Raw genomic sequence first — 225,036 nt, 5'->3', positions numbered from 1 at the left:
ACCGAGCGGCTGAGGTTGCCGTAGACCTGCAATTGCGGATTGAACTGGTAGCGCAGGCCCACGCGCGGCGCGTAGTCCCAGTCATGCTGGCTGACCTTGCCGCCGCTGGCCGGATAACTCACCTCGCTTTCGCGGCGGGTATAGATCATTGCCAGGCCGGTGGTCAGCCAGAGGTCAGGCAGCAGCTCAAGGTCATTGCTGGCGTGCAGCACGTTGTCCGAGCCCTGGTAGCTGAAGTCACGGGTCTTGGTGCCGGCCGGATAGCCTGCGGTGTTGCCGACAGGTATCCGCACATATTCCGAGGCTCCACTGTTGGGCAGGTGCCTGGTGCTGCGCCAACCGACGGTGGTCTTGCTGTCCAGGCCGAACAGGGTGTCGCGACGGATGTAGTTCAGGGTGCCGCTGACGTCGGTATAGGCCACCTTGAGGCGGTTGGGGCCTTCGCGCAGGTCCATCGGGTAGTCGTGATAGACCAGCCCCACCTCCAGCTTCGAATCGTCGTCCAGGTACATCGTGGTCTTGCTGCCCAGCCAGGTACTGCCCGGTTGCGGACGGCTGGCGTCGCGGCTGAGGTAAGACGGGTTGGCCGCGCGCGGATGGTGCTTGATCTGGTCCTGGGTCACTCGCCCGGCCAGCTCGTTGTCGGTTTCGCGATAGCGCAGGTAGAGGCGTGTCTCCAGCTCCGGGCTGAAGCGATAGCCGACGTTCGCCGCAATGCCCTTGCTGCTGCCTTGGGTATGGTCCTGGTAACCGTCGTAGTCCGAGTCGGTCAGCGACACGTAATAGTCCAGATCGCCCAGCACCTGCCCGGAGCTGATCTGGCGTTTGCGGTAGCCATAACTGCCGGTTTCGTAGCGCACCTGCAGGGGCGCGGCATCCCGCCCGGTGTGGGTGATGTAGTCGATGGCGCCACCGAGGGCCAGCGAGCCGCGCTCGAAACCGTTGGCACCGCGCAACACTTCGGCGCGGCTCAGCCACAGCGGCTCGAACAACTCGTAGGGTGTGCCGCCGGGACCGGTCAGCGGCAGGCCGTCGAACATCGTGTAGACACCCGAGCCGTGGGCGCCGGGCGCGCGGTTGATGCCCGAGCCGCGAATCGACACCTTGGTGCCGTCGTTGCCGGCCGACTGGGCATATACCCCGGGCTGATAGGCAAGCACATCCTGGTTGCCGGCGACACGGCCGTTCTCCACCTTGCCCAGGTCGACCAGGTTGCTGGCACCGGGCACCTGCTGCAATTGCTCGCGGGCTTCATCGATCTCGCTGACCTCCTCGCTGCGCACCTGGACTTCACCCAACTCGACGGAGGCGGGGGCGGCTTGCAACGGCGTACTGCACAAAAGGGCGAAAGGGAGCAGGGAAGAGGGGAGGGCGGTGCGCATCGACAGGTGCTCGGCGGAACAGGGCGGGCCAGCCTATAGAAGTCGAGAATGGTTCGCAACGCATTCGGCAGGCCCTGAAAACAAAACACCCCGCCAGAGTTGCCTCGGGCGGGGTGTCGGGTCCGGCTGGCCGTTTGCTTAGCTGGCCAGGACCGCGTGTTGCACCAGTTCCAGCAGCGGTTGCGGGTACACGCCGAGGAAGAAGGCCAGGATCGCGATCGCCAGCAGCATCACGCCACCCGCACGTTGTTCCCAGTGCAGTTGGGCATCGTGACGACGCAGGTTCGGCTCGATCAGGTACAGGGTGACCATCACGCGCAGGTAGTAGAAGACGCCGATGGCGCTACCGACCACCAGGGAGCCGATCAGCCACCAGTGCTGGGACTCGACACCGGTCGCGATGATGTAGAACTTGCCGATGAAGCCGGCGGTCAGCGGGATGCCGGCCAGGGACAGCATCATCACGGTCAGTACGGCGGTCAGGTACGGACGGCGCCAGAACAGGCCGCGGTACTCGTACAGGGCATCCATGTCGCGACCGTTGTACGGCGAGGACATCAGGGTGATCACGCCGAAGGCGCCGAGGCTGGTGATCACGTAGGTGACCAGGTACACGCCCATGGCTTCCAGCGCCAGGCCCTTGCTCGCCACCAGGGCGATCAGCAGGTAGCCGAAGTGGGCGATGGACGAGTAACCGAGCAGACGCTTGAGGTTGCTCTGGGTCAGCGCCAACAGGTTACCGACCAGGATCGAGGCTACGGCGATGACCGCCAGGACGTTGCTCAGTACGCCGCTGCTGGCCACCGGCGAGATCTGGAACAGGCGAATCATCACGGCGAACACGGCGACCTTGCTGGCGGTGGCCAGGAAGGCCGCTACCGGTGCCGGGGCGCCTTCGTAGACGTCCGGGGTCCAGAGGTGGAACGGTACCAGCGACAGCTTGAACGCCAGGCCGACCAACATCATGCCCAGGCCCAATTGGGCGATCGGGCTTGGCAGGCCGGTGGCCGCCAGGGCCTGGCCGATACCGGTGAAGCTCAGGGTGCCGGCTTCGGCGTAGAGCAGGGCCATACCGAACAGCAGGAACGCGGAACCGGCGGCCGACAGCACCATGTACTTGATACCGGCTTCCAGCGAACGCTTGTTGAAGAACGCGTAGGCCACCAGGCCGTAGACCGGTACCGAGAGCAGTTCCAGGCCGATGAACAGGCTGGCCAGTTGCTGCGCGCTGACCAGCACCAGGCCACCGGCGGCGGCCATCAGGATCAGCAGGTACAGTTCTTCACGGTTGCCCGGGTAGCCCGAACCGCCATCGCCCAGGTAGGCGTGGGCGAGGGTGACGCAAGCCAGGGTGGCGACCAGGATCAGCGCCATGTACAGGCAGGCGAAGTCGTCGATCTGGACCAGCGGGGTCACCGCCAGCGGGGCGACTTTCAGGGCTGGCAGGATCGACAGCAGCGCCAGGTTGAGACCGGCACAGGACAGCAGGAAGGTCTGTGAGTGGTTACGGCGCCAGGCGATCGCCAGCATCACCACGATAATGGTGAGGCTGGTGATCAGCAGCGGCGCCAGCGCGATAAAGTGTTGAATCGTGAATTCCATAGCGCTCTTACCGGGCCGAAGCGAGTTGAGTGAAGGCGGTGCCGAGCCACTGCTGCACGCCATGCATGGTGGCGGCAGAGGTGTCGAGGAACGGTTGCGGGTACACGCCGAGGTAGATCAGCAGTACTGCAAGGCCGAGCACCATGGTCAGTTCACGACCGTCCATACCGTGCAGCACTTCATCGGACTTGGCCGGGCCGAAGTAGGCGCGGTGGATCATGATCAGCGAGTAGACCGAACCGAACACCAGGCCGGACGTGGCGATGGCGGTGATCCATGGCGCGCTGACGAAGGTACCGATCAGGATCAGGAACTCGCCGACGAAGTTGCCGGTACCCGGCAGCCCCAGGGAGGCGGCGGCGAAGAACAGGCTGATGGCCGGCAGGTAGGCGATCTTCGACCACAGGCCGCCCATTTCACGCATGTCGCGGGTGTGGGTACGCTCGTACAACTGACCGCTGAGGATAAACAGGGCCGCTGCCGACAGGCCGTGGGCCAGCATCTGGATCACCGCGCCTTGCAGGGCCTGCTGGCTGCCGGAGTAGATACCGATCAGCACGAAGCCCATGTGCGAGACGCTGGAGAAGGCGATCAGGCGCTTGATGTCGGTCTGGGCGAAGGCCAGGAAGGCACCGTAGAAGATCCCGATCAGACCCAGGGTCATGGCGATCGGCGCGAACTCGGCCGAGGCGTTCGGGAACAGCGGCAGGGCGAAACGCAGCAGGCCGTAGGCCGCGGTCTTCAGCAGGATACCGGCGAGGTCGACGGAACCGGCGGTCGGTGCCTGGGCGTGGGCATCAGGCAGCCAGGAGTGGAACGGTACCACCGGCAGCTTCACCGCGAAGGCGATGAAGAAGCCGAGCATCAGCAGGTACTCGACACCGTGCGACATCTTGGTCTTCAGCAGGTCGGCGTAATTGAAGGTGATCACGCCGGTGTTGTTGAAGTTCACCAGGACCAGGCCGAGGATCGCCACCAGCATGATCAGGCCGGAAGCCTGGGTGAAGATGAAGAACTTGGTCGCCGCGTAGATCCGGGTCTTCTTGCCGTCCGAGGAGCTGTGACCCCAGAGCGCGATGAGGAAGTACATCGGCACCAGCATCATTTCCCAGAAGAAGAAGAACATGAACAGGTCGAGGGCGAGGAATACGCCGACGACACCGCCCAGGATCCACATCAGGTTCAGGTGGAAGAAGCCCACGTGGCGCTGGATCTCTTTCCACGAGCAGAGTACCGAGAGGATACCCAGCAGGCCGGTCAGCAGGATCATCAGCAGCGACAGGCCGTCGAGGGCCAGGTGCACGTTGATGCCGAAGCGCTGGATCCAGACGTGCTTGAACTCGATGGCCCAGGTCGGATCGGCGCCAGGCGCCGGTGCCAGGTGGTAATCCCCGTGCGCCCACAGCCAGAGGCCGAGGGCGAGTTCGAGGGTCATGGTCAGCAGCGCAATCCAGCGGGGGAGGGTGGCGCTGGTGCGCTCACCCAGCCAGCACAGCAGGCCGCCGATGAAGGGGATCAGGATTAGCCAAGGCAGAATCATGACGGGCTCAATTCCTTTCGCAATGTCGCAAGGTTCATAGTCAGACCGCTACCAGTACGATGGCGCCGAGCACCACGACTGCACCAGCGGCGATCGACGCGGCATACCAACGCAGTTGACCGGTCTCGCTGCGGCTCAGGGCGGTGTGACCGCCCTTGGCCAGGCGCGGGATCAGGCCGATGGTCTGGTCGAGCGGGTCTTTGCGCAGCACATGGCTGATCGCCAGGTAAGGCTTGACGAACAGTTTGTCGTAGATCCAGTCGAAGCCCCAGGCGGCGAACCACCAGGCCGAAAGGATGCGTCCGATACCGCTGTTGGCGATGGCCGTCACGAAGCGACGCTTGCCCAGGAACAGCACCGCAGCCAGCAGGATACCGGCCAGGGCGATGGCGCCCGAGGCGATTTCCAGGCTGTGCTTGGCTTCGCCGCCGGCGTGACCGGCGCTTTCCGGCAGTACGCCGGCCAGTGGTGGGTGAATCCAGGCACCGACGAAGGTCGACAGCACGATCAGCACGCCCAGCGGCAGCCAGTGGGAGATACCGTGGCCGGCATGGGCTTCGGTCTTGGCTTCGCCGTGGAAGGCGATGAAGATCAGGCGGAAGGTGTACAGCGAGGTCATGAACGCACCGACCAGGCCGGCGTACAGCAGGCCATGGTTACCGCTGGCGAAGGCTTCCCAGAGGATTTCGTCCTTGGAGTAGAAGCCGGCGGTCACGATCGGCAGGGCGGCCAGGGCGGCACCACCGACGATGAAGCTGGCGTAGGCCAGTGGCAGTTTTTTCCACAGACCGCCCATCTTGAAGATGTTCTGCTCGTGGTGGCAGGCGACGATCACCGCACCGGAGGCAAGGAACAGCAGGGCCTTGAAGAAGGCGTGGGTCATCAGGTGGAAGATCGCGCCTTCCCAGGCGCCGACGCCCAGGGCCAGGAACATGTAGCCGATCTGGCTCATGGTCGAGTAGGCGAGGATACGCTTGATGTCGGTCTGAACCAGCGCGGCGAAGCCGGCGAGAACCAGGGTCACGCCACCGACGATTCCCACCAGATGCAGGATATCCGGCGCCAGGGCGAACAGGCCGTGGGTACGGGCGATCAGGTAGACACCGGCGGTCACCATGGTCGCAGCGTGGATCAGTGCCGAAACCGGGGTAGGACCGGCCATCGCGTCGGCCAGCCAGGTCTGCAGGGGCAGTTGGGCCGATTTACCGACCGCACCACCGAGCAGCAGCAGGGTCGCCAGCACGATCCAGAAGTCGCCGACCTTGAAGTGCTCAGGCGCCTTGACCAGCAGTTCCTGGATGTTCAGGGTGCCCAGCTGCTGGAACAGGATGAACAGGCCGATGGCCATGAACACGTCGCCGATGCGGGTGACGATGAACGCCTTCAGTGCCGCGTTACCGTTGTTGCGGTTGCTGTAGTAGAAACCGATCAACAGGTAGGAGCACAGGCCCACGCCTTCCCAGCCGAAGTACACGAACAGCAGGTTATCGCCGAGCACCAGGAACAGCATGCTGGCGATGAACAGGTTGGTGTAGGAGAAGAAGCGCGAGTAGCCGTCTTCACCGCGCATGTACCAGGAGGCGAACAGGTGGATCAGGAAACCCACCCCGACCACCACACCGAGCATGGTGATCGACAGGCCGTCGATGTACAGGGCGAAGTTGGGGGCGAAGCCCTCCACCGACATCCACTGCCACAGCACCAGGGTGTAGTGGCCGCCTTCAGGAGGCGCGACGTTGAACTGCCAGATCACGTAGGCGGCGACGATCGCCGACAGGCCGATGGAGCCGACGCCGATCAGGGCCGAGAGGTTTTCCGAGAGACGTCCACGGGAGAACGACAGCAGCAGGAAACCGATCAGGGGGAATACGAAAGTCAGAAAGATCATGTTCATCCGCGCATCTCACTGGCAGCGTCGATATCGAGCGTGTGGAAGCGGCGATACAGTTGCAGCAGGATCGCCAGGCCGATACTGGCCTCGGCGGCTGCCAGGCTGATCACCAGGATGAACATGATCTGTCCATCCGGTTGCGCCCAGCGTGCGCCCGCGACGATGAAGGCCAATGCGGCGGCGTTCATCATCACTTCCAGGCTCATCAGCACGAAGAGAATGTTGCGGCGGACCATCAGGCCGACCAGGCCGAGGCAGAACAGGATGCCGGCGACGGCCAGACCATGTTCCAGAGGGATAGCAGGCATCGTATTACTCCTTCGCCTCGTTGCGGCCCAGGTGGAAAGCCGTGATGGCTGCGGCGAGCAGCAGCATCGAGGCCAGTTCGACGACCAGCAGGTATGGACCGAACAGGCTGATGCCCACGGCCTTGGCGCCTACGGTGGTTTGACCGATGCCGACACCGCTGCTGTGGCTGAACAGCACGTACAGCAGTTCGGCCAGCAGCAGGGCGGCGAGGATCACCGGCCCGATCCAGATCCCGGGCTTGAGCCAGGTGCGTTCCTGCAGCACCGAGGCGGGACCGAGGTTGAGCATCATCACCACGAAGACGAACAGCACCATGATGGCGCCGGCGTAGGCGATCACTTCCAGGGCGCCGGCGAACGGGGCGCCGAGGCTGAAGAAGGTCATCGCCACGGCGATCAGCGAAATGATCAGGTAGAGCAGGGCGTGCACGGGGTTGGTGTTGGTGATCACGCGAAGCGTGGACACCACTGCGATACCCGATGCGAAATAGAAAGCGAATTCCATCGTTCTTCCTTAAGGCAGCAAGCTCTTCACGTTGATCGGTTCGGCTTCGTTCTGGGCGGCGCCTTTCGGCTTGCCGGCAACGGCCATACCTGCAACACGATAGAAGTTGTAGTCAGGGTTCTTGCCGGGGCCGGAGATCAGCAGATCTTCCTTTTCGTAAACCAGATCCTGACGTTTGAACTCGGCCATTTCGAAATCCGGCGTCAGCTGGATCGCGGTGGTCGGGCAGGCTTCCTCGCAGAGACCACAGAAAATGCAGCGCGAGAAGTTGATGCGGAAGAACTCCGGGTACCAACGACCGTCGTCGGTCTCGGCCTTCTGCAGCGAGATGCAACCGACCGGGCAGGCCACGGCACACAGGTTGCACGCCACGCAGCGCTCTTCGCCATCGGGGTCGCGGGTCAGGACGATGCGGCCGCGGTAGCGCGGTGGCAGGTAGACCGGCTCTTCCGGGTATTGCAGGGTGTCGCGCTTGCGAAAGCCATGGCCGAAAATCATCACCAGGCTTCGCAGCTGGGTACCGGTACCCTTAACGATGTCACCAATATATTTGAACATGGGTCAAATCCTCACTGAACCGCGCCGGCGGGCGTGTTCAACAACACGAGCGCAGCGGTCACCAGCATATTGATCAGGGTCAGTGGCAGGCAGAATTTCCAGCTGAAGTCCATCACCTGGTCATACCGTGGGCGCGGGATCGAGGCGCGCAGCAGGATGAACATCATGATGAAAAACGCGGTCTTCAGGGCGAACCAGACGAACGACAGTTGCGGCAGGATGCCGAACGGACCGTGCCAGCCACCGAAGAACAGGGTGACCAGCAGTGCCGAGATCAGGATGATGCCGATGTACTCGCCAACGAAGAACATGCCCCATTTCATGCCGGCGTATTCAATATGGTAGCCGTCGGCCAGTTCCTGTTCCGCTTCCGGCTGGTCGAAGGGGTGACGGTGAGTCACGGCCACGCCGGCGATGAAGAAGGTCAGGAAACCGAAGATCTGCGGGATGATGAACCACAGGTGCTGGGCCTGGTATTCAACGATGTCGCGCATGTTGAACGAGCCGACCTGGACCACGATGCCCATCAGCGACAGGCCCATGAACACTTCGTACGAAACGGTCTGGGCCGAGGCCCGCAGACTGCCGAGCAGGGCGTACTTGTTGCTGCTCGACCAGCCGGCGAACAGTACGGCGTACACCGACAGGCCGGCCATGGCGAAGAAGAACAGCAGGCCGATGTTCAGGTCCGCCACACCCCAGGTCGGGGTGATCGGGATGATCGCGAAGGCGATCAGCAGGGCGCTCATGGCGACCACCGGTGCCAGGGTGAAGATCACCTTGTCGGCGAACGGTGGGGTCCAGTCTTCCTTGAAGAACATCTTCAGCATGTCGGCGGCGATCTGGAACATGCCGAACGGGCCGACGCGGTTCGGACCGTAGCGGTCCTGCCACCAGCCCAGCAGGCGACGTTCGACGAAGCTCAGCAGTGCGCCGCAGACCACCACGGCCAGCAGGACCACGATGGCCTTGATGACCGTGAGGATCACGTCAATCACTTCAGGGGTGAACCAGGTCATTGAGCCGCCTCCTGCAGACCGTCAACGGATTTGCCGAAAATCGCCGGCGGGATACCGGCCAGGCCAGCCGGCAGGGCTACCAGGCCAGCGCCCAGTTGTTCATTGACGCGCAGCGGCAGACGCAGGGTGGTGCCGGCCACGTTGAGGCTCAGCAGGGCACCGTCGTTGACGCCCAGGCGGTCCGCTTCGGACTTGGCCAGTGCGACGTAGGCGGCCGGGATGCGCTCCTGCACCGGCGCGGCCTTCGAGGAGTTCTCCTCGCTGCCGAACAGATGATAGAACGGTACCGCCTGCCAGGTGCCGCGCGATGGCGAGAAGGCAGCCGGTACGCTGGTGAACCAGCCCAGGTTGTCGCCACGGCTTTCGATCAGGCGGATGCCCGGGTCACCGGCACGAATGTGGCCGCCGACTTCATCCTGGAACTTGTTCCAGGCCTGTGGCGAGTTCCAGCCCGGCGACCAGGCGAACGGCACCTGCTGGCGCGGTTCGGCGGAGCCCGAGTAGCCTTCCATGGAGAAGGCGAACGCGGTGTCCTGATCCTGCGGGGTGCGTGGCTCGTGCACGCTGATGTTGGCGCGCATGGCGGTACGACCGGAGTAGCGCAGCGGTTCGCGGGCCAGTTTCAGGCCCTTGATGCGGAACGCAGCCGACGGTGCGGCGTCGACGATAGCGGCCAGTTGCGGCGCGCTGGCGGCGCAGGCGGCGGTGACGTGGTCCAGCTGGGTCCAGTCCACCGGCTTGTTCAGCAGGGTCGCACGCAGGGCGTGCAGCCAGCGCCAGCCTTCGTGAACCAGGATGCTGGCGTCCATGTATTGCGGGTCGAAGACCTGGAAGAAGCGCTGGGCGCGGCCTTCCTGGCTGACCAGGGTGCCGTCGCCTTCGGCGAAGGTCGCCGCCGGCAGCACCAGGTGGGCGCGGTCGGTGGTGGCGGTCTTCTGGTGGTCGGCAACGATCACCACCTTGGCGGCCTTGAGGGCGGCGTCGACCTTGGCGGCGTCGGTACGGGTGAACAGGTCGTTCTCCAGCACCACGATGGCATCGGCACGGCCGGAAATCACCGCGTCCAGGGCGGCATCGACGGACTCGCCACCGAACATGGCCAGGCCGAGGCTGTTGGCCTCAGGCACGACCAGGCTGATGGAGCCTGCCTTCTCGCGCAGCTTCAGGGCCTTGGCGATGTTCGCCGCGGCTTCGATCAGTGCCTTGGAACCCAGGGAGGTACCGGCGATGATCAGTGGGCGCTTGGCCGCGAGCAGGGCGTCGGCGATACGCTGGGCCAGTTCGCGGGCTTCGCTGTCCAGGCCTTCGACGGCCGGTGCGCTGGCGTCCAGGGCGTGGGCCACGGCGAAGCCGAGGCGGGCCAGGTCATCCGGTGCGGCGTGCACGCACTCCTCGGCGACGTCGTCGAGCTTGGTTTCCGCGAGGCTGGCGATGAACAGCGGATTCAGCGCGTTCTGGCCGATGTTTTTCACCGCGGCGTTGAGCCACGGCTGTACGCGCATCGCGTCGGCCATGTCCTCGGCCTTGCCCTTGACCGACTGGCGCAGGGCCAGGGCCAGGCGGGCGGCGGTCTGGGTCAGGTCTTCACCGAGGACGAACACGGCGTCGTGGTCTTCGATGTCGCGCAGGTTCGGCACGGGCAGCGGGCTGTCCTTGAGGACTTGCAGCACCAGGCGGATGCGCTCCAGCTCGGACGCTTCGATACCCGAGTAGAAGTGCTCGGCACCGACCAGTTCCTGCAGCGCGTAGTTGCTTTCCAGGCTGGCGCGCGGCGAACCGATGCCGACGATGTTGCGACCGCGCAGCAGCTCGGCGGCCTTGTCCAGGGCGTTGTCCAGGCTCAGCCTGGTGCCGTCGGCCAGCAGTGGCTGGCGTGGACGGTCGGCGCGGTTGACGTAGCCGTAACCGAAGCGGCCACGGTCGCACAGGAAGTACTGGTTCACCGAACCGTTGAAACGGTTTTCGATGCGCCGCAGTTCGCCGTAGCGCTCACCGGGGCTGATGTTGCAACCGCTGGAGCAGCCATGGCAGATGCTCGGGGCGAACTGCATGTCCCACTTGCGGTTGTAGCGCTCGGAGTGGGTCTTGTCGGTGAACACACCGGTCGGGCAGACCTCGGTGAGGTTGCCGGAGAACTCGCTTTCCAGGGTGCCGTCTTCGACGCGACCGAAGTACACGTTGTCGTGGGCGCCGAATACGCCCAGGTCGGTGCCGCCGGCGTAGTCCTTGTAGAAGCGCACGCAGCGGTAGCAGGCGATGCAGCGGTTCATCTCGTGGGCGATGAACGGACCGAGTTCCTGGTTCTGGTGGGTGCGCTTGGTGAAGCGATAACGGCGCTCGTTGTGGCCGGTCATCACGGTCATGTCTTGCAGGTGGCAGTGACCGCCTTCCTCGCAGACCGGGCAGTCGTGCGGGTGGTTGGTCATCAGCCATTCGACGACACTGGCGCGGAACGCCTTGGACTCTTCGTCGTCGATGGAAATCCAGGTGTTGTCGGTAGCCGGGGTCATGCAGGACATGACGATACGACCACGGGTGTCGTTCTCGTCGTTGTACTGCTTGACCGCGCACTGGCGACAGGCACCGACGCTGCCAAGAGCGGGGTGCCAGCAGAAATAAGGAATGTCGAGGCCCAGCGACAGACATGCCTGTAACAGGTTGTCTGCCCCGTTGACTTCGAGTGCCTTGCCGTCTACGTGGATAGTGGCCATGGTTCAAAGTTCTTCGTTGGCCCGCGTCTGCGGGCGTGGCTAATGGAATCCTGTACTCGCCTGGCGCGTCTAGGCGCGGCTGCAGACGAGGAAGAGGGCGGCATGCACCGCCCCCCTTCGATACGTGTTATGCGCCGACTACGATCGGCCGTGCCAAAGGCGGGACGGCAGCCCCAGCGGGGGCGATGCCGGCCTCGAACTCCGGACGGAAATACTTGATTGCGCTGCCCAATGGCTCCACGGCGCCCGGTGCGTGGGCACAGAAGGTCTTGCCCGGGCCGAGGAAGCCGACCAGACCCAGCAGGGTCTCGATGTCGCCGGCCTGGCCCTGGCCTTTCTCCAGGGCGCGCAGCAGCTTGACGCTCCACGGCAGGCCATCGCGGCAAGGGGTACAGAAACCGCACGACTCACGGGCGAAGAACTCTTCCATGTTGCGCAGCAGCGAAACCATGTTGATGCTGTCGTCGACCGCCATGGCCAGGCCGGTACCCATCCGGGTGCCGACCTTGGCGATGCCGCCGGCGTACATCTGGGCATCCAGATGCTCGGGCAGCAGGAAGCCGGTACCGGCGCCGCCAGGCTGCCAGCACTTGAGCTTGAAGCCGTCGCGCATGCCGCCGGCGTAGTCTTCGAACAGCTCGCGGGCGGTCACGCCGAACGGCAATTCCCACAGGCCCGGGTTCTTCACCTTGCCGGAGAAGCCCATCAGCTTGGTGCCGTGGTCCTCGCTGCCTTCGCGGGCGAGGGACTTGTACCAGTCGACGCCGTTGCCGATGATCGCCGGCACGTTGCACAGCGTCTCGACGTTGTTCACGCAGGTCGGCTTGCCCCAGACGCCAACGGCGGCAGGGAAGGGCGGCTTGGAGCGCGGGTTGGCGCGACGGCCTTCGAGGGAGTTGATCAGTGCGGTTTCTTCACCGCAGATGTAGCGCCCGGCACCGGTGTGGACGAACAGCTCGAAGTCGAAGCCGCTGCCGAGGATGTTCTTGCCCAGCAGGCCCGCAGCCTTGGCTTCTTCCACGGCACGGTTGAGGTGCCGGGCGGCGGTGACGTACTCGCCGCGCAGGAAGATGTAGCCACGGTAGGTCTTCAGCGCACGGGCGCTGATCAGCATGCCTTCGATCAGTTGATGGGGCAGTTGCTCCATCAGCATGCGGTCCTTCCAGGTGTTGGGCTCCATTTCATCCGCGTTGCACAGCAGGTAGCGGATGTTCATGGATTCGTCTTTGGGCATCAGGCCCCACTTGACCCCGGTGGGGAAGCCCGCACCGCCGCGGCCCTTGAGGCCGGAGTCCTTCACGGTCTGGACGATATCGTCGGCGGCCATGTCGGCGAAGGCCTTGCGCGCGGCGGCGTAGCCGTTCTTGGCCTGGTACTCGTCGAGCCATACCGGCTCGGCATCGTCACGCAGGCGCCAGGTCAGCGGGTGGGTTTCTGCCGTGCGCGCGATGCGGTTGGCAGGGCCGAAGGAAGTCAGGGTCATACGTAGCCCTCCAGCAGTTTGTCGACGCCGGCGGCGGTTACGTCGCCGAAGGTGTCGTCGTCGATCATCAGGGCCGGGGCCTTGTCGCAGTTGCCCAGGCAGCACACCGGCAGCAGGGTGAAGCGGCCGTCGGCGGTGGTCTGGCCGAGGCCGATGCCCAGCTTGTTCTGGATTTCGCTGACCACCGACTCGTGGCCGCCGATATAGCAGACCATGCTGTCGCAGACGCGAATGACGTGGCGACCGACCGGCTGGCGGAAGATCTGGCTGTAGAAGGTCGCGACACCTTCGACGTCGCTGGCCGGAATGCCGAGGATCTCGCCGATGGCGTAGACCGCGCCGTCAGGCACCCAGCCACGTTCCTTCTGGACGATCTTCAGGGCTTCGATGGACGCCGCGCGCGGGTCCTCGTAGTGATGCATCTCGTGCTCGATGGCCGAGCGCTCGGTTTCGCTGAGGGCGAAACGGTCTGTCTGGATGAGCGTGCTGTTCATGCTTAGCGGTCCACGTCGGCCATAACGAAGTCGATACTACCCAGGTACGCGATCAGGTCCGCGACCATGCTGCCGCGGATCACCGATGGGATCTGCTGCAGGTGCGGATAGCTTGGCGTACGAATCCGGGTGCGGTAGCTCATGGTGCCGCCATCGCTCGTCAGGTAATAACTGTTGATGCCCTTGGTCGCCTCGATCATCTGGAAGGATTCGTTGGCCGGCATGACCGGGCCCCACGAAACCTGCAGGAAGTGCGTGATCAGGGTTTCGATGTGCTGCAGCGTGCGCTCTTTCGGCGGCGGCGTGGTCAGCGGGTGATCCGCCTTGTACGGGCCTTCCGGCATGTTGCGCAGGCACTGGTCGATGATCCGCACGCTCTGGCGCATCTCCTCGACGCGGACCATGCAGCGGTCGTAGGCATCACCGTTGGCCGCCAGCGGTACTTCGAAGTCGAAGTTCTGGTAGCCGGAGTACGGACGCGCCTTGCGCAGGTCGAAATCGCAACCGGTGGAACGCAGGCCGGCACCGGTGACGCCCCACTCCAGGGCTTCCTTGGTGTTGTACTGGGCCACGCCGATGGTACGACCCTTGAGAATACTGTTCTGCAGGGCGGCCTTGGTGTACTCGTCCAGGCGCTTGGGCAGCCATTCGACGAACTCCTTGACCAGCTTGTCCCAGCCCCGAGGCAGGTCGTGGGCGACGCCACCGATGCGGTACCAGGCCGGGTGCAGACGGAAGCCGGTGATGGCCTCGATCACCTTGTAGGCGCGCTGGCGGTCGGTGAAGGTGAAGAACACCGGAGTCATCGCACCGACGTCCTGGATGTAGGTACCCAGGAACAGCAGGTGGCTGGTGATCCGGAAGAACTCGGCCATCATGATGCGGATGGTGTCGACCCGGTCCGGCACCTTGATGCCGGCCAGTTTTTCCACCGAGAGCACGTACGGCAGGTTGTTCATCACCCCGCCGAGGTAGTCGATACGGTCGGTGTAGGGGATGAAGCTGTGCCAGGACTGACGCTCGGCCATCTTCTCGGCACCACGGTGGTGGTAGCCGATGTCCGGTACGCAGTCGACGATCTCTTCACCGTCCAGTTGCAGGACGATACGGAAGGCACCGTGGGCCGAAGGGTGGTTCGGGCCGAGGTTGAGGAACATGTAGTCCTCGTTCGGGCCGGACCGCTTCATGCCCCAGTCTTCCGGATTGAAGCGCGCGGCTTCCTCTTCCAGTTGTTGCTTGGCCAGGGTCAGGCTGTAGGGATCGAACTCGGTGGCGCGGGCAGGGTAGTCCTTGCGCAGCGGGTGGCCTTCCCAGGTCGGCGGCATCATGATGCGCGACAGGTGCGGGTGGCCTTTGAAGTCGATGCCGAACATGTCCCAGACTTCGCGTTCGTTCCAGTTGGCGTTCGGCCAGATGCTGGTGACGCTGGGCAGGCTGAGGTCGCTTTCGGACAAGGCGACCTTGATCATTACGTCACTATTACGCTCGATCGAGAGCAGATGATAGAAGACGCTGAAATCGGCGGCCGGCAGGCCCTGGCGCTTGGTGCGCAGACGCTCGTCCACGCCGTGCAGGTCATAGAGCATGACGTACGGCTTGGGCAGGTTGCGCAGGAAGGTCAGGACTTCGACGAGTTGGGCGCGGCTCACCCACAGCACCGGCATGCCGGTGCGGGTGGCCTGGGCGGTGAAGGCCTCGGCGCCAAAACGGTTGTTCAGTTCGACGACCACATCCTGGTCGTCAGCCTTGTAAGGCGGGATGTACAGAGCACTGCCTGTAGTCATGGTTTTTTATCGCTATCGGTCAACGTAAAGAATGAAGCCAGGTACACGTTTCTTTGGAAGAAGCAGAACTGGATCAGACTTCGTCGGGGCTGCGCAGGTTGGTCACCTGGATACGCTGTTCGCGGCGCTGTTCCTTTTGCGACGGCATCTCGGCACGGTAAATGCCTTGATCACCGACGACCCAGGAAAGTGGGCGACGCTCCTGGCCAATCGACTCTTGCAAGAGCATCAAGCCTTGCAGGAAAGCCTCGGGGCGGGGCGGGCAGCCTGGCACGTAGACGTCCACGGGCAGGAACTTGTCCACCCCCTGAACGACGGAGTAGATGTCGTACATGCCGCCGGAGTTGGCACACGAACCCATGGAAATCACCCATTTCGGTTCGAGCATCTGTTCGTACAGGCGCTGGATGATCGGCGCCATCTTGACGAAGCAGGTGCCGGCCACAACCATGAAGTCGGCCTGGCGTGGTGATGCCCGGATAACTTCGGCGCCGAAGCGTGCGATGTCGTGGGGTGCCGTGAAGGCGGTGGTCATCTCCACGTAGCAGCAGGACAGACCGAAGTTGTACGGCCACAGGGAGTTCTTGCGCCCCCAGTTGACCGCGCCACTCAGCACGTCTTCCAGCTTGCCCATGAAAATGTTCTTGTGGACTTGATCCTCTAACGGATCGGCAACGGTTTCCCGTTGGCCGATCGGATATTGCTCGTTAGGAGCGTCCGGGTCGATTCTGGTGAGATTGTATTGCATTGCCAAAGCCTCATTGTTTCAGCTTCGCTTGCCTCTTATGACGAGCTTGTGGAGCCCAATCCAGCGCCCCCACTCGGTAAAGGTAAACAAGACCTGCCAACAGAATTGCTATGAAAACGAGTGCTTCGACGAATCCGGTCCAGCCGCTTTCGCGTACCGACACAGACCATGCAAAGAGAAAGAGGGCTTCGATATCGAAGATCACGAACAGCATCGCGACCAGATAGAATTTGGCGGAGAGCCGCAGGCGGGCGCTGCCGGTGGGCAGCATGCCGGATTCGAACGGTTCGTTCTTGCTGCGTCCCCAGGCTTTTGACCCGAGGAGGCTGGAAAGACCGAGCATGAAGGCACAGAGGCCGACGACGCCGAGCAGGAAAATGGCAAAGCCCCAGTTGTGGGCCATGAGTCCGGTCGCTTCGGTCATGCGGGTAATCCTTAACAGAGAGCAAGGTTCTCTGAGCTTGAAAAAGTAACAAGGCAGTGACGATATGTCGCAGCGCCATCAATCCGGGTGATTTTATGGGTAAACACCTGGCAAGTAAATTTTCTATAGCGAAATTATTTAGTGGAATAAGGACATAGGGACCTCTGGAGGGCCTGCAGGGCCTGTACTGCGGGCATTAGCCGGGTTTTTGTTAATTATGTTTTATCCAGGCTGCAACGAATAAAGCTATTTCTAAATGATAATCAATATTATTTGTCTTTGGCTGTAACAGCTCTCGTGAGTGCGGCTGTTTCTAGTTGCCATATAGGGAGACTAGTTGAAAGTTGCGGGAAGGGGGGACGTTTTAATCGATTTGTCGTGATCGAAGGCTGCGCCAGGTCAATGTTTGGGCGTTGTGGCGGTCAGGCCGGCCCCTTCGCGGGCAGGCCCTGCTCCTGCAGGCTTGTGTGCGCCGATCCTGCTTCTGTAGGAGCCGGGCTTGCCCGCGAAGGGGGGGGGGCGCCGGCCCTGCGCAGGATCCAGGCAAAAAAATGCCCCGAACCAGTCGGGGCATCAGTCTGTCAGGCATTCCAGTTAGGTCTTACACGGTCTGGAATGGCCGCTTGCTCGGTCGACTCAGTGGAACTGCTCTTCTTCGGTCGAGCCGGTCAGCGCGGTCACCGAGGAGGTGCCGCCCTGGATCACGGTGGTCATGTCGTCGAAGTAGCCGGTGCCGACTTCCTGCTGGTGCGCCACGAAGGTGTAGCCCTTGGCGGCATCGGCGAATTCCTGCTCCTGCAGCTTCACGTAGGCGGTCATGTCGTTGCGGGCGTAGTCGTGCGCCAGGTTGAACATGCCGTGCCACATGTTGTGGATGCCGGCCAGGGTGATGAACTGGTGCTTGTAGCCCATGGCCGACAGCTCGCGCTGGAACTTGGCGATGGTCGCGTCGTCCAGGTTCTTCTTCCAGTTGAAGGAAGGCGAGCAGTTGTAGGACAGGATCTGGTCCGGGTATTCCTTCTTGATCGCTTCGGCGAAGCGGCGCGCTTCGTCCAGGTCCGGCTTGGCGGTTTCGCACCAGATCAGGTCGGCATACGGTGCGTAGGCCAGGCCGCGGGCGATGGCCTGGTCGAGGCCGGCGCGGACCTTGTAGAAACCTTCCTGGGTGCGGGTACCGGTGACGAACGGCTGGTCGTAAGGGTCGCAGTCGGAGGTCAGCAGGTCAGCGGCGTTCGCGTCGGTACGGGCCAGGATGATGGTCGGTACGCCGGCGACGTCGGCTGCCAGGCGCGCAGCGACCAGCTTCTGTACGGCTTCCTGGGTCGGTACCAGCACCTTGCCACCCATGTGGCCGCATTTTTTCACCGAAGCCAGCTGGTCTTCGAAGTGCACGCCGGCGGCGCCCGCCTCGATCATGCTCTTCATCAGCTCGTAGGCGTTCAGTACGCCGCCGAAACCGGCTTCGGCGTCGGCCACGATCGGGGCGAAGTAGTCGATGTAGCCTTCGTCACCCGGGTTCTTGCCGGATTTCCACTGGATCTGGTCGGCACGGCGGAACGAGTTGTTGATGCGCTTGACCACGGTCGGTACCGAGTCGACCGGGTACAGCGACTGGTCGGGGTACATGGATTCGGCGGAGTTGTTGTCCGCAGCCACTTGCCAGCCCGACAGGTAGATCGCCTGGATACCGGCCTTGACCTGTTGCACGGCCTGGCCGCCGGTCAGGGCACCCATGCAGTTGACGAAATCCTTATCCGGACGGAAGGATGGCTTGGCACCCTGGGTGACCAGCTTCCAGAGCTTCTCGGCACCCAGGCGGGCCAGGGTGTGCTCAGGCTGGATCGAGCCACGCAGACGAACCACGTCAGCGGCGGTGTAGGTGCGAGTCACGCCTTTCCAGCGCGGGTTTTCAGCCCAGTCTTTTTCAAGGGCTGCAATTTGCTGTTCGCGTGTCAGTGCCATGGACATAAACCTCGTCGCGTCTTCTATCAAAAGTCGATCTTTTGTGGAAAGTTCCTTGCTCCACTGCGTGCCCGCACCTGAAAAGGCTTGAGCAGAGGCTGCGCGCCGACCAGAAGCTCAGGCGGTCGAGTCGGGTCTGGCGGGAAATGCGACGGGTGAACGATGGGCTCAAGGGGGAGACGAGCGGGCGAGGGCGATCCTTGGGGCGCAGCGGGGCGTCGTGGGCCTCATGCTGGCTTTGCGGGTATTGCCGTTCTACCTGATTACGCTTCCGTCCCTCGGGACAACTTCGTTCCAGTCGCAATCTCGTCAAACGCGCCTTGTGGGCGGTACAGACACGAATCGGCTCAGGTGGGTGAGTTAGAGCGGCGATCCGAAGGCCCTTGCCAGGGCCCCTGATTAGCGGGAGCGAGGCCATCATGCCTTCGGTTTTTGGGCGCGTCAAACGTTTTGTAGTGCTTTTTTCAAAGCACTACATCTTTGGTCTAATACGACTGGACAGTCAGTTTTCGGTGCTTCAGTCCAGGCTGTCGACTTTCACCCGCAAAGTCATGTCGTTACGGTTCGAGGTAGAGTAGCTGCGGGTTAGAGCCTTGCGGTCGGCCTGGCTCTGGCCGTTGACGCCGGCCAGGGTGATCCATTCGCCGAGCGGTCCGCTGACCGTTGTGTCGGTACTTTGTACGTTCACTACATCCTGACGCTCCTGGCTCATCCGGTCACGATTGGTACTGATGGCCAGGTGAACGATGTTTCCGGTGACGCTGGCGGTGACGTAGAACCCCTGGGTGACGTTGCGATACTGGGTCTGGGTTTGCGGGCGGCCGTAGATGTCGAGTTGGCCGGTGCTGCTGGTCAGCGGCACGCTCTGGCCGATCTGGATCAGTGCCGGGGTGCCTTCGCTGGCCTGGATCTGCTGGATGCCACCGTCGCGGCTGTCGGTGCTGCGGCTGATGATGCGGGTCTGGCCCTGGCCGTTGATCGAGTAGCCCTGGGTACCCTGGTCGTTGTTTTCGCTGGTGTCGACGCTGATCAGCAGGCGCCGGGCCGGTTTGTCCAGTTGCCCGATGAATTCGCGCAGTTCGCCGATCTTGCGCGGTTCGGCGTTGACGATCAGCTGGTTCTGGTAGGCGCTGACCTTGCCGTCCTGGCCGAGGAAGTTCTGTGCGACCGGCAGCAGGTCACTGCTGGTGCGGTAGTTCAGGGGGATCAGCTCGGTGGCCGCCTGGGCGCTGAAGGTGCAGGCCAGCAGCAGGCCGGTGAAGAGGGTGCGTAGGGACATGTCCGTTATCTCCGCGTTTGACTGGGCAATGCACATGAGTGTGATGCATTGAGTTTGACAGTTTCTCGGCGCGGCAGGCGGCAAATTGAATGGCGCACAGCAAAACGCCCCGATGACGGGGCGTTTTTACCGGTTCCGCAACTGCGGGGCGTCAGGCCGCGCCGCGAACCATGTCGACGTGGGGGATCCCGGCTTCGAGAAACTCCTCGCTGACGATGCTGAAGCCATGGCGTTCGTAGAACGCCGTGGCCTGCACCTGGGCGCTGAGCATCTGCTGCTTGAGGCCACGCTTCTCCGCTTCGCCGATCACTGCCTGCAGCAGCGCGTCGCCGACCTTCAGGCCGCGCCAGTCGCGCAGCACCGAGACGCGGCCGATCTGCCCGTCTGGGAGCAGGCGGGCGGTGCCGATCGGGAAGTCGCCTTCGTAGGCGAGGAAATGCACCGCTGCGGCGTCCTCCGCGTCCCACTCCAGCTCCGGGGGTACAGCTTGTTCGGCAATGAACACCGACTCACGAATGCGCCGAATCTCGGCGTTATCCTTTTGCCAGTCCGCGACACGTACGTGAATTCTATTCATCGGCAAATCCCACGCTTCCTTGTTTGACCAGCTCGCACAGCAGGCTGCGTCCATCCTCGTCCGCCAGCCATGGGCCGAGGTTGTCGATGTGCAGGGCTTCGGCTGCACAGATCATCTTCAGCAGCTCGCGCAGCTTGCCTGGCAGGTAACGGCTCTGGCCGCTGGCGAACAGCAGCAGGTCGTCGTCGACTTCCGACCAGGCCAGGCGTGCACTCGGGTTACGAATCAGTATGGCACCGTGCTCCAGGCCGGCGAGCAGGTCTTCTTCTTCCAGTTCCGGGCCGACCACCAGTTCCGGGTAGCGTGGCTCGGTCATGAACTGGCCGAACCAGGTCAGCAGCAGGCGCTCGTCGCTCATGTGCTCGGCCAGCAGGCTCTTGAGGCGGTCGAGGGCGTCGTGCTGAATCTGGTGCGGGTCGACCGCCGGCTGGGCGTCGGCATCGGTGTAGCGCTCTTCGTCCGGCAGGAACTGGCTGAGGAAGTCGGTGAAGTGGGTCAGCACTTCAGCGGCGCTTGGGGCGCGGAAACCCACCGAGTAGGTCATGCAGTCGTCCACGGCGACGCCGCAGTGGGCCAGGCGTGGTGGCAGATAGAGCATGTCGCCCGGTTCCAGCACCCAACCCTCGGTTTCCTCGAAGTCGGCGAGGATGCGCAGGTCGGCGTGCTCCAGCAGGGTGCTTTCGGAATCGCACATCTGGCCGATCTTCCAGTGGCGCTTGCCCTTGCCCTGCAGCAGGAACACGTCGTAGTTGTCGAAGTGCGGGCCGACGCTGCCACCCGGGGCGGCGAAGCTGATCATCACATCGTCGATCCGCCAGCTCGGCAGGAAGCGGAAATGCTCCAGCAGCTCGGCGACTTCCGGGACGAACTGGTCGACCGCCTGCACCAGCAGGGTCCACTCACGTTCCGGCAACTGGCTGAAGGCGTCCTCGGAAAACGGACCGCGGCGCAGTTCCCACGGACGTTCGCCATGCTCGATGATCACGCGCGATTCGACTTCTTCTTCCAGGGCCAGGCCGGCCAGTTCGTCAGCGTCGATCGGGCTTTCGAAGTCGGGAATCGCCTGGCGGATCAGCAGCGGTTTCTTTTGCCAGTAGTCGCGCAGGAATTCCCGGGCGGTGAGCCCGCCCAGAAGTTGCAGAGGAGTATCAGGATTCATGTGTAACCTATTGAAAAATCGTATTTTTCAGACTGGAATAAAAACGCCCGGCTCAGCCGGGCGTTCAGAGCGGGTGCCGTACGATCAGATACGCTGGGCCTGGGCCACGGCGTTGCCGATGTAGTTGGCCGGGGTCAGTTGTTTCAGCTCGGCCTTGGCGTCGGCAGGCATGTCGAGGCCGTCGATGAAAGTCTGCAGGGCTTCAGGGCTGATGCCTTTGCCACGGGTCAGTTCTTTCAGCTTTTCGTACGGGTTTTCGATGTTGTAGCGACGCATCACGGTCTGGATCGGCTCGGCCAGGACTTCCCAGCAGGCGTCCAGGTCGGCGGCGATCTTCTGCTCGTTGATCTCCAGCTTGCCGATGCCCTTGAGGCTGGCTTCGTAGGCGATCACGCTGTGGGCAAAGCCGACACCGAGGTTGCGCAGTACGGTGGAGTCGGTCAGGTCCCGCTGCCAGCGGGAGATCGGCAGCTTGCTGGCCAGGTGCTGGAACAGTGCGTTAGCGATACCCAGGTTGCCTTCGGAGTTTTCGAAGTCGATCGGGTTGACCTTGTGCGGCATGGTCGAGGAGCCGATTTCGCCGGCGATGGTCTTCTGCTTGAAGTAACCCAGGGAGATGTAGCCCCAGATGTCGCGGTCGAAGTCGATCAGGATGGTGTTGAAGCGGGCGATCGCGTCGAACAGCTCGGCGATGTAGTCGTGCGGTTCGATCTGTGTGGTGTAGGGGTTGAACACCAGGCCCAGTTCGTCCTCGATGAAGGCGCGGGCGTTGGCTTCCCAGTCGACTTGTGGGTAGGCCGACAGGTGGGCGTTGTAGTTGCCCACGGCGCCGTTGATCTTGCCCAGCAGTGGCACGGCGGCCACCTGGGCGATCTGGCGCTCCAGGCGGTAGACGACGTTCGCCAGTTCCTTGCCCAGGGTGGTCGGCGAAGCGGGCTGGCCGTGGGTGCGCGACAGCATCGGCACGGCGGCGAAGCGGCGGGCCAGCTCACGGATGGCTTCGGCGATCTGGCGCATCAGCGGCAGCAGCACGTCGTCGCGGCCTTCGCGCAGCATCAGGGCGTGGGACAGGTTGTTGATGTCCTCGCTGGTGCAGGCGAAGTGGATGAATTCGCTGACGGCGGCCAGTTCAGGCAGCTTGGCGGCCTGCTCCTTGAGCAGGTACTCGATGGCCTTGACGTCGTGGTTGGTGGTGCGCTCGATCTCTTTGACGCGCTCGGCGTGCTCCAGGGCGAAGTTTTCGGCCAGGGTGTTGAGCACGGCGTTGGCTTCGGCGGAGAACGCCGGGACTTCGGTGATGGCCGGGTGGGCGGCCAGGCGCTGGAGCCAGCGGACTTCCACCAGGGCGCGGGCACGGATCAGGCCGTACTCACTGAAAATAGGGCGCAGGGCCTGGGTTTTGCCGGCGTAGCGGCCGTCAACAGGGGAAACCGCAGTGAGCGAAGAGAGCTGCATGGGGTGTTCTCGGACAGTCAGGCAACGAAATGGGGCGCGTATCATACATGAAAAAATCCGCCGGTCCGTTGCGAACTGACCGGCGTATCGCGCTTTTAAGCTCCGTCGATGGCCTCAGGCGCTACGCATCAACGGATAGAGTTCCTTGAGCAGCTTGCGGCGGCTGATCACCAGCTGCCAGCGATGGCCGCCCAGTTGGCGCCAGAGGCGGGCCGAACGGATACCGGCCAGCAGCAGGGCACGGATTTTCGAGGCATTGCTCGGCTGTTGCAGGTTGCGCATGTCGCCATGCACCTGGATGCGTTGGCGCAGTGTGCTGAGGGTGTCCTGGTACAGTGCGCCGCAGGCCGCCACCACGTTTTCGTGGGCCGGGCCGAAGTGTTCGACCTGGGACTGGATCTGCGGCAGACGCTTGCCGATGGTTTCCAGCATGTCCTCGCGCTTGGCCAGCTGGCGCTCCAGGCCGAGCATCGACAGGGCGTAGCGCAGCGGCTCGCGTTGCAGGGCGCTCGGGTCGCGTTCGAGGGCGCCGATCAGGGCGCGATAGCCGTCGCGCAGGTTGATGTCGTCGCCGCCGTAGACCTCCAGGGTGTCCTTGGGGTCGCGAATCAGCAGGCTGCCGAGCATGCAACTGACGCCGGCTTCGCTGGACTGGCCGGTCTTGGCGATCCGGTCCACCAGCACCGCCGCGAGAAACACGCCGCCCAGGGCGGTCAACTGCTCCTGGATCGGGCTCATGGGCGTGCTCCGTCAGCCGACGGTTCGGCCACTTCGATGACGCCGCCGCCGAGGCAGACTTCGCCATCGTAGAACACCACGGACTGGCCGGGAGTGACCGCGCGCTGAGGTTCGTCGAACACCGCACGATAGCCGTCGGCAGTCTTTTGCAGGGTGCAATGCTGGTCGCCCTGGCGATAGCGGACTTTCGCCGTCAGCTTGCGCGGGCTGCTCAGGTCGATCGGGTTGACCCAGTAGATTTCCGAGGCGAGCAGGGCGCCGGAGAACAGCCACGGGTGTTCGTTGCCCTGGCCGACGATCAGTTCGTTGTGTTCCAGGTCCTTGCGCAGCACGTACCACGGCTCGTCGCCTGCGTCCTTCAGGCCGCCGATGCCCAGGCCCTGGCGCTGGCCGATGGTGTGGTACATCAGGCCGTGGTGGCGGCCGATCACTTCACCGTCGGTGGTCTTGATCTCGCCGGGTTGGGCCGGCAGGTACTGCTTGAGGAAGTCGCTGAAGCGCCGTTCGCCGATGAAGCAGATACCGGTGGAGTCCTTTTTCTTCGCGGTGGCCAGGCCGTGTTTTTCGGCGATGGCGCGCACCGCCGGTTTTTCCAGCTCGCCGACCGGGAACAGGGTCTTGGCGATCTGTTCGCCGCCGACGGCGTGCAGGAAGTAGCTCTGGTCCTTGTTCGGGTCCAGGCCCTTGAGCAGCTCGGTGCGGCCGTCGATATCGCGGCGGCGCACGTAGTGGCCGGTGGCGATCAGGTCGGCGCCCAGGCTCAGGGCGTAGTCGAGGAACGCCTTGAACTTGATTTCGCGGTTGCAGAGGATGTCCGGGTTCGGCGTACGCCCGGCCTTGTACTCGGCCAGGAAATGTTCGAACACGTTGTCCCAGTATTCGGCGGCAAAGTTGGCGGTGTGCAGCTTGATGCCGATCTTGTCGCACACGGCCTGGGCGTCCGCCAGATCGTCCATGGCGGTGCAGTACTCCGTACCGTCGTCCTCCTCCCAGTTCTTCATGAACAGGCCTTCCACCTGGTAACCCTGCTCCATGAGCAGTACGGCGGAAACGGAAGAGTCCACGCCGCCGGACATGCCGACGATGACGCGCAGGTTTTCTGGGGCGGTGGCAGCAGGATCACGCATAGGGATTCAATGAGTGTCTTCGAAAAAGGACGCGATTCTAACAGGCCCTGGCCTTCAAGGCTAAAGGGAAGGGCGGATCAGTTCGAGACTGTGCAATGGGCCGGCGAGATAATCGTCGACACAACGGATGATCAGCTCGCTGCGCCACTGCGGGCGCAGGGCCAGCAACTCGTCGCGAGTCAGCCAGCGCGGACCGATGATGCCGTGGTCCAACTGATAGTCGGGCCGCTGGCGCAGTGGTTTGCCGGCGAAGCATACGCGCTGGTAGGTCACGCCGTTGCTCGGCGCGGTGTACAGATAGAGGCCGATCACGCCGCTGAGCTCGACGTCCCAGCCGGTTTCCTCCAGGGTTTCGCGCAGGGCGGCTTCGATCAGGCTTTCGTTCGGATCGAGGTGGCCGGCCGGCTGATTGAAGACGACCTGGTCGTCCTGCCGTTCTTCGACGAACAGGAAACGGCCCTGGTCCTCGATGACGGTGGCGACGGTGATGTGGGGTTGCCATTCCATAAGATCGGTTCCTTCTCGCCTATCTACAAGGGCTGCGCGGCCCCCTGTAGGAGCGTGGCTTGCCCGCGAAGCTTTTAGCGGCCTTGAGACCGCCTTCGCGGGCAAGCCACGCTCCTACAGGGCGGTAAACACAAACCCCGGCACGGGGCCGGGGCTTGTGGTCTTGCCGGAGAGCTTACACCAGTGCCGCGATCGCCGCGTTCAGGGTGGCGCTCGGGCGCATGGCCTGGCTGATCAGCTCGGCGCTGGCGTGGTAGTAACCGCCGATGTCGACTGGCTTGCCCTGTACGGCGTTGAGCTCGGCAACGATTTTTGCCTCGTTCTCGCTCAGGGTTTTCGCCAGAGGCGCGAACTGGGCCTGCAGGGCAGCGTCCTCGGTCTGGGCAGCCAGGGCCTGAGCCCAGTACAGCGCCAGGTAGAAGTGGCTGCCGCGGTTGTCGATGTTGCCGACTTTACGCGATGGCGACTTGTTGTTGTCGAGGAACTGGCCGGTGGCCTGGTCCAGGGTCTTGGACAGCACCAGCGCTTTCGGGTTGTTGTAGTTCACGCCCAGGTGCTCCAGGGAAGCGGCCAGGGCCAGGAACTCACCCAGGGAGTCCCAGCGCAGGAAGTTTTCTTCCAGCAGTTGCTGCACGTGCTTCGGCGCCGAACCGCCGGCGCCGGTTTCGAACAGGCCGCCGCCATTCATCAGCGGGACGATCGACAGCATCTTGGCGCTGGTGCCCAGCTCCATGATCGGGAACAGGTCGGTCAGGTAGTCACGCAGCACGTTGCCGGTCACCGAGATGGTGTCCTTGCCGGCGCGGGTGCGGGCCAGGGTGGCCTTCATCGCGTCGACCGGCGACATGATCTGGATGTCCAGGCCAGTGGTGTCGTGGTCTTTCAGGTAGGCCTGGACCTTCTCGATCACCACGCCGTCGTGGGCACGCAGCGGGTCGAGCCAGAAGATCGCCGGGGTGCTGCTGGCGCGGGCACGGTTGACGGCCAGTTTGACCCAGTCCTGGATCGGCGCGTCCTTGGTCTGGCACATGCGGAAGATGTCGCCGGCTTCGACGTTCTGTTCCAGCAGGGTGCGACCGGTGCTGTCGGTCACGCGGACCACGCCGTTGGCCTTGATCTGGAAGGTCTTGTCGTGGGAGCCGTATTCTTCGGCTTTCTTCGCCATCAGGCCGACGTTCGGCACGCTGCCCATGGTGGTCGGGTCGAAGGCGCCGTTGGCCTTGCAGTCCTCGATCACCGCCTGGTAGATGGTGGCGTAGCAGCGATCCGGGATCACGGCCTTGGTGTCGTGCAACTGGCCGTCGGTGCCCCACATCTTGCCGGAGTCACGGATCATGGCTGGCATCGAGGCGTCGACGATGACGTCGCTCGGCACGTGCAGGTTGGTGATGCCCTTGTCGGAGTTGACCATGGCCAGGGCTGGGCGAACGGCGTAGACCGCCTGGATGTCCGCTTCGATCTGGGCCTGCTGCTCGGCTGGCAGGGTCTTGATACGGGCGTACAGGTCGCCGATACCGTTGTTCAGGTTGAAGCCGATCTGCTCCAGGACTTCGGCGTTCTTGGCCAGGGCATCCTTGTAGTACTCGGCAACGATCTGGCCGAACATGATCGGGTCGGAGACCTTCATCATGGTCGCCTTCAGGTGAACCGACAGCAGCACGCCTTCGTTCTTGGCGGCTTCGATTTCAGCGGCGATGAAGCTGCGCAGGGCGTTCTTGCTCATCACGGCGCAGTCGAGGATCTCGCCGGCCTGGACGCTGGTCTTCTCTTTCAGGACGCTGGTGCTGCCGTCCTGGGCGATCAGCTCGATCTTGACGCTGCCTGCGGCTTCGATCAGTGCAGCCTTCTCGCTGCCGTAGAAGTCACCGCTGTTCATGTGGGCCACGTGGGACTTGGAGTCGGCAGCCCAGGCGCCCATCTTGTGCGGGTGCTTGCGGGCGTAGTTCTTGACCGACAGCGGTGCGCGGCGGTCGGAGTTGCCTTCGCGCAGAACCGGGTTCACGGCGCTGCCCTTGACCTTGTCGTAACGGGCGCGAGCGTCTTTCTCGGCATCGTTGGTCACGGTTTCCGGGTAGTCCGGAACGTTGAAGCCCTGGGCCTGCAATTCCTTGATCGCGGCCTGCAGCTGCGGTACCGAGGCGCTGATGTTCGGCAGCTTGATGATGTTGGCTTCAGGGGTGATGGCCAGTTCGCCGAGTTCGGCGAGGTGGTCCGGAACTGCTTTGGCGCCCAGCTGCTCGGGGAAGCTGGCGAGAATGCGTCCGGCCAGGGAGATGTCGCGGGTTTCCACGGCGATATCAGCCGAAGCGGTGAAGGCCTCTACGATAGGCAACAGTGAATAGGTGGCGAGGGCGGGAGCTTCGTCGGTAAAGGTGTAGATGATCTTCGAGCGGGTGGGCATATTCGGATTAACTCTCTTCTTTGCTAAAGCATGCGCAGAAACTAACTCGAGGTGCGCCGGATAAGCGCGTTCGTTCAAAGTCGTCCATGAGTCGAAAATCGAAGTTTCTTCGCGGTGATGTTGGGTGCATCAGTCGAGCGTCAAGCGGTCGGGCTGCGGTAACAGCCCGGCTCTGGGCGGCAGTTCCTGGCTACATTTCCTGTAACAGAGGCGTCGGCCATCGTGACCCTGTGGTCAGCGGCGCGAGTATACATAGGTTGCTGGCAAAACGCCGAGCGTTCATGCCCAACTCTTTTCGTCCATTGGTCTAAAGGTCGCACCCGCAGTTGCCCCGCCGATGAGTGTCTGGTGCTGGAGATTGGCGCTTTTCCCTTTGATTTCAAGCTTGTACGCCGCGAACTTGCCGCTTTTCAGGGGAAATGGGTGGGGGCGAGGTTTCCGTCTACATTTAACTGGGGTACGCTCGAACGCAGCCAGATGTTCAATCCATAGATGGAGTACAACATGGGATACAAGAAGATTCAGGTTCCAGCCGTCGGTGACAAAATCACCGTCAACGCAGACCACTCTCTCAATGTTCCTGATCACCCGATCATCCCTTTCATCGAAGGTGACGGTATTGGCGTCGACATCAGCCCGGTGATGATCAAGGTCGTCGATGCGGCTGTCGAAAAGGCTTACGGCGGCAAGCGCAAGATCTCATGGATGGAAGTCTATGCCGGCGAAAAGGCCACCCAGGTCTATGACCAGGACACCTGGCTGCCCCAGGAAACCCTGGATGCGGTCAAGGACTATGTGGTTTCCATCAAGGGGCCGCTGACCACGCCGGTGGGTGGCGGTATCCGTTCGCTCAACGTGGCCCTGCGCCAGCAACTCGACCTGTATGTCTGCCTGCGCCCGGTGCGCTGGTTCGAGGGCGTGCCGAGCCCGGTGAAAAAGCCCGGCGATGTCGACATGACGATCTTCCGCGAGAACTCCGAGGACATCTATGCCGGGATCGAGTGGAAGGCCGGTTCGCCGGAAGCGAACAAGGTCATCAAGTTCCTCAAGGAAGAAATGGGCGTGACCAAGATCCGTTTCGACCAGGACTGCGGTATCGGCGTCAAGCCGGTGTCGAAGGAAGGCACCAAGCGCCTGGCGCGCAAGGCCCTGCAATATGTGGTCGACAACGATCGCAAGTCGCTGACCATCGTCCACAAGGGCAACATCATGAAGTTCACCGAAGGTGCCTTCAAGGAATGGGCCTATGAGGTGGCGGCAGAGGAGTTCGGCGCGACCCTGCTCGACGGTGGCCCGTGGATGCAGTTCAAGAACCCCAAGACCGGGCGCAACGTGGTGGTCAAGGATGCCATCGCCGATGCCATGCTCCAGCAGATCCTGCTGCGTCCGGCCGAATATGACGTGATCGCGACCCTCAACCTGAACGGTGACTACCTGTCCGACGCCCTGGCGGCCGAGGTGGGCGGTATCGGCATTGCGCCGGGCGCCAACCTGTCCGACACCGTGGCCATGTTCGAGGCCACCCATGGTACAGCGCCGAAGTATGCCGGCAAGGACCAGGTCAACCCCGGCTCGCTGATCCTCTCGGCGGAAATGATGCTGCGTCACCTGGGCTGGACCGAGGCTGCCGACCTGATCATCAAGGGTACCAATGGCGCCATCGGGGCCAAGACCGTGACCTATGACTTCGAGCGTCTGATGGAGGGGGCCAAGCTCGTTTCGTCGTCCGGTTTCGGTGACGCGCTGATCGCGCACATGTAAGACGGATTGGCGATAAAAAAGCCCGATTCAAATCCTTGAATCGGGCTTTTTTATAGCTGGATGTTTCTGTGAGATGACTCAGGCGCTGACGTTGTTCGCCTTGCTCTTGGAAACCAATGCTTTGTCATCGGTTGGGGTCACTACGGCAGCGCTCTGTATGTTGACCGCATGCAGACCTTTGGGGCCCTGGATGATCTCAAAGCTTACGGCCTGGCCAGCCTTGAGGGTTTTGTAGCCGTCCATCTGGATGGCTGAATAGTGGGCAAACAAGTCTTCATCCTTGCCTTCTTCCAGGACGAAACCATAGCCCTTGGCGTTGTTGAACCACTTGACCTTACCGCTCGGCATGCTCATATCCCTCTGCAAACGACCCCATCACTGGAGTATCATCCAGTTCATCCTTCACTGCGTGAACCAGAAAAATGGTTGACGATATGGACCTTTATTACCCAATCTGGTCTCTATTGGTTGTAACACCGATTTGCCGATAGTCAAGGTGACCATTCGGTCAGTCTTGAAATGGGCCGGATTGTCCCCATCACTGTATTTGCTCAACTGACGAACCTTTCTTTCCATGCATGCAATCAGCCAGATTCGACTAACATTCAATCAGGATCGCCCGGATTTCCACGACGACGGCTCGGGCGTTGCCATGCAGGAGGCGAAACCTGCGTTGCAGGCGCCACCGATGTACAAGGTGGTGTTGTTCAATGATGACTACACACCGATGGATTTCGTCGTCGAAGTGCTCGAGGTGTTTTTTAACTTGAATCGCGAGCTGGCCACCAAGGTCATGCTGGCGGTTCACACGGAAGGACGGGCAGTATGTGGAGTGTTTACCCGCGACATCGCCGAGACAAAGGCCATGCAGGTCAACCAGTACGCCAGGGAAAGCCAGCATCCGCTACTCTGTGAAATCGAGAAGGACGGTTAACGCCGACCAGTTGGGTATGAGGTGAACTATGTTAAACCGCGAGCTCGAAGTCACCCTCAATCTTGCCTTCAAGGAGGCTCGTTCGAAGCGTCATGAATTCATGACGGTCGAGCACCTTTTGCTGGCCCTTTTGGATAACGAGGCAGCCGCTACCGTCCTACGGGCCTGCGGTGCGAACCTCGACAAACTCAAGCACGACCTGCAGGAGTTCATCGACTCCACCACGCCGTTGATCCCCGTGCATGACGAAGATCGCGAGACCCAGCCGACCCTGGGTTTCCAGCGTGTCCTGCAGCGGGCCGTGTTCCATGTGCAGAGCTCCGGTAAGCGTGAGGTGACGGGTGCCAACGTGCTCGTCGCGATCTTCAGCGAGCAGGAAAGCCAGGCGGTGTTCCTGCTCAAGCAGCAAAGCGTTGCGCGTATCGATGTCGTCAACTACATCGCCCATGGCATCTCCAAGGTGCCAGGGCATGGCGATCACTCCGAAAGCGAGCAGGATATGCAGGACGAAGAGGGCGGTGAGTCTTCATCTTCAGGCAACCCACTGGATGCGTATGCCAGCAACCTCAACGAGCTGGCGCGCCAGGGGCGTATCGATCCACTGGTCGGGCGCGAGCACGAGGTCGAGCGCGTGGCGCAGATCCTCGCCCGGCGGCGCAAGAACAACCCGTTGCTGGTCGGTGAGGCGGGCGTCGGCAAGACCGCGATCGCCGAAGGCCTGGCCAAGCGCATCGTCGACAACCAGGTGCCCGACCTGCTGGCGAGCAGTGTGGTCTACTCCCTCGACCTGGGCGCCCTGCTGGCCGGTACCAAGTACCGCGGCGACTTCGAGAAGCGCTTCAAGGCGCTGCTCGGCGAGCTGAAAAAGCGTCCGCAGGCGATCCTGTTCATCGACGAAATCCACACCATCATCGGTGCCGGTGCCGCTTCCGGCGGCGTCATGGATGCCTCGAACCTGCTCAAGCCGCTGCTGTCCTCGGGTGATATCCGTTGCATCGGCTCGACCACCTTCCAGGAATTCCGCGGCATCTTCGAGAAGGACCGTGCGCTGGCACGGCGTTTCCAGAAGGTCGATGTGACCGAGCCCTCGGTCGAGGACACCATCGGTATCCTGCGCGGCCTGAAAGGGCGTTTCGAGCAGCACCACAATATCGAATACAGCGAAGAGGCGCTGCGTGCGGCGGCCGAGCTGGCATCGCGCTACATCAATGACCGGCATATGCCGGACAAGGCCATCGACGTCATCGACGAGGCGGGCGCCTTCCAGCGTCTGCAGCCGGCGGACAAGCGCGTCAAGCGCATCGATGTGCCGCAGGTCGAGGATATCGTCGCGAAAATCGCGCGGATTCCGCCGAAGCACGTCACCAGTTCCGATAAGGAACTGCTGCGCAACCTCGAGCGCGACCTCAAGCTCACCGTGTTCGGCCAGGATGCGGCCATCGACTCGCTGTCGACCGCCATCAAGCTGTCCCGTGCCGGGCTGAAGTCGCCGGACAAGCCGGTCGGTTCGTTCCTGTTCGCCGGCCCTACCGGCGTCGGCAAGACCGAGGCGGCACGGCAGCTGGCCAAGGCGATGGGCATCGAGCTGGTGCGTTTCGACATGTCCGAGTACATGGAGCGTCATACCGTGTCGCGCCTGATCGGTGCGCCTCCGGGTTATGTCGGTTTCGACCAGGGTGGCCTGCTGACCGAGGCCATCACCAAGCAGCCGCATTGCGTGCTGCTGCTCGACGAGATCGAGAAGGCTCACCCGGAAGTCTTCAACCTGCTGCTGCAGGTCATGGACCACGGTACCCTGACCGATAACAACGGGCGCAAGGCCGACTTCCGCAACGTGATCCTGATCATGACCACCAACGCCGGTGCCGAAACCGCGGCCCGGGCGTCGATCGGCTTCACTCACCAGGATCATTCGTCCGATGCCATGGAAGTGATCAAGAAGAGCTTCACGCCGGAGTTCCGCAACCGTCTGGACACCATCATCCAGTTTGGTCGCCTCAGTCACGAGGTCATCAAGAGCGTGGTGGACAAGTTCCTTACCGAACTGCAGGCGCAGCTGGAAGACAAGCGCGTACAGCTGGAAGTCACCGATGCGGCCCGCAGCTGGCTGGCCGAGGGCGGTTACGATTCGGCCATGGGGGCACGTCCGATGGCGCGCCTGATCCAGGACAAGATCAAGCGTCCGTTGGCCGAGGAGATCCTGTTTGGCGAGTTGTCCGAGCATGGCGGTGTGGTGCACATCGACATCAAGGATGGCGAGCTGACCTTCGACTTCGAGACCACCGCTGAAATGGCTTGATGCAAGGCTGTCATGCAAAAACGCCCGGCTTAGCCGGGCGTTTTTGTTTGTATCGGGTGTTGCTTGCGCCGGCCTTTTCGCGGGCAAGCCCGGCTCCTACGGTTCATCGTCGTGCCCGCGCTCGCGTACGACACATTCCTGTAGGAGCCGGGCTTGCCCGCGAAGACGTCAGTGGCATCGACATTGCCTTCAAAGGCTGGCCACTATCCCAACCCGCGCAAACAAAAACGCCCGGCAATGCCGGGCGTCTTGTATCGACCTGATTAACGAGCGCGGTAGGTGATGCGCCCTTTGCTCAAGTCGTAGGGCGTCAGCTCGACGCGCACTTTGTCACCGGTAAGAATACGAATGTAGTTCTTGCGCATCTTGCCGGAGATATGCGCGGTTACGACGTGCCCATTTTCCAATTCCACGCGAAACATGGTGTTTGGCAGGGTGTCGACGACAGTGCCTTCCATTTCGAAGCTGTCTTCTTTCGACATGCAGTAAAGCCCTCGGTGTCCAGTGAATGGCCCGGTGCAACTGCGCCAGGCAAAAGCGGCGTGCATTGTGCCCGAAAAAGCACCTGCACGCCAAGAGGTTAGTGCTTTCGAGCGAAAATAACCGGCCGATTCCAGCGGGCTTTACCACTGGAATGGAAGGGGCTTTGGCCGGGGATGTACTCAGTTGAGTGTGACCCAGCGCTGATTGATCAGCAGTTCGATTGGCCGGTACTGGGTCTTGTAGTTCATCTTCTTGCAGTTCTTGATCCAGTACCCGAGATAGACCGCATCCAGGCCCAGGCGCAGGGTTTCGCCGATCTGCCAGAGAATGGCGTAGCGCCCCAGGCTGCGACGTTCTTCCTCCGGTTCGTAGAAAGTGTACACCGCCGACAGGCCGTTGGGCAGCAGGTCGGTCACCGCCACGCCGACCAGCCGCCCCTGCAGGCGAAACTCGTAGAACCGGGAGAAGGGCAGGTCGCGCACCAGGAAGGTCGAGAACTGGTCCCGGCTGGGCGGGTACATGTCGCCATCGGCATGGCGTTGCTCGATGTAGCGGCGGTACAGGTCGAAGTACTCTTCGCTGAACTGCGGCTTGGCGGCACGTACTTCCAGGTCCATGTTGCGCTTGAGAATGCGTTTCTGCTGGCGGTTGGGCAGGAACTGCGCCGCAGGAATGCGTGCCGGTACGCAGGCGTTGCAGTTCTGGCAGTGGGGCCGGTAGAGGTGGTCGCCGCTACGACGGAAACCCATTTCTGACAGGTCTGCGTAGACATGCACGTCCATGGGCTGGCTAGGATCGAGGAACAGCGTAGTCGCCTGCTCCTCGGGCAGATAGCTGCAAGAGTGGGGTTGAGTGGCATAAAACTTCAAACGCGCCAGCTCGGTCATGATCAACCCTCGGGATTAAGCTTTGAATTGCATTGAATCAAGTGTAAGCCAGCCTGGGAAAACACGCCTAGGCGCTGTATGAAGGTTACTTGATTGTCGTGTGATTTTCCGGTTTGCCGGCTCTACAGCGGCGCTTGCCAGGACGCGCTGTTGGGTTGGTCGAGGTGTTCCTGCAGATAACGGGCGAATTCGCTACGTGCAATCGCCCGGGCGCCGAAGCTGTGCAGATGGTGGGTCGGCATCTGGCAGTCGATCAGCACGAAACCCGCCTCCTTGAGGTGGCTGACCAGGGTGGCGAAGCCGACTTTGGAGGCATTGTCGGCACGGCTGAACATGGACTCGCCGAAAAACAGCTGGCCCATCGCCAGGCCATAGAGGCCGCCGACCAGCTCACCCTGGTCCCAGACCTCGACCGAATGGGCAAACCCGCGTTCGTGCAGTTGCAGGTAGGCGTTCTGCATCGCTTCGGTGATCCAGGTGCCGTCGGCGTAGGCGCGGGGTGCCGCGCAGGCGCGGATGACTGCGGCGAAGTCGCGATCGAAGGTGACCTGGTAGCGCCGCTGGCGCAACAGCTTGGCCAGGCTGCGGGAAACGTGCAGTTCGTCAGGAAACAGCACGGTGCGCGGGTCCGGCGACCACCAGAGGATCGGCTGGCTTTCGGAAAACCAAGGGAAGCAGCCATGGCGGTAGGCCTGGACCAGCCGTTCGGCGGACAGATCGCCGCCGGCTGCCAGCAGGCCATTGGGTTCGCGCATGGCCTTGGCCAGCGGTGGGAAGTTCAGGTTGTCGCGTTGTAACCAGGTCAGCATGGCGTTCTTGGCTTGAAAAGGAAGAGGGGAGGGCGGGTAAACACACTGTTGCAGGCATCGCAGTCCTTGTGGGAACAGGGCTTGCCCGCGAAAGCGCCCTCAAGATTGCCTAAGGCTTCGCGGGCAAGCCACGCTCCTGCAAGGATCGCGGTGCCTTTCGGCGTCAGTTGTCGTCCAGGTACTTCTCGGCATCCAGCGCCGCCATGCAGCCTGCGCCCGCCGAGGTGATGGCCTGGCGATAGACGTGGTCGGCCACATCGCCGGCAGCGAACACGCCGGGGATCTGCGTTGCCGTGGCATTGCCCTCGCTGCCGCCCTGCACCAGCAGGTAGCCATCGCGCATCGGCAATTGCCCTTGGAACAGATCGGTGTTGGGCTTGTGGCCGATGGCGATGAACACGCCGGCCAGCGGCAACTCCCGGGTTTCGCCGGTGCTGCTGTCGCGCAGGCGGGCGCCGGTGACGCCGCTGGCATCGCCGAGCACTTCGTCCAGATGCTGGTTCCAATGCAGGCGGATATTGCCGTTGGCAGCCTTTTCGAAGAGCTTGTCCTGGAGAATCTTCTCCGCGCGCAGTTTGTCGCGACGGTGCACCAGGTGTACCTCCCTGGCGATATTGGCCAGGTACAGGGCTTCCTCGACCGCCGTATTGCCGCCGCCGACCACCGCAACCACCTGGTTGCGATAGAAAAAGCCATCGCAGGTGGCACAGGCCGAAACACCCTTGCCGGCAAACGCCTCTTCGGAGGGCAGGCCCAGGTACTGGGCGGAGGCGCCGGTGGCGATGATCAGTGCATCGCAACTGTAGGTACCGTTGTCACCCTTGAGAATGAACGGCCGCTGTTGCAACTCCGCGGTATGAATGTGGTCGTAGACAATCTGGGTGTCGAAGCGTTCGGCGTGTTTCTGCATGCGTTCCATCAGGACCGGCCCGGTCAGGCCCTCGACATCGCCTGGCCAGTTGTCGACTTCGGTGGTGGTGGTCAACTGACCGCCGGCTTGCAGGCCGGTGATGACGACAGGCTTGAGGTTGGCACGGGCGGCATACACGGCGGCGCTGTAACCGGCGGGCCCGGAGCCGAGAATGATCAGGCGCGAATGCTTGGCTTCGTTCATAAAAACACCTCATAAGCCTTTGTCACAAAAGAGAATGCATGCTCAAATTGAGCGGCATGAACAGCGCTGTTGGCTATGCTACACCCAGGAGGCAGCGGCGTGGCATCGGGCGCGCAAACCCGTACAATGTTCATCATGTAAGGATGATAGTTTCCGGAGTGGCAAATACCGATAATAAGGGGCTGATATTTAAAATAGCCGCGGTTTTGCCGGATAACTGTTACTGGCCCCGAGTGGGCAGTATTTTGTCGTCAATCAACAGCTGGGCGCGCCTCGGGCGCAGGAAAAGACGCGTTTTGAAGAAATCCACCGCAACACCGCCTAAAGCAGTGGTGCCACTCTGGCGCCAGCAACTGCATTATCGCCTCAAGGAAGGCGCGCTGATTGCCATCGGCGCCTTGTGCCTGTTCCTGATGATGGCCTTGCTGACTTACGGCAAGGACGATCCGGGCTGGAGTCATAACAGCAAGATCGATGACGTGCAGAACTTCGGCGGCCCTGCCGGCTCCTACAGCGCCGATATCCTGTTCATGGTGCTGGGTTACTTCGCCTACGTATTTCCATTGTTGTTGGCGATCAAGACCTACCAGATCTTTCGCCAGCGTCACGAACCCTGGCAGTGGAGTGGCTGGCTGTTCTCCTGGCGCCTGATCGGCCTGGTATTCCTGGTGCTCTCGGGCGCGGCCCTGGCTCATATCCATTTCCATTCGCCGACCGGCCTGCCAGCCGGTGCCGGCGGTGCCCTGGGCGAGAGCCTGGGTGACCTGGCGCGCAACGCCCTGAATATCCAGGGCAGCACCTTGTTGTTCATCGCCCTGTTCCTGTTCGGCCTCACGGTGTTTACCGACCTGTCGTGGTTCAAGGTGATGGATGTCACCGGCAAGATCACCCTCGACCTGTTCGAGCTGTTCCAGGGGGCATTGAACCGCTGGTGGGCGGCCCGTACCGAGCGCAAGCAACTGGTGGCGCAACTGCGTGAGGTGGACGACCGCGTCCACGAAGTGGTGGCTCCGGCCGTTCCCGACAAGCGCGAGCAGGCTAAGGCCAAGGAACGCCTGATCGAGCGCGAACAGGCGCTGAGCAAGCACATGTCCGAACGCGAGAAGCAGATCCCGCCGGTGATCATGCCGGCTCCGGCCAAGCCGCCACAGCCGAGCAAGCGGGTGGAAAAGGAGAAGCAGGCGCCGCTGTTCGTCGACAGCGCAGTCGAAGGCACCCTGCCGCCGATCTCCATTCTCGACGAGGCGGCGAAAAAGCAGCTCAACCATTCTCCCGAATCCCTGGCGGCCGTCGGCCACCTGCTGGAAATCAAGCTCAAGGAGTTCGGCGTCGAAGTGTCGGTGGACTCGATCCATCCGGGCCCGGTCATTACCCGTTACGAAATCCAGCCGGCGGCCGGGGTGAAGGTCAGCCGTATCGCCAACCTGGCCAAGGACCTGGCGCGCTCGCTGGCGGTGACCAGCGTGCGGGTGGTGGAAGTCATCCCCGGCAAGACCACGGTGGGTATCGAGATTCCCAACGAGGATCGGCAGATCGTGCGTTTCCGCGAGGTGCTGTCGACCCCGGAATACGACGACGCCAAGTCGCCGGTCACCCTGGCCCTGGGCCACGACATCGGCGGCAAGCCGGTGATCACTGACCTGGCGAAGATGCCGCACCTGCTGGTGGCCGGTACCACCGGTTCCGGTAAGTCGGTAGGGGTCAACGCGATGATCCTGTCGATCCTGTTCAAGTCCGGCCCGGAAGACGCCAAGCTGATCATGATCGACCCGAAGATGCTCGAACTGTCGATCTACGAAGGCATTCCGCACCTGCTGTGCCCGGTGGTCACCGACATGAAGGACGCCGCCAACGCCCTGCGCTGGAGCGTCGCCGAGATGGAACGGCGCTACAAGCTGATGGCGAAGATGGGTGTGCGCAACCTGTCGGGCTTCAACGCCAAGATCAAGGAAGCCCAGGAACGCGGCGAACCGATTCCGGACCCGCTGTACAACCGCGAAAGCATCCACGACGAAGCGCCGCTGCTGACCAAGTTGCCGACCATCGTGGTGGTGGTCGACGAATTCGCCGACATGATGATGATCGTCGGCAAGAAGGTCGAGGAACTGATTGCCCGTATCGCCCAGAAGGCGCGGGCGGCCGGCATCCACCTGATCCTGGCGACCCAGCGGCCGTCGGTGGACGTGATCACCGGCCTGATCAAGGCCAACATCCCGACCCGCATGGCGTTCCAGGTGTCCAGCAAGATCGACTCGCGGACCATCATCGACCAGGGCGGTGCCGAGCAGTTGCTGGGCCATGGTGACATGCTCTACATGCCGCCGGGTACCAGCCTGCCGATCCGTGTTCACGGCGCCTTCGTTTCCGACGATGAAGTGCACCGCGTGGTGGAGGCGTGGAAACTGCGTGGCGCCCCGGAGTACAACGACGACATCCTCAACGGCGTCGAAGAGGCCGGCAGCGGCTTCGAGGGCGGCGGTGGCGGTGGCGGCGAAGAGGATGCCGAAACCGACGCGCTCTATGACGAAGCGGTACAGTTCGTCCTGGAAAGCCGCCGGGCTTCGATTTCCGCAGTGCAGCGCAAGCTGAAGATCGGTTACAACCGGGCCGCCCGGATGATCGAGGCCATGGAGATGGCCGGCGTGGTGACGGCCATGAATACCAACGGTTCGCGCGAAGTGATTGCGCCCGGGCCGATGCGCGACTGATTCCGTGCCGCATGCGATCATGCGGCATATCCTTCAAACGAATTCCATGAGGACTCCCATGCGTGTCATTCGCATGCTGTTGTTGCCGGTTCTGGCGTTGACCACCTTGTCGGCCCATGCCGACCAGAAGGATGTGGCGCGCCTGACGCAGTTGCTCGAAAAATCCCAGACCCTCACCGCGCGTTTCTCGCAACTGACCCTGGATGGCAGCGGAACCCAGTTGCAGGAAACCGCTGGCGAGATGTCCCTCAAGCGCCCGGGGCTGTTCTACTGGCACACCGATGCGCCGCAGGAGCAGACCATGATCTCCGATGGCCAGAAGGTCACCCTGTGGGACCCGGACCTGGAGCAGGTGACCATCAAGAAGCTCGACCTGCGCCTGACCCAGACCCCGGCGCTGCTGCTGTCCGGTGACGTGTCGAAGATCAGCGAGAGCTTCGATATCACTGCCAAGGAAGCCGGTGGCGTGATCGACTTCGTGCTCAAGCCGAAAACCAAGGACACCCTGTTCGACAGCCTGCGCCTGTCGTTCCGCAACGGCCTGGTCAACGACATGCAACTGATCGACAGCGTCGGCCAGCGCACCAATCTGCTGTTCACCGGCGTCAAGGCCAACGAGCCGATCGATGCGGCCCGCTTCAAGTTCGACATCCCCAAGGGTGCTGACGTCATCCAGGAATAAGAGGTTTCAAACGCAGCCCATGGATCTGTTCAGCCGTGCCCCGATCGCCCAGCCACTGGCCGCCCGTCTGCGGGCGACCAACCTGGATGAGTACGTCGGCCAGGAGCACCTGCTGGCCCGGGGCAAGCCGTTGCGCGAAGCCCTGGAGCAGGGCGCACTGCATTCGATGATCTTCTGGGGCCCGCCCGGGGTCGGCAAGACCACCCTGGCGCGGCTGCTGGCTGAAGTCTCGGACGCCCACTTCGAAACCGTGTCGGCGGTGCTCGCCGGGGTCAAGGAGATCCGGCAGGCGGTGGAGGTCGCCAAGCAGCAGGCCGGGCAATACGGTCGGCGCACGATCCTGTTCGTCGACGAAGTCCATCGCTTCAACAAGTCCCAGCAGGATGCGTTCCTGCCCTATGTCGAGGACGGCACGCTGATCTTTATCGGCGCCACTACCGAGAACCCCTCGTTCGAATTGAACAACGCCCTGCTGTCTCGGGCGCGGGTCTATGTGCTCAAGAGCCTCGACGAGGCGGCCCTGCGCAAGCTGGTGCAGCGTGCCCTCACTGAAGAGCGCGGCCTGGGCAAGCGCCGGTTGAGCCTGGGCGACGAGGGTTTCCAGATGCTGCTGGCGGCGGCGGATGGGGATGGACGGCGTCTGCTCAACCTGCTGGAGAACGCCTCGGACCTGGCCGAAGACGGTGGCGAGATCGGCGTCGACCTGCTGCAGAGCCTGCTGGGCGATACCCGTCGGCGTTTCGACAAGGGCGGCGAAGCCTTCTACGACCAGATTTCCGCGCTGCACAAGTCGATTCGCGGTTCCAACCCGGATGCCGCGCTGTACTGGTTCGCGCGCATGCTCGACGGCGGCTGCGATCCACTGTACCTGGCGCGGCGGGTGGTGCGCATGGCCAGCGAGGACATCGGCAACGCCGACCCCCGGGCCCTGAGCCTGTGCCTGGCGGCCTGGGATGTGCAGGAACGCCTCGGCAGCCCCGAGGGCGAGCTGGCGGTGGCCCAGGCCATCACCTACCTGGCCTGCGCGCCGAAGAGCAACGCGGTGTACATGGGCTTCAAGGCCGCCATGGTCAGTGCGGCCGAACATGGCTCATTGGAAGTTCCGCTGCACCTGCGCAACGCCCCGACCAAGCTGATGAAGCAGTTGGGCTATGGCGAGGAGTATCGCTATGCCCACGACGAGCCCGACGCCTACGCCGCCGGCGAGGACTATTTCCCCGAGGAACTGCAGCCGCAGGCCTTCTACCAGCCGGTTCCGCGCGGGCTGGAGCTTAAGATCGGCGAGAAGCTCAACCACCTCGCCGCGCTGGATCGGCAGAGCCCGAGACAACGGAGAAAACCGTGATCCGCACCGTAATCGCGGTGTCCGTCGCCGGCATCATCGGCACCCTGGTACGTTTTGCCGCAGGCAATCTGATCAATGCCAATTGGCCCAGGCACTTCTATACCGCGACGTTGGCCGTTAATATCGTGGGCTGCCTGGTGATTGGCGTGCTCTACGGCCTGTTTTTGCTGCGCCCCGAGGTCCCGGTGGAAATCCGCGCCGGCCTGATCGTGGGGTTCGTTGGCGGCCTGACCACCTTTTCATCCTTTTCACTGGATACGATTCGCCTGCTGGAAAGCGGGCAGGGGCTGGTGGCCCTGGGCTATGCGGCCCTGAGCGTATTCGGCGGGCTGCTCGCAACCTGGGCTGGCCTGTCCTTGACCAAACTCTGAATAACGAGAAACCGACATGCTCGATTCCAAACTGTTACGTAGCAACCTCCAGGACGTAGCGGATCGTCTGGCCTCCCGTGGCTTCAGCCTCGATGTCGCCCGCATCGAAGAGCTGGAAAGCCAGCGCAAGGTGGTGCAGACCCGCACCGAACAATTGCAGGCCGAGCGCAATGCGGTTTCCAAGAGTATCGGCCAGGCCAAGCAGCGCGGCGAAGACATCGCGCCGCTGATGGCCAGCGTCGAAAACATGGGCACCGAGCTGACGGAAGGCAAGGCCGCGCTGGACGCCATCCAGTCCGAGCTGGACCAGATCCTGCTGGGTATCCCCAACCTGCCCCACGAATCGGTACCGGTGGGTGCCGACGAGGACGGCAACGTCGAAGTGCGCCGCTGGGGCACGCCGACCGCCTTCGACTTCCCGATCCAGGACCACGTCGCCCTGGGCGAGAAGTTCGGCTGGCTGGACTTCGAAACCGCCGCCAAGCTGTCCGGCGCCCGTTTCGCCCTGCTGCGCGGCCCGATTGCCCGCCTGCACCGCGCCCTGGCGCAGTTCATGATCAACCTGCACACCAGCGAGCACGGTTACGAAGAAGCCTACACACCTTACCTGGTGCAGGCGCCGGCGCTGATGGGCACCAGCCAGTTGCCGAAGTTCGAGGAAGACCTGTTCAAGATCAAGCGCGACGGCGAAGCCGATCTGTACCTGATCCCGACCGCCGAAGTGTCGCTGACCAACATCGTCGCCGGCGAGATCCTCGATCCCAAGCAACTGCCGTTGAAATTCGTCGCCCACACCCCGTGCTTCCGCAGTGAAGCCGGTGCCTCGGGTCGCGATACCCGCGGCATGATCCGCCAGCACCAGTTCGACAAGGTCGAGATGGTCCAGGTGGTCGAGCCGTCGAAGTCGATGGAAGCGCTGGAAGGCCTGACTGCCAACGCCGAGAAGGTCCTGCAACTGCTGCAACTGCCGTATCGCGTCCTGGCCCTGTGCACCGGCGACATGGGCTTCAGCGCCGTGAAGACCTACGACCTGGAAGTCTGGGTGCCGAGCCAGGACAAGTACCGCGAGATTTCCTCGTGCTCCAACTGTGGCGACTTCCAGGCCCGCCGCATGCAGGCGCGTTTCCGCAATGCCGAAACCGGCAAGCCGGAACTGGTCCACACCCTGAACGGCTCCGGCCTGGCGGTGGGGCGTACCCTGGTGGCGGTGCTGGAGAACTACCAGCAGGCCGACGGTTCGATCCGTGTACCGGAAGTGCTCAAGCCCTACATGGGCGGCATCGAGGTCATCGGCTAAATGGAATTTCTGCCGCTGTTTCACAACCTGCGCGGCAGCCGTGTCCTGGTGGTCGGTGGCGGCGAGATTGCCTTGCGCAAGTCTCGCCTGCTGGCCGACGCCGGTGCGCTGTTGCGGGTGGTTGCTCCCGAGATTGAAAGCCAGCTGCGCGAGCTGATCGACGGCAGCGGCGGCGAAATGCTGTTGCGCGGTTATGTCGAGTCCGACCTGGATGGTTGCGTGCTGATCATCGCCGCCACCGATGACGAAGCGCTCAATGCCCAGGTTTCCGCCGATGCCCGGCGGCGTTGCGTACCGGTCAACGTGGTGGATGCGCCAGCCCTGTGCAGCGTGATCTTCCCGGCCATCGTCGATCGCTCGCCGCTGGTGATCGCGGTGTCCAGCGGCGGTGACGCACCGGTGCTGGCGCGGTTGATCCGGGCCAAGATGGAAACCTGGATTCCGTCGACCTATGGCCAGTTGGCCGGGCTGGCGGCGCGTTTCCGTCATCAGGTCAAGGCACTGTTCCCGGCTGTGCAGCAGCGTCGCGCCTTCTGGGAAGAGGTGTTCCAGGGGCCGATCGCCGATCGGCAACTGGCCGGGCAGGGCGCTGAGGCCGAGCGGCTGCTGGTGGAGAAGATCAACGGTACGCCCCCGAATGCGTCGGGTGAGGTGTATCTGGTGGGCGCAGGTCCGGGTGACCCCGACCTGCTGACCTTCCGTGCCCTGCGCCTGATGCAGCAGGCGGACGTGGTGCTCTACGACCGCCTGGTGGCGCCGGCGATCCTCGAACTGTGCCGTCGGGATGCCGACCGTATCTACGTCGGCAAGCGCCGCGCCGATCACGCCGTGCCCCAGGACCAGATCAACCGGCAATTGGTCGAGCTGGCCAAACAGGGCAAGCGGGTGCTGCGCCTGAAGGGCGGCGATCCGTTCATTTTCGGTCGGGGTGGCGAAGAGATCGAGGAACTGGCGGCCCAGGGCATTCCATTCCAGGTGGTGCCGGGTATCACCGCGGCCAGCGGTTGCTCGGCCTACGCCGGGATTCCGCTGACTCATCGTGACCATGCGCAGTCCGTGCGCTTCGTCACCGGTCACCTGAAGGATGGCAGCACCGACCTGCCGTGGGTCGACCTGGTGGCGCCGGCGCAGACCGTGGTGTTCTACATGGGGCTGGTCGGCTTGCCGGTGATCTGCGAACAACTGATCCGGCACGGTCGTTCGGCGGACACCCCGGCGGCACTGATCCAGCAGGGCACCACGGCGAACCAGCGGGTGTTCACCGGCACCCTGGCCAACCTGCCGCAACTGGTGGCGGAGCATGAAGTGCATGCGCCGACCCTGGTGATCGTCGGCGAAGTGGTGCAGCTTCGCGAGAAACTGGCCTGGTTCGAAGGCGCCCAGGGTCAGGTCTGATCCAGCAACACAAACCTGCAGGAGCGGGTCTTCGGCTCCTGCAGTACCTCTCTCAGCTCTTCCAGACCCCACGCCCCACCAACCGCTCGCGGTCATGGCTGCCAGTGAAATCCTGCTCCGGCCCCTTGGGCACGACACCTGTCGGGTTGATGGTCCGGTGGCTGGCGTAGTAATGCCCCTTGATATGGGTGAAATCCACCGTCTCGGCCACACCCGGCCACTGATACATCTCCCGCAGCCAGTTCGACAGGTTCGGATAGTCGGCAATGCGCCGCAGGTTGCACTTGAAGTGACCGTGATACACCGCGTCGAAACGAATCATCGTGGTGAACAGCCGTACATCCGCCTCGGTCAGGTACTCGCCGGCCAGGTAGCGATGTTGCGACAGGTGCCGCTCCAGCTGATCCAGCTCGACGAACAGCGCGTCGAAAGCCGTTTCATAAGCTGATTGCGAGGTGGCGAAGCCGGCCCGGTAGACGCCGTTGTTCACCGCCGGATAGATCCGTTCGTTCCACTCATCGACGACCGGGCGCAAGGCTGGCGGGTAGAAGTCCAGGGTGTTGCCGGTCAGCCCGTTGAACGCGCTGTTGAACATGCGGATGATTTCGGCCGACTCGTTGCTGACGATGCGCTTGAGCTTCTTGTCCCACAGCACCGGCACAGTCACCCGGCCGGTGTAGTCGGCGGTGTCGGCGGTATAACGCTGGTGCATGAATGCCAGGCCATCGAGGTGATCGCCCGTGGAGCCATGGCTCTTGTCGAAGGTCCAGCCGTTTTCCAGCATCAGCCAACTGACCACCGAGACGTCGATCAGGCTTTCCAGGCCCTTGAGCTTGCGCAGGATCAGCGTACGGTGGGCCCAGGGGCAGGCCAGGGAAACATACAGGTGGTAGCGACCGGCCTCGGCGACGAAGCCGCCTTCGCCGCTGGGGCCCGGCTGGCCATCGGCGGTCACCCAGTGACGACGCTGCGCCTGCTCGCGCTGGAAGGCGCCGTCTTTGCTGCTTTCATACCACTGGTCGTGCCAGCGGCCTTCGATCAAGAGACCCATCTAGAAAAACTCCTTGGCAGTGATGCGTTGGAGCCCAGTCTAAAGAGAATCGTTCGAATAAATAGCGCAAAACCTGGGGTTGAGTGATCGATTAAATCGATTTGTCTCGTGCGGCCCAGTAAATCCGGGCCTGTTCGAACGCCTCTTCACGAGGCAGGCCGAGCCCGCGCAAGGCCAGTGCCATGGTCGACAGCAGCGCCAGTTGCGGGTAACTGTCCTCGACCTCTCCGCGCCAGATCGCCTTGAGGTGTTCGGGTTCCAGCGACGCCGGCTTCACATGGCGCTGCTCGGATAACGCCGGCCATTCCTCATCCCAGTTTTCGCCGTTGGCCGTGCCGTACAGGTGGCTGGTGCTGTCGGGATTGACCTCGATCTCGCCGCCATCGCCCTTGATCACGATGGCGGTATCACCCAGCAGGCGGCTGGCTTCGCGATGCACGGCCTGGTAGCCGGGGTGGAAGATGCTCTGCAGGCCACAGCGCGCCCCCAGCGGGTTGAGGACGCGGGCCAGCGAATGGATCGGCGAGCGCAGGCCGAGGGTATTGCGCAGGTCGATCATCCGTTGCAGCTGGGGGGCCCAGTCGACCAGGGGCGCAAAGGCAATGTTGCCGGCGGCCAGGGCCTGCCCGACGGCCTGCCAGTTGCGGCACAGCGGAATCTGCAGGGTTTCCAGCAACTGTTCGGTGTACAGCCGGCCCGCGGTGTGGGCGCCGCCGCCGTGCATCAGAATCTTCACGCCGTTCTGGGCCAGGCATTTGGCGGCCAGCAGGTACCAGGGCAGGTGGCGTTTCTTGCCGGCGTAGGTCGGCCAGTCCAGGTCGACCTGCAGGGATGGGGCATCGAGCCGTTCGCGCAGGGCCTCGGTGAAGCCGGCCAGTTCCTCCGGGCTTTCCTCCTTGTGCCGCAACAGCATCAGGAAGGCGCCGAGCTGGGTCTCTTCGACTTTCCCGTCGAGCAGCATACCCATGGCCTCACGGGCTTCCTCGCGGCTCAGGCCGCGGGCGCCACGCTTGCCCTTGCCGAGGATGCGTACGAATGGGGCGAAAGGATGTTCCTCGGGTGTTTCGGTGATCAGCGGCACGTATTCGGTCATAGACAGTTCGTCGGCTTGGGCAGGCCCGCCAGCTTGGCGGCCAGTTTGGCGGGAGTGCCATTGAACAGGCGGTTGAGGTGCAGGCTGTTGCCCTTTTCCACGCCCAGTTTCGAGGCGGTGTACTTGATCAGCGGGCGAGTGGCCGGTGACAGCTCGAATTCCCGGTAGAACCCGCGCAGCAGTTCGAGGATCTCCCAGTGCTCGGGGCTCAGCTCGATGCCTTCACGGGCGGCGAGGGCGCCGGCGACCTCGGGCGACCAGTCACTCAGTTCAACCAGGTAACCGTCCTTGTCCAGGGCGATGTCCCGCCCGTTCACCGTCAGGGTATTCATAGCCAGGTATTGACCTTGTCGTGCCGGACCGACAATTCGACGAAGCCCGGGTAGTCCACGCGTGTGGCCCAGCTCGGGCACTCCAGGCCGCGGGCCTGCAGGTCCTCGTCGAGGGCGAACAGGCGCAGCGTGGCGGCGCGCTCTTCCAGGGCTTCCAGCGGTAGGCTGCGCGGTTGCAGGGCGTATACCGCGTCGCCGCAAAGCAGCAGGGCGTCCTCGGCACCCAGCAGGCGCAGGCAACTGCCCAGGCGGCTGTCGGTGAAAGGGGAGTGGGACAATACGTGCAAGGTCGACATCAGAGCGTGATCACCTGGTCATAACGATTAACGAGCGCGACGATTTCTTCGGTCGCCAGCAGGTTCAGGTCTGCGCTGGCCACCTGGTCGGCGAGGATGCCACGATCGGCCAGGCTGTCGCGGCAGGCAAACAGGTCCTCGACGCCGAACAGCGACAATGCCTTCAGGTTGGCCGTCAGGTCCTTCTGCTGCACGGCCTTGGCCGTCTGCCCCGGCATGAGCTGGAACACCCCGTCATCCATGAACAACAGGCCCACGGGCAGATCGAAGGCGCCGCCGGCCAGGACGATATCCAGGGCTTCGCGGGCGCTCGGCCCGGACCACGGCGCCTGGCGGCTGATAATCAACAGAGACTTGGACATCTCAAGGCCCTCCGAAGCAGATCAGGCGGTCGGCGGCCTGCACCGCATCATGCAATTGCCCCAGGCCCGAGAGTTCCCAGCCGGCGCCCAGGTTCACCGCCGAGCGCGCGTAGCGCTGGGCTTCCTCGTCATTCAGCACGCCCCGGCGCAGGGCCGCGGCAATGCAGACCACGCCGTCGAGCTGGTTGTCGCTGACGAAACTGGCCCATTCCCGTGGCAGGTCCTGTTCGTCCTGTGGCGTGACCACGTTGCCCGAGGCACTGTGCACGCCATCCTGGTAAAAGAACAGCCGCACGATGTCATGGCCGCCGGCGAGCAGGGCCTGGGCGAACAGCAGGGCCCGTCGGGAAGAGGGCGCGTGGGGCGGGGAAAACAGCGCAATGGCAAACTTCATGGAAGGCTCTGTCAGCGAATCTGTCGCCATGATAAGGCCAGACTCCCCAAGAAGCTAAATCGCGGTCAACAAAAAGCCCGCCGAAGCGGGCTTTTTGCTCATGCAGGTGATCAGTCGTCGCGGCTCATGATGCCGAAGATCTGCAACAGGCTGACGAACAGGTTGTAGATCGATACATACAGGCTGATGGTCGCCATGATGTAGTTACGCTCGCCGCCATGGATGATGGCGCTGGTCTGGAACAGGATGCACACCGACGAGAACAGCACGAAGCCGGCGCTGATCGCCAGTTGCAGGCCGCTGATGTTGAAGAAGAGGCTGGCCAGCGTGGCACCCAGCAGGACGAAGAAGCCGGCGGTGATGAAGCCGCTGAGGAAGCTCATGTCCTTGCGGGTCACCAGCACGTAGGCCGACAGGCCGCCGAACACCAGGGCGGTCATGGCGAAAGCCGAGCTGACGACTTCGGCGCCGCCCTGCATGCCCAGGTAGCGGTTGAGGATCGGGCCGAGCAGGAAGCCCATGAAGCCGGTGAGGGCGAAGGTCGACACCAGGCCCCAGACGGAATCGCGCAGCTTGTTGGTGAGGAAGAACAGCCCGTAGAAGCCGATCAGGACCACGAAGACGTTCGGGTAGCGCACGTTCATCTGCTGGGCGACGAAAGCCATCACACCGCTGAAGGCCAGGGTGAGGGCGAGAAGGCTGTAAGTGTTGCGCAGGACGCGGCTAACCTCTAGCTGCTCAGCCTGCACGCTGTTGTTAACGGCGTAATCCTGTTCGCGCATGGCGAAACTCTCCTTCGGTTTTGAAATGTTCAGTCGCAAAGATCATAACAGAGGCTCTGTAACAAGCTATCACGAGAGTTTGACAGTGTGTTTCATTCCGGTATCATGGCGCCCGCAATGCATGGGAGGTGTGGCCGAGTGGTTTAAGGCAGCAGTCTTGAAAACTGCCGACTGTAACAGGTCCCAGAGTTCGAATCTCTGCGCCTCCGCCATCTTGCACACTGTCAAGGCCCCGAATCTTCGGGGCTTTTTCGTTTCTGGGCGAAGTGCACAGCCTCATCCAAGACTTTTCGTACGATATGTGCTCACATATCCGATATCTCCAACCGACCACCGAGCGTTAAGGTCTAGATGTCGCTGAGCTTCAGCGATACAGGATTGGCGTCCTGGCTGGTTTGGAAGGCACAAAGCCGCGATCGCGGCTTTCGTGTCCTGCGTGTGGCTGTCTGTTATGGGCGGGCCGTATGTGGGCATCTTCGGATGCGCCGGGTCCAACTAGCCGGTACGCCAACCCATACGGCCCCGCCCACCCTGATTGGCGTCAGGAGGCGGTTTCAACGCGACTGGTTGGGGAAATCAATATGAATGAACACTTCGAACCTGCCCGCTTCATTCGTCACAATCGTTTTATCCATGCCCTGATGCTGGAATCACAAGCCTGGTTCAGCGTGACCGACCTTGGGCGTTTGATGGGGCGTTCACTGGACGAACGCCTGACCCGTAAGCTCGACAGCGATCAGCGGCGCATGCTCTGGCTGAACTACCACGGAGTCATCCAGGAAACCCTGATGGTCAGCGAGTCGGGCATGTACGCCTTGATGATTCACCATCACATCCCGGAAAACCAAAATCTGCGGCGATGGCTGACCCATGAAGTCATTCCAACGTTGCGAAGTACTCCGGTAGGCACCGCCAAGCAAGGGCCCAGCCTCAGTTCGCTGCACTGGGCAGGTCATGCGGTCAGTCTGCTGCACTGGCAGAACGAGGCGTGGATCAGATGGCGAGATGTTCCGGGGCTCATGCTGCCGACGGAGTGTGTGCCAGCTCAATGACGCAAGTGACCGTTGTTACTGTTCAATCGCAGTGGGCCCTACCAGTGCCATGAAGGCACTGGTGCGACTTTTGCCCTCTCATTTAGCCCTATGGTCTTAACTCCGTGCCCTAGCTGTGCAGTCCCGGAAAGTCATGGTGCATCTTTAACACTCCAGGAGGATGCATGTTGGAGGGAGGTATCCATGGCTTCGCCTGAACGACGTCGAAAGTTCGCGAATTGCATAGACTGCAAAAATTGAAAGCTTGTCTAAGATCGACGTAGACGAGTGACCTCAGGTTGGTCAAGCGCACAGCCTATGTATTACGTGCCGAATGAGAGCAATGGATATGCGCAAGAAGTCCCAGCCATGGTTTGTCCCACTCCTGATTCTTTTTGCTGTTCTGTGGGCAACGGGGAAAAAAGACACCCCTCCAGCCCAGCGACAGCCAAGTGCTCCGAGCGTGCTGGCGTCAGTTAGTCCAATTTCTCCCTCAGCACCGGTCCCTGCCTTAATAAATGAACAGTTCGTAAGCGCTGACAATCTCAATGTCCGGGATCAACCTAGCGGCAAGGTTATCTCAAAGCTGAAACGCGGTGAAAAGGTTCAGGTCTTCGAGACGCGAAATGAATGGGCGCGCATCAGCATAGATGGTCAACCTTCGAAGTGGCTTTCGTCCAAAAGCCTCTGCAGCGGATCCGACTGCTACGTCGCTTTAAAGCCAAAGCCAGGGGTTCAGCCGATACAGCCTGCTCGCCAACAGACTCCAATTTATGGTTCTTCCTGTCCTTGTTCCTCTGGAAACGTGTGCATCGGGCCTCGTGGTGGCCGGTACTGCATTACTTCAGGAGGCCACAAGCGTTACGGCATCTAATACGAGCCATCACGCCATAAGCTCTGCGAATGTGCCATTCGCTCGTCCAGCTGGCTGGACATATATTCTTAACTCGCTCAGAAGCACCATACAAAATTCATAAAAGCTGGCTTGTAGGCTACGCCTGCGAGCACAGCGTTGCACGCTCGTCACGCGAGTGATCTTGCGGACAGGCTTACAGGCGATGAAATTCAATGGACGTTTCGAAACTCTCGCATGCGTACCGCAACCCCTCAGGCAAACATCGGTGCCAACACGCCGGGTGTCTGCGCGCCGTACACGACCGTTCCATTGATGCGCAATGAGGGAATGACACGTCCCGTCCACGCAGCGGCCATCGCTTCGGTTTCATCCAGCTCCTGGCTGAAGGCGTCGCTCTCGATGAACGCCTCGACGTCCCGGAATGCAACCCCCTCGGGAGCGAGAAGTCGCTCCAGCGTCGACAGCGCGCCGATATCCGCAGCCTGGCAAAACAGGGCCTCGTACACGCGCTCCACGAACGCCTGTGCTGGCCTGCCGCTTCTCTGCAGCCACAACACGGCAGCCTGCGCGAGGCGCGTGTCGGGGACCGTGAGGATCTTGCCCAATTGCGGCTCGATACCGAGCTTGCGCAGTTCCGTCGCGACCAGCGACTGATGGACCACGGCCTCCGTTCCGAAGCGGCGCTCCAGGTAGTCGGAGTAGGCCATCCCGGCGGCGGCTCGGCTGAGCGAGGAGCGGCACGGCTGGAAAATGATCTCCAGCGGCCTGCCAGCCTGGTGCATGGCGGCAGCCAGGCGACGCTCCGCCACCCAGCCCCAAGGGTCAAGGAAGTCAAACGCTAGCAGGGGAGGAGTCGCCATGGTGAATGCCCTTGAGGAGTTGATCACCTTAAGGGTACGGAGCTGTTCGAATCAACAGAAGCCATAGATGGCGCAATTGAGTATTGCGCTGGCTGCTAGGCCATATTCAGCAACTCTTTCATGAACTGAACGAACACCTTGATGCGCGTCGATTCACGGTTGATTGGCAGGTAGACGATATTGATCGATGTATTGACTGAGGTCGGGTTCACCTCATATTCGGACAGCAGGCGTGTCAGTCGCCCATGTTGTACGTCCTCGGCGACCAACCAGTCGGCCAGCAGCGCGATTCCCTGACCGGCGATGGCCGCCTGCCGAAGGATATCGGCATTATTGCTCTGCATCCGCCCCTGCACGGCGACCGGTACCGTTTCGTCGTCGATTTCGAAGTGCCAGTCCCGCATGGGCCCGCCGTAGTCGAATCGCATGCACGCGTGCTGGGTCAGTTCGCCCGGTTGCGTCGGTGCACCCTGCTGCGCGAGGTAGGCAGGGCTTGCCACCAGCCAGCGCTGGAAATGCCCGATGGTGCTGCAGATGACCTCTTCGCTGGAAACCGTCGAGCCCAGGCGCACGGTCAGGTCGATGCGATCCTTGTAGAGGTCGACCATCTCGTCGCTGAGATTCAGGCTGACCTCAAGCCCCGGATGGTTGGCGAGAAAGCGGCCCAGGTGCGGGGAAATCAGGCGGCGCCCGAACTCCACCGGCACGCTTACCCGCAGCTTGCCTTTCGCTTCGCTGCCGCGGTCGGTCACCATGCTGTCGGCAGCGGCCAGCGCATCGAGGATCGCCACGGCGTTATCGAAGTAGGCCTGGCCCAGATCGGTCAGGCTGTTCTGCCGGGTGCTGCGCGTGATCAGCGTGGTGCCCAGGTCCGACTCCAGCGCTGCGACCTGGCGCGCCACGGAGGAGGTCGCCACGCCCAGCTTGCGGGCTGCTGCCGAATAGCCGCCGCAGCGTACCGTCTCGACGAACATGCTCAACGCGAGAAACTTATCCATATTTCCGACTCTGTTGAAGAGATTCCCTGACCCGTAGCGGCTGTCACCCAGCCGTTCTGGATGTGCGGCTGCCTGGATCATATTCGGCGAGAGGGTGGGCTGGATAGGACGCATGTGCTGTTGCTGGCGCTTGTGGGGGCGCGCGGGTCTTGAGCGAAGCCTGGCGCAGGCTGGCAATGCGGGGCGTCCTGTTGCCAGCCTCTGCGGGCCTTACGGGTCAGCGCTTGCCCGCATGTCTGGCGAGGAAGATCACCAGGGCGAGGGCCGGGATCGCCGCTGCAGTGAGGATCGCGGTGGTCCAGCCGAAGCCCTCGTACAGGGGGCTCGCCACCATCGAACCCAGTGCCCCGCCTACGAAGATGCTGGTCATGAACACGGCATTGAGGCGTGCGCGGCTGTTGGGGTCCAGGGCGTAGACTTCACGCTGGCCGAGGACCATGTTCAGTTGCACCGCGAAGTCCAGGGCGATCGCCGCTGCCACCAGGCCCAGGTAGCCCAGTCCGGGGATGCCGCCGAGCAACAGCGCCACCGGGGCCAGTATCAACGCAACCAGGGTGCTGACATGGCCGTGGCCGGCGTCGGCGAGTCGCCCGGCAATGGGCGCGGCAATGGCACCCACCGCGCCGACCAGGGCAAACAGGGCCACCCCGTTCTGGCTGAAGCCGTAGTGACGGACCAGCTCGATCGGGACGATGGTCCAGAAGAAGCTGAAGCTTGCAAACAGCAGTCCCTGGTACAGCGAGCGTTCACGCAGAACCGCGTACTGCCTGGCCAGGCCGAAGACGGAGCCGATCAGGCGGCGGTAGGTGGTGTGATGGTTCGGCAGCCGTTCAGGCAGCAGCATCGCCACCAGGGCCGCAATCACCACCATCAGGACCGCGGCGCTGTAAAACACCCCTCGCCAGCCGAAGTACTCGGACAACAGGCTCGAGACCGGACGGGCGAGCAGGATGCCGAGCAGCAGGCCGCTCATGATGTTCCCGACCACTCGACCGCGGCTGCTTTCGGGGGCCATGTGCGCGGCCAGCGGGACCAGGATCTGCACGGCGACCGAGGTCAGGCCGATCATCAGCGAGGCTGTCAGGAACAGTGAGGGCGTTTGGGCGAAGCCGGCGGCCGCCAGGAAGGCGCCGACCACCAGCGTAAAGCCGATCACCAGCCGGCGGTTTTCCATCAGGTCCGCCAGGGGTACGAGGAACAGCAGCCCGGCGGCATAGCCGAACTGGGTCAACGAGACGATCAGGCTGGCATGTTCAGGTGAAAGGCCAATGCTCGGGGCAATCAGTTCGACGATGGGCTGGGCGTAGTAGAGGTTTGCAACGACGGCGCCACAGCAGAACGCCAGAAACGCAACCAGTGCCTTGGACAGGTTGGAGGGGGTGTCGGCATGCACCGACGTGAAAGCAGGAATTTCAGGGCTGCTCGCTGACATGGCGACATCTCCGAATGGGTTGAAAGGACAGGCACCAGCCTATGTGGGCGGCCCGGTTGCCGGAATACCCACTTCCGGCAACGAACCTGTGCACGTCGCGCAACGCCGGCAGCGTTGCGTGATGAGCAAAGCTTCCTTGCGCGAGGGCCCGATACCCTGGGGCATCAGGCTCATTTAGGCTCATTCCCCTCAACGGATCGGCACCGAACAAGCCGAGGTTGGAGACGAGGAGAGCGAGGTGGGTATCCATGTCCTGTAGGAAACTCTTGGCAACGGCGGCTGTGGCACTCGGAGTCGGGGGCGCGGCTGTAGCGTTCTGGCTCATGTGGCGCCCGGCAATCGATCCGATCGAGCGGCCGCCGGCCTTCGATGCGGCCCAGGTTGCCCGTGGCGCCAGGGTGGTGGTCGCCGGCGACTGCGCGGTCTGTCACACCCGTCCCGGCGGGAAGTACCTGGCGGGCGGGCTCCCGCTGGTGACGCCGTTCGGCACGCTCTACAGCACCAACATCACGCCCGACGCCGAGACGGGCATTGGCAAGTGGTCGCTCCAGGCGTTCCAGCGGGCCATGCGCGAAGGTGTGTCGCGGGATGGGCACTTTCTGTATCCGGCCTTCCCGTACAAGCACTATCGCCTGCTCGACGATCAGGACATCGCGGACGCCTACAGCTACCTCATGAGCGGGCCGGCGGTGCATGAACCGGCGACCCCCAACCGCATGAGCTTCCCGATGAACATCCGGCCGCTGGTGTCGGGCTGGAACCTGCTGTTCCTGCCTACGGCCCCCTTCGAAGCGACAGCGCAACAGTCGGCGCAGTGGAATCGCGGGCGTTATCTGGTCGAGGGCGCGGGCCATTGTGGCGGCTGCCATACCCCCTTGAACTTCCTCGGTGCGCAGAAGGACAGCCAGGCACTCTCCGGTGGCGTGGTCGATGGATGGGCCGCGCCCTCCCTGCTCGGCCTGGCCAGCCGCGAGAATCCCTGGACCCAGGCGCAACTGGTGGGGTATCTGCAGGCTCGCGTGGTGCCGGAACAGGGCACTGCGGCCGGGCCCATGCGCCCGGTCAGCCAGGAACTGGCCCGGCTGCCGCAGAGCGATGTCGAAGCGATTGCCGGATACCTGCTGAGCCTGCCGGCGGAAGAGGCCAGGGCGCCCGTCAAGGCACCGGGTATTGCGGCCCCGGCCGCGACAACCGACCTCGGCCGCGACCTGTTCCAGGGCGCCTGTGCCGGCTGCCACGGTGCGTCGGCACCCATGCGCAAGATCGATGGCAGGCCAGCGCTCGCGGCGACCTCCGCCGTCCAGGCGCGCGATGCGCGCAACTTCATCAAGACCGTCCTGGAAGGCATACCACCGACACCCGGCGAGCCCGGCCCGGCGATGCCGCCTTTCGCTGCCAGCCTGGGCGACCGGCAACTGGCAGCCCTGGCCGCCTTCGTGCGGCATCAGGCGAATCCCGATCAGCCGTGGAGCGATGTGGACTCGACCATTCAGGCCCTGCGCGAGGAAACCCGATGAGCAACGTGAATCTCACTGTCAATGGCAAGGTGCATAGCCTGGATCTGGATCCGGACATGCCATTGCTCTATGCCCTGCGTAACCACCTGGAACTCAACGGCGCCAAGTATGGCTGCGGGCTGGGCCAGTGCGGGGCCTGCACCGTCATCGTCGATGACCAGCCGGTGTTCTCCTGTGTGACCCCGTGCGCGGGAATGGAGGGCCGCCAGATCCGCACCGTGGAGAGCCTGGGTAGTGCCGAACGCCCCGGCCCCTTGCAGCAGGCGTTCATCGACACCCAGGCCGCCCAATGTGGCTATTGCATCGCCGGCATGATCATGCGTGCCCAGGCCCTGCTGGAGAAGAATCCTCGGCCGGACGAGAACACCATCCGCGCGCACATGGCAACCAACCTGTGCCGCTGCGGTACGCACCTTCGCATCCTTGAAGCCATCACCCGCGTCGTTGAAAACGGTGGAATCCATGTCGTCCAAAACTGAGTTCGGTCGTCGCGCGTTTCTCCAGGGCAGCAGCCTGCTGATGGCATTTACCCTGATGCCGGCGGCCCGCAAGGTATTGGCCGATACCGAAGTCGACACGCTCGGCACTGCCGTCCTCGCGCCGGACCTGCCAGGCAGCCTGCGAACCAACCCTTACCTCGATGCCTGGATCCGGATTGGCGCCGAAGGCATCACCGTCTATACCGGCAAGGTGGAACTCGGTACTGGCGTCAGGACCGCGCTGTTGCAGATCGCTGCGGAGCGCCTGGACGTAACGCCGGGGAAGGTGAATTTCCTGACGGCCGACACTGCCCTGACCCCGAACGAGGGCTACACGGCCGGCAGTCATACGATTTTCGACAGCGGTACCGCCCTGTTCAACGCCGCCGCGCAGGTCCGGCAGATGCTGCTGGACTCCGCCGCCAGGCAGTGGGGCATGGACGTCGCGACGCTGAAGACGGGCGATGCCATGATCACCGCCCCCTCCGGTGCCCGGATGAGTTATGCCGATGCGGTGGCTGGCGTGGATCTGCACCAGTATGCCCAGGCCCGGTCACCGGATATCTCACCCGAACAGTTCAAGCTCATCGGTCACGCGATTCCTCGCCTCGATATTCCGGCAAAAGTCACCGGGGGCGCCGCGTTCGTCCAGGACATGCGGCTGCCGGGGATGCTCCATGCCCGCGTGATTCGGCCGCCGCGGCCAGGCAGTCAGCTCACCGCATTCGATGCGCGGGCGATCGAGGATTTGCCAGGTGTCGTCGCTGTGCTGAGGGATGGCAACTACCTGGCGGTGGTCGCCAGGGACGAATGGCAGGCGGTGAAGGCCATGCGGGCGGGTTATGAATCGGCGACCTGGACCGGTGGCGAGGTGATTCCGGACCAGGCCGTCATTCATCAGCTATTGCCCCGCCTGCCGTCCCGGCGTTACCCGATCAGGCATGAGGGCAGCGCAGCGCCTTCTGCCGGCAAGACCTATCGGGCACGCGCCACCAAGCACTACCTGATGCATGGCTCGATCGGGCCGTCCTGTGCGCTGGCCTGGTTCAAGGACGGCACGCTGACGGTCTGGACCCATACCCAGGGCGTGTTCCCGCTGCGTGCCGGGATTGCCGAGATGGTCGGCCTGGCGGTGACCGCCGTGCGCTGTATCCACGTTGAAGGGGCGGGTTGCTACGGGCATAACGGTGCCGATGACGCCGCCGCCGATGCCGCGCTCATTGCCATGCGCGTGCCCGGCGTGCCGGTGCGTGTGCAATGGATGCGCGAGCAGGAAAACCTCTGGGAGCCCTACAGCTCGGCGATGATCACCGAGCTTGAGGCCAGCCTGGACCGCAACGGTCGCATCGGCAACTGGAAGTACGAACTCTGGACGACGCCACATAACGAGCGCATCACCAACGCCGGCCGGCTGGTACCGGCCCGGATGCTGGCCCGTCCGTTCACCTCTATGCCGTCGATTCCGATCGCCCAGCCCGAGGGCGATGGTGACCGCAACGCGATCCCGTTGTACGAGACGGGTTCCAGCAGCATCGACATGAATTTCATTACCCAGATGCCGTTCCGTACCTCGGCGATGCGCTCGCTGGGGGCGCATATCAACGTGTTCGCCATCGAGGCCTGCCTGGACGAATTGGCCGGTCAGGCCGGGGTCGATCCTGTCGAATTCAGGCTTGCCCATCTCGGCGACCCTCGGGCAAGGGCCGTCATCGAAAGAGCGCGGGATGAATTCGGCTGGCCACGCCGGGGCTCGATGCCGGGCAGCGGTATCGGCATGGGCTTTGCCCGCTACAAGAACATCATGGGGTATTGCGCCGTTGCCGTGGAAATCCAGGTCCATCCGCAAACCGGCGAAATCGGGATCGAACGGGTGGTCACCGCCGTGGACGTCGGGCAGATCGTCAACCCGGACGGGCTACGCAACCAGGTCGAAGGCGGCATCGTCCAGTCGAGCAGCTGGACCCTCTTCGAAGCGGTGAGCTACGACGCGGGCGGAGTTCGCAGCTACGACTGGAGCGGGTATCCGATCCTGCGTTTTCCTCAACTGCCCCGGCATGTCGAGGTGCACATGATCGACCAGCCGGGCCAACCTTTCCTGGGCGCGGCTGAAATCGTCCAGGGCCCGATGGCGGCCGCCCTGGGCAACGCAATCGCCGATGCCACGGGGCACAGGCGGCTGGCCCTGCCGCTGGCGCGGACGCTCGACAAAGAAGGGTGACCCATTCGATGTTCGATGGCTTGAGCCGGAATTGGCGAGGGTAAGGATAAATGCAGCATCTGGATGTGACGGTTCTTGAACAGGCCCTGGCCTGGGCCGATGAAGGCAAAAGCGTATGGCTGTGCACGGTGCTCTCGACCTTCGGTTCCGCGCCCAGGTCGCCAGGGGCCATGCTGGTTGCCATCCGCTCGGGTGCCCACAGTGGCTCATTGTCCGGTGGCTGTGTGGAAGAGGAATTTATCGATGCGCTTGGCCGCGGCGAGCATAGGGCGCCAGCCCAGGTCGTCAGCTATGGGAGGACGCCCGAAGAGCGCAGCCGCTTGCAACTGCCCTGCGGCGGCAGCCTGGACGTGCTGGTCGAACACCGGCAGGCGAGCGTTGAGTGGCGAGCGCATTTGAGGCAACTGCTCGACGCTTTGCGTGGGCAGCGCCGACTGACGCGGGTGATCGAGCTGGAGAGCGGGCAGTTCAGCATCAAGCGCCACCTGGACGGTGCGCAGGCCGTGATATGGGCAGGCAACCGCCTGGAACTGAACCTGGGGCCGGCCCTGCGCCTGTTGCTCGCGGGGTTATCGCCAGTCGCCCAGGCCTGTGGCCAGTTTGCCCGTGCGCTCGGGTTCGAGGTGATCGCCTGTGACCCACGGGAAGAAGCGGCGGTGCTGGCGATCGAGGGCATTGCGCTGATTCCGATGTTGCCCTCGGTCTACATTGCCAACGGCGGTTGCCATGAGGCCACCGCTGTTGTTGCCCTGACCCATGATCCCCGGATCGATGACCTCGCGTTGATGGAGGCCGTGCACACGCCGGCTTTCTACATCGGCGCCATGGGCTCGCGGCGAACTTCGGACAAACGTGCTGAACGGTTGCAGCGGATAGGCCGGCTGTCCGCTTCGGATATCGATCGCCTGCACATGCCCATCGGCCTGGATATCGGCAGTCGCACACCGGCTGAAATTGCCCTGTCCGTGATGGCCGACGTCCTGCGTGTGTATCGGGGCAAGGCGCGCACCGCGCTATGAGCGAGATCGACCGGTAGCCCATTGCGAGTTGCGCAACGCACTTGCCCGGTATCGAGTGATTATCAAGTTCGAAGTTTGATTTTAATCTCGCTACATCGCAACAACAGCAATATCACGGCAACTTTCATCTGTATTGAAACCTACTTGAAAAAGGAACTGACCCATGATCGGTAATCTTTTCGCGCCCATTCGCGTGGGCGCCCTGGAACTTCCCCATCGTATTGCAATGGCGCCTCTGACCCGCTCGCGCGCCGGCCAGCCGGGGGATGTTCCCACTGAAATGACGGTTGAATATTACGGCCAGCGAGCCAGTGCCGCGCTGATCATTACCGAGGCCACGCAAATCTCCCAACAGGGGCAGGGATATGCCTGGACCCCCGGCATTTATACGCCTGCGCACATTCAAGCCTGGAAGCGGGTGAGTGATGAGGTACACGAACGGGACGGCCGCATTTTCATGCAGTTGTGGCATGTGGGGCGCGTATCGCATCCAAGCTTCCAGCCTGGTCATGCGTTGCCCGTGGCCCCAAGCGCCATCGCGGCACCGGGCAAGACCTTCATCGTCGACGAAGACGGCCAGGGGGTATGGGGCGATGTACCGGTTCCTCGTGCCCTGGAAACCGAGGAGGTCGCCGGCATCATCGACGACTACCGCCATGCTGCGCTCAATGCCATCGAGGCTGGCATGGACGGTGTTGAAATCCATGCGGGCAACGGCTACCTGCTTGACCAATTCATCAACAGTAACAGCAACAGGCGCACGGACCCCTACGGCGGTTCCTACCAGAACCGTGCCCGCCTGCTGTTGGCGATCGTGCAGGCGGTCTCGAAAGAGATCGGGGCGGATCGCGTCGGGGTGAGGCTGACCCCAATGGGGCGGTTCATGGGCATGGGCGACGACACGCCAATGGAAACCTTCACCTATATCGTCGAGTCGCTGAACCGCTACGGGCTGGCGTACCTGCACCTGGTCGAGCCCGCCGTCGTCGGCACGGTCAAGGACGAGAGCCTGGACCCGCGCTGGGACGAAATCATCCTGAAGCTGCGTGCGGCCTGGCAAGGTGTGCTGGTGATCGCCGGGGGATATGACCCGGCGTCCGCAGAAAAGGCGATCCGGGAGGGGCGTGCGGACATTGTGGCCTTTGGCCGGGCGTTCCTGGCGAACCCTGATTTGCCACGGCGGATCCGTGAGGGGCTTGACCTCAATACCCCCGACCCAACGACCTTTTTCGGCGGTGACGAGCGGGGTTACATCGACTACCCGGTCCACCCGTGACAGGGCCGCCCGGTCCCTGGGCGACAGGTTGCAGCGCCTACCGCTGCCGTTCGGCCCGCGTCACTCTTGCACGTCCATGAACTCTTTCGCCCAGGCCACGTAGCTCTCGGGGAAGGTATAGGTGTGGGTCAGCTCGGTGGCGCTGAGGTTCGAGGTGCTGTGGGTGACTTGGCGCTGGGCCCGGAGGCTGTCGTAGGTGGCCTTGATCGAGGCGAAGTAGGCCCCGTGGCCGGCGACGATCACACGCACGCCCAGGTCCGCCAGGCGCTGGCTATCATTGAGTTTCGGGTTGCCGTAGGTCACCAGCATCAGCGGTACGCTGAGGTTTTCGGCGATCTGCTCGAGGTGTTCGAAGTCACTGATGCCGACCATGCAGATGCCGTCGGCGCCGGCCTTTTCATAGGCCCTGGTGCGTTCGATGATGGCCTGGGTCGGCAGTACTCCGGCGTTGGTCCGGGCGATGATCGTCAGCTCCGGGTCGACACGGGCCTCGAGGGCGGCCTTGACCTTGCCGATGCCTTCCTCGATGGAGATCAGGTCGGTGGACTTGCGGCCGAACTGCGCAGGCAGCAGGGTGTCTTCGATCGTCAGCGCCGCGACACCGGCGCGTTCGAGCTCCTCGACGGTACGCATCACATTGAGGGCGTTACCATAGCCGTGGTCGGCGTCCGCGATGAAGGGCAACTGGGCGACACGGCCGATCCGCGTGGCCTGTTCGACGAATTCACTCAGGGTGATCAGGGCGAAGTCGGGGGCTGCCAGCACCTGCAGCGAGGCGACCGAGCCACCGAGGATGCCGACCTCGAACCCAAGGTCGGCCGCGATCCGCGCGGACATCGGGTCGAACACGGACGCGGTTTCGACACAGGCTGGTTTGGCAAGCAATTCACGGAAGTTGCGACGAAGAGCGGTGTGGGAGATTTTCGGCATGATCTTTCCTGGTTCTGGCCATCGTCAAATACGATCTATGCCTATTCATTGATCCGGCGAGACTACCACGCGGGAACGGGGGCAGTTATGACGTTTGAGAATAGGCCATGCATCAAGCACATAGGCTTGGCCCATGGCGCTGAAGCTTCTCGCCGACTCTACCGGGCAATCGCGCCGACTTTCCGGGCGATCGCCTCCATGACCGCTTCCTGGGTTTTGGCGATGATCAGTCCCGGAGTCTCTTCATAATTCAGCCCGCCCCATTCGACCGTGGTATCGAACTGGACGCCATAAAACTTGTTGGCATAGCTGACGATATTATATCGGTACGCCTTTTCCACCTTCACCAGGACGGCGGGCGGCACGGGTGTCCCCGAGGTGGTTTCAGCGACTTTCTGGTGGATCGCTTCACTGACCGCGTCCTGAGTATCGCCGATGATCAGTCCCGGGGTTTTTTCATAATCGGGGCCTCCCCACTCGATCGCGGTGCCGAACTGGATGCCATAGAATTTATTGGCGTAGTTGACAATATTGTATCGATACTCCAGTTCGACTTTCACCAGGGTGGCGGTAGGCCCCTGCACGGGGGCAGGCGTGTTACCGGACTTCCTATGAATGGCCTCGCTGACCTCTTCCTGGGTGGTGGCGACGATCAGGCCCGGAGTCTGTTCATAGTTATGTCCGCCCCACTTGATGTCCGTGCCGAATGGGACACCGTAAAACCTGTCGTCATAGTTGACGATATTGTATTGAAGCGTCGACTCGACCTTCACGAGGATCGCGGGAGGTGCCTGCTTCGGTGTATAGGACGTCAGCCAGGCAATATACAGGCAGGCGGTGACCGTCGCCGCTCCGGTCCAGGCCAATGGTTTGCGCAAGCCTGTGGACCAGGCGGGGGAGGCGGCAGTGACGATCTTGCGCTGCCGCCATTTATTGAAGGGCGTTTCAATGGCGAAACAGGCAAACCAGGCAACCAGGAGCGAAGTCCCGATGATGATCGCCTGGGTTGAGTAGGTTCCCTCGGGTAGGCCGACATCCCCCAGCATCATGCCGATGATCAGTCCATGAACGATGTAGAGCGGGTAGCTGAACTCGCCCAGCCAGCGATCGATACGACTGTCTTTCCAGAGCAGGAAAACAAAGGGCAGGCAGAAGGCAAAGGCGCAATAGAACAGCCAGAGTGGCAGCGTATCGTAGCCTGTGGCTCTGCTGACGACTGGGTAACCACCGGACAACAGTATGTAAAGAGTGCCGCCGAGTACGATGAGGTTAACCGGTATGGTCGCGTTTTCCAGCAGCGGCCACTTGATCAGTTTTCGGTAGAAATAGTAGCCCAGGCTTCCCATGAGGAAAAAACACAGCGTCGAAGGCAGGAAGTAATATCCCCAGCCAAACGGGTTGAACGTTTCCCGCATGTCCCAGAACACCAGGCGCACCAGCAGGCTGGCAATCAGCACGATGATGATTCTGCGGCGACTGTGAACGATGAATGGCGCCAGAATGTAGAATATGAGCTCGATTGAGAGTGTCCAGGCCTGCCCAATGAGCATTATGGTGTTCTTAAAATAGGAACTATCGATGTGCGAGCCGATAAAGCTCGTATAGGCATTGCTGTCGTAACTGGCGAGTGAATAGGCTGTCAGCTGGTGCCAGTCCTGGCCGAGAATGAACAGATTCATGAAGACCAGGCTGGCCTGGCCTGAGAAACCATGTCCCATGTTGGCGGTGAAGACATTTGGCGTGTCGGTATAGAAGTACCAGACTATCATGAACAGCAGCATGGCCAGGTACACAGGGAATATCCTGAATACTCGGGAGAGATAGAATCTGGCGATCCACGGTGTGTCGGATTTTAGGTATTTCTCGTTGATGACCAGGGTCATGTAGAACCCCGAAATCATGAAAAAGAACATCACCGCGATTGAGGCATGAAGCCAATGGAAAGGCGCTTTCGGGGTATGGTGTACGAGAACCGATAAAGCCAGAAACAAGCGAAGCATTCCCATTTTGCCGAAATCCTTTTGCCACCGGAGTGATTCTTTCAATTCGAAGAGGCGAGAGGTGCATTTTTAGTCGAAAAATGTGTCAGCGGGAACCATGCATGAAGCGGCATGTGAGGTCCTGGAACACGGTTCCATGCCTGTTGCGTCGGCATTTGACCGGGGCAGAGTAAACCAGTGAGGCAGAGGAGGGTAGGTCCGTCTTGCTCGAATCTGGCCAAGGATGGCCAGAGCGTGGCATGGAGAGGCCTTTCCGTGAGAGGGCGCCGCATTGTCACGGTTGCAGGGGCGGCGGGCCAGTCGGACCGCCGCTCCCACGCAAAGGCAGGGGATCAGTGCTGGGGTACGCTCAGGCGCGAGTACTGGTCCTGGCTGATCCAGCCGGTGAAGGTGCGGTCCTTGGCATTGGTGAACTCGACCTGCGCGGCGCCATCCTTGTAGGCCAGTACGCCGACGACATCGCCCTTGACGATGTAGGGGCCCTTGGTGGCCTTGGCGTCCGGGGTCTTCTGCAGCAGGGCCTTGTCAGCCGAGACGGTGACCAGTCCGATCCAGTTCTTGCTCGCGGTCCGGGTCAGGTCCAGGCCGGTGGCGATTTCCGGCATCAGTACATTCATGCAGCCGGGGTGCTGTTGGCCCTGTTCCACGGTCAGGGTCACGCCATCGGCCGAGGGTTTCACGCTGCCCGGATAGACTTCGTCGAGCCAGGTCGACAGGGTCGCGGGCTTGCCCTGCAGGTAGAAGGCGCAACTGAAGGTGTTGCCTTCACCACGCTCTTCGGCATAGAACCCTTCGACCTGGTGATCCGGCGTGACCGCCAGCATCAACTGCTCATACTTGCCCGAATGCAGCTCTGCGGCGAAGGCCGAGGTGCCGGCACACAGCGAAATCGCCCCGGCGATCAGCCAGCGGCAAACGGAGAATTTACGCGTCATGTCATTTTTTTCCTTCAAGTTTTTCGTAGGCCTTTTTAATGCGCGAGTCATAGTCGCCATAATCCTTGCCGTTGTAGTTGGACGCCATGCCGACGTAATCCTTGTTCTTCATCGCCTTTATCAAGGCCGGGCTCTTCAGGCAAAAGCCGACGAATGCCTTGAGTTGCGTACCGGCATTGAGTTTCATGTCGGTGACGAATTCAAAGACATTCTTGTAGCCACAGGCGGCATAGTTGAAACCCATGACCTGAAACATGCCCCAGGACGCCGACATCAATGCGGCTTCCTGATCCAGGCCGAAAGCGGTGGCCATGGTTTCCCAGGCCTTGGCCTGATCCTTGTTATTGACCTGCCACTGGGGGCCGGCCTTTTTCACATAGGGGTAGGACAGCAGCGGATGGGTCTTGTCGTACTTGCTCTTGGTGTACTTGCGGAAGGTATGCCCTTCGAAGGCGATCACCGGCAGTTTGGCCGGGCCGAAGCCGGAGCGGCCACCGGATTCGACGGTGGCGAAGGCCTTGATGATGTTCACAGGAATGCCGTTGCCCAGTTGCGTGGCGGCATTCTGGAAGTCGGTGTCGCTCAGGGTCATGTTGCCGTCGCACGTGGCCTGCAGCACCATCTGGCGGTTGCGCCGCTCGGCTTCGATCATCGCGCGCATGCGGTCCAGGTAGTGGTTGACCGTGGCCTGGACATCGCCGCCACTGTTGGCGAATGCGTTGAAAAAAGTCGGCAGGCGCAGGCCGAAGTTCGGCTTGACCGGCACCTTGATCGCTTCTTCGATCAGGCTGTTGAAGGTTCGGCCGGTCGGGTCGACGACGCCATCAGGGTGGGCGTACTTGAGATGGCGGAACTGATACTGGCTGATGCACTGCACCAACTGGGCGTCGCACTTGCCATTTTCCTGCAGCGGGAAACCCATCTTCGGGATGATCAGGTTAAACAAGTACTGGATGCATTGAACATCGGCGGGCAAGTTTCGAGCCTTGCCGGGGGCACCTACTGACGCACTGATAAGGCTAGGCAAACCCTGCAGATTTTTCATCGTCGACATCCTTGTTATGTTGTAGAGAAAGACAGAAAGTGCCATCACTTTAATATCATTTCTGTATCTCTATCATACGTTGAAACATTTGGCTGGCGGAAACTAACAAGCAGTTTTTGGGTTGTCCAGAGGCTGTTTGGAAAGTTGTGAAATGGCCATCATCCAATGGCGGGGAACAGCACAACCGCACCCTGTGATTGCGGGTGCATACTGCCTGCCGCCGATTCGTTGCGTGGGCTGGACGAGACAGCACATGCCTGCAATTCCGCGTGGCGGGTTCCGGGGATAGTAGGCGGGACGGGCAGCCCGATGGCCGCTCGCCGGTGAGCCCGCAGCGCTGCTTGCGGCTTGCCTCCTTGCCGATTCGACCCATGACCCACAGGAGTTTGTATGAGCACATTCGTGACACGTGATGGCACCGAGATCTATTACAAGGACTGGGGCACAGGCAAGCCGGTGCTGTTCAGCCATGGCTGGCCGCTGGATGCGGACATGTGGGAATACCAGATGGAGTACCTGAGCAGCCGTGGCTATCGCACCATCGCTTTCGACCGGCGCGGTTTTGGTCGTTCCAGCCAGCCCTGGAGCGGTTATGACTACGACACCTTCGCCGACGATCTGGCCCAACTGATCGAGCACCTGGACCTCGAAGCCGTCACCCTGGTGGGCTTCTCCATGGGCGGTGGCGATGTCAGCCGCTACATCGCCCGTCACGGCAGCAAGCGGGTGGCCGGGCTGGTCCTGCTGGGGGCGGTGACCCCGCTGTTCATCCAGACCGAAGACCACCCGCAGGGCGTGCCCCAGGCGGTATTCGATGGCATCAAGGCCGGCCTGCTCAAGGACCGTGCGCAGTTCATCGCCGATTTCGCCGCGCCGTTCTACGGCATCAACCACGGCCAGGTGGTTTCCCAGGGCGTGCTGACCCAGACCCTGAACATTGCCCTGCTGGCCTCGCTCAAGGGCACCCTGGATTGCGTGAGCGCATTCTCCGAAACCGACTTCCGTGCGGACATGGCCACCATCGACGTACCGACGCTGGTGATCCACGGCGACGACGACCAGATCGTGCCTCTGGAAGCCACCGGCAAGCTGGCGGCCGCGTTGATCCCCGGGGCCCGCCTGAAGGTCTATGCCGGCGCGCCGCACGGTTTCGCGGTGACTCACGCCGCTCAACTGAACGAAGACCTGCTCGCCTTCCTCCGCGACTGACGACCGGGCGGGAACCGGCTTGTCGGCGAGCCGGTTCCCCTGGGCACCTGCGTGAACCTCAGCATGACCTGACGGGGGTGTGTTTTCCCCACGCATGACTTATTCTCGACGGCGATACCCGGGAAGAGCTTGTGGAGCCCGGTGTCAGACGGCAATGGAGGCCGTATCGCATGTTCAAGGTCAGGCGAAAAATTGGAATTTTGCTGCTTGTCTACGTCGTCGGTGTCAGTGGCTACATCTACTATCTTCACGCCCAGGCTCAACGCATTCTGACCGACAGCATCAACAACAAGCTGTTGCATGCGGCACTGGGTGGGGCAGCGATTCTCGGCGACCGCTACCACAATGATCTGGTCGACAGGCATTCGAAGTCCGAAGCGGAGGACCTGGATGCCATCCGCAAGCTTTCGCGTTTCAACGAGTCCATGGGCACCGCCTTCGTCTACACCGTGATCAAGCGGGGCGGTGAGGCCATTCTGGTCAGCTCCAGTGCTTCGGCCAAGGAAGTCCAGGAAAACAACTTCGTCCGCTTCTTCGATCCTTACCCCGATGCCAGCCAGACCCTGCTCGACAGCTTCGACCAGACGGGGCCGAGCTGGATCGACTACACCGATCACTGGGGCGACTTTCGTGCGGTCTTCGTGCCCATGAAGTCCCAGGACGGCACGCCCTATGTCGCCGGGGCGGAAATCACTCTGGCCGACTACTACCACGAGCTGAACCAGGACTCCCTGCACCACATCGTATTGGCCATCCTGGTTTTCCTGTCCTTCAGCCTGCTGTTTGTCATCGACGCGCTGCGCATGCGCACCCATCTGCGCCAGCTGCAGACCAACGAGCAGGTCCTGAAGCAGGCCAAGATCGCCGCCGAAGAAGCGGACCGGATGAAAAGCCAGTTCCTGGCGACCATGAGCCATGAGATCCGCACGCCCATGTACGGGGTGATCGGCGCGACCGACCTGCTCTGGGCAACGCCCCTGACTGCGCAGCAGAGCGATCTGCTGGGCACCATTCACACCAGCGGCAAGACGCTGCTGGCGCTGATCGACGACATTCTCGACCTGGCCAAGATCGAGTCGGGAAAACTCGATCTCAGGCCTCGCGTGTTCGAACTGCACAGCCTGGTCGCCTCGAGCGTCGAGATGGTCCGGCAGAACCTGCGTGACAAGCCGGTCACGCTTGAGGTCACGGTATTCCCGCAGGTGCCGAACCTGGTCAAGACCGATCCTGATCGCCTGCGCCAGATCCTGATCAATCTGCTGGGCAATGCGATCAAGTTCACCGAGACCGGAGAGGTGTCGCTGACGGTGTCGCTCGGCGACAGCGAGTCACCGCCGCGGCTGAACTTCTCCATTCGTGACACCGGCGTCGGTATTCCCGCAGAGCGGCATGGCAGCCTGTTCAAGCCGTTCACCCAGTTTGAGGGCGCGAACAATCAGCGTTTCACCGGTAGCGGCCTGGGGTTGTCGATCTGCAAGAACCTGATCGAGGCCCAGGGCGGCATCCTGTCGTTCAGCAGCCTGTTCGGCGTCGGTTCGACCTTTGCGTTTTCGTTGCCGATCGAGCCTTTCTCCGAACAGGAAATTCCGGTCGCCGGCGAGCACCCGGCACTGGAATTCGACGCCTCGTTCGCCAGGCACTATCCGCTGGACATCCTGCTGGTGGAGAACCACGAACTGAACCAGAAGGTTGCCACGGCGATGCTGCAGACCCTGGGGTACGAACCGGACCTGGCCTGCGATGGCCTCGAGGCGCTGGACAGGTGCCGGCGGGCCTTGCCGGCAGTGATCCTGATGGATATCAACATGCCGGGCATGGACGGCATGGAAGCCATCCGGCGGATCCGTGAATTGCCGTTGGGCGACAGGTGCTACATCGTCGCCTTCACTGCGAGTGCCTTTTCGAACGAAATCGAGCATTTCCGGGCCGCTGGCGCCAACGACATCCTGACCAAGCCGGCCAGCTTCCAGGGGTTCGCCGATGTCCTGCGCCGCTCGGCGGACCACCGGGCGCAGTTCGAGGTCAGCGCTCCGGTGGTCGAGGGGGCCTGAGCCGAAGGGCTCAGGGGGCGAATGCCATCACCGAGGCGGGGGAGCCGGAGCCATCCTTGAGCCGCAGCAGGCCGATCACCAGTGTGGTGCCCTTGGCCGGCAACTGGTCGAGGTTGGTCAGGCACTCCAGGATGATGCCGTTCTTGGCCAATACCAGGCTGTTGGTGGCGTACACCGTATCCTGGCCCGGGTCGGCGCCGTGGGTGTCGGTGCCGACTCCGGCGATGTGGCGTTCGTTGACCAGGAACGCCGCGGTGTCGCTGCCCAGCCCGGGGAAGTGCAGGCCACCCTTGTCGTCTGCGTTGAAGAAGCGCTTGGGGTCGTTCCAGTAGTTCTGCCAACCGGTATGGAGCAGCACCACGGAGTCCTTGGCGATGCGTCCATGCTTCTGTTCCCAGTTCCTGATGTCCTGGACGCTGATCACATAGTCGGGGTTGGCCTGGGCCTGGGAGCGCACATCGATCACCACCGCCGGGCGTACCAGCGACTCGGGTTTGTAGGCGTCGATCCCGACCCCGTCGGCGTGGAAACTGTTCGGCGCATTGATATGGGTGGCGCTGTGTTCGCCCATGCTGAAGCTGCGCAGGTAGTAGCCATCCTTTTCCTGGGTGGCCACCGTGTTGAACACCACCGGAGGATCGTGGGGCCAGAGCGGGATGGTGGGGGCGATGACGTGACTGAGGTCGATGACCTTGCGAAACTGGATACTCTGCATTCCCTTTGCTTCCTTCTCCCCTGCGAAACCCTGGGTGATGCCGGTTGCCAGCCATACGCTCAGCAGTCCGACAGACAGCCGCCTGAGTCTCGCCTTGTGTTGTCTTGATAGTTCCATGATGTTGCCTGCTCCTTCGGACATCCAGGGACTCCTGCCCTGGTTCCCGCCGAGTCTATCCATACTTCGCGTCGGGACGCCATGACGATCGGAGCGGGGTGTAAACCTCCTTCCACCAGTCGGGCGTGTCGTCGCCCTAGGCTGTGTACGAAATTGTTTGAAACGCAGGTTAGGCAAGGCAAAAACCGGCGAGGAAGCGCAGTTGACTGGTTGTCAATGAGCATTCCGAGCCGGTTTTTAACACCGCATAACCAAGTTTCAAGCGATTTCGTACATAGCCTAGTGGGCTTGTGACGGTTCGTGTTGTCGACGATACGCTCCCGGCTGCACCCCGACCGCCTTGGTGAACGCCCGGGTGAACGCCGCGATCGACTGATAGCCGACCGCCGCGCAGACCTGCTCCACGGTGTGGTTGGCCTTGAGCAACTGACAGGCATGGCGCATGCGCAGCGCCAGCAGCACCTGGCCCGGCGATTGCCCGGCCAGTTCGTTGAAGCGCTTGAAGAACGCCGACCGCGACAGCCCGGTACAGGCCGCCATGCTTTCCAGGGACCAGTTCTGTGCGGGGCGTTCGATCAACTGTTCCAGCAATGGTGCAAAGCCCGGGTGCCGGGCCAGCGATACCAGGCCACCGAGGTCCTGGTTGTCGGCCACCTGCTGGCGCAGCACGTACAGGAACAGCAGGTGACTCAGGCGTTCCAGCAGGGCCGGGGAGGGCGCCGGCTGGCGTTGGCATTCCTCCAGGATCAGTTCGAACAGGGACCGCGCCGCGCTCGATGAGGGATCGCCGGCGCGCAGCACGATCCAGTCCGGCAGCCCGTCGATGATCAGGGACGACAGCCCCGAGCGGAAGTGAAAGAACCCGCAGACCAGGCCGACGCCATCCTGGGCTTCGCCGTCGAGTGCGGTCATGGCCATGCGCGGCAGCGCCCTGGCTTGCAGGCGGTCCTCGGCGCTGGACAGGCGGTAGTCCATATCCTGCAGCAGGAATACCGCATCCCCGGCGTTCAGACGGACGCCGGCTTGCGCTCCATCAATATGCAGCCAGCAGTGTCCCTGCACTATCAGGTGGAAACTGGCCCGGGCCAGGCCATGGGTACTGGCGTGCCAGCCGCCGCAGTAGCGGCCTACGTGAAACAGGCTGGTGTCGAGTTCGAGGCTGTCTAATAACCAATCAACCAATGGGCTGGACGAAATCATCTAATGGAAACACTCAGGAGCAAGTAATCGCTACTTTTGAATATGGATCGAAATTCTTATAACCAACAGACTTGTCGGACACCCCACACAGCAGGAGTCCACTCCATGTCGCGCGTCACTCTACACACTCTGCAAAGCGCCCCTGAAGCGGCCAGGCCCTTTCTGGAAAACGCCCAGAAGAACTCCGGGTTCATTCCAAATCTGCTGGGCGTGCTCGCCAATGCCCCGGCGGCCCTGGAAACCTACGTTACGGTATCGGGGCTCAACGGCAAAGCCGAACTGAGCCTGGCCGAGCGCGAAGTGGTGCAATTGATCGCCGCCACCACCCACGGCTGCGATTTCTGCGTCGCCGGGCACACCGCGGTGGCACTGAACAAGGCCAAGCTGCCGGACGAAGTGGTCGGCGCCCTGCGTGGCCAGAGTGAATTGCCCGAGGCAAAACTCGAAGTACTGGCTACCTTTACCCGGGAAGTCATCGCCACCCGCGGCAATGTCAGCGAGCCGACCTTCAATGCCTTCAAGGAGGCCGGATACACAGAAGGTAACGCCCTGGAAGTGATTCTCGGCGTGAGCCTTGCGACACTCTGCAACTTCGCCAACGTGTTCGCCCGTACCCCGCTCAACCCGGAACTGGCCAAGTACCGCTGGCAAGCTGCGGGTCAATGATTCAACGGCGCCGGCGGTGACCCGGCGTCGCGCTCAAGGAGAAAATCACATGCTTGATCCGGCATTGAGCCAATGGCTGGATGAACACGCCCAGGCCCTGGACCTGGGACAGTGCGATCCGCAGGGGGTGTTGTCGCAATTGGCGGCAGCCGGCGTGCTGCGGGTGGGCGTCGATGAAGCGGCGGGCGGCAGCGGTGGCAATGTCACCGATGCCATCGAGACGCTGGCCCGCGTCGCCAGTCATTCCCTGGCGGCGGCCTTCGTGTTCTGGGGGCAGCGTGCCTTCATCGAATACCTGCTGCACAGTCCCAACACAGCCCTGCGCGAGCGCCTGTTGCCTAACCTGCTCAGCGGCGAGCTGGCCGGTGCGACCGGGTTGTCGAACGCCATGAAGTTCCTGTCGGGCATCGAGTCGCTGCAGGTGCGCGCCCAGGCCCAGGCCGATGGCTGGCAGCTCGATGGCCGTCTGCACTGGGTGACCAACCTGCGCAAGAGCGGTTTCGTCGTCGCGGCGGCGATCGAGGGTGAGGAGGGCGGTGCACCCTTCGTCCTGGCGATTCCGGACAACCTGGCCGGCCTGCGGCGTTCCGAGGATCTGCAACTGATGGGGCTGCAATCGAGCAATACCGCGGCCATCGATCTGTGCCAGGTGAACGTCGGCAGCGAGTGGTTGCTGCACGCGGATGCCAAGCGTTTCCTGCCCGCCGTCAGGCCTGCGTTTCTCGGCCTGCAATGCGGCATGGCGATTGGCCTGAGCCGCCGGGCACTGAGTGAAGTCGAACAGCACCTGCAGGATGGGCGCTCGATCCTGCGCGAACCGCTGGTCGAGCAACGGCAGGTGCTGGAGCAGGCGGTGGAGGCATTGAAGTGCGGGCTGCTCGAGGGCCGTTTCCTGGCGCGTCCGGCCGACCTGTTCCAGATTCGCATCAGCCTCGCCGAAGTGGCCGCCCAGGCTGTGCAGCTGGAGTTGCAGGCCAGCGGCGGCAAGGCCTACCTGAGCGAGTTCGGCAGCGGTTTCGCCCGGCGCTGGCGGGAATCGGCATTCGTGCCGATCGTCACGCCGAGCCTGGTGCAACTGCGCACCGAACTGCAGCGTCAGGCGCGGGAAGCCGTGGCATGAGTGCGCTGCTGCTCGAAGCCCGGCAGATCAGTCTCGGCTATCCGCGGGAGCAGGGCTGGCAGGCGGTGCTGGAAGCTTTCGACCTGCACTTGAAACCCGGCGAGGTGGTGTCGATCCTGGGACCGAGCGGGGTCGGCAAGTCCAGCCTGCTGCGGGTGCTGGCCGGCTTGCAGGCGCCCCATGGCGGCCAGGTGAGTCTCCACGGCGAGCGCCTTGAGGGGCCGCATCCGCGCGTGGCGGTGGCCTTCCAGGATCCGAGCCTGCTGCCCTGGCTGAGCCTGGAGAAGAACGTCGCCTTCGGCCTGGACTTCGCCCGCCAACCGAAGTTGAGCGCGCAGCAACGCCAGGCCCGGATCGATGCCGCGATCAGTGAAGTCGGTTTGCAGCATGCCCGCGAGCATTACCCGGCGCAGCTCTCTGGCGGCATGGCCCAGCGCACGGCGCTGGCCCGCTGCCTGGCCCGTCAGCCGCAGGTGCTGTTGCTGGACGAGCCGTTCGGCGCCCTCGACGAAGTCACCCGTGCGGACATGCAGCAATTGCTGTTGCGGGTGATTGCCGAACATCACACGGCCGCAGTGCTCATCACCCATGACATCGATGAAGCCCTGCTGCTGTCCGATCGTATCCTGCTACTGGGGAACAGCCCGGCGCGGACGCTCGGTGAATGGCGTATCGACCTGCCGCAACCGCGTGCCGAACTGGTCGACGAACTGGGTGCCCTGCGCATCGAGATTCTCAAAACCCTTCGGCGGGCAAGCCGCAACCCTCTCAATTCAACACAGCCCGAACCGTCGGAGATGGATCATGTGCCTGGACGACTTCACCCACACTCGTCGTGACTTCCTCAAACTCAGCGCCCTGCTGACGGCCGGCGGCGCCCTGCCGCTGCTCAACAGCCGGAAGGCCCGTGCGGCCTTGGAGCCGGATGCGCCGGTACGCATCGGTTACCTGCCGATCACCGACGCCACGCCGCTGCTGGTGGCCCATAACAACGGCCTGTTCGAGGCCGAGGGCATCAAGGCCGAGCGCCCGGTGCTGCTGCGCAGTTGGGCGCAGGTGATCGAGGCGTTCATTTCCGGGCAGGTCAACGTGATCCACCTGCTGTCGCCGATGACCGTCTGGGCCCGCTATGGCAGCAAGGTGCCGGCCAAGGTGGTGGCCTGGAACCATGTCGGCGGCTCGGGCCTGACCGTCGCCCCCGGCATCACCGAGATCCGTCAGTTGGGCGGGCAATCGGTAGCGATTCCGTTCTGGTACTCGATCCACAACGTGGTGGTACAGCAACTGTTCCGTGACAACGGCCTGCAACCGGTGAGCAAGCCGGCCAACAGCGCGCTGGCGGCCAACGAGGTCAACCTGGTGGTGCTGCCGCCGTCGGACATGCCACCGGCCCTGGCCAGCAAGCGCATCGCCGGCTACATCGTCGCCGAGCCGTTCAACGCCCTGGCCGAGGAACTCAAGGTCGGTCGGGTCCAGCGCTTCACCGGCGACGTCTGGCGCAACCACGCCTGCTGCGTGGTGTTCATGCACGAGCAGGACCTGAACGCTCGCCCCGAGTGGTCGCAGAAGGTGGTCAACGCCATCGTCAAGGCGCAGTTGTGGACGCGGGATAACCGCGCCGAGGCGGCCAGGCTGCTGTCCAAGGAGGGCAGCAACCGCTACACGCCCCATACCCCGCAGGTGCTCGGCCGGGTGCTGACGCCCAATGCCGCCGAGCGCGACGCCTACCTCGCCAGCGGCGCGATCCGCCATGGCAACTGGGACGAGCAGCGCATCGACTTCCAGCCCTATCCGTTCCCCAGCTACACCGAGGAACTGGTCCGGCGCCTGAAGGACACCCTGATCGAAGGCGACAAGGGCTTCCTCGCCAACCTCGATCCGGCGCAGACCGCCCGCGACCTGGTGGACGACCGCTTTGTGCGCAACAGCATCGCGGCGGTGGGTGGGCTCAAGGCGTTCGGCCTGCCGGACAACTTCGAGCGTAGCGAGGAGTTCAGCATCTGATGGGCAAGCCGTTGTGGAACTGGCTGCTGGGCATTGCCGGGCTGTTGAGCCTGCTGCTGGCCTGGTGGCTCGGGGTGCATCTGTTCGGCAGCGCCGATGGGTTGTCGGCCCGCTTCTCGCCACAGGCGACCCTGGCCAGCCTGGTCGAACTGCTCGGTCGTGCCGAGCTCTACGAGCACATTCTGGTCAGCCTCAAGCGGATCCTGGTCGGCCTGGCGCTGGCCCTGCTGATCGGCGTGCCCCTGGGCCTGCTGATCGGCAGCTACCGTCATCTGGAGGCGGCGACCACGCCGGCCTTCCAGTTCCTGCGGATGATCTCGCCGCTGTCGTGGATGCCGGTGGTGGTGATGCTGATGGGGGTGGGCGACCAGCCGATCTACTTCCTGCTGGCCTTCGCCGCGGTCTGGCCGATCATGCTCAACACCGCGGCCGGCGTGCGCCAGCTCGACCCGCGCTGGTTGCAGTTGAGCCGCAGCCTCAGCGCCACCCGCTGGGAAACCCTGCGCAAGGTCATCCTGCCGGGGGTGCTCGGCCATGTGCTGACCGGCGTGCGGTTGTCCATCGGCATTCTCTGGATCGTGCTGGTGCCGTGCGAAATGCTCGGTGTCAGCGCCGGCCTGGGTTATTTCATTCTCGACACCCGTGACCGCCTGGCCTACTCGGAACTGATGGCGATGGTGCTGCTGATCGGTCTGCTCGGCTTTGCCCTGGATGCCCTGGCGCGCGGCCTGCATCGGCGCTGGGCACACGCCTGAAGCTTTACAACTTGCTCAAATCATTTCGTTGACGAGGGTGATAGGGTGCCTGTCTGGAAAATGGCAGGGACCCTTTGCCCATGAATGACTCGCTGAACATCAACAAGGCCAACTGGAACGATCGCGCGCCGGTGCATGCGCGCTCTGCGGAGTATGGCCTGCATCGTTTTCTCGCCGATCCGCAGCACCTCTCCGACGTAGTGCGCTTCGACCTGCCACTGCTCGGCGATATCGCCGGCCTGCGGGGCGTTCACCTGCAGTGCCATATCGGTACCGACACCTTGTCGCTGGCGCGGCTCGGCGCGTCGATGACCGGACTGGATTTCTCGCCCGCCGCGCTGCTCGAGGCTCGTGCGTTGGCGCGCGGTTGCGGGGCCGAGCTGGAGTTTGTCGAGGCCGACGTCCATGCCGCGGCCGAGGTGCTGCCGCGCGAGTCCTTCGACCTGGTCTACACCGGCATCGGCGCACTCTGCTGGTTGCCGCGCATCCAGCCATGGGCGCGGACGGTGGCGGCGTTGCTCAAGCCGGGCGGCCGGTTGTTCATCCGCGAGGGGCATCCGATGCTCTGGTCGCTCAACGAGGCGCATCAGGAGGGCTTGCGGGTGGAATACCCGTATTTCGAGCATGAGCAGCCGTTGGTCTTCAGCAGCGACCAGACCTACGTGGCCAGCGATTCGCCGTTGACCGCCACTGTCACTCACACCTGGAACCATGGCCTGGGCGAGATCGTCGGTGCGCTGCTGGAGGAGGGGATGACGATCACCGGCCTGGTGGAGCACCAGAGCGTTCCCTGGGACGCACTGCCGGGGCAGATGGTGCATTCGGCGCAGGACGACGAGTGGCGTCTGAAGCAGGCGCCTGACCGCCTGCCGTTGAGCTACACGCTGCAGGCGGTCAAGCGCGGCTGATGCCTGTGGGAGCCGGCCTGCCGGCGATGGCGGTGTCTCAGGCGACCCGGTGTTTTCTGCCCGGTCGCCATCGCCAGAACCCGGCAGCGGCCGGCCTCAGATATGCAGCCAGGCCATCGAGCCCAGCACCACGCTGGCACCCGCCGCGGTATAGGACAGGCGCTTGAGCCATTCCCGGCGGGTCAGCAGGGTGATCGCCGCCAGCGAAATGGCGATCTGGATGGCGGTCATCGCCTGGGCCCAGCGGTGATGCTGGTGCAGCAGCTCCTCCGAGCGGGCATCCCATTCGCGGCTCTGGGCTTCCAGTCCCTCGGCCTTCTGGCGTACCGCTTCCTTCTCCTTTTTGTAACGTTCGGCCTCGGCGGTGTAGTGCCCGGCATCCAGGCCCGGAATATGGCTGGCCATTTCCGAGAGGTTCTGGCGGCTGGATTTGGCCTGGTAGTAGTTCCACTGGTTGGCGGCCTCGGTCTTGATGATGGCCGCATTGTTCTTGTCCATCGCCGCTTCACTTTCCGTGGAGCCGGCCTGGTAGCTGAGCATGGCACCGAGGGTGGCCATGACCGCGGTCATCACCGCGATCCGGCTGGCGAAGCCGTCGCCTCGGGCGTGCGCATGTTCGGTGGTGTGTTCGACGTGTTTTTCGTGAGGGCTGGGGACTTCGAAGGCTTCGCTCATAAACGCAGGTCTTGGGGTAGAAAGGAAGGCTGCTGTAGATCGGTGTCAGCGGCTTAGTCGCGCAGCATGCTCTCGCCATACTCGCTGAAGCTGCTGCCCAGGTTGCGGTTCATCGAGCCATTGTCCTGGCTCAGGCGGGCACTGCTGTTGTAGTGCTGCTGGCAGCTCAGGGTCGAGCAGGCGCTGTTGTAGTGAGTGCTCAGGTCCGATGAGCAGGCGCCCAGCAACAGGCTGCCCAGCACCAGCGTGGCCTTGACGAGACTGGATTTCATAAGTGATTCCCCTGGCTGACATATTTTGTAATGGTTGCTCGGGGCATTTTACGCCTTTGCCGCAGCGCGCTACATGAAACTTTCCGGGCTCAGGTAGCGTTCCGCGCTCAGGCTGTAGAGCAGGCTGTGGGGTTGGCCGGGAACGTCGTCGAGTTCGCCATCGACGGTCATTCGGGCCCGCTCCAGGGTGCGGCGCGAGGGCAGGTTGTCCGGGCGCACCAGGCCGATGACTTCGTTGCGTGCCAGGTGCCTGAACGCCAGGTCGAGGGCCGCCTCGACCATCTCGCTGGCGTAGCCCTTGCCCCAGGCCTCCACCGCGAAGCGAAAGTACAGGTTCAAGCCACTGCGCGAGCCGAACAGGGCGTCCTGCAGCCCACCGAATCCCAATACCTTTTCCGGCTGTTGCCGGTCACAGACGGCCCAGTAGCCAAAGCCCTTGTTCTTCCAGTGTTCGATCCAGTTGAACAGGTGGCTGCTGGTCGTTTCCAGGGAGGAGGGGCCCTTGGGGTTATAGCGGTTGGTCTGCGGATCGCCATGGATGGCCTGGGCGACCTTGAGGTCGTCCGCCCGAACCGGACGCAGCAGCAGGCGATGGGTATGGATCACGGGAAGCGGTGTGGTGATCGACATGTCAGGCCCTGCGAGCCGTCAGCAGCACCGACGCCGCACCCGAGAGCAGTACCGCGCAGCCACGATTGAACAGGCGCTTGCCCCGGGGCTCGGCGAACCAGCGGCGCATGTGGATGCCCATGTAGGCGTAGGCGCTGATGGCGACCCATTCCAGGACCAGAAACAGTGCACCCAGTACCGCGAACTGTTGGGAGATGCCTTGGGAAGAGTCGACGAATTGTGGCAGGAAGGCGGTGAAGATCAGGATCGCCTTGGGGTTGCCTGCCGCCACCAGGAACTCCTGGCGGGCGAGGGCGGGCAGGTTGGCCCGGGTTTGCTCCGTCTGTGCCTCGGCTTGCGGATTGGCGCGCCAGAGCTGGATGGCGAGGTAGAGCAGATAGGCGGCACCGAGGATCTTGATCCCGTGGAACAGCAGTTCCGAGGTCTGCAGCACCACCGCCAGGCCCGCCGCCGCCAGGGCGATCATGCCGGCGAAGGCCAGCAGGCGCCCCAGGCCGGCCAGGCAGGAGGTTCGGAAGCCGTAACGGGTCGAATTGCTGACCGACAGCAGATTGTTCGGGCCGGGTGCCATGTTCAGGGCGAAACACGCGGGGATGAAGAGAAGCAGGGTCGACAGGGTCATGGCGCGCTCCGGCAGGAAACAGGAAAGGCTCGACAGTAACCCCGGGCATCCTGCTGGCGCCAGTGTGTCCAAGCCTTTGCAGGGCTGTACCGGAAACTTGTTGCCCAGGTGTACTGCTCATTGGCAGCAAACCTGGGCCGATCCTCAGCTACAGCGGTTTCACCGCGATGCAGATGTCGCAGTCTAGCGTGCCGGCCACCGGGTCGTAATGGGCATCTTTCGGGTAGCGTTCGAAGGGCGGGCCACTGGCGAACTGCATGCCGCTGCGGGGCAGCCAGTCGCGGCACAGCTCGGTCCAGGCATCCGGGAAGTCGCGGACATGACCACTGAAACGGGCCACCGCGTAGCGCCCACCGGGGAGGGTGGCCACCGTGGCTTCGCCACTGCCGACAAAGTCGTCCGGCACCTGCACGCAGGCGTCATAGCGGCATTTCTCGGGTGGGGTGACATGCGGGTCATCGTGGCCGATGCCCAGGCGCAGCTCGCCCGTCAGGCCGTTACGTTCCATCCAGGGCATGAAGGTCTCGCGCCAGAATATGCCGATACCAGGGCCGTAGGGCCCGGTGTAGCGCATGTAGGCGATGCGGGTCGGGGGGATGTCTTCAAGCGTGACGTCCATCGTCATTTCCTCCAGGGTTTGGGAGCGCCCATGGTCGGACAGGATCAGCGCACATTCCTGATCAGGATTGCGAAATGACTGCCGGCGCCGTTCGCGGATGTCGTTCAGGCGCTGTTCCCAGCGGACGGGTTCGAGTTGGCGCCAGGTGCTGGGCGTGACCTGGAAGTGCTGCTTGAACGCCCGGCTGAAGGCCTCGCCGGAGCCGAAGCCGACCTGCAGGGCGATGTCCAGCACCGTGGCTTCGGGGCGTTCGGCCAACAGCAGGGCGGCACAGCCGAGCCGGCGGCGGCGCAGGTAGTCGCCCAGGGTTTCCCCGACCCAGGCGCTGAACAGGCGATGGAAGTGAAAGGGCGAGAAGTGCGCGATGGCCGCCAGTTCGGCCAACTCCAGCGGCTGGTCCAGGTGTTGGTCGATGTGTTCCAGCACCCGGTTCATCCGGCGCGTGTATTCCAGCAGGCTCTGATAGGCGACGCTCATGGGCCTTTGACTCCCTCCGGTGGATAGGTCGGGCGAATGCCAGGGAAAACGCAGCAGCCATAGTAAACGCTGGCTGTCGGTCCGCCAGGGGAGTTTTCTTCAATACGTGATGCCGGCGGCTGGGTACGGTGCTGCTCATCTTCAATCGAGAGAGACCTATCCGATGAGCGTTCTGCTTTCCATGGCCGCCTTTGCGCTGGCTTCGTCCATTACCCCTGGCCCGGTCAACATCGTCGCCTTGAGTGCCGGGGCGCAGTTCGGCCTGCGTGCCAGCCTGCGCCATGTGACCGGCGCCACCCTGGGTTTCACCTTGTTGCTGGTGCTGATCGGCCTGGGGCTGCATGAACTGTTGCTGCGGGTGCCGGCGCTGACGCGAGGCATCCAGCTCGGCGGTGTGGCGTTTCTCCTGTACATGGCCTGGAAGCTGGCCATGGATGACGGTTCGCTCGACGCTGGCAACGCCGGCAAGCGCCCGACCCTGACCCTCGGCGCGGTAATGCAGTGGCTCAACCCCAAGGCCTGGCTGGCCTGCGTCGCCGGCATGGGCGCGTTTGCCGCCGAGGGTGATACGCGGGTGGTGCTGGAGTTCGCGCTGATCTACTTCGTGATCTGCTACGGCTCGATCGCCTGCTGGGCCTTCGCCGGCACCTTCCTGCGCCGCTACCTGGAAAATCCCCGGGGGATGCGCCTGTTCAATCGGCTGATGGCCTTGCTGCTGGCGCTCAGTGCGGCCTACCTGTTGCTGCCCTGAGTCCGCTCAGCCGCGATACTGGCCGGGCGTTGCGGCCAGGTGCTGCTTGAAGGCCCGCTGGAAGTGCGCCTGGTCGGCGAAGCCGGCCTCCAGTGCGACGTCGGCGATCAGCCGTCCGCGCCGCAGTTGATTGCGCGCATACTGAATGCGCCGGTTGACCAGGAAGGCGTGGGGCGTCATGCCGTAATACTGCTTGAAGGCGCGGGTCAGGTAGGACGCCGAGAGTTGCGCGGCCTGGCAGATGTCCTCCAGCTTCAGTGCTTCGGTGCAGTGCTTGTGGATGTAGGCCGCGGCCCGCTCCAGCTTCTGGTTGACCTCGCGGGCCGGGATCGGCGCCGGGTTCAACCGGTGTTGCAGCAGGGTGAAGAACTCGACGATCGCGCACTGCTTTTCCAGGTGGGCGAGGTCGTCGTCCACCAGTTGTTCGTAAAGTGCGTTCAGGCCCCGGTACAGCTGCGGATCGCGGCTGTGGGTGGCGGAGAATGGGCGAAAGTCCAGGTCCGGGCTGAACCCCAGTTCGTGTTGCAGCGCGGTCAGCCAGGGTGTCTCGACATAGAACATGCGATAGGCCCAGGGCTGGTCGTCGATGGGGTTGCAGGCGTGCACCTCGCCGGGGTTCATCAGCACCACGGTGCCGGCCTCGACCTGCCACTGCTGCTGTTCGTTGATATAGGTGCTGCGGCCGTGGGTGATCGCGCCGATGGAGAAGTGCTCGTGGGAATGCCGGGAATAGCAGACCTCGCGGCCATCCTGGATCGAGCGCGCCTCGATGAAGGGCAGCGCCGCATCACGCCAGAAATACGGGGCCTTGTCGTCCGGGTGGGCGGTGGTCGATCTGCTCATGGTCGGTTCCAGTGTCTCGGGCGTTCGAATCATGGACATGCTCCTACAGTAACGCCGGTCTTTCCAGTGCCTGCCACGCGCTGGCATTGCCGGCGTCGCTGCGGGTCAGCCAGAGTTCGCCATGGCGCTCCAGTGGTTCGGCGGGCCATTGCAGCACGGTCTTCAGGTCGATTTTCACCCGGTGGCCGGGGTCCGAGCCATCGCGCAGGTCCCAGTCGGTTTCATAGTGGCGCAGGTGCAGGGTGTCGCCGCTGAAATCGATGAACTGCGGCCGGTTGCCCAGCCAGTCCGGGGCGGTGCGCAGGGTGTGGGCCTCGACATCGAGCAGCAGGAGTTTCCAGGCGCGCCGGCTGTACTCGAAATCCGGATGTTCCAGATAGAGCCGGGTCAGCGCCAGGTAACGGCCCCTGGGGGACCAGATCATCGACGGGGCGAGATCGGACAGGGCGCAGCCGGAGGCGGTCAGCAGGTGGCCGCCCAGGCGTGCGATCTGGCCGCGCAGCCGGTCATCGCCATATTCGGTGGAACTGCCGAACAGCCAGGCGGCATCCAGGCCGGTCGGCGCAGGCTGGATGAACTCGCCTTCGGCGGTGGCGAGCTGTGGCTGGTTGACCACGCGCCAGGCCGGTAGCAGCTCGAGGCTGTCTTTGCCGAGCCGGAGCTGGCGCATTTCGTAGTACACCCGCGAGTCCTCGCGATAACGGCAGAACCCGCCGGCTTCGGACGCCGCCGGTGCCGGTACGGTGAAGCGCCGCAGGGGTGTGCCGGAGTCATCCCGCGGCAGACGGCCGACGACCACGGCGACGCTGAGCACTGGGCCGCGAAAATCCACCAGCCCGGCGACCAGCAAGGGCGGGCTGTCGATCAGCCGCCGGTTGCCGGGATCGACCACGACGACCCGATCCGGCAACGCCTTGGCCTCGGTGAAGGGGATCAGCGCCAGGTACTGCCCGTCATCGCTGAGCCGATGGGGCAACTGCCAGAGGCCGGGCAGTTCCCAGTCGGCCAGTTGGCAGCGGTAACCGCCGACCCCGTCCTGGTTGTCGCAGGCCCGGATGAAACGGGCGCGGCTGCCGCCCGGCAGCGGGGCGGACTCGATCTGCACCGAGCAGGCCTGCCCATCGCCTTCCAGTGGCAGGGCCAGCAGCACCCGAGCGCGGTTCCAGTCGGCATCCCGCTCACGACCGAGCGGGTCGTGGCCGACGAGGATTTCCGAGTCGCTGTGAATCTCGTGCAACTGGTAGCCGAAGCGGCCGTTGTCGGGCTGCTGCAGCGGCAGGTAGCTGTCCAGGCGGACGAACTGGGCGTCCAGCGCCACCGGCTCGCTCCAGTAGCCGGAAGGGCTGCGGTCGTGGGTACTCCAAGGCGTACGCAAGGCGCGCCAGCCCTGGCCCCGCTGCCACAGCCAGAGGCCACGGGCCGGCGTGTCAGGCTTCCCGGCGACCGTGGCGACGCAGACCAGCCGCTGGCTGTCGTCGCTCCACACCGGCGTCGTGTCGGCCTTGACCAGCAGCGGCGTCGCTTCCCCATCCAGGCTCAGGCGGTAATCCGGGTGCAACAGGGCGCCGAGCGGCTGTTCCAGTTGTCGCAGGCTGTCAGGCAGGCTGAGCTGGCCTTCGAGCAGGTGCCGGCCGTCCGGGGAGCGCTGTTCGATCTGCTGGCGGGCCAGGTTCTGCTGCCAATGGCCGGGTTCGAGCCAGAGGTCGCCGACGGGCAACAGGTCCACCCGCTGTGCCGTCTTGAGCAGGGCCTGCAGGCTGACCTGTTCGGTGCTGTTATCCACCAGCGGGCTGTAGCGCCCGGCGAGCCCCTGTTCGTTGAAGGTGTCCAGTTCCCAGAAGCGTTCGTCGTTGCAGCGATAGAGCTGCCGTTGGCGGCGGTCGAGAATCACCAGGCCCCAGCTCTGGCGCGACGGCACCGGTGCGGCGAAATAGCGGCCATCGCTGGAAAAGCGCGCCGATGAGCCCAGCCCTTCGAGCAGCACGCCATCGGGAAACAGGTAGTCGCAGGTGACCGGCCCGCCCATGGCGATTTCGCTGTGGTTGAATACCCGGATCGGTTCGCCCTCGGGCGTCTGGTCGGGTTCCTGCCCACCCCAGGCGCTTCGGCCACGGGGGCTGGATGCGCTGGGCGGCACCAGCCCGAGCCGGCGTTCCCAGGTGGCGACACAGGCCAGCCCGGGGAAAATGGCCAGGCAGGCCGCGGCGATGTCCCAGTAGTCGGGCAGGGCGCGCCCCAGGCTGAAACCCAGGCCGAACACCGCCGAGATCATCAGCCGGGCGGCACCCCGTCCGCCGGCCAGCCAGCCGAGCCTGGCGCACAGCCACATGCCGGCGGCTGCGGCCAGTACCACGGTGCCGGCCAGTAGCGGTGGCAGGGTGGTCACCAGGAAAATCGGTACCCCCAGCACCAGCAGTTGCCAGATCAGCTCCAGCAGCAGGCGACCGATGCTCTTGGGAGGGTTGCTTTCGTCACGGGCGGCGCTCACGGGGACATCCTGTGCGGTGATGGCGGAGGGCGAGTATGACCTGTCGTGCGGGCGGCGCCCATGCCTGGGCCCGGGGTTGTGCGGCCGGTCACAGGACGCATGGACGGTCGGGGGCGGGCAACGGGTCGACCGAAGAACATTGGCGGATTTACACGGTCCATAGCGTTGTGGCGGTTCATTTATTGTCTACGCTTGCATGATCGCAAGCCTGGGATGTCTGTGATGTTAGCGCCGAAAAAACCTGCCAATGAAACGGCCCGCGTGGAAAAACTGCGCTCGCTGAATATTCTCGATACTCCGCCCGAAGAGCGTTTCGACCGCCTGACCCGCCTGGCCAAGCGCCTGTTCGATGTGCCCATCGCGCTGGTCAGCCTGGTCGATGAGAACCGACAGTGGTTCAAGTCCTGCGTCGGGCTGACGGCCAGTGAGACGCCGCGGGATATTTCCTTTTGTGGTCACGCGATCCTCGGTGATCAGGTGCTGATGATTCCGAACGCGGAGAGCGACGAACGGTTCCATGACAATCCGCTGGTGACGGGGGCCCCCGGCATCCGTTTCTATGCCGGTTGCCCGCTGACGGTGGGAGAGGGCAACAAGCTCGGTACCTTGTGCCTGATCGATACCAAGCCTCGGACGCTGAATGACGAGGAACGCTCGCTGCTGTGCGACCTGGCGCAGATGGCCGAGCAGGAACTGGTGGCGGTACAGATGGCGACCATGGACGAGTTGACCCTGTTGTCCAACCGTCGTGGTTTCGAGGCCCTGGCCAGCCAGGGGCTGGGCGTGTGCAAGCGCATGGGCAAGCCGGCTTCGCTGCTGTTCTTCGACCTCAACGACTTCAAGCAGATCAACGATGTGTACGGCCATGCCGAGGGCGACCTGGCGCTGAAGAACTTCGCCGATGTGCTGCGCATCGTGTTTCGCGAGAGCGACGTGGTCGGCCGGCTGGGGGGCGATGAGTTCGTGGTGCTGCTGACCGGCTCCGATCATGTGCAGGTCGAGATGATCATGGCGCGGCTTCGCCACACCCTGGGCGAGCGCAATTCAGGGCAGAAGCGGGGTTATGACATTCGCTTCAGCGTGGGGCAGATCGAATATGACCCGCATCGCCATGACTCGATCGCAGATCTGCTGGAGGACGCCGACAGGGCCATGTACGCGCATAAACAGGCACTCAAACGCCAACGCAGCTGAGCGCGGCCCGGAAAACCGGGCCGGTTCCTGCCCGGTTACTTTGCGGCCTGTTCGCCCGCCTGGCGGCCCTTCAGATTCTTGTCGGCCTTGTAGCGCAGGGCCACGTCCGGCACGCTGCCGCCCTTGCCGGTTTCGACCCAGTTGCGGATCCGGCTGGCGTCGGCGAAATGGGTGTACTTGCCGAACGCATCGAGGATCACCAGGGCGACCGGGCGATTGCCCATCTCGGTGACCAGCACCAGGCAGTGGCCGGCCTGGTTGGTGAAACCGGTCTTGGTGATCTTGATGTTCCAGCTGTCCTTGTTGACCAGATGGTCGGTGTTGCGAAAGCCCAGGGTGTAGTTGGGCTTGCGGAACGCCACGGTCTTTTCCTTGGTGGTACTCAGCTCGCTCAGCATCGGGTAGTGACGGGCGGCCATCAGCAGCTTGCTGAGGTCGCGGGCGGTGGAGACGTTGTGGATCGACAACCCGGTCGGTTCGACATAGTGGGTGTTGATCATGCCCAGGGACTTGGCCTTGGCGTTCATCGCCGCGATGAACGCCGCGTAGCCGCCCGGATAGTGGTGCGCCAGGCTGGCGGCCGCCCGGTTCTCGGACGACATCAGGGCGATCAGCATCATTTCCTTGCGCGGCAGTTCGCTACCGAGCTTGACCCGGGAGAACACGCCTTTCATTTCCGGGGTATCGCTGATGTTCACCGAGATGTACTGGTCCATCGGCAACTTGGCGTCGAGCACCACCATGGCGGTCATCAGCTTGGTCACCGAGGCGATCGGCACCACCACGTCGGGGTTGCTGGAGTACAGGGTCTTGTTGGTCTGCAGATCGATCAGCAGGGCGCTGCCGGAGGCGACTTGCAGGTGGCTGGTATCGCGAGGGGCCTGGGTGGTTTCACGCGCCTCGACGACAGGAGTGGCAACGGTGCCGGCCAGAACGAAAAAAAGGCCGAGGATGGAATGACGAATGTTCACGCGGATGGACTCGCTAAAAATGGATAAACCGTTGGCAACGGGCTTTTCTTGAAAAAGCGTTACGTTTGATGAATATAGCCCGGAAAGTTGCCACAGCGCTGCAGAGAGTTGGCGTAACTGACACAAAATTTAATCTTGTGTGATCGCACTTCCGCTGCCTGTTCGAACTTTCCGATGGTTGTCCGATCCCTGGCTGGATTCAGTCACTGCAATGGCTGCCCGGAGAACCCGGAAGACGTGCCTTGGCTGTTTGGCGATGGACCCTCGAGTCCGTACTGGCCATAAGATATATGGTAGCGTAGAGAGGGCAGCCGTTGTATCGGTCCAAGGCCTTTATTTCGCAGGTTCCAGCGATTTTTCCAGAATATTTTCCAGCTGCTTCGCCAGTGGCTTTTGTCAAGTTCGCAATACCCCGGAAAACCCTTTGAAATCAATTGCGCTCTAGGGTTTTCCCTGAGTCCCGACGGGGTGTTCGGGTATCGGCATTGATAGGTCATGGTGTTCGCTGCGAACTGCGATTAGCATCGGCGCCATTATTGCGCTAGGTGCTTTCTGGACTTCAGGAGTTGGGGCATGCCAAAGATTTCTTTGAGCAGGGATTACCTGCCCATGGTGGTATGGGCGGGAATCGTCGCGGTATTGCTGCTGGGGTTCGCGTTCTTTCCGAAATCGGCCGACTGGTATGGCTGGATTCAGGCCGTGGGGCTGATTGTCGGGTTGATGGTGGCGATTGCGGTGCCGGCGATCCAGCGCAAGCAGGCGTTCCAGGCCGAGCGTCAGCGCCTGCGTGAGCGCGAAGTGGGGTATGCCCGGCGCCTGCATTATTTCGGCCTGGAACTGCTCGAACTGCTGGGGCGCATCACCGCCAGCCTGACTCACCTGCGGGCTTCCGACCGGCATCGCCACCAGCGCAGCCTCGAGGATTTTCTGCATCGCCTGTTCGAGTCCCACAAGCAGGACCTGAATGACGATCGGATTCTGATCATTCACGAACTGCGCAAGGTCGCCAACGTGCTGATCGACGAGCTGGAAAGCGGGCGTTCGGACCGGGCGGTGATGATCGAGCTGGACAAGCGCCTGCAGAAGCTGGGGCATCGCACCCAGCTCAACAGCGTCCAGGCCGAACGCAGCTGAGTACCGGCCAAAAAAAGCCCGCAACACAGTGCGGGCAAGGGGTTGTGCGGAGCAACGCACGTTTCGGGAAGTCGGTGGGCGGTCAGGCGCCGAGGGCATGCAGGTCCATGCGTTCGGACAGGGCCTTGGCCGCTGGCAGGGAAGTGAGGGGGCCGCTGATCTGTACGCCATCGCGAACCAGGTACCAGCAGGCGAGCAGTCCCAGTTCCCTGAGCGAGGCGGGAACGGCGCTGCCGATAACGGACATGATCTGAACCTTGGGCATAAGTACCTCCATCAATCTATGGAGCTACCTTACGGTCATGACGGCTTCAGGAAAAATCACCGTGCTCGATAGTGGACATCGACGAAATCGAGCCCTGGTCCATTATCGTTTGGCTGTCGCAGGTCGGCTGATGCCGGATCAGTCGACCACCTGATCCAGCATGTGAATCACTTCCTGTTCATTCAACAGCCCCTTGCGGACCAGGTTCTCGGCCAGCAACGAGAGAAACTTGGCCGTGCGATGGCCTTCGAGCTGCTTGAGCTCGGTCAGGGCGCTGTAGACCTTGCTGGAGGTGCAGAGCCCGGCGATGCGATGCGGATTTTGCGTTGGCATGGTTCGTCCTTGTTCTTATAAGGGAAGGCCCTCGACGATGGATCGATTTTGCAGCCGGGCGGTGGCACCCATATGACAGCCGTGTGAAGGGCTGAGCAACGCGACGACCGGCAGTCCTATCATGCGCCATTGGTGTACGAATGCTGTCTTGCCTGCGACCTTTACCTCTGAAATCCAGACGGGGAGGGTGGCCCCGCGGATTTTCCTGCCCCCGTAACGACCCAGGCCCCGTCTTGCGAGCGGGGCCTGGATTTCTGCCGGGTGGTTACCAGCGAGGGCCGTAACCATAATGGGGGTGGCCGTAGTACACCGGGCGACCGTAGTAGCCGCCACCGTAGACCACCACGGGAGGAGGCGGTGGGGGGGCAACGTAGACAGGTGCAGGTTGCACATAGACCGGGGCCGGCTGGACATACACCGGTGCCGGTTGTGCGTACACAGGCTGCTGCACGTAGACAGGACGGGGGCTCGACACCACCGAGCTGACAATGGCTCCGCCGATCACGCCGCCCAACAAGGCAGGACCCACCCAGCCGCCGCCACCGTGGGCGGAGGCCTGGCCTGCGACAGCGAGTGCACCAACGAGCAAGGCTATCTTGGGAATGGTACGCATCATGATGATTCCTCAGGTTCCAACCCCAGCGCTTGTTGTCTGCAATAGACTCAAGAACTGTCGCGGGGATACTTCTATGACAGCGGGTGCCTGAAAATCTTCGACGCCGCTGGGTAAATTTTGTGTAAGGTTCCGGGCGGTGCTTCTTTACAGTCCCGTGATGCCTGTGCCAGAGCCTATGATCAGCGAAAACCGGTGCGGGTGGCTAATCCCGTTTATCCGAAAGTACCCCTCAGGAGATGAAACATGCAGATGAACCCGAACAAAGACACCCAACTGTGCATGTCGTTATCTGGGCGTCCCGGTAATTTCGGCCTGCGCTTTCATAACCATCTCTACGAACAACTGGGCCTGAACTTCTACTACAAGGCCTTCAGCAGCCAGGACCTGCCGGGTGCCGTCGGCGGCATCCGTGCCCTGGGCATTCGCGGCTGTGGCGTGTCGATGCCGTTCAAGGAAGCCTGCATCGCTCTGGTCGACGAACTGGACGCCTCGGCGGCGGCGATCCAGTCGATCAACACCATCGTCAACACGGCGGGCCACCTCAAGGCCTACAACACCGATTACATTGCGATTGCCCAGTTGCTCGAAACCCATGCGGTGCCCAGGGACACGACTTTCGCCCTGCGCGGCAGCGGCGGCATGGCCAAGGCCGTGGCATCAGCGCTACGCGATGGCGGTTATCGCAACGGCGTGATCGTGGCCCGCAACGAAACCGCCGGCAAGGCGCTGGCGGCAATCTGCGGATACGAGTGGCAGGCCGAGCTGGGGGCGCTGCGTCCGCAGATGCTGGTCAACGTCACGCCGGTGGGCATGGACGGAGGCCCGGAGGCCGGGCAACTGGCATTCGAGCCGGAGGCGGTGGATGCGGCCGAGACGGTGTTCGACGTCGTGGCGATTCCTTCGGAGACCCCCTTGATCGTGCGTGGCCGGGAGCAGGGCAAGCGGGTCATCACCGGCCTGGAAGTGATCGCGATCCAGGCGCTGGAGCAGTTCGTGCTGTACACCGGCGTACGGCCGACCGAGGAGCAGTTCCAGAAAGCGGTGGCGTTCGCCCGGGCGTAGGCTCTGGGTTCCCCGTGACTGCGTCAGGCTTGTGAGCCCATTCGCGGCCGGACCGCCGGCTCCTACAGTGATCGTGCTGAGCGCAAATCCTGCATACACCGCACATTGTGGGAGCCGGCGGTCCGGCGCCCCGGTTTATCCGCGAATGGCCCACAAGCCTGGAATCAGCGCAAACCCCGCTGTGATTTATTGCTCCAACCGCGCCAACCGCTCTTCCAGCGCCGCGATTCGTGCTTCCAGCTCTTCGATTCGCTCCGCCGACACCGCACTGCCGCTGCTGCGTTCCGGGGCCTGCTGGCGAGCGGCGAGGATCGCCTCGATATCCGCCGGGTCGCCCAGGGCGTGGGTGTAGCGGTCCTCGCGTTGGCCGGCCTGGCGCGGAATCAGCAACGCCAGGCCGCGGGCGATCAGGCGTTCGAGCTGGTGCAGCACCTGCTCGGTGTCCTCGAAATCATGCATGCGGCCACTGCGGGTCAGCAGTTCGTTGACGGTTTGCGGTCCCCGCAGGAACAGCAGCCCGATCAGCACCACCTGGGCCGGCACCAGTTCCAGTGCCTTGTCGACCCGCTGCTCCCAGCGATCGGCCCGGCTGCCCATCACCAGCCGGGCAAAGCCACGGCCCTCGAGTGCCCGCAGGCTCTGGCCAACCTGGCCCTGGCTGAGGTTCATCACCGGTTCGCGGCTGGTTTTCTGGTTGCAGGCGAGCACCAGGGCGTTGAGGGTCAGCGGATAGGTTTCCGGGCTGGTGGCCTGCTTTTCGATCAGGGAGCCCAGGATGCGGATTTCCGTGCTGCTCAATCGCGGTTGTTCGACGCAAGTCTCTTGCTCGGTGCTCATGGCGCGGTTCCCTATGCATTGGAAGGCGACTAGCCTAGGTCTTCCACCGACAAAAAGACAAGCGGCAATGCGACCGCCTCTGGCTATAATCGGTCGGCTGTACTCCTGCCATTTTCATTGTGAGAAACCCATGACCATTTCCCTGTACGCCGCTTCCATCCCGGTTTTCAAGCAAATGCTCAACGCCCTGAGCGACGTCCTGAACAAGGCCGAGGCTCACGCAACGGCCAAGGGCATCGACCCGAGCGTATTCGTGCAGGCCCGCCTGGCTCCGGACATGTTCCCACTGGTGCGCCAGGTGCAGATCGCCGTCGATTTCGCCAAGGGCGTGTCCTCGCGCCTGGCGCAGATCGAAGTGCCCTCCTACCCGGACAGCGAAACCACCTTTGCCGAGTTGCAGGCACTGATCAGCAAGACTCTGGCGCACCTGGACAGCATCGACGCGGCCCAGGTCGACGGCAAGGAAGGCATCGAGATCGTGACCCGTCCTGGCACGCCGAAAGAGAAGCGCTTCAGCGGCCAGTCCTACCTGCTGAGCTATGGCCTGCCGCAGTTCTTCTTCCACGTGACCACCGCCTACGCGATCCTGCGTCACAATGGCGTGGAAATCGGCAAGCGCGACTACATGGGCGCGTTCTGATCGGCCACGGCTTGACTCGCCCTACCTGATCTCGCAAGGAGCCGGCTTGCTGGAAAGCAGGCTCCCGTCAGTAGGCCGGTGCCCCTGTTCGCGTCGGACCGCCGCGAACAGGCCCTCGCAGGCACCGCATGACTCATTGTCATAACCGCTCTGGTACAATCGCCCATCATCATTTCCTTTCCTCCCAGTGAGCCCCGGGGCTATCGCTGGCGCTGTCGTTTGTGGAGTCGTTCATGTTCCTCGCCATCCTGCTGCTGTCGGCCGCCGGTTTTACCGTGCTGACCACGGAATTCGTCATTGTCGGGCTGTTGCCGGCCATTGCCCGCGATCTGGAGGTCAGCATCCCCCAGGCCGGTCTGCTGGTGACGCTTTTCGCCTTTACCGTAGCGGCCTTCGGACCGTTCCTGACCGCCTGGTTCTCCCGCTTCGAGCGGCGCCGGCTGTTCATCAGCATCCTGCTGGTCTTCGGGCTGGCCAATACCGTGGCGGCGCTGGCGCCGAACATCTGGGTCATGGCGGTTGCGCGCCTGCTGCCGGCCTTGGGCTTGCCGGTATTCTGGGCCCTGGCCAGTGAAACGGCGGTGGATATCGTCGGCCCGGATCACGCGGGCCGGGCGATCGAGAAGATCGGTTTCGGCATCGTCTGCGCCACGGTGTTCGGCATCCCGGTGGGTACGCTGATTGGAGACGCCTGGGGCTGGCGCATGGCGTTCACGATCCTGGCGGTGGTCGCCCTGGTCAAGGCGCTGCTGCTCTGGCGCTACCTGCCCGCGACCCGCCTGCACCTGAAGCAGGTCTCGCTGCGTTCGCAGTTCGGCATTCTGCGCAGCCCGCTGATGCTCGGCCATGTGCTGCTGTCGATCCTGATCTTCAGCGGCATGTTCACCGCCTACACCTACCTGGCCGATATCCTCGAGCGGTTGGCCGGTTTCAACGGCACGGTGGTGGGCTGGTGCCTGATGGCATTCGGTGCGGTCGGTCTGATCGGCAACGCCCTGGGCGGGCGCATGGTCGACCGCCAGCCGCTGATCGCTTCGATGGTGTTCTGCGCCTTCATGATTCCCGCCCTGGTGGCGGTGATGCCGAACATCAACTCGTGGCCCGGGCTGGCGGCGGCACTGGCGGTCTGGGGGATCACCCAGGCGGCACTGTTCCTGGTCAGCCATGTCCGCCTGATGAAGGTGGCGCCCCAGGCACCGGCGTTTGCCGCTTCGCTGAACATTGCCGGGGCCAACCTGGGGATCGGCCTGGGGGCGGTGATCGGTGGCCGGGTCATCGACAGTGTCGGCCTGAGCGGTGTCGGCTTCGCGGCGGCGGCGCTGATCCTGATGTCGATCCTGCTGGCGATGGCCTTGATGACCACCGACGCCAAGACGGTGACGGCTTAAGCGCCAGGCCCCATGAACAGCTCGCGTCGAGCACCCTCGGTAATGGCCAGCGTGCCGGGGTGCTTGGTCCGGCGCTCCACCGAGATGGCATAGAACGACTCGCTGACGGCGTCGGTCTGGCCCATCAGCCTGACGTCGTACTGCCGACAGACCTCATCGGCGATGACGCTCGGGGCGATGAAGATGCCGCTGCCGGATTGGCCAAAGGCCTGCATGAGGGCGCTGTCATCGAATTCGCCGACGATCCTCGGCTGGATCTGCTGCTCGGCGAGCCAACGCAACAACCGGCTGCGGACCACGGTTTCCTGGCCGGGAATCAGCAGCGGCGCGTTCTGCAGGCAGTGGGGGAACGCATCGTCATAACGCTGCGCCAATGCCGGTGTGGCAAAAAAACTGACCCCACATTCCCCCAGCTTCTGGCTGTAGCCCCTGATATCGAGATGGCTCGGCATCGGGCTGTCGGAGATCACCAGGTCCAGGCGCTGGATCGCCAGGTCCGCCAGCAGGCGTTCGAGCTTGTCCTCGCGGCAGGTGATGCGGATCGGCTCCTCCAGCTCCATGGTGGGGGCGATCAGCCGGTAGACGATGGACTTGGGCACCACATCCGCCACCCCGACCCGAAACAGCAACGGCTGCTCCCGGGGCTGCGCCTGCAACATCGCCTGCAACTCATTACCCAGCTGGAACATCTGCTCGGCATAGGGCAGGGCCTGGCGCCCGGCCTCGGTCAGTTCCAACTGGCGCCCGGCCTTGCGGAACAACTCGATACCCAGGCTCTGTTCCAGCAGGCTGATCTGGCCGCTGATGGTCTGCGGGGTGAGGTTCAACTGGTCGCAGGCGCGCACGATGCTGCCGGTCTTGGCCACGACCCAGAAGTAATGCAGTTGGCGATAATTGAGCATGAGGGGCATCACTTCGTTAAAAGCGAAGTATAGCGCTGAAAAATACGAATTTTTCTGAAGTATCGGTATCTTTAGAATGCGGCGCTATTGGCGAGCCACCTGCTAGGCTTGCCTGGGACTCTACTCAGGACTGAACCATGGAATACCTGTTGGAACTCGCTGTCAGCCCCACCGCCTGGATTGCCTTGTTGACGCTGATCGTCATGGAAGTCGTACTGGGTATCGATAACCTGATCTTCATTTCGATCCTGACCAACAAGCTGCCTGCGCAGTTTCGCACCAAGGCGCGGCGGCTCGGCATCGGCATGGCGCTGATCCTGCGCCTGGGCCTGCTTGGCACCATTGCCTATATCGTCAAGCTCACCGCGCCGGTGATCGAGGTATTCGGCCAGGCGTTCTCGTGGAAGGACATGATCCTGATCGCCGGTGGCCTGTTCCTGGTATGGAAGGCCACTACGGAAATCCATCACAGCATGGACCCGCAGGAGAAGGAGTCCGAGGACAAGAACTCGCGGGTCTCCCTGGGCTTCGCCGCGGCCATCGGCCAGATCCTGATGCTCGACCTGGTGTTCTCCATCGACAGCATCATCACCGCGGTGGGCATGACCGAACACCTGCCGATCATGGTGATTGCGGTGGTCGTCGCGGTAGCGGTGATGTTGCTGGCCTCCGAGCCGCTGGCGAAGTTCATCCACGACAACCCGACCGTGGTGATGCTGGCCCTGGGCTTTTTGATCATGATCGGCATGACGCTGATCGCCGAAGGCTTCGGCGCTCATGTGCCCAAGGGTTATGTGTATGCCGCCATGACCTTCTCGGCGATCATCGAGGGCCTGAACATGCTGGCCCGTCGCGCCCGGCAGAAACGTGAGGCGGCACAGGGCTGACTCAGGCGCGCTGAGTGACCGGGCCGCCGGGTTATCCACGAACCTTGCGGCCTTTTTGATACACAGGGGTCAATGGGCGTTGGCAGGGCGTCCGGCAGTCTTGCCAGCCTTGTGCGTCTGCGAGGGCAGGCTGGGATGATGGTGACGACGGGAAATCCTCAGGACTCCCCACAACAGGGCGGCGGCCACCGCCAGCCAACCCAGGATCAACAATGCAACGGTCAGGACAAGGCTCATCAGCGCCTCCTTCGCCCCGATCGGGGCTCTCTCACTTCGTCTTGCTTGTGTAGATCAGTCTAGTCGCTGCGGTGTTTCAGGCTATTGACCAATGGTCGTGTGCGATCAGCCATTTCGCTCTATGGCGCCGTATAAACCGTGATGAAAGGCTATACCCCCGGGCGACCGCGACCTATGATCAAGGCCCCGAGCCAGAGCGGATGTGCCTGGCAACTGATCAAGAGAGTGAAGATGTCCAACGGATCAAACCATTTTCCCGTGTCGTCCCGTCGGTTGCTGATGATGGGTGCCCTGTTGCTGGCCCTGGGCGGGTGCACCAGCGGCGGTGGGCAGCCGCCGCAATTGCAGCGGCTGCCGGAGCGTGTGGAGTTGAACGGTGTGCCGTTCTTCCGGGGCGAGGCCTACCAGAGTGGCCCGGGTGCATTGGCCAGCATGCTGGCGCAGCAGGGCGTGACCGTCACCCCCGGGCTGCTGGACAAGCCGCTGAAACTGCCGGGCGCGGAAGCGGACCTGCAAAGTAACATGCAGGTACTGGCCCGTGAATACGGGATGGTGGTCTATCCGCTGGATGCCGAGCTGCCGGCATTGCTGACCCAGGTAGCGGCCGGTTATCCGGTGCTGGTGAAGTTCAATGAAGGGCGGGTGTGGTCCGAGCCGCGCTATGCGGTGGTTGCCGGCTACAACCGGTTCAAGCGGACGATCCTGTTGCGGGCCGGGATGAACCGGCGGATGCCGATGGATTTCGACACATTCGTCTCGGCCTGGAAGGGCGCGGGTGGTTGGGCGGTGCTGATCCAGTCGCCAACGCAATTGCCGGCCCAGGTCGACCCGCAGCGCTGGCTGAAGGCCGCCGATGAACTGGCCCGTGCCGGTCAGGAACCGGCGGCCGCGACCGCCAGGAAGGCACTGGCCGGGCACTGACTCAAGCTCATCGGATCATTCCCAAGCCACGCCTGGGAGCGATCGGCCACCCCCATCCCTGTACGAGCAGGGCTTGCCCGCGAATAGGCCAGCAAGCCCTGGTCACTGCTCCCACAGGCGCTGCATCCCCTCAGATCCCCAGCTTGTCCCGCATCGTGTAATACCAGGCTCCCAACGCACTGAACGGCGTGCGCAGCAATTGCCCGCCCGGGAACGGGTAGTGCGGCAGATCGGCAAACGCATCGAAACGCTCGGCCTGCCCGCGTAGCGCTTCGGCCAGCACCTTGCCAGCCAGGTGGGTGTAGGTCACGCCATGGCCGCTGCAACCCTGGGAGTAATAGATGTTGTCGCCCAGGCGACCCACCTGGGGCAAGCGCGACAGGGTCAGCAGGAAATTGCCGGTCCAGGCGTAGTCGATCTTCACATTCTTGAGCTGTGGGAAGGCCTTGAGCATCTTCGGCCGGATGATCGCCTCGATGTTCGCCGGATCGCGCGCACCATAGACCACGCCACCGCCGAAGATCAGGCGCTTGTCGCCGGAAAGACGGTAGTAGTCGAGCAGGTAGTTGCAATCCTCGACGCAGTAGTCCTGCGGCAGCAGCGATTTGGCCAGCGCATCGCCCAGTGGCTCGGTGGTGATCACCTGGGTACCGCACGGCATCGACTTGGCGGCCAGCTCCGGTACCAGGTTGCCGAGGTAGGCGTTACCCGCGACGATGATGAATTTGGCCCGGACCTTGCCCTGGGGCGTATGCACCACGGGATTGGCACCCCGCTCGATGCGCACTGCCGGCGATTGTTCATGGATCCTGCCACCGAGGGATTCGATCGCCGCAGCCTCGCCCAGGGCCAGGTTCAGCGGATGAATATGCCCGCCGCTCATGTCGAGCATGCCGCCGACATACTGGTCGCAGTTGACCACGTCACGAATGCGGCGCTGGTCCAGCAGTTCCAGTTGGGTATGCCCAAAGCGTTCCCAGAGCTTCTTCTGGGATTCGAGATGCCCCATCTGTTTCCTGCTCAAGGCGGCAAATACCCCGCCGTCCTTGAGGTCGCACTGGATGTTGTATCTGGCGATCCGCTCGCGAATGATCCGGGCGCCTTCGAAGGCCATCTGCCCGAGCAGTTGCGCCTGCTTCGGCCCGACGCTGCGCTCGATCACATCGATATCGCGGCTGTAGCTGTTGACGATCTGCCCGCCGTTGCGGCCCGAGGCACCGAAGCCGACCCTGGCGGCTTCCAGTACCGTCACCCGCAAGCCGTTCTCCAGGAGGAACAGGGCGCTGGACAGACCGGTGTAGCCGGCACCGATCACGCACACATCGGTTTCGACATCATCCTGCAAGGGCGGACGCTCGGGAACCGGGTTGGCCGATGCGGCGTAGTAGGACTGGGGGTAGGGAGTGTTCGCCATCCTGCAACCTCTGTTTTATATTTTTGACGAATGGCCTGATGCTACCTCAGTTGAAATACCCCCGCCAGCCACCGCAAACCGGGATGTTGCTGGAGCTTCAATAAAAAATTCGCCTATTCAGAGACTTAGCAGAAAGAAAGGTGTTGACACCCCTCGGCAAATCCGTAGAATGCCGCCTCACAGCAGGCACGTAGCTCAGTTGGTTAGAGCACCACCTTGACATGGTGGGGGTCGTTGGTTCGAGTCCAATCGTGCCTACCAGACAAAATCCGCTCTGCTGGGCGGTGTAAAAAGGCCAATCGAAAGATTGGCCTTTTTTTCGTCCTGAAAAAAGTTCGAGGTGAGGTCTTCGTGCTGAGTGGCATTTGGCCTGGAAACGCTTGCCCTGAAGATTTTTCCAAGCCTATTCATAGGCTTAGCGAAAAAACAGGTTGCCTCTCGGCAGAAAATCCGTAGAATGCAGCCCACAGCAGGCACGTAGCTCAGTTGGTTAGAGCACCACCTTGACATGGTGGGGGTCGTTGGTTCGAGTCCAATCGTGCCTACCAGATAAAATCCGCTCTGCTGGGCGGTCTGAAAGGGTCAATCGAAAGATTGGCCCTTTTTTGCGTTTGGAATGTGCCAACTCCTTCCTTGTGTCGACTCCGCCATTACGGCGGGCCGACTGCTGGCGCATCCGGCGTTCCTGAAATACCGGCAAACACTCGATGGGGTGACCGCTCCCCTGGCTGTTCCTCAGCATCCGGTTTCAGGGGGGGCTGTACCACGTATGTGCAATTCGGGAGGCATGGCAGTGGACGTCCTCCTGATTTCGGACCTCAGTCCGATTTACGCTCCTGCCGCGCGTCGATGAAGGGCAGGGTGCCGCTTGGCAGTACCGTCGTTGGCAGCACGCCATTCCAACGCTCGGCCTTGGTCAGCTCCACCAGGTTCTGGTTGCTCGCCAGCGCCTGGGCTCGGGCCTTGATCGCTTCCGCTTCAGCGCGCCCCCGCAGTTCGGTGGCCTGGGCATCGGCCTTGGCCTGGGCCAGTTGGGCGTCCGCTTCGGCCTGGGCCTGGGTCACGCGGATCTGCGCCTGAACCTGCTCGGTGGCCAGTTGCTGTTCACGGGTCTTGACCTGCACTTCGGCCGCCATGCGCGCCTCGATGGCTTTTTCGTAGGCATCGCTGAAATCGATGTTTTCCACCTGCACGCTGTCGATGATCACCGGGCCGTTGATCGAGCCCTTGATGGCGGTAGAGATGTCGCTGACCAGTTGCACGCGATTCTGCACGGCGGCCACGGCATTGAACTGGCCGAAGACGTTTTCGACCTGGGTGGGCACCTGGCGGCTGATCAGGCGGTCGCGGATACCTTCGATGTCCTTGAACTGGGTGTAGACCTTGGCGACATCGGAAGGGGCGACGTGCCAGGAGACCGAGACCTTGAGCTGCGCCGACTGCTGGTCCTTGCTGTAGGCCTGCAGGTTCTCGTAGGCCGAGACCTGGCTCTGGATGCTGATCAGGCGAACGCTCTCGATGAAGGGCATCTTGAACGACAGGCCCGGGTCGACGACGCCCACCAGTGCGCCGTTTCTCAGGAGCACGCCGCGCTCGGTTTCATCCACGGTATACCAACTGCCGAAAAACACGATGAGCACCAGCAGGGCTGCTACACCGCCTGCCACTTTGCCAATCAGATTGGGGGTGGGGGTCATATCTCGTTCCTTTGAAGGGCGGGCAACCACTCCCTGAATACGCTGCCCGATTATCCGGAGAGCATGTCCCGCCAACATGGCCAATGGTTTTGCAGGCCGCCGTGCGAACGCCTCGGTGGCAGGGCCGCTTGCGGCGGCGCTCGCCATGATAACTTCCGAACCTGTTTCATGCTGAGAAGGTGTTCCCAGACTTGAGGACAGGGGGAATGCGTTGCGAAAAAACACATCACGCGATGAGCCATATCGGCACTTCACAAGGACGCCGTCTGACGTCCGGGCTCAATCGGGAGGTCGCTATCAAGGGCGTTAGCCGGATAACCGCCAGTGCAAGGTGGATCACCTGAGCCGCCAGGTGCAATGGCCCTCCACCCGGTTGGTCATTTCTTTGGACGACTGCTCGCCGCCTTTGCCGGGCGGCGGGCTCTTGTGGTCCTGGTTCCGGAGGCCTTGCGTTTCTTCTTCCACGGCGCAGGTGCCGTGGTGCCGGGCGGCATGCTGATCTGCAGTTTGAGCTCGACACAGCGTCCCACCTGCTTGCTCATCCAGGCCGCCTGTTTGGCGACGAATTCTTCCAGGCTCATCTCGCCGCTTTGCACCATGTCCAGCGCCTGCTCCCAGATGGCCGTGGTGCCCGGGTCGGCAATCGCCCGCGGCACCGCGTCGATCAGGCTGAAGGCCGCCGCAGTCGCCGACAGGCTTTTGCCATGCTTGACCAGGTAGTTGCGGTCCAGCAGACCCTGGATGATGCTGGCGCGGGTGGCCTCGGTGCCGATGCCGGTTGTTTCCTTGAGCTTCTGCTTCAGGCGCGGGTCTTCCACGTACCTGGCGACGTTCTTCATCGCCTTGATCAGGTCGCCTTCGGTAAAGGGTTTTGGCGGCTGGGTCCACAGGTCCTTGAGCTCGACCCGGTCCACTGCGCACTCGTCGCCCTCGCGCAGCTTCGGCAAGGCCTGTGGTTCCGGTGCTTCGCGGCCCTTGGGTGGCGTCAGCGCCTCCGGCAGGGCGCGTTTCCAGCCGGGTTCGATCACCTGCTTGCCCACGGCCCGCAATGCCTGTGCCGCACAGTCGAAATCGGCCTGGGTGCGGTCGTACTCGTGGTTGGGCAGGAATTGCGCCAGGTAGCGGGCTCGAATCAGTGTGTAGACCGCACGCGGCTTGCCTTGCAGGCGCTCCAGGCTCGCGCCCGAGCCGGTCGGGATGATGCCGTGGTGGGCGGTGACCTTGGCATCGTTCCAGGCCCGTGAGCGGCGTGTCGGGTCGAGATGCGGGGCCAGCTTGCCCAGGCTCGGGTCGGCCCGTTCCAGCGCCGCCAGCACCCGCGCGGCGTCGCCGTGCTGGCTGAGGGGAAGAAAGCCGCAGTCGCTGCGTGGGTAGGTGATGACCTTGTGGGTTTCATACAGCGACTGGGCGATGTCCAGGGTCTCCTGGGCGCCGAGCCCCAACCGCTTCGAACACACTTCCTGCAAGGTGCCGAGGTCGAAGGGCAGGGGTGCCGGCTCGCGAATCCGCTCGGTCTTGAGTTTCACCACCCGTGCGCCGGGAGCCGCGCTCATGGCGGCGGCGGCCTGCCGGGCGAGGGCCTGGTTCAGGCAGCGGTCCTGATCGTCACAGGCGTCCGAGGGCGCGCGCCATTGCGCGACGAAGGGCTGGCCGTCATGCAGCAGGCGCACATCGATTGCCCAGTAGGCCACCGGCACGAAGTCGGCGATGCTGCGGTCGCGGTCCACCACCAGGCGCAGGGTCGGCGTCTGCACCCGACCCACCGGCAACACGCCCTGGTAGCCGGACTGGCGGCCGAGCAGGGTGAACAGCCGGCTCATGTTCATGCCGATCAGCCAGTCGGCCCGCGAGCGGCCCAGGGCCGAATGGTAGAGGTTGAAGGTTTCGCTACCCGGCTTGAGGGCCGCCAGGGCCTTGCGGATCGAGGCATCGTCCAGCGCCGACAGCCAGAGCCGCTGGATCGGCCCGCGATAGCGACAATGTTCCACCAGCTCGCGGGCGATCATTTCCCCTTCGCGATCGGCGTCGGTGGCGATCACCAGTTCCCGGGCTTCGCCCAGCAGGCGCTTGACCGCCTTGAACTGGCTGGCGGTCTTGGGCTTGACCTGCATCTTCCATTGTTCCGGGACGATCGGCAGGTCGGCCAGCACCCAGCGCTTGTAGCGGGCGTCATAGGCGTCCGGCGGGGCGGTTTCCAGCAGATGGCCGATGCACCAGGTGACCGTGGCATTGGCACCGACCCAGCAGCCATCGCCACGGCGCGTAGCACCGAGCACGGCGGCGATGTCCTTGGCCTGGGAGGGTTTTTCGCAAAGAAACAGCCGCATGGCCACCTTCATTCGATCATGTGCGCAAGAGAGCGGACAGCATGCTCAGTACCGGGGTTTTGAGCAATGCCTTTTCTGTATGTATATACAGTCTATTTGTTTCAGCTCTCTGCGGCTACCGCCAGTTCCCGCACCAGGAAGTCGATGAATGCCCGGGTTTTCTGCGGTACCCGGCGCGCCGAGGCGTACACCGCGTTGATGCTGATCGGCGGCGCCTGCCATTCGCACATCACCGGCACCAGGCGCCCGGCGGCCAGGGCCTCCTCGACGATGAAGTCCGGCAGCAGGGCGATCCCCATGCCGGCCTCGGCAGCCTGGGCCAGCAGGTCGCCGTTGTTGGCGTGCAAGGGGCCGGTGACGGTGACCCGCTGGGTTTCCCTGCCGTTGCACAGTTGCAGGCTGACGCCACTTTGCAGGTAGCCGTAGTTCAGGCACTGGTGGGCGCACAGTTCCCGTGGCGTCGTAGGCGTCCCGGCGCGCTCCAGGTAGTCGGGGGAGGCGACCATGATGCGCGGCGCCGGGGCCAGCAGTTTGGCGACCATGGACGAGTCCGGCAGGCTGGCGATGCGGATGGTCACGTCGAAGCCGCCCTTGACCGGGTCCACCTGCTGGTCGCTGAGCACCAGTTGCAACTCGACGTTCGGATGTTCCCGGTGAAACAGCGGGATCAACCGCCCCAGCCGCCGCAGGCCGAAAGACATCGGCGCGTTGACGCGCAATACCCCGCGCAGTTCGCCGATGCCGTCGCGGGCGCGTTGCTCGGCCTCGTCCAGCGACGCCAGCAGTTCGCGGGCCGCTTCGTAGTACTCGGCGCCGGCCTCGGTCAGGTGCAGGCTGCGGGTGGTGCGCAGCAACAACTGCACGCCGATGGCCTCTTCCAGCGCCTGGATCTGCTTGCTGACTTTCGAGCGTGGTACGTCCATCGCCCGTGCCGCCGCGGCAAAGCCATTGGCTCCCACGGTGGCGACAAATGCCCGCATGCATTCGACGCGATCCATGACTGTTCCTTAAATAGAATCAATGATTCTCGATTTTATGGAATTGTCCCTTTTTTATCCAGGCCCTAAAGTTCATTCCAAGCAGGCAGCACAGGCCTTCAAGTGGATCCCAGAGGCAACTGCCAGATTACCTGTGACCCCGGTGGTCAACCTCGAAACCCAAAGGAACTCAATCATGTCCAACCGCGAACTGCTGAACCCAACCAACTGCGCCCTGATCCTGATCGACCACCAGCCCCAGATGTCCTTCGGCGTGCAGTCGATCGACCGCCAGACCCTGAAGAACAACACCGTGGGCCTGGCCAAGGCAGCGAAGATCTTCAACGTGCCGACGATCTACACCTCGGTGGAAACCGAAAGCTTCAGTGGCTATATCTGGCCGGAACTGCTGGCCGTGAACCCGGGTGCCGAGCCGATCGAACGGACCTCGATGAACTCCTGGGAAGACAGGAAGCTGGTGGAAGCAGTGAAAGCCACCGGTCGCAAGAAGCTGATCATGGCCGCCCTGTGGACCGAGGTCTGCCTGACGTTCCCGGCCCTGGAAGCCATGGCCGAAGGCTACGAGGTGTACATCGTCACCGACGCTTCCGGCGGCACCACCCAGGAAGCCCACGACATGTCCGTGCAACGGATGATCCAGGCCGGTGCGATTCCGGTGACTTGGCAGCAGGTTCTGCTCGAGTTCCAGCGTGACTGGGCGCACAAGGACACCTACGGCCCGGTGATGGACCTGGTACGCGAGCACAGCGGCGCCTACGGCATGGGCGTGGACTACGCCTACACCATGGTGCACAAGGCGCCACAGCGTCAGGTCAAGTAACAGGGAGGGGCGGGTGTAGCGCTTACGCCTGCCCCATCGGTCACCTACAGGAAGATGGAATCAGCCATGAATATCGAATTGTCCGACGGCGTGGTCACGCTGCTGGTACGCCACCGGGTCAAACAGGGTGGGGACCAGGCCTATGAAGCCTGGTTGCGCCAGATCGTCGCCAAGGCGCGTACCTATCCCGGGCACCTGGGGATCGACGTGGTGCGTGGGCACAGTGGTGGCCTGGCGCTGTTCACCAGCGTGCTGCGCTTTGCCAGTACCGAACAATTGCAGGTTTGGCTGGATTCCGATGATCGTCGCGAGCTGGTCGATCAGGCCCGTCCGTTGCTGGCCGATGGCGACCAGACCGAAATCAACGCCGACCGCGAGTTCTGGTTCACCCCCGTGCAGGTGGATGCGCCGACGCCGCCACCGCGCTGGAAGCAGGCCTGTGTGACGTTCCTGGTGATCCTGCCGCTGACCTTCCTGGTACCGCTGTTGTGGAAACCGTTATTCGCCCTGTGGCCCTGGTTGGGCGGCTATGTGCCGGCCAACGTGGTGATTACCCTGACCATCGTATTGCTGGTGGTCTATGTGTTCATGCCGCGGGTGACGCGCCTGTTCAGCCGCTGGCTGCAGCCACGGCAGGATACGGTCCCGGCGCCTGCTCATGGCGAGACAAGGCGATAGGTTGCGCCAATAAAAAACCCGACACTCGTGTCGGGTTTTTCGTCTCGGGCAAGGTCTTACTTGCGACCGCCCAGTGCGCCGCCGGCCGCGCCACCCAGGCCCGCGCCAATGGCTGCGCCGGTGCTGCCGCCGAGCTGGTTGCCCAGGTACGAGCCGCCGGCTGCGCCCAGGCCGCCACCGATGGCGGCCTTGGTCTTCTTGCCTTTCTTGGCGGCAATGGCGCCACCGGCCGCGCCAGCCAGGCCCGCACCAATGGCTGCGCCGGTGCTGCCACCCATCTGCTGGCCAACCACGTTGCCCAGGACGCCACCCAAGCCACCTCCGACTGCTGCCTGGGTACCGCCGGCCGCCATGGCGCCTTGGGTAAACAGGGCGCTGAGCGCCAGAACGGTAAGTGCTTTACGCATGTTGCGAACCTCGAAATGAATGGAGCGCCAATTGTCGCCGGGCGCGGGCAGGGACGCAAACGCTCTTGAGGGGTTGGGCCGGTTTATATTTTTTTGCGTCCGGGGAACTTTCCTGTTTTGCGAGGTGGGTAGAGAAGCGCTGAAATATCCGGTCAGGGGCTGGATTGAATGAGCCGTTCATCGGATTTTATATTGTCCGAATAATAACCTTCATCTATCTACCGGATAATTCACGGATATGGAGTGTGGTCTTTCCGGGGTTTTCAGTAACTGTCGTGAACCGCTTTGGTGCAAATGCATTAATTACCCCGTCGCTCGACCCAAAACAGGGCTTTGCCGAGCTTTGGTTACGCTGATATCCGGGAAAAACCTGTGGTTATTTAAGGGGTTAGGAATAAAGTCAGATTAAAAATATCTTGTTACGAATTTCCGGGATCAGTTATTATCGCCCTGCGTTCACCTACCACGGTTTATGCATTCTTTAAGGCCCAAGCGTCCATCAGCCGCTTGGGCTTTTTTTTGTCTGGAGTTTTTGCAGAGCGCCAGCGATATAAACCTTATTACAAGTAAGGTTTATATCCCCGATGCAGCCGGTGTCCATTTACTGAAACCGGTCAGGTGCCACTGATCACTTCGCGCACGCGGTTGGCCAGATCGTCCAGGGCGAACGGCTTGGTCATCACGTGCATGCCGGGTGCCAGGTTGCCGTCGCCAATGACCGAGTGTTCGGCATAACCGGTGACGAACAGCACCTTGAGTCCCGGCCGGGTCTGTCGGGCCAGCTCCGCCAGTTGCCGGCCATTCATGCCGCCGGGCAGGCCGACGTCGCTGACCAGCAGATCGATACGGATCGGCGACTGCAGAATCTTCAGGCCGGTCGCGCCGTCGCTGGCCTCCAGTACCTTGTAGCCGCGTTCCTCCAGCAGATCGACTTCCAGCATGCGCACCTGGGGTTCGTCATCGACCACCAATACCGTTTCGCCTGCCAGGGCCTGGGGGGCCGGCGGCGAAGCGAGGGCGGCCTCGCGCTCCTCGGTCTCGGCAAAGTGGCGAGGCAGATAGAGGCGTACCTGGGTGCCGCTGCCCAACTGCGAACTGATGCGCACCTGGCCACCTGACTGCAGGGCGAAACCGTAGACCATCGACAAGCCGAGGCCGGTTCCGGAGCCCAGTGGCTTGGTGGTGAAGAACGGTTCGAAGACCTTGCCCAGGATATCGGCCGACATCCCGCAGCCGTTGTCCGCGACGCCCAGGTACACATAGCCGCCGGGAGGCAGTTCCAGCGCCAGGGCCGATGCCGAGTTGAGGGTGATGTTCGCGGTCTCGATGCTCAGGTGACCACCTTCGGGCATCGCATCGCGGGCGTTGATGCACAGGTTGAGCAGCGAGTTTTCCAGCTGGTTCTGATCCACCAGGGTGGTCCACAGGCGCTCGGACAGCTTCGATTCCAGTTGTATCGAGGGGCCGACCGTACGTCGTATCAGGTCTTCCATCTCCCTGATCAGCAGGTTGACGTTGGTCGCCCGCGAGTCGAGGGTCTGCCGACGGGAGAAGGCCAGCAGCCGGTGGGTCAGGGCGGTGGCCCGGCGCGCGGCGATCAGCGCGGCATTGATGTAGCGGTCCAGTTGCTCCACGCGACCCTGGTCGATGCGGCTCTGCAGCATCTCCAGGCTGCCGCTGATGCCGGTCAGCAGGTTGTTGAAATCGTGGGCCAGGCCTCCGGTCAGTTGTCCGACGGCCTCCATCTTCTGGCTCTGGCGCAGTTGGGCCTCGGCCCTGGCCAGGGCCTGGGCCTGTTCCTTGTCGAGGGTGCAGTCACGGCCGACGGCGTTGATGACTTCATCGGAGGGGCTGGAAGACCAGTTGATCCAGCGGTAGCCGCCGTGCTTGCAGCGGTAGCGGTTTTCAAAGCGGCGGATGCTCTGCCCGGTGGCGGAATAGCGGGCACGTTCAAGAGTCTGCTCGAGATCATCCGGGTGGATCAGGTCGTAGAGGCTGGTACCGAGCAGGTCGGCTTCGCTCCAGCCCAGGGTGTCCTCCCAGGCCGGGTTGATGGCGATGATCCGGCCATCGAAGGTGCAGCGCAGCATAATGTCCGAGGACAGGGTCCAGAGCTGGTTGCGATCATCGGTACGGGAGGCGACTTCCTGCTCCAGCGAGACGTTGAGCTGCTTGAGGGCGATTTCCGCCTGGCGTCGCTCGGTGATGTCATTGAAAAACACCGCGACCTTGTAGGCGCCCGGGCTGCCGACACGCACCGCATGCACCGCATACCAGCGCCCGAGTCCCTGCGCCTGGTTTTCAAAGCGTCGCTCCACCCCACTCAGGGCCACCTCGCCGTAGATATCGAACCAGTGCTGTTCGTGGGTCGGAATCATCTCCCGCATCCATCGACCCTTGGCTCCAACCAGACCGGTTTCGCGTTCGAACGCCGGGTTCATGTCGAGAAAGCGGTAGTCCACGGGCTTTGCGCCCGCATCGAATTTCATCTCGATAATGCAGAAGCCGGTATCGACCGCCTCGAACATCGTTCGGTAGTAGGTGTCCTGCTCGACTGCTTGCTCGAGCGTCCCGGTTCCGGATACTTCCATGATTGCCCCATGCGAAAAATAGCTGCCTGAATGGTATCAGGACGCTGCCTACTGGTAATTATGGTTGTGCGGATGTCGAGAAGTTCTGTTTGCCGGCAGGCTTCTTGGCGGGGCAGGCCTTATCGCTGCAAACTTCAGGTTGCCTGGGAAGCTGCCGATAACGAACAACGCTCTCCTTATCGGCCTCCTGCTCGTCATGTGCCCGATGGTTCGAAGCCCCACTCTCCAACAGGAAGTTGACATGTTTCCACGAAAGTCCCCCGTGAAAATCCTCGCCTCGCTGTGTGGCGCCACGGTGCTGCTGTGTGGCGCACCCGCCCTGGCCGCCACGTCGCTCAATGATTATGTCGCCTGCGACAAGCACTCCCTGGCCGTCATCGAGCAGCCGCTGTTCAATGGACTGATCCCGACCAGAACCGAAAACGGTTTCACCCGGCCCGTGGGTGGCACCCGCAGTGAACTGGGACGGCGCTGGATGTTCGACAAGCCGGTCATCCTCGACGGTGTCAGTCTGACCGGTTTCTACGCCGAAGACATGGACATGATGGGTTCGCGCCTGATCAGTTGGGGGTTCTACACCGAGCAGACGCCCAGGGAACTGTTCGAGTTGCTCGAGCAACACAAGCGCACCGGCGCGGCGGATGCCGGGGGCATGTACGCTCGTGCTGAAATCTGGTCCCACAGCCAGCGGGCCTGGCAACCGGAAGACCCGCAGAGCAATTCGGGCAAGCTGGTGATCGATACGGCCGAGCGGGTGTTCCTGATCGAGCCGGCTGCCGAGGACCTGGCCAAGAGCAGCCCGAACAGCCGGGGCATGCTGACCTGTTCGATCCAGGGCAACGTCATCGAGCCGATGCTGGTGGACAGCCGTCCCGATCTGATCAGCAAGGCCCGCCAGGGTCTGTATGAAAAGCCTTGAGACGAAGGTCAGGCAAGGCGAAAACAGCCGAGGAAGTGGAGCTTACGGTTTGTAAATGAGCATTGCGAGGCTGTTCTCAACGCCGCATCGCCGAGTATCACGGTTTTACATACAGAGCCTGGAGCCCGGCGGCCGGCCAGGTGCAAGAGCAGGCTGAAAGTGATTCAGGCATCGGCCAAGGAAGGTCGTACAATGGCGCCTGTTTCTTTCTGGTCGTTTGAAGTGAGGCAAGCCATCCATGGCTGAAATTCGTGACCTGTCGATCGTGCTGGACCGCATCGACCAGGCAATTATCGAGGTGTTGCGCCATGACGGACGCATCACCTACCAGAAACTCTCCGAGCGCGTGCACCTGACGCCCAGGCCGTGCCTGGAGCGGGTGCGCAAGCTGGAGCAGTTGGGGGTGATCCGCGGCTACGGAGCCATTCTCGACGAGAACAAGCTGTCGCCCGGCCTGTCGCTGCTGGTGCTGGTGGCGCTGTCGGGTCAGAGCGGGCGGGCAGCGCAGAAGGCTTTCGAGGCCAAGGTCCGTGCCTGCCCCCAGGTGCTCGAATGCCACCTGCTCAGCGGCGCCTTCGACTACAGCCTGCGCATGCGTTGCCGGGACATGGAGCATTACCGGGTACTGACCGAAACCTGGCTCAACGATGAAGAGCTGCATATCGACAAGCTGGTCAGCCACCCCGAACTGGCGATGGTCAAGACCGCCATGGAGTGAGCCGGTCGCCGCCGCCGCCGCTGGCCTGGCTGATACCCTTGTCCGAATGAGTCTGATTGGCTTGAAAAGTCACCAATATGGCTCGCAAGGCCACAAAACCTGTCATTTCTGACAGTTGTCCGGGAAACCTCCGATGGATTGAATAGCGGGCAGATCGCAACGGCTGCACCGCCGCAGGCGACGTCTCTTTCATGGAGGAATCCCCTGATGATGCTGCAAGCGTTGCGCGGCTGCCGGGTCAACCCGGCGGGTGAGCTGGATCCGGGGTTCGGTTGCCTGGGCAAGGCGCAGGTGGAGTTTGCCGGCAGCCTGTCGAGCCAGGCCAATGACGTGCTGTTCTGTCCCGATGGCAAGATTCTCGTGGTCGCCAGGGTGGAGATGCCCACCGGCTTGCATTTCGGCCTGGCCCGCCTGCATGCCGACGGTTCGCCGGACACCTCGTTCGGCCAGGGTGGCAGCCTGGTTGGCCGGTTTCAGGCCGCGGGCGAGTCGACGGGTATCAGCCTGCGTCGGCTGCACGACGGGCGGATCCTGGTTTTTGGCCTGCATTATCCGGATGACCGGCGCACCTTGCCGGTGGTGGCGCGTTTTCTCGCGGACGGCCGTGCCGATCCGCTCTTCGCTGACCAGGGCGTGCACCTGCTGCGCCTGCCCGGCGATCTGTCCGAGGGGCCCCGTGACAGCTGGCTGCCACCGGGACTGGCAGGCTTCGAGAGCTGTTTCGGCGCCGTGCAGCCGGACGGCAGGATCCTGCTGACCCTCAACCACAGTTATTCCGCCACCGATCATGTCGGCCTGCTGGTTCGCCTGCTGCCCGATGGCGGCCTCGACCACAGCTTCAATGGCCTGGGCTTCGTGATGGTCCGGCGGCGGCTGATGAACAGCTGGCTCAGCTGTGTCCTGCTGCAGCCCGATGGCAAGATTCTGGTGGGTGGCTCAATCGATTTTCCACCCAGTGGCCTGGTGGCCCGCTACTTGCCGGAGGGTCGGCTGGACCCGGCCTTTGGCCATGAAGGCTACCTCTGCGTGCACTTTGCCGACGCCAGCTCGACGGTCACCCGGCTGGCCCGTAGTGCCCAGGGGCAACTGTTTTGCGTGGGTACCCGCTTCGAGCCGTTGGGCGGTGCGCTGCAGGGGTTTACCGCCAACGGCTGCATCGACCGGCGCTTCAACCAGGGGGCCGCGGTGCTGCTGAATATCGACGCGCCCGCCTGCCGCTGGGCAACGGTCGCGGTTCAGCCGGACGGATCGATTCTCGCCGCCGGCTCGACGGTGGCCGGGTTCGGCTCGGACCTGGTGCTGGCGCGTTACCTGCCGAACGGCCAGCTCGACCTCGACTTCGCTTCCGGCAAGGGCTACGTGCGTACCCGCCTGGGCAAGAGCCTGGACACCGTCACCGCGCTGGCGGTGCAGGGCGACGGACGTATTCTGGTGGCCGGGCATTCCATGCTCGGCGGTTTCCAGGCGGTGGTGATGCGCTATCTGGGCTGATGTCCTGTGATATGTGCGGCTCACTCGCGCAGTTCCGGACGATCGCGGAACTGCTCCAGCGCCTCCGGGTTGGCCAGGGCATCGGTGTTCTTCACCGGCAGCCCGTGCACCACGTTGCGCACCGCCAGTTCGACGATCTTGCCGCTCAGGGTCCGGGGAATGTCCGTGACGGCGACTATCTTCGCCGGGACATGGCGTGGCGTGGTGTTGTCGCGGATCACCTGGCGGATTTGCTGCAGCAGGGCATCGTCGAGCGCTACGCCCTCCTGCAGGCGCACGAACAGCACCACCCGCACGTCGTTCTGCCATTGCTGGCCGATGGTGAGGCTTTCCACCACCGCCTCGACCTTTTCCACCTGCCGATAGATCTCCGCCGTACCGATGCGCACGCCGCCGGGGTTGAGCACGGCATCGGAGCGGCCGTGGATCATCAGGCCGCCGCCCTCCAGCTCCTCGGCGTAGTCGCCCTGGGCCCAGACCCCGGGGAACAGGCTGAAATAGGAGGCCATGAGTTTCTCCTGCTGCGGATCGTTCCATAGCCCGACCGGCATCGCCGGAAAGTGCCGGGTGCAGACCAGTTCGCCCTTTTCGCCGTGCAGCGGCTGGGCCTGGTCGTTCCAGACCTCGACGGCCATGCCCAGGCTCTTGCACTGCATCTGGCCGCGAGTGACCGGCAGCACCGGGTTGCCGCTGACGAAGCAGGAGACGATATCGGTGCCGCCGGACATCGACGACAGGCACAGCTCGGCCTTGATTTCCCGGTAGACGTAGTCGTAGCTGTGGGGCGACAGCGGCGAGCCGGTGCAGAGAATGGTCTTGAGGCGGGTCAGCCGGTGCGTCTGCCGTGGGCTGAGCCCGGCCTGTTCAAGGGCGGCCAGGTATTTCGGGCTGGTGCCGAAGACACTGATGCCCTCGTCGTCGATCAGGTCGAGCAGGCGCTGCGGGCCGGGATGGAAGGGCGAGCCGTCATACAGCACCACCGTGGCACCGACCGCCAGCGCCGACACCAGCCAGTTCCACATCATCCAGCCACAAGTGGTGTAGTAGAACAGGCAGTCGCCAGGCCCGAGGTCGACATGCAGGCCGTGTTCCTTGAGATGTTGCAGCAACACGCCGCCGGTGCTGTGGACGATGCACTTGGGCACGCCGGTGGTGCCGCTGGAGTAGAGGATGTACAGCGGCTGGGCGAAGGGCACCGGGACGAAATACGGCTCGCCGCCGGGTTGGTAGAAGTCCTGCCACAGGTTCACCCTGGCGTGGGTCCGGAAGTCCTCGGCGCGTGCCTGGGAATGCGCGTAGGGCACCACCAGCAGTTGCTGCAGCGAGGGCAGGTGCTCGAGGATTTCGTTGAGCTTGGCGCTCTGCTCCAGCTCCTTGCCGGCATAGCGGTAGCCGGCGCAGGCGATCAGCACCTTGGGCTCGATCTGGCCGAACCGGTCGATCACGCCGTGGGTGCCGAAGTCCGGCGAGCAGCAGGACCAGATCGCGCCCAGGCTGGTGGTGGCAAGCATGCCCACCAGGGTTTGCCAGGTGTTCGGCATGCACGCCGCGACCCGGTCGCCGACGCCGACACCGGCCTCGCGCAGACGTTGTTGCAGGCCAGCGACATGGGCGGCCAGTTCGGCGTGGGTGAGGGTTTCCCGGCGCCCGTCCTCGCTGACCGCGACCACCGCCAGATGGTCGTCGCGGCGGCGCAGCAGGTGTTCGGCGAAGTTCAGCGTCGCCTCGGGGAACCAGCGGGCGCTGGGCATGTGCTGCTCTTCGCTCAGCACGCGGCTGGGCGGGGTGTGGAATTCGACATCGAAGAAGTCGACGATGGCCTGCCAGAAGTCCTCGCGGCGCTCGATGCTGAAGCGGTGCAGGGCCGGGTAGTCGGTGATCTGCAGGTCGTGACGGTGATTGACGAAGCGCCGGAAGGCTTCGATACGGGTCTTTTCGATGCGTTCTGCGCTGGGGCGCCACAAGACTTCTGACATGGGGTTCCCTTTTTATTTTGTGCTGTTAATGCGGGCCTCTTCGCGGGCAAGCCCTGCTCCTACAGGTTGGTGTCGTGTGCAAGTCCTGGGCTCGCCTCACTTCTGTAGGAGCAGGGCTTGCCCGCGAAGGCGCCCTCAAGGCCGCCAACCATCCAGGCTACTGCGCCAACCACCCGCCATCGATATTCCACGCCGCGCCCCGCACCTGGCTACCGGCCTCGCTGCAGAGGAACAATACCAGCTCGCCCAACTGCGGTGGGGTGACGAATTCCAGCGACGGCTGTTTCTCCGCCAGCAGGTCATGCTGCGCCTGCTGCGGGTCGACGCCGGCAGCGGCCCGGTCATCGATCTGTTTCTGCACCAGCGGCGTCAGCACCCAGCCGGGGCAGATGGCATTGCAGGTGACATTGCCGGTGGCGGTCTCCAGGCCGACCACCTTGGTCAGGCCGATCACCCCATGCTTGGCCGCGACATAGGCGGCCTTGCCCACGGAGCCGACCAGCCCATGCACCGAAGCGATGTTGACGATTCGCCCCCAGCCCTTGGCGCGCATGCCCGGCAGGGCCAGGCGGGTGGCATGGAACACCGAGGACAGGTTGATCGCGATGATCGAGTCCCAGCGCTCCACCGGGAACGCCTCCACCGGTGCGACGTGCTGGATGCCGGCGTTGTTGACCAGGATATCGACACCGCCGAACTCCCGTTCGGCATAGGCGAACATGTCGGCGATCTGCGCCGGGTCGCTGACATCGGCCGGGTGGTGGCCAACCTTGCCGCCGAACCGGCGGACCTCGGCGAGCACCGCGCTGGCGTCGCCGAAGCCGTTGAGGATCAGGTCGGCGCCGGCCCTGGCCAGGCCCAGGGCGATGCCCAGGCCGATGCCGCTGGTGGAGCCGGTGACCAGGGCGGTTTTTCCTTTGAGACTCATAGTCGTTTCCTCAGACGATGCCGGTGGCGTAGAACGTGGCGATCACCACGAATACCGCCAGGGTCTTGATCAGCGTGATGCAGAAAATATCTTTATAGGCTTCGCGGTGGGTCAGCCCGGTCACGGCCAGCAGGGTGATCACCGCGCCGTTGTGCGGCAGGGTGTCCATGCCACCGCTGGCCATGGCGGCGACCCGGTGCAGCACTTCCAGCGGAATGTTCGCGGCGTGGGCGGCACTGACGAAGCTGTCGGCCATGGCCGCCAGGGCGATGCTCATGCCGCCGGAGGCGGAGCCGGTGATCCCGGCCAGCAGGGTCACGGTAATGGCTTCGTTGACCAACGGATTGGGAATGCTCTTGAGCCCGTCGGCCAATACCAGAAAACCCGGCAACGAGGCGATCACCGCACCGAAACCGTATTCCGAGGCGGTGTTCATCGCCGCCAGCAGGGCGCCGCTGACCGCGCTCTTGCTGCCTTCGGCCAGCTTGCTGCGAATCGCCCGGAAGCCGAACGCCAGCACCACCAGGATGCCCACCAGCAGCGCCGCCTGGACCGCCCAGATGGCGGTGAGCTTGGCGACTTCGGTCTGCACCGGCGCGGCCATGCCGGGCAGGCTGAGGGTGTGGGTCTTGCCGTACCAGACGGGAATCCAGCGAGTGAACAGCAGGTTCATGAGGCCCACCAGCAGCAGCGGCGAGAGGGCGATCCAGGGGTTGGGCAGGCGAATGTCCTCGGCGGTTTCCGGCTCGTTGCGCAACTGCGTGCCGTAGCCTTCGCCGGCGACCTGGGCCTTGTTGCGCTGGCGTTGCAGGAACAGCATGCCGGCGCAGAACACGAACACCGTACCGATCACGCCCAGCCAGGGTGCGGCCCAGGCGGTGGTGTTGAAGAAGGTGCTGGGAATGATGTTCTGGATCTGCGGCGTGCCGGGCAGGGCGTCCATGGTGAAGGAGAATGCGCCGAGGGCGATGGTCGCCGGGATCAGGCGCTTGGGGATGTTGCTCTGGCGGAACATCTCGGCGGCGAACGGATAGACCGCGAATACCACCACGAACAGCGAGACACCGCCATAGGTCAGCAGGGCGCAGACCAGCACGATCACCAGCATGGCCTGGCGGGTGCCGAGCAGGCCGATGGCGGCGGCGACGATGGAGCGGGAGAAACCCGACAGCTCGATCAGCTTGCCGAACACCGCGCCGAGCAGGAATACCGGGAAGTAGAGCTTGATGAAACCGACCATCTTGTCCATGAACACCCCGGTGAAGGCGGGCGCGACAGCGGCAGGGTCGGTGAACAGGACAGCGCCGAGGGCGGCGATGGGGGCAAACAGGATGACGCTGTAGCCTCGGTAGGCGGCCAGCATCAGCAACGCCAGGGCTGCGAGGGTGATGATCACACTCATGGTGTGTCTCCAATTGTTATTTTTGTAGGTTAGGTCTGAATCTCCAGTGGAAATAGCGAGTTTCGTGCCATTTCATTAACTCATTGAAAAATAATGATATTTTTTATTTTTCGAGTGATTTTCCTTGGGGTTGTCTCTAAAGAGAGACGATTCTGCAGGCGACGCTCCCCTTGTAGGAGCCGGGCTTGCCCGCGAAGAACGATAACGCGGTCTGTCTGGAGGCCGCGTTGCCTGTATTCGCGGGCAAACCCGGCTCCTACAGGGAAGTGTTGGCCGTTCGATGAGTGTTTGTCTCTAGAATTAGACGGGTGTCTCTTTATTGAGACTCGCTGATGCCCAGCGCCACCATTTTCTTGTACAGCGTCGAGCGCCCCAGCCCCAGTTGCCGTGCGGCTTCCACGACCTTGCCGCCGCATTGCGCCAGGGTTGCCTCGATCAGTTGTCGTTCGAAGCGCTCACGGGCGGCGCTGAAAGTTTCGTTCCCAGGCGCTGCCATGACAGGAACCGGCGCCCGCTCCAGCGGGCTGAAGGTACCAATCGCCCCACGAATGTCGGCAGCCCCCAGCACCTGAGTATCCCCCAGCAGCGCGGCGCGCTCCAGCACGTTGCGCAACTCGCGGATATTGCCCGGCCAGGCATGCTGCCCCAGCAGCTCCAGGGCCTCGGCGGTCAACTCATGGTGGCTATCGAGTTCCTCGAGGATCACCTCGCTCAGCGCCGGTAGATCCTCCAGGCGCTCGCGCAGCGGCGGCACGTTGATCGGCAGGACATTGAGGCGGTAATACAGGTCGGCGCGGAATTCGCCACGCCGGATCGCCGCCTCCAGGTCGGTGGAGGTCGCGGCGATCACCCGCACGTCGCTGCGCAACACTTCGTTGGAACCGACCGGCTCGAATTCCTTCTCCTGCAATACCCGCAGCAGCTTGCTCTGCAGGGGCAGCGGCATGTCGCCGATCTCGTCGAGGAACAGCGTGCCGCCCTGGGCGATCTGCAGCTTGCCGGGGCGGCCCTTGCGGTCGGCGCCGGTGAAGGCGCCCGGGGCTGTCCCGAAGAACTCCGCCTCCAGCAGGGTTTCCGGAATTGCCGCGCTGTTGATGCTGACGAATGCCTTGTGCGCCCGTGGCGAGGCGCTGTGGATGGCGTGGGCCAGCAACTCCTTGCCGGTACCGGTTTCGCCCAGCAGCAGGACCGGTGAGTCGGTGCTGGCGCTGCGGCGGGCGCGGCGCTTGACTTCCAGGCTCGCCGCGCTGGTACCGATGAAGTGGGCGAAGTTGTACTTGGTCTGTCGGGCCCGCAGCAGCGAGCGGGTCGATGCCAGTTCTTCCTGCATGCTCTGGTAGCGCTTGAGCAGCGGCGACAGGCTGTTCAACTCGCCGAACAGGGCAAAGCCGATGGCGCCGATCACCGCGCCAGCGTCGTCGTGAACCGGCAGGCGCATCACCACCAGCGGTTCCTTGGGCATGTCCTGCAGGTCCAGCAGGATCGGCCGGCCGGTGCGCACCACTTCGCGCAGCAGGCTGCCGGGGATCACCCTTTCGCAGGGTTGGCCGATGGCCTGTTCGGCGCTGGAGAGGCCAAAGCGCTTGGCGTACCGTTCGTTCATCCAGACGATCCGCGCATCGCGGTCGACGATCACCGTGCCTTCGCTGGACTGCTCGATGTTCTCGAACAGCGAGCGAATCGCCAGCAAGCGGACCCGCTGGTAGTCCTTGAGGCTTTCACGGTCGTTCATCGGCGTCTGGCTCACGGGCAGTTCAGGGGGGCGGTGTGCGTCAAGGTCGCGGCCAGCAGCTCCCGGGTGTAGGGGTGCTGCGGGTGGTCGAACACCGCGCAGGTGCTGCCCTGTTCGACCACCTGGCCGTCCTTGACCACGATCAGGTCATGAGCCAGGGCGCGGACCACCGACAGGTCATGGCTGATGAACAGGTAGGTCAGGCCATGCTTGGCCTGCAGGTCGCGCAGCAGGGCGACCACCTGCTTCTGCACGGTGCGGTCGAGGGCCGAGGTCGGCTCGTCGAGCAGGATCAGCGCCGGCTTGAGCACCAGGGCGCGGGCAATGGCGATCCGCTGGCGCTGGCCGCCGGAGAACTCATGGGGATAGCGATGACGGCTCTGCGGGTCGAGGCCGACCTCCTCGAGGGCGCGGATCACCTGCGCCTCGTGTTCGGCGGCGGTACCGGGGCAGTGCACCTCGATCCCCTCGCTGATGATCTGCGCCACCGACAGGCGCGGGCTGAGGCTGCCGAACGGGTCCTGGAACACCACCTGCATCTGCTTGCGCCACGGTCGCAGCTGTTTCTGGTTCAGGCCGTCGAGGGCCTGGCCCCGGAAGCGGATGCTGCCCTGGGCGTCGAGCAGCCGCAGGATCGCCTGGCCGAGGGTCGACTTGCCCGAGCCGGACTCGCCGACGATGCCCAGAGTCTTGCCGCGCTGCACGCAGAGGCTGATGCCGTCCACCGCCTGCAGGTATTCCTTGCGCCGCAGCCATCCACCGCCGATCTGGAAGCGCACGCGCAGCTCATCGACCTGCAGCACGCTTTCGCTGTCGCCCAGGGCCAGCGCTTCGCCCGCTGGCTCGGCATCCAGCAGCAGGCGGCTGTAGGGGTGTTGCGGCTGGTTGAACAGGGTTTCGCAGTCGGCCTGCTCGACGCTTTCCCCGGCCTTCATCACGCAGACCCGCTGGGCGATGCTGCGTACCAGGTTGAGGTCGTGGCTGATCAGCAGCAGCGACATGCCCAGGCGTTGTTGCAGTGACTTGAGCAGCAGCAGGATCTTGCGCTGCACGGTGACGTCGAGGGCGGTGGTCGGCTCGTCGGCGATCAGCAGTTCCGGCTCGCAGGCCAGGGCCATGGCGATCATCACCCGCTGGCGCTGGCCGCCGGAGAGTTGATGGGGATAGGCCTTGAGCCGTTCCCGGGGTTTCTGGATACCCACCAGTTCCAGCAGTTCGAGGATCCGCGCCTGGGCTGCCTTGCCGCCCAGGCCCTTGTGCAGCATCAGGGTTTCGCCGATCTGCTTTTGCACCGTGTGCAGTGGGTTCAGCGAGGTCATCGGCTCCTGGAAGATCATGGCGATGCGGTCGCCGCGAATCTGGCGCAGGGTAGCGTGGTCGGCGCCGAGCAGTTCCTGGCCGCGATAACGCACGCTGCCGCTGGCCTGGCAGCCGGTCTGTGGCAGCAACTGCAGGATCGAATGGGCGGTGACCGACTTGCCCGAACCGGACTCGCCGACCAGCGCCAGGCACTCGCCGGCGCGGATGTCCAGGCACAGGTCGCGGACCACGGGCTGGCCGCCGAAGGCGACGCTCAGGTGGCGGATTTCAATCAGGTTGTCGGTCATGGCGCGGGCCTGGTTCATGAGCGGGGGTCGAAGGCATCACGCAGCGCCTCGCCGATAAAGACCAGCAGCGAGAGAATCAGCGCCAGGGTGAAAAAGGCGGTGAATCCCAGCCACGGGGCTTGCAGGTTCTGTTTGCCCTGGCCGATCAGTTCGCCCAGCGAGGCGCTGCCGGCGGGCATGCCGAAGCCGAGGAAGTCCAGGGCGGTGAGGGTCGAGATGGCGCCGGTGAGAATGAACGGCAGGTAGCTCAGGGTCGCGTTCATGGCGTTGGGCAGGATGTGCCGCAGGATGATCTTGCGGTCGTTCAGGCCCAGGGCACGAGCGGCCTTGACGTACTCCAGGTTGCGCCCACGGAGGAACTCGGCGCGCACCACGTCGACCAGCGCCAGCCAGGAGAACAGCGCCATGATCCCCAGCAGCCACCAGAAGTTCGGCTCGACGAAGCCCGAGAGGATGATCAGCAGGTACAGCACCGGCAGCCCGGACCAGACCTCCAGCAGGCGCTGGCCGAGCAGGTCGACCCAGCCGCCGTAGTAGCCCTGCAGGGCGCCGGCGGCGATGCCGATCAGTGCGCTGATGGCGGTCAGGGCCAGGGCGAACAGGATCGACACCCGCGCGCCGAAGATCACCCGCGCCAGCACGTCGCGGGCCTGGTCGTCGGTGCCCAGCCAGTTCACCGTGGTCGGTGGGCTGGGCGCCGGCTTGTTGAGGTCGTAGTTGGGCGTGTCGGCGCTGAAGGGGATCGGCGGGAACAGCATCCAGCCGCCATCGCGGGTGATCAGCTGGCGCACGTAGTCGCTGCGGTAGTCGGCCTGGAACGGCAGTTGGCCGCCGAACTCCTGTTCGGTGTAGCGCTTGAACACCGGGAAATACAGCGAGCCCTGGTAGCTGAGCACCAGCGGCTTGTCGTTGGCGATCAGCTCGCCGCCCAGGCTCAGTGCGAACAGCGCGGCGAACAGCCACAACGACCACCAGCCGCGGCGGTTGGCCTTGAACCGGTCGAGCCGGCGCCGGCTCACGGGGGAAAGTCGCAGCATCAGGCGTTCCTCGCGGCGAAGTCGATACGCGGGTCGACCAGGGTATAGCAGAGGTCGCCGATCAGTTTTATCAGCAGGCCGAACAGAGTGAAGATGAACAGCGAGCCGAACACCACCGGGTAGTCGCGCGACACCGCCGCTTCGTAGCTCATGCGGCCGAGGCCGTCGAGGGAGAAGATCACCTCGATCAGCAGGGAACCGGCGAAGAACACGCTGATGAAGGCCTGGGGAATGCCCGAGACCACCAGCAGCATGGCGTTGCGAAACACATGGCCGTAGAGCACCCGGCGTTCGCTCAGGCCCTTGGCCCGGGCGGTGACCACGTACTGGCGGGTGATCTCGTTGAGAAACGAGTTCTTGGTCAGGATCGTCAGGGTGGCGAAACCGCCTATGACCAGCGAGGTCACCGGCAGCACCAGGTGCCAGAAGTAGTCGGCGATCTTGCCCAGCGTCGACAACTGGTCGAAGTTGTCCGAGACCAGGCCGCGCACCGGAAACCAGTTCAGCGAGGTGCCGCCGGCGAACAGCACGATCAGCAGCATGGCGAACAGGAACGCCGGCATGGCGTAGCCGAGGATGATCGCGGTGCTGCTCCAGATGTCGAAGCGGCTGCCGTGCCGGACCGCCTTGCGGATGCCGAGGGGAATCGACACCAGGTAGGTGATCAGCGTGGCCCAGAGGCCGAGCGAGATGGTTACCGGCATCTTCTCCAGGATCAGGTCGGTGACCTGGGCGCCACGGAAGAAGCTCTTGCCGAAGTCGAGGCGGGCGTAGCTCTTGAGCATCAGCCAGAAGCGCTCCGGTGCCGGCTTGTCGAAACCGTACTGGCGCTCGATATCGGCGATCAGCTTGGGGTCGAGGCCGCGGCTGGCGCGGGATGAGCCGTGCAGCCCGTCACCACCGCCGGTGCCGACCGCACCCGCGCTGCCCAGGCCCTGCAGGCGGGCGATGGCCTGTTCCACCGGGCCACCGGGCGCGGCCTGGACGATCACGAAGTTGACCAGCAGGATGATCAGCAGCGTCGGGATGATCAGCAGCAGGCGCCGCAGGATGTAGGCCGGCATCAGCGGTGCCCTCCGTCATGGCCGCGCCTGATCAGTTCGGCGGTCATCTGTTCGTTGGTCAGCGGGGTCGGGCTGATTTCCCACCAGGTCTCGATGGCCGCGTCGTTGCTGGCCTGTATCGTCGGGATACCAAAGCGGTTCCACCACACCGTGGAGATGCCCGGCGGGTAGTAGTTGGGAATCCAGTAGTAGTTCCACTGCAGCACCCGGTCCAGGGCATGGGCGTAGCTGAGCATCCGCTTCTGGGTGTCGGCTTTCACCAGGCCGTTGATCAGGCTGTCCACGGCGGGGTTCTGCAGGGCCATGAAGTTGTTCGAGCCCGGGTCGGTGGCCGCCTTGGAGCCGAAGAAATTGTACAGCTCGATGCCCGGCGAGGTGGTCACCGGGTAGCCGCTGACGATCATGTCGTAGTCGCGGTCCTTGAGGCGGTTGACGTACTGCGAGGGGTCGATGCGGCGGATGTCCATGCGGATGCCGATCTGCGCCAGGTTGCGCTTGTAGGGCAGCAGCAGGCGTTCCATGCCGTTCTGGGCATTGAGGAAGGTGAAGCTCAGCGGCTCGCCCTGGGCGTTGACCAACTGATCCCCCCTGGGCTTCCAGCCGGCCTGCTCCAGCAGGGCCAGGGCCTGCAACTGCTTGTCCCGCAGGTTGCCGCTGGCGTCGGTCCTGGGCGCCTCGAAGACCTGGGTGAAGACCTCGTCGGGAATCTGTCCGCGCAACGGTTCGAGGATCGCCAGTTCGGCCTGGTCCGGCAGCTCACGGGCCGCCAGTGGCGTGTTGGAGAAGAAGCTCTGCTGGCGCACATACATGTTGCGCATCATCTGCCGGTTGCTCCACTCGAAGTCCCAGAGCATGGCCAGGGCCTGACGTACCCGGCGATCCTGGAAGATCGGCTTCTGCAGATTGAACACGTAGCCCTGGGCCGTCTGTGGCGACTCCTGGGCCAGTTGCGCCTTCTGCAGCCGGCCGTCGCTCAGCGCCGGGCTGTCGTAGCCGATGGAGTAGGCGGTGGCGGAGAATTCGCGGTTGTAGTCGTAGGCACCGCCCCGCAGCACCTGGCGGGCCACGTCGGTGTCGCCGAAGTACTCGATGCTGAAGCGGTCGAAGTTGTACAGGCCGCGGCTGACCGGCAGGTCCTTGCCCCACCAGTCGGGGTTGCGGGTGAAGGTGATGCTGCGACCGGAGTCGACCTTGCTCACCCGGTAGGGGCCGCTGCCCAGCGGGGCCTCGTAACCGCCGCCGTCGGCGAAGTCGCGGGTTTTCCACCAGTGTTCCGGCAGCACCGGCAGGGTGGCGATATCCAGCGGCAGCGAGCGGTTCTCGGTGTTCCTGAAATCGAAGCGGACCTGGGTCGGCGATTCGACCACCACGTCCTTGATGCCTTCGAACTGCATGCGGTAGCTCAGGCTGCCCTGGGTCATCAGCAGGTTGAAGGTGTAGCGCACGTCCTCGGCGGTGATCGGCGTGTTGTCGGCGAAGCGGGCCTTGGGGTTGAGGAAGAAGCGCAGCGACAGGCCGTCATCGGAGCGCTGCATCTTCTGTGCGACCAGGCCGTAGACGGTGTAGGGCTCGTCGAGGGAGCGCACCGCCAGCGGTGAATAGATATAGCCGTCGATCTGCGAGACGCCGATGCCCTTGTCGATATAGGGCAGCACATGGTCGAACTGGCCGATCTCGATGGCCGAGCGCTTGAGGCTGCCGCCCTTGGGGGCGTCGGGGTTGGCGTAGTCGAAGTGGCTGAAGCTGGCCGGGTACTTGGGCGGCTCGCCGTAGACCGTCAGGGCGTGTTGCGCGGGAGCGGCGTGGGCGACGCTGGCGAACAGGGCCAGGGTGCCGAATGTCAGGGAGAGAACCAGTCGCATCGTCAGCCTTGAGGACGGTGTGAAAGTGGGATTGCAAGCGATCTCGCATTTCCCCCGGTGGCGGGTGGCCCCGCCACGGGAGAGGCGCTGCCATGGGAACCGCCCCGGCGGGCAGCCCCGGGCAGAGCGATCAGTCCTGGCGGCTGGTGACTTCCAGCAGGTGGTAGCCGAACTGGGTTTTCACCGGGCCTTGCACGGTGTTGATCGGCGCGCTGAACACCACGGTGTCGAATTCCTTGACCATCTGGCCCGGGCCGAAGGAACCCAGGTTGCCGCCGTCACGGCTGGAAGGGCAGGTGGAGTTGGCCTTGGCGATCTCGGCGAAGTCGGCGCCGCCTTCGATCTGGGCCTTGAGTTCGTTGCACTTGGCTTCAGTGGCAACCAGGATGTGGCGGGCAGTGGCTCGGGCCATGGTGAGGTACTCCTTTGGGTAAAATGTTGAGCCTACCGGATTCAGGCGGCTTTTTCCCGGCAAAGTTCCTCGACGGCGGCCCGGCTTGCCCGCGAACGGGGCCTGTCAGGCACTCACCGCCTTGCAGGACGCCTGCTCCCGCAACCGCTGCGCCGCGCTACGCAGCAACTGCTCGGTCGCTTCCCAGCCCAGGCAGCCATCGGTGATCGACACGCCGTACTTGAGGGACGGGCTCAACGGCTGGCAGCCCTCGAACAGATGGCTCTCCAGCATCATGCCGATCAGCGAACGGTCACCCTGCAGACGCTGTTCCAGCACCTCGGCGAACACCGCCGGCTGGCGCAGCGGGTCCTTGCCACTGTTGGCATGGCTGCAATCGACCATCATCCGGCTCGCAATGCCCTGCTTCTCCAGGCCCGCCCGGGCCAGGGCGATGCTGCGGGCATCGTAGTTCGGGCCACGATGGCCGCCGCGCAACACCAGGTGGGTGTCGGGGTTGCCCGCGGTCTGGATGATCGCCGGGTGCCCCTGGCTGTCGACCCCGAAATGCCGGTGCGGGTGCGCCGCCGAACGCATGGCATCGCTGGCGATGCCGACACCGCCGTCGGTGCCATTCTTGAACCCCACGGGCATCGGCAGGCCGCTGGCCATTTCCCGATGGATTTGCGACTCGGTGGTCCGTGCGCCGATCGCGACCCAGCTCAGCAGGTCGTCGAAGTAGCTGGCCGCCATGGGCTGCAGCAATTCGGTGGCGATCGGCAGGCCCATGCGCAGCATCTCGCGCATCAGTTCGCGGGACAGCGCCAGGCCGCCGGCCATGTCGTCGCTGCCATCCAGGTGCGGGTCGTAGGCCAGGCCTTTCCAGCCGACCGTGGTGCGCGGCTTTTCGACATAGGCGCGCATGACCAGCAGCATCTGGTCGCTGACGTCGTTCGCCAGGCTCGCCAGGTGGCCGGCGTATTCGAGGGCCGATTGCGGGTCGTGGATCGAGCAGGGGCCGACGATCATCAGCAGGCGCGGGTCCTCACCGTCGAGGATGGCACGTATGGCCTGGCGGTGGCGGGCGACCTGGTCGCTGAGTGTGGTGTTGAGGGGCAGGTGCTGCTTGAGTTGCAGGGCCGTCGGCAGGCGCTGGGTCAGCGGCTCGTTGGCGGACGACAGGGTGGACAGTGGCAAGGCGCAGAGAGACGAATTCATGTTCGGGGTTCCTTGGGCAGGCGGCGGGTCTTCCCGCGCGCGGCCCTATTGCGGTGTTCGACAATCAGCCGGATGGGCTGCGAGTGTGTGCTTGCCACCTGTGAGTGACCGTTCGGAGGCGGCGTGCTGTCCCGAGCGGAGGTTGGTAAATCGCCAGGCGGTGGTGAGTTCGTAGCGGTAATAGGTGGCGTAGTTCATGTCGGTCTTCCTCGATTCGAAATGTCTGTTGAAACGGTTTGCGTAAAACTGAAGCCCTGGAAAAACAAAACCCCCGGTCGGGAGGCCGACCGGGGGTTGTTGATTCTCTGGTAGGCGACCCCTTGAGTAGTGGGCGCCGGTTGGGTATCAGGCGCGCCAGTGGCTAAACCAGTACCCAAAATAAAAGCCTGCGGATGCGCCGGCGGTTTTCACCCAGGCAGCCACTGGCAAGCGCAGGGCGCTGGCAGTCTGGCAAGGCATGGAATGAAGGGTGGGCATGGCGCGTCTCCGATGGAATGTCCCGAGCTTACTAGAGCCATGGGACGCTGTTCAATCAGAAATTTCTATGGATCGCGCCCCGCAGTCGCTATGGCTTAAACAAATTAAACGTTTTATGACAAACTCACCGGACATTTCCTACTCGATCATCAGGCATGCCCATGACCGTCCTGACCATTGCCGCCGCTCAGTCCTGCTCTCTAGCCGGTGATCTGCAGGGCAACCTCCAGCGGCACCTGCGTTTCATGCAGCAGGCGGCGGAGCGGGGCGTGCAACTGCTGGTATTTCCCGAACTGTCGCTGACCGGCTATGAGCCGAGCCTGGCGGCGGCACTGGCGATCACCCCGGATGCGGAGGTATTGCAACCCTTGTCCGATCTGGCGCGCGAGCTGCGACTGGTGACCGTGGTCGGCCTGCCGATTCGCCGGTCTCCCGCCGACCCGCTGCTGATCGGCGCGCTGACTTTCAACGCCGAGGGCTCCCGGCAGCTCTACAGCAAACAGCATCTGCACGAAGGCGAGGAACAGGTGTTTAGCCCGGGGGCGGGAGGCGCTGCCTTGGCCCTCGGCGCCGACACTGTCGCTCTGTCGGTTTGTGCTGACTTTTCCCACGCCAGCCATGCCCTCCAGGCCGCCCGATCTGGCGCTAACCTGTATGCATCAGGCGTGCTGATCAGCAAGAACGGTTACGCCGCCGACAGTGCGTTGCTCCAGGGGTATGCCCGTGAGCACGACATGGCTGTGCTGATGGCCAACCACGGTGGGACCACCGGCGGCTGGGCGGCGGCGGGGCGCAGTGCGATCTGGGCGGCAGGCGGGCGACGGGTAGCGGCTGCCGCTGGGATGGGGGATGTGCTGGTGATCGGTCGACGTGTCGACGGCACGTGGCAGGGCGAGGTGGTTGAAGTGGAGGGGCTGTGACCCGGGATTGGCGTTTTCGCCCGGCTACCGAGGCGGACCTGGCGTTCGCCCGGACGCTGACGCGCAGGAACATGATGGCCTACTACTGCGAGTACGATCTGCTCTGGCAGGAGGAAGCCTTCGATATCGCCTGGGCCGGACGGCAGAACGCCCTGTTGTGCGAAGGTGAGCAGGTGCTGGGTTTCGTCAGCTTCAGTCGGGACGCCAGGGCGCTGTATATCCGCGAGTTGCAACTGATCGAAGCGGGGCGTGGGCGAGGCTTGGGTGGCTGGCTGATCATCCAGGCGCGTGACATCGCTTTCAGGGAAGGGCGGCCGGAGGTGCGCTTGACCGTGTTCAAGAGCAATCCCGCCAGGCGGCTTTACGAGCGTATGGGGCTGGAGGTCGTAGGGGAGGACGAGTGCTTCTTTCGCATGAGTGTCGGGGCTGTGAAGTCGAGCGGTGGAATCGGCTGATAGTATTTTCGGATTGAGCTTACTCCTCGATATTTCGAGGCGCATACTGGACTCAAACGCGGGGGCCTATTCCTCGCTCCGATCGTTGTCGTCGAGGATGATTCCGTCCTTCATGCCCAGCAGGACCGCCACCTTATGGGCTTCCCCGCGGCGTCCCTTTTTGCGCCCGGCGAGCACTTGATAGGTGGTTGCCGGATCGACGCCATGCTCGCGTGCAAACTCCTGAACCGATTTTCCTTGATGTTCCAGCCAAGCCTTGGCTTGTGCAGCGGTGCGAATACCGGGCATAGTTCAAAACCGTTCAATTTTGTTTAATTTTGTTGAATTCACCCCCTTTAAGGGTGCATGACTTGGGATATTACATCCAAATGAGTGGAATTGGTTCCCGGTTACGACAAGAGAGGGAGCGACTTGGATTGTCGCAGAAGGCTTTTGGCGAAATCGGTGGCGTTGAAGCCAACGCCCAGGGCAAATACGAGAGCGGCGATCGCGCGCCGAAGGCCGACTACCTGTCGCGGGTGGCCGAGCGTGGGGTCGATGTGCTGTATGTCCTGACCGGCAACCGGACGCCGACGCTGATCGACAATCTCAGCTCCAGCGAAGAGAAGGTGCTGGGCAGCTACCGCAGCCTGCGCAAGGCTGACCAGGAGGCGATCAGCCAACTGACCACGACGCTGGCCGAAGCGGTCGGCTCCTACGGTGCCAAGGGTCGCAGGGACCCGCAAGACCGCTGAGAAGCGGTCCTCCCCCCCCATCGACGTCACAGGCGCCCAGAGCGCAATGACACTCTTATGTGACGCTTGCCGCTAGGTCTGGCCGCCGGTTTTTTGCTAAGGTGGTCAATAATCTGATAAGACCATATTCGCGAGGTGTCTGCTTGATTAGGGTGCTAGTTGTCGATGACCATGATCTTGTGCGTACAGGCATTACCCGGATGCTTGCCGACATCGATGGCCTGCAGGTTGTGGGACAGGCGGAGTCGGGAGAGCAGGCCCTGCTGAAAACGCGGGAGCTCAAGCCGGATGTCGTGCTGATGGACGTCAAGATGCCGGGTATCGGCGGCCTTGAAGCAACGCGCAAATTGCTGCGTAGCCACCCTGATATCAAGGTCGTGGCGGTCACCGTGTGCGAGGAGGATCCGTTCCCGACGCGGTTGATGCAGGCCGGGGCCTCGGGCTACCTGACCAAGGGCGCGGGGCTGGCGGAAATGGTCCAGGCGATTCGCCTGGTGTTCGCCGGGCAGCGTTACATCAGCCCGCAGATCGCCCAGCAGATGGCGCTCAAGTCGTTCCAGCCGGCCAGCGAATCGCCGTTCGATGCCTTGTCCGAACGGGAAATTCAGATCGCCCTGATGATCGTCGGCTGCCAGAAGGTGCAGATCATTTCCGACAAGCTGTGTCTGTCACCGAAAACCGTCAATACCTACCGTTACCGGATCTTCGAGAAGCTGTCGGTCAGCAGTGATGTCGAGTTGACGCTTCTGGCCGTGCGCCATGGCATGGTCGATGCCGGCTGACAATGACTGAACCGTTCGATTCCAGCGCTTTTCTTTCTACCTGCAGTGGCCGTCCCGGTGTGTATCGCATGTTCGACAGCGATGCACGCCTGCTGTACGTGGGCAAGGCCAAGAACCTGAAGAATCGCCTCGCCAGCTATTTCCGCAAGACCGGCCTCGCGCCGAAGACCGCCGCCCTGGTGGCGCGTATCGCCCAGGTCGAGACCACCATCACCGCCAACGAAACCGAGGCGTTGCTGCTGGAGCAGACGCTGATCAAGGAGTGGCGCCCGCCCTACAACATCCTGTTGCGCGACGATAAGTCCTACCCCTATGTCTTCCTCTCGGACGGGGACTATCCGCGCCTGAGCATTCACCGTGGGGCGAAGAAGCTCAAGGGCAAGTATTTCGGGCCGTATCCGAGCGCCGGGGCGATTCGCGAGAGTCTGGCGCTGTTGCAGAAAACCTTCCATGTGCGCCAGTGCGAGGACAGTTACTACAAGAACCGCACCCGGCCATGCCTGCAGTACCAGATCAAGCGCTGCAAGGCGCCCTGTGTCGGCTTGGTCGAGCCCCGGGAATACGCCGAGGATGTCCGCCATTCGGTGATGTTCCTCGAAGGGCGCAGCAATGCCCTGAGCGATGAGCTCAATGCCGGCATGGAACAGGCGGCCAGCACCCTCGACTTCGAGAAGGCGGCTGAGCTGCGCGATCAGATCGCGCTGCTGCGCCGTGTGCAGGACCAGCAGAGCATGGAAGGCGGCAATGGCGACGTCGATGTCATCGCCGCCTTCGTCAACCCGGGTGGTGCCTGCGTGCACCTGATCAGCGTGCGGGGCGGGCGGGTCCTGGGCAGCAAGAACTTCTTTCCGCAGGTGGGCATCGATGAGGACGTTTCCGAAGTCATGGCGGCCTTCCTCGGCCAGTACTTCATCAGCAGCCCCGAGCGCGACCTGCCCAGTGAACTGATCGTCAACGTGGTCCACGATGACTTCCCGACTCTGGTCGCTGCCATCGAGGAACTGCGCGGCCGCGAGTTGAGCATCAGTCACCGGGTACGGGGTACCCGGGCGCGCTGGCAACAACTGGCGGTGACCAACGCCGAACAGGCCCTGACCGCCCGCTTGGCCAACCGCCAGCATGTGGCGGCACGCTTCGACGCGCTGGCCGAGGTGCTGGATCTGGACGAGCCACCGCAGCGCCTGGAGTGCTACGACATCAGCCATTCCAGCGGCGAATCGACGGTGGCGTCCTGCGTGGTGTTCGGCCCGGAGGGGCCGATCAAATCCGACTACCGCCGCTATAATATCGAGGGTGTCACGGCCGGCGACGACTACGCGGCCATGCACCAGGCGCTGACCCGCCGTTTCAGCCGGCTGAAGGAGGGGGAGGGCAAGTTGCCGGATATCCTCCTGGTGGACGGTGGCAAGGGGCAATTGTCCATGGCTCGCGACGTACTCAACGAACTGGCGGTGCCGGACCTGATCCTGCTCGGCGTCGCCAAGGGCGCGACGCGCAAGGCCGGTTTCGAGACCCTGTACCTCAACGATGCGGCCCACGAATTCACCCTCAAGGGCGATTCGCCGGCGCTGCACCTGATCCAGCAGATCCGCGACGAGGCCCACCGTTTCGCTATCACCGGCCACCGTGCGCGCCGCGGCAAGACCCGGCGGACCTCGACCCTGGAAGGGGTGGCCGGCGTCGGGCCGAAACGCCGGCGTGAGTTGCTCAAGCATTTCGGTGGATTGCAGGAACTGTCCCGGGCCAGCATCGATGAGATCGCCAAGGCGCCGGGGATCAGCAAAAAGCTCGCAGAGTTGATTTATGCCAGTCTGCACAGCGAGTAGAATGCCCTTTCACTTCGTAGCCAGTTGTGCCGATGAATATCCCTAATCTGATCACCGTTCTGCGCGTTGTACTTATCCCGATCTTCATTCTGTTGTTTTACCTGCCGTACCAGTGGAGTTACCTGGCGGCCAGTTCGGTTTTCGCCTTTGCCGCGGCAACGGACTGGCTCGATGGCTACCTGGCACGACGCCTGGAACAGAGCACGCCATTCGGTGCCTTCCTGGACCCGGTGGCCGACAAACTGATGGTGGCGGTGGCCCTGGTCCTGCTGGTGCAGGAGCACGCCAACTTCTGGCTGACCTTTCCGGCGGTGGTGATCATTGGACGTGAGATCGTGGTGTCGGCCCTGCGCGAGTGGATGGCCGAGATCGGTGCGCGTGCACAGGTCGCGGTTTCGAAGATGGGCAAATGGAAAACCGCCGCGCAGATGCTGGCGCTGGTGATCCTGCTGGCCAACCCCTCGGCCCTCAGCTTCTGGGTCGTGGTCGGCTATGCGCTGTTGATGGTCGCTGCGGGCCTGACCCTGTGGTCGATGGTTCAGTATCTGCGGGCCGCCTGGCCGCACCTGCGGATCAATGGTGAAAATAAATAAAACTTTTTTGAATCAAGGGGTTGACGTGGTGCGTAGATTCTATAGAATGCGCATCACCAAGACGACGCGGGAATAGCTCAGTTGGTAGAGCACGACCTTGCCAAGGTCGGGGTCGCGAGTTCGAGTCTCGTTTCCCGCTCCAGTTACTGGATTTACAGAGTTCCATGGACAGCCACAGAAGTCTGTAAGTCATTGAAAAAAAGGAGCTTCGGCTCCTTTTTTCGTTCCAGTGCCTTCCACTGGAATCCATCGCTAGCCACGCCCAACAAGTACAGAAATAAGTACATCGAATTCGGGCGTCGGCCAAGGCGAATTGTCGCTAGAGCCTACGAGTCCTTCAAGCCGATATCTCCTCCCTTGTATTGGAGGATAGTTCCATGGCTTTGACCGATAAGGCGGTGCGTGTAGTGGTCAACTAATCCCGGACACCTCGATAGGTAATTTCGGCACCATCGTCTGCTCGTAAGCAGTCGGTGGCAAATATCCCAGTTTCGAGTGCAGCCATTCGTTGTTGTAAAACCCAACGATGTATTCGGTGATGTCGCGTATGGCCTCGCCATGGTTGGCGTAATCACGCCGCCACACCCGTTCCATTTTCAAGCTCAGGAAGAAGCGCTCCATCACCGAGTTGTCCCAGCAGTTACCGTAGTGGTTCAATTTCCCCAGACACCCGATAGGTGGAACATGCATCTTTCAGGGGGCCGGGGAAGTTTAACCACTGCAGATGGCTGGAGCCGGAACGGGTGGTGTCTTGTACGCTAGGCAGGGGCATTCGCCAGGGATGTTCCAGATCGTCGCACACATGTACGGTCGCATCGCATATTGAGTAAGTTGCTGGGCGATGAGGTGGGGAAGGGGGCTGAGAGGTCAGAATCCCCACACACCGCTGTTGCGGCGTGTGGGGGTAAGTGTGGCGTGTATCAGTTGGCGTCGATCCAGATGGTCTTCAGCTCGGTGTACTGGTCGTGGGCCCACTGCGACTTGTCGCGACCACCGAAACCGGACTGCTTGTAGCCACCGAACGGCGTCGAGGCATCGCCTTCGCCGAAGCTGTTGACGGTGACGATACCGGCACGGATCTCCCGCGACAGGCGCAGCGCGTTGCGCAGGCTGCCGGTGTAGGCCGAGGCGGCCAGGCCGTAGATGGTGTCGTTGGCCAGCTCGATCGCCTGGTCGAGGGTTTTGAACGAGGTCACGCTCAAGACCGGGCCGAACACCTCTTCACGGAACAGGGCGTTGTCGGACGGCACGTTGTCGACCACGGTCGGCTCGACGAAGCCGTCGGCGGCCTTGCCACCGAAGATGATCGACATCTTGTCGCCGGCGGCCTGCTCGATGTAGCTGCGCACTTTCTCGAAGTGCGATTTGCTGACCAGCGAACCCAGGCGATTGGCCGGGTCCAGCGGGTCGCCCAGGCTCCAGTCGCGCAGTTGCACGCCAATGCGCTCGAGCAGGGCGTCCTTGATGTCTTCGTGGACGATCAGGCGCGAGGAGGCCGAGCAGTTCTCGCCCATGTTCCAGAAGGCGCCGTTGACCACGTGACGGGCCACGCGGTCCAGGTCCTCGACATCGTCCATGACCACCGCCGGGTTCTTGCCACCCAGCTCCAGCACGATGCGCTTGAGGTTGGACTCGGCTGCGTACTGCAGGAACAGGCGACCGGTGTCGGTCGAGCCGGTGAAGCTGACCATGGTCACGTCGTCATGACGGCCCAGGGGCTCGCCGACTTCCTTGCCACCGCCAGGCACGACGTTGAACACGCCGGCCGGGATACCGGCCTGGTGCGCCAGTTCGGCCACGCGCAGGGCGGTGAGGGTGGTTTCCTTGGCCGGCTTGACCACGATCGAGCAACCGGCGGCCAGGGACGGGCCGATTTTCCAGGCCAGCATCAGCAGCGGGAAGTTCCACGGCAGCACCAGGCCGACCACGCCGATCGGCTCACGCACGACCAGGGTCAGGGCACCCGAACCGGTCGGTGCGGTGGCGTCGTAGATCTTGTCGATCAACTCGGCGTGCCAGCGCAGGGTGTGGATGGTCTCCGGCACGTCGGTGGCCTGGCATTCGCCGACCGGCTTGCCGCTGTCCAGGCTTTCCAGCACGGCCAGCTCGTGGGCGTTGTCTTCCAGCAGTTGGGCGAAGCGCAGCAGCACGTGCTTGCGCTCACCCGGCGAGAGCAGGTGCCAGCGACCGTCGTCGAAGGCTTCCTTGGCCGCAGCCACGGCCAGGTCGACGTCGCGGCTGTCGCAGGCGGTGATCTTCGCCAGCAACTGGCCGGTGGCCGGGTTGAAGGTGTCGAACGTCCGGCCGCCCAGGGCGTCGCGCAATTCCCCGCCGATGTAGGCCTGGGTCGGGAACTTCAGGTTGGCGGCAATCGCCGCGTATTCGTCTTTGCTCAGTACGTCGGTCATTTGCTCAGGCTCCCTTGATTGCGGCGATTTTGGCCTTGAGGGTTTTGATGATTTCCTGCAGGGCTGCTTGCTCCTGTTCGTCCAGGCCGCTCAGCGGTGCGCGCACGCCACCGGTGACCAGGCCGTTGAGAGCCACGCCGTGCTTGATCGACTGGACGAACTTGCCACCTTCGAGGAAGTCCATCAGCGGCATCATCGCGGCCATGATCTGGCGACCCTTGGCGAAGTTGCCTTCCAGCACACAGGCTTCGTACAGGGCGATGTGTTCGGCCGGGATGAAGTTGGAACCGGCACAGACCCAGCTGCGCGCGCCCCAGGCGAAGAATTCCAGGGCCTGATCGTCCCAGCCGCAGGACAGGGCGATCTGTGGGTAGCGCTCGCCGAAGTGGTGGATGCGGGCGATGTCACCGGAGCTTTCCTTGATCGCGACGATGTTACGGCTGCTGCTCACGGCTTCGAAGAACTCGGGGCCCATGTCGACGCTCATGCGGCCCGGGTAGTTGTAGAGCATGATCGGCAGGCCGGCGGCGCGGTCGACCGCCAGCACGTGGTTGGCGATTTCCTGCTGGGTCGGCAGCGCGTAGGGTGGCGAACCGACCAGGATGGCGTCGGCCTTGGCCGCCTTGGCGGCTTCGGCGTAGGCGACCGACTCCTCGGTGCGGATGGCGCCGGTACCGATCACCAGCGGGGTGCGGCCATTGATCACTTCGGCGGCCAGGCGGGTCAGGTCCAGGCGTTCCTGGATGCTGTGGGCGTAGTACTCGCCGGTTGAGCCGCCGATGATGATGCCGTGCACCTTCTGCTCGATCAGGTATTCCAGGACCTGGGCGAAGGCGCCGCTGTCGATGGAGCCGTCAGCGGCCAGGGGGGTGATCGCGGGGGTAAAGATACCGTCGAAGTTCATCATTGTTCTCCAGAGAATCAAGGGTGGGGGGGACGCCGCCAGCGAACGTGGTGCTGGCGGCGTCGGTACTACTCAGTTCATCAATGCAGTCAGTTCATCAAAGCGGTCAGTTCAGCGAAGCGGCCTGCTGCAGGTTCAGCGAGCGGGTTTCCGGGGCCAGGGCCCAGGAGAAGGCCAGGCCGACGAAAGTGACAATGGCGGCGGCGTACATGGTCTGTTCGATACCGATGCTGTCCAGGGCCGCCGGTACCAGCCAGGTGCCCACCGCGGCGCCGATGCGTGACAGCGAGGTGCCGACGCCCACGGCCTGGGCGCGGATCTCGGTCGGGAAGATTTCGTTCGGGTACACCAGTTGCAGCACCTGGGCACCGCCGATGAACAGCGCGTAGGCGCCGAACAGGGTGAGGATCACCAGGCCCGAAGCGTTGTGCGAGGCGCCCAGGGCGAGCAGGGCCAGGCCGGACCAGAAGAAGCTGTGGATCAGCATCCGCCGACGACCCAGGCTATTGATCAGGCGGGTGGCGACGATGCAGCCGACCACGAACAGCAGGGTGATCGCCACCGAGCCGACCGAGGCCAGGGTGCCGTCCAGGTTGAGGGCGCGCAGCACTTGCGGGGCGAAGGCATACACGGCGAACACCGGGATGACCGAGCAGGTCCAGAACATGGTCACGAACAGCATGCGCTTGCCGTAGCCTGAGTGCAGCAGGCTGAGGATCGAGACTTTGCGCTCGGCCGGCTCCTCCGGCAGGTTGTCCAGCGAGTACGACGGACCGAACACCTGCTGGATGATCGCCTCGGCTTCCTGGGCGCGACCTTTCTTGAGCAGCCAGCGTGGCGACTCGGGCGTGCCCAGGCGTACCAGGAACAGCAGCGCGCCAATCACCGCGGCACTGGCCAGAACCAGGCGCCAGGCATCGGGGCCGGCGAAGTGGAGCAGAAGCTCGCCCACCAGGTAGGCGAAGGCGGCACCGGCGAACCAGAGGATGGTCAGCGTCGCCAGGCGTGGGCCGCGATACTTGCGCGGCAGGAATTCCACCAGCAGGGCGGTGGCGACCGGGTATTCGATGCCGATGGCGGCCCCCAGCAGCAGGCGGGCGATGAAAATCTCCTCGCCGGACTGGGCCCAGAGCTGGGCCAGCGAGCAGAGGATGAACAGGGTCGGGCCGACGAAGAAGATCCGCTGGCGGCCGAAGCGGTCGGTCAGCCAGCCGCCGACGAAACCGCCGAAGAAGATGCCGATCAGCGCCGAGGCGGCGATCAGGCCTTGCCAGAAGGCGTTCAGGCTCAGGGCGGCGGCCATGTGCACGATGGCCACGCCGACGATGCTCAGTACATAACCGTCGACGAAGGAGCCGCCGCCGGAGCGGACGGTCAGGCGCTGGTGAAAGCGGTTGAGGGGGGCGTCTTCGATCGAGTGATGGTTGTTTTTCATATTGTCTCCACGTGTTGATCGTTCGCAGCTTCCGGCCTGATGCGGACGGGGCCGGGCCGCACCGCGACATCCGGGGAACGTCGCGGCAAATCGTTCAGGGGCCCGGCTGGAGCGGGCCCGGCTTTCAGCTCTCCGCGCCGGCGCGGTACTGACCCCAGCGCAGGTTCATGTTCACGCCCATCGACAGAAACGGTTGTGGCGGGTTGGCGCAAGGGCCCGGGGCCTTGAGCAGGAACCGGGTGAGTTCGTCTTCCTGGCCACTGAGCCAGTCGCCCAGCAGCTTGCCGGTGGCGGTGCCGCGGGTGACGCCCAGGCCGTTGCAACCCAGGGCGCCATAGACGTTGGGTGCCAGTTGGCCGAAGAAGCCGTTGTGGTTGCGGGTCATCGCCAGGGCGCCGCCCCAGGTGTATTCGAAATCCACGTTCGGCAGCATCGGGAAGCGCCGGGTGTAGGAGGCGCGGTGACGCTCGATGAAGCGCTCCAGGTAGCGCTCCCGGGCGCGGCCGTCGGGGTTGAAGCTGAAGCTGTTGCGGATCAGCAGGCGCTGGTCCGGGGTGCGGCGCACGGTGGTGCCGAACGGGTCGGCGGGGATGATGCCCCAGTACGGATCGCCGCCCAGGCGCGCCTGTTCTTCGTCGGTGAGCGGGCGGGTGATGCTGGCGTAGGTGAAGATCGGCAGCATGCGGCCCTTGAGGAAACCGAAGTGCATGCCGAACGCGTTGTTGGCCAGGACCAGGCGGTCGGCCTCGATGCTGCCGTTGGCATGCTTGAGGACGATGCGCGGGCTGTACTCGACCTCGAGGATCGGCGTGTGTTCATACAGGCTGACGTTGCCGGGCAGGGTGTCGGCCAGGCCCTTGACCAGGGCCGACGGCTGGATCAGCGCGGTGCCGGGGGTGAACAGCGCCTGGCGGTAGAAGCCGGTGCCGACCCGCTGGCGCAGGGCCTCGGCGCCGACCATCTCGCACGGTTCGCCGAGTTTCTCCAGGCCACGCCGGTAGGCGTCGAGCACGGCCATGCCGCGATCCTCGACGGCGGCCTGGTACTTGCCGCAGAAGGTCATCTGGCAGTCGATGCCGTAGGTGTCGACCAGTTGCTTGAGGTAGCGCTGGCCGGACAGGTTCAGCTTGAGCACGGTCCTGGCGGTGTCGATGTCGCCGATGTAGTCCTCGGCGCCGATATCGTGGGGCAGGTCGATGGCGAAACCGGCGTTACGCCCGGAGGGGCCGAAGCCGACCTCCTGGGCTTCCACCAGGATTACTTCATCATTCGGATGGCCCAGCGCCAACTGGCGGGCGGCGGCCAGGCCGGTGAACCCGGCACCGACCACCACCCAGCGCGCCTTGGAGTGGCCAGTATGCGCGGGACGGGCCTGGCGCTTCTGGCTGAGGTGATACCAACCGCAGGTCTTGTCGTCGGCTGGAAGGGAACTGATCTGTACCATGGGCACCGCTCTTTTGTTATTTGACATCACCCGTGGGCGACACGGATCGCCACGGAAAACTTGATGTATACATGTTGTATCCACAAATATGCGGCAGGTTGTCGCGGCTGTCGAGTGCCGTTGGGCATGCTCGTGAGCAAAGCGCTGCAAATGTCGTTGGCAGACGATGGGATGTCGCAGGCAAACTGGTCGACCTGGACGGCGTGCCGGGAAACCGGCTGAAGAGGGCAAGCACGTCTCGGAAATCGGTGTTTGTCGATTTCCGACAGATTCATACTTAAAACCGACTATTTTTCGTAGGGCGAATGTTGGCTAAGTGATTGATTTAAAATGGAAAACTCTGAATCCATCTTGTGTTCGTTGTGTATACACAGTGAATTCAATGGATTGACCGCGCCCGAGTTGCGTGGGAGTCTGTTCTCAACCACGGTGCCATCACTGGCATCCAGAACACCGGAGGTCCCTGGTGAAAAGTGGCAAAACTGGGCTTTACGAAGACCTGAAGCGGCAGATCCTGACGATGGAGCTCGATCCTGATCAGGTTCTGGATGAGGTCACCTTGAGTGAGCGCTACGGTCTTTCTCGCACCCCGGTTCGAGAAGTGTTTCGGCGCCTGGAAGGTGAGGGCTACCTGGATATCCGCGAGAACCGTGGAACCCGGGTGATCCCGATGAACCATTCGACGCTGCGTAATTTTTTTCTGGTAGCACCGATGATCTACGCTGCCATTGGGCGCCTGGCGGTGCAGAACTTCACACCGGCGCAGTTGGAGGAGCTCAAACAGACCCAGCAGCGTTTTCGGCAGGCCTCGGTGGAAAGAAATCCCCTGGCTCTGGCGCTGGAGAACAACCGCTTTCACGAAATCATGGGTGAAATGGCCGGCAACCCGTACCTGAAGCCGAGCCTGTCACGGTTGTTGATCGATCACGCACGGATCGGCCACACGTTCTACCGGCCGCGTGATCAGGACATGGAGCAACGCCTGGATCTATCGGTGGAACACCACGACGAGTTCATCGATGCGATCGCCAGGCACGATGAAAACCGGGTGGTGGACCTGGTGTTCGAACACTGGGAGCTGTCGCGAGCGAACATGCAGATGTTCATTGCCCCGCAGGCACTGAAGGCCGACTCGCTGGTGGAGGGCCCCTTGAGTTAAACGTTGGCGTGTGGTGTGTCGAGGTTCGAAGGTATGACGGCACCGGTCGCTGTGGCGTGGTACCTACCGACCCTCGAGGGCGACACCTGCCATTCCCCGGCTGCTGGTACAGGGCCGGTCTGTCCGCGAGGGCACAGGCTCACCGAATACGGTCAGGGTCTTTTCAATATTCCTGAATAACAGCGTCATCGCTGACGTTGTACAGAACTTCCGGCAGAAGTTTTTGCCGGGAATGGGTTGCTACGCGCCGTAAAAGAGGATTCAGACACTCGCATCGACAATAAAAAACAAACATCAACACTCCAACAACAATAGCAAGTGCTTGTTCTGCCGTTTCAAAAAATAACCAATTCGGGGAACCACCATGAAGATGTTTAAGAAAGCGTTCTGTGCCTTGGCTCTGGCGGCGGCAGTTGTTCTGCCGACCCACGCCGAAGAAAAAACCATCACCATGGGCACCTTGTCCTGGGAAGATTTGACGCCCATCACCGGTATTACCAAGAAAGTGCTGGAAGATCAGGGCTATACCGTCAAGGTCACCCAATTCTCCGAGTGGGGTATCGCCTACGCGGCATTGGGCAAGGGCGATGTGCAGATCCTCGCCTCGCAGATCGACTATGCCGCCAATGACTACTGGAACAAGAACAAGAACCGGCTCGAGAAGATCTCGCCGGTTTCCTACGGCCTCTACCAGGCCATCGCCGTCCCCAACTACGTGACCATCAATTCCCTGGAAGAGCTCAACGCCAATGCCGACAAGTTCGGTGGCAAAATCATTGGTATCGAACCCGGTTCGGGCCTGATGAGCGACGCGGCCAACGCCGTCAAGGCCTATGGCCTCAAGCTCAACCTGCTCGAAGGCAGTACCGCGGCGATGACCGCCGCCCTCAAGGCCGCCGTGGACCGCAAGGAATGGATCGCCGTGGCGATCTGGGATCCGTCCTGGATGACCCAGAAGTTCGACGTCAAGTTCCTCGCCGACCCGAAAGGCATCTTCCCGCCACCGCAAGGCTACTACTGGATCGGCCAGAAGGGCTTCAGCGCCGCCAATTCCCGTGCGCGCGAAGTGATCGCCAGTGTCTATGTGCCGCTGGCCGACATCAAGGCGATCAATGGTGCCGTCAAGGATGGCAAGAGCATGGACGCGGCAATCAAGGACTGGACCGACAGTCACGCCGAACTGCTCAAACGCTGGGAAAACATCAAGAAAGACTGATTGTTTTGAAACTTGCCAGCTGCCGAACTTGAATGCATTACAGGCCTGAACTTAAAAAGGCCGGACGGGATTGATATGAGTACGCAAACAGTAGACGCCCAAGAAGTACTGGTGAGTTGCCAGTCTGTCTGGAAAGTATTTGGCGAGCGCTCCGAAGAGGCGATGCGCGCGGTCATTGAAAAGGGGCTCTCGAAGAAACAGATACTGCATGACTACAGTTGTGTCGTGGGGGTATCGGACGTCAATCTGGAAGTGCGCCGTGGTGAGATCTTCTGCATCATGGGCCTGTCCGGCAGCGGCAAGTCAACCTTGATCCGGCTGTTGAACAAACTCATCACGCCCAGTGCCGGCAAGGTGCTGGTCAAGGGGCGTGAACTCAATTCGCTCAACCCCCAGCAACTGCGTGACATGCGTGCCAAGCACATTGGCATGGTGTTCCAGAGTGTGGCCCTGCTGCCACACCGCACGGTGCTGGAAAACACCGCCTTCGGCCTGGAGGTACAGGGTGTACCCAAGGCCGAACGGCTGAAAGTGGCCGAACGGGCCTTGGCCAAGGTCAGTCTCAGCGACTGGGCCAACCGCTACCCCAACGAACTCTCCGGCGGCATGCAGCAGCGTGTCGGCCTGGCCCGCGCCATCACCGCGGACCCTGAAGTGATCCTGATGGACGAACCGTTCAGCGCGCTCGACCCGCTGATCCGTCGCCAATTGCAGGATGAATTCCGCCAGTTGACCAAGGAACTGGGCAAGTCGGCGGTGTTCATCACCCACGACCTGGAAGAGGCGATCCGCATCGGCGATCGCATCGCCATCATGAAGGACGGCATGATCATTCAGGTCGGTACGGCCGAGGACATCGTGCTCAACCCGGCCGACGACTATGTGGCTGAATTCGTCGCCGGCATCTCGCGCCTGCACCTGGTCAAGGCGCATTCGATCATGGCTCCGGTGGCCGTGTTCCAGCAGGTCCATCCGGGCGTCGACGTGTCGCGCCTGGCCCAGGTGGCCTCGGATGCCGACCTGGACCACATCATCGGCCTGGCGACCCAGTCCGAGCGTGATGCGCTGGCGGTGGTCCAGGCCGGCGTGGTGGTCGGGGTGATCACCATTCGCGACCTGCTGCGCGGCGTGCAAGGCATCGCCAACGAGCACGCCGAAGTGGCCGGCGAACTGCGGGAGAGGGCGTGATCATGGCCTTCGAAAGCTTCCCCGAACAATTCGACAGCACGGTCGATGCGATGCTCGAATGGCTTCAGGATAACGCCTCCTCGCTGTTCGACGGCATCAACGCCGGGCTGCAGGGCCTGTACCAGGGCCTGTACTGGCTGCTGCAACTGCCACCGTTCTACGTGACGGCGCTGTTGCTGGCGTTGCTCGGCTGGCGCCTGGCCGGCCTGCGTTTCGCCCTCGGCACGCTGGCGGCCATGCTGTTCTGCGCGCTCATCGGTATGTGGGGGGAAACCATGAGCACCCTGGCACTGGTGGTGGCCGCCACCGTGCTGGCGCTGCTGGTCGCCATTCCGCTCGGCGTGGTGGCGGGCCTGCTGCCGGCCCTGGACCGGATCGTGGAGCCGGCACTGGACCTGATCCAGACCCTGCCGCCCTACATCTACCTGCTGCCGGCCATCGCCTTGCTCGGCTATGGCCCGGGTACCGCGCTGATCGCCACCTTCATCGTCGCCTTCGCCCCGGCGTTTCGCCTCACCGCGCTGGGGATCCGCATGACGCCCACCGCGTTCGTCGAACTGGGTCACGCCAGCGGTGTGACCGGCTGGCAGATGTTCAGCAAGATCCGCCTGCCGTTCGCCCTGCCGAGCATCATGGCCGGTGTCAACCAGAGCCTGATGATGGCCTTCGGCATGGTGGTGATTGCCGGCATCGTCGGTTCCGGCGGGCTGGGACAAGTGATCTACAACGCCATCCGTACCCTCGACATCGCCACTTCGATCGACGCCGCCATCGCCATCGTGATCCTGACCATGGTGATCGACCGCATGGCCCAGAGTGCCACCCCCAAAGCCCGGGAGAATCGCGAATGAACCTCGCCGACCTGCAGTTTTCTCCAGGGCGCTACATCGCGCCGGTGGTCGATTGGCTCAATACCAACCTGCACGGATTCTTCGCGGCCGTGAGCAGCCTGATCTCGCGGGTGCTCGGTTTCGTGGAGTCGACTTTCCTGGCCCTGCCACCGCTGGCGGTGATCGCGATCGTGTTCATCGGCACGCTGCTGGCGGCGCGCCTGCGCGTGGCGATGCTGGCGGTGGTCATGCTCGGCTTCTGCCTGCTCGCCGGATTGTGGACCGCCTCGATGCAGACCATCGCGCTGGTGTCGGTGTCGGTGCTGATCTCGGTGAGCATCGCCTTCCCGCTGGGTATCCTGGCTTCGCGCATCAAGCGGGTCGACGCCATGCTCAGCCCGCTGCTGAACGTGATGCAGACCGTGCCGCCGTGGGTCTACCTGATCCCGGCGGTGATGATCTTCAGCCTTGGCCGCGTGCCGGCGATCATCGCCACGGTGATCTACGGCATTCCACCGATGCTGCGCCTGACCACCCTGGCGTTCAACCAGATCCCCAAGCACATGCTGGAGCTGGGCAACGCCATGGGCGCTTCGCCGCGCACCATCCTCTTCAAGATCGAAATCCCGCTGGCCATGCCGACCCTCCTGGTCGGCCTGAACCAGTGCATCCTGCTGTCGCTGGCGATGGTGGTCCTGGCCGGGCTGGTCGGTGCCGGTGGCCTGGGCGCCGAGGTGACCCGTGGGCTGACGCGCATGGAAATGGGCCTGGGCCTGCGGGCGGGGCTGGCGATCGTCGCCGTCGCCTTGCTGCTCGACCGCGTCTCGCGCGGCGTACTGGAACGCAATCGGCAGCCACGCCACGGGAAATGATCACCATGAAGAACAGCTTTTTCTGCATCGACGCACACACCTGCGGCAACCCGGTACGACTGGTGGCGGGTGGCGCACCGATGCTGCCGCACCTGCCCATCGCCGAGCGCCGCGAGTTGTTCGTCGAGCGCCATGACTGGGTCCGCCAGGCGCTGATGTTCGAGCCGCGCGGTCATGATGTGATGTCCGGCGCGATCCTCTACCCGCCGTATCGCGACGACTGCGACGTGGCCGTGCTGTTCATCGAGGTCAGTGGTTGTCTGCCGATGTGCGGCGCCGGGACGATCGGCCTGGTCACCAGTGCCCTGCAGGAAGGGCTGGTGACGCCACGGGTGCCCGGCAAGCTGGCGCTGGAAACGCCGGCTGGTCGGGTCGATGTCGAGTACCGCATGCAGGAAGGCCGGGTCAGCAGTGTGAAGATGCTCAACGTCACCAGCTACCTGCATGCCACCGATGTGACGGTGGAGATTGAGGGAGTAGGGCGGCTAAGCGTGGACATCGCCTACGGCGGCAACTACTACGCGGTGGTCGAACCCCAGTCGAACTGGCCGGGGCTGGAGGGCGCCAAGGCCTCCACGCTGATTGCCCTGAGCCAGAAGCTGCGCAGCGCATTGGCCTCGGTGATCGACCCGGTCCATCCGCTCGATGAGCGCATCCGTGGCGTGCATCACGTGATCTGGTGCGACCAGCCGGACAACCCGCAGGTCGATGGGCGCTGCGCGGTGTTCTATGGCGAGCAGGCCATCGACCGCTCCCCGGGCGGCACCGGCACCAGCGCGCGCATGGCACAACTTCACGGCCGTGGCCGGCTCGCGGTGGGCCAGGATTTCCGCCACCAGAGCCTGATCGGCACCACCTTCACCGGACGGGTCGAGGCACAGACCACGCTCGGTGCCCATACCGCTATCCAGCCCAGCGTAACGGGTTGGGCCAGGGTCACCGGATACAACACGATCCTCGTCGACGACGAGGATCCGTTGGCCCATGGCTTTCAGATCACTTGATATGAGCAATACATGGTAGACAGAAGAGTTTTCAGCGGTGGCCTGCAGGTCAAGAACTATCGCTACGTACAAAAAAATGAAGTATCGCCGCCAGCGCAGGCGGCGGTCGGGTTCATCCTGCTGGAGCACTTCTCGATGCCGGCCTTCACGCAGGCCCTCGATACCCTGGTTACGGCCAACCTGCTGCAGCCGTCCTGGTTCGCCACCCGGACGATCACAGTCGGTGGGCAGGATGTCATCAGTGACCTGGGCATTGTCATTCGCCCGGACACCGGGCTCGCCGATTGCAGTCCGGACGACTTCGACCTGCTGGTGGTGTGTGGTGGTCTGCGTTCGCCGTTGCACGAGCAGCCTGAGTTGCGCGCCTTCCTGAAAAAGGCCGCCGAAAAGGATATCGCACTGGGCGGTCTGTGGAGCGGTGCCTGGTTCCTGGCGCAGGCCAATCTGCTCGAAGGCTATCGCTGCGCGATTCACCCCGAGCATCGCCTGGCCCTGGCCGAGGCGGCCAGGGAAACCCAGGTCACCAGCGAAAGCTACATGGTCGACCGTGACCGCTATACCGCCGCCAGCCCGACCGGCGCGTTTTACATGGTGCTGGAGTGGATCGGCAAGATGCGCAACGGCGCGCTGGTCGACGGCATCATCGACATCCTCGCCTTCGAGGCGTCGCGCTATCGCCGGGTCAATCCCAAGCTGCACATCAAGATGGCCGAGCCGCTGCGCGAGGTGGTCAAACTCATGGAGTCCAACCTGGAAGAGCCACTGGACCTGATGCAGTTGTCGAGCTACGTCAACCGCTCGCGGCGACAGATCGAGCGGCTGTTCAAGGAACAGCTGGACACCACGCCACGCCGTTACTACCTCGAACTGCGGGTGACCGAGGGCCGCCGGCTGCTGCAGCACTCGGGGCTGACCATCGTGCAGGTCGCCGTGGCCTGCGGCTTCGTCTCGCCCAGCCACTTCAGCAAGTGCTACACCGCCTATTTCGGCTATCCGCCTTCGCGGGAAAAACGCTTCGAGTAAACCGCCGTCGACTGCCCGGGCCCTGGCCCTCCCTACGTTCTGGATCGAGCACAATGAAAATAAGAGACAAATTGACGTGTGTGTTTGCGGGGATCGCCGGTGTCCCGCTGCTGCTGGTCGCAGCGGTGGTGGTGGTCAATCTGCGTGATGAGGCCAGGGACAACTTCGTCGACAGCAGCACCCGCGAGATTCTGCAGATCGACAACGGCATGCAGCAGTTCTTCGACGGCATCGCCCAGAACGTCCAGTACCTGTCCCAGGACCCTCGCCTGGCGTCGCTCTCCGGGCTCAAGCGGTACATGGCTGCCGACGCTGCGACCGTCGCGCCGCCGGCGATCGCCAAGACGACGCTGGATATCTTCGACAGCTTTGCCAAGGCGCACCCGAACACCGCCTATGTGTCGCTGGCCACCGACGACGGGGGCTACGTCGCCTGGCCGGACGTGCCGGACCTGGCCGGTTATGACCCGCGCACGCGGCCCTGGTACCGCCTGGCGATGGCGGCACCGGGCAGCATCGTGCGCACGTCGGCGTACTACTGGGCGGCCAGCGATTCGGTGCTGATCTGCACCATGCGCACCCTCAATGACGCGCAGGGCAACCCGCGTGGCGTGGTCGGCCTGGATGTGTCGCTCAAGCAACTGACGGAACTGCTGCGCAAGATCAGGCTGGGGCGCAGCGGCTACCTGATGCTCACCGAAGCCGATGGCAACGTCTTGGTCGATGCCGCCGATCCGGCGCATTCGTTCAAGCGCCTGGCTGACCTGGGCGGTGACTACGAGCCCTTGGCGGCACTGCGCGAAGGCTCGACAGAGGTCACGCTCAAGGGCGTGACCTACATGGCCAATGTCTACACCTCCAAGGCCCTGGGCTGGCACCTGATCGGGCTGATCGAGAAGCAGGAGGTCATGGCCAAGGCCGATCGCCTGAGCTGGATCATCCTCTGGGCCGCGCTGGTCATGGCGGTGCTGTTCGCCCTGGTCGGCGCGCGGTTTGCCGGGATCATCGTGCGGCCGATCCGTGGCGTTGCCAGCGGCTTGCAGGACATCGCCCAGGGCGAGGGCGACCTGACCCGCAACCTGGCCGTGCGCGGCAATGACGAAACGGCGGTGCTGGCCGGCTGGTTCAACGAGTTTCTGGGTGCCATCGCGCAACTGGTGCGCAACATCGGCCAGACCTCGGGCAGGCTGCAGCGCACCAGTGGTGGCACCCGCCAGGTCGCCCACGCGGTGAACGATGCCGCGTTGCGCCAGCGCGAGGCGCTCGAACTGGTCAGCACCGCATTCAACGAAATGGTGGCCACCGCCAACGAGGTGGCGCGTTCGTGCACCGAGGCGGCGGCGTCGGCCGATGCCGGCCAGCGTGACGTGCAGAGCGGGCAACGGCAGATCGACGAGGCGACCGACAATGTCGGGCAGTTGTCGAGCAACCTTGAGCAGGCCACCGAGGCCATGCAGGCACTGGAATCGGACAGCCGCAACATCAACGGCATCCTCGACACCATCCGCTCGATTGCCGAGCAGACCAACCTGCTGGCGCTCAATGCGGCCATCGAGGCGGCGCGTGCCGGCGATCAGGGACGAGGGTTCGCCGTGGTGGCCGACGAGGTGCGGGCGCTGGCACGGCGCACCGCCGACAGCACCGGCGAGATCGACGGCCTGCTGGGCAACCTGGTGCGCGGCACCGAGAACGTCACCCGGCAGATGCAGGCCAGCGTCGACATGTCGCGCCAGAGTGTCGACCGTATCCAGCAGGCCCGGGAAAGCTTCAACAAGATACGTGATCAGGTGGATAACATCCGAGATCAGAACAGCCAGATCGCCACCGCCGCCGAAGAGCAGCACCAGGTGGCCGAGGATATCAACCGACACATCACGCAGATTCATACCGATGCGCGCGAGGTCGAGGACCTGGCCCGCGCCGCCCGCAACGATGCCGAGCAACTGGCGGATATTTCCAGCGAACTCAATACGCTGGTGGGGAGGTTCAAGTACTGAGGTCGAACCAACCGTTGCCGGTCATGTTCAGGTTCATCCGGTACGACAGCCTGGTATCAGAGGTTCCAGGCAACCTTCAGCCCCTCATGGATCGCTTCCTCGACAGTCGCCGATGCGCTGGAAGTCCACTAGCCCCTGCAGTTCCTCGCCCAGGCTGTCGACCGGCTGATGCCCCTGGCACAGCACCAGGGTATCGACCTCCTCGAACAGCATCGGCTCGCTGCATCTCAAGGGCGCCTTGTCCATGAACGTCGCTTTCTGGGTCGATCACGGCGAAGAGCTTGAAGAGCGTTTCAATGCCTGGGCAAGCAAGTAAAGTAGCCAGGGGCGGGCACTACCGTGGTGCCCGGCCCGTTCCAATTCCCAGCCTGTAGGAGTGATCCGCTTGAATGACCTTCTGCACACCGCTGCCGCGCCGGCGGCCATCGAGCGTCAACTGCGTGAGCAACTGGCGGCCTGTTACCGGTTGATTGCGCATTTTCGCATGACCGACCTGATCTTCACCCACATCTCTCTGCGCCTGCCCGGGCCGGAGCACCACTTCCTGATCAACCCTTATGGGCTGCTGTTCGACGAGATCACCGCCTCGAGCCTGGTGAAGATCGGCCTCGACGGGCGGGCGGTGGAGGACTCGCCGTACGCGGTGAACCCGGCCGGTTTCGTGATCCACAGTGCAATCCATGGCGCCCGCGAGGATGCGCAATGCGTGCTGCACACCCATACCAAGGCCGGTTGCGCGGTGGCGGCGCTCAAGTGCGGGCTGTTGCCGGTGAACCAGATTTCCATGGAGTTCTATGGCCGCACCGCGTACCACGATTATGAGGGGGTGGCGCTGGACCTGGATGAGCAGGCGCGGCTGGTGCAGGACCTGGGCGACAAGTCGGTGATGATCCTGCGCAACCATGGACTGCTGAGCGTGGGCAGGACGGTGGGCGAGGCGTTTCTGCGCATGTATTACCTGGAGAAGGCGTGCGAGATCCAGGTGACGGCGCAGGCCTGCGGCGAGCTGGTGTTGCCGTCCCATGAGGTGTGCGCGCATACCGAGCGGCAGTTCAACGACCCGGGGCGGCCGGTGGAGGAGGGGCAGTTGACCGACCCGAATGCCATGGAACTGGCCTGGTCGGCGATGTTGCGATTGCTGGAGCGGGTGGCGCCGGATTATCGCGATTGAGCTGATGGTTTTGTGGTGATTGGGCGGACGTCTTCGCGGGCAAGCCACGCTCCTACAGAGTTGTGTCGTTCACTCACCTTGTGTACGACACGATCCTGTAGGAGCGGGCTTGCCCGCGAAGGGGCCCTCGAGTCCTGCCACTATCTGTCAGATATGCAGGGCGTGCCCCAGCGCCTTCAGCGCCGCTTCCTGCACCGCTTCGCCCAGGGTCGGATGGGCATGGATGGTCCCGGCAATATCCTCCAGCCGCGCACCCATCTCCAGCGACTGCCCAAAGGCCGCCGCCAGTTCCGAAACGCCCACGCCCACCGCCTGCCAACCGACGATCAGGTGATTGTCGCGCCGCGCCACCACCCGCACGAAGCCATTCCTGGACTCCAGGGTCATGGCCCGGCCGTTGGCGGCGAACGGGAAGCTGGCGACGAGGCAATCCAGCCCGGCCGCCTTGGCGTCGTCCGGCGTCTTGCCGACCACCACCAGTTCCGGATCGGTAAAGCACACCGCCGCAATCGCCGTCGGGTTGAACTCGCGGTGCTGGCCGGCGATCAGCTCGGCGACCATTTCCCCCTGGGCCATGGCGCGGTGAGCCAGCATCGGCTCGCCGGTCAGGTCACCGATCGCCCAGACGTTGCGCATGCTGGTCTGGCAATGGCTGTCGACGCGGATCGCCGAACCGTTCATCGCCAGCGCCAGGGTTTCGAGATTCCAGCCCTGGGTCCGTGGCTTGCGACCCACCGCCACCAGCACCTGGTCGGTCGCCAACGGCAGGGTTTCGCCCTGGGGATCACGCACCTGGAGGCTGTTGCTCGCCGCGTCGAAACCTTCGACGCTGTGCCCCAGCAGCACGTGGATACCCAGCGCCTTGACCGACTCGGCCACCGGCTGGGTCAGTTCGCGGTCATAGGTCGGCAGGATACGGTCGCGGGCTTCGACCACCGTGACCTCGGCACCGAGCTTGCGGTAGGCGATGCCCAGTTCCAGGCCGATGTAGCCCGCCCCGACCACCACCAGGCGTCTGGGCACCGAGGTCGGCGCCAGGGCTTCGGTGGAGGAGATCACCGGGCCACCGAAGGGCAGCATCGGCAATTCCACGGTCTGCGAACCGTTGGCCAGCAGCAGGTGTTCGCACTGCACGCGCAGGCCATCGATGTCGACGTTCTTGCCGTCGATGATCTTGGCCCAGCCGTTGATGACCTGGACGCCGTTCTTCTTCAGCAGCCCGGCGACGCCACTGGTCAGTCGGTCGACGATGCCGTCCTTCCACTCCACGCTCTTGGTGATGTCCAGGGTCGCCTGCGCCACCTGGATGCCCAGCGGCGAGCTGCCGCCGCTGTAGCCCTGGGTGGCGTGGAACTGCTCGGCCACATGGATCAGCGCCTTGGACGGAATGCAGCCGACGTTCAGGCAGGTGCCGCCCAGGGACTGCCCTTCCACCAGGATGGTCGGGATGCCCAGTTGCCCGGCCCGAATGGCCGCGACATAGCCGCCGGGGCCGCCGCCGATGATCAGCAGGGTGGTGCTTTGAGTCTGTTGCATGCTCACTCCACAAACAGGCAGGCGGGTTGTTCGAGCAGGCCGCGAATGGCCTGGATGAATTGCGCCGCGTCCATGCCGTCGACCACGCGGTGATCGAACGAGCTGGAAAGGTTCATCATCTTGCGCACGACGATCTGGCCCTTGATCACCACGGGCCGCTCGACGATGCGGTTGACGCCGACGATCGCCACTTCCGGCAGGTTCAGCACCGGGGTGCTGACGATGCCGCCAAGGGCGCCGAGGCTGGTCAGGGTGATGGTCGAACCGGACATCTCCTCGCGGGTCGCCTTGCCGCTACGGGCGGCCTTGGCCAGGCGGTTGATCTCGTCGGAGGTTCCCCACAGGTCGAGGCTCTCGGCATGGCGCACCACCGGCACCATCAGGCCGCCGTCGGTCTGCGCGGCGACGCCGACATGCACCGCGCCGTGACGGGTGATGACCTGGGCCTCGTCGTCGTAGCGCACGTTCATCTGCGGGAAGTCGCGCAGGGCCACGACCATCGCCCGTACCAGGAACGGCAGCAGGGTCAGCTTGCCGCGGCTGTCGCCGTGTTTGTGGTTCAGGTGCACGCGCAACTCTTCGAGGGCGGTGACATCGACCTCCTCGACGTAGCTGAAGTGCGCGGCGCGGCGCTTGGCGTCCTGCATGCGCTGGGCGATCTTGCGGCGCAGGCCGATCACCGGGATCTGTTCCTCGTCGGTGCGTCGGGCATAGCGGCCATCGCTACCGCGCGCCGGCTGTTCGGCCTGGGCCAGGTAGGCGTCGAGGTCCTCATGCAGGATGCGCCCGGCCGGGCCGCTGCCGTGGACGAAGCGCAATTCGATGCCGGCATCCCAGGCGCGTTTGCGCACCGCTGGCGAGGCCAGTGGGCGTTCGTCGGGCTGGCGGGCCACCACCGGTGCCGTGCGGGTCGGTGCAGGGGCCGCTGCCGGCTTGGCGACGGGGTCGGCGACCGCCACTTCGACCGGTTTCTCCTGTACCGGTGCGGGTGCCGCCTTGGCCGCAGGCGCTTCGCCGCCTTCGCGCACGTTGCCGGCGCCTTCGACCTCGATGCTGATCAGGATGCTGCCCACCGCCATGACTTCACCCGGCTGGCCGCCGAGGGCGATCACCTTGCCGTGCACCGGCGAGGGGATGTCGACCATGGCCTTGTCGGTCATGACATCGGCCAGCACCTGGTCCTCGACCACCAGGTCGCCGACCTGCACGTGCCATTGGGACAGTTCCACTTCCGCGATGCCTTCGCCGATGTCCGGCATCTTGATGACGTGAGTACCCATTCAGACCTCCATGACCCGTTTCAAAGCCGCCCCGACCCGAACCGGGCCAGGGAAGTACGCCCACTCCTGCGCATGGGGGTAGGGCGTGTCCCAACCGGTGACGCGTTCGATCGGCGCCTCCAGGTAGTGGAAGCAGTGCTCCTGCACCAGCGAGATCAGCTCGGCCCCGAAACCGCAGGTGCGGGTGGCTTCGTGGACGACCACGCAGCGACGGGTTTTCTTCACGGAATTGACGATGGTGTCCAGGTCCAGCGGCCAGAGGCTGCGCAGGTCGATGACTTCGGCATCGACGCCGGTTTCCTCGGCGGCGGCCTGGGCCACGTGGACGGTGGTGCCGTAGGTGAGAATGGTCACTTCGCTGCCCGGGCGGGTGATCGCCGCGCTGTCCAGCGGCACGGTGTAGTAGCCATCGGGTACGGCGCTGGCCGGGTGTTTCGACCAGGGGATGACCGGTTTCTCGTGGTGGCCGTCGAACGGGCCGTTATACAGGCGCTTGGGTTCGAGGAAGATCACCGGGTCATCGTTCTCGATGGCGGCGATCAGCAGGCCCTTGGCGTCGTAGGGGTTGGAGGGCATCACGGTGCGCAGGCCGCAGACCTGGGTGAACATCGCCTCCGGGCTCTGGCTGTGGGTCTGGCCGCCGTAGATGCCGCCGCCGCAGGGCATGCGCAGGGTCATCGGCGCGACGAACTCGCCGGCCGAGCGATAGCGCAGGCGCGCCGCTTCCGAGACGATCTGGTCGGAGGCCGGGTAGAAGTAGTCGGCGAACTGGATTTCCGCCACCGGGCGCAGCCCGTAGGCGCCCATGCCCACCGCCACGCCGACGATGCCGCTTTCCGAGATCGGGGCATCGAACACCCGCGAGGTGCCGTACTTGGCCTGCAGGCCCTCGGTGCAGCGGAACACGCCACCGAAGTAGCCGACGTCCTGGCCGAACACCACCACGTTGCTGTCGCGCTCGAGCATCACATCCATGGCCGAGCGCAGGGCCTGGATCATGGTCATGGTGCTGGTGGCCACGGCGTTCTCCGTTTGCAATTTGCTGTGATCGTTCATGGCTTATAACCCCAGTTCCTGGCGCTGCCGACGCAGGTGGTCGGGCATTTCCTTGTAGACGTCCTCGAAGATGGTCGCGGCGCTCGGCATCTGTCCGCCGGCCAGGGTGCCGTACTGTTCGGCTTCCTTCTGCGCGGCGATGACTTCGGCTTCCAGCTCGGCGCTGACGGCGGCGTGTTCCTCTTCGGACCACTGGCCGATGGCGATCAGGTGCTGCTTGAGGCGGGCGATCGGGTCGCCCAGGGGGAAGTGGCCCCAGTCGTCGGCGGGACGGTACTTGGATGGATCGTCGGAGGTGGAGTGCGGGCCGGCCCGGTAGGTGACCCACTCGATCAGGGTCGGGCCGAGGTTGCGCCGGGCGCGTTCGGCGGCCCAGCGGGAGGCGGCATACACCGCGAGGAAATCGTTGCCGTCGACCCGCAGCGAGGCGATGCCGCAGCCGACGCCGCGGCCGGCGAAGGTGGTGGCTTCACCGCCGGCGATGGCCTGGAAGGTGGAGATCGCCCACTGGTTGTTGACCACGTTGAGAATCACCGGGGCGCGGTACACGTGGGCGAAGGTCAGGGCGGTGTGGAAGTCCGACTCGGCGGTGGCGCCGTCGCCGATCCAGCCCGAGGCGATCTTGGTATCGCCCTTGATCGCCGAGGCCATGCCCCAGCCGACCGATTGCACGAACTGGGTGGCGAGGTTGCCGGAAATGGTGAAGAAGCCATGGTCGCGCACCGAGTACATGATCGGCAGTTGCCGGCCCTTGAGCGGATCGCGCTCGTTGGACAGCAGCTGGCAGATCATGTCCACCAGCGGCACTTCGCGGGCCATCAGGATGCTCTGCTGGCGGTAGGTGGGGAAGCACATGTCGTCGATGTTCAGCGCCAGGGCCTGGGCGCTGCCGATGGCTTCCTCGCCGAGGCTCTGCATGTAGAACGACATTTTCTTCTGGCGCTGGGCGACCACCATTCGGCTGTCGAAGATGCGGGTCTTGAGCATGGCGCGCATGCCCTTGCGCAGGATCTCCAGCGGCATGTCCTCGGCCCAGGGGCCAAGGGCCTGGCCCTGGTCGTCGAGCACGCGGATCAGGCCACGGGCCAGGTCGGCGGTGTCGGCGGGTTCGACGTCGATGGGGGGCTTGCGGACCTGGCCGGCATCGGTCAGGCGCAGGTAGCTGAAGTCGGTCTTGCAGCCCGGGCGTCCCGAGGGTTCGGGTACGTGCAGGCGCAGCGGTGGGTACGCTGTGGTCATGGCTTTCTACGCTCTATCTTGTGAATTTCTTGTAGTGGGCGCGCGAGCTGGCAATCATTCCCTGGGTAAGGGAAATCTTGTCCTACAACAATCATAGGCCGGTCGTAGGAGAATATTTCTCTCTGTTTGGTTGCGCCTGAGATTATTTGCAGATAAAAAATCTGCATAAGCATAAAAAACAGGTGATTTTCTCTCATGCGCAAACTGGATCGCACCGACATCGGCATTCTCAACAGCCTTCAGGAGAATGCCCGTATCACCAACGCGGACCTGGCCCGTTCGGTCAATCTGTCGCCGACCCCGTGTTTCAACCGGGTGCGGGCGATGGAGGAGTTGGGACTGATCCGCGAGCAGGTGACCCTGCTCGATGCCGACCTGCTCGGCCTGCACGTCAACGTGTTCATCCACGTCAGCCTGGAGAAACAGGTGGAGGAGGCCCTGCAGCACTTCGAGGCGGCGATCGCCGATCGGCCGGAGGTGATGGAGTGTTATCTGATGGCGGGGGACCCGGACTATCTGATCCGCGTGCTGGTGCCGACCATCCAGGCGCTGGAGCGCTTCATGATGGACTTTCTGACCAAGGTGCCGGGGGTGGCGAACATCCGTTCCAGCTTTGCGCTCAAGCAGGTGCGCTACAAGACGGCGCTGCCGTTGCCGGCTGGCGGTCTGACGCTAGCGATGTAGGGAAAAGGCGAGGGAAGGGTGGGACTTTCGTCAGCCGCGACCCCGGATGTCAGGGCTGACGAGTTCGAGGACTTACAGGTTGTCCTTCTTTTCTCCGGCAGACAGACCGGCCTGGATCCGCTGATAGATCTCTTCACGGTGCACTGCCACGTCTTTTGGAGCGTTGATGCCGACGCGTACCTGCTGGCCGCTGACGCCCAGGATCGTGATGGTGATGTTGTCGCCGATGTTGATGCTTTCACCGATTTTGCGGGTGAGTATCAGCATGTCTTTACTCCTTGATTGTTACTACTGAAGTGCCTTTCTCAGGCATTCCTGGCTTAGGTCTTACATACAGAATACCGCCAAGTCGATCCGAGCGGGTGGTTCATTACAGACGTCATTTCATTCTATTTAATTCCCCTGCACCGGAAAATCGTCGGTAATTCAGCCTGATAAGGGAGCGGCAGGGCGGATCTACGTCGGATGAGACTGGCCGTAAGGTGATAAAATCACATTAACTGACGATTACGGGAGACGCTCTGTGCGCAGAATAGCAGTGATGATGGCATTCGTGGTGCTGGCCGGTTGCGGCGAGGGTTCGGGCAACAAGGCCGAGCCGGCCAAGGCGGCCGTTGCACCGGTGGCCGTTGCACCGGTGGCCGCGGCCGCGCAGGCCACAGGCTGGGACCTGCTGATCAAGGACGACAAGTCCAAGGCGCTGACCGACTGGACCGCGTGGCTGATCGAGCACGGTTTCCCGTTCAAGATCCTCGATGACGGCCAGGTCATCGCCGGCCCGTTCGCCACCCGGGAAATTGCCGAGCAGAAGAAGGCGCAACTGGCCGACAAGCAGAACATGCAATCGGAGGTGGTGGAGCACAAGGCGCAGCCTTGAGGCTTGATCCTGAGGGCCCACCAGAAAGCCGGGTGTCACCGATTGGCGAGGCAGGTCAATGCGGGTGCGGTGTGTTCGTCGGATCCACTATCTGAAACACCTTGCCATTGCGCCAGGCATCCGCCCCTGGCGCAATGGCAGGCGCCGGTATATCGGCCCGCGCCTTCTTTTTCTGCGCGCTGTCTATCCCGAATCGACGATCCCGTTCGGCCACCATTTCCGGATCGCTCTGACCCTCTGCGGTGAAGCCCATCATGAGCTGTGGAACGCCAAGGGGCAGATCCTTATTCAGGTCGGTATGCCAGGTATGCCAGGTCTTGCCGTAGGTATGGACGAGCTTTTCCATCAAGGCATGTTCGGCCAGTTCGGGAATCCCGGGAGCCACGAGCTGGCCTGATTTGACTTCGTGAACATGACTGTGCCAGAGCGCTTGCTCGGCTTTGGGCAGACCGGCGAACAATGACTCGCTGATGATGTACTCGACCCCCATCAACTTGGCGTCCTGGCGATTACCGTCGTAGATCACGCACTGGATCACCTCCTCGTTCAGGATGGCGCAGTAATGATGTGCTTCCATCTGCGCTTCCATGTGTCCGTTATAAAAATGGAAACCATCCAGGTAGGCATTCAACGCGTCTATCGGCGGGCGCGCTTGAAGCAGTGCGGCGCCTGTATCCAGGGAACTGGTGGTGAGTGACGGGGCGTCGCCCGGGGCGACCACCCCAGACGGCGAATTGTTGCCAGCGCATGCGCTCAGGAGCGCGGCGAGCGCTGTCGCGTAGAGCGCTTTGACCGGGTGGCCTGTTCGTACTTCATTCATTCCAGCGTCCTTTCCGCCATGGGGGGGCGGTGTCCGTCTTTGTGCCTGCAAACGCTTTTTCAGCTGATGGACCAGTAATCGGTCAGTGTCCCCGCCTTGCCTTGTACGGGGTCCTGGTCGGGAAAGGGCAGGGTGGCGATACGTTCAAGCTGTGTCTGGCTCGGTGCCTGCCGGCAGATATCGGCATGCTGGCCTGGTGGATACGCCCCAACCACCAGAAAGTCGGCACTCGAGCCGAGATTGCAGTGCCCCGTTCCCGCAGGAAGCAGCAACACGTCGCCCGGCCCCACTTCGACCACATGCCCATCCGGGCCGCCCAGCATCAGGCGTGCCTGGCCGCTTGCGACACCCAATACCTCGTGTCCTTCGGTGTGGTAGTGATGATAGTCATACACCCCGTCTCGCCATTGAGGCGGCCAGCCGTGAGCCGAGAAGGTCTTCTCAAGCAGCGTCGCCTGATCATCACCTGATGCAGCGATCGCGTTTCGATAAATGATCACCGGCAGGCGGGGATGATTCGGTACCCAATCGTTGCGTTCCAGCATGAGTGTTTTCGGTGTGTTCACCGTGTCTCGAAGGTCTTTCATGTCAGCCATCTCCTGGATGGAAAACTACCCGGCATGAGATTTATGAGCGGGATCTGCCAGGTTCGTTCCTCCAGGAAGGGGAGAGCCAGGCTGTGGCGCCGGCCGCTTTCGGCGGTGCGAGGTCCTGAAGTCGAGTTACCGCTCGTCAGACATGCAGCGGATTTCTTGAACAGGCGATTCGTTCTCTCGGACAGATTGAACATGTGCTGACGAAAATTCCCTTTCGTCTCGCCTCTGGGAGAACGCAATGAAAGCCATCGTGTACAACGGTCCTCGTGACGTCAGCGTGCAAAATGTGCCGGACGCCAGGATCGAAAAGCCCACCGACGTGCTGGTGCGAGTGACGACCACCAACATCTGCGGATCTGACCTGCATATGTATGAAGGCCGCACTTCTTTTGAAACAGGCAGGGTATTCGGCCATGAGAACCTGGGCGAGGTCATCGAAGTGGGCGCCGCTGTCGATCGGATCAAGGCAGGCGACCGGGTATGCCTGCCCTTCAACATCGGCTGCGGCTTTTGCGAGAACTGTGAGAAGGGCCTGACCGGATTCTGCCTGACGGCTAACCCGGGCAGCGCGGGTGCGGCCTACGGATTCGCTGAAATGGGGCCTTATCAGGGTGGGCAGGCTGAACTGCTGAGGGTGCCATATGCCGACTTCAACTGCCTGGTGTTGCCCGATGACGCGCAAGAACGTGAAGACGATTATGTCATGCTGTCCGATATCTTCCCGACGGGATGGCATGCAACCGAGCTGGCTGGCCTTCTGCCGGGGGAGAGCATTGCCATCTACGGTGCCGGCCCGGTTGGCCTGATGGCCGCCCATTCGGCCATGATCAAGGGCGCCTCCGAGGTGTTCGTGGTCGACAGCCATCCCGACCGTTTAAGGCTCGCGGCCCAGATGGGGGCCACGCCCATCAGCGCGCTTGAGAAGGAGGCGGTGGATCAGATATTGAACCTGACCCATGGCAGAGGGACCGATCGCGGCTGTGAGTGTGTGGGCTATCAATGCTGTGACCGCCACGGGCATGAAGCCAATCACCTGACCATGAACAATCTGGTCGCCTCGACAAAGGCGACTGGCGGCATCGGTGTCGTGGGCGTGTTCGTGCCTCAGGATCCGGGTGCTGAAAATGAATTGGCCCAGGAAGGCAAGATGGCTTTCGATTTCGGCGCCTTCTGGTTCAAGGGGCAGCAGATTCGAACCGGGCAGGCCAATGTCAAAGCCTACAACCGTCGTCTGGCCGAACTGATCCATCATGGCCGCGCCAAACCTTCCGGGATCATCTCTCATCGTCTCAAGCTTGCCGAAGGCCCGGACGCCTACAGGCACTTCGACGCGCGTGACGATGGCTGGACGAAGGTGGTGCTCAAGCCCGCAGCTTGAAACGACCCGCCCATTTCGGTTTGTGCAGGTTCGCGATGACCGCTACGAGGCCTCGCGCTCTGCATGACCCTCTCGCTCAAAGGTGAACGATCATGAAAAGGTTATCCATGTGCCTGGGCCTGTGCACGGTATTCATGCTTCATGGATGCTTCGACAAGTCCGATAACGAAACGAAGAACAATTCCAGTGGTACCCAGTCTTCTGTACAGATGCAAAAGGGAAAGGCAGAGGAGAGTCAGTAACGGGATGATGGCGCAGGAAACGGTCGGGAAATCCTGCCGGTTCAGCCGCAGGCCTTGAGATCCACCGCGCCGACGAACTCGTTGCCGCGGCCCATCACGCAGGCCACGCTCTGGTTGCGCTGGCGTTCCCATGGCTGTACCGGGTAGGTCTTGTCCCAGGCTTCATACAGCTGGCGATCCTGTTTCGACAGGCGCAACCCGTACTGCTTGCTCATGTAGAAGTAGGTGCGGGCGATCATTCCGCGGATCGAGGGCCGCGGCATGACCTTCTTGGCCTTGAAATCGACCTGGGTCAGGCATGAGCCATACTGGCCCTTCTGTTCCGGCAGCCAGCCGAAACTGAAATTGCTGCGATCGCCATTCACCTCGCCGATGCTCGGCACCAGGTTGTGCAGGTCGGCTTCGGCGCGCTGGTAGGTCGGATCGCTCTGCGTGCAGTTCTTGCGCCCGCCCTGTTGCCAGCACTGGCGCTGATGGCCGATCTGCCAGGCCGGCACGATATGTTCCCACTCGATGCGCGCCGCGCGGGCGGCGTTCTTGCGCGGTACATAGCCGCAGGCCTGGAGGTCGACCCGGTTGCCGTTGTACTTGCAGCCGCAATAGAACTCCGTGGATTGTCGTTCATACAGTTTCCAGGCGACTTTCTTGGCTTCGCTGAAGGTTCGTGGAGCGTCGGCCTGGGCGGGCAGCACCCAGCACAGGCCGAGCAGGGCGATGACGGGCAGACGCATCATTCAGTCTTCCTTGGGCACGGTCCAGAAAATCTGTACGCCACCGTCATCGCGGTAGGCGAGGGTGACGTTGTCGTTTTCGTCGATCTCCTCGAGCAACTGTTCCCAGTCCTCGGAGGGCTCGTCCGGCATGCGGAAGATCAGCGCGGCCTTGGCCTGCTGGGCCGCTTGGGAGTTGATGATTTTCTGTACGCGCAGGCCCATGCGCTCGTAGGAACTGAGGGCGGCGGAGGCTGAAGTTGGGTTTGCCACGAAACAATCCTTAATTAAGCTGTACGTGCATACAGTATTTAACTGTAGGCAGTTTCGCAACTATCAGAGAGATCTGGAGCGTTTCTGACAGCGCTTTTTATGATTTGGCGTCAGCTGTAGGAAAAATTATAAGGATTTGCCTGAGCCTGAATGTCAGCAAATGGCTGCCCGCCAAGTGAGGTTTTTCGCGGCCTTTGGTGGGCGGAAGGCGCATAGGTTGCAGGAGCTTTGTATCGGCACCCGATGCACTCTCGTACGTCGTGGCTAAAGTTCAGCAGGCCACCGCCGATACGCCGGTACAGAAATTTTCCGAGGTTCTTACCATGTCAGTAGGTTTTCCTTCTCCCGGCGGCCTGATGATCAACGGCCACACCGCCGGCTCGACGGAGTCCAAGACCATCGCCATGACGAGCGAGATCGACAAGGCGGTCAAGGACAGCGATGAGGCCGACAGCAAGGACGGCAAGGTCCGTACTGGCGGCGGCAGCGCCGAAGCGGCCGGCGGCGCCCAGGAAAGCTCGGGTGATGGTCACAGCGTAGCGGTCAAGACGCTGCAGAAGCGCATGAAGGAGCTGCAGCAGCAACTGCGCGAGCTTCAGCAGCAGTTGGAGGCCGCGCAGAAGGCTTCCTACCCTTCGGAGGATGCCCGCACCAGCGTGCTGATGGGGATCCAGGGGCAGATCAGTACCGTCAACGGTGCGCTGATGACGACGGCCGCGGCACTGCTCCAGGCCCTGACCAAAGAGGCCAAGTCCGGCAGCAGCGGCTCGCTGGTCAGCACCACCGCGTAACCTGTTCCCACAGGGTTTCTTCGCACTTTCCCCTCGCCACCGGGCATCGCGCCCGGTGGCCGACTCACGACTATTCTTTGGATCGAACCCAGGGCAGCCCGTTGACAAATGTCGATGAGGTTCGCATAGTTCATTCACGCAAACGTTTGCGCGGGTTGTTTCCCAGGCGTTCCACCGTCGTGGAAGCGTCCTGTCGCGTGGCTGACGTTGCTCACAATAATCATAAGATCCGGAGTGAACCCCATGAAGTTGCCATTCGCTGGTCGTCTGCTCGCTGTCGCCGTACTCGCTGCCACCTTGCCGATGTCGTCGGCCTTCGCTGACGCGGCCAAGCCCAAGGTCGGCCTGGTCATGAAATCCCTCGCCAACGAATTCTTCGTCACCATGCAGGATGGGGCCAAGGATTACCAGAAAGCCCACTCCGCCGATTTCGACATGATCACCAACGGGATCAAGAACGAAACCGACACTGCTGCCCAGATCGACATCGTCAACCAGATGATCCTGTCCAAGGTCGATGCCCTGGTGATCGCCCCGGCCGACTCCAAGGCCCTGGTGACGGTACTCAAGAAAGCCTCCGATGCCGGCATCAAGGTGGTCAACATCGACAACCGCCTCGACCCGCAGGTGCTCAAGAGCAAGAACCTGGACATTCCCTTCGTCGGCCCGGACAACCGCAAGGGCGCGCGCCTGGTCGGCGACTACCTGGCCAAGACCCTGGCCTCCGGCGACAAGGTCGGCATCATCGAAGGCGTACCGACCACCACCAACGCCCAGCAGCGGACCGCCGGTTTCAAGGACGCGATGGATGCCGCCGGCATGAAGATCGTCTCCACCCAATCCGGCAACTGGGAAATCGACCAGGGCAACAAGGTTGCCTCGGCCATGCTGAGCGAATACCCGGACCTCAAGGCGCTGCTGGCCGGTAACGACAACATGGCCCTGGGCGCCGTGTCCGCGGTGCGTGCCGCCGGCAAGGCGGGCAAGGTGCAGGTGGTCGGTTACGACAACATCGAGGCGATCAAGCCGATGCTGCAGGACGGCCGGGTGCTGGCCACCGCCGACCAGGCCGCGGCCCAGCAGGCGGTGTTCGGTATCCAGAACGCGCTCAAGCTGGTCAAGGGCGAGAAGGTCGATGCCGTCGATGGCGTGATCGAGACCCCGGTCGAACTGGTTCTCAAGAAATAACCCCGAGAAGCAACCCCTGGCTGCAACCGCGCCCGCTCGTCCTGAGCGGGCGCCCGGAGATTTTCCTATGTCATCTTCCGCACCGAACGCTGTCCTGTCGGTCAGCGGTATCGGCAAGACCTATGCGCAACCTGTCCTGAGCAACATCGACCTGACGCTGTTGCGTGGCGAGGTGTTGGCGCTGACCGGTGAAAACGGCGCGGGCAAAAGCACGCTGTCGAAGATCATCGGCGGGCTGGTCACGCCGACCACCGGCCAGATGCACTTCAAGGGTCAGCCCTATGCCCCCGGCAGCCGGACCCAGGCTGAAGAGCAGGGCATCCGCATGGTCATGCAGGAACTCAATCTGTTGCCGACCCTGTCGGTGGCGGAAAACCTGTTTCTCGACAACCTGCCCAGCCACGGTGGCTGGATCAGCCGCAAGCAACTGCGCCAGGCCGCCATCGAGGCCATGGCCCAGGTCGGCCTGGAGGCGATCGACCCCGACACCCTGGTCGGTGAGCTGGGGATCGGCCACCAGCAGATGGTGGAAATCGCCCGCAACCTGATCGGCGATTGCCATGTGCTGATTCTCGACGAGCCGACCGCGATGCTCACCGCCCGCGAGGTCGAAATGCTCTTCGAGCAGATCACCCGCCTGCAGGCCCGAGGCGTGGCGATCATCTACATTTCCCACCGGCTGGAAGAGCTGGCGCGGGTGGCTCAGCGCATTGCGGTACTGCGCGATGGCAACCTGGTCTGTGTCGAGCCGATGGCCAACTACAACAGCGAACAACTGGTCAACCTGATGGTCGGCCGCGAGCTGGGTGAACACATCGACCTGGGCGAGCGCAAGATCGGCGCACCGGCCCTGACGGTCAAGGGCCTGAGCCGGGCGGACAAGGTGTTCGACGTGTCCTTCGAGGTGCGCGCCGGCGAGATTTTCGGCATCTCCGGCCTGATCGGTGCCGGGCGCACCGAGCTGCTGCGGCTGATCTACGGTGCCGATGTCGCCGACAGCGGTACCGTGGCCCTCGGCACGCCGGCCCAGGTCGTCGATATCCGTTCGCCGGTCGATGCGGTGCGCCATGGCATCGCCCTGATCACCGAGGACCGCAAGGGCGAAGGCCTGCTGCTGACCCAGTCGATCAGCGCCAACATCGCCCTGGGCAACATGCCGGCAATTTCCAGTGGCGGGGTGGTCAACGGTCGCGACGAAACCGCGTTGGCGCAGCGGCAGATCGGGGCCATGCGCATCCGCAGTTCCAGCCCGGACCAACTGGTCTCCGAGCTGTCCGGCGGCAACCAGCAGAAGGTGGTGATCGGCCGCTGGCTGGAGCGCGACTGCTCGGTGCTGCTGTTCGACGAGCCGACCCGAGGGATCGACGTCGGTGCCAAATTCGATATCTACGCGCTGCTCGGCGAACTGACCCGCCAGGGCAAGGCGCTGGTGGTGGTCTCCAGTGACCTGCGCGAGCTGATGCTGATCTGTGACCGCATCGGCGTGCTCTCGGCCGGGCGCCTGATCCAGACCTTCGAGCGCGACAGCTGGACCCAGGACGACTTGCTTGCCGCCGCGTTTGCCGGCTACCAGAAACGTGATGCGCTGCTCAACGACGCGGCGCCTAGGGATACCCTATGAAAACTGCTCCTTCGACCGCCAAGGCCGGTCGCAACTTCTATGGCCTCGGCACCTACCTGGGTCTGGCCGGCGCCTTGCTGGGGATGATCATCCTGTTCTCCAGCCTGAGCAGCCACTTCCTGTCCTACGACACCTTCAGCACCCTGGCCAACCAGATTCCCGACCTGATGGTGCTGGCGGTCGGCATGACCTTCGTGCTGATCATCGGCGGTATCGACCTGTCGGTCGGCTCGGTGCTGGCGCTGGCGGCCTCCGCGGTCAGCGTCGCGGTGCTCGGCTGGGGCTGGAGCGTGCTGCCGGCGGCGGTGCTGGGCATGGGCTGCGCCGCGCTGGCGGGGACCATCACCGGTTCGATCACCGTGGCCTGGCGGATTCCGTCGTTCATCGTCTCCCTCGGCGTGCTGGAAATGGCCCGTGGCCTGGCCTACCAGATGACCGGCTCGCGCACCGCCTACATCGGTGATGCCTTCGCCTGGCTGTCGAACCCGATCGCCTTCGGTATTTCGCCGTCGTTCATCATCGCGCTGCTGGTGATCATTGCCGCGCAACTGGTGCTGACCCGCACCGTGTTCGGCCGCTACCTGATCGGCATCGGCACCAACGAGGAAGCCGTGCGCCTGGCGGGGATCAACCCCAAGCCGTACAAGATCCTGGTGTTCAGCCTGATGGGCCTGCTGGCCGGTATCGCGGCGCTGTTCCAGATCTCGCGCCTGGAAGCGGCCGACCCGAACGCCGGTTCCGGCCTGGAGCTGCAGGTGATCGCCGCGGTGGTGATCGGTGGCACCAGCCTGATGGGCGGGCGTGGTTCGGTGATCAGCACCTTTTTCGGCGTGCTGATCATTTCCGTACTGGCCGCGGGCCTTGCGCAGATCGGTGCGACCGAGCCGACCAAGCGGATCATCACCGGTGCGGTGATCGTCATTGCCGTGGTGCTCGATACCTATCGCAGCCAACGCGCCCGTCGGCGGGCCTGAGTCATGGCGACCATCAAGGACGTGGCCGCGCTGGCCGGGATTTCCTACACCACGGTGTCCCATGTGGTGAACAAGACCCGACCGGTCAGCGAACGGGTGCGGCTCAAGGTCGAGGCGGCCATCGCCGAGCTCGACTACGTGCCCAGTGCCGTGGCGCGCTCGCTCAAGGCCAAGTCCACCGCGACTATCGGCCTGCTGGTGCCCAACAGCCTGAACCCGTATTTCGCCGAGCTGGCGCGGGGGATCGAGGATTACTGCGAACGCAATAACTATTGTGTGATCCTCTGCAATTCCGACGATGATCCGGACAAGCAGCGCAACTACCTGCGGGTGTTGCTGGAGAAGCGCGTCGACGGGCTGATCGTCGCCTCCACCGGCGGTGATGACAGCTTTGCCGCCGGCCTGTCGGCGGTGCGTACGCCGATGGTGATGGTCGACCGCGATATCGACGGAGTCGACACGGACCTGGTGCGCATCGACCACGAGGAGGGCGCCTACCTGGCAACCCGCCACCTTCTGGAGCTGGGGCATCGGGCCATCGCGTTCATCGGCGGACCGAAGGACACCAGCGTCGCGCAACTGCGCCTGGCCGGTTATCGCCGGGCGTTGCAGCAGGCCAAGGTCAAGGTGCCGGCCAAGTGGGTGCTGGCCAGCGACTTCACCAGCACCGGGGGTTACCTGGCGGCGGCAAGACTGCTGGACGGCGAGCGGCCCAGCGCGATTTTCGCCGGCAACGACATGCTCGGCATCGGCGCGCTGCGGGCCGCGGCGGAGCGCGGGATCCGCGTGCCGGGCGAGTTGTCGGTCATCGGCTTCGACGATATCCGCATGAGTCGTTATGTCTACCCGGCGCTGACAACGGTCGGCCAGTCGATCCTGGAGCTGGGTGAGACAGCCGCCGAGTTGCTGCTGCGGCGTATCGCGACGCCGGGCCTGGCGCTCGACCAGCGTATCGTGATTCCCAGCATCGTCATGCGCGAATCGACGGCGCAGGTTTCGGATGGTTTCGCCTGAAACGTCGGCCCAGCAGTGCTGGCGCCGGCCGAACTGAATTCAAGAGTACAGATGCATGCAAGCAAAAGTAGTGGTCATCGGCAGTCTCAACATGGACCTGGTTACCCGCGCCGAACGCCTGCCCCGCGCGGGTGAGACCCTGATCGGCCAGTCGTTCGGCACCGTGCCCGGCGGCAAGGGTGCCAACCAGGCGGTGGCGGCGGCACGGCTGGGCGCCCAGGTGTCGATGGTCGGCTGTGTCGGCGATGACGCCTACGGGCAGCAACTGCGCGATGCGTTGCTGGCCGAGGGCATCGATTGCCAGGCGGTCACCGCGGTGGAGGGTGTTTCCAGCGGCGTGGCGCTGATCGTGGTCGACGACAGCAGCCAGAACGCGATCGTCATCGTCGCCGGCGGCAACGGCCGGGTGAGCCGCGAAGGGGTCAAGGCTTTCGACGCGGTACTGCAGGCGGCCGATGTGATCATCTGCCAGCTCGAAATACCGCTGGACACCGTCGGCTATGCGCTCAAGCGCGGCCGCGAACTGGGCAAGACCGTCATCCTCAACCCGGCACCGGCCAGCGCGCCGTTGCCGGCCGACTGGTACGCGTCGATCGACTACCTGATCCCCAACGAAAGCGAAGCTTCGGCCCTGAGCGGCCTACCGGTGGATTCGCAAGCCTCGGCCGAGGCGGCTGCCGCCAGGCTGATGGCGGCCGGGGCAGGGAAGGTGATCATCACCCTCGGCGCCCAGGGTTCGCTGTTCGCCGATGGCCAGGGTTTCACCCATTTCCCGGCGCCCAAGGTTCAGGCGCTGGACACCACGGCCGCCGGCGACACCTTCGTCGGTGGCTTTGCCGCAGCGCTGGCCTGCGGCAAGAGCGAGGCCGAGGCGATCCGCTTTGGTCAGGTCGCGGCGGCGTTGTCGGTCACCCGCGCCGGTGCGCAGCCATCCATTCCGCAATTGTCTGAAGTGCAGGGGTTCGAACTGTCATGAAAAAAGCACCGTTGCTCAACATTGCCCTGTCACGCTTGATCGCCTCGCTGGGCCATGGCGAGATGCTGGTGATCGGCGATGCCGGTCTGCCGGTACCGCCGGGCGTCGAGCTGATCGACCTGGCCCTGACCCCGGGTATCCCCGATTTCGTCAGCACCCTGCGCGTGGTGCTCAGCGAAATGCAGGTGGAAAGCCATGCATTGGCCGAAGAGATCCTGCTCAAGCGCCCACCGGCGCTGGAGACCTTGGAGGCGCTGACGGTCCAGGGTGACCTGGGGCTGCGGCGCCTGCTCAGCCACGAGCAATTCAAGGCACTCAGCCGCCAGGCCAAGGCCGTGGTGCGTACCGGCGAGTGCCAGCCCTACAGCAACGTCATCCTGGTTGCCGGTGTGACGTTCTGATTTTCCAATCGCGCACAAGGAGTGCACCATGCAACGCTATGCTCAGAATTTGTCACGCTGGTTCAGGAGTCTGCTGATCGTGTCCCTGCTCACTGCCACCGGCGCCCAGGCGGCGGAAAAGATCGACCTGATCATCGACACCGACCCGGGTGCCGACGATGTGGTGGCCCTGTTGTTCGCCCTGGCCTCGCCGGAGGAGTTGAACATCCGCGCGCTGACCACCGTCGCCGGCAACGTGCGCCTGGACAAGACCTCGCGCAACGCCCGCCTGGCCCGCGAGTGGGCCGCACGCGAAGAGGTGCCGGTGTACGCCGGCGCGCCGCGGCCGCTGCTGCGCACGCCGATCTACGCCGAGAACATCCACGGCAAGGAGGGCATCTCCGGGGTGACCGTGCATGAACCCAAGGCGCCGCTGGCCCAGGGCAATGCGGTCAATTACCTGATCGACACCCTGCGCGCGGCCAAGCCCCACAGCATCACCATCGCCATGCTCGGGCCGCAGACCAACCTGGCCCTGGCGCTGATCCAGGATCCGGAAATCACCCAGGGCATCAAGGAAGTGGTGGTCATGGGCGGTGCGCACTTCAACGGCGGCAATATCACGCCGGTGGCCGAGTTCAACCTGTTCGCCGACCCGCAGGCGGCCGAGGTGGTGCTCAAGAGCGGCGTCAAGCTGACCTACCTGCCGCTGGACGTGACCCACAAGATCCTCACCAGCGACGAGCGCCTGAAGAAGATCGCCGCGCTGAACAACAACGCGAGCAAGGTGGTCGGCGATATCCTCAACGACTACGTCAAGGGCGACATGGAGCACTACGGCATTCCCGGTGGCCCGGTGCACGACGCCACGGTCATCGCCTACCTGCTCAAGCCTTCGCTGTTCAGCGGGCGTGAGGTCAACATGGTGGTCGACAGCCGCGAAGGCCCGACCTTCGGCCAGACCATCGTCGACTGGTACGACGGCCTGAAGCAGACCAAGAACGTGTTCTGGGTCGAGAACGGCGACGCGCAGGGCTTCTTCGACCTGCTGACGGCGCGCCTGGGGCGTCTGAAGTAAACCGTGTGGCCCGCAGGCGCTCGCCTGCGGGTTGGCTGGGCACAAGGCCCGGCAACGTGCCAAACTGCGGTTTTGCCTTTTCGGGAAAACCGCCGTGCAGATCGACCTGAACAACCCCGACAACCTCACTCTCGAAGCCGTGCGCCAGTTGCTCGCATCGGCCAGTGATGACGTGCACACCCAGTTGCGGGTGACCCGTTCGGGCATCGCCTACCTGTCCAGCGGCGTGGTCGGCGGGCGCGATATCGAGGGGCTGCTGTTTCGCCTGGAGACCTGGGCGGCCGGTTCCGGCTATGTCGGCAACGTGGCGGCGGCCGATGAGGTGTGGGTGCAGCAGGTGTTCAACACGTTGAAGGACAACTGGCCCAATCCGCCCTTCGACTACATCGACATCTACTGAAATATACAAGCCGTTCATATTCAGTCACGATTGATTGCGCCAGCGGGCTGTTGGCTCAGGCAGACTTGTCCGGTATTGCTGTCAGAATCGGTTCGTCCGCCTGGCAATATGCAACCAATTGCCTGAACGGCGGTCGCACGCACTCTACCTATTTTTCACAAGGAGGCTTCATGCCTTGGAAGCTTGCATCTTTGGGGGCGATTTTCGCCATGTCGGTCTTGGCCGGTTGCTCGACGAACACCGGCTCCGCGCCGGCCAGTAGCAGCGAGCCCGTGACTCGGAACGACAGCGGTCGCTGCGAGGCCAAAGGCGCCGAGTTCGCGATCGGCAAGCAGGCCTCTGCCGAATTGCTGGAGCAGGCACGCAGCCGCAGTGGCGCGCAGACCGCGCGGGTGGTGGGGCCGGATGACATGATTACCCTGGAGTACCGCTCCGATCGCCTGAACCTCAATGCCGACCGTACCGGCAAGATCGAGCGGGTCAACTGCGGCTGATCGCGGCGTTGTCTGTCGCACGCCTTTTCGGGCACCCATAAAAAACCCCGTCACATGGACGGGGTTTTTTTCAGGCCGGGGAGATTACTCCGCGCGAACCTGGGCAGCTTGCATGCCCTTTTGGCCTTTCTCAGCCACGAAGGAAACGGTCTGGCCTTCTTTCAGGCTTTTGAAACCGTCAGCTTCGATAGCTTTGAAGTGTACGAACAGGTCGTCACCGCCACCTTGAGGAGTGATGAAGCCGAAGCCTTTTTCATCGTTGAACCATTTTACGGTGCCGGTTTGGCGATTAGACATGGTGTATCTCCAAGAAACATATATTTTCAGTAGTGCTGTGCTGCTCAGGCCAACTGGGCACACGGAGCTATCATAGTCGAAATGTTCGGCTTGGGAGCCCCCCGCGGCTGCGGATTGCCAATCAGTCGCGCTTTCTTTACCGCCTCGATCGGCTGAAAGCCCCGGTTTCAAAGGCTTTCAGCGAAAAACGGGGCTGACAAAAAAAGCCGTAAAAACTGCATAAAATGTGTGAAAAAACTGCTTTTTCGCTCTGAAGCCGGCGAAGGGTCGCCGATTCAGCGGCTTATTTGCTCACGCGGCAGGCGGCAACGACATTCAGCGCCTTGGTTTGCAGTTCCTTGCTGGGGCCCTTGCTGGGGTCTTTCGGGTGCATCAGTTCGGACAGCTCGGCCGTGGTGAACTTGTCGTTGAGCTGGTCGGCGCTGCAGGCGCAGTGCTGCTGGGCGGTCTTGAGGTCGACGCTGCGGTTGGCGGCGGCGGTGCAGTCCTTCATGTAGGCGTCGCGTTGGCCGGCCGGCCAGGCAGCCTGGGCGCTCAGCGGCAGCAGCAGGGCGATGGGTGCGGCGAGGGCGAAAAGGTGAGTCAGGCGCATGTTGGAATACTCCTTTGGATAGAGCGCGAACTGAGCGTCGCTTGCAGGGTGTTTGAGGGCCGCAGGGCCGCTCAAGTTCACCGGTGGCAGATGAAACCTGCTGAACTGTAGCAGTTTGTGCTTGTGGCGAGGCGATGACCGTTCATCTGTGCTAGCATCCCCGCCCTGGCTGTATTCGGCGCCGTAGCGGGGTTCCTCCTGCGACGCCACGCCATCAACCCTTTTTTGAACTCCAGTCACTCTGGTTCGTTTCCGGTTGGCCTTGCGGCTCCTGCCACTGTGCGGCAGGCGTTCTTCACTGAGCGGCTGGACGGATCGCGTACTGGCTGCTCATCCCAACCCACGTGACCTTTGGTAGGGGTCACCACTAGGAGAGGAGGCGCCATGCCCACTATTACTCTTCCCGACGGCAGTCAACGTTCGTTCGATCGCCCGGTTTCCGTAGCCGAAGTCGCCGCATCCATCGGTGCCGGCCTGGCCAAGGCCACCGTGGCCGGCAAGGTCAACGGCAAGCTGGTCGATGCCTGTGACCTGATCGACGCCGATTCCACACTGCAAATCATCACGCCCAAGGATGAAGAGGGGCTGGAGATCATTCGTCACTCTTGCGCCCACCTGGTTGGCCACGCGGTCAAGCAGTTGTATCCGACCGCCAGGATGGTGATCGGTCCGGTCATCGACGAAGGTTTCTACTACGACATCGCCTACGAGCGGCCTTTCACCCCGGACGACCTGGCGGCGATCGAAGAGCGCATGCACCAGTTGATCGACAAGGACTACGACGTGATCAAGAAGGTCACGCCGCGCGCCGAGGTCATCGAGGTGTTCACCCGGCGCGGTGAAGACTACAAGCTGCGCCTGGTCGAGGACATGCCGAACGAAACGGCGATGGGCCTGTACTACCACGAAGAATACGTCGACATGTGCCGCGGTCCGCACGTGCCGAACACCCGTTTCCTCAAGTCGTTCAAGCTGACCAAGCTGTCCGGCGCCTACTGGCGCGGCGATGCGAAGAACGAGCAGCTGCAGCGCGTCTACGGCACCGCCTGGGCGGACAAGAAGCAGCTGGCCGCCTACATCCAGCGTATCGAGGAAGCGGAAAAGCGCGACCACCGCAAGATCGGCAAGCGCCTGGGCCTGTTCCACACCCAGGAAGAAGCCCCGGGCATGGTGTTCTGGCACCCCAACGGCTGGACCCTGTACCAGGTGCTCGAGCAGTACATGCGCAAGGTGCAGCGTGACAACGGTTACCTGGAGATCAAGACCCCGCAAGTGGTCGACCGCTCCCTGTGGGAGAAATCCGGGCACTGGGCCAACTATGCCGAAAACATGTTCACCACCGAGTCGGAAAGCCGCGACTACGCCATCAAGCCGATGAACTGCCCCTGCCACGTGCAGGTGTTCAACCAGGGCCTGAAGAGCTACCGCGAGCTGCCGATGCGTCTGGCCGAGTTCGGTGCCTGCCACCGCAACGAGCCGTCGGGTGCGCTGCACGGCATCATGCGCGTGCGTGGTTTCACCCAGGACGACGCGCACATCTTCTGCACCGAAGACCAGATGCAGACCGAATCCGCCGCCTTCATCAAGCTGACCATGGACGTCTACGCCGACTTCGGCTTCAAGGACATCCAGATGAAGCTGTCCACCCGCCCTGAAAAGCGCGTGGGCTCCGACGAGCTGTGGGACCGTGCCGAAAGCGCACTGGCCGCGGCCCTCGACAGCGCCGGCCTGCCGTATGACCTGCAGCCGGGCGAGGGCGCCTTCTACGGGCCGAAGATCGAATTCTCGCTCAAGGACTGCCTGGGCCGTGTCTGGCAGTGCGGTACCCTGCAGCTGGACTTCAACCTGCCCATCCGCCTCGGTGCCGAATACGTTTCCGAAGACAACAGCCGCAAGCATCCGGTGATGCTGCACCGGGCCATCCTCGGTTCGTTCGAGCGTTTCGTCGGAATCCTGATCGAGCACTACGAGGGCGCGTTCCCGGCCTGGCTGGCGCCAACCCAGGCGGTGGTCATGAATATCACCGACAAGCAGGCCGATTTTGCCCTCGAAGTGGAAAAATCTCTGGCCGAAAGCGGATTCCGTGCCAAGTCCGACTTGAGAAATGAGAAAATCGGCTTTAAAATCCGCGAGCATACCTTGCTCAAGGTTCCCTATCTTTTGGTTATCGGAGACAGGGAAGTCGAAACGCAAACTGTCGCTGTGCGTACCCGTGAAGGCGCTGACCTGGGCTCCATGCCCGTCGCCCAGTTCACGGCGCTCCTCGCGCAAGCGGTTTCCCGGCGTGGTCGCCAAGATTCGGAGTAATTATTATTAAGCGTGATATGAGACAAGATAAACGAGCTGCACCGAAAGCGCCGATCAACGAGAATATCTCGGCACGCGAGGTTCGGTTAATTGGCGCTGATGGCGAGCAGATTGGCATCGTCTCGATTGATGAAGCGCTTCGAATTGCCGAAGAAGCCAAACTGGACCTGGTGGAAATTTCCGCTGACGCCCAGCCACCCGTCTGCCGGGTGATGGACTACGGCAAGTCGATCTTCGAAAAGAAGAAGCAAATTGCTGCTGCGAAGAAAAACCAGAAGCAAGTGCAGGTTAAAGAAATCAAGTTTCGTCCAGGGACGGAGGAAGGGGATTACCAGGTAAAACTACGCAACCTGGTACGTTTCCTGAGTGACGGGGACAGGGCCAAGGTTTCCTTGCGATTCCGCGGCCGTGAGATGGCCCACCAGGAGCTGGGGATGGATCTGCTCAAGCGGGTTGAAGCTGACCTGCAAGAGTACGGATCGGTCGAACAGCATCCTAAGATGGAAGGACGCCAGCTGATCATGGTCATCGCCCCGAAAAAGAAGAAGTAACCACCAGGGCACGGCAGGCCTTGCGGTTATGTTTATCCATTGAATGCGGAGTATCCGAACATGCCAAAGATGAAAACCAAAAGCGGTGCTGCCAAGCGGTTTCTGAAAACTGCTAACGGCATCAAGCACAAGCACGCTTTCAAGAGCCACATCCTGACCAAAATGTCGACCAAGCGTAAGCGTCAACTGCGTGGTAGCAGCCTGCTGCACCCGTCTGACGTTGCAAAAGTCGAGCGCATGCTGCGCCTTCGTTAATTTTTGGCTCAAGAACAGAGGAAGTAACTCATGGCTCGTGTAAAGCGTGGCGTCATTGCCCGTAAGCGTCACAAGAAAATTCTGAAACTTGCCAAAGGCTACTACGGTGCACGCTCGCGCGTATTCCGTGTTGCCAAGCAAGCGGTAATCAAGGCAGGCCAATACGCCTACCGTGACCGTCGTCAGAAAAAACGTCAGTTCCGCGCTCTGTGGATCGCTCGTATCAACGCTGGTGCGCGTATCAACGGTCTGTCCTACAGCCGTTTCATCGCGGGCCTGAAAAAAGCGTCGATCGAAATCGACCGTAAGGTTCTGGCTGATCTGGCAGTGAACGAAAAAGCGGCGTTTGCTGCGATTGTCGAGAAAGCTAAAGCCGTTCTGGCTTAAGTACCCCCCGACAATCACCGAGGTCGGCCTTCGCAGGCTTCGGTGTTAAACGTCAGTAAATAGGGGAAGAGCCTTCAAGCTCTTCCCCTATTTCGTATCTGGAGTCTGTACATGGAAAACCTGGACGCACTGGTCTCTCAAGCACTTGAGGCTGTGCAAAGCGCTGAAGACATCAATGCCCTGGAGCAAATCCGGGTTCACTACCTTGGCAAGAAGGGTGAGCTGACTCAGGTGATGAAGACCCTGGGGAGCCTGCCGGCAGAAGAGCGTCCGCAAGTCGGCGCCCTGATCAATGTCGCCAAGGAGCGTGTCACCGAGGTGCTCAATGCGCGCAAGGCGTCGTTCGAGGAAGCGGAACTGGCCGCCAAACTCGCCGCCGAGTCCATTGACGTGACCCTGCCTGGCCGTGGCCAGACCTCCGGTGGTCTGCATCCGGTCACCCGGACTCTGGAACGCATCGAACAATTCTTTACCCACATCGGCTACGGCATCGCCGAAGGTCCCGAGGTGGAAGACGATTACCACAACTTCGAGGCGCTCAACATCCCAGGCCACCACCCGGCCCGGTCGATGCATGACACCTTCTATTTCAATGCGAACATGCTGCTGCGCACCCACACCTCGCCGGTCCAGGTGCGCACCATGGAATCGCAGAAGCCGCCGATCCGCATCGTCTGCCCAGGCCGTGTGTATCGCAGCGACTCCGATATCACCCACTCGCCGATGTTCCACCAGGTCGAAGGCCTGCTGGTCGATCGCGACATCAATTTCGCCGACCTCAAAGGCACCATCGAGGAATTCCTGCGGGTGTTCTTCGAGAAGGAACTGGCGGTGCGTTTCCGTCCGTCCTACTTCCCCTTCACCGAGCCATCGGCCGAAGTCGACATGGAATGCGTGATGTGCAGCGGCAAGGGCTGCCGCGTGTGCAAGCAGACCGGTTGGCTGGAAGTCATGGGCTGCGGCATGGTGCACCCGAACGTGCTGCGCATGTCCGGCATCGACCCGGAAGAATTCCAGGGCTTTGCCTTCGGCATGGGCGTTGAGCGTCTGGCCATGCTGCGTTATGGCGTGAACGACTTGCGTCTGTTCTTCGACAACGACTTGCGGTTCCTCGCGCAATTTCGCTAGTCGTCACGAATCTATTGGGAGAACAGGATGAAATTCAGTGAACAATGGCTGCGTGGCTGGGTAAGCCCGCAGGTTAGCCGCGACGAGCTGGTGGCTCGTCTGTCGATGGCGGGTCTGGAGGTCGACAGCGTGACCCCGGCCGCTGGCGAATTCAGCGGCGTGGTGGTCGGTGAAGTACTGAGCACCGAACAACACCCGGATGCCGACAAGCTGCGCGTATGCCAGGTCAGCAACGGTGCGGAAACCTTCCAGGTGGTCTGTGGCGCGCCCAACGTGCGTCCGGGCCTGAAGGTGCCATTCGCCATGATCGGCGCCCAGCTGCCGGGCGACTTCAAGATCAAGAAGGCCAAGCTGCGCGGTATCGAATCCAACGGCATGCTCTGCTCGCAGGCCGAACTGCAGATCGGTGAAGGCAACGACGGCCTGTTCGAACTGGCCGCCGATGCGCCGGTGGGCGACGACATTCGTGCCTACCTGAGCCTGGACGACGCCAGCATCGAGGTCGACCTGACCCCGAACCGCGGCGACTGCCTGTCCCTGGCGGGCCTGGCCCGTGAAGTCGGCGCGCTGTACGCCGCTGACGTCACACGTCCAGCCGTGCCTGCCGTTGCCGCCGTGCACGACGAAGTGCGCCCGATCGAAGTCCTGGCGCCGGCGGCCTGCCCGCGTTACCTGGGTCGCGTGATCCGCAACGTCGACCTGTCCAGGCCGACGCCGCTGTGGATGGTCGAGCGCCTGCGTCGTTCCGACGTGCGCAGCATCGACGCCGCGGTCGACATCACCAACTACGTGATGATCGAGCTGGGCCAGCCACTGCACGCCTTCGACCTCGCCGAAATCAACGGCGGCATTCGCGTGCGCATGGCTGAAGAAGGCGAGAAGCTGGTGCTGCTCGACGGTCAGGAAGTCACTCTGCGTAGCGACACCCTGGTGATTGCCGACCACAACCGCGCCCTGGCGATTGCCGGCGTGATGGGTGGCGAGCACAGCGGTGTGAACACCGCGACCACGCGCGACATCTTCCTGGAAAGCGCGTTCTTCGATCAGATCGCCGTGGCCGGCAAGGCCCGTTCCTATGGCCTGCACACCGACGCTTCGCACCGCTACGAGCGGGGCGTGGACTGGAAGCTGGCCCGTGAAGCCATGGAGCGCGCCACTGGCCTGCTGCTGGAAATCACCGGCGGCGAAGCCGGTCCGATCATCGAAACCGTCAGCGAAGCGCACCTGCCATCCGTGGCACCGGTGACCCTGCGTGCCGAGCGCATCACCCAGATGCTGGGCATGGAAATGAACGCGGCCGAAGTCGAGCGCCTGCTGACCGGCCTGGGCCTGGGCGTGATCGCCAGCGGGGCAGGGCAGTGGACCGTCGAAGTGCCAAGCCATCGCTTCGACATCAGCCTGGAAGTCGACCTGATCGAAGAGCTGGCGCGTCTGTACGGCTACAACCGCCTGCCGGTTCGTTACCCGCAAGCGCGCCTGGCGCCAAAGGCCAAGGCTGAAGCCCGTAGCGGCCTGCCGGAACTGCGTCGCCTGCTGGTGGCCCGTGGTTACCAGGAAGCGATCACCTACAGCTTCATCGATCCGAAGCAGTTCGAACTGTTCAGCCCGGGCGTCGAGCCGCTGCTGCTGGCCAACCCGATCTCCAACGACATGGCGGCCATGCGCTCGTCCCTGTGGCCGGGCCTGGTCAAGGTGCTGCAGCACAACCTCAACCGTCAGCAGGATCGCGTCCGCCTGTTCGAAAGTGGCCTGCGTTTCGTCGGCCAGCTGGAAGGCCTGAAGCAGGAGCCGATGCTGGCCGGTGTGGTCTGCGGCAGCCGCCTGCCGGAAGGCTGGGCGCACGGTCGCGATGCGGTCGACTTCTTCGACGTCAAGGCCGACGTGGAAGCGATCCTCGGTGCCGCTGGCGCACTGGGCGATTTCACCTTCGTGCCGGGCAAACACCCGGCGCTGCATCCGGGCCAGACCGCTCAGATCGAGCGTGACGGGAAGCGGGTCGGCTTTATTGGCGCGATTCACCCAGAGCTGTCCAAGACTCTGGGCCTGGATCGTCCGGTGTTCGTCTTCGAGCTGGTCCTGGCTGAAGTGGCGGCGGGCAAGATGCCGAAATTCAGCGAGCTGTCGCGCTTCCCTGAAGTGCGTCGTGACCTGGCCCTGCTGGCGGACAAGGGCGTGGCAGCCACGGCCGTGCTGGAAGTCATTCGTGAGAATGCAGGCGAATGGCTGACGGACCTCAGGCTTTTTGACGTCTATGAGGGTAAAGGCATTGATCCTCATAGAAAAAGCCTCGCCGTTGGCTTGACCTGGCAGCATCCATCGCGCACTCTTAATGACGATGAGGTGAACTCCGCAACGCAAGACATCCTCACCTCGCTTGAAACCAGGTTGAACGCCACGTTAAGGAAGTGACGTATGGGGGCTCTGACGAAAGCTGAAATGGCGGAACGTCTCTACGAGGAGTTGGGTCTTAACAAACGCGAGGCCAAGGAATTGGTCGAGCTGTTCTTTGAAGAGATCCGCCACGCACTCGAGGACAACGAGCAGGTCAAACTGTCGGGTTTCGGCAACTTTGATTTGCGCGACAAACGCCAGCGGCCTGGCCGCAATCCAAAAACGGGAGAGGAAATCCCGATCACGGCGCGCCGTGTGGTCACCTTTCGTCCAGGGCAGAAACTGAAAGCCCGAGTTGAGGCCTATGCTGGAACCAAGTCATAACGACGAGCTCCCGCCGATCCCAGGCAAACGCTACTTCACCATTGGTGAAGTCAGCGAGCTGTGCGCGGTAAAACCGCACGTGCTGCGCTACTGGGAGCAGGAATTTCCTCAACTCAACCCCTCCAAGCGAGGCGGCAACCGCCGGTATTACCAGCGCCACGACGTGCTGATGATCCGCCAGATCCGCGCCTTGCTGTACGACCAGGGCTTCACCATTGGCGGGGCGCGTCAGCGCCTCTCCAGTGACGACGCCAAGGAAGAGAACATCCAGTACAAGCAACTGATCCACCAGATGATCGCTGAGCTGGAGGATGTGCTGGCGGGGCTGAAGAAGTAAATTTTTTGGAAATAATACTTCCAAAATTCAAAAGGTTAGGTTACATTCCTAACCGCTTTCAGAGGTTTGAAAGCACAGCTACTCAGTGTCGGGGCGTAGCGCAGCCCGGTAGCGCACTTGCATGGGGTGCAAGGGGTCGAGTGTTCGAATCACTCCGTCCCGACCAATATTCGATGACAGAGCCACCTTCGGGTGGCTTTGTTGTTTTGGGCTGGTGACTTTTCGAGTGACTAAGCCAAGTTTAACTATTCCTTATTCTAGGTGATCTGTTTCGGGTGGGCGCACGGTCGCTTAGCGGGTTGAATTCGAAATCCGTTGTACTCGCAACAGTAATTAGGGTTCAAGTCTCTATCTCTCCGCCAAGCATAGAAAACCCATATAATTCAATGAGTTATTGTGGTTATTTCGATTGTGCTACTCTTCCATCGGTCGTCATCCGCACAGCTGTGTTGCCAGTTGGGGTGAGGGAGAGGTAGCGCCCCCTCGCTTTGATCCCTAACGTTAGGATGGTGGCCGTTTAGTAGCCTCAACCGTTTGGGGTTCGTGAAAAAACCAGCAGGCCAACCAAAAAACGCATATTATTCGCCTCCAAACCAGGACGGTTCAGGGTTCGCGCGTACGTGATACGCATCGTCGGGCGAATTTCTGCCAGATGCCAACGCAGGCGCGATCTATGAAATCCAGACCTGAAGATGTACTGATTTACCACATTACAGATATCGCAAACCTGCCAGGAATCATCGCTGCTGGTCTTCAATCAGATGCGGTGATGGTTCAATCAGGGCAGCATTCGGTCATTGGCTACGATCATATCAAGCTACGTAGGCTTCAAGAGATCGTTGTTGACTGCTGTGGGTCTCGATATGTCGGTGAGTTTGTGCCGTTCTATTTCTGCCCGCGTACTCCAATGCTTTATACCGTTAACATGGGTAACACAGGGAAGCCACCAGGGTGTCAGCGCGACATCGTCCACCTAGTGAGCTCCGTCGGTGCTGGCATGGGACTCCAGAGGCACTGGGCTTTCAGTGATGGAAATGCTGGTTCATACCATACCGATTTTTACAATGATATTGGTAGGCTCGCCGAGTTGGACTGGTCCTCAATCAATGCAAAATACTGGGGAGAAAAGCGGCATCAGAAGCAGTCAGAGTTCCTAGTGGCTGAGCAGTTCCCCTGGCAAGGTATCCACTTTATTGGTTGCCACAATCAGTCTGCGGTTGAACGGGTGCAAGAGGTCATGCGCAATTCAACACATAGACCTGAAGTGAGAGTCAAAAATGATTGGTACTTCTAATATGATCAAGATCAGCAAGGGAAATCTTCTTACAGCACCTGCCGAAGCGCTGGTGAACACCGTCAACACCGAAGGGGTGATGGGTAAAGGTATCGCACTGCAATTCAAGCAGGCGTTTCCCAACATGTTCAAAAGCTATCAGGACGCTTGCAAGAACGATGCCGTTCAGCTTGGCAAGGTTCATGTGTTTGATCTCGGCGGGCTGGTCGGTGGTCCTCGTTGGATCATTAACTTTCCAACCAAAGGCCATTGGAAGTCAAAGAGCAGACTGGAAAACATCCGAAGTGGTCTGGATGATTTGGTTTGCAAAGTGAATGAGTTGCATATTAGGTCTATTGCAATTCCTCCGCTTGGCTGCGGGTTGGGTGGTCTGAAGTGGGAAGAAGTCCAACCTGAAATTATACAGGCGTTCTCGGCGTTGCCGGATGTTGAAGTATTGCTTTACCCTCCAACTGGAGCGCCCGCAGCCAAAGAAATGCCTAATGCAACTGAGCGGCCCAAGATGACAGACGGTCGTGCAGCGTTGATTCTGTTAATGGATCGATATCTGAAGGGGCTCTTGGACCCGTTTGTCAGCCTCTTAGAAATCCATAAATTAATGTATTTCTTGCAGGAAGGTGGTAAGCCGCTTCGGTTACAATTTGAACCCAAGCAGTATGGTCCATATGCAAAAAATCTTAGGCAGGTACTAATCAAGATGGATGGCCACTTCATACATGGCTATGGAGATGGTCAAGATGATCCTACCAAACCGCTGGAACTAAAATCAGGTGCGGTAGAAGAAGCTGAAAGATTTTTATGTGAAGATGTCGAAACTATGCAGCGTATGGAAAAAGTTGCTGAATTAATTGATGGATTTGAAGATCCATACGGAATGGAGTTGCTTAGCACCGTTCACTGGGTGATGTGTAATACACCTGGCGCTAAAGATAATTCGGACGTTGCAATTAATGCTGTACATCAATGGAGTGAGCGGAAAAAAGCTTATCTGAAGCCAAGTCACCTGGCGAGGGCTTGGCATCGTTTGAAGAAGATGAATTGGGATTCTGAGTCCAGAAGCAGCATCCGCTAATCTGGGCTGTATTAATTGAAATCAAAGCCCTTTCAGTTCCACCAAGCTGCAAGGGCTTTTGCTTTTTGGTAATTCCGCAGTCCATCAGTCCCTATCCTTTGCTGAACTAATCAATGTTGTCAAGGATTCATGGATTTCCGTGTAAGTGGATTTTGATTTTCCGAATTTTAGTTTGTCACCTATGTAGTGGTCTACTAACCTCGGACACCCTTTTAGGCGAGAATGATCGCCATACAGAGGTGTTCGATGAGCAGACAACGACGTACTTTCACCCCTGCCTTCAAGCGTGAGGCTGCCGGCCTGGTGCTCGATCAAGGCTACAGTTGCCCCGAGGCCGCCAGATCCCTCGACGTAGGTGAGAGCTTATTGCGCCGCTGGGTCGCCCAGTTGCAACTCGCCAGCGGCTCTGGCGCTATCGGATGACGCAAAGCATGAGCCAGCGGGGAAATTGTTACGACAATGCCCCCATGGAGCGGCTGTTTCGTAGCCTGAAACGGAGTGGGTGCCGACGATGGGTTACATGAGCACAGCGTTGGCCGAGCAGGACATCGGCCGCTACCTCATGCAGCGGTACAACTGGACAAGGCCGCATCAGCACAACGGCTTCGTAGCGCCGGCGGTTGCGGAAGAAAAACTCAATTCTGTGTCCGGGAGTTGTTGAACACTACAAAACAGCCAGCCCCTGGTCGGGGATCATCTTCACGACCTGCAGCTTGAAGCTGGCGTCGAATGTCCTGCGTTTGTCGGTCATGAAAAACTCCTCGATAAATGCGTTTTCCACCTATTGGGGTGTCAGGGGAAATTAAACCACTACAGACCTACTCTCAGTGCGTGACCTTTTTTGCAGGCCTGGGCCAGGATGATCAGCGCAACCGTGGGTTGTGCGCCTACCATGTCAACGTGGCAGCGAAGGACTAGGCTCTTCACGCCCTTTCTCATTAGTTGGCTGGGCACGCGTCGCAATGAACTGGTAGTCGAGGGTGGAAAGCGATAGCTTAGTGTTCGACCGCCGCTTAGTGTCTTCCTGCTATCACACGGCATGAGATCTGGGACGGCTTCAGCGTTCAAATGGAGCTTTGATATGCCGCTGACTGCTTTCTCCGTTTCACGCCAACAGGAGCTGGATGTAGACCAGCTTCTTCAGCTTTTCGCTGAGCAACATCAGCGCCCGAAACTGAAAAAAACTGAGCCTATTCCGGAGATCTGGAAGCAGGTCATTTACGCTGACGTTGAATGCCCAGCCTGCTTTGCAAAGGGTGCCGAGGTGGTTCGCGCCACTAGCTCGAAGGTCACCGGCGAGGACATTAAACAAGCCTACTTCCGCTTTCCAGGTGGGCATCATGCGTTCTGTGACTTCGCTGCTCTACCGCCAGGCGAGGCTCCGGAGGGTTTGGTGCAGTTCAGCGCCACCGCTCGCGATGGGTTGTCACGAGCGGTTCGGGATCTGGTGTGCCGTGGGATCCAGCTAGGACTTCTCGACCAGGCCAAGATTAGGAACATGCGCGAGTGGTTCCACCACCAGAAACTCAGCGCCGTGTTCCAAGTGACCCTCGATCCTACGGTTTTTCAGTGGGTAGCGGCGGTGCAAGCGGCGGCTTGGCCTGTGCGATATCAGCCTAGGTGGCTGACTGTAAACCAGGAGCTTATGAGGGTACCTGGCTTCCTGATGAAGACGGCGATGGAGGTGATGCTAGCCCGTCGTCACGAGTCTCTGCTGTCTTACCTGAGCGATCGAGGGGTCATGCTGAGGCCGCTGGTTAGCCGCATTGAAAAACTCCTGAATGTCAACAACCTTAAGCTTGTGTTCGATCCGACCAACCTCAAGGTACAGTACGACGCCACGCAGGAACTCGCCCGCTTCATCTCTACCCACTGTGAGCCTGTTCGCAGAGCGCTTGGCAGAAACTACTTCGATGTCAAAGCGAGTAAGCCGCTTATGGCATTCACTGCGCTTCTGCTTTTCTTGAGCTGCTGGGATTTGAACAAGGCCGCTTCGCTTTTTGCTCAGATCGCTAGCTTTCGTGGCGGTGTAGATCAAAATCTGGGGAATATGATGGGCCTCAACCCTTTCCATGATTACGAGGCCTGGGCGGCGATGAAGGTGCTTCAGGAAATTCCCGTTCAGGAGTTCAATGGCTACGATCTCGGGCACCGTGCTAAAGAGTGGATGAGTGAAACAGCAGCTGCATTGGCGAGTGGCCAGTCCTTCTAAAATTATTGTTTTTACTTAATGTGTACTTGATGCTGGTTTGGAAATTTAAACTGTGGAAATACTTCTGGTAGTTTTTAAGATCTTCGGGATCTTAATGTCAGGGATTCTCGGGGTTTTGAGTAGTGTCTTAAAGATTAGAGATGCTTCCGGGCAGTTTACGACAAAGGGTAAGATTTTTATCGCAGGCAGTGTGGCTGGTTTGTGTATTGCGCTAATCTCTCAAATTTTGGAAACATACGTTCAGCGTCAGGCCCAGGCTGCTTCGCAGGCGGAAAGCCTAGAGTCTGCACGGAATCTTCAGAAAATCATGGCAGACCTGAGTCGCTCACTTCAGCCGCTTGGGAAGTTTAGTGTGTTTGTGTATAAGGCTGATGTGTCGCTGGCTGACCCGGCTTTTGACGCCTACAGGACGCGACTCGACAAAGCAATCGCTGATTACTTGCAGAAAGGTCTGAGGGATCGAATGAGGGAGCGAGATATTTCCGCCCCATTTGGATTTGGGCAAGAGGAAAACTTTCGACCATCATATGTTGAGGTGAAGCCGGGTGGAAAGTATTATCCCTCTGCTAAAGACGGTAAAGGGATAAGCGCAATGGTCTTCCCAGTATGTTATCGATTTGTCTTTTTCAAGGAGCCTGTAGAGGCCTCTGAATATCATCCGATGCATCATTTCGGCACAGGGCTTGGCGATTTGCGTGCCGATAATTTTATGCCTAAGCCTTTTTCTCTTACGAAAGACTTAAAGACAGGGGCTTTTTCAGTTACTGGCAATTTAGAGTTTCGAACTTGGGAGGATGTTAGTGGGAAGATGGTTTCAATTCCGGATCTCCTAGGCTCACAGCTTCTGATTTCCACCTGTGGTAAGCCCATGCGTAGCTGGATTTGGCAAGGTAATAAAAAGATTTATTACACACCTGTTGATAGTAAGTTTGAGATGGGCTCCTTGAGTCTTCAATTTAATAAGCGGAAGATGCACATCTCAAAGGAAGATCTTAGGCGATTTGAAAGGAAGGGTGAAGTGTACTGGGAGTATCGATTCCCAGTGACTCAAGACGGCCTGATGAAGCTGTTTTCTGGCTTTAGATGATAGAAGTCTAGTCTGCAAGTTTTTTAATCTGAGGTTTCCAATGTCATCGGCTCGCGCCTCAATTTACCAGCGTGATCCGGGCATCCTCGCGTAATTCTCATAATTCATGGCTTAGTGCTGTCATACGTGTTTGCTTTTCAAGGAGGAGGTAGCTTTGAGCGAAATTGGGATGGTGGAGCGGATTCTTTGTGTCGTCGACAAATGTCTACGGAGCCAATTCCCCCAGGATTTCCATAAGCGATGCATGTATGCATCTTTTGGGATTCATAGGCTTTTACAAGGCATGGGATACAAGCCACACATCGTCGGTGGTGACTTCTTGGCATTCGTCATCTCGAAAGATGGTCTCGACGTCACGTTACAAGGCTATGGCTCAAGCACAGAGCCAGTCTCTCACTTCTGGGTGGAGCTGGATGGAGCGATCATCGACCTTGGGACGTACTACCTACCTATCGAGTCGAGTTACCCAGCCTGTGATATGCCAGCGGTTTTCTGGGGGAAGGGGTACGCGTTGCCCAAGGGGCTCAAATACGTCGAAGCTACGAGAGTCGAGTCATCCGAGATCACCTGCTTGGAGCCGCATATCCAAGAAAAGATGAAGCCATTTCTTGAGGCTTGTGTGGCTCGTATGGCCAAGCCACTGGTGAAGCCCAAGCTTGGTAAGTGGTTGGCCACAAGCCCGTCGTCGGTGCATAAGGCGGCAGTCAAAGGGGATTTATGGGCCAGATCGATTATCCGTTACCAGGCAAGGTCTCAGGGTTGAATTGAGCTTTATAAGCTTGTCGGATAGAGCATGCCTTCCGACAAGCAATGGCAACTCAATTTTTGTAGAGAGTCACCACCAAAGTTACGGCCAGCAATACTGCACCATGCAATACAAATAGCGTCTTGGAACGAGTTGCCCGGAACCAATTCATGTTCCCATCCTGCTTATCAATAACCATAATTAAATCAATGGCTGTAGTGGTCAACAACTCCCGGACACAGAATTGAGTTTTTCTTCCGCAACCGCTGGCGGTACGAAGCCGTTGTGCTGATGCGGCCTTGTCCAGTTGTACCGCTGCATGAGGTAGCGGCCGATGTCCTGCTCGGCCAACGCTGTGGTCATGTAACCCATCGTCGGCACCCACTCCGTTTTCAGGCTACGAAACAGCCGCTCCATGGGGGCATTGTCGTAACAATTTCCCCGCCGGCTCATGCTTTGCGTCATCCGATAGCGCCAGAGCCGCTGGCGAAAACTACGGCTGCCATATTGACTGCCTTGGTCGCTGTGAAACAGGACGCCCCGTGGTCTGCCGCGCATCTCGTAAGCCCTCTCGAGCGCCTTGACGACCAGTTCGGCATCAGGCTTGGCGGACATCGCCCAGCCCACCACTCTGCGGCTGAACAAGTCCAATACAACGGCCAGGTAATTCCATCGACCCTGTGCCCAGATATAGGTTATGTCACCGCACCAGACCGTGTTCGGCGTAGCCACGGTGAACTGCCGATCAAGGACATTGGGAATGTCGGGGCGCTCAACCGTGGCCTTCTTGTACGCATGAGAGCCAGGCTGTTTGCTGATCAAACCCTGTTCCTTCATCAATTTTCTGACTTTGAAGCGCCCGACCTCGACGCCTTCATCCCGGAGCATGGCAACGATACTGCGGCTACCCGCTGAGCTACGACTTTGGCTGAACAGCTCGTTGACGCGGCTGCGCAGGCTCACTCGACGCACATCGATACGACGGCGCCGGGCCAGATGGGCGTAGTAACAAGATCGGGGCAACTCGAACACCGAACACAACAGTTGAACAAGGTAGTGTTTTGCCAACTGCCGAATCGACTTCAACGTCTGCGCCCGTGTTCCTCGGCCATCAAGAGCGCAGTGGCCTCCTTTAGGATTTTCTTCTCAAGCTCCAGCCGATTGATGCGGGCCTGAAGCCCTGGATCATCTGCTGCTGCGGCGTGAGCGCCTTGGCAGTGGGCGTAACGCCTCCGCACTCCAGTTGCAACTGGGCGACCCAGCGGCGTAATAAGCTCTCACCTACGTCGAGGGATCTGGCGGCCTCGGGGCAACTGTAGCCTTGATCGAGCACCAGGCTGGCAGCCTCACGCTTGAAGGCAGGGGTGAAGGTACGTCGTTGTCTGCTCATCGAACACCTCTGTATGGCGATCATTCTCGCCTAAAAAGGTGTCTGGGGTTAGTTGACCACTACAGAGGCGCTGCCTAGTTGGACTTATCTGCTAGTTATTGTGGCGTTTTCCGTAGGCTTCCAGGCGGTCGTCGATCAGCTCTTGCACCATTTCGATGAAGTATTCCCGTTCAGCATCTGTGATCTGGAGGCTCGGGATAAAATGCCCTTGCTCGACGGCGAAGTAGCTTTTGGTTCCGCCTTTCTTATTGCCACCGATCCAGGCGTTGATCGGGTGCTCTTGCCAGTAGCTCAACCAGGCCGAGGTGAGCTGTGTATGTTTCGGAGGTAGGTCGGCCAGTAGCGTGCGGCGTCGTTGCAGTATCTGCCAGGAGCGTTCGGCCAGGCTGGCTTCAGTAGGTGCGGTGCGCCAGCCATCCAGCTCTTGGAAGGCCTCCAGTAGGATCATCTTGAAGCTTTTGTTCATGGCTGTGACTTCCAGCTCGCGCAGGAAGGCGCGATGGGCCTTGGCCAGGTCACGCTGCGTATCGGATAGCTCACCCATGTGTTCGAGTAGGGAGAACCAGTTCCCGAACTGCTGACGCATCTGCGCCACGTTGGCTCCGGAGTGGCGGAACTCGATGAGGGTTGGGCGTCGGTTGAGGCTTTCTCGTAGTGCTCGGTACTGGCCTTGTACGCTGTCGCCTTCAAGGGACTTGAGGAACTCTAGCAACTGCAGCTCGTAGTTGATAAAGCATCCTTCAGGTAGATCCAGGTGCTGTTTTGCAGCGTCATGGGCGAATGTCGCCAGAGCACCGGGAGTCATGGTTTTTCCCATCAGCGCCTGAGGCTTGTGCAGGAAGCTCTGGTGATTACCGATGAAGTCGAGCACCACGAGTTTGTCTTTGCCCTCTGCTTTGCGCAGGCCACGACCCAGTTGCTGTAAGAAGAGAATCTTCGACTCGGTTGGGCGCAGCATCATTACGGTGTCGATCGTTGGCAGGTCGACGCCTTCGCTAAACAGATCAACCGAGAAAATCACTGACAGCTGCCCGCTGCTCAGTTGCTCTAGGGCCTCGCCGCGCGACAGCTTCGAGCCCACATAGACCGCGGCGGCCTCGATACCTTGCTGGCGGAAGAAATCGGCCATGAACTCGGCATGGCGGGTTGATATGCAGAACACCAGCGTGCGGGTTTGGGCGTGTGCCTGCCACGTTTTCAGGGCATGGCGCGCCCTGCTCAGCGTGGCGAGTTTGTTGGCCAGGAGCTCTGGGTCAAAGCGCCCGTTGCGCCAGGGGATCGACTGGTAATCCACGGTATCGTCGAAGATGCCGTAGTAGTGGAAGGGGGCTAGCAGCTTCTCCCTGATTCCTTTGAAAAGGCCGGCTTCGAACACCAGGTTGTCGTCGCACAGCGACAGGATGCTCGAGTTGTCCGTGCGGTCTGGAGTCGCCGTCAACCCAAGCAGGAACGAAGGAAAGAAATAGTTCAGCAGGCGGTGATAGGTAGGGGCGGCCGCGTGGTGAAATTCGTCGATGACGATGTAGTCGAAGTGCTCTCGCGCAAAGCGCTCCAGGTGTTCAATGCGTCCGAGTGTCTGCACCGAGGCGCAGAGGACGTCTACCTCAGTGTCTCGCTGTTGGCCCATGTAGAAACCGACTCGCTGGCCGGGCCGGATACGCACGAATGTCTCCGCCGCCTGGTGCAGAATTTCCTCGCGGTGGGCCACGAACAGGACTCTCTGAGCTCCGATCTGTTTGGCGTCGAAAGCGGCGAGCCAGGTTTTGCCCAGACCTGTTGCGAGCACTACTAGGCCACGGCGATAACTTTCTACGCGGGTTTGCGCCAGGGCGAGTAGGGCATCGCTTTGGATCGGTGTTGGAGTCGGTGGTGGCTCCACTTCCTGGCTGCCGGGTTCGATGGCGACCGCGGGCGGTTTGCGCCGGCGTTCGTATTCATCGATCCAGTCATGCGTCAGGGGCTTGCAGCGAGGGTTGGCGAACAGCTCCTCGAAGCGACTGCGTGCTTCGAGAAAGCCGTTATCAGCTGGATAGTCGATGCGGTAATTCCATTCCAGCCCCTCTAGCAGGGCTTGTCGGCTGATGTTGCTCGAACCGATGAACGCCTGGCCGTTGAGTTGCCCGTCGTCCTGCATAGCGAAGAGGTAGGCCTTCATGTGAAAGCTGTTATTGCCACTTTCATAGACCCGCACTTGGGCGCCTTCCTCCTGCAGCAGCATCAAGCTGCGTAGGGCCTCTGGTTCTGTGAGACCGAGGTAATCGCTGGTTATCACGCGAACTCGAGCCGTCGGGGGTAGTTCGTCACCTGGCTTCAGGCGTGCCTGTAGGTCCGGCAGCAATAACCGCAAGCCGGTGCTCCTGATGAAGGACACCGTCATGTCGATTTCACTGGCTGTGTTGATCGCAGAGCACAGGCGGGGTAGGAGGTGATCCTTCCCTCCAGTGACCAGTTTTTCCGCCGGAGCCGGTTTGCGCCGAACCAAGACATTCAACCAGGCGTCGCTGCGACCTGGGCGTTGGTCAGCGGTGTGCCAGTAGCTGATGTCGGCAATGTCTTCCAGCGCTTCTAGCCAGGTATCCATCTGGTGTTCGGTGGCGTCGGTAAAGCGACGGCCTAGATGATCGCGTTCTCCTTCCCCGAGTTTGAAGCTGCAATAGAAGGTTCCTCCGGGCTTCAGTGCCTGCCATAGGCGTGCAAGTGCGTCGGGCATTTCAGTAGGTGGCACATGCAGCAGGCTGGCGCAGGCCCAGATACCGTCGTAATGGCTCAGTTCGGTAACTTCTGCGAACCGTCGTACGGGTACAGTCTGACCGAGGTGTTGGCTGGCGAGCGTTGCCAGGGCCTGTGAAGCGTCGAACGCAGCGATACGATAGCCGCTTGAGGAAAAGGCCTTCGAGTCACGGCCAGAGCCGCAGCCCGCATCCAGGATGTAACCGCCGGCGGGGATGGACTCGAGAAAGCGCGCGTACAGCACGTGCATGTCCACGTCGACGGTATCGGCAAAAAATTGCTCGGCGTTCTGCTCGTAGTAGCTGTGCGTATGGGTCAAGCTTCGCGTCCTTGTGCCACGACAGGTGCCTGGAGGTAGAGGGAAGGCCGCCGTTATAGCATATCTCTATCACCCTTTCAGGCGGCGGTGACGTAGGGACGATCGGACTCGGACCCAGCAAACAGAGGGGACCTGTTGCTATGCCGCAAGCGTTCGACGCTTTGCAGGCGGGGCGGCGGTATCCGGTGCACGAGCGGTTGTCTAACCGGCATGTGGCTCGCTTGGGTATAGGCACCTGATGGCGCTGATTACATTTGAGTATACGGCTCGATAGACCGCCTGAAACTCCAGGTTAGTGACCCATGGGAACGTGTTGTCGAGTTCGTTAGGGTGGGTGTTCAAGGTGTCAGGCAAGGCGTTGCAAAATTCTTTGATGTAATCCGGGTTGATCTTTTTGAATTTAGCAAGTTTATCACTCTGATCAAATTGGGCTAGAATGCTGAGCAGGCCGATTTCGGCCATAAGAAAGTACGATAGATACCTAATTGTTTCTCGTGCTTTATTTTGTTCTCTAATTTCTACGTTTGTGGGAAGCCCAGCGTACGGTGCACGTTGATCGGCTCCGCCATTGCTATTACTTGCACTGTCCTTGATCAGCAGCTCGAGGTCTGGGAGAGCTGCTATATCCAATAGAGTCTCTAGCTGGGAAAGAACCTCTCCGATGTCTTGAACATTCTGTTCATTTATTTTCTCAGGCTGTTCTCGTAGCGATTGAAATAGAGTAAATTTAGCTGCACAGTATTGTGCAGCCAGTTCCTGCCCTTTCATGATATCGAGAGTGCTTTTGTGGAGAGCTTCTTCGATTTTTACCTGCTGCTGCAGGCCAGACATAATCAGGCTATCGGTCCGATCGAGAAATTCTGACAGAGAGGTACCGTCATTCATTACTAGCGCATGCATACCCTCTAAGTCATGATTCTCAGGCAAAGGAGGTAACAAAGACTCGGCGGTGACGTTTTTCCAATCAGGCAGCTGGCATTGCCTGTGAATATCCACTGGTAGCACTTTATGATCGGGTAAATCGCTTAACGGGATACCAATAAAGCGGTACGCCTGGGCGACCAGCCTTGAGCAGAACTGGGTGAAATCAAGAGCGCTGCCCTTGAGGAAGTATTTGGTGAAATCATACTGTTGCTCCAGATAATGGACACCAGCTTCGGCGATCTTTCTAGCAGTGTCCTCGGAGATACTATGATTCCGATATATCTCGTAGGTGCTGTTCTTAATGTTCAGCTCCTTAGAGGCGACTTGGAGCGTGACTTTTTTGCCATCAGCGTGGATCACGAGACCATCGCCAGCGCCGAGCATTACATGGGAAAAGTCAGGAACGATCGCCTTCCGGCTTATTTTTCCGGTTGTGCGAAGGCTTGCCAATAGGCGTTGGCCTCGGACATTTCCCCATTGAATTAGCTTACTGCGCCCGGATACATGAGGGAGGACAAAGATGATATCGCCCGCTCGCACGGCCATGGGATCAAATTGTGCGTTCTCATTGCTATCGACTTGATTCATCTCAACTCCTTGAGTTGATAGGAGTGACCTGTGACCGATTGGCCAATGCTCACTTGTCCCTTTGGTTGATGTGCGGAGTGTGTACCTCGATGTCCGACCGCTTACTTCTTGCGCTCGATGTTAGCGACGTGACTTTTCAACGCATCGTTTTTCGCTTTTCCGTTTATGCCGTGGTGGATTTCACGATGGCAGGTAGGGCAGATGGCACCGATGTACCGCGGATGGTCTAGGCCGCCATCTGAAAGTCGATTGACGTGGTGCGGCTCCAGGTAGGGGGCTCCATTCATCTTCAAGAAAGGCGCCGGCTTTTCGCAGCTTTCGCAGATCCCTTTCGCTCGTTTTAACACGTAATCCGCGATGCGTTTGCTGCGCCTATAGACCGTTCTGAGTGCAGAGTTACTCTCATCGGCAGAGCTGGTTTCTGCTGCTGCATAAGCAAGCTCTCTGGCTTCGTCCAGGGATGTGCTGGAGTCTTCTACGTCATTCTCTTCTGAGAAGGCGCTGGTGTTGAGCTCGATCCCAACAGGAACGAGGTTGAACACCACGATCTTCCGATTGGCGCCTGCTTTATCGAGTCCGGTGGTCCACTCATGGCTGGCGCAAGTGAATTCGCCGATGTAGCGCTGTCCCTGCCCCTTGCCCAGAGATTTGAATACATAGAGGGCCCGTCCTGTCTCGGCATGCTGCAAGATCGCAAGGTTCCCTTTGGTCAGGGTCATAGGGCCCAACTGCCCCTCGCCTGTATACCGGAAAACGCCATCTTCACCGTGTTCGTCCTCATACCCATACTGCTCGCCGGAGTCGCCGCTGAAGATGAAGATCGCGGGTGCTTGCGCTGAGGCTGAAATGCCGCTTTGCCGGCCTCCGCCAAACAGGTCATGAATCTCGGTTTGCCGATCATAGACCTGACCCACAATGAACTTGAGTTCGGGCTCAGTGGACCGTGGAAGGTCGACAATTGTGTAGCCGTGTCGCTTCAGGTAACCGTTGGTGGGCTGGCCGCCTGAGAAGAGGCCCACGGGTGTGCCTGTGGCTAGAGAGACGATCTTTTTCGCAGGGTACAGTCTTCCGTTGGCGCTGATCGCATAGCGGTGGGCCTGGTTCTCTGTCCAGCCGTACCACTCAGGACTATGACGAAACTTCTCGTCGAACTGCTTCAGGGCGCGCTCGAGCTTCTCTTTTTTGACGGCAGGGAGTTTCAAAGCAACATCCTTGTTGGCGGCAGTGGTCTTCTGGGCGGCAATGCTCGCCTGCTCAGGAAAATGATGCAATGGCTAAATGATGGCTTTTTCGCTGATCGCCTTGATTGGCAAGGCTTGCGGTGTCCCATATTACGGGGCAGGTGGGATATGGCTGTATGCTACTAATCGAGCGTTGACGTAGAATCCCCGCGACGTTAGCTCAGGCTCGGATGTGGTCAATGCAAGGCAAGCAGCAAGACATGGAAGTTTTGGAGGGTTGGCGTGCGTTTGTTGAAGCGGCCGGGATCGCCAAGAGCCGCATCAAGGAGGCTGATGTTCATGAGCATCAGCAGATCAAGCTCAGCCGGAAAAGCCTCCAGGAGAATGACCAGGGGTTCTGCTTTTCTTTGTCTGACGTTCAGGCGTCGACCCTAAAGAGCCGTTTCACCAAGACGGATGATGAGGGGGTAGTGCAATCCGACGCACTACAGCTCGGTTTTCCGTTGCTGCGTGTCACTGAAGGTTCGAAGACCTTTTTCCTTCCCTTGTTTCGCTACTCCCTGCCCGATACCTGGCATAGCGAGGAGTCTCTGCAATTCACCGTACCGGTAAAGCAAGGCTCCGAGGTTGCGCCGAACGTTGATGCCTTCCGCCTGTACCTGGATATCGATATTCAGGAATTGGGGGCCGAGCGGCACATGATGAGCATCGCTGCTGCCTGCATGGAGGACATGCAGGGGAGTTTTGGCGAGCTTTTCAGTGAGTTTCTGCGTTGGATCAAGCAGCGTTTGGACGACTTGGGCGAAAGCTCAGCCAAAAGCGCGACGGCGTCTCTGGAGTTAGCGTTCACTGCAATCATCTGTCCGGAGGTGAATGCTGATTACAACACCAAGGAGCAGTTGAAGGATTACAAGGTGCTCCTGCAGCGTTCCGATCTGCAGCAGCTGCCGTTACTTCGGCAATACATCGAGCATCGCTCTGCTGAAGTGGCGTCAGCGTCTTCCTTGCACTTGCGTCAGCCCTACGGCCTGTTCGAGCGCGAGTATCCATTGGGGCGCGGACAGATGATGGCGTTGGCCCAGGTTTCGAGTGGCGCGTCGTTGTTGGCGGTGCAGGGCGCTCCGGGGACAGGTAAGACGACGCTGTTCAAGTCGTTGATTGCCAGTCAGATCGTAGAGCGGGCGTTGGCATGCATTGGCGGCAATGACCGCAATCTAGGATTGGTGGTTACCTCTACGGCGAAGAAGGCCGTCGAAAACGTCATTGATGATCTGCGTGGCGATGCTTATTTGGAAAACCTCAACTGGCTCTATTTCCAAGGTGGAGACAGTGGTCAGGTGACGAATGAGCTTCAGCGTGTCAGTGGGCTGTTACGCCAGCTTGATGCGGAACTCCATGATCTGGAGAAGCAGAAGGCGCTGGCAGCGAAGATCATCGAAAACCGGCGCTTGATTGATGCCAGCCTGAGTCGATTCGAGGAATTGAAGCAGCAGCTCGACGAGGCGACGGTGCCTTTGAAGGGGATGTCGCCTGAGGACTTTGAGGCGCAAATAAGGCTGTTTGGAAGTGATGTGTCTCGACAGTGCTCGGAGCTGGGCTTCTCAGTTGAGCGGGGGACGGACATCGCCCAGCAATGTGCGGAGGCGCTCGCCCGCCTCGACGCTCGAAGGAATGAGTACGCACACGCCCAAAAGTGGCTGTCTGGTGGCTATGGCAAATTGGTTGGCGCTCCTTTCGGCCTTGAGACGTATCGTGATTGGTTAGGCTGTTCGCTGAGCGAGAACCTTCAGCACCATTTTGCCGAGCACCCAACGGGTGGATTGGGCCTTCTTCTGGCCAAGTGGTTTGGTGGAAAGTACCGAGCTGCACGCGAGCACCTGCTCAAGGCCTACCCTGATGATTTCTCGCGGTACGGTTTGGTCGGCCTCGACCATCTGCAGTTGGCGAAGCTGGCGCGCAACCGCAAGGAGCTGATTGCAGCCACCGGCGCCGATCAACTGTTGAGTGCAGCTGGATGGGAGGAGTCCGAGGCCGAGAAAGACAGGGAACGGGCGCTGAAGCGGCTATCGACTGACGTCGCTGAGCTCACCTCTCGCGTCGTTGACTTGCACCGCTATAACGGGGCCAAACGTGCTCTGCAAGACGAGTTTCCTGAGGGGGATTGGTTCGAAGTGCTGCGCATGCGCTTCATCGTGCAGCAACGTGCGTTGTTCGAGTCTGCGATTGATTACCTGTGGCAGGAGTTGCTGCGGCAGAAGGCTTCGCTGCGTCAGGTTTTGTCCCTGTGGAGCAGCATGCTCAGCGGCAAGCAAGACAGTGGATATTACCGCTGGAAGGACAAGCTGGAAGAGTTCTACCGCCTGATCACGTTGGCTTACCCAGTGATGGCGTCGACCTTGGCATCGGCGCATAAATTGGCCGGCTACAAGCTTGCTGACCTGAATGGGTTCACGCCTTACCAACTGAGCCTTGTGGATGAGGCCGGGATGATTTCGGTCGAATCGTTGGTACCGCTGCTGGCTCGCAGTTCGCGGGCAATTGTTGTTGGCGACCCTTTGCAGATCGAACCTATACGTTCGTTGGACAAGGCCGCAGCGGAAAAACTGAAAGCCAGGTATTTTGAAGACAACACGCTCTATGAGGCGGTCTCGCCCATGCTAGTGACGGCCTATCACCGAGCCGCGGGCACCTTGACCGGAGGTGTTTCTGATATAGGAAATGGCATCGTTCTGGATGAGCACCGACGTTGTCAGCCTGCCATTGCTGCGCTGTTCATGAGCATTGCCGAGTACAGCGGGGTGCAGGTGCGCACCACGAAACCCGACTCTAGAATTCAGGCCGCCTGCGCCAACATGGGCGGTTTCAATTTGATGTTTTACGGGGTTCAAGGGCGTCGAGCGCTGATGCCCAATACCAACCAGGATGAGGTAGATGCCATCGGCTTGTTATTGGACAAGCTGGAGGCGGCCGGGTACGACCTGACCAAGGATGTGGGAATCATCACACCTTACTCTAACCAAAAGAACCTGCTCATCAAGAAGTATGGTGAACGGCTCAAGCATCGTCAGGCGCTCAAGATCGGTTCAGTGCATCAGTTCCAGGGCGTTGGGTTCGAGGTGATCATCTACTCGCCGGTGATTTTCCAGCGCACCGATCGCGATACCTTCCAGAACAGCAAGCCCAACCTCCTGAACGTAGCGGTGTCACGGGCCAAGCAGCAATTCATTGTGGTGGGTAACCAGCAGCGTCTCATGGCCGCCGGTAAGTCACTGGCCCGAATGGCCGAGATCTGTGCAGAGTCGTTCTTCGTCAATATGGAGCACCAGAGTCCTTCCTTTGAGAGCGTCAGCAACAGTGGCGTGAAGCACTATTTTGATTGCGACCACATCACGGCGTTTGAGTCGTTGGTCGCCTCAAGCCGGCACTCCTTCACGGTAGTCGTTCCCTGGATTCGTCAAGGAAAGAGCAGCAATCATCCTCCGTTGAACATCCTTCGTGCTGCACAGGAGCGTGGTGTTGCGGTCACCGTCTATTACGGTCACGATTGGGCTCACAGGGCTGATGCTGGTGATGATGGAGATCAGGGACTGATCCTGGTTTATCGCCGCCATCTGGGAGAGGAGAATGTCATTCGCTTACCAGGAGGGACCCACGAGAAGATCCTTCTGGTCGACGAACAGATCGCAACGGTAGGCAGCTGGAATTGGCTTTCGCACAGTTATTATCGGTACTGCGCAATGCCCGATTGGCAGAACCTGTCGTTGCGTCGCGAGACCAGCGTGGAGCTGCGAGATCCTCAACTGATCGCTCAGCTGAAAGCACGAATTGCTCAAGAGCCGAGGCAGGGTGGGGCGTCACTGTCGTGATATTTCTGGCGCGGTTGCCGAGCCACGCCTTGATGTTGCTGATGGTGTGGGTTTAGGGGGGGCCTGAATGCCGGCGCCGCCGCCCTTGATGATCATCGACATGAGCTCGTTGCCCATCAGCTCGTTGCATTTGCCGGCGTGCAGGTTGATGGGAGTCTTCTGCTCCTGGGTGTTCAGGCCTCTGCTGTCGGAGGCTCCTTCTCAATCAGTACGTTCAGCATGCGTTGTGCCAGTTCGATCAAGTGCACAACCCCCATTGCAACTTTGCGATGGGGGCCTGTGAGATTGTCGGCATTTTCATAGGCGGTTGCCGCCGCGCTGTCCATGATCGAATGGATAGTGACAAGCAGATCTTCACGGTTCTGATTGACGGCTTCGGATGTATCAGATCCGGGTCGTTCGACGTGATTGTGCTTTGGCGACAAGTAATGGGTGAGTGCGCGGTCGGCTGCTTCGGGGTCGATTTTGTTTGGCGGGTTTGGTGTGACTTTGAACATGGCATATCTCCAATCCGGTGGTTGGAGCCGCCACGCCATCGCTACCAAACGATATTGGGTGGCGGCTGTACACAGGTTGGTAGACCGGAAGATTGGAGAAACCGGCGCACCCGAGGGTGCCCTGCGCACAGCCACCATGAAATTCAGACGATGAAATACGCCTGAGCTCAGGGGGCGCCGTGCGCCAATCTATCGCGGGCTACCAAACCCGATCACTGATGAGCAGTGATCGGCTGAAGATAGTCATCGAGATTGACTGACACAAGCGATCCGAATTTTCTAGGAAATTTCACGCGAGTTAAAGCGATATGTCCTGCTCGCGCTAAGAGATCCTCGAAAAAAGTGAAAGCGTTTGTTGAAAGTACGTGCTGATCATGCGGGGCAGTTCTGTTCGCTACAGCGGGTTCGCTTAGGGGCATTCGGTCTCCGTCAGCGGTTCCTCCATCTGGCGGCTACCGCTACCCGCCCACCATTCACCGCCGCCGTCGACGTAGCGCTTGCGCATGTTGGCGGCGAGGGTCTGCAGGTCTTTGGGCATGCAGTCGTCTGGGTCGTGGGCGGGGAGGGGCATGCGGATCTTCCAGAGGTTGGCGCCTTCGATCAGGGCGAAGGCTTGGCCCTTGGGTAGGCTGACGACGTGGGCGGGCTCGATCAGGGGGACGCTGGTGGAACTGACCCGGTCCTGGGTGTTGCTGGTGAAGTCGGTGTTGCCGGAGATATCGGAGCTGTCGGTGGCGCCGCTGACGAGGGTGGTGGAATAGACGTCGACCTTGGGCAACTGCTTGGTCAGCAGTTCAGCTGTGGCGGTTTCGCGTACACGCAGCATGAAGAGGTTGTTGAAGTTGCCGACCACCTGGCCGGCTTTGGCGCGGTTGCCGATTTTGGCCTCGATGTCGCTGATGGTCTGGGTATAAGCGGTGACCTGAATGCCGGCGCCGCCGCCCTTGTTGATCATTGGAATGAACTCGTTGCCCATCAGCTCGTTGAACTCGTCCGCATGCAGGTTGATGGGGATCTTCTGCTCCTGGGCGGCGTTGTGCAGTCCGCCGTCCAGGCCAAACTTGTAGATGTGGCCGGCTACGGACACCAGGTCGGCGAACATGGAGTTGCCCACGGCTGCGGCGACCTCCGGGTCGGACAGGGCGTCCAGGCCCACGTACACGATGCCTCGCTTTCGAATGATCTGCATCCAGTCGAAGATCGGGCGGGCGTCGTCCAGGGCGCTGTAATTGGGCGAGATCAGCTCGGCCATGCGCCCGGTGGTCAGTTTTTCCAGCAGGGGCAGGAGTGAGGCGACGATCTTGTCGAAGTAGGTCTTGTCGTAGCGCACCGCGGAGCGTAGGCCGTCCATCACCGGGTCAGCGATGCGGGTGCGTGAGAGGTACTGGTCGATTGCCGTGACGCGGGGGAGGCGGCCGCGCATGTTGAGAGGGATGTTCTTTTCCGTGAGGTTGCCCTCGATGGTGGCGATGGCGTCCCAGGCGCCGAGATCGTGGCGGGCGAAGTAGTCGCTGCTGTAGTCGATGAACAGGGCGTCGATGTTGATCACGTGCGTTTGGATCTGGATGTAGTCGGGGCGGTTGCCCAGTGCCACTAAGGCCCGGGCGATGATGTTGACGAAGCGCCAGGCGAACTCACGAAAGGCGGCGCTGTTGCCTTCGCCGGAAAGTTGTCCGGAGATGCGACTGGCCACTTCGGAGATGCGCCCAAATCGGCCCACGGCGTTGTAGCGAGCGGAAAAGTCGGGCCAGCCCAGGTGGAAGACATAGAACTCTTTTTCCCGACCTGCGCGGCGGGCTTCGACGTACATGCGCTTGAGCAGGTCGGCGTCGCCCTTGGGGTCGAAGACAATGACCGGCTCGAACTCCGGGATGCCGTTGACGCGTGTCTCCCGACGAATGTCCTGGGTGATGAACAGTTCGGCCAGGCGGGTTTTACCGACTCGGGTGGTGCCCAGTACCAGGCTATGGCCCACGCGTTCCCCCAGAGGAAGCGAGACCGGAATTTCGTTGGGTTCCACACCATGTAAGCGAGGAGAGCCGCCGACTGCTGGAAGTGGGCGCACAGGGTTGAGGGGGTAGTCCCAACTGGTGAATCGGGGTATCAGGTTCAGTGGAAAATTGGCCTTTTCCAGGCGCTGTTCCAGTTGTCGCGCGTGTTGGAATAGCGGAGTGGGTTCGACGTAACGACGGAACTCCGGGCGGTAAGTTTGCATCAGGCGTTGGGTGTGTCGTTGTTCCCATTTAAAGCCGATGCCGACAAATAACCGCTGATTGCTGACGGGGATGCGTTGGCTGGTGATCACGTAGCGCGGGAGGCGGCGGATATTGCGTCGGTAGCGCAGTACCGCCAGTCCCTGGCGAAGACGAATACAGGCAAGTACCAGATAAATAACTGCCGTCACGACACCGAATAAAGGCGTCAAACCGAGCATCCAGGGTGCGAATAAACACACCCCAATACAGGGGATACACACCGCAACGGTGTACAGCTCAACGGCGGGCCGCAGCAGCACTTCGACCGTATGTTGTTGGGTCATGGTCTGGGCCTCCCTTCGTAACGGTGGGAGGGGGCAAGGGAGCGATAAGGGAAGTTGGGCATGCCGGCGTCCTCTGGTGTTCAGAGCGCACGGTTGCAAAGCCTGAAGGACAACTGCCGCAAGGAAACTGGAATGCAGTGGGCAGGTTTCGAGGAGTGGTTCGGGTGGTATAGCGGTGGGCGCTGTTCCCCCTGTTCGAGATCGGCTCAGTTGTTTTTTCGAGATAAAACCATTGGGTCTCGATTCTGTTTTTTGGCTGATGGTGGTGGGGTTCCTGATGACACTGAGGCCTCGATACCTCAGCCAGGAGCAATCAATGTCTGACGCCACTCAAGGTCCAATTGGACCGCTGCGCAGTACGATGCAATTGACGCTGCATACCCATCTCGCTCTCCGTATCTGGCAAGGAAGACCTGCCAGTGAAGGCAAGGCACCGATCATGGGACTTGTGGGGCTTGTCGGTTTGATGGGCCGGATCAAGAACGAAGCCGAAAGAGATGATCCTTATGCCGACTTCTGGCTGATCCGTATCGAGGAAAAATTGCAGCGCTGCAAAGCCGAGTTGATGCACATCCGCCTGGAAGTGGACCTGCTGATGAGTGAAGTCCCCCGGGCCATTTCCGTACAGGAAAACTTCAGTATCCGGCCAGTCAATCTGCCGATGTTCATCGGTTCTCAATTCGGCTTTCTGGCGTTGTATCTGCTGATCACCTATGACGATATCGTTCGGCGTCTCAAACACGCTCACCATGTTGCCTTGATTGCTCGCAAGGGTATGGAAAGTCGAATTGATGCGGCGAGTCATATCTTTCGCAGTTTGTTTGGCCTAGTTCAGCAGTACAGGTTTTTGGGAGTGACCCGGGCGGATGTTGTGGCCGATAACGCTCGGGCTCGTCAGGCAAGAGAGACCCTTGGGGAATTGCCATTGGATGTACTGGAGGGGCGTCGCCGGGCTGAGTTTGCACCACCGATTGTTCACCGTCGGGTGGGAGATATCCGTGGTGTTTTAGACAGCGAGGATGGGGCGGTTGGATGGCGTGAGGCGGCTCCAGGGCACGCTGCGGTGCAGACCATATCCGAGGCCATGGAGGGCTGAACGATGGTGAATGTACGAGGGCGCGACAACGGTTTCGACCCGGCTGCGTGGGGAGAGGGTGCTGAACACACTGCCTTCCGGCCTCTGGAACAGAGTGCCTTCCGCGCGTTGGAACATACGGCCTTCCCTAAAGGGCTTTTAAAGCCCTTTAAGGGTAAGGGGGAGCTGCTTGAGTTGGGCGAGCAGTGCAGAGCGTTGAGCGAGGGACTGATTGCTCTGGCTATCCGGGAGATACTGGCTCAGGCCGAGCGATACCCTTTCACGTTGTTGCCCATTCGCTTGATCAAGCAGTCGACCGGGGCCGGGACTATTTTTCTGCGTTGGAGCCGATCGGACCGTACCAAGATGGGGGCCGATTTGTGGGCGGAGCTAGTACGTGATGAGCATACGCCGATCAACTTGATCTCCGATCTGTATGCGATGGAGCTGCAGCGGGTTGTCATCAACATGCAGATCAGCCTGACTCACAGTATGGGGCGCCAGGCGTTCTTGTGTGCCAACAAGGTGGCGGCGGCTGACCAGGCGTACGAGCAGCGGATACTTCAACATGCTCGTCTTCACTCGGGAGGAAACTGAACATGGCTACCAACTTCTGGGGGGAGGGCAACATCGGTACCAAGCCCGAGTTTCGAGAGATCTCTAACGGCAACAACGAACCGCGCCGGTTGTTGAGGCTCAATGTGTATTTCGATAATCCGATCTCGAAAGGAGGAGGGGAGTACGAAGATCGGGGAGGGTTCTGGGCAGGTGTTGATCTGTGGCACAAGGAGGCCGAACGGTATTCGAATCTCTACTGTAAGGGGATGCGAGTGCTGGTTATTGGGCGAATGATTTTGGAAAAATGGGAAGACGACAGTGGGAATGAATGTCGGGCGATGAAGGTGCAGGCCAGTCGCGTGGGGATATTGCCTCACCGTATTGATCGGGCCGTGATGATGGTCCAGGAGCGGCCTGTGCCTGAAGTGGATGAGCAGATGGTCATTCGGCTATCTGCCAATGAGGGAATGTAGTAACCGTTCAACTACCCACGCTTGGTGGATCTGCTTCTGGTGTTGTATGAGGTGTGCAGTTGCCCTTTTTCTGAACCCTCTTTTTCGGCGGAAATTTGTGGCTTTTAAAATCAAGCGCTTACGAAAGGGCGAAAAAAGAGGGTTAAACTGAAGGGAACAGCGCTTTTGCCTTTATGGGCAAGGCCTTACCCGGAAAAGCGTCTAGTTCACTGCCGTATAGGCAGCTCAGAAACATAGCCCGCCAGCGTTGTCGACTTGGAAGCTTGTTCACTGCCGTATAGGCAGCTCAGAAACCAGGCATTCGGGCGCGTCCTGGGTAAGAAGGGTTCACTGCCGTATAGGCAGCTCAGAAATGATACGTACGGCGAGAAACTTCCTTCCCCGTGTTCACTGCCGTATAGGCAGCTCAGAAAAAGACGTGGACTTCGTTCTGCGCCGTGTTGAGGTTCACTGCCGTATAGGCAGCTCAGAAACGCAGCCGGTCCAGGCGAACGCTGGTCGGACCGTTCACTGCCGTATAGGCAGCTCAGAAAAGCATGATGGCGGTACGCGAAACCGGCAGCCTGTTCACTGCCGTATAGGCAGCTCAGAAAATTTGCCGATGCGCTGGGCTTGAGCCTGGGATGTTCACTGCCGTATAGGCAGCTCAGAAATCGAGCGCTGGGAGCGCCGCGCCATGGATCGCGTTCACTGCCGTATAGGCAGCTCAGAAATTGTTGCCTACGGTCACCAGCGTGGTGTTGATGTTCACTGCCGTATAGGCAGCTCAGAAAACCAATTTCCAACGCAATCGCCAAACGCGCCAGTTCACTGCCGTATAGGCAGCTCAGAAAAGTTGAACCCTTGGACGGAAAAACATCATCAAGTTCACTGCCGTATAGGCAGCTCAGAAAAAGAACATCCCGCGGGAACTCAAGCAGTCATTGTTCACTGCCGTATAGGCAGCTCAGAAAGCGAGGATGTCTCTCGCATCATCAGCGAGCTGGTTCACTGCCGTATAGGCAGCTCAGAAATGGCCGCAAGGTCTGCTGGCCGACCAGTTGACGTTCACTGCCGTATAGGCAGTTCAGAAATGCTGGCCTACGACAAGGGCAAGTTGTATGCCGTTCACTGCCGTATAGGCAGCTCAGAAAAGCGCCTCGGCCGGGAAGTGAAAGCGGCTGAGGTTCACTGCCGTATAGGCAGCTCAGAAAGTCTGGCCCGACCTGGCGCCGTGCCCGCCCATGTTCACTGCCGTATAGGCAGCCCAGAAAAGCCCGCCGGCAGCGGCGCGGGCAAGCAGACCGTTCACTGCCGTATAGGCAGTTGACCAAGTCTTCGACGTTCATTTCGAATGCGTTAACGGGTGCACGCCTGAACAGGTATCCCTCTGACTGCAATGTGGTGACGTTGCATTTGGTTTCACGGAGCCTGTTGGCACATTGCCAGCCTTTCCGTTATAACCTCTGCATGATGATTGAATGGATGCAGTCGGTCGCAGGCTTATGGAAGAAATCCGCTCCTCGGATCTCAAGACGATCCTTCACTCCAAACGCGCCAATATCTATTACTTGCAGCACTGCCGAGTGTTGGTCAACGGCGGTCGCGTCGAGTACGTGACGGACGCAGGCAAGCAGTCGCTCTACTGGAACATCCCGATCGCTAATACCACAACAGTGTTGCTGGGCACCGGCACATCAGTGACTCAGGCCGCCATGCGTGAGCTGGCCCGGGCGGGCGTTCTGGTCGGTTTCTGTGGCGGAGGGGGAACGCCATTATTCAGTGCAAATGAGATCGACATTGAGGTGGCTTGGTTCTCGCCGCAGAGTGAGTACCGTCCCACGGAGTACCTGCAACGCTGGGTTTCCTTCTGGTTCGATGAGGGTCAGCGCCTTGAGGCCGCCAAGGCTTTTCAGCGGTTGCGCCTGCAGTTCATTCAGCAGCAGTGGATCAATAATCCGGCCTTTAGCAAAGCGGGGTTTCAGATTGAACCCGCAGCGTTGTCCAGTGCGCTAGCTCAGTCTCTGGCGGTCCTGAACGATGCGCCCGACCATGCCTTTCTGCTCACTGAAGAGGCTCGTCTGACCAAACGGCTATTCAAGCTGGCGGCCACTGCCACCCAATACGGTGACTTCACTCGGGCCAAACGTGGCAGCGGTGGGGATCCGGCCAACAGCTTTCTGGATCATGGTAACTACTTGGCCTATGGCTTGGCCGCGACGGCCACCTGGGTGCTGGGGCTACCTCATGGATTGGCGGTGTTACATGGCAAGACTCGTCGAGGCGGTTTGGTGTTCGACGTTGCGGACCTGGTGAAGGACGGTCTGATTCTGCCCCAGGCTTTCATCAGTGCGATGCGCGGTGAAGAGGAACAAGCCTTCCGTCAGGCCTGCATCGAGAACCTGACTCGCAGCGAGGCCCTGGACTTTATGATCGACAGCCTCAAGGCCGTTGCTGATCAGTTGGGGACGCCCGTCGCTTGAACATCTTGCTGATCAGCCAATGTGACAAACGAGCGCTGGTCGAAAGCCGGCGTATCCTCGATCAGTTTGCCGAGCGTCGCGGTGAGCGAACCTGGCAAACCCCAATCACCCAAGCGGGCCTGGATACGCTTCGCCAACTGCTCAAGAAGACAGCACGGCGTAACACCGCAGTAGCCTGCCATTGGATTCGAGGGCTCGATCACAGCGAGCTGCTGTGGATCGTGGGGGACACCAGTCGCTTCAACGAGCAGGGCGCTGTGCCCACCAACACCACACGGCGAAATGTGCTGCGCAAGGACGATGAGAACGACTGGCACACGGCCGAGGATATTCGCCTGCTGGCACAAATGGCTGCCTTGCTGCACGACCTGGGCAAAGCCAGCGTGGCCTTCCAGGCGCGCCTGAAGAAGCCCGTACGGGAGAAGAATCTCTATCGCCATGAATGGGTGTCCCTGCGGCTGTTTCTCGCCTTCGTAGGCGAGGACACGGATGAGGTGTGGTTGCAGCGTCTGGCCCAGCCAAGTGAGCAGGACGATGCCTCTTGGCTGGCCCGTGATCGCTACCGACGTGACGGGCTTGATGAGCCGATCGCGCCGCCGTTTCGTAACCTACCGCCGCTGGCCGCTGCAGTTGCCTGGCTGGTGGTCACTCATCATCGGTTGCCCGTCTTGCCGGTCTACGAGAATGGTCAGCAGCAGTGGCTGGGGTGTCGATCCAAGAGCTTCAACCCTCAGCGACTCGACAATCTGCTTGAGGGTGTCACTCACGATTGGAACGAGGTCAAACGCCAAGCCACGGAGGCTGAAATCGGTCCCTACTGGGAACTCGCAGGAGTGTTGCCCGTCACGTTGCCCAAGTGGCGGGCCCAGGCCGCCAAGGTTGCCAGGCACTTGCAGGCGCTGTGTGCCAAGGTCGGGAAAGGGGATTGGTTGAGCAACCCCTATGTGATGCACCTGGCACGCATGAGCCTGATGCTGGCAGACCACCACTATTCGGCGTTGCCTGCGAATTCCAAGCAGCGTGTTCTGGGTGAGGCGGGGTACCGGATCTACGCCAATACCGATGAGCGCGGTGCTGGCAAGCAGACGCTGGATGAACACTTGCTTGGGGTGGCGCGGTTCAGTGCGACCATCGTTCATGGGTTACCTGATTTTGAGCGGCACCTGCCTCGCCTTGGTAGGCATCCAGGGCTGCGCAAGCGCAGCAAGGATGAACGTTTTCGTTGGCAGGACCGGGCTGCTGACGCTGCCGGCGGTTTGCGAACCCAGGCCCGCGAACAGGGCGCCTTTATCGTCAACATGGCCTCTACTGGCTGCGGCAAGACCCTGGCCAATGCCCGTGTCATGAATGCCCTGGCTGACCCTCAGTTGGGGATGCGCTGCACCTTTGCTCTTGGGCTGCGCACCCTGACCCAGCAAACCGGTAACAGTTATCGCCAGGATTTGCACCTCAATGAGGATGAGCTGGCGATTCGGGTGGGCGGTGCCAACAGCCGTAAGCTGTTTGAGTACTTTCAGGAGCAGGCGGAGGCCACAGGATCCGCTTCGGTGCAGCAACTGATGGATGAGGACAGCCATGTGGTCTACGAAGGGCAAATGGCTGACCACGGCCTGCTCAGCAAGGCCATGGACAACCCCAAGATTCGGTCGCTACTGGCCGCTCCCATGCTGGTGTGCACCATTGATCACTTGATGCCGGCCACGGAGGCTCAGCGTGCGGGGCGCCAGATCGCGCCCATGCTGCGTCTGCTCAGCAGTGACTTGGTGCTGGATGAACTGGATGATTTTGATCAGGACGATCTGCCGGCGTTGACGCGTCTGATGCATTGGGTCGGTTTGCTGGGGGCGCGGGTGCTGCTGTCATCGGCGACGCTGCCGCCCTCGCTGCTGGACGGTATGTTCCAGGCGTACAGGGCAGGGCGTATTCACTATCAGCGTAACCGCGGCGTCCCTGGTACTCAGGAGTCGGTGCCGGAGATTGCCTGCCTGTGGGTCGATGAGTTCACCACTCAGGTGGCGACCTGCCGGGATGCAGGGCAGTTTGTGGCGCAGCACAGCCAGTTTGCTGCAGCTCGAGCCGCTGCCCTCCAGAAAGCGCCCGTTTGCCGTCGGGGGGAGCTGTTGCCATTGAACATTGCAGGCAAGAGCAAAGAGGCCATTCGCCGTGAGTTTGCACAGCAGGTTCGGGCGGCGATGCTGACGGTTCACGCCCGGCATGCAGAAACCTGCCCAAAAAGTGGCAAGCGAGTCAGTTTTGGTCTGGTGCGCATGGCCAATATTGAGCCGCTGTTCGACGTGGCGCTGGCGTTGTTTCAGGCTGGCGCCGACAGTGATCATCGGATTCATCTGTGCGTGTATCACTCACGCTTTCCGATGCTGATCCGTTCGGCTATCGAGGCTCAGTTGGATCGGGCCCTGAACCGTCGCAGGGAAGAAGCTGTGTATGACCTGCCGCAGATTCGTCGGGCGATCGACGAGTCGCCTGAGACCCATCATCTGTTCGTGGTGCTCGGCTCTCCTGTGACGGAAGTGGGGCGTGATCACGACTACGACTGGGCGATCGTCGAGCCTTCGTCCATGCGCTCGTTGATCCAGTTGGCGGGGCGGGTGCAGCGCCATCGCCAGAAAGTCTGTCAGTCGCCGAACATCTTCATCTTCAACACCAACCTGAGGCATGTGGAAGGGGGCTTGGCCAGCAGCGGTCAGAGGCCAGCAGCCTTCATCAAACCGGGGTTTGAACGTGACGGTGGGAAACCCGGTGATCCCTTTCGGTTGAAGAGTCATGACCTCGATCAGTTGCTCCGCGAAGACGAATATCGAACAGTGACGGCCCGGCCCCGCATCCTGCCTCGACCACAGGAGCAGTGGCGACCTGAGGAGAGTCTGGTCGATCTGGAGCATGCGCGACTGGCCGATCAGATGCTTCCCAAGGTTCGTGACAACCGCCAGCCAACACCTCGTGGGGTCAAGCCAACGACGCAGCGATTGGATGCAGCCTGTGCCTGGCAATTTCCGCAGGCGGCGCTGACTTGGGCGTTGCCTCAGCAGCAACCGTTTCGCGACAGCAGCGCCCAGGAAGTGGAACTGGTCTTTCTGCCTGATGACGATGAGCAGGCGCTGGTGCTGCACCGGATTCATGAAGAGGCCAAACGGGGGAGTCCAGCTATCTACACCGCTGCCCAGGGACAGCTCGCACTCATCGATCTCGATAGCCAGCTTGGCCCGGGTATTCAGCCATGGGGCCGGTACGATCTGCTGGACCTGCTGAACGAGCAGGTCGATGCGCAAAACCTGTCGCTTAGAGAATGTGCCGAGCGGTTCACGCCCGTCAGTGTGTACGAGAGCACCTTCGGGTGGCGGTACCACCCCGTGTTGGGGTTCTCGCAAAAAAAATAACGGGGCAGAAATCTGCCCCGTTATCAAGTGGAACGCTACCTATTCGGTAGTTAAATCAAGAGCTTGTGATCAGCTCAATCGATGGCGCTATTTTCTGAGCTACCTATTCGGTAGTTCTATCAGTTCATTCGATGGCGCTATGGTGTTGCTTTGCCTATGTAGGTGGCATATTGTGATTACACGCGCTGCTGTAACAGCGCGTGTAAAGCAACTCGCTGATCGGCCCAGCTCTGCAAAGGAGGAACCCAAGGTGATTGGCAACCACTCGCTCTTATTAGAACGTTGAGGGCCAGGCCCTCATGAATCCAATCTCAAGGTAAATCCCCGCAGTAACAGCTTGTTGCTGTGGGGATTCTACATACGTTGTGTTCGCCACGTCGACTTCAAAAGGTTTGAACGATAATGGAAGAGGGATCTACCCAAGTATCACGTATTACACGTTTTCGAAGTGCCATTGCCGCCTTTATCGACGAGCGCAAAGAGGCCAAGCTCAAAGGTGGCGAAGGCGATGAGGCTCAAGCAGACAAGTACGAGTACGGTACCTGGTTGGCCGATGCGGCGCGGCGGGTGTCGCAGATCCAGGCCGTCACGCATGTGCTCAAGGCGACTCACCCTGATGCGCGGGGCAGCAGTCTGCATATCCCTCCCGAATCATTGAGACAACATGCCGAGATTGGCACCCATGTCCTGGGCGATCAGTACGCGGATGACATCGTGGGCAATGCCGCAGCGCTGGACGTCTACAAGTTCCTCAAGCGTGAAGTCGACGGCAAGCGTCTGCTTGATTGGTTCCTGGCGAACGATGAGCACCTGCTGACGGCATTGAGCAGCGATGAAGCTACAGCCCAGGAGTGGGCCGCTGCGTTCAGTAGCCTGGTTCGTCCAGCCACGAGTCTGGCCTCCCATGGCCTGGCAAAGCAGGTTTACTGGTGCGTTAACGGTGATCCGACTGATGACGCGGGTTTTCACCTGCTGCAGCCTTTGTTCGCCAGCACCCTGGCTCATGCCGTGCACGCGGATATTCAGTCGGCGCGTTTTGGTGAGCAAAATAAGCTTGCGCGTCAGGCACGGCGTCAAGGAGAGCCCTACGATGGGGTTTATCGCGACTACCGTGGTCTGGTCATGCGCAAGCTGGGCGGCACCAAGCCGCAGAACATCAGCCAGCTCAACAGTGATCGAGCTGGCGTGAATTACCTTCTGGCTTCATTGCCTCCCATCTGGGATCAAAGCAGACCGCGTAGTTTTATGAAAATCGACTCAGCGTTGGAGCCGTTTCTTCACTTCGAAGGCGTAAAGGAGCAGCTCCAGTCGCTGTGTACGCTACTTGAAAGTGATCCGGCGGCAATCAAGGCGACTCGCGACCAACGCAAGAAAATTGAACAGGAGCTTGCCCGCTCGCTGGCTGCTTTTGGTGTTGTCAGTCGTGAGATGTTTGCAGCTGGCTGGAGCCGTGATCCGGCATGCGAGCTGCCATTGTGTGAACGGTTGTGGCTGGATCCGGATCGTGTCGGGCTCCAGCCGCGCGAGGACCGTCTCGAAGAAGACCAGGCGTTCGTCTCGGCGTTCATTGGGAGCGACTGGGCCGATCAGGTCGCTCAACGCTTCAGCCTCTGGCTCAACGCCATTTTGCGCAAGCGCCGACTGCCCGTCGGTGATGTCGAGCAGGCCCATTGGGCCAAGCAGGCCATCATCGAAGCGGATGCTCCAATGCCTTTCAAGTCGTCAGCAGTTGTGGGCGCCAGCACGTCGGAGGTGACTCATGGCTGAGGCATGCCCGTACTTCGATTTCCTGTTGGTTATTCCGCATCTTCAGGTGCAAAACGCCAACTTGCTGTCCAGTCCACTGACCCATGGTTTCCCCTCGATGACGGCTTTCTTGGGCGTGATGTGGGCCCTGGAACGCAAGGTGCGTGAAGCGGGTTTGGACCTGCAGTTCAATGCCACCGCCGTGGTTGCCCATCGTCATGAGGAGCAGGTCACCAGCGGCGGGTTCGTCCACGCCTTGCGTCTGACTCGCAACCCGATCAACCGTGACGGCAGCGCCGCAGCGATTGTGGAGAAGGGGCGTATTCATCTGGAGATCAGTCTGGTTTTTGGTATTCAGAGCCGTTCGCTCAGTGCCTCTGGCAGTGAGGAGGAGGTGGCCAGACTTGCCCATCAGGTTCGCGACATTCTCTCGCAGATGCGTATCGCCGGCGGCAGTGTTATTCCTTCAACGGCCCCGATGCGTAAGCAGCGTCCTTTCATTGTGTCGATGGTCGATGAGGGCGAGCGGGAGGCGTTGTTCAACCAGCTCAAGCTTCGTCTGTTGCCAGGCTTCGTCCTGGTGGATCGCACTGACTTACTGGAGCTGCGGCACCAAGAGCAGCGGCTCATCGATTCTGGTGCTTCGAAGCTCGATGCTTGGTTGTCGTTGTCACGAATCAACTGGACGTGCACGCCTGCTGAGCCCAGTGAGAAGGTCCAATGGGAGAACGATCGGACGGATCTGGGGTGGATTGTGCCGATTCCTGTTGGCTACGGCGCGTTGGGCGAACTACAAGCTGCTGGGACTGTTGCCCATGCCCGTGATGCAGACACTCCGTTCCGCTTTGTTGAGAGCCTCTACAGCGTTGGTGAGTGGATCAGTCCACATCGCCTGCATAGCGCTGAGCAGTTGATGTGGTACGCCGACTCCGCGCCTGATGAGGGGCGCTACCGGTGCCGCAACGACTACCGCCCGACCACATCAGACCTCTAACGCTCCGCCCATTTTCCTAAAAGGTATTTGATCATGGCCAAAGACACTAAAGATGCCCTCAAGACCGCTTCCGTACTGGCTTTCGAGCGCAAGCTCGATCCTTCCGATGCGCTGTTCCATGCTGGTGATTGGAAGTCGCGAGACAACTGGAAGCCTGTGTCCATTGGTGAAAAGTCGGTGCGTGGGACCATCTCCAATCGGCTGAAGACCAAGGACCTAGATCCGGCCAAACTGGACGCTCAGATTGAGAAGCCCAACCTGCAGACTGTTGATGTTGCCGCCTTACCTCATGACACCGACACTTTGCGTGTGAGTTTCACGCTGCGTGTGCTCGCCGGCACCGGCCAGCCGTCGGCATGCAACGACAGCGACTACCGACAGAAACTACTCGACACCGTTAAGGGCTATGTCGATAAGAATGGCTTCACCGAGCTGGCTCGGCGGTATGCCCACAACCTGGCCAATGGTCGTTTCCTGTGGCGTAACCGCATCGGTGCCGAGCAGGTTGAGGTGGAGGTCGCCCAGTTGGTCGATGGTAAGGCAGCGACCACGTGGCGCTTTGACGGACTGGCTCTATCTCTGCGTAACTTCGATAACAGTTCAGAGAGCGCTGACGCCCTGGGCGAGCTGACCCAACTGATTGCCGGCGGCCTAGCGGGCCGGCAGCATGTGCTGTTGCGTGTGACGGCCTATGTGCGCATGGGCGCTGGCCAAGAGGTATTCCCGTCCCAGGAACTGATCCTGGATAAGGACAACAGCAAGAAGAGCAAGACCCTCTACCACGTCGACAGCGTGGCCGGCCTGCACTCGCAGAAAGTCGGCAATGCCATTCGTAGCATCGACACCTGGTACCAGGAGGCTGAGGCCAACGGCCCGATCGCCGTGGAACCCTATGGTTCGGTCACCACTCAGGGCAAGGCATACCGCCAGCCGCGCGGTACCCAGGATGACTTCTACACGCTGCTCGACAATTGGGTGCTCAAGGACAAGGCGCCGGCCCTGGAACAGCAGCACTTTGTGATCGCGACCCTGATCCGCGGTGGTGTCTTTGGCGAGGCGGGCTAAGCCATGGACCATTACTTCGACCTGAAGCTGCTGCCCGATCCAGAGTTCGCGGCCACGCAGTTGATGAGTGCGCTGATGTCAAAGCTGCACCGGGGCCTGCATGACCTCAGACGCGACGATGTGGGCGTGAGCTTTCCCGAAATCGAAAGCGCGCGGCACCATCTGGGCAGTCATCTACGCTTGCACGGCAATCGTGAGGCGCTGGCGCACCTGCTGACCCTGAACTGGCTCACGGGTATGCGCGATCATGTGCAGGTGGGGGAGGTGACGGCTGTGCCGGCCCAGGTGCGCTACCGACTGGTCAGTCGTGTGCAGGTGGATAGCAATCCGGAGCGCCTGCGCCGTCGGCTGATCAAGCGTCACGGGATCACCGAGGAAGAGGCTCGCGAGCGCATTCCGGACAGCGCGGGGAAACGCACCAAGCTGCCCTTCGTGAGCCTGCGCAGCAATGGTAGCGGCAACGCCTTCCCTCTGTTCATCCGCCATGGCGATATCTTGGAGGTCGCTCAGCCAGGCACTTTCAACAGCTATGGTCTGAGCAGCACCGCTACCATTCCTTGGTTCTGATCCATGGCTTTGCGAACCCTCTTTTTCGGACGATTCATTCCCCTTCGTAAAATCAATGACTTACGGAAGGGCCAAAAAAGAGGGTTCTGGAGCCATGTCTGGGGTATTTCCCTTTGCTGTCAGTACCTTACCGGGAAAATCATCTAGTGCACTGCCGTATAGGCAGCTTAGAAAGCATCGCGAAAAAGTACGACGGCCTAGTCAAGGTGCACTGCCGTATAGGCAGCTTAGAAAAACATCAGCCTGTCCGGCGCCCAAACAATCGAGTGCACTGCCGTATAGGCAGCTTAGAAATCAAGCTTAGCCTTGCGCGGGCCGATTGCCCTGTGCACTGCCGTATAGGCAGCTTAGAAATTTCATGCCCGACAGAATGCCGAGCGTTGAGCGTGCACTGCCGTATAGGCAGCTTAGAAATTCCGGGATCCGGCGCTTCTTCTCCCGATCCCGTGCACTGCCGTATAGGCAGCTTAGAAAAGACTAACGCGATCCAGAACGGCATTTATGTTGTGCACTGCCGTATAGGCAGCTTAGAAAAGCGGGAACACTCGCCGCTGTTGTCGCAGCTCGTGCACTGCCGTATAGGCAGCTTAGAAATGGAGCACGGCTACAAGGTGGTCGCCACGCTGGTGCACTGCCGTATAGGCAGCTTAGAAACAGTTCATCGAATGTCGAGTCGGTCAGTGCGCGTGCACTGCCGTATAGGCAGCTTAGAAAAGCAATGGCAGCAGCATCAGCAGCATCAGCGCGTGCACTGCCGTATAGGCAGCTTAGAAATGTAAAGGCGCCACACCCTTCCAGCGTGAGAAGTGCACTGCCGTATAGGCAGCTTAGAAAATCATCGAAGTTCATGTTGAATGCGTTGTTGGGTGCACTGCCGTATAGGCAGCTTAGAAACAGTCGCTATCCCGCACCCAGGGGCGCGGCGGGTGCACTGCCGTATAGGCAGCTTAGAAAATGAGCACAGCCGAAGAGGATTTCGAATTCCTGTGCACTGCCGTCTTCATTTTAGCGCGCCAGGTCTGGCATCGAGATTCAGCTTGTAGGTTTGTCCAGAGAGGTGCCGGCGGGGGTAGCCCCCAGCGCCGGTGTGTGAAGTGGATGTGAGGAACATGAGTCGGTGCTTCTCGGCTATGCGCCGCTAGTTGCCTTTCACGTCCAGTGTGAGGTGCTGCCTGGCCTCCATCGCGTCGTGCAGTATCCGGACGATCTCAATGACCTGATCGCCGGCCAGCCGGTAGAACACGACATGCCGCGGCTTCTGTACGGTGCCAATGGACGTGGCAGCCTGCCTGCGGACATAGGCCAGGTGAAAGCTCCTCAGTCCTTCAGCGAGTTCATCGCGCGGGCTGCTACCCGCTCGGTCCGGTGTGAGTGCAAGTTCTTCAATGGCAGTGCGTAGGAGTTCCTGATACCTGATCCTGGCACGGGAGCCAAACTGCACCTGGGAGTACCTCAGAACATCCTCAATGTCACGAAGAGCCGTATGGGAGAGACGGTACTTCGCCATGCTCAACGTTTCTTGCTGGGGGAGAGGGCCACTCGCTCGCCGATCTCTGCCAGAAGACTTCCTAGCTGATCACCGTCAATTTCAACGGAGCGGCCTTGCTCCAGGTCCATCAGCCCCGCTGAGGTTGCGCTGCGCAATGCTTCGAGCTTGGCCAGCTCCTGCGCTTCACGCTGTTCCAACAAACGAAGTCCTTCACGCATGACCTCGCTGGCGTTCTGGTACCGGCCTGAGTCAACCAGGTCATTGATGACTTGGTTCATGTGGTCAGTAAGAACGACATTTCGCGTGGCCATTTTGCGCTCCTGGTGCAAATGCTGCGGGTCTGGATATTGGCATATTATGCCATTTTGTGGATTCGTACATAGCTTGGCTCTTGGGTTCATGTGGGAAAAATCTCCTGCAAGGTTTGCCTGTGTGGGTGGATCGAAAACGGGAAGTGCACCTGCAGGGCAGGGGCCGGAAGCGGGGGAATAGATGCTTCGAGCCAGCCTTCAGAGTCACCTCCGTCAGTGGTTACAGCGTGTGAGCTCGAACCCATTTGCCAGCTTCTTTGTCGACGCCGTCAGGCATGAGCCGTAGCAATGCATGGCAATGGGTGTGGGGTATCTCGGTACTCCAAGCTCATGAGGCAGAACGTGGAGAACTCTTCGTCCGACGGGTAGGGGGCCCGCGTGGATGGGTACAACGGACAGTGCTGGGATCAGGTTTCTCTGATGCCAAGCACCGCGGCAGTGAAGGCAGACAGCGGGGCAGCTGTGCGCGAAGTGAGTAAGGCCCATAGGGACCTGGGAACAGCAGCGCTTCCATCGACACACGTCGACTGGTCACATTGTTGGAAGCTTGGTGACCTAGTGGTGGATCATGCGCAGTGGCGCATCGTAGCCCTTCGGACCCAAGCTACATTTGCAGAGTGCTGACAATGTCAGCGGTACGCATCCAGATGATGGATAACGACAGCGATGGATGCAAAAGCCCATCTGCTACAAGTCATTTCGGTGCATGGGGACATCGGTGAGATCCGGCGCCACCATGAGCCTTGCTTCGCATGTGCCCACCCCTCATGAGCGGTGACACTACCCTGATCGGAGTACCTGCTTTGACCCTCTTTTTTCGAGGTGAGATTGCGCCCTGTAAAATCAATCACTTACGAGGAGGCCTAAAAAGAGGGTTAAACTGGCCATGTCAGGGAATTTTTCTTTGCCGACAAGACTTTATCTGGAAAATGGTCTAGTTCACTGCCGTATAGGCAGCTCAGAAAAAGCATCGTCCCATTCGTCAACGCCGAAGGCCGTTCACTGCCGTATAGGCAGCTCAGAAATGGATGTAGTTGATGGTCGCCAAGCCAATAGGGTTCACTGCCGTATAGGCAGCTCAGAAATCAATGCCGCGCAGGCGGCAGAGGTAGGCCAGGTTCACTGCCGTATAGGCAGCTCAGAAATGAAGGCAATCGACAGGGTCAGCGCACCGCTGGTTCACTGCCGTATAGGCAGCTCAGAAATCAAACGTGTTCATCCTGACGCGGGCTGATACGTTCACTGCCGTATAGGCAGCTCAGAAATTTGCAGACATTATTTGATCTCCTCTGCGCTCGTTCACTGCCGTATAGGCAGCTCAGAAAACGACGGCCAGTATCACGCAGGGCACTATCGAGTTCACTGCCGTATAGGCAGCTCAGAAATTCCTGGGCGAAGAAGTCATCCGCGACATCAAGTTCACTGCCGTATAGGCAGCTCAGAAAATCAGACTGGCGAATGCCTGAGCCTCGGTGTAGTTCACTGCCGTATAGGCAGCTCAGAAATGAAGGTGAAGCCATGACCGACTTCGAACTGAGTTCACTGCCGTATAGGCAGCTCAGAAATAATGTTCCTGATAGCAATCCTAATGATCCGCGTTCACTGCCGTATAGGCAGCTCAGAAATCCTGCAGGCTCAATCCGTGAGCCACCAAATCGTTCACTGCCGTATAGGCAGCTCAGAAAACATCGTTGCGAGACATGCCCGTGTCTTTCGAGTTCACTGCCGTATAGGCAGCTCAGAAAGCGAAGGCCCCGCCTTGCAGTACGTCGGAAAAGTTCACTGCCGTATAGGCAGCTCAGAAATCGCCCTGCGCGACAAGCTGCATCGCCGAAAGGTTCACTGCCGTATAGGCAGCTCAGAAAATCGGCGAAACGATCAAGTTGCGGGACGAGTGGTTCACTGCCGTATAGGCAGCTCAGAAATGGGATGTCAATCGAGGACGCTCAGTCATTTGGTTCACTGCCGTATAGGCAGCTCAGAAAAGGGGGCTTGCTGGCCGTTGACCAGGCTCAATGTTCACTGCCGTATAGGCAGCTCAGAAAAGCTCGCGGTCGATCTTTGCGCCACCCTCGACGTTCACTGCCGTATAGGCAGCTCAGAAAATTCGTTGATGGTGCGGGTCTTGCGCCGACGCGTTCACTGCCGTATAGGCAGCTCAGAAAACCGGCTCGCCTTGGTGCTGCTCGGCTGGCGCGTTCACTGCCGCATAGGCAGTATCATCTCAGCCCCCTGATTTTTGACGTTCCCAACCGCGGTGCCGACGGGGTACCACTCGAAGTCGTCGACAGGCAGACACAGGGTTTTGGCGATGTCTTCGGCGCGTGTGGGGGAGAGGTCGGGGTCGATCCATTCGCGGGCGTGCTCGGGCGACAGCACCAGCGGGCGCCGGTCATGAATGTCGACCATGCCCTGGTCGCTGGCGGCAGTGATGATCACGAAGCCGTCGCCCTCGTGGGGCGCAAGTCCCGGATGCACCTGGGCCAATGCCGCGAAGAACATCGGCGCCTGGCTCTTGAGCCGAATGAAGTACGGCTGTTTCTTCTTCGGGTTGTCCGGATCCTTGACCCACTCGTACCAACCGTCTGCCACCACTAGCGCTCGCCCATTCGGCCAGAGCTGCTTGAAGAACTTGCCGGTGGTGACGGTCTCGACTCGGGCGTTGATCGGGTCAGGGCGTTTGCCCTTGGCCCAGAAGGGCGCCCAGCCCCAGTGCACCGGATCAATCCGTAGGCCTTCCTCCACGCTGTGCAGGATCAGCACGCGGGTGGTGGGGGCGATGTTGTAGCGGGCGATCGGCTCGTTGTCGTAGCCGCTGATGACGTCCTGCTCGGCCTCAAGCTCGCGCAGGTAGTCGGCCATGCCCTGGTACTGCGCAAATCGTCCGCACATGCTGACCACCTCCGCCTGTCGCCATCCCACTCATTTGAATTGACCGCAAGACGCCTACAACGTTAACTGTATATTCGTACAGGTATATCGGAAGTCGTGCGTCATGAGCTTTACCATTCTAGGTCCTTTGGCAGGGGGCGGTGTTGAGCTGCCGCTCTGTGCCTTCAAGGTACCGGCGGGATTCCCGTCACCGGCCGCTGATCACATCGAGCGGCAGATCTCATTGGATGAGCTTTTGAATATACGGGCACCCCATGTGTACCTGGTCTCGATCCAGGGCGATAGCATGCAGGGGGCGGGCATCTTCGACGGTGATCTGGTCGTGGTGGACCGTTCGCTGGAACCGCAGCACGGGCATATCGTGGTCGCCCTGCTGAACAACGATCCGGTGTGCAAGCGACTGCGCAAACAGGGGCCCGAGGTGATCCTGATGTCGGAGAACCCGCGCTACCCCTCCCGTTACGTCATGGAAGGCGATGAGCTGTCGATCTGGGGGGTAGTGACCTTCAGTGTGCGCAGCCATGGCCATTGAGTCCCCAGCGCCAGCCTTTGCGCTGATCGACTGCAACAGCTTCTACGCCAGTTGCGAACGTGTGTTCCGGCCAGACCTGGCCCATACCCCCATCATCGTCCTGAGCAACAACGACGGCTGCGTGATCGCCCGTTCCGCGGACGCCAAGCCGCATATCAAGATGGGCGAGCCGTACTTCCAGATCCGGGACAAGATTCGTCAGTACGGGATTGTGCCGTTCTCCTCCAACTACGCGTTGTATGGCGACATGAGCCAGCGGGTCATGACGGTGATCGAGTCCATGGTGCCGGCGCTGGAGGTCTACAGCATCGACGAGGCCTTTGCCGAACTCACCGGTATGACCGAGAACCTGGAACAACTGGGACGCCGTATACGGGCCCAAGTGCTCAGAAGTACCGGCATTCCGGTCGGGGTGGGGATCGCCGGGACCAAGACCCTCGCCAAGCTCGCCAACCACGGCGCGAAGAAATGGCAGGCGCAGTTGGGCGGTGTCCTGGATATCCGGGCACCTCACCGCCGGGAGAAACTGCTCAAGGCCTGCGATGTGTCGGAGGTGTGGGGCATTGGCCGCAAGATGACCGCACACTTGGCCGGGATGGACATCAGGACCGCCTGGCAACTCTCCCAGGCCGACCCGTGGATGCTGCGCAAAAACTTCAGCGTGGTGATCGAGAAGACCGCCCGGGAGCTGGCCGGTACGCCTTGCCTGGAGCTGGATGAACCGGACGTGCCGAAGCAGGAGATCTGCTGCAGCCGGATGTTCGGCCAGCGTCTGCAAACCTTGCCGCCGATCAAGGAAGCGGTCGCCACGTACATGATGCGTGCCTCGGAAAAGCTCAGGGCCCAGCAGTCACTGTGCAAGAAGATTCGGATCAGCATCCGGACTGGGATGTTCAACCCGGAGGAGGCCAAGTACGCCAATGGGGTGGTGATCGATCTGCCGTACCCTACGGACGATGTGCGCCTGCTGACTAAGATGGCCGTCGACGCCCTCGATCAGCTTTTCCGACCGGGCTTCCGATACAGCAAGGCCGAAGTCCTGCTGCTCAACCTCTGCCAGCGCGGTGAGTACACCGACGACCTGTTCGCCGAATCACAACCTGAGCAAGCCACCAAGGTGATGACCGTCCTGGACCAGATCAACCAGCGCTGGGGCAGGGGCACCCTGCGCGCTGCCAGCGTTCCGACCAAGCCAGAATGGGGCATGCGTCGGGAGATGATGAGCCGCAGCTTCACGACGCGGCTGGATCAGTTGTGGAGGATCTCCTGTACCTGAGTACCGGTGCCGATTTTTGGTGTTAAGTCCGGGGTCTATTCGGCTATCTCATGGGGGGATCGATGAGCACGGTGTGGTAGTTGGCCAAGGAAAACCATCAGCATAGATGTTCTTTTTAGGCGTGGAGTACAAATGTACTCTTTGCCTTTTCAGCGTTGCCTCTCTTCGTGCGAAGGATATTAATGTGCCATCATTGGTTCAGTACGCCCAAATCAGACAATGGCAGTCGCGAGTTTTGACAAGGAGTAAGGCATGCTTGATCTCATCTACATCGTGGAAACCCCTCTTGTACCGAATTCGGGGAGGAATGACGATGGCAGCTACGAGCCAAATTTCACTATGGGTGGGCGCGATGGCGTTTCGAAAGTAGGTACTGCAATCGGTGGCAGTGCTGTTGCGACAGCAGCGGCTTTGGGTTCATTCGGTGTTCCAGCGACAGTGATCGCCTCCGCGCTGGTTGGGATACCCGGTGTACTTTCACTATTTTCTAAAGACCCGACAGAGAAGGTGACGGAAGAATCTGCCGAAAATCAGCAAGCATGCGCATTGGCCGCTTATGTGGCCAAGCACTCTTTCTCTCCTGAGGAGGTCAAGACCAAGGGCTATCGCTTTCAGCCAGGTCATCCGATTGTGGGCAAGGCCTATCGCAAGCACCCGCTCATGGAGTATCCAAACTCGGAGAGCAGTAACCTCTACATCCCGAGTGATAGTTATGACTCTATTCTTCTTGAGGAGCGTGAGTCTGAACTGATCAAGCTACTGGTGGCGCTGGGTGCCACCAAAATCACCATCACCAAGAAAACTTCAAATAAGCACAATGAAGAAACCAGTGGTGGTTTGACTGTGACGGCGGGAGTGGCTGGGGGAGGAGGGGCGGAATTTTCCGTTAGCAACGAAAAGTTGAATGATGGGCTTGATACCCGTGAGTTCACGCTCTCGGGGAAAAAATGGAGCACAGAGAGCCGGGTTGGGAGAGAAAATTTCCTCTGGCTCGCCTATGAGCCCTCCTGGAAGGCCGTTGTGTTTGCTCGAGAGTATGGAGGTTGCCTGTCGGCCTCTCTTGAGATCAAAGAAAACACCACGTTCTCTACAGACAAGAATCTGGAACTGACGGTCAAGGCGAAGCTCGCCGAGGTTGGTGCCCACGCGGGACTGTCAGCCAAAAGCGCTGAAGAGAAGAGTTACTTGGTCCGAGTCGAGTTCTCACCGATTGAAGCCATTGGTTAGCTTGACTGCTCTGTTGCTTACCCAAGAGACCAGCGAAATCAGGCAACTGCTGCCACATCAGTGGCTGGCAGCATAGAGCCCTGCAAAGAGAGCGATATGATTCGGTTAGCCCAAGCCAGTGATGAACCCGATATCAGGCATTATGCTGAGCAGGCCTATGGTCGTTATGAACCACTTATGGGGCATAGGCCTGTATCGAAGACCGCCGATTTCAGCCTGCAAATGGATGCTTAAATAATATTTGAGTAGCGATTTTCTGTAAGAGTGATGAGGATGTGGTATTTATGCAGCAGCTTGATTTCCCTGTTCCGTATAAGGATCGTTGTTTAAGAACTTCAAGTGGTACCTATGTGGTTTGGCCCTTCCTGAATGCAGAGAAAGGTGCTGGACCTTATGAGCTATTCTTGGATACTAATGCGCTCACCAATGTTGAGTGGGCTTCACAGTTACCAGCGGAAGTCCGGCTTCAGTCGATTCTCAATCCACTGCCTGCTTTGCAGGAACAATGGTTTTCTAATCTTGAGCTTAGAAAAAATCCTGTTCAGAAAATTGAGGAGATGATTCAGGAGTTGGTTGGGCTTGGCTTTGTGTTTCGCCAAAATTTTGCTCGGGATCAGGTCGCTTTATTAGAAAAAAATGAGGCTGCGTTGAGAGCACAGTTCAGCCTTTTATTTCCCTACATAGCAATCATGAAATCGTTGCTCTCAAAGAAGACACCGGTTGACTTAGCGATTGAGCAGCTTAATAGACTCGGTAATGCCGATATTCCTCGATTTACATCTAGTCTGATGCTGACAGCCCTTGGTGTCGTCTTGAAAAGCCGGCAAGCACTAAAGCTGAATGATGATGCGAAGCCAGCATATTCGTATTTTGAGTCTTTTTTGGCATTTCAGCCAGGAAAGAAAGGAGAGACCGACCATATGACTATCTCCTATTTGCGCAACCGTGCAGGAGATCTGAATCTTTGGTTAACACTTCCGGTCTTGCGAGAGCAGAGATATGAGTTCGTTGGAGTGCCAGCCGTAGTAACAGGCGATAAGGCATTGCATAGGCTTATTTTGCGTGTCCTACCGCCTTTATGTCATGAAAGCCATAAAGCCGCTTTTACCATTTACCCGGAAGGACTGGAAGATCCTCTTTGGAAGAAGATTTTGCAGGTGGTGAACTCTGTTGAGGTTAGAGGCCGTGGCACGAAGGAGGAACATGCGCAGCGGCTGTCTAAATTGTTCGAGCTGGCTAAGGAATTTTGTGCTAATCCGGAAGAACGTTTAGTTTTGGATGAGGCATGGCAACAGTGGTGTTCGCCAGGTCTTGGTCTAGCGATTGAGCTATAGCTTGCTGGCTGTTAAGGTCTCAATAGCTTTGTATGATAGTTTGGCTGCTTAAATTAGCAACCATAATAATTAGCTGTCTATAGACTTTTCTGAGGGGTTCTGATTCATAACCTCTGGAAAGTATAGAGGTCCACTAATCTCGGGCACGATTTTAGGCGAAAATAATCACCACACGACGGTGTTCAATGAACAGACGACGTACCTTCGCTTCTGCGTTCAAGCGTGAGGCAGCCAACCTGGCTCTCGACCAGGACTACAGCCACATTGAGGCTGCCCGATCACTTGGAAGCCAGACGCGAGTCTCGTTTTAAGGTTGTTGCAGGTACATTCGGCCCCCTTGATCGAGCGATTCGAACGTTGGGCCCGAACACACCTTGCCGCTGGGTTTTCTCTCCAAGGCGCGGCAGAGGCCTTGTACGTGCATCCCCGTACGCTCCAGCGCTGCGCGGAAGCGATACTGGGCAAGTCCCCTCTGGCATTTTTCCAGGATTTGCGGGTGGAGCAAGCAAAGCACCTGGTCGCCACTGGGCACGACCTAGAGGTGATTGCTGAAAAGGTCGGCTATTGCGACGCCGCCACGCTGCGTAATCGACTGCGCAGAAAACTGGGACGTGGTGTGCGCGAGCTCCGCTCGGAGTTGGGATAGTTCGGTGACCCAGACAACTTTCGGGGCTCTGTCGTTTTCTACGCCAAGGGGCGTTTTTGTTGGATAACGTGGCAGTCCGGCTCAGTACTGTGGGGCAAGGTGTTGGAAGGGCGTTGATCCGGTTTGTGAGGATGCCGACCGACAGTGAAATGGATACGGTTCATTTCCACAGAGCATGGAAATGGTGAACCGGTCCGTAGCCACCTCCCACCTGTAATTGATCAGCTGCACCAAGCGCGGCCGTCAAATACTCCTTGGCGCCAGAGACTGCCAGCGCCATCGTCGACCCGGGTAGCAGGGCCGTGATCGCTGCCGAAAGCGTGCATCCTGTACCGTGCGAGTTGCGTGTGGCGATTCGTGGGGCATCCAGCTTCAGTGTGTGTCCCTTGCCCGCCAGTAGATCGACGCTACGTTGCCCCTCCAGGTGCCCACCTTTGAGCAGCACCCAATCCGCGCCCAACTGCCCCATTTCCGTTACTGCGACTCGCATGGCTTCCAATGATCGAGGTTCTTCGCCCTGCAGGAGCACGCCGGCCTCAGGCAGGTTTGGAGTGATCAGAGTGGACAGCGGGATCAGGCGTTCCCGAATGGCCGCAACAGCCTCAGGATCCACCAGCCGATCACCACTCTTGGCGACCATGACGGGGTCCAGCACGATGGGACAGTCGGCACGCGCTCGTAGACACCGAGCAATGACTTCAACAATGCCAGCGTTGGCAACCATGCCAATCTTCACGGCATCGACCCGCACATCGTCGAAGACGGCCTCGATCTGCTCGGCAACGAAGGAGGGGGCCAGGGGCACGAAGCGACGTACCCCGTGCGTATTCTGCGCGACGACCGCGGTGATGACGCTCATGCCATAGGCGCCCAGGGCGGAAAAAGTCTTCAAATCGGCCTGAATGCCTGCGCCACCGGTAGGGTCGGTGCCTGCGATCGTGAGTACATTGGCTATCACGTTGTGACAATCTCCTGGGCGTAAGCGACCCGCGTGCTGCGTCAGCGGCGCATGATCAAGACTCAGCGCGCGTCTGGATTCATTCAGATCGATTAGGGCGAGCCATCGGCCTGGGCGGTCCGCTGCGCGATGGCATGGATCACCGCCACCATGTCCAGTCCACCCTGTCCCAGCGCCTCGGTTTCGCCATACAGCGCGTGGCATACGTCCAGCAGCGGCGAGGCGATGCCGAGGTCACGTGCGGCTTGTGCCACCAGACGACTGTTCTTGAGAACATCGGTGATGGCGGCCTGAACCGAAAAGTCCTGCGCCACCAGCTTACCAAGCTTGCCCCGCGAAACGTCGCTGGCCATGGGGCCCGCGTTCAGGGCCTGGGCGAACTGCGCCAGATCGACACCCTGGCGTTGGGCAAAGTGCGTGGCTTCGGCCAGCCCCGTGACCATGGTGATGAGGAACAGGTTCACCGCGAGCTTCATTGTCAGCGCACCAGGTACGTCGCCACACACTAAGCTGTCGCGGCATAACGGCTGTATCAGGCTTCGTACCGCCTCGACCGGTTCGGGCATGCCCGCCAGCATGACGACGAGCTGGCCGGCTTCGGCAGGTTTGCGCGAACCGGAAACCGGTGCCTCCACGTACTGACCGCGGCCTCTGCCGATCTCATCGGCCAGCAAGCGCGAGTAGCCGGGCGAGGTGGTACTCATGTTCACGATCAACCGTCCCCCCATCCGTTGCTCGAACAAGGGCGTGTGTCGACCGAGTACCTCATCGATCGCTGCTTCATGCGCCAGCATCAGAATGAGGGTCTCGCACTGGGAGAACAGGGCGTCCAGGCTGTCAGCCACCTCGGCGCCAGCCGCGCGCAGCGTGTCGTAGTGGTTGTTGGAGCGACTCCAGACAATGAGTGGCACGCCACTGCGAGCCAGGTTGAGGGCCATCGGTGTCCCCATCACGCCCAGGCCGATAAATCCGGTCGGTTTGTTCATCGGATGCAGCCTCTGTAGTCGTTTGAATGGTTCATTTCGACCTCGTGTTTGTGGCATCGGCCGGGACCACTTCTGTTGGCGTCAGCACTCCAGCGGTTTTGAAAAGCGCTCACGAATGGAGCGGATGATGCCTGCGCCATCCAGGCCACACTGGGCGAGCAGGGCGCTGCGCTCACCATGGTCAATGAAGTTGTCCTCAAGGCCAAGCTGCAGCACAGGACAAACCGTGCCGCCCATCAGCATGGCTTCCACGCACGCCGAACCCGCCCCACCCATGACACAGCCTTCCTCGACGGTGACCAGGACATCATGCGTACTGGCCATTTCCTGGACCAGTTGCGTATCGATCGGTTTTACAAAGCGCATGTTGACCAGCGTCGCGTCCAGTTCTTCGGCGGCCACCCTGGCGGGTGTGACCATCGACCCGAAGGCAAGGATAGCGATACGTGCGCCTGCAAGCCGCGTGGTGGTGCGGCGGATCTCTCCCTTACCGATCGGGATGAGTTGCATCTGCGCAACGGTCGGTACACCCACACCTGCGCCGCGGGGGTAGCGCACAGCCGTCGGATTCGGTTGTTGCAACGCCGTGTGCAGCATTTGCCGACACTCGTTCTCGTCCGACGCAGCCATCACCGTCATGTTGGGAATGCAGCGCAGGAAGGCTAGGTCGTAGGCGCCGAGGTGGGTGGCGCCGTCAGCACCGACAATGCCCGCGCGGTCGATCGCAAAGACGACAGGCAGGTTTTGCAGCGCGACGTCGTGAATCAACTGATCGTAGGCCCGTTGCAGAAAGGTCGAGTAAATGCCGACTACTGGCCTCAAGCCTTGCGCAGCGAGGCCTGCGGCGAAGGTCACGGCATGCTGCTCCGCAATGCCCACGTCGTGGTAGCGTTGCGCGAAGCGCTTCGAGAACTCCACCATCCCCGAGCCTTCTCCCATCGCCGGCGTGATACCCACGACGCGTGGGTCCTGTTCTGCGGCGTCGCACAGCCATTCGCCGAACACCTGTGAGTAGGTCTTGGGCGGCGGCGAGGCGGCCGCTTTGACGCCATGAGAGGGGTCGAATCGTCCGGGGCTGTGATACCGCACGGGATCGGCCTCGGCGGGCGCGTAGCCCATGCCTTTGCGGGTCACGACGTGCAGCAATTGAGGGCCGCGCAGGCTCTTCATGTTGCGCAGCGTGGACACCAGTACGCCGAGGTCATGACCGTCCACCGGACCGATATAGTTGAACCCCAACGTCTCGAAAAGCGTCGACGGCAGCAGCAGTCCCTTGAGCTGCGTTTCCAGACGATGAGCCATGTCGCGCAGCGGCGGCGCGGCGAGCAGGGTATGCCCGACCCCTGTGCGCACCGCTGTGTAGAAAGGGCCCGACATCAGTCGCGCGAGATGGCCACTGAGTGCACCTACCGGCGCCGAAATGGACATCGCGTTGTCATTCAGGACCACAATGAAGGGCAGGTCGTGCTCGACGCCTGCATTGTTCATGGCTTCGAACGCCATGCCTGCGCTCATCGCCCCGTCACCGATTACCGCCACCGCATGACGTTCCTGGCGCTGCAGCCTGGAGGCGAGCGCCATTCCCAGCGCGGCCGAGACGGACGTGCTCGAATGGGCGGTGCCGAACGTGTCGAATGGCGACTCGGCGCGTACCGGGAAGCCCGAGATGCCACCAGCCTGGCGCACGGTGTGCATGCGGTCGCGACGGCCCGTCAGGATCTTGTGCGCATAGGTCTGATGGCCTACGTCCCAGACGATGCGGTCGTGTGGGGTGTTGAAGACATAGTGCAGCGCGATCGTCAGTTCAACGACACCCAGGTTCGGCGACAGATGGCCACCTGTGTTCGCAACACTGTTGAGTAGGAAGGTGCGCAACTCGTTCGCGAGTTGCGGCAGTTGGCTGGGATTGAGGCGACGCAGGTCGGACGGCCCATCAATGCTGTGAAGCAGGTCGATCATGGAAGGTCCTTGACTGAAGAGGCGGAGGCTGGCATTCGCTACGGAGCAATGTAATTGCATTTGCAACTATATTAAGTCCGACGCGCTGCCGTCGGCAAGGATGACCGCGCCGTACGCCGCTTGAGACAGCCCGTCAGTTGAAAGCGTTGAGGGTTCCCAGCGTGATGGCGGTACGCGCGGCTGAGTGGTAAGAGCAAGAACATCGTAGGGAGGACGCTGGAACAAGCCCTTTGCATCTGTGTCGTCGTTGACGTCTCAATGGGCGTTGACCAAGGCGCAGAGCCGAGCATCCTTGATGGCGAGTACATCAAATAAACCCAAGGCGCGCAGCGCAGGAAGCGATTCGATGATGTCGCGCTCCGCTTTCGCTCGTTCCTCGTCAGAAGTTGATTCAGACCACGTCCTCGCGTTATGCAAGAACGCGGCGACTGTGCCTTTGCGTACGTTAAGACCGGCGAAATAGGTGCTGTTCACGTCGTCTGGCAGAATGTCACTGGCTTTCATGGGATTCTCTCGTGGGGAGGTAATTGATCTCGAAACTGACTTTAGCGACATGCCGTTGGCTTGACTGCCGTAACAATGCCTACCTATCCTGCGTTTGTGCCACGCCGACATCGCTTCCTCATTGACACATCGCCCACTACGCAGGCCCCTCGGATGTCTTCTCCGCTTGTCGCACCGGAACTGATCACCAGGCTCTCTGCGCGTGACATCCTTGCCGTTTGCCAGCGAAGTGACGCGGTACGTGAAACGCCCATGCATAGCCATTCCCAAGGGCAGTTGCTCGGCAGCGCCGAGGGGTTGATCGCGGTGGAAACGTCCGCCCAGCGCTTCGTGATACCGGCGACTCACTCCATTTGGTTGCCACCGAACTGTGAACACGCTTTCCGATCCTGCGCAGGTTTTTCAGGCTGGTCGGTTTACGTGGCGCAGGAAGGATGTGCTGAGTTGCCTTTGCAACCAAAGATCATCCAATCAAACAACGTTCTGTTATCGCTGATTGATCGGGCAACGCGGTGGACGGGATCCGTCAGATCAGGTCCTGAACAGCGTTTGGCGAGTGTCATCCTTGATGAAATCACGTCCTCCCCTGAAGAACCGCTTGGGCTACCTATGCCCCAGGATCCACGTCTCCTACGAATCGCCACTGCTTTACTGGGCGATCTGTCGAGCATCAGCGGGCAGAGGTCGTGGGCGGACTGGGGAGAGATGTCGACGCGCACCCTCGCGAGAAAATTTGTCGCTGAAACCGGGTTCAGCTTTACCTCATGGCGCCAGCGGGCACGTGCTCTGCGCGCCATCGAACAACTGAGTCGTGGAGACTCTGTAACCAAGGTTGCACTCGACTTGGGTTATGAGAATGTCAGCGCATTCATCGCCATGTTCAAGCGAGTGTTGGGCGTGACACCGGGGCGTTACATTGAGGGGGCCAAGCCCTACCGCTCAGAACTTGAACGCGAGAAGGCCCGATGAGGTGCCCGTCGGCAGCTTGAGGAGCGGATGCCAGCCTTTCATGACAGGCGCATCGACCTTTACCGGTGACCCTTGAGGGGCGCGGCGTGCGTTTGCAGAGGCAGTGGCCTGCACCGTCTCACCCTTGCCGGTCGCCGCCCACACTTAGGCCGCCTGGAGGCGATCCAGCCGCTTTTGGGTGTAGGAGCAATTGATTTGGACGATTATACGCGGGGTACCACGGCGCCAAGGACTGGAGCTCACACCAACGGCGGTTATACCTGCTCGATGAGCCGACGATTTCTCAGCACTGGGGACGCTGTACGTCGATGGGTGGTGAAAAGATCAGCGTGTTTTCCAGTCCAATATGAGTCTTCATCACAGAGTTGATAGGTTATGGGAAATCCGGTTTTTACGTTCAGTACTCAGGCGCTCCCTCCCAGGTCGCGATTCGAGGCCTGGCGTGAGGAGGTCAATGCCATCTTCGACATCAACATCGGCAAAACGGAGTCATCAGGATTCAATTACCGTCTAACGACCAGTTTTTTAGGCGAAATCTTGATGGGCTGTGGTGTCTGGGAGGGAGAGTGCGCGCCGGTGCACTACGGTGTGAAACGGCCTCTGCAGATGATTCGCCGTGATGGACTCGATCATTACTACCTCTGCCTGAGCCTCTCCCACTCAATCCATGGCTCGGCAGGGCGCACAACACTTGCTGCGGGGCGTTCGCAGATCTACGTGCTCGACCTGGCACGCGAACTCGACAGCGTGATTGCCGCCGGCGACACGATCATCCTCACAATCCCTCGCGATGTCCTCAGCGCCCGCCTGGGCGCCAAGGACCTTCATGGGCTGGTGCTGCAAGGGGCGTTAGGCGACTTGCTTGCCGATCACATGCGCGCCTTGCAGCATCGGCTTTCTTGCCTCCAGCACGATGACATCCCCTACGTTCAAGAAGCTACGCTGGCCATGGTCGCCGCGGCACTGGCGCCCAGTGCTGCCAACCTCACGGATGCCGAGGGGCCAATCGATCACACGCTGCTCCATCGCGCGCGTCAACTGATTGAACAGCATCTGCACCGACCCGATCTGTCTCCGGCCTTCGTGGCCGGGCAGTTGGGCCTTTCACGGGCACGGTTGTACCGACTGTTTGCACAGGAGTCGGGAGTGTCGGCTTACATTCAGCTCCGCCGGCTGAACAAGGCCCGGGAGCATCTTCAAAGCGACCTCGGCAACCAACAGCGTATTTCCAGTCTGGGGTTCCAGTTCGGTTTTAAAAGCGATGCGCATTTCAGTCGCTCGTTCAAGGCGGCGTTCGGTTACTCACCCACGCAAGCCCGGGAGCAGGCCGCCGCCGGGCGGCTGCGTCATGAAGAAAAGTCAAACCGTGCACATACCGGATTTTCCCTGCAAAAGATCCTTGATCAGATGCAGGCCGATTGAGACGCACAGTCAACAGTTTGAGACGCTCAGGCAAGAGAATTTTCTCGGGCGTTCAGGTGTAACTTTATAATCGGTATCAACTTGTTTCGGGGCTGGTTCAGCTCTTGTTGCCGGGTATTGAGGGCGTATTTTATGCGCCCTGGGCTGGTGGATAGTTCGTGTGCAGGGCTCGTTCGCGAAAGAAGAAGTAACTGTCTAGGAATATGGCTAAGGGGATGGTAATGAAAAGATTGGTTTTAATGGCTGTTTTAAGTTCGGCTATCACCAGCGGCTGCAGCTCAATGCCATCAATGCCGTCAATGCCCATGGTGATGGGAGATGACAAATTTTCAGAAAGCTACGTGGCCTCACATATCTTCAAGGGCAAAACCACTCTGGCTGAGGTCTCAAGCTTGTATGGGGAGCCGGACTCTAAAAGTAATTACAGCGATGGCAGCTCCAGCGTCATTTACAGGAAGCGTACCGCACGAGACAACCTGACATCGCTTTATAATTTGGTGGGCACGATTCCTGGTACTGAATCTGCAAAGTCAGCGCTCGCCCAAGCCAGCAACAAAACTTATGACCTGGATAAGGCGAATAATTCGATTAAAGAGCTCTCAGGAAATAAAGGCCATGATAGCAACTACCTTAATGTGACGTTCGACAAGAACGGTATTGTCAAATCATGGTCGCAATAATTGAGCGTTGCTGACGCTAGAGTCGGGGCCCCGTTCACTGCCCAGGGGCTGGTCAGCTGTCGTCCCGCTTGGCGTAGGCGACACTGGCTGGGCAGTAGGCTCATAGGCTGGGGTAACGTGAAGATGACCAAGCCCCTGGCCTCTATTAGCAGCCGATGTCCTTCACCAACTGTCCACGAATAGGTTTGAGCGCCGCCTGCTCGGCCGCCGGCAATGTCGTCCAGACTTTCAGGCCCGAACGCTGCTCGATCTCCTCAACGGTGACTTGGTAGCTGCAGAAGCTGGCCGCACGAGGCGTGTCCTGGTCCATGATGAAGGCCGCAAAGGTCCCCTCAGTCGGCGTGCTATTGGTGAAGATAATCTTCCAGTAGCCGCTGGGGATGGTGTGCTGCTTGGTGGTGCTGGGAAGGGTACCGACGTACCGCTCGTACAGCGTGCCCGTCAGCACGTACACCGAGTCAATCCCCACCCGTTGAACCAGGGCTCGTTCCTTGTCTTCCAGCCGTGCCCAGGCACCCTGGTTCAGGTCGCTCTTTTGCGGGGTGATGTTGGACAGGTAGTTCAACGTCTGCCAGTCACTGACGCCAGCCATGGAGGCGAGGTTGGCCTGGTGCCCGCGGTCAGTCTTCAGCGTTTCATTGGCCAGCTTGTAATCGGCATCGTCCAAGGTCTCGCCGGCAGGAATGTCCGGATCGGTTTTCCAGTTGCGCGGGCGATTGGGGTAGGGGGTGTCCTTGGTGACGCGATACGCCACCCACTTGGCAAACTTGGTCTGCGCATCGTTGTTCAGCGTGTAGGCGGTTCTGACCAGCGTGACGTTGCTGCCTCCGGTGGGGCAGCCCACCGAGCAGTTATCGATCTGCGGGGCAGACCCTGTAACCTCAGGAGGTGGCGCAGGTGCCGTTTCAGGAGCGCGGTAGGGCTCAAAAGTCGAACAGGCGCTGACCAGGGCCAGCAGCAGATAAAGGCCGGTGTGCTTGAGATTCCGATTCACGATGAAGCTCCATTGATTTGACGTGCAGTAACCTTTTATTCGATGCCCGCAGCAGGGCAGCGCGATAGTAAACCAGCATCGTCGGAATGTTGCCTATCGGTTTGTGAGTAGCGATGTCTTTTGAGAAAGGATCGGGCTCCAAGCACTTTCGCAGTCGAATTGCCGGCTCGTGTGGGAGCGCGCATGCATAATCGCCTGTATGGACGAATAACGCTTCGTTCGAAATCATCTGCGTTGTTGAAAATCCTAATGGTTTGCAATCGAGATATTGTCGGGCTTACAGGGGGCTATTGGGCATGCGCTTTAATTCTTTGAGCACTTTCATGAGATTGTCTTCGTAAGTGATTCTCACAAGATAGTCGGGTTGCTTTGCCTGTGCGTTCAGGGGTGGCTGGATAGCCTTGGGCTCTCTGATCTCTGCTTTACAGGATTCCCAAAGATTTATCGATTCTCTGAAGCTGTTGAGTAAGTTTTTTTCTCTGTAATCTGTTTTTTTCCTATTGATGGTTTTTTGAATTGCGGCTGGTTGTGATGTTAGGCGTACAAGCTCATCAATATTGACTGATCTAGGGTCGGGATGTAGAAAGAAATCACCTCCCAGATTGCTCCAGTTTTTAAAAGAAATATGTTTTTCAGGATAGAGCCAGTCTAATTGAGTGGATGCGATGTACTTTTTCGAATGTGTCTTTAGTATAAAGTTTATTGCTATGACCTCTGTTTCATCAATTTGTCTTCCGTGAATTATGTTTTTAAGGTTGAATGTGGTGTCCTTGTAATAATTTATGTGGTCCTCCATTCTTAGTGGGTCTCCTTTGGGTTTCATTATAAGCTCTGCGGGTGTGATAATGAGGCATTTATCTAGGGATAGTGGGAATATGGTTCGTGTGCCTACCCTGCCAATTGTGGCGTGTCCGACCTTTAAAACCTCTCTTGAGGCGGGGAAGACTTTTCGATTGTAGGTCGTTACCGGGGCGTCAGATATTATAAATTTTGTAGCGCTATTTTCGCATGAGACTATTTCCCAAATACTAGATGCCCAGTTGTGAAGATGTAGCTCTCTTGCTGTTAGCATTGCGCTCAATCTGAAGTTTTTGTCTGATAGCTTCGAAAAAATATTGAGCATTTTGGGTGTTCTGAATAACTGTGCACACAAAAATCTGGCGAATGGCAGAAAATGATTCTTGGTTTCTTCTGATAGGGTGAAGTCACTGAATAGTGGAAGTGCCACTTCTCCACGCTTATCTATTTTTCCAAAGAATATTTTCTCAATTGCATCTGAGGCGGTTTCTCCGAAATATATTGTGTAGAGGTGATCCTGTTTAAATGATTTTTCCGTTCCGTATTGATTTAGTGCTTTGCGAGGTGAGCTGTATTTTTCATTGTGTATTATTATTCCTGGGTTAAGGTCTAGATAGTTGAAGGTTGTTTGATTTTTATTCTCGAAAAATCTTTTCTGGTACCACTGCGGTACATAGTGGTTTCTCTTGCTAAAATTTTTTGCCATGAGAGTTCCTTGCTTTAAAGTGCTCTAAGGCTCGTTTAAGTTGACTTTGGTGATGCTTGAAATTAATGACTCACCCTTCAGTGCCTTTAAAGAAAATATGTGCATTTGAGATGGAGAAAACCGACCTGGGTTATGCTGGATGAGAATATTGTCATGAGAGATGCGGCGCTGCCTTCTGATTTGGAATGTTAGGTTTTCGCCAGAAGATATCCTCTAAATATTGCCGCAAATAATGTGCAATGCTCCACGCATCTTCCGCGCTACCTAGCTCGATGACTCCCACCCCATGCTTTGCGTGAAAGGCTGGTGCCTTCAGGACCTGCACCTGACTGGCTTGCGGAATGAGCAGCAGGGCCAGATCTGGCTTGCGGCCTTTCCATCGCAAGCTGTCGTGATACAGGTGAGCAGACTCCATCGCGTTCAGCACATTGGTGCGTGACGACCGGTACTTGGCATCCAGTACGATGAAGCACGCGGGCTGCCCTTGGTGTGTCTGGGTAATGACAATGTCAGGGCTTCGCTCGCGGGA

202 protein-coding genes, 5 tRNA genes, 7 pseudogenes and 3 CRISPR repeat arrays (2 of these 217 only partly in view) are annotated in these 225,036 nt (G+C 61.3%); of the genes and pseudogenes, 105 read left to right on the top strand and 109 right to left on the bottom strand.

Annotated elements, in window-relative coordinates; all coding sequences use genetic code 11:
• The 23 genes from ACMGT0_RS21730 to ACMGT0_RS21620 form a co-directional block, all read right to left on the bottom strand.
• On the bottom strand, window positions 1-1,382 hold the 5' portion of the coding sequence (locus ACMGT0_RS21730) for a TonB-dependent receptor family protein (protein WP_416769747.1). Its footprint begins 745 nt before the window's first position; the window shows 1,382 of its 2,127 coding nt (coding positions 1-1,382); it begins with the start codon at window positions 1,380-1,382; its stop codon lies beyond the left edge, outside the window.
• A gap of 138 nt (window positions 1,383-1,520) precedes the next feature.
• Window positions 1,521-2,984, bottom strand: a complete 1,464-nt coding sequence (gene nuoN / locus ACMGT0_RS21725) for an NADH-quinone oxidoreductase subunit NuoN (RefSeq protein ID WP_054057223.1) — start codon at window positions 2,982-2,984, stop codon at window positions 1,521-1,523.
• 7 nt (window positions 2,985-2,991) lie between these two features.
• Complete coding sequence (gene nuoM, locus ACMGT0_RS21720) at window positions 2,992-4,524, bottom strand: NADH-quinone oxidoreductase subunit M (protein ID WP_054057224.1); 1,533 nt, start codon at window positions 4,522-4,524, stop codon at window positions 2,992-2,994.
• Between the two features lie 40 nt (window positions 4,525-4,564).
• Window positions 4,565-6,418 (bottom strand): NADH-quinone oxidoreductase subunit L, encoded by a 1,854-nt coding sequence (nuoL, locus tag ACMGT0_RS21715; RefSeq protein ID WP_054057225.1) that lies wholly within the window; start codon window positions 6,416-6,418, stop codon window positions 4,565-4,567.
• On the bottom strand, window positions 6,415-6,723 hold the full coding sequence (nuoK, locus tag ACMGT0_RS21710; protein WP_017131317.1) for an NADH-quinone oxidoreductase subunit NuoK: 309 nt from the start codon (window positions 6,721-6,723) through the stop codon (window positions 6,415-6,417). Before nuoK ends, nuoL begins: the two co-directional genes overlap by 4 nt.
• Window positions 6,724-6,727: 4 nt before the next feature.
• Window positions 6,728-7,228, bottom strand: coding sequence for an NADH-quinone oxidoreductase subunit J (nuoJ, locus tag ACMGT0_RS21705; RefSeq protein WP_054057226.1), 501 nt, complete (start codon window positions 7,226-7,228; stop codon window positions 6,728-6,730).
• Window positions 7,229-7,237: 9 nt separating this feature from the next.
• Window positions 7,238-7,786: an NADH-quinone oxidoreductase subunit NuoI gene (gene nuoI, locus ACMGT0_RS21700; RefSeq protein WP_017903633.1), complete on the bottom strand. Its 549-nt coding sequence runs from the start codon at window positions 7,784-7,786 to the stop codon at window positions 7,238-7,240.
• A gap of 11 nt (window positions 7,787-7,797) precedes the next feature.
• Window positions 7,798-8,805 (bottom strand): NADH-quinone oxidoreductase subunit NuoH, encoded by a 1,008-nt coding sequence (gene nuoH, locus ACMGT0_RS21695; protein ID WP_054057227.1) that lies wholly within the window; start codon window positions 8,803-8,805, stop codon window positions 7,798-7,800.
• Window positions 8,802-11,516: an NADH-quinone oxidoreductase subunit NuoG gene (gene nuoG / locus ACMGT0_RS21690; RefSeq protein ID WP_416769744.1), complete on the bottom strand. Its 2,715-nt coding sequence runs from the start codon at window positions 11,514-11,516 to the stop codon at window positions 8,802-8,804. Before nuoG ends, nuoH begins: the two co-directional genes overlap by 4 nt.
• 127 nt (window positions 11,517-11,643) lie before the next feature.
• Window positions 11,644-12,999 carry an NADH-quinone oxidoreductase subunit NuoF gene (gene nuoF, locus ACMGT0_RS21685; RefSeq protein ID WP_010444603.1) on the bottom strand — a complete coding sequence of 452 codons (1,356 nt, stop codon included), beginning with the start codon at window positions 12,997-12,999 and terminating at the stop codon, window positions 11,644-11,646.
• Window positions 12,996-13,493 carry an NADH-quinone oxidoreductase subunit NuoE gene (gene nuoE / locus ACMGT0_RS21680; RefSeq protein ID WP_054057229.1) on the bottom strand — a complete coding sequence of 166 codons (498 nt, stop codon included), beginning with the start codon at window positions 13,491-13,493 and terminating at the stop codon, window positions 12,996-12,998. Before nuoE ends, nuoF begins: the two co-directional genes overlap by 4 nt.
• A 2-nt stretch (window positions 13,494-13,495) precedes the next feature.
• Window positions 13,496-15,277, bottom strand: coding sequence for an NADH-quinone oxidoreductase subunit C/D (nuoC, locus tag ACMGT0_RS21675; RefSeq protein WP_054057230.1), 1,782 nt, complete (start codon window positions 15,275-15,277; stop codon window positions 13,496-13,498).
• Between the two features lie 73 nt (window positions 15,278-15,350).
• On the bottom strand, window positions 15,351-16,025 hold the full coding sequence (locus tag ACMGT0_RS21670) for a NuoB/complex I 20 kDa subunit family protein (protein ID WP_026145108.1): 675 nt from the start codon (window positions 16,023-16,025) through the stop codon (window positions 15,351-15,353).
• A 10-nt stretch (window positions 16,026-16,035) separates the two neighbouring features.
• On the bottom strand, window positions 16,036-16,449 hold the full coding sequence (locus ACMGT0_RS21665; protein ID WP_017903639.1) for an NADH-quinone oxidoreductase subunit A: 414 nt from the start codon (window positions 16,447-16,449) through the stop codon (window positions 16,036-16,038).
• 636 nt (window positions 16,450-17,085) lie between these two features.
• On the bottom strand, window positions 17,086-18,411 hold the full coding sequence (aceA, locus tag ACMGT0_RS21660; RefSeq protein WP_054057256.1) for an isocitrate lyase: 1,326 nt from the start codon (window positions 18,409-18,411) through the stop codon (window positions 17,086-17,088).
• 517 nt (window positions 18,412-18,928) lie between these two features.
• Window positions 18,929-19,690 (bottom strand): secretin N-terminal domain-containing protein, encoded by a 762-nt coding sequence (locus ACMGT0_RS21655; protein WP_416769740.1) that lies wholly within the window; start codon window positions 19,688-19,690, stop codon window positions 18,929-18,931.
• Between the two features lie 151 nt (window positions 19,691-19,841).
• Window positions 19,842-20,267 carry a GNAT family N-acetyltransferase gene (locus tag ACMGT0_RS21650; protein ID WP_054057232.1) on the bottom strand — a complete coding sequence of 142 codons (426 nt, stop codon included), beginning with the start codon at window positions 20,265-20,267 and terminating at the stop codon, window positions 19,842-19,844.
• Window positions 20,260-21,426 carry a cupin domain-containing protein gene (locus tag ACMGT0_RS21645; protein ID WP_273823234.1) on the bottom strand — a complete coding sequence of 389 codons (1,167 nt, stop codon included), beginning with the start codon at window positions 21,424-21,426 and terminating at the stop codon, window positions 20,260-20,262. The genes ACMGT0_RS21650 and ACMGT0_RS21645 overlap by 8 nt, the downstream gene beginning before the upstream one ends.
• 84 nt (window positions 21,427-21,510) lie before the next feature.
• Complete coding sequence (purB, locus tag ACMGT0_RS21640) at window positions 21,511-22,881, bottom strand: adenylosuccinate lyase (RefSeq protein ID WP_054057234.1); 1,371 nt, start codon at window positions 22,879-22,881, stop codon at window positions 21,511-21,513.
• A 114-nt stretch (window positions 22,882-22,995) separates the two neighbouring features.
• Window positions 22,996-23,619 carry a high frequency lysogenization protein HflD gene (gene hflD, locus ACMGT0_RS21635; protein ID WP_017903645.1) on the bottom strand — a complete coding sequence of 208 codons (624 nt, stop codon included), beginning with the start codon at window positions 23,617-23,619 and terminating at the stop codon, window positions 22,996-22,998.
• Complete coding sequence (gene mnmA / locus ACMGT0_RS21630) at window positions 23,616-24,746, bottom strand: tRNA 2-thiouridine(34) synthase MnmA (protein WP_054057235.1); 1,131 nt, start codon at window positions 24,744-24,746, stop codon at window positions 23,616-23,618. Before mnmA ends, hflD begins: the two co-directional genes overlap by 4 nt.
• 60 nt (window positions 24,747-24,806) lie before the next feature.
• Window positions 24,807-25,253: an NUDIX hydrolase gene (locus ACMGT0_RS21625; protein ID WP_054057236.1), complete on the bottom strand. Its 447-nt coding sequence runs from the start codon at window positions 25,251-25,253 to the stop codon at window positions 24,807-24,809.
• Window positions 25,254-25,428: 175 nt separating this feature from the next.
• Entirely contained in the window at window positions 25,429-27,654 is a 2,226-nt protein-coding gene (locus ACMGT0_RS21620) for an NADP-dependent isocitrate dehydrogenase (protein ID WP_054057237.1), read from the bottom strand.
• Window positions 27,655-28,158: 504 nt separating this feature from the next.
• Here ACMGT0_RS21620 and icd point away from each other — a divergent pair.
• Complete coding sequence (icd, locus tag ACMGT0_RS21615) at window positions 28,159-29,415, top strand: NADP-dependent isocitrate dehydrogenase (RefSeq protein WP_054062806.1); 1,257 nt, start codon at window positions 28,159-28,161, stop codon at window positions 29,413-29,415.
• Window positions 29,416-29,493: 78 nt separating this feature from the next.
• On the opposite strand, the gene cspD is transcribed toward icd, so the two are convergent.
• Window positions 29,494-29,763: a cold shock domain-containing protein CspD gene (gene cspD, locus ACMGT0_RS21610; protein WP_054057257.1), complete on the bottom strand. Its 270-nt coding sequence runs from the start codon at window positions 29,761-29,763 to the stop codon at window positions 29,494-29,496.
• Between the two features lie 226 nt (window positions 29,764-29,989).
• Here cspD and clpS point away from each other — a divergent pair, with 226 nt between their 5' ends.
• Complete coding sequence (gene clpS / locus ACMGT0_RS21605) at window positions 29,990-30,349, top strand: ATP-dependent Clp protease adapter ClpS (protein WP_017903651.1); 360 nt, start codon at window positions 29,990-29,992, stop codon at window positions 30,347-30,349.
• Window positions 30,350-30,377: 28 nt separating this feature from the next.
• Window positions 30,378-32,648, top strand: a complete 2,271-nt coding sequence (gene clpA, locus ACMGT0_RS21600) for an ATP-dependent Clp protease ATP-binding subunit ClpA (protein ID WP_017903652.1) — start codon at window positions 30,378-30,380, stop codon at window positions 32,646-32,648.
• 263 nt (window positions 32,649-32,911) lie between these two features.
• On the opposite strand, the gene infA is transcribed toward clpA, so the two are convergent.
• The 4 genes from infA to trxB all read right to left on the bottom strand — a co-directional run bounded on the left by infA (window position 32,912) and on the right by trxB (window position 35,941).
• Window positions 32,912-33,130, bottom strand: a complete 219-nt coding sequence (gene infA, locus ACMGT0_RS21595; protein ID WP_002553999.1) for a translation initiation factor IF-1 — start codon at window positions 33,128-33,130, stop codon at window positions 32,912-32,914.
• Between the two features lie 180 nt (window positions 33,131-33,310).
• Window positions 33,311-34,018, bottom strand: coding sequence for an arginyltransferase (locus ACMGT0_RS21590; protein WP_054057258.1), 708 nt, complete (start codon window positions 34,016-34,018; stop codon window positions 33,311-33,313).
• A gap of 122 nt (window positions 34,019-34,140) precedes the next feature.
• On the bottom strand, window positions 34,141-34,827 hold the full coding sequence (aat, locus tag ACMGT0_RS21585; RefSeq protein ID WP_416769733.1) for a leucyl/phenylalanyl-tRNA--protein transferase: 687 nt from the start codon (window positions 34,825-34,827) through the stop codon (window positions 34,141-34,143).
• Window positions 34,828-34,990: 163 nt separating this feature from the next.
• Window positions 34,991-35,941: a thioredoxin-disulfide reductase gene (gene trxB / locus ACMGT0_RS21580; protein ID WP_054062805.1), complete on the bottom strand. Its 951-nt coding sequence runs from the start codon at window positions 35,939-35,941 to the stop codon at window positions 34,991-34,993.
• Window positions 35,942-36,237: 296 nt separating this feature from the next.
• Between trxB and ACMGT0_RS21575 the strand changes: the two genes are divergently transcribed.
• The 6 genes from ACMGT0_RS21575 to cysG are packed head-to-tail and all read left to right on the top strand — an operon-like array spanning window position 36,238 to window position 43,739.
• Complete coding sequence (locus tag ACMGT0_RS21575) at window positions 36,238-38,649, top strand: DNA translocase FtsK (RefSeq protein WP_054057241.1); 2,412 nt, start codon at window positions 36,238-36,240, stop codon at window positions 38,647-38,649.
• A 58-nt stretch (window positions 38,650-38,707) separates the two neighbouring features.
• A complete protein-coding gene (lolA, locus tag ACMGT0_RS21570) occupies window positions 38,708-39,331 on the top strand; it encodes an outer membrane lipoprotein chaperone LolA (RefSeq protein ID WP_017903657.1) in 624 nt (207 codons plus the stop codon).
• Between the two features lie 19 nt (window positions 39,332-39,350).
• The gene (locus ACMGT0_RS21565) at window positions 39,351-40,676 is read left to right on the top strand and encodes a replication-associated recombination protein A (RefSeq protein ID WP_273823240.1); all 1,326 of its coding nucleotides are present in this window, start codon (window positions 39,351-39,353) and stop codon (window positions 40,674-40,676) included.
• Entirely contained in the window at window positions 40,673-41,047 is a 375-nt protein-coding gene (gene crcB / locus ACMGT0_RS21560; RefSeq protein ID WP_054057243.1) for a fluoride efflux transporter CrcB, read from the top strand. The genes ACMGT0_RS21565 and crcB overlap by 4 nt, the downstream gene beginning before the upstream one ends.
• Window positions 41,048-41,063: 16 nt before the next feature.
• Complete coding sequence (serS, locus tag ACMGT0_RS21555; protein WP_054062804.1) at window positions 41,064-42,344, top strand: serine--tRNA ligase; 1,281 nt, start codon at window positions 41,064-41,066, stop codon at window positions 42,342-42,344.
• Entirely contained in the window at window positions 42,345-43,739 is a 1,395-nt protein-coding gene (gene cysG / locus ACMGT0_RS21550) for a siroheme synthase CysG (RefSeq protein ID WP_054057245.1), read from the top strand. It begins immediately after the preceding gene.
• Between the two features lie 52 nt (window positions 43,740-43,791).
• Here the strand turns inward: cysG and ACMGT0_RS21545 are convergent, their stop codons facing one another.
• The 7 genes from ACMGT0_RS21545 to ACMGT0_RS21515 form a co-directional block, all read right to left on the bottom strand.
• Entirely contained in the window at window positions 43,792-44,790 is a 999-nt protein-coding gene (locus ACMGT0_RS21545) for a glutathione S-transferase family protein (RefSeq protein WP_054057246.1), read from the bottom strand.
• A gap of 91 nt (window positions 44,791-44,881) precedes the next feature.
• A complete protein-coding gene (locus ACMGT0_RS21540) occupies window positions 44,882-45,883 on the bottom strand; it encodes a glycosyl transferase family protein (RefSeq protein ID WP_054057247.1) in 1,002 nt (333 codons plus the stop codon).
• Entirely contained in the window at window positions 45,880-46,215 is a 336-nt protein-coding gene (locus ACMGT0_RS21535) for a TusE/DsrC/DsvC family sulfur relay protein (RefSeq protein WP_273823243.1), read from the bottom strand. The genes ACMGT0_RS21540 and ACMGT0_RS21535 overlap by 4 nt, the downstream gene beginning before the upstream one ends.
• Window positions 46,212-46,511: a sulfurtransferase complex subunit TusB gene (gene tusB / locus ACMGT0_RS21530; protein WP_054057249.1), complete on the bottom strand. Its 300-nt coding sequence runs from the start codon at window positions 46,509-46,511 to the stop codon at window positions 46,212-46,214. The genes ACMGT0_RS21535 and tusB overlap by 4 nt, the downstream gene beginning before the upstream one ends.
• Entirely contained in the window at window positions 46,511-46,873 is a 363-nt protein-coding gene (gene tusC / locus ACMGT0_RS21525) for a sulfurtransferase complex subunit TusC (RefSeq protein ID WP_054057250.1), read from the bottom strand. The genes tusB and tusC overlap by 1 nt, the downstream gene beginning before the upstream one ends.
• Window position 46,874: 1 nt before the next feature.
• Window positions 46,875-47,267: a sulfurtransferase complex subunit TusD gene (gene tusD / locus ACMGT0_RS21520; protein ID WP_054057251.1), complete on the bottom strand. Its 393-nt coding sequence runs from the start codon at window positions 47,265-47,267 to the stop codon at window positions 46,875-46,877.
• Window positions 47,268-47,377: 110 nt separating this feature from the next.
• A complete protein-coding gene (locus tag ACMGT0_RS21515) occupies window positions 47,378-48,049 on the bottom strand; it encodes a Bax inhibitor-1/YccA family protein (protein WP_054057252.1) in 672 nt (223 codons plus the stop codon).
• Window positions 48,050-48,173: 124 nt separating this feature from the next.
• Between ACMGT0_RS21515 and ACMGT0_RS21510 the strand changes: the two genes are divergently transcribed.
• From ACMGT0_RS21510 to ACMGT0_RS21500, 3 genes are all read left to right on the top strand, one after another.
• Window positions 48,174-48,261, top strand: a tRNA-Ser gene (locus ACMGT0_RS21510).
• Window positions 48,262-48,630: 369 nt separating this feature from the next.
• Window positions 48,631-49,101 (top strand): Bro-N domain-containing protein, encoded by a 471-nt coding sequence (locus ACMGT0_RS21505; protein ID WP_416769726.1) that lies wholly within the window; start codon window positions 48,631-48,633, stop codon window positions 49,099-49,101.
• Window positions 49,102-49,414: 313 nt separating this feature from the next.
• The gene (locus tag ACMGT0_RS21500; protein ID WP_416769724.1) at window positions 49,415-49,954 is read left to right on the top strand and encodes an SH3 domain-containing protein; all 540 of its coding nucleotides are present in this window, start codon (window positions 49,415-49,417) and stop codon (window positions 49,952-49,954) included.
• 233 nt (window positions 49,955-50,187) lie between these two features.
• Here ACMGT0_RS21500 and ACMGT0_RS21495 read toward each other — a convergent pair whose 3' ends face one another.
• The 3 genes from ACMGT0_RS21495 to ACMGT0_RS21485 all read right to left on the bottom strand — a co-directional run bounded on the left by ACMGT0_RS21495 (window position 50,188) and on the right by ACMGT0_RS21485 (window position 53,226).
• Window positions 50,188-50,796, bottom strand: a complete 609-nt coding sequence (locus ACMGT0_RS21495; protein WP_416769722.1) for a DsbA family oxidoreductase — start codon at window positions 50,794-50,796, stop codon at window positions 50,188-50,190.
• Window positions 50,797-50,891: 95 nt separating this feature from the next.
• Complete coding sequence (locus ACMGT0_RS21490) at window positions 50,892-51,794, bottom strand: LysR family transcriptional regulator (RefSeq protein WP_416769720.1); 903 nt, start codon at window positions 51,792-51,794, stop codon at window positions 50,892-50,894.
• 217 nt (window positions 51,795-52,011) lie between these two features.
• Window positions 52,012-53,226 (bottom strand): MFS transporter, encoded by a 1,215-nt coding sequence (locus ACMGT0_RS21485; RefSeq protein WP_416769718.1) that lies wholly within the window; start codon window positions 53,224-53,226, stop codon window positions 52,012-52,014.
• A 323-nt stretch (window positions 53,227-53,549) separates the two neighbouring features.
• Between ACMGT0_RS21485 and ACMGT0_RS21480 the strand changes: the two genes are divergently transcribed.
• The 5 genes from ACMGT0_RS21480 (at window position 53,550) to ACMGT0_RS21460 (ending at window position 59,735) form a co-directional block, all read left to right on the top strand.
• The gene (locus tag ACMGT0_RS21480) at window positions 53,550-54,743 is read left to right on the top strand and encodes a c-type cytochrome (protein ID WP_416769716.1); all 1,194 of its coding nucleotides are present in this window, start codon (window positions 53,550-53,552) and stop codon (window positions 54,741-54,743) included.
• Window positions 54,740-55,222 carry a (2Fe-2S)-binding protein gene (locus ACMGT0_RS21475; RefSeq protein WP_416769715.1) on the top strand — a complete coding sequence of 161 codons (483 nt, stop codon included), beginning with the start codon at window positions 54,740-54,742 and terminating at the stop codon, window positions 55,220-55,222. The genes ACMGT0_RS21480 and ACMGT0_RS21475 overlap by 4 nt, the downstream gene beginning before the upstream one ends.
• Window positions 55,206-57,440, top strand: coding sequence for a molybdopterin cofactor-binding domain-containing protein (locus ACMGT0_RS21470; protein ID WP_416769713.1), 2,235 nt, complete (start codon window positions 55,206-55,208; stop codon window positions 57,438-57,440). The genes ACMGT0_RS21475 and ACMGT0_RS21470 overlap by 17 nt, the downstream gene beginning before the upstream one ends.
• 50 nt (window positions 57,441-57,490) lie before the next feature.
• Complete coding sequence (locus ACMGT0_RS21465; protein ID WP_416769711.1) at window positions 57,491-58,459, top strand: XdhC family protein; 969 nt, start codon at window positions 57,491-57,493, stop codon at window positions 58,457-58,459.
• Window positions 58,460-58,622: 163 nt separating this feature from the next.
• Window positions 58,623-59,735, top strand: coding sequence for an alkene reductase (locus ACMGT0_RS21460; protein WP_054064447.1), 1,113 nt, complete (start codon window positions 58,623-58,625; stop codon window positions 59,733-59,735).
• A 60-nt stretch (window positions 59,736-59,795) separates the two neighbouring features.
• Here ACMGT0_RS21460 and ACMGT0_RS21455 read toward each other — a convergent pair whose 3' ends face one another.
• From ACMGT0_RS21455 to ACMGT0_RS21440, 4 genes are all read right to left on the bottom strand, one after another.
• On the bottom strand, window positions 59,796-60,665 hold the full coding sequence (locus tag ACMGT0_RS21455; protein WP_054058097.1) for an isocitrate lyase/PEP mutase family protein: 870 nt from the start codon (window positions 60,663-60,665) through the stop codon (window positions 59,796-59,798).
• A 158-nt stretch (window positions 60,666-60,823) separates the two neighbouring features.
• Window positions 60,824-62,671, bottom strand: coding sequence for an acyltransferase family protein (locus ACMGT0_RS21450; protein ID WP_416769709.1), 1,848 nt, complete (start codon window positions 62,669-62,671; stop codon window positions 60,824-60,826).
• 326 nt (window positions 62,672-62,997) lie between these two features.
• Complete coding sequence (locus ACMGT0_RS21445) at window positions 62,998-63,600, bottom strand: hypothetical protein (RefSeq protein ID WP_054064449.1); 603 nt, start codon at window positions 63,598-63,600, stop codon at window positions 62,998-63,000.
• Window position 63,601: 1 nt separating this feature from the next.
• Complete coding sequence (locus ACMGT0_RS21440; RefSeq protein WP_054058094.1) at window positions 63,602-64,645, bottom strand: N-acetylmuramidase family protein; 1,044 nt, start codon at window positions 64,643-64,645, stop codon at window positions 63,602-63,604.
• Between the two features lie 390 nt (window positions 64,646-65,035).
• On the opposite strand from ACMGT0_RS21440, the gene ACMGT0_RS21435 reads away from it, so the two are divergent.
• Both ACMGT0_RS21435 and ACMGT0_RS21430 read left to right on the top strand, forming a co-directional pair.
• Complete coding sequence (locus tag ACMGT0_RS21435; protein ID WP_054058093.1) at window positions 65,036-65,854, top strand: alpha/beta fold hydrolase; 819 nt, start codon at window positions 65,036-65,038, stop codon at window positions 65,852-65,854.
• A gap of 170 nt (window positions 65,855-66,024) precedes the next feature.
• Window positions 66,025-67,905 (top strand): ATP-binding protein, encoded by a 1,881-nt coding sequence (locus ACMGT0_RS21430; protein ID WP_054058092.1) that lies wholly within the window; start codon window positions 66,025-66,027, stop codon window positions 67,903-67,905.
• Between the two features lie 10 nt (window positions 67,906-67,915).
• Here ACMGT0_RS21430 and ACMGT0_RS21425 read toward each other — a convergent pair whose 3' ends face one another.
• Together ACMGT0_RS21425 and ACMGT0_RS21420 are read right to left on the bottom strand one after the other, a co-directional pair.
• On the bottom strand, window positions 67,916-68,620 hold the full coding sequence (locus ACMGT0_RS21425; protein WP_054058091.1) for a cyclase family protein: 705 nt from the start codon (window positions 68,618-68,620) through the stop codon (window positions 67,916-67,918).
• 396 nt (window positions 68,621-69,016) lie between these two features.
• Entirely contained in the window at window positions 69,017-69,937 is a 921-nt protein-coding gene (locus ACMGT0_RS21420) for an AraC family transcriptional regulator (RefSeq protein ID WP_054059895.1), read from the bottom strand.
• Between the two features lie 105 nt (window positions 69,938-70,042).
• On the opposite strand from ACMGT0_RS21420, the gene ACMGT0_RS21415 reads away from it, so the two are divergent.
• From ACMGT0_RS21415 to ACMGT0_RS21390, 6 genes are all read left to right on the top strand, one after another.
• A complete protein-coding gene (locus ACMGT0_RS21415) occupies window positions 70,043-70,603 on the top strand; it encodes a carboxymuconolactone decarboxylase family protein (protein WP_054059896.1) in 561 nt (186 codons plus the stop codon).
• A gap of 49 nt (window positions 70,604-70,652) precedes the next feature.
• Window positions 70,653-71,723 carry an acyl-CoA dehydrogenase family protein gene (locus ACMGT0_RS21410; protein WP_054059897.1) on the top strand — a complete coding sequence of 357 codons (1,071 nt, stop codon included), beginning with the start codon at window positions 70,653-70,655 and terminating at the stop codon, window positions 71,721-71,723.
• Window positions 71,720-72,562 carry an ABC transporter ATP-binding protein gene (locus ACMGT0_RS21405; RefSeq protein WP_054059898.1) on the top strand — a complete coding sequence of 281 codons (843 nt, stop codon included), beginning with the start codon at window positions 71,720-71,722 and terminating at the stop codon, window positions 72,560-72,562. Before ACMGT0_RS21410 ends, ACMGT0_RS21405 begins: the two co-directional genes overlap by 4 nt.
• A complete protein-coding gene (locus ACMGT0_RS21400; RefSeq protein ID WP_054059899.1) occupies window positions 72,528-73,727 on the top strand; it encodes an ABC transporter substrate-binding protein in 1,200 nt (399 codons plus the stop codon). Before ACMGT0_RS21405 ends, ACMGT0_RS21400 begins: the two co-directional genes overlap by 35 nt.
• Window positions 73,727-74,482 carry an ABC transporter permease gene (locus ACMGT0_RS21395; protein ID WP_054059900.1) on the top strand — a complete coding sequence of 252 codons (756 nt, stop codon included), beginning with the start codon at window positions 73,727-73,729 and terminating at the stop codon, window positions 74,480-74,482. Before ACMGT0_RS21400 ends, ACMGT0_RS21395 begins: the two co-directional genes overlap by 1 nt.
• 80 nt (window positions 74,483-74,562) lie before the next feature.
• Window positions 74,563-75,390 carry a class I SAM-dependent methyltransferase gene (locus ACMGT0_RS21390; protein WP_054059901.1) on the top strand — a complete coding sequence of 276 codons (828 nt, stop codon included), beginning with the start codon at window positions 74,563-74,565 and terminating at the stop codon, window positions 75,388-75,390.
• A 96-nt stretch (window positions 75,391-75,486) separates the two neighbouring features.
• On the opposite strand, the gene ACMGT0_RS21385 is transcribed toward ACMGT0_RS21390, so the two are convergent.
• The 5 genes from ACMGT0_RS21385 to ACMGT0_RS21365 all read right to left on the bottom strand — a co-directional run bounded on the left by ACMGT0_RS21385 (window position 75,487) and on the right by ACMGT0_RS21365 (window position 78,685).
• Window positions 75,487-76,065, bottom strand: a complete 579-nt coding sequence (locus ACMGT0_RS21385) for a DUF4337 domain-containing protein (protein ID WP_054059902.1) — start codon at window positions 76,063-76,065, stop codon at window positions 75,487-75,489.
• A gap of 53 nt (window positions 76,066-76,118) precedes the next feature.
• Window positions 76,119-76,337 (bottom strand): hypothetical protein, encoded by a 219-nt coding sequence (locus ACMGT0_RS21380; RefSeq protein WP_054059903.1) that lies wholly within the window; start codon window positions 76,335-76,337, stop codon window positions 76,119-76,121.
• A 69-nt stretch (window positions 76,338-76,406) separates the two neighbouring features.
• On the bottom strand, window positions 76,407-76,967 hold the full coding sequence (locus ACMGT0_RS21375) for a GNAT family N-acetyltransferase (RefSeq protein ID WP_054059904.1): 561 nt from the start codon (window positions 76,965-76,967) through the stop codon (window positions 76,407-76,409).
• 1 nt (window position 76,968) lies between these two features.
• Entirely contained in the window at window positions 76,969-77,589 is a 621-nt protein-coding gene (locus ACMGT0_RS21370; protein ID WP_054059905.1) for a LysE family translocator, read from the bottom strand.
• A 148-nt stretch (window positions 77,590-77,737) separates the two neighbouring features.
• Window positions 77,738-78,685 (bottom strand): AraC family transcriptional regulator, encoded by a 948-nt coding sequence (locus ACMGT0_RS21365; RefSeq protein ID WP_054059906.1) that lies wholly within the window; start codon window positions 78,683-78,685, stop codon window positions 77,738-77,740.
• 163 nt (window positions 78,686-78,848) lie between these two features.
• On the opposite strand from ACMGT0_RS21365, the gene ACMGT0_RS21360 reads away from it, so the two are divergent.
• The gene (locus tag ACMGT0_RS21360; RefSeq protein WP_054059907.1) at window positions 78,849-79,436 is read left to right on the top strand and encodes a LysE family translocator; all 588 of its coding nucleotides are present in this window, start codon (window positions 78,849-78,851) and stop codon (window positions 79,434-79,436) included.
• 6 nt (window positions 79,437-79,442) lie between these two features.
• On the opposite strand, the gene ACMGT0_RS21355 is transcribed toward ACMGT0_RS21360, so the two are convergent.
• Window positions 79,443-80,279: a helix-turn-helix transcriptional regulator gene (locus ACMGT0_RS21355; protein ID WP_054064458.1), complete on the bottom strand. Its 837-nt coding sequence runs from the start codon at window positions 80,277-80,279 to the stop codon at window positions 79,443-79,445.
• A 43-nt stretch (window positions 80,280-80,322) separates the two neighbouring features.
• Entirely contained in the window at window positions 80,323-82,767 is a 2,445-nt protein-coding gene (locus tag ACMGT0_RS21350) for a hypothetical protein (protein WP_416769699.1), read from the bottom strand.
• Between the two features lie 222 nt (window positions 82,768-82,989).
• Between ACMGT0_RS21350 and ACMGT0_RS21345 the strand changes: the two genes are divergently transcribed.
• On the top strand, window positions 82,990-83,961 hold the full coding sequence (locus ACMGT0_RS21345; protein WP_416769697.1) for a diguanylate cyclase: 972 nt from the start codon (window positions 82,990-82,992) through the stop codon (window positions 83,959-83,961).
• A gap of 35 nt (window positions 83,962-83,996) precedes the next feature.
• Here the strand turns inward: ACMGT0_RS21345 and pbpG are convergent, their stop codons facing one another.
• On the bottom strand, window positions 83,997-84,932 hold the full coding sequence (gene pbpG / locus ACMGT0_RS21340; RefSeq protein ID WP_054058769.1) for a D-alanyl-D-alanine endopeptidase: 936 nt from the start codon (window positions 84,930-84,932) through the stop codon (window positions 83,997-83,999).
• 573 nt (window positions 84,933-85,505) lie between these two features.
• Between pbpG and ACMGT0_RS21335 the strand changes: the two genes are divergently transcribed.
• Window positions 85,506-86,066 carry a hypothetical protein gene (locus ACMGT0_RS21335; RefSeq protein ID WP_054058770.1) on the top strand — a complete coding sequence of 187 codons (561 nt, stop codon included), beginning with the start codon at window positions 85,506-85,508 and terminating at the stop codon, window positions 86,064-86,066.
• 82 nt (window positions 86,067-86,148) lie between these two features.
• On the opposite strand, the gene ACMGT0_RS21330 is transcribed toward ACMGT0_RS21335, so the two are convergent.
• The 3 genes from ACMGT0_RS21330 to ACMGT0_RS21320 form a co-directional block, all read right to left on the bottom strand.
• Window positions 86,149-86,331 carry a hypothetical protein gene (locus ACMGT0_RS21330; RefSeq protein ID WP_054058771.1) on the bottom strand — a complete coding sequence of 61 codons (183 nt, stop codon included), beginning with the start codon at window positions 86,329-86,331 and terminating at the stop codon, window positions 86,149-86,151.
• Between the two features lie 138 nt (window positions 86,332-86,469).
• Window positions 86,470-86,664, bottom strand: a complete 195-nt coding sequence (locus ACMGT0_RS21325) for a hypothetical protein (protein ID WP_054058772.1) — start codon at window positions 86,662-86,664, stop codon at window positions 86,470-86,472.
• A gap of 265 nt (window positions 86,665-86,929) precedes the next feature.
• Window positions 86,930-87,280 (bottom strand): hypothetical protein, encoded by a 351-nt coding sequence (locus ACMGT0_RS21320; protein ID WP_081005976.1) that lies wholly within the window; start codon window positions 87,278-87,280, stop codon window positions 86,930-86,932.
• A 243-nt stretch (window positions 87,281-87,523) separates the two neighbouring features.
• Here ACMGT0_RS21320 and ACMGT0_RS21315 point away from each other — a divergent pair, with 243 nt between their 5' ends.
• Window positions 87,524-88,342 (top strand): shikimate 5-dehydrogenase, encoded by an 819-nt coding sequence (locus ACMGT0_RS21315; RefSeq protein ID WP_054058773.1) that lies wholly within the window; start codon window positions 87,524-87,526, stop codon window positions 88,340-88,342.
• 186 nt (window positions 88,343-88,528) lie between these two features.
• On the opposite strand, the gene ACMGT0_RS21310 is transcribed toward ACMGT0_RS21315, so the two are convergent.
• The gene (locus tag ACMGT0_RS21310; RefSeq protein WP_054058774.1) at window positions 88,529-89,179 is read right to left on the bottom strand and encodes a YceH family protein; all 651 of its coding nucleotides are present in this window, start codon (window positions 89,177-89,179) and stop codon (window positions 88,529-88,531) included.
• Between the two features lie 130 nt (window positions 89,180-89,309).
• On the opposite strand from ACMGT0_RS21310, the gene ACMGT0_RS21305 reads away from it, so the two are divergent.
• Window positions 89,310-89,819: a DUF1993 domain-containing protein gene (locus ACMGT0_RS21305; RefSeq protein WP_054058775.1), complete on the top strand. Its 510-nt coding sequence runs from the start codon at window positions 89,310-89,312 to the stop codon at window positions 89,817-89,819.
• A gap of 233 nt (window positions 89,820-90,052) precedes the next feature.
• Window positions 90,053-91,207: an MFS transporter gene (locus ACMGT0_RS21300; protein WP_054058776.1), complete on the top strand. Its 1,155-nt coding sequence runs from the start codon at window positions 90,053-90,055 to the stop codon at window positions 91,205-91,207.
• Here ACMGT0_RS21300 and nhaR read toward each other — a convergent pair.
• Window positions 91,204-92,109 carry a transcriptional activator NhaR gene (gene nhaR / locus ACMGT0_RS21295; protein WP_054058777.1) on the bottom strand — a complete coding sequence of 302 codons (906 nt, stop codon included), beginning with the start codon at window positions 92,107-92,109 and terminating at the stop codon, window positions 91,204-91,206. The two genes, ACMGT0_RS21300 and nhaR, sit on opposite strands and share 4 nt — an antisense overlap.
• A gap of 137 nt (window positions 92,110-92,246) precedes the next feature.
• Here nhaR and ACMGT0_RS21290 point away from each other — a divergent pair, with 137 nt between their 5' ends.
• A complete protein-coding gene (locus tag ACMGT0_RS21290; RefSeq protein ID WP_054058778.1) occupies window positions 92,247-92,996 on the top strand; it encodes a TerC family protein in 750 nt (249 codons plus the stop codon).
• A gap of 69 nt (window positions 92,997-93,065) precedes the next feature.
• On the opposite strand, the gene ACMGT0_RS21285 is transcribed toward ACMGT0_RS21290, so the two are convergent.
• Window positions 93,066-93,233, bottom strand: coding sequence for a hypothetical protein (locus tag ACMGT0_RS21285; RefSeq protein WP_192842722.1), 168 nt, complete (start codon window positions 93,231-93,233; stop codon window positions 93,066-93,068).
• A gap of 231 nt (window positions 93,234-93,464) precedes the next feature.
• Here ACMGT0_RS21285 and ACMGT0_RS21280 point away from each other — a divergent pair, with 231 nt between their 5' ends.
• A complete protein-coding gene (locus ACMGT0_RS21280) occupies window positions 93,465-94,154 on the top strand; it encodes a peptidase C39 family protein (RefSeq protein WP_054058781.1) in 690 nt (229 codons plus the stop codon).
• A 130-nt stretch (window positions 94,155-94,284) separates the two neighbouring features.
• Here the strand turns inward: ACMGT0_RS21280 and ACMGT0_RS21275 are convergent, their stop codons facing one another.
• Window positions 94,285-95,568: an NAD(P)/FAD-dependent oxidoreductase gene (locus ACMGT0_RS21275; protein WP_054058779.1), complete on the bottom strand. Its 1,284-nt coding sequence runs from the start codon at window positions 95,566-95,568 to the stop codon at window positions 94,285-94,287.
• 184 nt (window positions 95,569-95,752) lie between these two features.
• On the opposite strand from ACMGT0_RS21275, the gene ACMGT0_RS21270 reads away from it, so the two are divergent.
• A tRNA-Val gene (locus ACMGT0_RS21270) sits at window positions 95,753-95,829 on the top strand.
• A gap of 210 nt (window positions 95,830-96,039) precedes the next feature.
• A tRNA-Val gene (locus ACMGT0_RS21265) sits at window positions 96,040-96,116 on the top strand.
• A 270-nt stretch (window positions 96,117-96,386) separates the two neighbouring features.
• Here ACMGT0_RS21265 and ACMGT0_RS21260 read toward each other — a convergent pair.
• The 3 genes from ACMGT0_RS21260 to ACMGT0_RS21250 all read right to left on the bottom strand — a co-directional run bounded on the left by ACMGT0_RS21260 (window position 96,387) and on the right by ACMGT0_RS21250 (window position 100,590).
• Window positions 96,387-97,265, bottom strand: a complete 879-nt coding sequence (locus ACMGT0_RS21260; protein WP_054058780.1) for an SPFH domain-containing protein — start codon at window positions 97,263-97,265, stop codon at window positions 96,387-96,389.
• Between the two features lie 377 nt (window positions 97,266-97,642).
• Window positions 97,643-99,592 (bottom strand): DNA topoisomerase III, encoded by a 1,950-nt coding sequence (locus ACMGT0_RS21255; RefSeq protein WP_416769690.1) that lies wholly within the window; start codon window positions 99,590-99,592, stop codon window positions 97,643-97,645.
• Between the two features lie 101 nt (window positions 99,593-99,693).
• Entirely contained in the window at window positions 99,694-100,590 is an 897-nt protein-coding gene (locus tag ACMGT0_RS21250) for a LysR family transcriptional regulator (RefSeq protein ID WP_054061519.1), read from the bottom strand.
• 175 nt (window positions 100,591-100,765) lie between these two features.
• Here ACMGT0_RS21250 and ACMGT0_RS21245 point away from each other — a divergent pair, with 175 nt between their 5' ends.
• Together ACMGT0_RS21245 and ACMGT0_RS21240 are read left to right on the top strand one after the other, a co-directional pair.
• Window positions 100,766-101,410, top strand: a complete 645-nt coding sequence (locus ACMGT0_RS21245) for a hydrolase (protein ID WP_054061520.1) — start codon at window positions 100,766-100,768, stop codon at window positions 101,408-101,410.
• 66 nt (window positions 101,411-101,476) lie between these two features.
• A complete protein-coding gene (locus ACMGT0_RS21240) occupies window positions 101,477-102,088 on the top strand; it encodes an antibiotic biosynthesis monooxygenase (protein ID WP_054061521.1) in 612 nt (203 codons plus the stop codon).
• A gap of 56 nt (window positions 102,089-102,144) precedes the next feature.
• Here the strand turns inward: ACMGT0_RS21240 and ACMGT0_RS21235 are convergent, their stop codons facing one another.
• Together ACMGT0_RS21235 and ACMGT0_RS21230 are read right to left on the bottom strand one after the other, a co-directional pair.
• Window positions 102,145-102,495, bottom strand: coding sequence for a hypothetical protein (locus ACMGT0_RS21235; protein ID WP_054064467.1), 351 nt, complete (start codon window positions 102,493-102,495; stop codon window positions 102,145-102,147).
• Window positions 102,496-103,109: 614 nt separating this feature from the next.
• Window positions 103,110-105,086 carry a PAS domain S-box protein gene (locus tag ACMGT0_RS21230; protein ID WP_416769687.1) on the bottom strand — a complete coding sequence of 659 codons (1,977 nt, stop codon included), beginning with the start codon at window positions 105,084-105,086 and terminating at the stop codon, window positions 103,110-103,112.
• 241 nt (window positions 105,087-105,327) lie between these two features.
• Here ACMGT0_RS21230 and ACMGT0_RS21225 point away from each other — a divergent pair, with 241 nt between their 5' ends.
• From ACMGT0_RS21225 to ACMGT0_RS21215, 3 genes are all read left to right on the top strand, one after another.
• Window positions 105,328-106,005, top strand: coding sequence for a hypothetical protein (locus tag ACMGT0_RS21225; protein WP_054058934.1), 678 nt, complete (start codon window positions 105,328-105,330; stop codon window positions 106,003-106,005).
• A gap of 238 nt (window positions 106,006-106,243) precedes the next feature.
• Window positions 106,244-106,723 carry an Lrp/AsnC family transcriptional regulator gene (locus ACMGT0_RS21220; RefSeq protein WP_054058935.1) on the top strand — a complete coding sequence of 160 codons (480 nt, stop codon included), beginning with the start codon at window positions 106,244-106,246 and terminating at the stop codon, window positions 106,721-106,723.
• A 207-nt stretch (window positions 106,724-106,930) separates the two neighbouring features.
• Window positions 106,931-108,214 carry a hypothetical protein gene (locus tag ACMGT0_RS21215; protein ID WP_416769684.1) on the top strand — a complete coding sequence of 428 codons (1,284 nt, stop codon included), beginning with the start codon at window positions 106,931-106,933 and terminating at the stop codon, window positions 108,212-108,214.
• A 20-nt stretch (window positions 108,215-108,234) separates the two neighbouring features.
• Here the strand turns inward: ACMGT0_RS21215 and ACMGT0_RS21210 are convergent, their stop codons facing one another.
• The 11 genes from ACMGT0_RS21210 to ACMGT0_RS21160 form a co-directional block, all read right to left on the bottom strand.
• Window positions 108,235-110,190: an acetoacetate--CoA ligase gene (locus ACMGT0_RS21210; RefSeq protein WP_416769682.1), complete on the bottom strand. Its 1,956-nt coding sequence runs from the start codon at window positions 110,188-110,190 to the stop codon at window positions 108,235-108,237.
• Between the two features lie 157 nt (window positions 110,191-110,347).
• Entirely contained in the window at window positions 110,348-111,118 is a 771-nt protein-coding gene (gene hbdH, locus ACMGT0_RS21205) for a 3-hydroxybutyrate dehydrogenase (protein ID WP_054058938.1), read from the bottom strand.
• Window positions 111,119-111,128: 10 nt separating this feature from the next.
• Window positions 111,129-112,520: a GntP family permease gene (locus ACMGT0_RS21200; RefSeq protein WP_416769680.1), complete on the bottom strand. Its 1,392-nt coding sequence runs from the start codon at window positions 112,518-112,520 to the stop codon at window positions 111,129-111,131.
• A gap of 316 nt (window positions 112,521-112,836) precedes the next feature.
• Window positions 112,837-114,252, bottom strand: a complete 1,416-nt coding sequence (locus tag ACMGT0_RS21195; protein ID WP_416769678.1) for a sigma-54 interaction domain-containing protein — start codon at window positions 114,250-114,252, stop codon at window positions 112,837-112,839.
• 11 nt (window positions 114,253-114,263) lie between these two features.
• Window positions 114,264-115,859, bottom strand: a complete 1,596-nt coding sequence (locus ACMGT0_RS21190) for an ABC transporter ATP-binding protein (RefSeq protein ID WP_416773531.1) — start codon at window positions 115,857-115,859, stop codon at window positions 114,264-114,266.
• A gap of 14 nt (window positions 115,860-115,873) precedes the next feature.
• Window positions 115,874-116,896 carry an ABC transporter permease gene (locus tag ACMGT0_RS21185; protein ID WP_273826301.1) on the bottom strand — a complete coding sequence of 341 codons (1,023 nt, stop codon included), beginning with the start codon at window positions 116,894-116,896 and terminating at the stop codon, window positions 115,874-115,876.
• A complete protein-coding gene (locus ACMGT0_RS21180) occupies window positions 116,896-117,960 on the bottom strand; it encodes a microcin C ABC transporter permease YejB (RefSeq protein ID WP_054060039.1) in 1,065 nt (354 codons plus the stop codon). Before ACMGT0_RS21180 ends, ACMGT0_RS21185 begins: the two co-directional genes overlap by 1 nt.
• Complete coding sequence (locus tag ACMGT0_RS21175) at window positions 117,960-119,822, bottom strand: extracellular solute-binding protein (RefSeq protein WP_416769675.1); 1,863 nt, start codon at window positions 119,820-119,822, stop codon at window positions 117,960-117,962. Before ACMGT0_RS21175 ends, ACMGT0_RS21180 begins: the two co-directional genes overlap by 1 nt.
• A gap of 130 nt (window positions 119,823-119,952) precedes the next feature.
• Window positions 119,953-120,279 carry a peptidylprolyl isomerase gene (locus tag ACMGT0_RS21170; RefSeq protein WP_273826303.1) on the bottom strand — a complete coding sequence of 109 codons (327 nt, stop codon included), beginning with the start codon at window positions 120,277-120,279 and terminating at the stop codon, window positions 119,953-119,955.
• 60 nt (window positions 120,280-120,339) lie between these two features.
• A complete protein-coding gene (locus ACMGT0_RS21165) occupies window positions 120,340-121,431 on the bottom strand; it encodes a 3-deoxy-7-phosphoheptulonate synthase (protein ID WP_416769673.1) in 1,092 nt (363 codons plus the stop codon).
• Window positions 121,432-121,476: 45 nt separating this feature from the next.
• Window positions 121,477-121,629 carry a hypothetical protein gene (locus ACMGT0_RS21160; protein ID WP_192842763.1) on the bottom strand — a complete coding sequence of 51 codons (153 nt, stop codon included), beginning with the start codon at window positions 121,627-121,629 and terminating at the stop codon, window positions 121,477-121,479.
• Window positions 121,630-122,069: 440 nt separating this feature from the next.
• Between ACMGT0_RS21160 and ACMGT0_RS21155 the strand changes: the two genes are divergently transcribed.
• Both ACMGT0_RS21155 and ACMGT0_RS21150 read left to right on the top strand, forming a co-directional pair.
• Window positions 122,070-122,828 (top strand): carbon-nitrogen hydrolase family protein, encoded by a 759-nt coding sequence (locus tag ACMGT0_RS21155; RefSeq protein ID WP_416769671.1) that lies wholly within the window; start codon window positions 122,070-122,072, stop codon window positions 122,826-122,828.
• Window positions 122,825-123,283: a GNAT family N-acetyltransferase gene (locus ACMGT0_RS21150; RefSeq protein WP_054060035.1), complete on the top strand. Its 459-nt coding sequence runs from the start codon at window positions 122,825-122,827 to the stop codon at window positions 123,281-123,283. The genes ACMGT0_RS21155 and ACMGT0_RS21150 overlap by 4 nt, the downstream gene beginning before the upstream one ends.
• 66 nt (window positions 123,284-123,349) lie before the next feature.
• Here the strand turns inward: ACMGT0_RS21150 and ACMGT0_RS21145 are convergent, their stop codons facing one another.
• Window positions 123,350-123,571 (bottom strand): DNA-binding protein, encoded by a 222-nt coding sequence (locus ACMGT0_RS21145; protein ID WP_054060034.1) that lies wholly within the window; start codon window positions 123,569-123,571, stop codon window positions 123,350-123,352.
• Between the two features lie 80 nt (window positions 123,572-123,651).
• Between ACMGT0_RS21145 and ACMGT0_RS21140 the strand changes: the two genes are divergently transcribed.
• From ACMGT0_RS21140 to ACMGT0_RS21120, 5 genes are all read left to right on the top strand, one after another.
• Window positions 123,652-124,017 (top strand): helix-turn-helix domain-containing protein, encoded by a 366-nt coding sequence (locus tag ACMGT0_RS21140; protein WP_054060033.1) that lies wholly within the window; start codon window positions 123,652-123,654, stop codon window positions 124,015-124,017.
• Window positions 124,018-124,160: 143 nt separating this feature from the next.
• Window positions 124,161-124,799, top strand: coding sequence for a UvrY/SirA/GacA family response regulator transcription factor (gene uvrY / locus ACMGT0_RS21135; RefSeq protein WP_010446530.1), 639 nt, complete (start codon window positions 124,161-124,163; stop codon window positions 124,797-124,799).
• A 2-nt stretch (window positions 124,800-124,801) separates the two neighbouring features.
• Window positions 124,802-126,625 (top strand): excinuclease ABC subunit UvrC, encoded by a 1,824-nt coding sequence (gene uvrC / locus ACMGT0_RS21130; protein WP_054060032.1) that lies wholly within the window; start codon window positions 124,802-124,804, stop codon window positions 126,623-126,625.
• 32 nt (window positions 126,626-126,657) lie between these two features.
• Window positions 126,658-127,218 carry a CDP-diacylglycerol--glycerol-3-phosphate 3-phosphatidyltransferase gene (pgsA, locus tag ACMGT0_RS21125; protein WP_054060031.1) on the top strand — a complete coding sequence of 187 codons (561 nt, stop codon included), beginning with the start codon at window positions 126,658-126,660 and terminating at the stop codon, window positions 127,216-127,218.
• Window positions 127,219-127,284: 66 nt separating this feature from the next.
• Window positions 127,285-127,360 (top strand) — tRNA-Gly (locus ACMGT0_RS21120).
• Window positions 127,361-127,629: 269 nt separating this feature from the next.
• Here ACMGT0_RS21120 and ACMGT0_RS21115 read toward each other — a convergent pair.
• The 5 genes and pseudogenes from ACMGT0_RS21115 to ACMGT0_RS21095 all read right to left on the bottom strand — a co-directional run.
• Window positions 127,630-127,866 (bottom strand): annotated as a pseudogene (locus ACMGT0_RS21115) (integrase core domain-containing protein); the annotation flags it as partial.
• 272 nt (window positions 127,867-128,138) lie between these two features.
• The gene (locus ACMGT0_RS21110) at window positions 128,139-129,626 is read right to left on the bottom strand and encodes an aldehyde dehydrogenase (RefSeq protein WP_054064474.1); all 1,488 of its coding nucleotides are present in this window, start codon (window positions 129,624-129,626) and stop codon (window positions 128,139-128,141) included.
• A gap of 4 nt (window positions 129,627-129,630) precedes the next feature.
• Window positions 129,631-130,530, bottom strand: a complete 900-nt coding sequence (locus ACMGT0_RS21105) for a dihydrodipicolinate synthase family protein (protein ID WP_054060028.1) — start codon at window positions 130,528-130,530, stop codon at window positions 129,631-129,633.
• Between the two features lie 106 nt (window positions 130,531-130,636).
• The gene (locus tag ACMGT0_RS21100; RefSeq protein WP_054064475.1) at window positions 130,637-131,965 is read right to left on the bottom strand and encodes an MFS transporter; all 1,329 of its coding nucleotides are present in this window, start codon (window positions 131,963-131,965) and stop codon (window positions 130,637-130,639) included.
• Between the two features lie 124 nt (window positions 131,966-132,089).
• The gene (locus ACMGT0_RS21095) at window positions 132,090-133,409 is read right to left on the bottom strand and encodes an NAD(P)/FAD-dependent oxidoreductase (RefSeq protein ID WP_054060026.1); all 1,320 of its coding nucleotides are present in this window, start codon (window positions 133,407-133,409) and stop codon (window positions 132,090-132,092) included.
• Window positions 133,410-133,875: 466 nt separating this feature from the next.
• On the opposite strand from ACMGT0_RS21095, the gene ACMGT0_RS21090 reads away from it, so the two are divergent.
• The 9 genes and pseudogenes from ACMGT0_RS21090 to ACMGT0_RS21050 all read left to right on the top strand — a co-directional run.
• Entirely contained in the window at window positions 133,876-134,568 is a 693-nt protein-coding gene (locus ACMGT0_RS21090; RefSeq protein ID WP_054060025.1) for a GntR family transcriptional regulator, read from the top strand.
• Window positions 134,569-134,932: 364 nt separating this feature from the next.
• The gene (locus ACMGT0_RS21085; protein ID WP_054060024.1) at window positions 134,933-135,784 is read left to right on the top strand and encodes a glycine betaine ABC transporter substrate-binding protein; all 852 of its coding nucleotides are present in this window, start codon (window positions 134,933-134,935) and stop codon (window positions 135,782-135,784) included.
• A 75-nt stretch (window positions 135,785-135,859) separates the two neighbouring features.
• Entirely contained in the window at window positions 135,860-136,972 is a 1,113-nt protein-coding gene (locus ACMGT0_RS21080; RefSeq protein WP_054064476.1) for a quaternary amine ABC transporter ATP-binding protein, read from the top strand.
• A 2-nt stretch (window positions 136,973-136,974) separates the two neighbouring features.
• Window positions 136,975-137,823: an ABC transporter permease gene (locus ACMGT0_RS21075; protein ID WP_054064477.1), complete on the top strand. Its 849-nt coding sequence runs from the start codon at window positions 136,975-136,977 to the stop codon at window positions 137,821-137,823.
• Window positions 137,820-138,674 carry an ABC transporter permease gene (locus ACMGT0_RS21070; protein WP_416769663.1) on the top strand — a complete coding sequence of 285 codons (855 nt, stop codon included), beginning with the start codon at window positions 137,820-137,822 and terminating at the stop codon, window positions 138,672-138,674. The genes ACMGT0_RS21075 and ACMGT0_RS21070 overlap by 4 nt, the downstream gene beginning before the upstream one ends.
• Before the next feature lie 5 nt (window positions 138,675-138,679).
• Window positions 138,680-139,678, top strand: a complete 999-nt coding sequence (locus tag ACMGT0_RS21065) for a 4-hydroxyproline epimerase (RefSeq protein ID WP_416769661.1) — start codon at window positions 138,680-138,682, stop codon at window positions 139,676-139,678.
• Between the two features lie 12 nt (window positions 139,679-139,690).
• Window positions 139,691-140,701 (top strand): GlxA family transcriptional regulator, encoded by a 1,011-nt coding sequence (locus tag ACMGT0_RS21060; RefSeq protein WP_054060021.1) that lies wholly within the window; start codon window positions 139,691-139,693, stop codon window positions 140,699-140,701.
• Between the two features lie 53 nt (window positions 140,702-140,754).
• Window positions 140,755-141,837, top strand: a pseudogene (locus tag ACMGT0_RS21055) (cache domain-containing protein); the annotation flags it as partial.
• A 318-nt stretch (window positions 141,838-142,155) separates the two neighbouring features.
• Window positions 142,156-142,698 (top strand): annotated as a pseudogene (locus tag ACMGT0_RS21050) (methyl-accepting chemotaxis protein); the annotation flags it as partial.
• Between the two features lie 56 nt (window positions 142,699-142,754).
• On the opposite strand, the pseudogene ACMGT0_RS21045 reads toward ACMGT0_RS21050, so the two are convergent.
• Window positions 142,755-142,917: pseudogene (locus ACMGT0_RS21045) on the bottom strand (hypothetical protein); the annotation flags it as partial.
• 166 nt (window positions 142,918-143,083) lie between these two features.
• Between ACMGT0_RS21045 and ACMGT0_RS21040 the strand changes: the two are divergent.
• Window positions 143,084-143,869, top strand: a complete 786-nt coding sequence (locus ACMGT0_RS21040; RefSeq protein WP_054060020.1) for a class II aldolase/adducin family protein — start codon at window positions 143,084-143,086, stop codon at window positions 143,867-143,869.
• A gap of 147 nt (window positions 143,870-144,016) precedes the next feature.
• Here ACMGT0_RS21040 and lpdA read toward each other — a convergent pair whose 3' ends face one another.
• From lpdA to ACMGT0_RS21020, 4 genes are read right to left on the bottom strand one after another with little or no spacing between them, the layout of a single operon-like run.
• Complete coding sequence (lpdA, locus tag ACMGT0_RS21035; protein WP_416769658.1) at window positions 144,017-145,405, bottom strand: dihydrolipoyl dehydrogenase; 1,389 nt, start codon at window positions 145,403-145,405, stop codon at window positions 144,017-144,019.
• A 2-nt stretch (window positions 145,406-145,407) separates the two neighbouring features.
• Window positions 145,408-146,685, bottom strand: a complete 1,278-nt coding sequence (locus tag ACMGT0_RS21030; RefSeq protein ID WP_054064481.1) for a dihydrolipoamide acetyltransferase family protein — start codon at window positions 146,683-146,685, stop codon at window positions 145,408-145,410.
• Window positions 146,686-147,741 (bottom strand): alpha-ketoacid dehydrogenase subunit beta, encoded by a 1,056-nt coding sequence (locus ACMGT0_RS21025; protein ID WP_054057758.1) that lies wholly within the window; start codon window positions 147,739-147,741, stop codon window positions 146,686-146,688.
• A gap of 3 nt (window positions 147,742-147,744) precedes the next feature.
• Window positions 147,745-148,980 carry a 3-methyl-2-oxobutanoate dehydrogenase (2-methylpropanoyl-transferring) subunit alpha gene (locus tag ACMGT0_RS21020; RefSeq protein ID WP_416769656.1) on the bottom strand — a complete coding sequence of 412 codons (1,236 nt, stop codon included), beginning with the start codon at window positions 148,978-148,980 and terminating at the stop codon, window positions 147,745-147,747.
• 195 nt (window positions 148,981-149,175) lie between these two features.
• Here ACMGT0_RS21020 and bkdR point away from each other — a divergent pair, with 195 nt between their 5' ends.
• Window positions 149,176-149,664, top strand: coding sequence for a Bkd operon transcriptional regulator BkdR (bkdR, locus tag ACMGT0_RS21015; protein WP_010443703.1), 489 nt, complete (start codon window positions 149,176-149,178; stop codon window positions 149,662-149,664).
• A gap of 72 nt (window positions 149,665-149,736) precedes the next feature.
• Here the strand turns inward: bkdR and csrA are convergent, their stop codons facing one another.
• A complete protein-coding gene (gene csrA, locus ACMGT0_RS21010; RefSeq protein ID WP_054057756.1) occupies window positions 149,737-149,931 on the bottom strand; it encodes a carbon storage regulator CsrA in 195 nt (64 codons plus the stop codon).
• Between the two features lie 256 nt (window positions 149,932-150,187).
• On the opposite strand from csrA, the gene ACMGT0_RS21005 reads away from it, so the two are divergent.
• Window positions 150,188-150,541 carry an SPOR domain-containing protein gene (locus ACMGT0_RS21005; protein ID WP_416769653.1) on the top strand — a complete coding sequence of 118 codons (354 nt, stop codon included), beginning with the start codon at window positions 150,188-150,190 and terminating at the stop codon, window positions 150,539-150,541.
• A gap of 55 nt (window positions 150,542-150,596) precedes the next feature.
• Here the strand turns inward: ACMGT0_RS21005 and ACMGT0_RS21000 are convergent, their stop codons facing one another.
• Window positions 150,597-151,361, bottom strand: coding sequence for an OBAP family protein (locus ACMGT0_RS21000; RefSeq protein ID WP_054057754.1), 765 nt, complete (start codon window positions 151,359-151,361; stop codon window positions 150,597-150,599).
• 59 nt (window positions 151,362-151,420) lie between these two features.
• On the bottom strand, window positions 151,421-151,948 hold the full coding sequence (locus ACMGT0_RS20995; protein WP_054057753.1) for a cupin domain-containing protein: 528 nt from the start codon (window positions 151,946-151,948) through the stop codon (window positions 151,421-151,423).
• A 247-nt stretch (window positions 151,949-152,195) separates the two neighbouring features.
• Between ACMGT0_RS20995 and ACMGT0_RS20990 the strand changes: the two genes are divergently transcribed.
• Window positions 152,196-153,335: a glutathione-independent formaldehyde dehydrogenase gene (locus tag ACMGT0_RS20990; protein ID WP_054064484.1), complete on the top strand. Its 1,140-nt coding sequence runs from the start codon at window positions 152,196-152,198 to the stop codon at window positions 153,333-153,335.
• Window positions 153,336-153,618: 283 nt separating this feature from the next.
• Here ACMGT0_RS20990 and ACMGT0_RS20985 read toward each other — a convergent pair whose 3' ends face one another.
• Together ACMGT0_RS20985 and ACMGT0_RS20980 are read right to left on the bottom strand one after the other, a co-directional pair.
• On the bottom strand, window positions 153,619-154,308 hold the full coding sequence (locus ACMGT0_RS20985; RefSeq protein ID WP_054057768.1) for an endonuclease: 690 nt from the start codon (window positions 154,306-154,308) through the stop codon (window positions 153,619-153,621).
• 3 nt (window positions 154,309-154,311) lie between these two features.
• Window positions 154,312-154,512, bottom strand: a complete 201-nt coding sequence (locus ACMGT0_RS20980; protein ID WP_054057767.1) for a DUF1654 domain-containing protein — start codon at window positions 154,510-154,512, stop codon at window positions 154,312-154,314.
• A gap of 371 nt (window positions 154,513-154,883) precedes the next feature.
• Between ACMGT0_RS20980 and ACMGT0_RS20975 the strand changes: the two genes are divergently transcribed.
• From ACMGT0_RS20975 to ACMGT0_RS20930, 10 genes are all read left to right on the top strand, one after another.
• Entirely contained in the window at window positions 154,884-155,351 is a 468-nt protein-coding gene (locus ACMGT0_RS20975; RefSeq protein WP_239687950.1) for a hypothetical protein, read from the top strand.
• A gap of 243 nt (window positions 155,352-155,594) precedes the next feature.
• On the top strand, window positions 155,595-156,539 hold the full coding sequence (locus tag ACMGT0_RS20970; protein ID WP_273822445.1) for a sugar ABC transporter substrate-binding protein: 945 nt from the start codon (window positions 155,595-155,597) through the stop codon (window positions 156,537-156,539).
• Between the two features lie 67 nt (window positions 156,540-156,606).
• Entirely contained in the window at window positions 156,607-158,160 is a 1,554-nt protein-coding gene (locus ACMGT0_RS20965; protein WP_054064487.1) for a sugar ABC transporter ATP-binding protein, read from the top strand.
• On the top strand, window positions 158,157-159,134 hold the full coding sequence (locus ACMGT0_RS20960; RefSeq protein WP_054057748.1) for an ABC transporter permease: 978 nt from the start codon (window positions 158,157-158,159) through the stop codon (window positions 159,132-159,134). Before ACMGT0_RS20965 ends, ACMGT0_RS20960 begins: the two co-directional genes overlap by 4 nt.
• A 3-nt stretch (window positions 159,135-159,137) precedes the next feature.
• Window positions 159,138-160,148: a LacI family DNA-binding transcriptional regulator gene (locus tag ACMGT0_RS20955; RefSeq protein ID WP_054064489.1), complete on the top strand. Its 1,011-nt coding sequence runs from the start codon at window positions 159,138-159,140 to the stop codon at window positions 160,146-160,148.
• Between the two features lie 55 nt (window positions 160,149-160,203).
• Window positions 160,204-161,124, top strand: a complete 921-nt coding sequence (gene rbsK / locus ACMGT0_RS20950; RefSeq protein ID WP_054064490.1) for a ribokinase — start codon at window positions 160,204-160,206, stop codon at window positions 161,122-161,124.
• On the top strand, window positions 161,121-161,525 hold the full coding sequence (gene rbsD, locus ACMGT0_RS20945) for a D-ribose pyranase (RefSeq protein ID WP_054057746.1): 405 nt from the start codon (window positions 161,121-161,123) through the stop codon (window positions 161,523-161,525). Before rbsK ends, rbsD begins: the two co-directional genes overlap by 4 nt.
• A gap of 28 nt (window positions 161,526-161,553) precedes the next feature.
• Entirely contained in the window at window positions 161,554-162,582 is a 1,029-nt protein-coding gene (locus ACMGT0_RS20940; RefSeq protein WP_416769648.1) for a nucleoside hydrolase, read from the top strand.
• 94 nt (window positions 162,583-162,676) lie between these two features.
• On the top strand, window positions 162,677-162,982 hold the full coding sequence (locus ACMGT0_RS20935; RefSeq protein WP_416769646.1) for a hypothetical protein: 306 nt from the start codon (window positions 162,677-162,679) through the stop codon (window positions 162,980-162,982).
• A 170-nt stretch (window positions 162,983-163,152) separates the two neighbouring features.
• Window positions 163,153-163,476 carry an I78 family peptidase inhibitor gene (locus ACMGT0_RS20930; protein ID WP_416769645.1) on the top strand — a complete coding sequence of 108 codons (324 nt, stop codon included), beginning with the start codon at window positions 163,153-163,155 and terminating at the stop codon, window positions 163,474-163,476.
• Between the two features lie 84 nt (window positions 163,477-163,560).
• Here ACMGT0_RS20930 and ACMGT0_RS20925 read toward each other — a convergent pair whose 3' ends face one another.
• Both ACMGT0_RS20925 and ACMGT0_RS20920 read right to left on the bottom strand, forming a co-directional pair.
• The gene (locus ACMGT0_RS20925; protein WP_054057742.1) at window positions 163,561-163,773 is read right to left on the bottom strand and encodes a cold-shock protein; all 213 of its coding nucleotides are present in this window, start codon (window positions 163,771-163,773) and stop codon (window positions 163,561-163,563) included.
• Window positions 163,774-164,056: 283 nt separating this feature from the next.
• Window positions 164,057-164,365 (bottom strand): hypothetical protein, encoded by a 309-nt coding sequence (locus ACMGT0_RS20920; RefSeq protein ID WP_416769642.1) that lies wholly within the window; start codon window positions 164,363-164,365, stop codon window positions 164,057-164,059.
• Between the two features lie 384 nt (window positions 164,366-164,749).
• On the opposite strand from ACMGT0_RS20920, the gene thrS reads away from it, so the two are divergent.
• The 16 genes and pseudogenes from thrS to ACMGT0_RS20840 all read left to right on the top strand — a co-directional run bounded on the left by thrS (window position 164,750) and on the right by ACMGT0_RS20840 (window position 178,473).
• Complete coding sequence (gene thrS / locus ACMGT0_RS20915; protein ID WP_054064495.1) at window positions 164,750-166,672, top strand: threonine--tRNA ligase; 1,923 nt, start codon at window positions 164,750-164,752, stop codon at window positions 166,670-166,672.
• Entirely contained in the window at window positions 166,672-167,223 is a 552-nt protein-coding gene (gene infC / locus ACMGT0_RS20910; RefSeq protein ID WP_186676118.1) for a translation initiation factor IF-3, read from the top strand. Before thrS ends, infC begins: the two co-directional genes overlap by 1 nt.
• 60 nt (window positions 167,224-167,283) lie before the next feature.
• Window positions 167,284-167,478, top strand: coding sequence for a 50S ribosomal protein L35 (gene rpmI / locus ACMGT0_RS20905; protein WP_002553160.1), 195 nt, complete (start codon window positions 167,284-167,286; stop codon window positions 167,476-167,478).
• 30 nt (window positions 167,479-167,508) lie between these two features.
• Entirely contained in the window at window positions 167,509-167,865 is a 357-nt protein-coding gene (gene rplT / locus ACMGT0_RS20900; RefSeq protein ID WP_010443727.1) for a 50S ribosomal protein L20, read from the top strand.
• Between the two features lie 111 nt (window positions 167,866-167,976).
• Window positions 167,977-168,993: a phenylalanine--tRNA ligase subunit alpha gene (gene pheS / locus ACMGT0_RS20895; protein WP_054057739.1), complete on the top strand. Its 1,017-nt coding sequence runs from the start codon at window positions 167,977-167,979 to the stop codon at window positions 168,991-168,993.
• Between the two features lie 27 nt (window positions 168,994-169,020).
• Window positions 169,021-171,402 (top strand): phenylalanine--tRNA ligase subunit beta, encoded by a 2,382-nt coding sequence (gene pheT / locus ACMGT0_RS20890; RefSeq protein WP_416769638.1) that lies wholly within the window; start codon window positions 169,021-169,023, stop codon window positions 171,400-171,402.
• A gap of 3 nt (window positions 171,403-171,405) precedes the next feature.
• Window positions 171,406-171,708 (top strand): integration host factor subunit alpha, encoded by a 303-nt coding sequence (ihfA, locus tag ACMGT0_RS20885; protein WP_002553164.1) that lies wholly within the window; start codon window positions 171,406-171,408, stop codon window positions 171,706-171,708.
• Window positions 171,689-172,045 carry a MerR family transcriptional regulator gene (locus tag ACMGT0_RS20880; protein ID WP_054057737.1) on the top strand — a complete coding sequence of 119 codons (357 nt, stop codon included), beginning with the start codon at window positions 171,689-171,691 and terminating at the stop codon, window positions 172,043-172,045. Before ihfA ends, ACMGT0_RS20880 begins: the two co-directional genes overlap by 20 nt.
• A gap of 89 nt (window positions 172,046-172,134) precedes the next feature.
• Window positions 172,135-172,211 (top strand) — tRNA-Pro (locus tag ACMGT0_RS20875).
• Between the two features lie 507 nt (window positions 172,212-172,718).
• A complete protein-coding gene (locus ACMGT0_RS20870) occupies window positions 172,719-173,339 on the top strand; it encodes a DUF4433 domain-containing protein (protein WP_416769635.1) in 621 nt (206 codons plus the stop codon).
• Window positions 173,323-174,411, top strand: coding sequence for a macro domain-containing protein (locus ACMGT0_RS20865; RefSeq protein WP_416769633.1), 1,089 nt, complete (start codon window positions 173,323-173,325; stop codon window positions 174,409-174,411). The genes ACMGT0_RS20870 and ACMGT0_RS20865 overlap by 17 nt, the downstream gene beginning before the upstream one ends.
• A gap of 222 nt (window positions 174,412-174,633) precedes the next feature.
• Window positions 174,634-174,834 carry a transposase gene (locus ACMGT0_RS20860; RefSeq protein ID WP_416769631.1) on the top strand — a complete coding sequence of 67 codons (201 nt, stop codon included), beginning with the start codon at window positions 174,634-174,636 and terminating at the stop codon, window positions 174,832-174,834.
• Window positions 174,801-175,072: pseudogene (locus ACMGT0_RS20855) on the top strand (integrase core domain-containing protein); the annotation flags it as partial. The gene ACMGT0_RS20860 and the pseudogene ACMGT0_RS20855, both read left to right, overlap by 34 nt.
• Before the next feature lie 420 nt (window positions 175,073-175,492).
• Window positions 175,493-176,623, top strand: coding sequence for a hypothetical protein (locus tag ACMGT0_RS20850; protein WP_416769629.1), 1,131 nt, complete (start codon window positions 175,493-175,495; stop codon window positions 176,621-176,623).
• Between the two features lie 52 nt (window positions 176,624-176,675).
• On the top strand, window positions 176,676-177,710 hold the full coding sequence (locus ACMGT0_RS20845; protein ID WP_416769627.1) for a hypothetical protein: 1,035 nt from the start codon (window positions 176,676-176,678) through the stop codon (window positions 177,708-177,710).
• Window positions 177,711-177,864: 154 nt separating this feature from the next.
• Window positions 177,865-178,473 (top strand): hypothetical protein, encoded by a 609-nt coding sequence (locus ACMGT0_RS20840; RefSeq protein ID WP_416769626.1) that lies wholly within the window; start codon window positions 177,865-177,867, stop codon window positions 178,471-178,473.
• A 204-nt stretch (window positions 178,474-178,677) separates the two neighbouring features.
• Here the strand turns inward: ACMGT0_RS20840 and ACMGT0_RS20835 are convergent.
• From ACMGT0_RS20835 to ACMGT0_RS20820, 4 genes and pseudogenes are all read right to left on the bottom strand, one after another.
• Window positions 178,678-179,845, bottom strand: a pseudogene (locus ACMGT0_RS20835) (IS3 family transposase).
• Between the two features lie 91 nt (window positions 179,846-179,936).
• Window positions 179,937-182,894, bottom strand: coding sequence for a DEAD/DEAH box helicase family protein (locus ACMGT0_RS20830; RefSeq protein WP_416769625.1), 2,958 nt, complete (start codon window positions 182,892-182,894; stop codon window positions 179,937-179,939).
• Between the two features lie 201 nt (window positions 182,895-183,095).
• Complete coding sequence (locus ACMGT0_RS20825) at window positions 183,096-184,406, bottom strand: YiiX/YebB-like N1pC/P60 family cysteine hydrolase (RefSeq protein ID WP_416769624.1); 1,311 nt, start codon at window positions 184,404-184,406, stop codon at window positions 183,096-183,098.
• Window positions 184,407-184,507: 101 nt separating this feature from the next.
• Window positions 184,508-185,677, bottom strand: a complete 1,170-nt coding sequence (locus tag ACMGT0_RS20820; RefSeq protein ID WP_416769623.1) for an HNH endonuclease — start codon at window positions 185,675-185,677, stop codon at window positions 184,508-184,510.
• Window positions 185,678-185,826: 149 nt separating this feature from the next.
• Between ACMGT0_RS20820 and ACMGT0_RS20815 the strand changes: the two genes are divergently transcribed.
• Window positions 185,827-189,453 carry an AAA domain-containing protein gene (locus ACMGT0_RS20815; protein WP_416769622.1) on the top strand — a complete coding sequence of 1,209 codons (3,627 nt, stop codon included), beginning with the start codon at window positions 185,827-185,829 and terminating at the stop codon, window positions 189,451-189,453.
• Between the two features lie 173 nt (window positions 189,454-189,626).
• On the opposite strand, the gene ACMGT0_RS20810 is transcribed toward ACMGT0_RS20815, so the two are convergent.
• Both ACMGT0_RS20810 and traD read right to left on the bottom strand, forming a co-directional pair.
• A complete protein-coding gene (locus tag ACMGT0_RS20810; RefSeq protein ID WP_416769621.1) occupies window positions 189,627-189,950 on the bottom strand; it encodes a DUF6124 family protein in 324 nt (107 codons plus the stop codon).
• A gap of 409 nt (window positions 189,951-190,359) precedes the next feature.
• Window positions 190,360-192,489, bottom strand: a complete 2,130-nt coding sequence (traD, locus tag ACMGT0_RS20805; protein ID WP_416769619.1) for a type IV conjugative transfer system coupling protein TraD — start codon at window positions 192,487-192,489, stop codon at window positions 190,360-190,362.
• A gap of 316 nt (window positions 192,490-192,805) precedes the next feature.
• On the opposite strand from traD, the gene ACMGT0_RS20800 reads away from it, so the two are divergent.
• From ACMGT0_RS20800 to cas6f, 9 genes are all read left to right on the top strand, one after another.
• The gene (locus tag ACMGT0_RS20800; RefSeq protein ID WP_416769617.1) at window positions 192,806-193,585 is read left to right on the top strand and encodes a PFL_4669 family integrating conjugative element protein; all 780 of its coding nucleotides are present in this window, start codon (window positions 192,806-192,808) and stop codon (window positions 193,583-193,585) included.
• Between the two features lie 3 nt (window positions 193,586-193,588).
• Window positions 193,589-194,161, top strand: coding sequence for a DUF3158 family protein (locus ACMGT0_RS20795; protein ID WP_416769615.1), 573 nt, complete (start codon window positions 193,589-193,591; stop codon window positions 194,159-194,161).
• Window positions 194,162-194,163: 2 nt separating this feature from the next.
• On the top strand, window positions 194,164-194,595 hold the full coding sequence (locus tag ACMGT0_RS20790) for a single-stranded DNA-binding protein (RefSeq protein ID WP_416769613.1): 432 nt from the start codon (window positions 194,164-194,166) through the stop codon (window positions 194,593-194,595).
• A gap of 204 nt (window positions 194,596-194,799) precedes the next feature.
• Window positions 194,800-195,908: direct repeats of the CRISPR family, unit length 28 nt; unit sequence GTTCACTGCCGTATAGGCAGCTCAGAAA.
• Window positions 195,909-196,055: 147 nt separating this feature from the next.
• Window positions 196,056-197,057 (top strand): type I-F CRISPR-associated endonuclease Cas1f, encoded by a 1,002-nt coding sequence (gene cas1f, locus ACMGT0_RS20785; RefSeq protein WP_416769612.1) that lies wholly within the window; start codon window positions 196,056-196,058, stop codon window positions 197,055-197,057.
• Window positions 197,054-200,452: a type I-F CRISPR-associated helicase Cas3f gene (gene cas3f, locus ACMGT0_RS20780; RefSeq protein ID WP_416769610.1), complete on the top strand. Its 3,399-nt coding sequence runs from the start codon at window positions 197,054-197,056 to the stop codon at window positions 200,450-200,452. Before cas1f ends, cas3f begins: the two co-directional genes overlap by 4 nt.
• A 402-nt stretch (window positions 200,453-200,854) precedes the next feature.
• Entirely contained in the window at window positions 200,855-202,219 is a 1,365-nt protein-coding gene (csy1, locus tag ACMGT0_RS20775) for a type I-F CRISPR-associated protein Csy1 (RefSeq protein ID WP_416769608.1), read from the top strand.
• On the top strand, window positions 202,212-203,192 hold the full coding sequence (csy2, locus tag ACMGT0_RS20770) for a type I-F CRISPR-associated protein Csy2 (RefSeq protein WP_416769606.1): 981 nt from the start codon (window positions 202,212-202,214) through the stop codon (window positions 203,190-203,192). The genes csy1 and csy2 overlap by 8 nt, the downstream gene beginning before the upstream one ends.
• A 33-nt stretch (window positions 203,193-203,225) precedes the next feature.
• A complete protein-coding gene (gene csy3, locus ACMGT0_RS20765) occupies window positions 203,226-204,257 on the top strand; it encodes a type I-F CRISPR-associated protein Csy3 (RefSeq protein WP_416769604.1) in 1,032 nt (343 codons plus the stop codon).
• A 3-nt stretch (window positions 204,258-204,260) separates the two neighbouring features.
• Window positions 204,261-204,824: a type I-F CRISPR-associated endoribonuclease Cas6/Csy4 gene (gene cas6f, locus ACMGT0_RS20760; protein WP_416769602.1), complete on the top strand. Its 564-nt coding sequence runs from the start codon at window positions 204,261-204,263 to the stop codon at window positions 204,822-204,824.
• A gap of 146 nt (window positions 204,825-204,970) precedes the next feature.
• Window positions 204,971-205,778: direct repeats of the CRISPR family, unit length 28 nt; unit sequence GTGCACTGCCGTATAGGCAGCTTAGAAA.
• A 184-nt stretch (window positions 205,779-205,962) separates the two neighbouring features.
• Here the strand turns inward: cas6f and ACMGT0_RS20755 are convergent.
• The 3 genes from ACMGT0_RS20755 to ACMGT0_RS20745 all read right to left on the bottom strand — a co-directional run bounded on the left by ACMGT0_RS20755 (window position 205,963) and on the right by ACMGT0_RS20745 (window position 209,516).
• Window positions 205,963-206,331, bottom strand: a complete 369-nt coding sequence (locus ACMGT0_RS20755; RefSeq protein WP_416769600.1) for a type II toxin-antitoxin system RelE/ParE family toxin — start codon at window positions 206,329-206,331, stop codon at window positions 205,963-205,965.
• Window positions 206,332-206,333: 2 nt separating this feature from the next.
• Window positions 206,334-206,624, bottom strand: coding sequence for a type II toxin-antitoxin system ParD family antitoxin (locus tag ACMGT0_RS20750; protein WP_416769598.1), 291 nt, complete (start codon window positions 206,622-206,624; stop codon window positions 206,334-206,336).
• A 937-nt stretch (window positions 206,625-207,561) separates the two neighbouring features.
• Window positions 207,562-208,789: direct repeats of the CRISPR family, unit length 28 nt; unit sequence GTTCACTGCCGTATAGGCAGCTCAGAAA.
• A 34-nt stretch (window positions 208,790-208,823) separates the two neighbouring features.
• Window positions 208,824-209,516 (bottom strand): SOS response-associated peptidase family protein, encoded by a 693-nt coding sequence (locus ACMGT0_RS20745; protein WP_416769596.1) that lies wholly within the window; start codon window positions 209,514-209,516, stop codon window positions 208,824-208,826.
• A gap of 103 nt (window positions 209,517-209,619) precedes the next feature.
• On the opposite strand from ACMGT0_RS20745, the gene ACMGT0_RS20740 reads away from it, so the two are divergent.
• The 6 genes and pseudogenes from ACMGT0_RS20740 (at window position 209,620) to ACMGT0_RS20715 (ending at window position 214,531) form a co-directional block, all read left to right on the top strand.
• Complete coding sequence (locus ACMGT0_RS20740; protein ID WP_416769595.1) at window positions 209,620-210,048, top strand: LexA family protein; 429 nt, start codon at window positions 209,620-209,622, stop codon at window positions 210,046-210,048.
• Complete coding sequence (gene umuC / locus ACMGT0_RS20735; RefSeq protein ID WP_416769594.1) at window positions 210,038-211,324, top strand: translesion error-prone DNA polymerase V subunit UmuC; 1,287 nt, start codon at window positions 210,038-210,040, stop codon at window positions 211,322-211,324. The genes ACMGT0_RS20740 and umuC overlap by 11 nt, the downstream gene beginning before the upstream one ends.
• 252 nt (window positions 211,325-211,576) lie before the next feature.
• Window positions 211,577-212,551, top strand: a complete 975-nt coding sequence (locus ACMGT0_RS20730; protein WP_054064509.1) for a hypothetical protein — start codon at window positions 211,577-211,579, stop codon at window positions 212,549-212,551.
• A 284-nt stretch (window positions 212,552-212,835) separates the two neighbouring features.
• Window positions 212,836-213,885: a hypothetical protein gene (locus ACMGT0_RS20725; RefSeq protein WP_416769592.1), complete on the top strand. Its 1,050-nt coding sequence runs from the start codon at window positions 212,836-212,838 to the stop codon at window positions 213,883-213,885.
• A gap of 185 nt (window positions 213,886-214,070) precedes the next feature.
• A pseudogene (locus tag ACMGT0_RS20720) lies at window positions 214,071-214,172 on the top strand (transposase); the annotation flags it as partial.
• 50 nt (window positions 214,173-214,222) lie between these two features.
• Window positions 214,223-214,531: a helix-turn-helix domain-containing protein gene (locus ACMGT0_RS20715; protein ID WP_204375726.1), complete on the top strand. Its 309-nt coding sequence runs from the start codon at window positions 214,223-214,225 to the stop codon at window positions 214,529-214,531.
• Between the two features lie 160 nt (window positions 214,532-214,691).
• On the opposite strand, the gene thiD is transcribed toward ACMGT0_RS20715, so the two are convergent.
• The 4 genes from thiD to ACMGT0_RS20695 form a co-directional block, all read right to left on the bottom strand.
• Window positions 214,692-215,489 carry a bifunctional hydroxymethylpyrimidine kinase/phosphomethylpyrimidine kinase gene (gene thiD / locus ACMGT0_RS20710; protein ID WP_054057710.1) on the bottom strand — a complete coding sequence of 266 codons (798 nt, stop codon included), beginning with the start codon at window positions 215,487-215,489 and terminating at the stop codon, window positions 214,692-214,694.
• Between the two features lie 92 nt (window positions 215,490-215,581).
• Window positions 215,582-216,532: an NAD(P)-dependent oxidoreductase gene (locus ACMGT0_RS20705; protein ID WP_416769590.1), complete on the bottom strand. Its 951-nt coding sequence runs from the start codon at window positions 216,530-216,532 to the stop codon at window positions 215,582-215,584.
• A 24-nt stretch (window positions 216,533-216,556) separates the two neighbouring features.
• Window positions 216,557-218,434, bottom strand: a complete 1,878-nt coding sequence (gene dxs, locus ACMGT0_RS20700; RefSeq protein ID WP_054057708.1) for a 1-deoxy-D-xylulose-5-phosphate synthase — start codon at window positions 218,432-218,434, stop codon at window positions 216,557-216,559.
• Window positions 218,435-218,689: 255 nt separating this feature from the next.
• A complete protein-coding gene (locus ACMGT0_RS20695) occupies window positions 218,690-218,938 on the bottom strand; it encodes a hypothetical protein (protein WP_054057707.1) in 249 nt (82 codons plus the stop codon).
• Window positions 218,939-219,091: 153 nt separating this feature from the next.
• Here ACMGT0_RS20695 and ACMGT0_RS20690 point away from each other — a divergent pair, with 153 nt between their 5' ends.
• The 3 genes from ACMGT0_RS20690 (at window position 219,092) to ACMGT0_RS20680 (ending at window position 222,009) form a co-directional block, all read left to right on the top strand.
• Window positions 219,092-219,907 (top strand): AraC family transcriptional regulator, encoded by an 816-nt coding sequence (locus ACMGT0_RS20690; protein WP_054057706.1) that lies wholly within the window; start codon window positions 219,092-219,094, stop codon window positions 219,905-219,907.
• Window positions 219,908-220,282: 375 nt separating this feature from the next.
• Window positions 220,283-221,329 carry a helix-turn-helix domain-containing protein gene (locus ACMGT0_RS20685; protein WP_239687944.1) on the top strand — a complete coding sequence of 349 codons (1,047 nt, stop codon included), beginning with the start codon at window positions 220,283-220,285 and terminating at the stop codon, window positions 221,327-221,329.
• A 221-nt stretch (window positions 221,330-221,550) separates the two neighbouring features.
• Window positions 221,551-222,009, top strand: a complete 459-nt coding sequence (locus ACMGT0_RS20680) for a hypothetical protein (protein ID WP_416769587.1) — start codon at window positions 221,551-221,553, stop codon at window positions 222,007-222,009.
• A 145-nt stretch (window positions 222,010-222,154) separates the two neighbouring features.
• Here the strand turns inward: ACMGT0_RS20680 and ACMGT0_RS20675 are convergent, their stop codons facing one another.
• From ACMGT0_RS20675 to ACMGT0_RS20665, 3 genes are all read right to left on the bottom strand, one after another.
• The gene (locus tag ACMGT0_RS20675) at window positions 222,155-223,003 is read right to left on the bottom strand and encodes a DNA/RNA non-specific endonuclease (RefSeq protein ID WP_416769585.1); all 849 of its coding nucleotides are present in this window, start codon (window positions 223,001-223,003) and stop codon (window positions 222,155-222,157) included.
• 277 nt (window positions 223,004-223,280) lie between these two features.
• Entirely contained in the window at window positions 223,281-224,507 is a 1,227-nt protein-coding gene (locus ACMGT0_RS20670) for a DUF4238 domain-containing protein (protein WP_416769583.1), read from the bottom strand.
• A gap of 151 nt (window positions 224,508-224,658) precedes the next feature.
• On the bottom strand, window positions 224,659-225,036 hold the 3' end of the coding sequence (locus tag ACMGT0_RS20665) for a DUF2357 domain-containing protein (protein WP_416769582.1). The gene runs 1,233 nt beyond the window's last position; only the last 378 of its 1,611 coding nucleotides appear in the window; its start codon lies beyond the right edge, outside the window — the gene reads right to left on this strand; its stop codon occupies window positions 224,659-224,661.

It is taken from the genome of Pseudomonas sp. RHF3.3-3, assembly GCF_048069595.1.
Classification (GTDB): domain Bacteria; phylum Pseudomonadota; class Gammaproteobacteria; order Pseudomonadales; family Pseudomonadaceae; genus Aquipseudomonas; species Aquipseudomonas fuscovaginae_B.
This window is presented reverse-complemented; position numbering and strand designations above follow the sequence as displayed.

Excerpts from the sequence above, each read along its gene's own strand:
- purB (WP_054057234.1), bottom strand. The coding sequence starts at position 22,881 with ATGCAGCTCTCTTCGCTCACTGCGGTTTCCCCTGTTGACGGCCGCTAC.
- ACMGT0_RS20800 (WP_416769617.1), top strand. The coding sequence starts at position 192,806 with ATGTCTGACGCCACTCAAGGTCCAATTGGACCGCTGCGCAGTACGATG.
- ACMGT0_RS21165 (WP_416769673.1), bottom strand. The coding sequence starts at position 121,431 with ATGAATTCGTCTCTCTGCGCCTTGCCACTGTCCACCCTGTCGTCCGCC.
- ACMGT0_RS21075 (WP_054064477.1), top strand. The coding sequence starts at position 136,975 with ATGGCCTTCGAAAGCTTCCCCGAACAATTCGACAGCACGGTCGATGCG.
- pheT (WP_416769638.1), top strand. The coding sequence starts at position 169,021 with ATGAAATTCAGTGAACAATGGCTGCGTGGCTGGGTAAGCCCGCAGGTT.
- ACMGT0_RS21305 (WP_054058775.1), top strand. The coding sequence starts at position 89,310 with ATGACCATTTCCCTGTACGCCGCTTCCATCCCGGTTTTCAAGCAAATG.
- ACMGT0_RS21430 (WP_054058092.1), top strand. The coding sequence starts at position 66,025 with ATGTTCAAGGTCAGGCGAAAAATTGGAATTTTGCTGCTTGTCTACGTC.
- ACMGT0_RS21650 (WP_054057232.1), bottom strand. The coding sequence starts at position 20,267 with ATGAATAGAATTCACGTACGTGTCGCGGACTGGCAAAAGGATAACGCC.
- nuoK (WP_017131317.1), bottom strand. The coding sequence starts at position 6,723 with ATGCCTGCTATCCCTCTGGAACATGGTCTGGCCGTCGCCGGCATCCTG.
- ACMGT0_RS21445 (WP_054064449.1), bottom strand. The coding sequence starts at position 63,600 with ATGACGCGTAAATTCTCCGTTTGCCGCTGGCTGATCGCCGGGGCGATT.
- csy2 (WP_416769606.1), top strand. The coding sequence starts at position 202,212 with ATGGCTGAGGCATGCCCGTACTTCGATTTCCTGTTGGTTATTCCGCAT.
- rplT (WP_010443727.1), top strand. The coding sequence starts at position 167,509 with ATGGCTCGTGTAAAGCGTGGCGTCATTGCCCGTAAGCGTCACAAGAAA.
- pheS (WP_054057739.1), top strand. The coding sequence starts at position 167,977 with ATGGAAAACCTGGACGCACTGGTCTCTCAAGCACTTGAGGCTGTGCAA.
- ACMGT0_RS20960 (WP_054057748.1), top strand. The coding sequence starts at position 158,157 with ATGAAAACTGCTCCTTCGACCGCCAAGGCCGGTCGCAACTTCTATGGC.
- csy3 (WP_416769604.1), top strand. The coding sequence starts at position 203,226 with ATGGCCAAAGACACTAAAGATGCCCTCAAGACCGCTTCCGTACTGGCT.
- ACMGT0_RS20695 (WP_054057707.1), bottom strand. The coding sequence starts at position 218,938 with ATGAAAGCCAGTGACATTCTGCCAGACGACGTGAACAGCACCTATTTC.
- ACMGT0_RS21065 (WP_416769661.1), top strand. The coding sequence starts at position 138,680 with ATGAAGAACAGCTTTTTCTGCATCGACGCACACACCTGCGGCAACCCG.
- nhaR (WP_054058777.1), bottom strand. The coding sequence starts at position 92,109 with ATGCTCAATTATCGCCAACTGCATTACTTCTGGGTCGTGGCCAAGACC.
- ACMGT0_RS21355 (WP_054064458.1), bottom strand. The coding sequence starts at position 80,279 with ATGAGCAGATCGACCACCGCCCACCCGGACGACAAGGCCCCGTATTTC.
- ACMGT0_RS21495 (WP_416769722.1), bottom strand. The coding sequence starts at position 50,796 with ATGGCGACTCCTCCCCTGCTAGCGTTTGACTTCCTTGACCCTTGGGGC.
- ACMGT0_RS20725 (WP_416769592.1), top strand. The coding sequence starts at position 212,836 with ATGCAGCAGCTTGATTTCCCTGTTCCGTATAAGGATCGTTGTTTAAGA.
- rbsK (WP_054064490.1), top strand. The coding sequence starts at position 160,204 with ATGCAAGCAAAAGTAGTGGTCATCGGCAGTCTCAACATGGACCTGGTT.
- ACMGT0_RS21185 (WP_273826301.1), bottom strand. The coding sequence starts at position 116,896 with ATGCTGCGACTTTCCCCCGTGAGCCGGCGCCGGCTCGACCGGTTCAAG.
- ACMGT0_RS21475 (WP_416769715.1), top strand. The coding sequence starts at position 54,740 with ATGAGCAACGTGAATCTCACTGTCAATGGCAAGGTGCATAGCCTGGAT.
- ACMGT0_RS21655 (WP_416769740.1), bottom strand. The coding sequence starts at position 19,690 with ATGTCCCTACGCACCCTCTTCACCGGCCTGCTGCTGGCCTGCACCTTC.
- ACMGT0_RS20690 (WP_054057706.1), top strand. The coding sequence starts at position 219,092 with ATGTCTTCTCCGCTTGTCGCACCGGAACTGATCACCAGGCTCTCTGCG.
- ACMGT0_RS20940 (WP_416769648.1), top strand. The coding sequence starts at position 161,554 with ATGCAACGCTATGCTCAGAATTTGTCACGCTGGTTCAGGAGTCTGCTG.
- ACMGT0_RS21330 (WP_054058771.1), bottom strand. The coding sequence starts at position 86,331 with ATGCCCAAGGTTCAGATCATGTCCGTTATCGGCAGCGCCGTTCCCGCC.
- ACMGT0_RS21195 (WP_416769678.1), bottom strand. The coding sequence starts at position 114,252 with ATGAACGACCGTGAAAGCCTCAAGGACTACCAGCGGGTCCGCTTGCTG.
- ACMGT0_RS21425 (WP_054058091.1), bottom strand. The coding sequence starts at position 68,620 with ATGCAGAGTATCCAGTTTCGCAAGGTCATCGACCTCAGTCACGTCATC.
- ACMGT0_RS20995 (WP_054057753.1), bottom strand. The coding sequence starts at position 151,948 with ATGAAAGACCTTCGAGACACGGTGAACACACCGAAAACACTCATGCTG.
- ACMGT0_RS21365 (WP_054059906.1), bottom strand. The coding sequence starts at position 78,685 with ATGAGCGTCGCCTATCAGAGCCTGCTGGAATACACGCGCCGGATGAAC.
- ACMGT0_RS21255 (WP_416769690.1), bottom strand. The coding sequence starts at position 99,592 with ATGCGGCTGTTTCTTTGCGAAAAACCCTCCCAGGCCAAGGACATCGCC.
- ACMGT0_RS21335 (WP_054058770.1), top strand. The coding sequence starts at position 85,506 with ATGCCAAAGATTTCTTTGAGCAGGGATTACCTGCCCATGGTGGTATGG.
- ACMGT0_RS21665 (WP_017903639.1), bottom strand. The coding sequence starts at position 16,449 with ATGACCGAAGCGACCGGACTCATGGCCCACAACTGGGGCTTTGCCATT.
- ACMGT0_RS20730 (WP_054064509.1), top strand. The coding sequence starts at position 211,577 with ATGCTTGATCTCATCTACATCGTGGAAACCCCTCTTGTACCGAATTCG.
- ACMGT0_RS21565 (WP_273823240.1), top strand. The coding sequence starts at position 39,351 with ATGGATCTGTTCAGCCGTGCCCCGATCGCCCAGCCACTGGCCGCCCGT.
- ACMGT0_RS21155 (WP_416769671.1), top strand. The coding sequence starts at position 122,070 with ATGACCGTCCTGACCATTGCCGCCGCTCAGTCCTGCTCTCTAGCCGGT.
- ACMGT0_RS21260 (WP_054058780.1), bottom strand. The coding sequence starts at position 97,265 with ATGACCCCCACCCCCAATCTGATTGGCAAAGTGGCAGGCGGTGTAGCA.
- ACMGT0_RS21390 (WP_054059901.1), top strand. The coding sequence starts at position 74,563 with ATGAATGACTCGCTGAACATCAACAAGGCCAACTGGAACGATCGCGCG.
- ACMGT0_RS21020 (WP_416769656.1), bottom strand. The coding sequence starts at position 148,980 with ATGACCACAGCGTACCCACCGCTGCGCCTGCACGTACCCGAACCCTCG.
- ACMGT0_RS20955 (WP_054064489.1), top strand. The coding sequence starts at position 159,138 with ATGGCGACCATCAAGGACGTGGCCGCGCTGGCCGGGATTTCCTACACC.
- ACMGT0_RS21625 (WP_054057236.1), bottom strand. The coding sequence starts at position 25,253 with ATGGAATGGCAACCCCACATCACCGTCGCCACCGTCATCGAGGACCAG.
- ACMGT0_RS21325 (WP_054058772.1), bottom strand. The coding sequence starts at position 86,664 with ATGCCAACGCAAAATCCGCATCGCATCGCCGGGCTCTGCACCTCCAGC.
- ACMGT0_RS20750 (WP_416769598.1), bottom strand. The coding sequence starts at position 206,624 with ATGGCCACGCGAAATGTCGTTCTTACTGACCACATGAACCAAGTCATC.
- aceA (WP_054057256.1), bottom strand. The coding sequence starts at position 18,411 with ATGGCACTGACACGCGAACAGCAAATTGCAGCCCTTGAAAAAGACTGG.
- ACMGT0_RS20880 (WP_054057737.1), top strand. The coding sequence starts at position 171,689 with ATGCTGGAACCAAGTCATAACGACGAGCTCCCGCCGATCCCAGGCAAA.
- ACMGT0_RS21360 (WP_054059907.1), top strand. The coding sequence starts at position 78,849 with ATGAGCGTTCTGCTTTCCATGGCCGCCTTTGCGCTGGCTTCGTCCATT.
- ACMGT0_RS21395 (WP_054059900.1), top strand. The coding sequence starts at position 73,727 with ATGGGCAAGCCGTTGTGGAACTGGCTGCTGGGCATTGCCGGGCTGTTG.
- umuC (WP_416769594.1), top strand. The coding sequence starts at position 210,038 with ATGGCCATTGAGTCCCCAGCGCCAGCCTTTGCGCTGATCGACTGCAAC.
- ACMGT0_RS20965 (WP_054064487.1), top strand. The coding sequence starts at position 156,607 with ATGTCATCTTCCGCACCGAACGCTGTCCTGTCGGTCAGCGGTATCGGC.
- nuoI (WP_017903633.1), bottom strand. The coding sequence starts at position 7,786 with ATGTTCAAATATATTGGTGACATCGTTAAGGGTACCGGTACCCAGCTG.
- ACMGT0_RS21140 (WP_054060033.1), top strand. The coding sequence starts at position 123,652 with ATGAGTGGAATTGGTTCCCGGTTACGACAAGAGAGGGAGCGACTTGGA.
- cspD (WP_054057257.1), bottom strand. The coding sequence starts at position 29,763 with ATGCCGAGCGGTAAGGTCAAGTGGTTCAACAACGCCAAGGGCTATGGT.
- ACMGT0_RS21465 (WP_416769711.1), top strand. The coding sequence starts at position 57,491 with ATGCAGCATCTGGATGTGACGGTTCTTGAACAGGCCCTGGCCTGGGCC.
- lolA (WP_017903657.1), top strand. The coding sequence starts at position 38,708 with ATGCGTGTCATTCGCATGCTGTTGTTGCCGGTTCTGGCGTTGACCACC.
- rpmI (WP_002553160.1), top strand. The coding sequence starts at position 167,284 with ATGCCAAAGATGAAAACCAAAAGCGGTGCTGCCAAGCGGTTTCTGAAA.
- ACMGT0_RS21545 (WP_054057246.1), bottom strand. The coding sequence starts at position 44,790 with ATGGGTCTCTTGATCGAAGGCCGCTGGCACGACCAGTGGTATGAAAGC.
- nuoG (WP_416769744.1), bottom strand. The coding sequence starts at position 11,516 with ATGGCCACTATCCACGTAGACGGCAAGGCACTCGAAGTCAACGGGGCA.
- csrA (WP_054057756.1), bottom strand. The coding sequence starts at position 149,931 with ATGCTGATACTCACCCGCAAAATCGGTGAAAGCATCAACATCGGCGAC.
- ACMGT0_RS20925 (WP_054057742.1), bottom strand. The coding sequence starts at position 163,773 with ATGTCTAATCGCCAAACCGGCACCGTAAAATGGTTCAACGATGAAAAA.
- ACMGT0_RS20825 (WP_416769624.1), bottom strand. The coding sequence starts at position 184,406 with ATGAATCAAGTCGATAGCAATGAGAACGCACAATTTGATCCCATGGCC.
- ACMGT0_RS21490 (WP_416769720.1), bottom strand. The coding sequence starts at position 51,794 with ATGGATAAGTTTCTCGCGTTGAGCATGTTCGTCGAGACGGTACGCTGC.
- bkdR (WP_010443703.1), top strand. The coding sequence starts at position 149,176 with ATGCGCAAACTGGATCGCACCGACATCGGCATTCTCAACAGCCTTCAG.
- rbsD (WP_054057746.1), top strand. The coding sequence starts at position 161,121 with ATGAAAAAAGCACCGTTGCTCAACATTGCCCTGTCACGCTTGATCGCC.
- ACMGT0_RS21190 (WP_416773531.1), bottom strand. The coding sequence starts at position 115,859 with ATGACCGACAACCTGATTGAAATCCGCCACCTGAGCGTCGCCTTCGGC.
- ACMGT0_RS20850 (WP_416769629.1), top strand. The coding sequence starts at position 175,493 with ATGCCGCTGACTGCTTTCTCCGTTTCACGCCAACAGGAGCTGGATGTA.
- ACMGT0_RS21400 (WP_054059899.1), top strand. The coding sequence starts at position 72,528 with ATGTGCCTGGACGACTTCACCCACACTCGTCGTGACTTCCTCAAACTC.
- ACMGT0_RS21535 (WP_273823243.1), bottom strand. The coding sequence starts at position 46,215 with ATGAATACCCTGACGGTGAACGGGCGGGACATCGCCCTGGACAAGGAC.
- ACMGT0_RS21345 (WP_416769697.1), top strand. The coding sequence starts at position 82,990 with ATGTTAGCGCCGAAAAAACCTGCCAATGAAACGGCCCGCGTGGAAAAA.
- ACMGT0_RS21480 (WP_416769716.1), top strand. The coding sequence starts at position 53,550 with ATGTGGCGCCCGGCAATCGATCCGATCGAGCGGCCGCCGGCCTTCGAT.
- ACMGT0_RS20790 (WP_416769613.1), top strand. The coding sequence starts at position 194,164 with ATGGCTACCAACTTCTGGGGGGAGGGCAACATCGGTACCAAGCCCGAG.
- hbdH (WP_054058938.1), bottom strand. The coding sequence starts at position 111,118 with ATGAGTCTCAAAGGAAAAACCGCCCTGGTCACCGGCTCCACCAGCGGC.
- ACMGT0_RS21070 (WP_416769663.1), top strand. The coding sequence starts at position 137,820 with ATGAACCTCGCCGACCTGCAGTTTTCTCCAGGGCGCTACATCGCGCCG.
- cas1f (WP_416769612.1), top strand. The coding sequence starts at position 196,056 with ATGGATGCAGTCGGTCGCAGGCTTATGGAAGAAATCCGCTCCTCGGAT.
- ACMGT0_RS21440 (WP_054058094.1), bottom strand. The coding sequence starts at position 64,645 with ATGAAAAATCTGCAGGGTTTGCCTAGCCTTATCAGTGCGTCAGTAGGT.
- ACMGT0_RS21300 (WP_054058776.1), top strand. The coding sequence starts at position 90,053 with ATGTTCCTCGCCATCCTGCTGCTGTCGGCCGCCGGTTTTACCGTGCTG.
- ACMGT0_RS21370 (WP_054059905.1), bottom strand. The coding sequence starts at position 77,589 with ATGACCCTGTCGACCCTGCTTCTCTTCATCCCCGCGTGTTTCGCCCTG.
- ACMGT0_RS20975 (WP_239687950.1), top strand. The coding sequence starts at position 154,884 with ATGTCAGTAGGTTTTCCTTCTCCCGGCGGCCTGATGATCAACGGCCAC.
- ACMGT0_RS21025 (WP_054057758.1), bottom strand. The coding sequence starts at position 147,741 with ATGAACGATCACAGCAAATTGCAAACGGAGAACGCCGTGGCCACCAGC.
- ACMGT0_RS20755 (WP_416769600.1), bottom strand. The coding sequence starts at position 206,331 with ATGGCGAAGTACCGTCTCTCCCATACGGCTCTTCGTGACATTGAGGAT.
- ACMGT0_RS21670 (WP_026145108.1), bottom strand. The coding sequence starts at position 16,025 with ATGCAATACAATCTCACCAGAATCGACCCGGACGCTCCTAACGAGCAA.
- clpA (WP_017903652.1), top strand. The coding sequence starts at position 30,378 with ATGTTAAACCGCGAGCTCGAAGTCACCCTCAATCTTGCCTTCAAGGAG.
- ACMGT0_RS21515 (WP_054057252.1), bottom strand. The coding sequence starts at position 48,049 with ATGCGCGAACAGGATTACGCCGTTAACAACAGCGTGCAGGCTGAGCAG.
- ACMGT0_RS20870 (WP_416769635.1), top strand. The coding sequence starts at position 172,719 with ATGAAATCCAGACCTGAAGATGTACTGATTTACCACATTACAGATATC.
- ACMGT0_RS21200 (WP_416769680.1), bottom strand. The coding sequence starts at position 112,520 with ATGAGTGTGATCATCACCCTCGCAGCCCTGGCGTTGCTGATGCTGGCC.
- ACMGT0_RS21540 (WP_054057247.1), bottom strand. The coding sequence starts at position 45,883 with ATGACCGAATACGTGCCGCTGATCACCGAAACACCCGAGGAACATCCT.
- ACMGT0_RS21310 (WP_054058774.1), bottom strand. The coding sequence starts at position 89,179 with ATGAGCACCGAGCAAGAGACTTGCGTCGAACAACCGCGATTGAGCAGC.
- ACMGT0_RS21375 (WP_054059904.1), bottom strand. The coding sequence starts at position 76,967 with ATGTCGATCACCACACCGCTTCCCGTGATCCATACCCATCGCCTGCTG.
- icd (WP_054062806.1), top strand. The coding sequence starts at position 28,159 with ATGGGATACAAGAAGATTCAGGTTCCAGCCGTCGGTGACAAAATCACC.
- ACMGT0_RS21410 (WP_054059897.1), top strand. The coding sequence starts at position 70,653 with ATGCTTGATCCGGCATTGAGCCAATGGCTGGATGAACACGCCCAGGCC.
- ACMGT0_RS20740 (WP_416769595.1), top strand. The coding sequence starts at position 209,620 with ATGAGCTTTACCATTCTAGGTCCTTTGGCAGGGGGCGGTGTTGAGCTG.
- cysG (WP_054057245.1), top strand. The coding sequence starts at position 42,345 with ATGGAATTTCTGCCGCTGTTTCACAACCTGCGCGGCAGCCGTGTCCTG.
- ACMGT0_RS20920 (WP_416769642.1), bottom strand. The coding sequence starts at position 164,365 with ATGCGCCTGACTCACCTTTTCGCCCTCGCCGCACCCATCGCCCTGCTG.
- traD (WP_416769619.1), bottom strand. The coding sequence starts at position 192,489 with ATGACCCAACAACATACGGTCGAAGTGCTGCTGCGGCCCGCCGTTGAG.
- ACMGT0_RS21220 (WP_054058935.1), top strand. The coding sequence starts at position 106,244 with ATGGCTGAAATTCGTGACCTGTCGATCGTGCTGGACCGCATCGACCAG.
- serS (WP_054062804.1), top strand. The coding sequence starts at position 41,064 with ATGCTCGATTCCAAACTGTTACGTAGCAACCTCCAGGACGTAGCGGAT.
- nuoL (WP_054057225.1), bottom strand. The coding sequence starts at position 6,418 with ATGAACATGATCTTTCTGACTTTCGTATTCCCCCTGATCGGTTTCCTG.
- ACMGT0_RS20930 (WP_416769645.1), top strand. The coding sequence starts at position 163,153 with ATGCCTTGGAAGCTTGCATCTTTGGGGGCGATTTTCGCCATGTCGGTC.
- nuoJ (WP_054057226.1), bottom strand. The coding sequence starts at position 7,228 with ATGGAATTCGCTTTCTATTTCGCATCGGGTATCGCAGTGGTGTCCACG.
- ACMGT0_RS21110 (WP_054064474.1), bottom strand. The coding sequence starts at position 129,626 with ATGACCGACGTACTGAGCAAAGACGAATACGCGGCGATTGCCGCCAAC.
- ACMGT0_RS20990 (WP_054064484.1), top strand. The coding sequence starts at position 152,196 with ATGAAAGCCATCGTGTACAACGGTCCTCGTGACGTCAGCGTGCAAAAT.
- ACMGT0_RS21100 (WP_054064475.1), bottom strand. The coding sequence starts at position 131,965 with ATGAAAAACAACCATCACTCGATCGAAGACGCCCCCCTCAACCGCTTT.
- ACMGT0_RS21240 (WP_054061521.1), top strand. The coding sequence starts at position 101,477 with ATGAATATCGAATTGTCCGACGGCGTGGTCACGCTGCTGGTACGCCAC.
- infA (WP_002553999.1), bottom strand. The coding sequence starts at position 33,130 with ATGTCGAAAGAAGACAGCTTCGAAATGGAAGGCACTGTCGTCGACACC.
- cas6f (WP_416769602.1), top strand. The coding sequence starts at position 204,261 with ATGGACCATTACTTCGACCTGAAGCTGCTGCCCGATCCAGAGTTCGCG.
- ACMGT0_RS21060 (WP_054060021.1), top strand. The coding sequence starts at position 139,691 with ATGGTAGACAGAAGAGTTTTCAGCGGTGGCCTGCAGGTCAAGAACTAT.
- ACMGT0_RS20705 (WP_416769590.1), bottom strand. The coding sequence starts at position 216,532 with ATGCCACAAACACGAGGTCGAAATGAACCATTCAAACGACTACAGAGG.
- ACMGT0_RS21180 (WP_054060039.1), bottom strand. The coding sequence starts at position 117,960 with ATGCCGGCCTACATCCTGCGGCGCCTGCTGCTGATCATCCCGACGCTG.
- ACMGT0_RS21285 (WP_192842722.1), bottom strand. The coding sequence starts at position 93,233 with ATGAGCCTTGTCCTGACCGTTGCATTGTTGATCCTGGGTTGGCTGGCG.
- ACMGT0_RS20680 (WP_416769587.1), top strand. The coding sequence starts at position 221,551 with ATGAAAAGATTGGTTTTAATGGCTGTTTTAAGTTCGGCTATCACCAGC.
- ACMGT0_RS21235 (WP_054064467.1), bottom strand. The coding sequence starts at position 102,495 with ATGCGTAAAGCACTTACCGTTCTGGCGCTCAGCGCCCTGTTTACCCAA.
- nuoH (WP_054057227.1), bottom strand. The coding sequence starts at position 8,805 with ATGACCTGGTTCACCCCTGAAGTGATTGACGTGATCCTCACGGTCATC.
- ACMGT0_RS21030 (WP_054064481.1), bottom strand. The coding sequence starts at position 146,685 with ATGGGTACTCACGTCATCAAGATGCCGGACATCGGCGAAGGCATCGCG.
- ACMGT0_RS21230 (WP_416769687.1), bottom strand. The coding sequence starts at position 105,086 with ATGGAAGTATCCGGAACCGGGACGCTCGAGCAAGCAGTCGAGCAGGAC.
- ACMGT0_RS21290 (WP_054058778.1), top strand. The coding sequence starts at position 92,247 with ATGGAATACCTGTTGGAACTCGCTGTCAGCCCCACCGCCTGGATTGCC.
- ACMGT0_RS21455 (WP_054058097.1), bottom strand. The coding sequence starts at position 60,665 with ATGCCGAAAATCTCCCACACCGCTCTTCGTCGCAACTTCCGTGAATTG.
- ACMGT0_RS21145 (WP_054060034.1), bottom strand. The coding sequence starts at position 123,571 with ATGCCCGGTATTCGCACCGCTGCACAAGCCAAGGCTTGGCTGGAACAT.
- tusB (WP_054057249.1), bottom strand. The coding sequence starts at position 46,511 with ATGTCGACCTTGCACGTATTGTCCCACTCCCCTTTCACCGACAGCCGC.
- ACMGT0_RS21505 (WP_416769726.1), top strand. The coding sequence starts at position 48,631 with ATGAATGAACACTTCGAACCTGCCCGCTTCATTCGTCACAATCGTTTT.
- ACMGT0_RS21225 (WP_054058934.1), top strand. The coding sequence starts at position 105,328 with ATGTTTCCACGAAAGTCCCCCGTGAAAATCCTCGCCTCGCTGTGTGGC.
- ACMGT0_RS21500 (WP_416769724.1), top strand. The coding sequence starts at position 49,415 with ATGAGAGCAATGGATATGCGCAAGAAGTCCCAGCCATGGTTTGTCCCA.
- nuoC (WP_054057230.1), bottom strand. The coding sequence starts at position 15,277 with ATGACTACAGGCAGTGCTCTGTACATCCCGCCTTACAAGGCTGACGAC.
- ACMGT0_RS21210 (WP_416769682.1), bottom strand. The coding sequence starts at position 110,190 with ATGTCAGAAGTCTTGTGGCGCCCCAGCGCAGAACGCATCGAAAAGACC.
- ACMGT0_RS20865 (WP_416769633.1), top strand. The coding sequence starts at position 173,323 with ATGATTGGTACTTCTAATATGATCAAGATCAGCAAGGGAAATCTTCTT.
- ACMGT0_RS21105 (WP_054060028.1), bottom strand. The coding sequence starts at position 130,530 with ATGAACTTCGACGGTATCTTTACCCCCGCGATCACCCCCCTGGCCGCT.
- ACMGT0_RS21000 (WP_054057754.1), bottom strand. The coding sequence starts at position 151,361 with ATGAATGAAGTACGAACAGGCCACCCGGTCAAAGCGCTCTACGCGACA.
- ACMGT0_RS20745 (WP_416769596.1), bottom strand. The coding sequence starts at position 209,516 with ATGTGCGGACGATTTGCGCAGTACCAGGGCATGGCCGACTACCTGCGC.
- ACMGT0_RS21380 (WP_054059903.1), bottom strand. The coding sequence starts at position 76,337 with ATGAAATCCAGTCTCGTCAAGGCCACGCTGGTGCTGGGCAGCCTGTTG.
- nuoE (WP_054057229.1), bottom strand. The coding sequence starts at position 13,493 with ATGAACAGCACGCTCATCCAGACAGACCGTTTCGCCCTCAGCGAAACC.
- ACMGT0_RS20970 (WP_273822445.1), top strand. The coding sequence starts at position 155,595 with ATGAAGTTGCCATTCGCTGGTCGTCTGCTCGCTGTCGCCGTACTCGCT.
- ACMGT0_RS21245 (WP_054061520.1), top strand. The coding sequence starts at position 100,766 with ATGTCCAACCGCGAACTGCTGAACCCAACCAACTGCGCCCTGATCCTG.
- ACMGT0_RS21250 (WP_054061519.1), bottom strand. The coding sequence starts at position 100,590 with ATGGATCGCGTCGAATGCATGCGGGCATTTGTCGCCACCGTGGGAGCC.
- ACMGT0_RS21470 (WP_416769713.1), top strand. The coding sequence starts at position 55,206 with ATGTCGTCCAAAACTGAGTTCGGTCGTCGCGCGTTTCTCCAGGGCAGC.
- ACMGT0_RS21175 (WP_416769675.1), bottom strand. The coding sequence starts at position 119,822 with ATGCGACTGGTTCTCTCCCTGACATTCGGCACCCTGGCCCTGTTCGCC.
- nuoN (WP_054057223.1), bottom strand. The coding sequence starts at position 2,984 with ATGGAATTCACGATTCAACACTTTATCGCGCTGGCGCCGCTGCTGATC.
- ACMGT0_RS21460 (WP_054064447.1), top strand. The coding sequence starts at position 58,623 with ATGATCGGTAATCTTTTCGCGCCCATTCGCGTGGGCGCCCTGGAACTT.
- ACMGT0_RS21590 (WP_054057258.1), bottom strand. The coding sequence starts at position 34,018 with ATGACCGAGCTGGCGCGTTTGAAGTTTTATGCCACTCAACCCCACTCT.
- ACMGT0_RS21320 (WP_081005976.1), bottom strand. The coding sequence starts at position 87,280 with ATGATGCGTACCATTCCCAAGATAGCCTTGCTCGTTGGTGCACTCGCT.
- ACMGT0_RS21095 (WP_054060026.1), bottom strand. The coding sequence starts at position 133,409 with ATGGTACAGATCAGTTCCCTTCCAGCCGACGACAAGACCTGCGGTTGG.
- ACMGT0_RS21275 (WP_054058779.1), bottom strand. The coding sequence starts at position 95,568 with ATGGCGAACACTCCCTACCCCCAGTCCTACTACGCCGCATCGGCCAAC.
- clpS (WP_017903651.1), top strand. The coding sequence starts at position 29,990 with ATGCATGCAATCAGCCAGATTCGACTAACATTCAATCAGGATCGCCCG.
- ACMGT0_RS20980 (WP_054057767.1), bottom strand. The coding sequence starts at position 154,512 with ATGGGCCTGCGCGTACAGAAAATCATCAACTCCCAAGCGGCCCAGCAG.
- ACMGT0_RS20795 (WP_416769615.1), top strand. The coding sequence starts at position 193,589 with ATGGTGAATGTACGAGGGCGCGACAACGGTTTCGACCCGGCTGCGTGG.
- thrS (WP_054064495.1), top strand. The coding sequence starts at position 164,750 with ATGCCCACTATTACTCTTCCCGACGGCAGTCAACGTTCGTTCGATCGC.
- nuoF (WP_010444603.1), bottom strand. The coding sequence starts at position 12,999 with ATGACCCTGACTTCCTTCGGCCCTGCCAACCGCATCGCGCGCACGGCA.
- pgsA (WP_054060031.1), top strand. The coding sequence starts at position 126,658 with ATGAATATCCCTAATCTGATCACCGTTCTGCGCGTTGTACTTATCCCG.
- tusD (WP_054057251.1), bottom strand. The coding sequence starts at position 47,267 with ATGAAGTTTGCCATTGCGCTGTTTTCCCCGCCCCACGCGCCCTCTTCC.
- ACMGT0_RS20670 (WP_416769583.1), bottom strand. The coding sequence starts at position 224,507 with ATGGCAAAAAATTTTAGCAAGAGAAACCACTATGTACCGCAGTGGTAC.
- ACMGT0_RS21085 (WP_054060024.1), top strand. The coding sequence starts at position 134,933 with ATGAAGATGTTTAAGAAAGCGTTCTGTGCCTTGGCTCTGGCGGCGGCA.
- ACMGT0_RS21435 (WP_054058093.1), top strand. The coding sequence starts at position 65,036 with ATGAGCACATTCGTGACACGTGATGGCACCGAGATCTATTACAAGGAC.
- ACMGT0_RS20860 (WP_416769631.1), top strand. The coding sequence starts at position 174,634 with ATGATCGCCATACAGAGGTGTTCGATGAGCAGACAACGACGTACTTTC.
- trxB (WP_054062805.1), bottom strand. The coding sequence starts at position 35,941 with ATGAACGAAGCCAAGCATTCGCGCCTGATCATTCTCGGCTCCGGGCCC.
- ACMGT0_RS21160 (WP_192842763.1), bottom strand. The coding sequence starts at position 121,629 with ATGAACTACGCCACCTATTACCGCTACGAACTCACCACCGCCTGGCGA.
- csy1 (WP_416769608.1), top strand. The coding sequence starts at position 200,855 with ATGGAAGAGGGATCTACCCAAGTATCACGTATTACACGTTTTCGAAGT.
- dxs (WP_054057708.1), bottom strand. The coding sequence starts at position 218,434 with ATGATCGACCTGCTTCACAGCATTGATGGGCCGTCCGACCTGCGTCGC.
- ACMGT0_RS21280 (WP_054058781.1), top strand. The coding sequence starts at position 93,465 with ATGTCCAACGGATCAAACCATTTTCCCGTGTCGTCCCGTCGGTTGCTG.
- ACMGT0_RS20985 (WP_054057768.1), bottom strand. The coding sequence starts at position 154,308 with ATGCGTCTGCCCGTCATCGCCCTGCTCGGCCTGTGCTGGGTGCTGCCC.
- aat (WP_416769733.1), bottom strand. The coding sequence starts at position 34,827 with ATGCTGACCTGGTTACAACGCGACAACCTGAACTTCCCACCGCTGGCC.
- ACMGT0_RS21645 (WP_273823234.1), bottom strand. The coding sequence starts at position 21,426 with ATGAATCCTGATACTCCTCTGCAACTTCTGGGCGGGCTCACCGCCCGG.
- tusC (WP_054057250.1), bottom strand. The coding sequence starts at position 46,873 with ATGTCCAAGTCTCTGTTGATTATCAGCCGCCAGGCGCCGTGGTCCGGG.
- ACMGT0_RS21385 (WP_054059902.1), bottom strand. The coding sequence starts at position 76,065 with ATGAGCGAAGCCTTCGAAGTCCCCAGCCCTCACGAAAAACACGTCGAA.
- mnmA (WP_054057235.1), bottom strand. The coding sequence starts at position 24,746 with ATGCGTGATCCTGCTGCCACCGCCCCAGAAAACCTGCGCGTCATCGTC.
- ACMGT0_RS21450 (WP_416769709.1), bottom strand. The coding sequence starts at position 62,671 with ATGGGAATGCTTCGCTTGTTTCTGGCTTTATCGGTTCTCGTACACCAT.
- nuoM (WP_054057224.1), bottom strand. The coding sequence starts at position 4,524 with ATGATTCTGCCTTGGCTAATCCTGATCCCCTTCATCGGCGGCCTGCTG.
- ihfA (WP_002553164.1), top strand. The coding sequence starts at position 171,406 with ATGGGGGCTCTGACGAAAGCTGAAATGGCGGAACGTCTCTACGAGGAG.
- ACMGT0_RS21620 (WP_054057237.1), bottom strand. The coding sequence starts at position 27,654 with ATGCCCACCCGCTCGAAGATCATCTACACCTTTACCGACGAAGCTCCC.
- ACMGT0_RS21415 (WP_054059896.1), top strand. The coding sequence starts at position 70,043 with ATGTCGCGCGTCACTCTACACACTCTGCAAAGCGCCCCTGAAGCGGCC.
- ACMGT0_RS20815 (WP_416769622.1), top strand. The coding sequence starts at position 185,827 with ATGCAAGGCAAGCAGCAAGACATGGAAGTTTTGGAGGGTTGGCGTGCG.
- ACMGT0_RS20810 (WP_416769621.1), bottom strand. The coding sequence starts at position 189,950 with ATGTTCAAAGTCACACCAAACCCGCCAAACAAAATCGACCCCGAAGCA.
- ACMGT0_RS21315 (WP_054058773.1), top strand. The coding sequence starts at position 87,524 with ATGCAGATGAACCCGAACAAAGACACCCAACTGTGCATGTCGTTATCT.
- ACMGT0_RS21405 (WP_054059898.1), top strand. The coding sequence starts at position 71,720 with ATGAGTGCGCTGCTGCTCGAAGCCCGGCAGATCAGTCTCGGCTATCCG.
- hflD (WP_017903645.1), bottom strand. The coding sequence starts at position 23,619 with ATGAGCCCGATCCAGGAGCAGTTGACCGCCCTGGGCGGCGTGTTTCTC.
- ACMGT0_RS20685 (WP_239687944.1), top strand. The coding sequence starts at position 220,283 with ATGGGAAATCCGGTTTTTACGTTCAGTACTCAGGCGCTCCCTCCCAGG.
- ACMGT0_RS21215 (WP_416769684.1), top strand. The coding sequence starts at position 106,931 with ATGATGCTGCAAGCGTTGCGCGGCTGCCGGGTCAACCCGGCGGGTGAG.
- ACMGT0_RS21485 (WP_416769718.1), bottom strand. The coding sequence starts at position 53,226 with ATGTCAGCGAGCAGCCCTGAAATTCCTGCTTTCACGTCGGTGCATGCC.
- ACMGT0_RS21080 (WP_054064476.1), top strand. The coding sequence starts at position 135,860 with ATGAGTACGCAAACAGTAGACGCCCAAGAAGTACTGGTGAGTTGCCAG.
- lpdA (WP_416769658.1), bottom strand. The coding sequence starts at position 145,405 with ATGCAACAGACTCAAAGCACCACCCTGCTGATCATCGGCGGCGGCCCC.
- uvrC (WP_054060032.1), top strand. The coding sequence starts at position 124,802 with ATGACTGAACCGTTCGATTCCAGCGCTTTTCTTTCTACCTGCAGTGGC.
- ACMGT0_RS21420 (WP_054059895.1), bottom strand. The coding sequence starts at position 69,937 with ATGATTTCGTCCAGCCCATTGGTTGATTGGTTATTAGACAGCCTCGAA.